General features: G+C 65.4%; 230 protein-coding genes, 4 tRNA genes and 5 pseudogenes (2 of these 239 only partly in view). 148 read left to right on the top strand and 91 right to left on the bottom strand.

Annotated features, from left to right (window positions below; translation table 11 throughout):
• The 4 genes in view from CUREI_RS01115 to CUREI_RS01130 are tightly spaced (at most 30 nt apart) and all read left to right on the top strand, a layout consistent with a single transcriptional unit that may run on beyond the window.
• A protein-coding gene (locus CUREI_RS01115; protein WP_038609449.1) for a cytochrome c biogenesis protein ResB crosses the window boundary here: on the top strand, positions 1–186 show its final stretch. 1,479 nt of this gene lie to the left of the window's left edge; 186 of the gene's 1,665 nt are visible here — the last part of the coding sequence; its start codon lies off the left edge, out of view; its stop codon occupies positions 184–186.
• A 30-nt stretch (positions 187–216) separates the two neighbouring features.
• Entirely contained in the window at positions 217–1,194 is a 978-nt protein-coding gene (gene ccsB / locus CUREI_RS01120) for a c-type cytochrome biogenesis protein CcsB (protein ID WP_038613635.1), read from the top strand.
• Positions 1,194–2,213: a UDP-glucose 4-epimerase GalE gene (galE, locus tag CUREI_RS01125; RefSeq protein WP_038609452.1), complete on the top strand. Its 1,020-nt coding sequence runs from the start codon at positions 1,194–1,196 to the stop codon at positions 2,211–2,213. The genes ccsB and galE overlap by 1 nt, the downstream gene beginning before the upstream one ends.
• Positions 2,210–2,467, top strand: coding sequence for a helix-turn-helix domain-containing protein (locus tag CUREI_RS01130; RefSeq protein WP_038609455.1), 258 nt, complete (start codon positions 2,210–2,212; stop codon positions 2,465–2,467). The genes galE and CUREI_RS01130 overlap by 4 nt, the downstream gene beginning before the upstream one ends.
• A gap of 297 nt (positions 2,468–2,764) precedes the next feature.
• On the opposite strand, the gene CUREI_RS01135 is transcribed toward CUREI_RS01130, so the two are convergent.
• The gene (locus tag CUREI_RS01135; protein WP_038613638.1) at positions 2,765–3,040 is read right to left on the bottom strand and encodes a hypothetical protein; all 276 of its coding nucleotides are present in this window, start codon (positions 3,038–3,040) and stop codon (positions 2,765–2,767) included.
• Between the two features lie 40 nt (positions 3,041–3,080).
• Between CUREI_RS01135 and CUREI_RS01140 the strand changes: the two genes are divergently transcribed.
• Positions 3,081–3,392, top strand: a complete 312-nt coding sequence (locus CUREI_RS01140; RefSeq protein WP_038609458.1) for a DUF4229 domain-containing protein — start codon at positions 3,081–3,083, stop codon at positions 3,390–3,392.
• A 23-nt stretch (positions 3,393–3,415) separates the two neighbouring features.
• Here CUREI_RS01140 and CUREI_RS01145 read toward each other — a convergent pair whose 3' ends face one another.
• The 5 genes from CUREI_RS01145 to CUREI_RS01165 form a co-directional block, all read right to left on the bottom strand.
• The gene (locus CUREI_RS01145) at positions 3,416–4,177 is read right to left on the bottom strand and encodes an ATP-binding cassette domain-containing protein (RefSeq protein WP_038609461.1); all 762 of its coding nucleotides are present in this window, start codon (positions 4,175–4,177) and stop codon (positions 3,416–3,418) included.
• Positions 4,178–5,194 (bottom strand): ABC transporter permease, encoded by a 1,017-nt coding sequence (locus CUREI_RS01150; RefSeq protein WP_051952110.1) that lies wholly within the window; start codon positions 5,192–5,194, stop codon positions 4,178–4,180. It abuts the gene before it with no gap.
• Positions 5,191–6,189, bottom strand: coding sequence for a substrate-binding domain-containing protein (locus CUREI_RS01155; protein ID WP_038609464.1), 999 nt, complete (start codon positions 6,187–6,189; stop codon positions 5,191–5,193). Before CUREI_RS01155 ends, CUREI_RS01150 begins: the two co-directional genes overlap by 4 nt.
• Before the next feature lie 48 nt (positions 6,190–6,237).
• Positions 6,238–7,140: an AEC family transporter gene (locus CUREI_RS01160; protein ID WP_038609467.1), complete on the bottom strand. Its 903-nt coding sequence runs from the start codon at positions 7,138–7,140 to the stop codon at positions 6,238–6,240.
• 75 nt (positions 7,141–7,215) lie between these two features.
• Entirely contained in the window at positions 7,216–8,181 is a 966-nt protein-coding gene (locus CUREI_RS01165; protein ID WP_038613643.1) for a 1,4-dihydroxy-2-naphthoate polyprenyltransferase, read from the bottom strand.
• 39 nt (positions 8,182–8,220) lie between these two features.
• Here CUREI_RS01165 and CUREI_RS01170 point away from each other — a divergent pair, with 39 nt between their 5' ends.
• Positions 8,221–9,060 (top strand): hypothetical protein, encoded by an 840-nt coding sequence (locus CUREI_RS01170; protein ID WP_038609470.1) that lies wholly within the window; start codon positions 8,221–8,223, stop codon positions 9,058–9,060.
• A 19-nt stretch (positions 9,061–9,079) separates the two neighbouring features.
• Here the strand turns inward: CUREI_RS01170 and CUREI_RS01175 are convergent, their stop codons facing one another.
• Complete coding sequence (locus CUREI_RS01175; RefSeq protein WP_038609473.1) at positions 9,080–9,427, bottom strand: ArsR/SmtB family transcription factor; 348 nt, start codon at positions 9,425–9,427, stop codon at positions 9,080–9,082.
• A 115-nt stretch (positions 9,428–9,542) separates the two neighbouring features.
• On the opposite strand from CUREI_RS01175, the gene arsB reads away from it, so the two are divergent.
• Both arsB and CUREI_RS01185 read left to right on the top strand, forming a co-directional pair.
• Entirely contained in the window at positions 9,543–10,598 is a 1,056-nt protein-coding gene (gene arsB, locus CUREI_RS01180) for an ACR3 family arsenite efflux transporter (RefSeq protein WP_330216991.1), read from the top strand.
• Positions 10,595–11,014, top strand: a complete 420-nt coding sequence (locus tag CUREI_RS01185) for an arsenate-mycothiol transferase ArsC (protein WP_038609479.1) — start codon at positions 10,595–10,597, stop codon at positions 11,012–11,014. The genes arsB and CUREI_RS01185 overlap by 4 nt, the downstream gene beginning before the upstream one ends.
• Here the strand turns inward: CUREI_RS01185 and CUREI_RS01190 are convergent.
• On the bottom strand, positions 11,011–11,580 hold the full coding sequence (locus tag CUREI_RS01190) for a TetR/AcrR family transcriptional regulator (protein ID WP_038609482.1): 570 nt from the start codon (positions 11,578–11,580) through the stop codon (positions 11,011–11,013). The two genes, CUREI_RS01185 and CUREI_RS01190, sit on opposite strands and share 4 nt — an antisense overlap.
• Before the next feature lie 88 nt (positions 11,581–11,668).
• Here CUREI_RS01190 and CUREI_RS01195 point away from each other — a divergent pair, with 88 nt between their 5' ends.
• Entirely contained in the window at positions 11,669–12,664 is a 996-nt protein-coding gene (locus CUREI_RS01195; RefSeq protein ID WP_038609485.1) for a membrane protein, read from the top strand.
• A gap of 28 nt (positions 12,665–12,692) precedes the next feature.
• Here CUREI_RS01195 and CUREI_RS12410 read toward each other — a convergent pair whose 3' ends face one another.
• Complete coding sequence (locus CUREI_RS12410) at positions 12,693–12,848, bottom strand: hypothetical protein (protein WP_158407438.1); 156 nt, start codon at positions 12,846–12,848, stop codon at positions 12,693–12,695.
• 77 nt (positions 12,849–12,925) lie between these two features.
• Entirely contained in the window at positions 12,926–13,579 is a 654-nt protein-coding gene (locus CUREI_RS01200; protein ID WP_141764948.1) for a hypothetical protein, read from the bottom strand.
• A gap of 363 nt (positions 13,580–13,942) precedes the next feature.
• Here CUREI_RS01200 and CUREI_RS01205 point away from each other — a divergent pair, with 363 nt between their 5' ends.
• On the top strand, positions 13,943–14,251 hold the full coding sequence (locus tag CUREI_RS01205; protein ID WP_038609488.1) for a hypothetical protein: 309 nt from the start codon (positions 13,943–13,945) through the stop codon (positions 14,249–14,251).
• Between the two features lie 11 nt (positions 14,252–14,262).
• Positions 14,263–15,123 carry a class I SAM-dependent methyltransferase gene (locus CUREI_RS01210; protein WP_038609491.1) on the top strand — a complete coding sequence of 287 codons (861 nt, stop codon included), beginning with the start codon at positions 14,263–14,265 and terminating at the stop codon, positions 15,121–15,123.
• A 10-nt stretch (positions 15,124–15,133) separates the two neighbouring features.
• Here the strand turns inward: CUREI_RS01210 and CUREI_RS01215 are convergent, their stop codons facing one another.
• Positions 15,134–17,224, bottom strand: coding sequence for an exonuclease domain-containing protein (locus tag CUREI_RS01215; RefSeq protein ID WP_070475253.1), 2,091 nt, complete (start codon positions 17,222–17,224; stop codon positions 15,134–15,136).
• Between the two features lie 454 nt (positions 17,225–17,678).
• Here CUREI_RS01215 and CUREI_RS01220 point away from each other — a divergent pair, with 454 nt between their 5' ends.
• Positions 17,679–18,056 (top strand): hypothetical protein, encoded by a 378-nt coding sequence (locus CUREI_RS01220; RefSeq protein WP_038613649.1) that lies wholly within the window; start codon positions 17,679–17,681, stop codon positions 18,054–18,056.
• 18 nt (positions 18,057–18,074) lie between these two features.
• Entirely contained in the window at positions 18,075–18,293 is a 219-nt protein-coding gene (locus CUREI_RS01225) for a hypothetical protein (RefSeq protein WP_038609494.1), read from the top strand.
• Here the strand turns inward: CUREI_RS01225 and menE are convergent.
• The gene (gene menE, locus CUREI_RS01230; RefSeq protein WP_038609496.1) at positions 18,290–19,429 is read right to left on the bottom strand and encodes an o-succinylbenzoate--CoA ligase; all 1,140 of its coding nucleotides are present in this window, start codon (positions 19,427–19,429) and stop codon (positions 18,290–18,292) included. The two genes, CUREI_RS01225 and menE, sit on opposite strands and share 4 nt — an antisense overlap.
• Positions 19,426–20,235: a YhfC family glutamic-type intramembrane protease gene (locus CUREI_RS01235; RefSeq protein WP_038609498.1), complete on the bottom strand. Its 810-nt coding sequence runs from the start codon at positions 20,233–20,235 to the stop codon at positions 19,426–19,428. Before CUREI_RS01235 ends, menE begins: the two co-directional genes overlap by 4 nt.
• A gap of 263 nt (positions 20,236–20,498) precedes the next feature.
• On the opposite strand from CUREI_RS01235, the gene CUREI_RS01240 reads away from it, so the two are divergent.
• From CUREI_RS01240 to CUREI_RS01260, 5 genes are all read left to right on the top strand, one after another.
• Complete coding sequence (locus tag CUREI_RS01240) at positions 20,499–21,488, top strand: hypothetical protein (RefSeq protein ID WP_038609501.1); 990 nt, start codon at positions 20,499–20,501, stop codon at positions 21,486–21,488.
• Positions 21,489–21,543: 55 nt separating this feature from the next.
• Positions 21,544–22,653, top strand: coding sequence for a sensor histidine kinase (locus tag CUREI_RS01245; RefSeq protein ID WP_038609504.1), 1,110 nt, complete (start codon positions 21,544–21,546; stop codon positions 22,651–22,653).
• The gene (locus CUREI_RS01250; RefSeq protein ID WP_038609507.1) at positions 22,650–23,288 is read left to right on the top strand and encodes a response regulator; all 639 of its coding nucleotides are present in this window, start codon (positions 22,650–22,652) and stop codon (positions 23,286–23,288) included. The genes CUREI_RS01245 and CUREI_RS01250 overlap by 4 nt, the downstream gene beginning before the upstream one ends.
• A gap of 64 nt (positions 23,289–23,352) precedes the next feature.
• A complete protein-coding gene (locus tag CUREI_RS01255) occupies positions 23,353–24,054 on the top strand; it encodes an ATP-binding cassette domain-containing protein (protein WP_038613651.1) in 702 nt (233 codons plus the stop codon).
• The gene (locus CUREI_RS01260) at positions 24,051–25,466 is read left to right on the top strand and encodes an ABC transporter permease (RefSeq protein WP_051952113.1); all 1,416 of its coding nucleotides are present in this window, start codon (positions 24,051–24,053) and stop codon (positions 25,464–25,466) included. The genes CUREI_RS01255 and CUREI_RS01260 overlap by 4 nt, the downstream gene beginning before the upstream one ends.
• Positions 25,467–25,473: 7 nt before the next feature.
• Here the strand turns inward: CUREI_RS01260 and CUREI_RS01265 are convergent, their stop codons facing one another.
• A complete protein-coding gene (locus tag CUREI_RS01265) occupies positions 25,474–26,472 on the bottom strand; it encodes a hypothetical protein (protein WP_144242382.1) in 999 nt (332 codons plus the stop codon).
• A 151-nt stretch (positions 26,473–26,623) separates the two neighbouring features.
• On the opposite strand from CUREI_RS01265, the gene CUREI_RS01270 reads away from it, so the two are divergent.
• Complete coding sequence (locus tag CUREI_RS01270) at positions 26,624–27,988, top strand: M20 family metallopeptidase (RefSeq protein ID WP_038609513.1); 1,365 nt, start codon at positions 26,624–26,626, stop codon at positions 27,986–27,988.
• Here CUREI_RS01270 and CUREI_RS01275 read toward each other — a convergent pair.
• Positions 27,985–28,917 (bottom strand): 1,4-dihydroxy-2-naphthoyl-CoA synthase, encoded by a 933-nt coding sequence (locus tag CUREI_RS01275; RefSeq protein ID WP_038609516.1) that lies wholly within the window; start codon positions 28,915–28,917, stop codon positions 27,985–27,987. The two genes, CUREI_RS01270 and CUREI_RS01275, sit on opposite strands and share 4 nt — an antisense overlap.
• Before the next feature lie 106 nt (positions 28,918–29,023).
• Here CUREI_RS01275 and CUREI_RS01280 point away from each other — a divergent pair, with 106 nt between their 5' ends.
• The 4 genes from CUREI_RS01280 (at position 29,024) to CUREI_RS01295 (ending at position 34,024) form a co-directional block, all read left to right on the top strand.
• Positions 29,024–30,157 (top strand): ATP-binding protein, encoded by a 1,134-nt coding sequence (locus CUREI_RS01280; protein ID WP_236627235.1) that lies wholly within the window; start codon positions 29,024–29,026, stop codon positions 30,155–30,157.
• A 66-nt stretch (positions 30,158–30,223) separates the two neighbouring features.
• Positions 30,224–31,186: an o-succinylbenzoate synthase gene (locus tag CUREI_RS01285; protein WP_051952114.1), complete on the top strand. Its 963-nt coding sequence runs from the start codon at positions 30,224–30,226 to the stop codon at positions 31,184–31,186.
• Between the two features lie 49 nt (positions 31,187–31,235).
• Complete coding sequence (locus CUREI_RS01290; protein WP_038609522.1) at positions 31,236–32,816, top strand: SLC13 family permease; 1,581 nt, start codon at positions 31,236–31,238, stop codon at positions 32,814–32,816.
• 158 nt (positions 32,817–32,974) lie between these two features.
• Positions 32,975–34,024 (top strand): LacI family DNA-binding transcriptional regulator, encoded by a 1,050-nt coding sequence (locus CUREI_RS01295; RefSeq protein ID WP_038609525.1) that lies wholly within the window; start codon positions 32,975–32,977, stop codon positions 34,022–34,024.
• 43 nt (positions 34,025–34,067) lie between these two features.
• Here the strand turns inward: CUREI_RS01295 and CUREI_RS01300 are convergent, their stop codons facing one another.
• From CUREI_RS01300 to CUREI_RS01325, 6 genes are read right to left on the bottom strand one after another with little or no spacing between them, the layout of a single operon-like run.
• Positions 34,068–34,844, bottom strand: coding sequence for a DUF1868 domain-containing protein (locus tag CUREI_RS01300; protein ID WP_084768087.1), 777 nt, complete (start codon positions 34,842–34,844; stop codon positions 34,068–34,070).
• The gene (locus CUREI_RS01305; protein WP_038609531.1) at positions 34,783–36,102 is read right to left on the bottom strand and encodes an extracellular solute-binding protein; all 1,320 of its coding nucleotides are present in this window, start codon (positions 36,100–36,102) and stop codon (positions 34,783–34,785) included. The genes CUREI_RS01300 and CUREI_RS01305 overlap by 62 nt, the downstream gene beginning before the upstream one ends.
• Positions 36,102–36,932: a carbohydrate ABC transporter permease gene (locus tag CUREI_RS01310; RefSeq protein WP_038609534.1), complete on the bottom strand. Its 831-nt coding sequence runs from the start codon at positions 36,930–36,932 to the stop codon at positions 36,102–36,104. The genes CUREI_RS01305 and CUREI_RS01310 overlap by 1 nt, the downstream gene beginning before the upstream one ends.
• 5 nt (positions 36,933–36,937) lie before the next feature.
• A complete protein-coding gene (locus tag CUREI_RS01315; protein WP_236627237.1) occupies positions 36,938–37,903 on the bottom strand; it encodes a carbohydrate ABC transporter permease in 966 nt (321 codons plus the stop codon).
• Positions 37,903–38,982 (bottom strand): ABC transporter ATP-binding protein, encoded by a 1,080-nt coding sequence (locus CUREI_RS01320; protein WP_038609537.1) that lies wholly within the window; start codon positions 38,980–38,982, stop codon positions 37,903–37,905. Before CUREI_RS01320 ends, CUREI_RS01315 begins: the two co-directional genes overlap by 1 nt.
• A 10-nt stretch (positions 38,983–38,992) precedes the next feature.
• Positions 38,993–39,622, bottom strand: coding sequence for an HAD-IA family hydrolase (locus CUREI_RS01325; protein ID WP_051952116.1), 630 nt, complete (start codon positions 39,620–39,622; stop codon positions 38,993–38,995).
• Between the two features lie 192 nt (positions 39,623–39,814).
• Here CUREI_RS01325 and CUREI_RS01330 point away from each other — a divergent pair, with 192 nt between their 5' ends.
• The 5 genes from CUREI_RS01330 to CUREI_RS01350 all read left to right on the top strand — a co-directional run bounded on the left by CUREI_RS01330 (position 39,815) and on the right by CUREI_RS01350 (position 44,379).
• Entirely contained in the window at positions 39,815–40,357 is a 543-nt protein-coding gene (locus CUREI_RS01330; protein WP_051952117.1) for a hypothetical protein, read from the top strand.
• Entirely contained in the window at positions 40,358–41,974 is a 1,617-nt protein-coding gene (gene menD / locus CUREI_RS01335) for a 2-succinyl-5-enolpyruvyl-6-hydroxy-3-cyclohexene-1-carboxylic-acid synthase (RefSeq protein WP_038609540.1), read from the top strand.
• On the top strand, positions 41,971–42,381 hold the full coding sequence (locus CUREI_RS01340; protein WP_038609543.1) for a DUF3592 domain-containing protein: 411 nt from the start codon (positions 41,971–41,973) through the stop codon (positions 42,379–42,381). Before menD ends, CUREI_RS01340 begins: the two co-directional genes overlap by 4 nt.
• A 64-nt stretch (positions 42,382–42,445) precedes the next feature.
• A complete protein-coding gene (locus CUREI_RS01345) occupies positions 42,446–43,669 on the top strand; it encodes a glycosyltransferase family 4 protein (RefSeq protein WP_038609546.1) in 1,224 nt (407 codons plus the stop codon).
• A 32-nt stretch (positions 43,670–43,701) separates the two neighbouring features.
• Positions 43,702–44,379 (top strand): metal-dependent transcriptional regulator, encoded by a 678-nt coding sequence (locus tag CUREI_RS01350; protein ID WP_038609549.1) that lies wholly within the window; start codon positions 43,702–43,704, stop codon positions 44,377–44,379.
• Here the strand turns inward: CUREI_RS01350 and CUREI_RS01355 are convergent.
• The 4 genes from CUREI_RS01355 to CUREI_RS01370 are packed head-to-tail and all read right to left on the bottom strand — an operon-like array spanning position 44,280 to position 47,118.
• Positions 44,280–45,203, bottom strand: a complete 924-nt coding sequence (locus tag CUREI_RS01355) for a metal ABC transporter permease (protein WP_051952118.1) — start codon at positions 45,201–45,203, stop codon at positions 44,280–44,282. The genes CUREI_RS01350 and CUREI_RS01355 overlap by 100 nt on opposite strands.
• Positions 45,200–45,925, bottom strand: coding sequence for a metal ABC transporter ATP-binding protein (locus CUREI_RS01360; protein WP_034997179.1), 726 nt, complete (start codon positions 45,923–45,925; stop codon positions 45,200–45,202). The genes CUREI_RS01355 and CUREI_RS01360 overlap by 4 nt, the downstream gene beginning before the upstream one ends.
• Positions 45,922–46,845 (bottom strand): metal ABC transporter substrate-binding protein, encoded by a 924-nt coding sequence (locus tag CUREI_RS01365; RefSeq protein ID WP_038609553.1) that lies wholly within the window; start codon positions 46,843–46,845, stop codon positions 45,922–45,924. Before CUREI_RS01365 ends, CUREI_RS01360 begins: the two co-directional genes overlap by 4 nt.
• Positions 46,846–46,881: 36 nt before the next feature.
• A complete protein-coding gene (locus tag CUREI_RS01370) occupies positions 46,882–47,118 on the bottom strand; it encodes a tudor domain-containing protein (RefSeq protein ID WP_038609556.1) in 237 nt (78 codons plus the stop codon).
• Positions 47,119–47,211: 93 nt separating this feature from the next.
• Here CUREI_RS01370 and CUREI_RS01375 point away from each other — a divergent pair, with 93 nt between their 5' ends.
• Positions 47,212–47,901 carry a demethylmenaquinone methyltransferase gene (locus CUREI_RS01375; protein WP_038609559.1) on the top strand — a complete coding sequence of 230 codons (690 nt, stop codon included), beginning with the start codon at positions 47,212–47,214 and terminating at the stop codon, positions 47,899–47,901.
• Here the strand turns inward: CUREI_RS01375 and CUREI_RS01380 are convergent.
• The gene (locus CUREI_RS01380; protein ID WP_038609562.1) at positions 47,898–49,118 is read right to left on the bottom strand and encodes a geranylgeranyl reductase family protein; all 1,221 of its coding nucleotides are present in this window, start codon (positions 49,116–49,118) and stop codon (positions 47,898–47,900) included. The two genes, CUREI_RS01375 and CUREI_RS01380, sit on opposite strands and share 4 nt — an antisense overlap.
• A 95-nt stretch (positions 49,119–49,213) precedes the next feature.
• Between CUREI_RS01380 and CUREI_RS01385 the strand changes: the two genes are divergently transcribed.
• The 9 genes from CUREI_RS01385 to rplA all read left to right on the top strand — a co-directional run bounded on the left by CUREI_RS01385 (position 49,214) and on the right by rplA (position 53,752).
• Entirely contained in the window at positions 49,214–50,239 is a 1,026-nt protein-coding gene (locus CUREI_RS01385; protein ID WP_038609565.1) for a polyprenyl synthetase family protein, read from the top strand.
• A gap of 64 nt (positions 50,240–50,303) precedes the next feature.
• Positions 50,304–50,385, top strand: a tRNA-Tyr gene (locus CUREI_RS01390).
• Between the two features lie 185 nt (positions 50,386–50,570).
• Positions 50,571–50,643, top strand: a tRNA-Thr gene (locus tag CUREI_RS01395).
• A gap of 49 nt (positions 50,644–50,692) precedes the next feature.
• A tRNA-Met gene (locus CUREI_RS01400) sits at positions 50,693–50,764 on the top strand.
• A gap of 63 nt (positions 50,765–50,827) precedes the next feature.
• Positions 50,828–50,903 (top strand) — tRNA-Trp (locus CUREI_RS01405).
• A 21-nt stretch (positions 50,904–50,924) separates the two neighbouring features.
• A complete protein-coding gene (gene secE / locus CUREI_RS01410) occupies positions 50,925–51,245 on the top strand; it encodes a preprotein translocase subunit SecE (protein WP_038609567.1) in 321 nt (106 codons plus the stop codon).
• 112 nt (positions 51,246–51,357) lie between these two features.
• Positions 51,358–52,365: a transcription termination/antitermination protein NusG gene (gene nusG / locus CUREI_RS01415; RefSeq protein WP_038609569.1), complete on the top strand. Its 1,008-nt coding sequence runs from the start codon at positions 51,358–51,360 to the stop codon at positions 52,363–52,365.
• 170 nt (positions 52,366–52,535) lie between these two features.
• Complete coding sequence (gene rplK / locus CUREI_RS01420) at positions 52,536–52,964, top strand: 50S ribosomal protein L11 (RefSeq protein WP_038609572.1); 429 nt, start codon at positions 52,536–52,538, stop codon at positions 52,962–52,964.
• Positions 52,965–53,041: 77 nt separating this feature from the next.
• Complete coding sequence (rplA, locus tag CUREI_RS01425) at positions 53,042–53,752, top strand: 50S ribosomal protein L1 (protein WP_038609574.1); 711 nt, start codon at positions 53,042–53,044, stop codon at positions 53,750–53,752.
• A 19-nt stretch (positions 53,753–53,771) separates the two neighbouring features.
• Here rplA and CUREI_RS01430 read toward each other — a convergent pair whose 3' ends face one another.
• Positions 53,772–54,860 (bottom strand): HNH endonuclease signature motif containing protein, encoded by a 1,089-nt coding sequence (locus tag CUREI_RS01430; RefSeq protein WP_144242384.1) that lies wholly within the window; start codon positions 54,858–54,860, stop codon positions 53,772–53,774.
• A 391-nt stretch (positions 54,861–55,251) separates the two neighbouring features.
• On the opposite strand from CUREI_RS01430, the gene rplJ reads away from it, so the two are divergent.
• The 5 genes from rplJ to CUREI_RS01455 all read left to right on the top strand — a co-directional run bounded on the left by rplJ (position 55,252) and on the right by CUREI_RS01455 (position 65,157).
• Positions 55,252–55,773: a 50S ribosomal protein L10 gene (rplJ, locus tag CUREI_RS01435; protein WP_038609577.1), complete on the top strand. Its 522-nt coding sequence runs from the start codon at positions 55,252–55,254 to the stop codon at positions 55,771–55,773.
• A gap of 52 nt (positions 55,774–55,825) precedes the next feature.
• A complete protein-coding gene (gene rplL / locus CUREI_RS01440; protein WP_038609580.1) occupies positions 55,826–56,215 on the top strand; it encodes a 50S ribosomal protein L7/L12 in 390 nt (129 codons plus the stop codon).
• A 91-nt stretch (positions 56,216–56,306) separates the two neighbouring features.
• A complete protein-coding gene (locus tag CUREI_RS01445; protein ID WP_038609583.1) occupies positions 56,307–57,245 on the top strand; it encodes a DUF3068 domain-containing protein in 939 nt (312 codons plus the stop codon).
• A gap of 316 nt (positions 57,246–57,561) precedes the next feature.
• Positions 57,562–61,059: a DNA-directed RNA polymerase subunit beta gene (rpoB, locus tag CUREI_RS01450; RefSeq protein WP_038609586.1), complete on the top strand. Its 3,498-nt coding sequence runs from the start codon at positions 57,562–57,564 to the stop codon at positions 61,057–61,059.
• Between the two features lie 84 nt (positions 61,060–61,143).
• On the top strand, positions 61,144–65,157 hold the full coding sequence (locus CUREI_RS01455; RefSeq protein ID WP_038609589.1) for a DNA-directed RNA polymerase subunit beta': 4,014 nt from the start codon (positions 61,144–61,146) through the stop codon (positions 65,155–65,157).
• A gap of 322 nt (positions 65,158–65,479) precedes the next feature.
• Here the strand turns inward: CUREI_RS01455 and CUREI_RS01460 are convergent, their stop codons facing one another.
• Positions 65,480–65,848 (bottom strand): hypothetical protein, encoded by a 369-nt coding sequence (locus CUREI_RS01460; RefSeq protein ID WP_038609592.1) that lies wholly within the window; start codon positions 65,846–65,848, stop codon positions 65,480–65,482.
• 398 nt (positions 65,849–66,246) lie between these two features.
• Here CUREI_RS01460 and rpsL point away from each other — a divergent pair, with 398 nt between their 5' ends.
• The 5 genes from rpsL (at position 66,247) to CUREI_RS01485 (ending at position 71,688) form a co-directional block, all read left to right on the top strand.
• Positions 66,247–66,615, top strand: a complete 369-nt coding sequence (rpsL, locus tag CUREI_RS01465) for a 30S ribosomal protein S12 (protein WP_038609595.1) — start codon at positions 66,247–66,249, stop codon at positions 66,613–66,615.
• A gap of 7 nt (positions 66,616–66,622) precedes the next feature.
• Positions 66,623–67,090 (top strand): 30S ribosomal protein S7, encoded by a 468-nt coding sequence (gene rpsG / locus CUREI_RS01470; protein ID WP_038609598.1) that lies wholly within the window; start codon positions 66,623–66,625, stop codon positions 67,088–67,090.
• Between the two features lie 199 nt (positions 67,091–67,289).
• Positions 67,290–69,413: an elongation factor G gene (gene fusA, locus CUREI_RS01475; RefSeq protein WP_038609601.1), complete on the top strand. Its 2,124-nt coding sequence runs from the start codon at positions 67,290–67,292 to the stop codon at positions 69,411–69,413.
• A 318-nt stretch (positions 69,414–69,731) separates the two neighbouring features.
• Positions 69,732–70,922 carry an elongation factor Tu gene (gene tuf / locus CUREI_RS01480; protein ID WP_038609604.1) on the top strand — a complete coding sequence of 397 codons (1,191 nt, stop codon included), beginning with the start codon at positions 69,732–69,734 and terminating at the stop codon, positions 70,920–70,922.
• Positions 70,923–71,010: 88 nt separating this feature from the next.
• On the top strand, positions 71,011–71,688 hold the full coding sequence (locus CUREI_RS01485) for a hypothetical protein (RefSeq protein WP_038609607.1): 678 nt from the start codon (positions 71,011–71,013) through the stop codon (positions 71,686–71,688).
• On the opposite strand, the gene CUREI_RS01490 is transcribed toward CUREI_RS01485, so the two are convergent.
• The 6 genes from CUREI_RS01490 to CUREI_RS01515 are packed head-to-tail and all read right to left on the bottom strand — an operon-like array spanning position 71,685 to position 74,930.
• Positions 71,685–72,245 (bottom strand): Asp23/Gls24 family envelope stress response protein, encoded by a 561-nt coding sequence (locus CUREI_RS01490; RefSeq protein ID WP_038609610.1) that lies wholly within the window; start codon positions 72,243–72,245, stop codon positions 71,685–71,687. The genes CUREI_RS01485 and CUREI_RS01490 overlap by 4 nt on opposite strands.
• Positions 72,242–72,886, bottom strand: a complete 645-nt coding sequence (locus tag CUREI_RS01495) for a hypothetical protein (RefSeq protein ID WP_051952121.1) — start codon at positions 72,884–72,886, stop codon at positions 72,242–72,244. Before CUREI_RS01495 ends, CUREI_RS01490 begins: the two co-directional genes overlap by 4 nt.
• Positions 72,870–73,850: an Asp23/Gls24 family envelope stress response protein gene (locus CUREI_RS11505; protein WP_051952122.1), complete on the bottom strand. Its 981-nt coding sequence runs from the start codon at positions 73,848–73,850 to the stop codon at positions 72,870–72,872. The genes CUREI_RS01495 and CUREI_RS11505 overlap by 17 nt, the downstream gene beginning before the upstream one ends.
• On the bottom strand, positions 73,850–74,050 hold the full coding sequence (locus tag CUREI_RS01505) for a hypothetical protein (protein ID WP_038609613.1): 201 nt from the start codon (positions 74,048–74,050) through the stop codon (positions 73,850–73,852). The genes CUREI_RS11505 and CUREI_RS01505 overlap by 1 nt, the downstream gene beginning before the upstream one ends.
• 58 nt (positions 74,051–74,108) lie before the next feature.
• A complete protein-coding gene (locus CUREI_RS01510) occupies positions 74,109–74,411 on the bottom strand; it encodes a hypothetical protein (RefSeq protein WP_038609617.1) in 303 nt (100 codons plus the stop codon).
• A gap of 3 nt (positions 74,412–74,414) precedes the next feature.
• Positions 74,415–74,930 (bottom strand): Asp23/Gls24 family envelope stress response protein, encoded by a 516-nt coding sequence (locus CUREI_RS01515; protein WP_051952123.1) that lies wholly within the window; start codon positions 74,928–74,930, stop codon positions 74,415–74,417.
• A gap of 617 nt (positions 74,931–75,547) precedes the next feature.
• Here CUREI_RS01515 and rpsJ point away from each other — a divergent pair.
• The 13 genes from rpsJ to glmS all read left to right on the top strand — a co-directional run bounded on the left by rpsJ (position 75,548) and on the right by glmS (position 84,997).
• Positions 75,548–75,853, top strand: coding sequence for a 30S ribosomal protein S10 (gene rpsJ, locus CUREI_RS01520; protein ID WP_003848085.1), 306 nt, complete (start codon positions 75,548–75,550; stop codon positions 75,851–75,853).
• A gap of 35 nt (positions 75,854–75,888) precedes the next feature.
• Entirely contained in the window at positions 75,889–76,545 is a 657-nt protein-coding gene (gene rplC, locus CUREI_RS01525; RefSeq protein WP_038609619.1) for a 50S ribosomal protein L3, read from the top strand.
• Complete coding sequence (gene rplD / locus CUREI_RS01530) at positions 76,542–77,222, top strand: 50S ribosomal protein L4 (protein ID WP_038609622.1); 681 nt, start codon at positions 76,542–76,544, stop codon at positions 77,220–77,222. The genes rplC and rplD overlap by 4 nt, the downstream gene beginning before the upstream one ends.
• Positions 77,223–77,528 (top strand): 50S ribosomal protein L23, encoded by a 306-nt coding sequence (rplW, locus tag CUREI_RS01535; protein ID WP_038609625.1) that lies wholly within the window; start codon positions 77,223–77,225, stop codon positions 77,526–77,528.
• A 42-nt stretch (positions 77,529–77,570) separates the two neighbouring features.
• Positions 77,571–78,404, top strand: coding sequence for a 50S ribosomal protein L2 (rplB, locus tag CUREI_RS01540; protein WP_038609627.1), 834 nt, complete (start codon positions 77,571–77,573; stop codon positions 78,402–78,404).
• 16 nt (positions 78,405–78,420) lie between these two features.
• Positions 78,421–78,696 carry a 30S ribosomal protein S19 gene (rpsS, locus tag CUREI_RS01545; protein ID WP_038609629.1) on the top strand — a complete coding sequence of 92 codons (276 nt, stop codon included), beginning with the start codon at positions 78,421–78,423 and terminating at the stop codon, positions 78,694–78,696.
• A 3-nt stretch (positions 78,697–78,699) separates the two neighbouring features.
• Positions 78,700–79,059 (top strand): 50S ribosomal protein L22, encoded by a 360-nt coding sequence (gene rplV, locus CUREI_RS01550; protein WP_038609631.1) that lies wholly within the window; start codon positions 78,700–78,702, stop codon positions 79,057–79,059.
• Positions 79,059–79,808, top strand: coding sequence for a 30S ribosomal protein S3 (rpsC, locus tag CUREI_RS01555; RefSeq protein WP_038609634.1), 750 nt, complete (start codon positions 79,059–79,061; stop codon positions 79,806–79,808). The genes rplV and rpsC overlap by 1 nt, the downstream gene beginning before the upstream one ends.
• A gap of 3 nt (positions 79,809–79,811) precedes the next feature.
• Positions 79,812–80,228 (top strand): 50S ribosomal protein L16, encoded by a 417-nt coding sequence (gene rplP / locus CUREI_RS01560; protein WP_038609637.1) that lies wholly within the window; start codon positions 79,812–79,814, stop codon positions 80,226–80,228.
• Positions 80,228–80,467, top strand: a complete 240-nt coding sequence (rpmC, locus tag CUREI_RS01565) for a 50S ribosomal protein L29 (protein ID WP_038609640.1) — start codon at positions 80,228–80,230, stop codon at positions 80,465–80,467. The genes rplP and rpmC overlap by 1 nt, the downstream gene beginning before the upstream one ends.
• A gap of 2 nt (positions 80,468–80,469) precedes the next feature.
• Positions 80,470–80,754, top strand: a complete 285-nt coding sequence (gene rpsQ, locus CUREI_RS01570; RefSeq protein ID WP_038609643.1) for a 30S ribosomal protein S17 — start codon at positions 80,470–80,472, stop codon at positions 80,752–80,754.
• A 168-nt stretch (positions 80,755–80,922) separates the two neighbouring features.
• A complete protein-coding gene (locus CUREI_RS01575) occupies positions 80,923–83,022 on the top strand; it encodes a PhoX family protein (protein ID WP_038609646.1) in 2,100 nt (699 codons plus the stop codon).
• 109 nt (positions 83,023–83,131) lie between these two features.
• The gene (glmS, locus tag CUREI_RS01580) at positions 83,132–84,997 is read left to right on the top strand and encodes a glutamine--fructose-6-phosphate transaminase (isomerizing) (RefSeq protein ID WP_038609649.1); all 1,866 of its coding nucleotides are present in this window, start codon (positions 83,132–83,134) and stop codon (positions 84,995–84,997) included.
• A 291-nt stretch (positions 84,998–85,288) separates the two neighbouring features.
• Here glmS and CUREI_RS12165 read toward each other — a convergent pair.
• The 5 genes and pseudogenes from CUREI_RS12165 to CUREI_RS01600 all read right to left on the bottom strand — a co-directional run.
• A pseudogene (locus CUREI_RS12165) lies at positions 85,289–85,482 on the bottom strand (transposase); the annotation flags it as partial.
• A gap of 114 nt (positions 85,483–85,596) precedes the next feature.
• Positions 85,597–86,406 (bottom strand): annotated as a pseudogene (thiD, locus tag CUREI_RS01585) (bifunctional hydroxymethylpyrimidine kinase/phosphomethylpyrimidine kinase); the annotation flags it as partial.
• A 14-nt stretch (positions 86,407–86,420) separates the two neighbouring features.
• A complete protein-coding gene (locus tag CUREI_RS01590) occupies positions 86,421–88,016 on the bottom strand; it encodes a GTPase (RefSeq protein ID WP_038613677.1) in 1,596 nt (531 codons plus the stop codon).
• Positions 88,009–89,844, bottom strand: coding sequence for a GTPase (locus tag CUREI_RS01595; RefSeq protein WP_236627239.1), 1,836 nt, complete (start codon positions 89,842–89,844; stop codon positions 88,009–88,011). The genes CUREI_RS01590 and CUREI_RS01595 overlap by 8 nt, the downstream gene beginning before the upstream one ends.
• Positions 89,845–89,882: 38 nt before the next feature.
• Positions 89,883–90,674, bottom strand: a complete 792-nt coding sequence (locus CUREI_RS01600; RefSeq protein ID WP_038609658.1) for a formate/nitrite transporter family protein — start codon at positions 90,672–90,674, stop codon at positions 89,883–89,885.
• 268 nt (positions 90,675–90,942) lie between these two features.
• On the opposite strand from CUREI_RS01600, the gene rplN reads away from it, so the two are divergent.
• From rplN to CUREI_RS01620, 4 genes are all read left to right on the top strand, one after another.
• On the top strand, positions 90,943–91,311 hold the full coding sequence (gene rplN, locus CUREI_RS01605; protein WP_038609661.1) for a 50S ribosomal protein L14: 369 nt from the start codon (positions 90,943–90,945) through the stop codon (positions 91,309–91,311).
• Between the two features lie 3 nt (positions 91,312–91,314).
• Complete coding sequence (gene rplX / locus CUREI_RS01610; RefSeq protein WP_038609664.1) at positions 91,315–91,629, top strand: 50S ribosomal protein L24; 315 nt, start codon at positions 91,315–91,317, stop codon at positions 91,627–91,629.
• A gap of 1 nt (position 91,630) precedes the next feature.
• A complete protein-coding gene (gene rplE / locus CUREI_RS01615) occupies positions 91,631–92,215 on the top strand; it encodes a 50S ribosomal protein L5 (protein ID WP_038609667.1) in 585 nt (194 codons plus the stop codon).
• 157 nt (positions 92,216–92,372) lie between these two features.
• Positions 92,373–93,887 (top strand): OFA family MFS transporter, encoded by a 1,515-nt coding sequence (locus CUREI_RS01620; protein WP_038609669.1) that lies wholly within the window; start codon positions 92,373–92,375, stop codon positions 93,885–93,887.
• Here CUREI_RS01620 and CUREI_RS01625 read toward each other — a convergent pair.
• Together CUREI_RS01625 and CUREI_RS01630 are read right to left on the bottom strand one after the other, a co-directional pair.
• Positions 93,884–94,639 carry a formate dehydrogenase accessory sulfurtransferase FdhD gene (locus CUREI_RS01625; protein WP_038609672.1) on the bottom strand — a complete coding sequence of 252 codons (756 nt, stop codon included), beginning with the start codon at positions 94,637–94,639 and terminating at the stop codon, positions 93,884–93,886. The genes CUREI_RS01620 and CUREI_RS01625 overlap by 4 nt on opposite strands.
• Before the next feature lie 23 nt (positions 94,640–94,662).
• Complete coding sequence (locus CUREI_RS01630; protein ID WP_038609675.1) at positions 94,663–95,139, bottom strand: carboxymuconolactone decarboxylase family protein; 477 nt, start codon at positions 95,137–95,139, stop codon at positions 94,663–94,665.
• Between the two features lie 139 nt (positions 95,140–95,278).
• On the opposite strand from CUREI_RS01630, the gene CUREI_RS01635 reads away from it, so the two are divergent.
• Positions 95,279–95,992 (top strand): DUF2786 domain-containing protein, encoded by a 714-nt coding sequence (locus CUREI_RS01635; RefSeq protein WP_038609679.1) that lies wholly within the window; start codon positions 95,279–95,281, stop codon positions 95,990–95,992.
• Here the strand turns inward: CUREI_RS01635 and CUREI_RS01640 are convergent.
• Complete coding sequence (locus tag CUREI_RS01640; protein ID WP_038609682.1) at positions 95,989–97,224, bottom strand: amidohydrolase; 1,236 nt, start codon at positions 97,222–97,224, stop codon at positions 95,989–95,991. The genes CUREI_RS01635 and CUREI_RS01640 overlap by 4 nt on opposite strands.
• A 344-nt stretch (positions 97,225–97,568) precedes the next feature.
• Between CUREI_RS01640 and rpsH the strand changes: the two genes are divergently transcribed.
• The 19 genes and pseudogenes from rpsH (at position 97,569) to eccB (ending at position 112,285) form a co-directional block, all read left to right on the top strand.
• Positions 97,569–97,967 carry a 30S ribosomal protein S8 gene (rpsH, locus tag CUREI_RS01645; protein ID WP_038609685.1) on the top strand — a complete coding sequence of 133 codons (399 nt, stop codon included), beginning with the start codon at positions 97,569–97,571 and terminating at the stop codon, positions 97,965–97,967.
• A gap of 18 nt (positions 97,968–97,985) precedes the next feature.
• The gene (gene rplF / locus CUREI_RS01650) at positions 97,986–98,522 is read left to right on the top strand and encodes a 50S ribosomal protein L6 (RefSeq protein ID WP_038609688.1); all 537 of its coding nucleotides are present in this window, start codon (positions 97,986–97,988) and stop codon (positions 98,520–98,522) included.
• A 2-nt stretch (positions 98,523–98,524) separates the two neighbouring features.
• Entirely contained in the window at positions 98,525–98,929 is a 405-nt protein-coding gene (gene rplR, locus CUREI_RS01655; RefSeq protein ID WP_038609691.1) for a 50S ribosomal protein L18, read from the top strand.
• Between the two features lie 40 nt (positions 98,930–98,969).
• Positions 98,970–99,626: a 30S ribosomal protein S5 gene (gene rpsE / locus CUREI_RS01660; protein WP_038609694.1), complete on the top strand. Its 657-nt coding sequence runs from the start codon at positions 98,970–98,972 to the stop codon at positions 99,624–99,626.
• Positions 99,627–99,631: 5 nt separating this feature from the next.
• A complete protein-coding gene (rpmD, locus tag CUREI_RS01665) occupies positions 99,632–99,817 on the top strand; it encodes a 50S ribosomal protein L30 (RefSeq protein ID WP_019249595.1) in 186 nt (61 codons plus the stop codon).
• Positions 99,818–99,824: 7 nt separating this feature from the next.
• A pseudogene (gene rplO / locus CUREI_RS01670) lies at positions 99,825–100,262 on the top strand (50S ribosomal protein L15); the annotation flags it as partial.
• A gap of 521 nt (positions 100,263–100,783) precedes the next feature.
• Positions 100,784–102,112, top strand: a complete 1,329-nt coding sequence (gene secY / locus CUREI_RS01675) for a preprotein translocase subunit SecY (RefSeq protein WP_038609702.1) — start codon at positions 100,784–100,786, stop codon at positions 102,110–102,112.
• Positions 102,112–102,657, top strand: a complete 546-nt coding sequence (locus tag CUREI_RS01680; RefSeq protein WP_038609705.1) for an adenylate kinase — start codon at positions 102,112–102,114, stop codon at positions 102,655–102,657. Before secY ends, CUREI_RS01680 begins: the two co-directional genes overlap by 1 nt.
• Before the next feature lie 81 nt (positions 102,658–102,738).
• Positions 102,739–103,530 (top strand): type I methionyl aminopeptidase, encoded by a 792-nt coding sequence (gene map, locus CUREI_RS01685; protein WP_038609708.1) that lies wholly within the window; start codon positions 102,739–102,741, stop codon positions 103,528–103,530.
• A 51-nt stretch (positions 103,531–103,581) separates the two neighbouring features.
• On the top strand, positions 103,582–104,349 hold the full coding sequence (locus tag CUREI_RS01690; RefSeq protein ID WP_038609711.1) for a L,D-transpeptidase: 768 nt from the start codon (positions 103,582–103,584) through the stop codon (positions 104,347–104,349).
• Positions 104,350–104,513: 164 nt separating this feature from the next.
• A complete protein-coding gene (gene infA, locus CUREI_RS01695) occupies positions 104,514–104,732 on the top strand; it encodes a translation initiation factor IF-1 (RefSeq protein WP_019193979.1) in 219 nt (72 codons plus the stop codon).
• Between the two features lie 175 nt (positions 104,733–104,907).
• Entirely contained in the window at positions 104,908–105,276 is a 369-nt protein-coding gene (gene rpsM / locus CUREI_RS01700; RefSeq protein WP_038613680.1) for a 30S ribosomal protein S13, read from the top strand.
• Between the two features lie 3 nt (positions 105,277–105,279).
• On the top strand, positions 105,280–105,681 hold the full coding sequence (rpsK, locus tag CUREI_RS01705) for a 30S ribosomal protein S11 (RefSeq protein ID WP_038609718.1): 402 nt from the start codon (positions 105,280–105,282) through the stop codon (positions 105,679–105,681).
• A 27-nt stretch (positions 105,682–105,708) separates the two neighbouring features.
• On the top strand, positions 105,709–106,314 hold the full coding sequence (gene rpsD, locus CUREI_RS01710; RefSeq protein ID WP_038609721.1) for a 30S ribosomal protein S4: 606 nt from the start codon (positions 105,709–105,711) through the stop codon (positions 106,312–106,314).
• Between the two features lie 114 nt (positions 106,315–106,428).
• The gene (locus tag CUREI_RS01715) at positions 106,429–107,442 is read left to right on the top strand and encodes a DNA-directed RNA polymerase subunit alpha (protein ID WP_038609724.1); all 1,014 of its coding nucleotides are present in this window, start codon (positions 106,429–106,431) and stop codon (positions 107,440–107,442) included.
• A 46-nt stretch (positions 107,443–107,488) separates the two neighbouring features.
• Positions 107,489–107,977: a 50S ribosomal protein L17 gene (gene rplQ / locus CUREI_RS01720; RefSeq protein ID WP_038609727.1), complete on the top strand. Its 489-nt coding sequence runs from the start codon at positions 107,489–107,491 to the stop codon at positions 107,975–107,977.
• A 101-nt stretch (positions 107,978–108,078) separates the two neighbouring features.
• On the top strand, positions 108,079–108,909 hold the full coding sequence (gene truA, locus CUREI_RS01725; protein ID WP_051952124.1) for a tRNA pseudouridine(38-40) synthase TruA: 831 nt from the start codon (positions 108,079–108,081) through the stop codon (positions 108,907–108,909).
• A gap of 33 nt (positions 108,910–108,942) precedes the next feature.
• Positions 108,943–111,033 carry a DUF6541 family protein gene (locus CUREI_RS01730; RefSeq protein WP_038609733.1) on the top strand — a complete coding sequence of 697 codons (2,091 nt, stop codon included), beginning with the start codon at positions 108,943–108,945 and terminating at the stop codon, positions 111,031–111,033.
• Between the two features lie 37 nt (positions 111,034–111,070).
• On the top strand, positions 111,071–112,285 hold the full coding sequence (gene eccB, locus CUREI_RS01735; protein ID WP_038609736.1) for a type VII secretion protein EccB: 1,215 nt from the start codon (positions 111,071–111,073) through the stop codon (positions 112,283–112,285).
• Here the strand turns inward: eccB and CUREI_RS01740 are convergent.
• Both CUREI_RS01740 and eccD read right to left on the bottom strand, forming a co-directional pair.
• Positions 112,221–113,357, bottom strand: coding sequence for a S8 family serine peptidase (locus CUREI_RS01740; RefSeq protein WP_051952125.1), 1,137 nt, complete (start codon positions 113,355–113,357; stop codon positions 112,221–112,223). The two genes, eccB and CUREI_RS01740, sit on opposite strands and share 65 nt — an antisense overlap.
• A gap of 2 nt (positions 113,358–113,359) precedes the next feature.
• A complete protein-coding gene (gene eccD, locus CUREI_RS01745) occupies positions 113,360–114,664 on the bottom strand; it encodes a type VII secretion integral membrane protein EccD (RefSeq protein ID WP_158407440.1) in 1,305 nt (434 codons plus the stop codon).
• Positions 114,665–114,791: 127 nt separating this feature from the next.
• Between eccD and eccCb the strand changes: the two genes are divergently transcribed.
• From eccCb to rpsI, 6 genes are all read left to right on the top strand, one after another.
• A complete protein-coding gene (gene eccCb / locus CUREI_RS01750; RefSeq protein WP_038609741.1) occupies positions 114,792–118,202 on the top strand; it encodes a type VII secretion protein EccCb in 3,411 nt (1,136 codons plus the stop codon).
• Positions 118,199–119,116 carry a type VII secretion-associated protein gene (locus CUREI_RS01755; RefSeq protein ID WP_038609744.1) on the top strand — a complete coding sequence of 306 codons (918 nt, stop codon included), beginning with the start codon at positions 118,199–118,201 and terminating at the stop codon, positions 119,114–119,116. The genes eccCb and CUREI_RS01755 overlap by 4 nt, the downstream gene beginning before the upstream one ends.
• A gap of 102 nt (positions 119,117–119,218) precedes the next feature.
• Positions 119,219–119,530, top strand: a complete 312-nt coding sequence (locus CUREI_RS01760; RefSeq protein ID WP_038609747.1) for a WXG100 family type VII secretion target — start codon at positions 119,219–119,221, stop codon at positions 119,528–119,530.
• Positions 119,531–119,539: 9 nt separating this feature from the next.
• Positions 119,540–119,824 (top strand): WXG100 family type VII secretion target, encoded by a 285-nt coding sequence (locus CUREI_RS01765; RefSeq protein WP_038609748.1) that lies wholly within the window; start codon positions 119,540–119,542, stop codon positions 119,822–119,824.
• A 288-nt stretch (positions 119,825–120,112) separates the two neighbouring features.
• Positions 120,113–120,556: a 50S ribosomal protein L13 gene (gene rplM, locus CUREI_RS01770; protein WP_038609751.1), complete on the top strand. Its 444-nt coding sequence runs from the start codon at positions 120,113–120,115 to the stop codon at positions 120,554–120,556.
• Complete coding sequence (gene rpsI / locus CUREI_RS01775) at positions 120,556–121,101, top strand: 30S ribosomal protein S9 (RefSeq protein ID WP_038609754.1); 546 nt, start codon at positions 120,556–120,558, stop codon at positions 121,099–121,101. Before rplM ends, rpsI begins: the two co-directional genes overlap by 1 nt.
• A 48-nt stretch (positions 121,102–121,149) precedes the next feature.
• On the opposite strand, the gene CUREI_RS01780 is transcribed toward rpsI, so the two are convergent.
• A complete protein-coding gene (locus CUREI_RS01780; protein WP_051952126.1) occupies positions 121,150–122,226 on the bottom strand; it encodes an HNH endonuclease signature motif containing protein in 1,077 nt (358 codons plus the stop codon).
• 152 nt (positions 122,227–122,378) lie between these two features.
• Here CUREI_RS01780 and glmM point away from each other — a divergent pair, with 152 nt between their 5' ends.
• The 4 genes from glmM to CUREI_RS01800 all read left to right on the top strand — a co-directional run bounded on the left by glmM (position 122,379) and on the right by CUREI_RS01800 (position 125,557).
• Entirely contained in the window at positions 122,379–123,722 is a 1,344-nt protein-coding gene (gene glmM, locus CUREI_RS01785) for a phosphoglucosamine mutase (RefSeq protein WP_038609756.1), read from the top strand.
• A 106-nt stretch (positions 123,723–123,828) separates the two neighbouring features.
• Entirely contained in the window at positions 123,829–124,152 is a 324-nt protein-coding gene (locus CUREI_RS01790) for a hypothetical protein (RefSeq protein WP_038609759.1), read from the top strand.
• Complete coding sequence (locus tag CUREI_RS12530; RefSeq protein WP_051952127.1) at positions 124,152–125,276, top strand: hypothetical protein; 1,125 nt, start codon at positions 124,152–124,154, stop codon at positions 125,274–125,276. The genes CUREI_RS01790 and CUREI_RS12530 overlap by 1 nt, the downstream gene beginning before the upstream one ends.
• A gap of 2 nt (positions 125,277–125,278) precedes the next feature.
• Positions 125,279–125,557: a hypothetical protein gene (locus tag CUREI_RS01800; protein WP_038609763.1), complete on the top strand. Its 279-nt coding sequence runs from the start codon at positions 125,279–125,281 to the stop codon at positions 125,555–125,557.
• Between the two features lie 31 nt (positions 125,558–125,588).
• Here the strand turns inward: CUREI_RS01800 and CUREI_RS01805 are convergent, their stop codons facing one another.
• The gene (locus tag CUREI_RS01805; protein ID WP_038609765.1) at positions 125,589–126,443 is read right to left on the bottom strand and encodes a poly(ethylene terephthalate) hydrolase family protein; all 855 of its coding nucleotides are present in this window, start codon (positions 126,441–126,443) and stop codon (positions 125,589–125,591) included.
• An 87-nt stretch (positions 126,444–126,530) separates the two neighbouring features.
• On the opposite strand from CUREI_RS01805, the gene CUREI_RS01810 reads away from it, so the two are divergent.
• The 10 genes from CUREI_RS01810 to groL all read left to right on the top strand — a co-directional run bounded on the left by CUREI_RS01810 (position 126,531) and on the right by groL (position 133,991).
• Positions 126,531–127,181: a membrane protein gene (locus CUREI_RS01810; protein ID WP_038609768.1), complete on the top strand. Its 651-nt coding sequence runs from the start codon at positions 126,531–126,533 to the stop codon at positions 127,179–127,181.
• 7 nt (positions 127,182–127,188) lie between these two features.
• Positions 127,189–128,256, top strand: coding sequence for an alanine racemase (gene alr, locus CUREI_RS01815; protein ID WP_038609770.1), 1,068 nt, complete (start codon positions 127,189–127,191; stop codon positions 128,254–128,256).
• Positions 128,257–128,721 (top strand): tRNA (adenosine(37)-N6)-threonylcarbamoyltransferase complex ATPase subunit type 1 TsaE, encoded by a 465-nt coding sequence (gene tsaE / locus CUREI_RS01820; RefSeq protein ID WP_038609772.1) that lies wholly within the window; start codon positions 128,257–128,259, stop codon positions 128,719–128,721.
• 10 nt (positions 128,722–128,731) lie between these two features.
• A complete protein-coding gene (locus CUREI_RS01825) occupies positions 128,732–129,235 on the top strand; it encodes a hypothetical protein (RefSeq protein ID WP_038609775.1) in 504 nt (167 codons plus the stop codon).
• The gene (gene tsaB, locus CUREI_RS01830; protein WP_038609776.1) at positions 129,235–129,867 is read left to right on the top strand and encodes a tRNA (adenosine(37)-N6)-threonylcarbamoyltransferase complex dimerization subunit type 1 TsaB; all 633 of its coding nucleotides are present in this window, start codon (positions 129,235–129,237) and stop codon (positions 129,865–129,867) included. The genes CUREI_RS01825 and tsaB overlap by 1 nt, the downstream gene beginning before the upstream one ends.
• Entirely contained in the window at positions 129,864–130,337 is a 474-nt protein-coding gene (gene rimI, locus CUREI_RS01835; RefSeq protein ID WP_038609779.1) for a ribosomal protein S18-alanine N-acetyltransferase, read from the top strand. The genes tsaB and rimI overlap by 4 nt, the downstream gene beginning before the upstream one ends.
• On the top strand, positions 130,334–131,383 hold the full coding sequence (gene tsaD, locus CUREI_RS01840) for a tRNA (adenosine(37)-N6)-threonylcarbamoyltransferase complex transferase subunit TsaD (protein WP_038609782.1): 1,050 nt from the start codon (positions 130,334–130,336) through the stop codon (positions 131,381–131,383). The genes rimI and tsaD overlap by 4 nt, the downstream gene beginning before the upstream one ends.
• Before the next feature lie 65 nt (positions 131,384–131,448).
• On the top strand, positions 131,449–131,910 hold the full coding sequence (locus CUREI_RS01845) for a hypothetical protein (protein WP_236627240.1): 462 nt from the start codon (positions 131,449–131,451) through the stop codon (positions 131,908–131,910).
• A gap of 156 nt (positions 131,911–132,066) precedes the next feature.
• Positions 132,067–132,366, top strand: a complete 300-nt coding sequence (gene groES, locus CUREI_RS01850; protein ID WP_038609785.1) for a co-chaperone GroES — start codon at positions 132,067–132,069, stop codon at positions 132,364–132,366.
• A 17-nt stretch (positions 132,367–132,383) separates the two neighbouring features.
• Positions 132,384–133,991: a chaperonin GroEL gene (gene groL, locus CUREI_RS01855; RefSeq protein WP_038609788.1), complete on the top strand. Its 1,608-nt coding sequence runs from the start codon at positions 132,384–132,386 to the stop codon at positions 133,989–133,991.
• Between the two features lie 72 nt (positions 133,992–134,063).
• Here the strand turns inward: groL and CUREI_RS01860 are convergent, their stop codons facing one another.
• Positions 134,064–134,375: a WhiB family transcriptional regulator gene (locus tag CUREI_RS01860; RefSeq protein ID WP_038609791.1), complete on the bottom strand. Its 312-nt coding sequence runs from the start codon at positions 134,373–134,375 to the stop codon at positions 134,064–134,066.
• 270 nt (positions 134,376–134,645) lie between these two features.
• Between CUREI_RS01860 and CUREI_RS01865 the strand changes: the two genes are divergently transcribed.
• Positions 134,646–135,221: a sigma-70 family RNA polymerase sigma factor gene (locus CUREI_RS01865; RefSeq protein ID WP_038609794.1), complete on the top strand. Its 576-nt coding sequence runs from the start codon at positions 134,646–134,648 to the stop codon at positions 135,219–135,221.
• Positions 135,218–136,096 (top strand): hypothetical protein, encoded by an 879-nt coding sequence (locus CUREI_RS11515; protein ID WP_158407441.1) that lies wholly within the window; start codon positions 135,218–135,220, stop codon positions 136,094–136,096. Before CUREI_RS01865 ends, CUREI_RS11515 begins: the two co-directional genes overlap by 4 nt.
• Here the strand turns inward: CUREI_RS11515 and CUREI_RS01875 are convergent.
• On the bottom strand, positions 136,093–136,464 hold the full coding sequence (locus tag CUREI_RS01875) for a DUF5319 domain-containing protein (protein WP_038609796.1): 372 nt from the start codon (positions 136,462–136,464) through the stop codon (positions 136,093–136,095). The genes CUREI_RS11515 and CUREI_RS01875 overlap by 4 nt on opposite strands.
• A 137-nt stretch (positions 136,465–136,601) precedes the next feature.
• Here CUREI_RS01875 and guaB point away from each other — a divergent pair, with 137 nt between their 5' ends.
• Genes guaB through guaA form a run of 3 tightly spaced genes read left to right on the top strand, consistent with a single transcriptional unit; the run spans position 136,602 to position 140,905 of the window.
• On the top strand, positions 136,602–138,125 hold the full coding sequence (gene guaB / locus CUREI_RS01880; protein ID WP_038609799.1) for an IMP dehydrogenase: 1,524 nt from the start codon (positions 136,602–136,604) through the stop codon (positions 138,123–138,125).
• 11 nt (positions 138,126–138,136) lie between these two features.
• Positions 138,137–139,291, top strand: coding sequence for a GuaB3 family IMP dehydrogenase-related protein (locus tag CUREI_RS01885; protein ID WP_038609802.1), 1,155 nt, complete (start codon positions 138,137–138,139; stop codon positions 139,289–139,291).
• Between the two features lie 60 nt (positions 139,292–139,351).
• Positions 139,352–140,905 (top strand): glutamine-hydrolyzing GMP synthase, encoded by a 1,554-nt coding sequence (gene guaA / locus CUREI_RS01890; RefSeq protein ID WP_038609805.1) that lies wholly within the window; start codon positions 139,352–139,354, stop codon positions 140,903–140,905.
• Position 140,906: 1 nt separating this feature from the next.
• On the opposite strand, the gene CUREI_RS01895 is transcribed toward guaA, so the two are convergent.
• Entirely contained in the window at positions 140,907–141,827 is a 921-nt protein-coding gene (locus CUREI_RS01895) for a PspC domain-containing protein (RefSeq protein WP_051952129.1), read from the bottom strand.
• Positions 141,828–141,847: 20 nt separating this feature from the next.
• Positions 141,848–143,710, bottom strand: coding sequence for an FAD/NAD(P)-binding protein (locus CUREI_RS01900; RefSeq protein WP_038609807.1), 1,863 nt, complete (start codon positions 143,708–143,710; stop codon positions 141,848–141,850).
• An 85-nt stretch (positions 143,711–143,795) separates the two neighbouring features.
• On the opposite strand from CUREI_RS01900, the gene CUREI_RS01905 reads away from it, so the two are divergent.
• The 5 genes from CUREI_RS01905 to CUREI_RS01925 are packed head-to-tail and all read left to right on the top strand — an operon-like array spanning position 143,796 to position 150,120.
• Positions 143,796–145,478, top strand: coding sequence for a TIGR04028 family ABC transporter substrate-binding protein (locus CUREI_RS01905; protein ID WP_084768091.1), 1,683 nt, complete (start codon positions 143,796–143,798; stop codon positions 145,476–145,478).
• Positions 145,478–146,452 carry an ABC transporter permease gene (locus tag CUREI_RS01910; RefSeq protein WP_051952130.1) on the top strand — a complete coding sequence of 325 codons (975 nt, stop codon included), beginning with the start codon at positions 145,478–145,480 and terminating at the stop codon, positions 146,450–146,452. The genes CUREI_RS01905 and CUREI_RS01910 overlap by 1 nt, the downstream gene beginning before the upstream one ends.
• On the top strand, positions 146,449–147,324 hold the full coding sequence (locus CUREI_RS01915) for an ABC transporter permease (protein WP_051952131.1): 876 nt from the start codon (positions 146,449–146,451) through the stop codon (positions 147,322–147,324). The genes CUREI_RS01910 and CUREI_RS01915 overlap by 4 nt, the downstream gene beginning before the upstream one ends.
• Positions 147,321–148,925, top strand: coding sequence for a dipeptide ABC transporter ATP-binding protein (locus CUREI_RS01920; RefSeq protein WP_038609813.1), 1,605 nt, complete (start codon positions 147,321–147,323; stop codon positions 148,923–148,925). Before CUREI_RS01915 ends, CUREI_RS01920 begins: the two co-directional genes overlap by 4 nt.
• On the top strand, positions 148,918–150,120 hold the full coding sequence (locus CUREI_RS01925; RefSeq protein ID WP_038609816.1) for an alkylhydroperoxidase domain protein: 1,203 nt from the start codon (positions 148,918–148,920) through the stop codon (positions 150,118–150,120). Before CUREI_RS01920 ends, CUREI_RS01925 begins: the two co-directional genes overlap by 8 nt.
• Here the strand turns inward: CUREI_RS01925 and CUREI_RS01930 are convergent.
• Together CUREI_RS01930 and CUREI_RS12740 are read right to left on the bottom strand one after the other, a co-directional pair.
• The gene (locus tag CUREI_RS01930) at positions 150,117–150,605 is read right to left on the bottom strand and encodes a PspC domain-containing protein (protein ID WP_051952132.1); all 489 of its coding nucleotides are present in this window, start codon (positions 150,603–150,605) and stop codon (positions 150,117–150,119) included. The genes CUREI_RS01925 and CUREI_RS01930 overlap by 4 nt on opposite strands.
• 99 nt (positions 150,606–150,704) lie before the next feature.
• Positions 150,705–150,839, bottom strand: a complete 135-nt coding sequence (locus CUREI_RS12740; RefSeq protein ID WP_269077728.1) for a hypothetical protein — start codon at positions 150,837–150,839, stop codon at positions 150,705–150,707.
• A 47-nt stretch (positions 150,840–150,886) separates the two neighbouring features.
• On the opposite strand from CUREI_RS12740, the gene CUREI_RS12170 reads away from it, so the two are divergent.
• Positions 150,887–151,318, top strand: coding sequence for a hypothetical protein (locus CUREI_RS12170; RefSeq protein WP_144242385.1), 432 nt, complete (start codon positions 150,887–150,889; stop codon positions 151,316–151,318).
• Between the two features lie 213 nt (positions 151,319–151,531).
• Here CUREI_RS12170 and CUREI_RS01940 read toward each other — a convergent pair whose 3' ends face one another.
• A complete protein-coding gene (locus CUREI_RS01940) occupies positions 151,532–151,948 on the bottom strand; it encodes a hypothetical protein (protein WP_038609821.1) in 417 nt (138 codons plus the stop codon).
• Positions 151,949–152,071: 123 nt separating this feature from the next.
• Here CUREI_RS01940 and CUREI_RS01945 point away from each other — a divergent pair, with 123 nt between their 5' ends.
• A complete protein-coding gene (locus CUREI_RS01945; RefSeq protein WP_236627241.1) occupies positions 152,072–152,812 on the top strand; it encodes a hypothetical protein in 741 nt (246 codons plus the stop codon).
• Complete coding sequence (locus CUREI_RS01950) at positions 152,809–154,362, top strand: Y-family DNA polymerase (RefSeq protein WP_038609828.1); 1,554 nt, start codon at positions 152,809–152,811, stop codon at positions 154,360–154,362. The genes CUREI_RS01945 and CUREI_RS01950 overlap by 4 nt, the downstream gene beginning before the upstream one ends.
• Before the next feature lie 13 nt (positions 154,363–154,375).
• Here the strand turns inward: CUREI_RS01950 and CUREI_RS01955 are convergent, their stop codons facing one another.
• Positions 154,376–154,963: an AMIN-like domain-containing (lipo)protein gene (locus CUREI_RS01955; RefSeq protein ID WP_038609832.1), complete on the bottom strand. Its 588-nt coding sequence runs from the start codon at positions 154,961–154,963 to the stop codon at positions 154,376–154,378.
• A 138-nt stretch (positions 154,964–155,101) separates the two neighbouring features.
• Between CUREI_RS01955 and CUREI_RS01960 the strand changes: the two genes are divergently transcribed.
• Positions 155,102–155,995, top strand: coding sequence for a sucrase ferredoxin (locus CUREI_RS01960; RefSeq protein ID WP_038609835.1), 894 nt, complete (start codon positions 155,102–155,104; stop codon positions 155,993–155,995).
• Between the two features lie 105 nt (positions 155,996–156,100).
• On the opposite strand, the gene CUREI_RS01965 is transcribed toward CUREI_RS01960, so the two are convergent.
• Genes CUREI_RS01965 through CUREI_RS01985 form a run of 5 tightly spaced genes read right to left on the bottom strand, consistent with a single transcriptional unit; the run spans position 156,101 to position 160,415 of the window.
• Positions 156,101–156,871 (bottom strand): HAD hydrolase family protein, encoded by a 771-nt coding sequence (locus tag CUREI_RS01965; protein WP_051952133.1) that lies wholly within the window; start codon positions 156,869–156,871, stop codon positions 156,101–156,103.
• 11 nt (positions 156,872–156,882) lie between these two features.
• On the bottom strand, positions 156,883–157,584 hold the full coding sequence (locus tag CUREI_RS01970) for a methionine ABC transporter permease (RefSeq protein WP_038609838.1): 702 nt from the start codon (positions 157,582–157,584) through the stop codon (positions 156,883–156,885).
• Positions 157,581–158,609, bottom strand: coding sequence for a methionine ABC transporter ATP-binding protein (locus CUREI_RS01975; protein WP_038609840.1), 1,029 nt, complete (start codon positions 158,607–158,609; stop codon positions 157,581–157,583). The genes CUREI_RS01970 and CUREI_RS01975 overlap by 4 nt, the downstream gene beginning before the upstream one ends.
• Entirely contained in the window at positions 158,610–159,497 is an 888-nt protein-coding gene (locus CUREI_RS01980; protein ID WP_038609843.1) for a MetQ/NlpA family ABC transporter substrate-binding protein, read from the bottom strand. It abuts the gene before it with no gap.
• A 27-nt stretch (positions 159,498–159,524) separates the two neighbouring features.
• Positions 159,525–160,415, bottom strand: a complete 891-nt coding sequence (locus CUREI_RS01985) for a MetQ/NlpA family ABC transporter substrate-binding protein (RefSeq protein WP_038609847.1) — start codon at positions 160,413–160,415, stop codon at positions 159,525–159,527.
• 289 nt (positions 160,416–160,704) lie between these two features.
• Between CUREI_RS01985 and CUREI_RS01990 the strand changes: the two genes are divergently transcribed.
• Positions 160,705–163,881 carry an error-prone DNA polymerase gene (locus CUREI_RS01990; protein WP_038609850.1) on the top strand — a complete coding sequence of 1,059 codons (3,177 nt, stop codon included), beginning with the start codon at positions 160,705–160,707 and terminating at the stop codon, positions 163,879–163,881.
• Between the two features lie 112 nt (positions 163,882–163,993).
• On the opposite strand, the gene CUREI_RS01995 is transcribed toward CUREI_RS01990, so the two are convergent.
• On the bottom strand, positions 163,994–165,691 hold the full coding sequence (locus CUREI_RS01995; protein WP_038609853.1) for an IS3 family transposase: 1,698 nt from the start codon (positions 165,689–165,691) through the stop codon (positions 163,994–163,996).
• 137 nt (positions 165,692–165,828) lie between these two features.
• On the opposite strand from CUREI_RS01995, the gene CUREI_RS02000 reads away from it, so the two are divergent.
• Together CUREI_RS02000 and CUREI_RS02005 are read left to right on the top strand one after the other, a co-directional pair.
• Entirely contained in the window at positions 165,829–166,323 is a 495-nt protein-coding gene (locus CUREI_RS02000) for a PH domain-containing protein (protein ID WP_236627242.1), read from the top strand.
• Positions 166,320–167,708, top strand: a complete 1,389-nt coding sequence (locus CUREI_RS02005; RefSeq protein ID WP_051952134.1) for a PH domain-containing protein — start codon at positions 166,320–166,322, stop codon at positions 167,706–167,708. The genes CUREI_RS02000 and CUREI_RS02005 overlap by 4 nt, the downstream gene beginning before the upstream one ends.
• Here CUREI_RS02005 and CUREI_RS02010 read toward each other — a convergent pair.
• On the bottom strand, positions 167,655–168,125 hold the full coding sequence (locus CUREI_RS02010; RefSeq protein WP_038609856.1) for a tRNA (cytidine(34)-2'-O)-methyltransferase: 471 nt from the start codon (positions 168,123–168,125) through the stop codon (positions 167,655–167,657). The genes CUREI_RS02005 and CUREI_RS02010 overlap by 54 nt on opposite strands.
• Positions 168,126–168,143: 18 nt before the next feature.
• On the opposite strand from CUREI_RS02010, the gene CUREI_RS02015 reads away from it, so the two are divergent.
• The 3 genes from CUREI_RS02015 to CUREI_RS02025 all read left to right on the top strand — a co-directional run bounded on the left by CUREI_RS02015 (position 168,144) and on the right by CUREI_RS02025 (position 170,092).
• A complete protein-coding gene (locus CUREI_RS02015) occupies positions 168,144–169,016 on the top strand; it encodes a bifunctional methylenetetrahydrofolate dehydrogenase/methenyltetrahydrofolate cyclohydrolase (protein WP_038609859.1) in 873 nt (290 codons plus the stop codon).
• 106 nt (positions 169,017–169,122) lie between these two features.
• A complete protein-coding gene (locus CUREI_RS02020; RefSeq protein WP_407919155.1) occupies positions 169,123–169,392 on the top strand; it encodes a DUF3017 domain-containing protein in 270 nt (89 codons plus the stop codon).
• A 31-nt stretch (positions 169,393–169,423) separates the two neighbouring features.
• Positions 169,424–170,092 carry a metallophosphoesterase family protein gene (locus CUREI_RS02025; protein ID WP_051952135.1) on the top strand — a complete coding sequence of 223 codons (669 nt, stop codon included), beginning with the start codon at positions 169,424–169,426 and terminating at the stop codon, positions 170,090–170,092.
• Between the two features lie 4 nt (positions 170,093–170,096).
• On the opposite strand, the gene metX is transcribed toward CUREI_RS02025, so the two are convergent.
• The 6 genes from metX to CUREI_RS02055 form a co-directional block, all read right to left on the bottom strand.
• Positions 170,097–171,254 carry a homoserine O-acetyltransferase MetX gene (gene metX, locus CUREI_RS02030; RefSeq protein WP_051952136.1) on the bottom strand — a complete coding sequence of 386 codons (1,158 nt, stop codon included), beginning with the start codon at positions 171,252–171,254 and terminating at the stop codon, positions 170,097–170,099.
• Between the two features lie 117 nt (positions 171,255–171,371).
• Positions 171,372–172,238 (bottom strand): alkaline phosphatase family protein, encoded by an 867-nt coding sequence (locus CUREI_RS11885; RefSeq protein WP_084768093.1) that lies wholly within the window; start codon positions 172,236–172,238, stop codon positions 171,372–171,374.
• 30 nt (positions 172,239–172,268) lie between these two features.
• Positions 172,269–173,420, bottom strand: a complete 1,152-nt coding sequence (locus CUREI_RS02040; RefSeq protein WP_038609862.1) for an ABC transporter ATP-binding protein — start codon at positions 173,418–173,420, stop codon at positions 172,269–172,271.
• Between the two features lie 2 nt (positions 173,421–173,422).
• Positions 173,423–174,277: an ABC transporter permease gene (locus CUREI_RS02045; RefSeq protein ID WP_051952137.1), complete on the bottom strand. Its 855-nt coding sequence runs from the start codon at positions 174,275–174,277 to the stop codon at positions 173,423–173,425.
• A complete protein-coding gene (locus tag CUREI_RS02050; RefSeq protein ID WP_201773334.1) occupies positions 174,262–175,212 on the bottom strand; it encodes an ABC transporter permease in 951 nt (316 codons plus the stop codon). The genes CUREI_RS02045 and CUREI_RS02050 overlap by 16 nt, the downstream gene beginning before the upstream one ends.
• Positions 175,212–176,348, bottom strand: a complete 1,137-nt coding sequence (locus tag CUREI_RS02055; protein ID WP_069202875.1) for an ABC transporter substrate-binding protein — start codon at positions 176,346–176,348, stop codon at positions 175,212–175,214. The genes CUREI_RS02050 and CUREI_RS02055 overlap by 1 nt, the downstream gene beginning before the upstream one ends.
• A 193-nt stretch (positions 176,349–176,541) precedes the next feature.
• Here CUREI_RS02055 and CUREI_RS11520 point away from each other — a divergent pair, with 193 nt between their 5' ends.
• From CUREI_RS11520 to CUREI_RS02070, 3 genes and pseudogenes are all read left to right on the top strand, one after another.
• Complete coding sequence (locus CUREI_RS11520; RefSeq protein ID WP_051952138.1) at positions 176,542–177,201, top strand: HAD family hydrolase; 660 nt, start codon at positions 176,542–176,544, stop codon at positions 177,199–177,201.
• Positions 177,202–177,500: 299 nt separating this feature from the next.
• Positions 177,501–178,890 (top strand): annotated as a pseudogene (locus CUREI_RS02065) (phosphoenolpyruvate carboxylase).
• Positions 178,891–179,063: 173 nt separating this feature from the next.
• Complete coding sequence (locus CUREI_RS02070) at positions 179,064–179,270, top strand: pilus assembly protein TadG-related protein (protein WP_038609869.1); 207 nt, start codon at positions 179,064–179,066, stop codon at positions 179,268–179,270.
• A 78-nt stretch (positions 179,271–179,348) separates the two neighbouring features.
• Here CUREI_RS02070 and CUREI_RS02075 read toward each other — a convergent pair whose 3' ends face one another.
• Positions 179,349–181,532 carry an NADP-dependent isocitrate dehydrogenase gene (locus tag CUREI_RS02075; RefSeq protein WP_038609873.1) on the bottom strand — a complete coding sequence of 728 codons (2,184 nt, stop codon included), beginning with the start codon at positions 181,530–181,532 and terminating at the stop codon, positions 179,349–179,351.
• Positions 181,533–181,592: 60 nt separating this feature from the next.
• Between CUREI_RS02075 and CUREI_RS02080 the strand changes: the two genes are divergently transcribed.
• The 4 genes from CUREI_RS02080 (at position 181,593) to bsaP (ending at position 184,326) form a co-directional block, all read left to right on the top strand.
• On the top strand, positions 181,593–182,516 hold the full coding sequence (locus CUREI_RS02080) for an exodeoxyribonuclease III (protein ID WP_038609876.1): 924 nt from the start codon (positions 181,593–181,595) through the stop codon (positions 182,514–182,516).
• Positions 182,513–182,953, top strand: a complete 441-nt coding sequence (locus CUREI_RS02085) for a hypothetical protein (protein WP_038609880.1) — start codon at positions 182,513–182,515, stop codon at positions 182,951–182,953. The genes CUREI_RS02080 and CUREI_RS02085 overlap by 4 nt, the downstream gene beginning before the upstream one ends.
• Before the next feature lie 93 nt (positions 182,954–183,046).
• Positions 183,047–184,111: a biotin synthase BioB gene (gene bioB, locus CUREI_RS02090; protein ID WP_038609883.1), complete on the top strand. Its 1,065-nt coding sequence runs from the start codon at positions 183,047–183,049 to the stop codon at positions 184,109–184,111.
• 11 nt (positions 184,112–184,122) lie between these two features.
• A complete protein-coding gene (gene bsaP / locus CUREI_RS02095) occupies positions 184,123–184,326 on the top strand; it encodes a biotin synthase auxiliary protein BsaP (protein WP_038609887.1) in 204 nt (67 codons plus the stop codon).
• Between the two features lie 123 nt (positions 184,327–184,449).
• Here the strand turns inward: bsaP and CUREI_RS12415 are convergent, their stop codons facing one another.
• Positions 184,450–184,611, bottom strand: coding sequence for a hypothetical protein (locus CUREI_RS12415; protein ID WP_158407442.1), 162 nt, complete (start codon positions 184,609–184,611; stop codon positions 184,450–184,452).
• A gap of 550 nt (positions 184,612–185,161) precedes the next feature.
• Here CUREI_RS12415 and trpS point away from each other — a divergent pair.
• Complete coding sequence (gene trpS / locus CUREI_RS02100; protein WP_038609891.1) at positions 185,162–186,169, top strand: tryptophan--tRNA ligase; 1,008 nt, start codon at positions 185,162–185,164, stop codon at positions 186,167–186,169.
• Between the two features lie 39 nt (positions 186,170–186,208).
• Here the strand turns inward: trpS and CUREI_RS02105 are convergent, their stop codons facing one another.
• Positions 186,209–188,101: a heavy metal translocating P-type ATPase gene (locus tag CUREI_RS02105; RefSeq protein WP_038609894.1), complete on the bottom strand. Its 1,893-nt coding sequence runs from the start codon at positions 188,099–188,101 to the stop codon at positions 186,209–186,211.
• Complete coding sequence (gene cmtR / locus CUREI_RS02110) at positions 188,098–188,457, bottom strand: Cd(II)/Pb(II)-sensing metalloregulatory transcriptional regulator CmtR (protein WP_038609897.1); 360 nt, start codon at positions 188,455–188,457, stop codon at positions 188,098–188,100. The genes CUREI_RS02105 and cmtR overlap by 4 nt, the downstream gene beginning before the upstream one ends.
• Positions 188,458–188,615: 158 nt before the next feature.
• Here cmtR and CUREI_RS02115 point away from each other — a divergent pair, with 158 nt between their 5' ends.
• Positions 188,616–189,710 carry a YhjD/YihY/BrkB family envelope integrity protein gene (locus CUREI_RS02115; protein WP_038609900.1) on the top strand — a complete coding sequence of 365 codons (1,095 nt, stop codon included), beginning with the start codon at positions 188,616–188,618 and terminating at the stop codon, positions 189,708–189,710.
• Here CUREI_RS02115 and CUREI_RS02120 read toward each other — a convergent pair.
• The 5 genes from CUREI_RS02120 to CUREI_RS02140 form a co-directional block, all read right to left on the bottom strand.
• Complete coding sequence (locus CUREI_RS02120; protein ID WP_038609903.1) at positions 189,670–190,917, bottom strand: D-alanyl-D-alanine carboxypeptidase family protein; 1,248 nt, start codon at positions 190,915–190,917, stop codon at positions 189,670–189,672. The two genes, CUREI_RS02115 and CUREI_RS02120, sit on opposite strands and share 41 nt — an antisense overlap.
• Complete coding sequence (locus CUREI_RS02125; RefSeq protein WP_201773335.1) at positions 190,918–192,048, bottom strand: TRIC cation channel family protein; 1,131 nt, start codon at positions 192,046–192,048, stop codon at positions 190,918–190,920.
• A gap of 89 nt (positions 192,049–192,137) precedes the next feature.
• The gene (locus tag CUREI_RS02130) at positions 192,138–193,376 is read right to left on the bottom strand and encodes a hypothetical protein (protein ID WP_038609906.1); all 1,239 of its coding nucleotides are present in this window, start codon (positions 193,374–193,376) and stop codon (positions 192,138–192,140) included.
• 10 nt (positions 193,377–193,386) lie between these two features.
• Entirely contained in the window at positions 193,387–194,469 is a 1,083-nt protein-coding gene (locus CUREI_RS11770; RefSeq protein ID WP_236627244.1) for a C40 family peptidase, read from the bottom strand.
• Positions 194,466–194,747 carry a hypothetical protein gene (locus CUREI_RS02140; protein ID WP_144242386.1) on the bottom strand — a complete coding sequence of 94 codons (282 nt, stop codon included), beginning with the start codon at positions 194,745–194,747 and terminating at the stop codon, positions 194,466–194,468. The genes CUREI_RS11770 and CUREI_RS02140 overlap by 4 nt, the downstream gene beginning before the upstream one ends.
• An 85-nt stretch (positions 194,748–194,832) precedes the next feature.
• Here CUREI_RS02140 and upp point away from each other — a divergent pair, with 85 nt between their 5' ends.
• A complete protein-coding gene (gene upp / locus CUREI_RS02145) occupies positions 194,833–195,468 on the top strand; it encodes a uracil phosphoribosyltransferase (protein ID WP_038613737.1) in 636 nt (211 codons plus the stop codon).
• Between the two features lie 114 nt (positions 195,469–195,582).
• A complete protein-coding gene (locus CUREI_RS02150) occupies positions 195,583–195,984 on the top strand; it encodes a helix-turn-helix transcriptional regulator (protein ID WP_038609911.1) in 402 nt (133 codons plus the stop codon).
• A gap of 12 nt (positions 195,985–195,996) precedes the next feature.
• On the opposite strand, the gene CUREI_RS12180 is transcribed toward CUREI_RS02150, so the two are convergent.
• Complete coding sequence (locus CUREI_RS12180; protein ID WP_144242387.1) at positions 195,997–196,209, bottom strand: hypothetical protein; 213 nt, start codon at positions 196,207–196,209, stop codon at positions 195,997–195,999.
• Positions 196,210–196,407, bottom strand: a complete 198-nt coding sequence (locus CUREI_RS02155; protein ID WP_038609914.1) for a hypothetical protein — start codon at positions 196,405–196,407, stop codon at positions 196,210–196,212.
• 113 nt (positions 196,408–196,520) lie between these two features.
• On the opposite strand from CUREI_RS02155, the gene CUREI_RS02160 reads away from it, so the two are divergent.
• The 3 genes from CUREI_RS02160 (at position 196,521) to CUREI_RS02170 (ending at position 202,766) form a co-directional block, all read left to right on the top strand.
• The gene (locus CUREI_RS02160) at positions 196,521–197,702 is read left to right on the top strand and encodes an amidohydrolase (RefSeq protein ID WP_038609917.1); all 1,182 of its coding nucleotides are present in this window, start codon (positions 196,521–196,523) and stop codon (positions 197,700–197,702) included.
• Positions 197,703–197,766: 64 nt separating this feature from the next.
• The gene (locus tag CUREI_RS02165) at positions 197,767–199,173 is read left to right on the top strand and encodes an NAD(P)H-quinone dehydrogenase (protein WP_038609920.1); all 1,407 of its coding nucleotides are present in this window, start codon (positions 197,767–197,769) and stop codon (positions 199,171–199,173) included.
• A 164-nt stretch (positions 199,174–199,337) separates the two neighbouring features.
• Positions 199,338–202,766: a pyruvate carboxylase gene (locus CUREI_RS02170; protein ID WP_038609923.1), complete on the top strand. Its 3,429-nt coding sequence runs from the start codon at positions 199,338–199,340 to the stop codon at positions 202,764–202,766.
• A 269-nt stretch (positions 202,767–203,035) separates the two neighbouring features.
• On the opposite strand, the gene CUREI_RS02175 is transcribed toward CUREI_RS02170, so the two are convergent.
• The 3 genes from CUREI_RS02175 to CUREI_RS02185 all read right to left on the bottom strand — a co-directional run bounded on the left by CUREI_RS02175 (position 203,036) and on the right by CUREI_RS02185 (position 206,375).
• Positions 203,036–203,548 (bottom strand): GNAT family N-acetyltransferase, encoded by a 513-nt coding sequence (locus CUREI_RS02175; RefSeq protein WP_038609926.1) that lies wholly within the window; start codon positions 203,546–203,548, stop codon positions 203,036–203,038.
• A gap of 72 nt (positions 203,549–203,620) precedes the next feature.
• Positions 203,621–205,408, bottom strand: a complete 1,788-nt coding sequence (locus tag CUREI_RS02180; RefSeq protein ID WP_330216993.1) for an acetyl-CoA carboxylase biotin carboxylase subunit — start codon at positions 205,406–205,408, stop codon at positions 203,621–203,623.
• Between the two features lie 91 nt (positions 205,409–205,499).
• Positions 205,500–206,375, bottom strand: coding sequence for a sulfurtransferase (locus tag CUREI_RS02185; protein ID WP_038609929.1), 876 nt, complete (start codon positions 206,373–206,375; stop codon positions 205,500–205,502).
• 308 nt (positions 206,376–206,683) lie between these two features.
• On the opposite strand from CUREI_RS02185, the gene CUREI_RS02190 reads away from it, so the two are divergent.
• The gene (locus CUREI_RS02190; RefSeq protein ID WP_038609932.1) at positions 206,684–207,745 is read left to right on the top strand and encodes a Cj0069 family protein; all 1,062 of its coding nucleotides are present in this window, start codon (positions 206,684–206,686) and stop codon (positions 207,743–207,745) included.
• 304 nt (positions 207,746–208,049) lie between these two features.
• Here CUREI_RS02190 and CUREI_RS11530 read toward each other — a convergent pair whose 3' ends face one another.
• From CUREI_RS11530 to CUREI_RS12780, 4 genes and pseudogenes are all read right to left on the bottom strand, one after another.
• Entirely contained in the window at positions 208,050–208,778 is a 729-nt protein-coding gene (locus tag CUREI_RS11530) for a hypothetical protein (RefSeq protein ID WP_051952140.1), read from the bottom strand.
• A gap of 6 nt (positions 208,779–208,784) precedes the next feature.
• Positions 208,785–209,183: a DUF3151 domain-containing protein gene (locus tag CUREI_RS02200; protein WP_038609934.1), complete on the bottom strand. Its 399-nt coding sequence runs from the start codon at positions 209,181–209,183 to the stop codon at positions 208,785–208,787.
• A gap of 406 nt (positions 209,184–209,589) precedes the next feature.
• A complete protein-coding gene (locus CUREI_RS12775; RefSeq protein ID WP_330217000.1) occupies positions 209,590–209,736 on the bottom strand; it encodes a helix-turn-helix domain-containing protein in 147 nt (48 codons plus the stop codon).
• Positions 209,737–209,814: 78 nt separating this feature from the next.
• Positions 209,815–210,183, bottom strand: a pseudogene (locus tag CUREI_RS12780) (recombinase family protein); the annotation flags it as partial.
• A gap of 675 nt (positions 210,184–210,858) precedes the next feature.
• Between CUREI_RS12780 and CUREI_RS12185 the strand changes: the two are divergent.
• The 4 genes from CUREI_RS12185 to CUREI_RS02215 all read left to right on the top strand — a co-directional run bounded on the left by CUREI_RS12185 (position 210,859) and on the right by CUREI_RS02215 (position 213,401).
• Positions 210,859–211,518, top strand: a complete 660-nt coding sequence (locus CUREI_RS12185; RefSeq protein ID WP_144242388.1) for a hypothetical protein — start codon at positions 210,859–210,861, stop codon at positions 211,516–211,518.
• 340 nt (positions 211,519–211,858) lie between these two features.
• On the top strand, positions 211,859–212,554 hold the full coding sequence (locus tag CUREI_RS12190; RefSeq protein ID WP_144242389.1) for a chymotrypsin family serine protease: 696 nt from the start codon (positions 211,859–211,861) through the stop codon (positions 212,552–212,554).
• Between the two features lie 134 nt (positions 212,555–212,688).
• Positions 212,689–212,865 carry a hypothetical protein gene (locus CUREI_RS12420; RefSeq protein WP_158407443.1) on the top strand — a complete coding sequence of 59 codons (177 nt, stop codon included), beginning with the start codon at positions 212,689–212,691 and terminating at the stop codon, positions 212,863–212,865.
• Between the two features lie 62 nt (positions 212,866–212,927).
• Positions 212,928–213,401 carry a hypothetical protein gene (locus CUREI_RS02215; RefSeq protein ID WP_144242390.1) on the top strand — a complete coding sequence of 158 codons (474 nt, stop codon included), beginning with the start codon at positions 212,928–212,930 and terminating at the stop codon, positions 213,399–213,401.
• Here the strand turns inward: CUREI_RS02215 and CUREI_RS02220 are convergent.
• The 4 genes from CUREI_RS02220 to CUREI_RS02235 all read right to left on the bottom strand — a co-directional run bounded on the left by CUREI_RS02220 (position 213,398) and on the right by CUREI_RS02235 (position 216,917).
• A complete protein-coding gene (locus CUREI_RS02220) occupies positions 213,398–213,988 on the bottom strand; it encodes a Maf family protein (RefSeq protein ID WP_038609944.1) in 591 nt (196 codons plus the stop codon). The genes CUREI_RS02215 and CUREI_RS02220 overlap by 4 nt on opposite strands.
• Positions 213,988–214,173, bottom strand: coding sequence for an acyl-CoA carboxylase subunit epsilon (locus CUREI_RS02225; RefSeq protein WP_038609947.1), 186 nt, complete (start codon positions 214,171–214,173; stop codon positions 213,988–213,990). The genes CUREI_RS02220 and CUREI_RS02225 overlap by 1 nt, the downstream gene beginning before the upstream one ends.
• A gap of 10 nt (positions 214,174–214,183) precedes the next feature.
• Positions 214,184–215,698 (bottom strand): acyl-CoA carboxylase subunit beta, encoded by a 1,515-nt coding sequence (locus CUREI_RS02230; protein WP_038609949.1) that lies wholly within the window; start codon positions 215,696–215,698, stop codon positions 214,184–214,186.
• A gap of 67 nt (positions 215,699–215,765) precedes the next feature.
• The gene (locus tag CUREI_RS02235) at positions 215,766–216,917 is read right to left on the bottom strand and encodes an FAD-dependent oxidoreductase (RefSeq protein WP_038609951.1); all 1,152 of its coding nucleotides are present in this window, start codon (positions 216,915–216,917) and stop codon (positions 215,766–215,768) included.
• Between the two features lie 125 nt (positions 216,918–217,042).
• Here CUREI_RS02235 and CUREI_RS02240 point away from each other — a divergent pair, with 125 nt between their 5' ends.
• Positions 217,043–217,948, top strand: coding sequence for an RNase H family protein (locus CUREI_RS02240; protein WP_038609953.1), 906 nt, complete (start codon positions 217,043–217,045; stop codon positions 217,946–217,948).
• A 25-nt stretch (positions 217,949–217,973) separates the two neighbouring features.
• Here the strand turns inward: CUREI_RS02240 and CUREI_RS02245 are convergent, their stop codons facing one another.
• A complete protein-coding gene (locus CUREI_RS02245; protein ID WP_051952141.1) occupies positions 217,974–220,178 on the bottom strand; it encodes a catalase in 2,205 nt (734 codons plus the stop codon).
• 130 nt (positions 220,179–220,308) lie between these two features.
• Here CUREI_RS02245 and CUREI_RS02250 point away from each other — a divergent pair, with 130 nt between their 5' ends.
• Together CUREI_RS02250 and CUREI_RS02255 are read left to right on the top strand one after the other, a co-directional pair.
• Entirely contained in the window at positions 220,309–221,037 is a 729-nt protein-coding gene (locus tag CUREI_RS02250; protein WP_236627245.1) for a biotin--[acetyl-CoA-carboxylase] ligase, read from the top strand.
• A 22-nt stretch (positions 221,038–221,059) separates the two neighbouring features.
• A complete protein-coding gene (locus tag CUREI_RS02255; protein ID WP_038609959.1) occupies positions 221,060–221,518 on the top strand; it encodes a hypothetical protein in 459 nt (152 codons plus the stop codon).
• Here CUREI_RS02255 and budA read toward each other — a convergent pair whose 3' ends face one another.
• A complete protein-coding gene (gene budA, locus CUREI_RS02260) occupies positions 221,519–222,247 on the bottom strand; it encodes an acetolactate decarboxylase (protein WP_038609962.1) in 729 nt (242 codons plus the stop codon). It abuts the gene before it with no gap.
• A 40-nt stretch (positions 222,248–222,287) separates the two neighbouring features.
• On the opposite strand from budA, the gene CUREI_RS02265 reads away from it, so the two are divergent.
• A protein-coding gene (locus CUREI_RS02265) for a 5-(carboxyamino)imidazole ribonucleotide synthase (protein ID WP_269077734.1) crosses the window boundary here: on the top strand, positions 222,288–222,665 show its 5' end (the start). Its footprint extends 804 nt past the window's final position; only the first 378 of its 1,182 coding nucleotides appear in the window; it begins with the start codon at positions 222,288–222,290; the stop codon falls past the right edge of the window.

Consider the following 222,665-nt stretch of genomic DNA (forward strand, 5'->3'; position numbering starts at 1 on the left):
CGGCTACGTCCTCGTACCTCGGACGTAGGGGAGAGCCCCGTCACCCAAGTCGAAATCGCCGGGCTCGCCCGCACCGACCGCGCCGGGTGGGGCCGCGAATTCGACGACATCGCCGCCGCCATCCTCGGGCTCGGCCCCGACGACGATGAGGGCGTGCAGGGGGAGTTCAACCCCTATGACCTTTGATAACGCCTGCTAGTGGGGTAGGTTATGGGCATGCTCGTCAACACAACCATGGCGGAGCTGTCTGACCTGACGTTCCGCACCGCATTCATCGTCTACATCGTGGCGCTGATTCTGGCGTTCATCTACTACGGCCGCGTCAACAGCGTCATCGAGGCGCGACGCGAGGCCCTGGCAGAGCAGAAGGTGCTGGTTGGCGCGGGGGGACCGGAGGTCGTCGAGAAGCAAAAGTCTGACGAGGACATGATCGCCAACGCCCGCAAATGGGCAGGCATGACCCAAGCTCTCGTTTGGGTCGGCGTTGCGCTGCACCTGGTGGCGTTTGTCACCCGCGGGCTCGCCGCGAACCGCTTCCCGCTGGGCAACCTGTACGAGTACATCCTGTTCATGACCGCCGTGATCATGGTCGTCGCCGCAGTGGTGATCCAGCGGCGCAACTGGCACACCGTCTGGCCGTGGCTGCTGTTTCCCATGGTCATCGCGATGTTTTTGAACTCCACCGTGTTCCACATCCAGGCCGCGCCGGTGGTGCCCGCGCTGCAGTCCTACTGGCAGCCGGTGCACGTCTCCACGGTGTCCATCGGCGCGTCCGTGGGCCTGGTCTCCGGCGTGTTCGCCCTGCTGTACCTGCTGCGCATGTGGCAGCCGCGCGGTGAAGAACACGGATTCCTGGGTGCGATCCTCCGCCCGCTGCCGGACGCGAAAACGCTGGACCAGATCGCGTACAAAACCGCGGTGGTGACCCTGCCGCTGTTCGGCATCGGCATCGTCTTCGGCGCCATTTGGGCCGAGGTGGCCTGGGGCCGTTTCTGGGGCTGGGACGCCAAAGAAACCGTCTCCATGATCACCTGGATCCTCTACGCCGCCTACCTCCACGCGCGCGCGACGGCCGGGTGGAAGTCCGCCGCGGCCGCCTGGATCAACGTCTTCGCCATGGCCATGACGATCTTTAACATGACGTACGTGAACACCGTGATCGCCGGCCTGCACTCCTACGCGGGGCTGAACTAGTGAAGGTTCTGATTACCGGCGGGGCCGGCTACATCGGCTCCACTATTGCGTCTTGCTGCGCTGACGCCGGGATCACCCCGGTGATTGTGGACGACTTCTCCACCGGCCTGCGCGTCTTCGGGCAGCGCTTCGCCTGCTACGAGGGCGACGTCGCCGACGTTGATTTGCTGGAGCGGGTGTTCGCCGAGCACCCGGACATCGACGCGGTGATCCATTGCGCCGCCAAAATCGTCGTGCCCGAGTCGGTGGAGCAGCCCTTGGTGTACTACGACAACAACGTGGGCAAAGCCATCACGCTGTTGTCGGCGATGGAGCGCTTCGGCGTGCGCCGCTTCGTGCTCTCCTCCACCGCGTCCATGTACGAGCCGGGGCCGGACTACATGGTGGACGAGACCAGCGCCGTGGACCCGCAGAGCCCGTACGCGGCGTCGAAGTGGCTGCTGGAGCGTGTGCTTCGCGACGAAGCCGCCACCGGCCGCCTCGGCGTCGTCGCGCTGCGCTACTTCAACCCGATCGGCGCGGACCCGGCGCTGCGCACCGGCCTGCAGAACCCGCACCCCACCCACGCCATGGGCAAGATGATCTCCGCGCACGCCGCCGGCGAGCCCTTCACCGTCACCGGCGTGGACTGGCCCACCCGCGACGGCTCTGGCCTGCGCGATTACATTCACGTCTGGGACCTGGCCCGCGCGCACGTCGCGGTGCTTCAGCGCTTCGACTCTGTGGTGGGGGATTCCGGCTACGACGTGATCAACCTCGGCACCGGCCAGGGCACCACCGTCTTCGAGCTGGCCGAGGCGTTCGGCGAAGCCACCGGAACACCGCTTGAGGTCCGCACCGGCCCCGCCCGCCCCGGCGATGTGGTCGGCAGCGCGTCGCGCACCGACAAGGCCCAGTCGGTTTTGGGGTGGTCCGCGGAGCTCTCGCTTGTCGACGGCGTCCGCGACGCCCTCGCCTGGGCCGAGAAACTGCCCGCAGTGCTCACCGAGGAAGCCGGCCGAAAGGAGGCGGGCCGATGAGCGACGCCCACCACAAACCCCGCAACAAGCAGGGCAAACCCGCCAGCGACGACCCGGTGCTGATCGCCCTGGGGGAGCAGATCGCCTCCCGGCGCCGCTCCGCCGGCCGCCTCCAACAAGATGTCGCCGACGCCGCCGGGGTGTCCCGCTCCACCCTGCACACCATCGAGCACGGCGGCGCCGGCGTGCGCTGGGAGAAGGTCATCGCCGTGGCAGCCGAGCTCGGCCTGCGCGTCGGCTTCACCGAGGCGTAAGGGCGGGCGGCCGGCCTCCGTGCCTGGGGCTCCCGGCCGCGTTCCGACCCCGCCGCGCTGACTTTCCGTGGCGGAATCTGTCAGTCCTGCCCTATTTCCCCAGGTCGGCGCAAACGGCTGCCGTGATTTGTCAGGAACACCCCGCCCCGTGCGGAATAGTTCACGCGCCAAGGTGGCCCGAGTGAACTATTTCGCAGCCGATTTTCCGCGACCTGCGCAAACGCTGGCTATGTGACCGTCCAAAAGCGGGATAGTTCACACCCGAGTGAACTATCCCGCACGCGGGGCGGCCTGAGCCTAGCCGCTGTCGTCGCGGCGCCGGCGGCGTTCTTCTTCCTCCCGGCGTTTGCGCTCCGCCTCTTCACGAGCGCGGCGCTCCTTGAACCGGTTCTTTTCGATGTTCCAGAGGAACTCTTCGTCGTCGTCAGGCCCCTTGATCACGGGTTTTTGCTCCACCTGCCGCTGCGAGCCGCCGCGCAGCGACCCGTAGCGCTCGGCGGAGCCGGGGCCGAACGCGCGCCAGAGCAGCACGGCGGCCAGGACGACCAATGCGAGGAGTAGCAACCTTCCCATGGTTTTAAACATACTTGGCCACCGGATAGGGTGAACAACCGTGACTGATCAACGTTCTCCGCAGGTGGACCCCGAGGCGAAGTCCCGGGCGAACAAGGCCGTGGCCATCTACGGCTTGGACCGCCTGCTTTTGTTCATCGCGCTGACGGTGGTGATCCAGCTGCTCGCGGTGCTCATTGGCGCGCCGGTGCCGCTGATTATGTCGGCGCTGTTGGCGCTGATTGTGGCCTTCCCGTTGTCGATGCTGCTGTTTAAGCGCCACCGCATTGAGGCGAATGAGGCGGTCGCGGAGCTGAAGCGCCAGCGCCAGGCGCGCAAGGACTGGATCCAGACTGAGCTCGCCGGCCGCTAGCTCGCCTATCGACGCACCAAAGGTCAGTCCCGCCGCAGCTCATGGCTCAGCGCCTCGAGCTCGCCGCCGCCGGCCATCTGGTGGGTCAGCTCTTCGAGGGTGACTTCGGAGCGTGGTGCGTCGAGTTCCTGGTGGCCGAGCTTCAGAATGGTGAAGTGGTCGCCGACCAAGAAGGCGTGGTGGGGGTTGTGGGTGACCAGAACGACGGCGATGCCGCGCTCGCGGGCGGCGGCGACCATGCGCAGCACCGCCCCGGACTGCTTCACGCCAAGCGCCGCCGTGGGCTCGTCGAGGATGAGCACGCGGGCGCCGAAGTAGACGGCACGCGCGATGGCGATGACTTGGCGCTGGCCGCCGGAGAGGTTGCCGGCTTCGACGTCCACGTCGGGAATGTCAATGCCCATCTCCAAAAGCTGCTCGGAGCAGATCCGTTTCATCTTCGCCTGGCGCAGCACACCGAGCGCGCCGGTGAGTTCCTGGCCGAGGAAGAAGTTGCGCCACACGCTGAGCTCGTCGACGATCGCCAGCGTCTGGTGGACGGTGGCGATGCCGGCGCTGATGGCGTCGCGGGGGGAGGTGAGGGTGGTGGCGGAGCCGTCGATAAGCATGGTGCCCGAAGTGGGCGTGTGCAGGCCCGACAGGGTTTTGATCAGGGTGGATTTGCCGGCGCCGTTGTCGCCGAGCACGCAGGTGACTTCGCCTTCGCGCACGGCGAGGTTGACGCCGCGCAGCGCCTCGAAGCTGCCGTAGGACTTGGTGATGTTTTCCAGTTCGATGACAGCCACTTAGCGCCCCTTGGTGTAGTTGGCGAAGGAGGTGTTCGCGAGCACCGCCACCAGCAGCGTCGCCCCGAGGAAGAACTTGAACCAGTCCGGGTTCCAACCGGCGTAGACGATGCCCTGGTTGGTCATGCCGAAGATCAGCGCGCCGATGGCGGTGCCCACGGCGGTGCCGCGCCCGCCCGTCATGGCGCAGCCGCCGATGACCGCGGCGATGATGTAGAGGAACTCGTTGCCCACGCCCTGGCCGGCCTGGATGGAGTCGAAGGCGAACAGGGTGTGCATCCCTACGAACCACGCGGCGAAGCCGACGCCCATGAACAGCAGGATCTTCACGCGGCGCACCGGCACGCCGACGGCGCGGGCGGCCTCGGCGTTGCCGCCGACGGCGGTGATCCAGCCGCCGAGCTTGGTGCGGAACAGCACGAACGACGCCACGGCGACGAAGAAGATCCACCACAGCACGGTGACCGATATGCGCACGTTGCCGATGTGGAAGGAGCCGGCGAACACGGCGTGGGCGGACGGGAAGCCCTCCATGTCCGCGATGGTGGGGGTGGCCACCTGGCCGGTGACCAGCTTCGTCACCGCCAGGTTCAGGCCCTGGAGCATGAGGAAGGCAGCCAGGGTGATCAGGAAGGAATCGATGCCGGTGCGCGTGACCAAAAAGCCGTTGAGCGCGCCGATGGCCAGCGATATCCCCAGCGCCAGAAACGCGCCCACCCAGGAGTTTAAGTGCAGGTTGTAGTTGAGCATCGTCGCGGCGAGCGCGGCGGTGGTCACGGCCACGCCTGAGGAGAGGTCGAACTCCCCGCCGATCATGAGCATGCCCACCGCCAGTGCCACAATCCCCAGTGTGGAGCTGGCGTACAGCGTGGTGGCCAGCGCCTCAAAGGAGCGGAACGCCGGCGCCACGGAGAGGAAGAAGACGAAGATGGCGATGAAGCCGAGCAGGCTGGCAAACTCCGGGCGGCGGATCAGGCGCGCGAACCCGGTGCGGGTTTTCAGGCGGTCGTCCCTCATCGCATACCTGCCTTCGCTGCCTCTTCGACCTTGTCCACGTTTGTAGCATCCACGAAACTCGGGCCGGTGTATACCGGGCGCCCGCCGCCGAGGGTGCCACCGTTACGTTTTGCAATCCACAGCGAGTCCACCGCCAGGTAGCCCTGCAGGTACGGCTGCTGGTCCACCGCCCACGCCACGCGCCCGTCCGCGATGGCGCCGACGAGCTCCGCGTTGGTGTCGAATGTGGCCACCTGCGCCTGCGTGCCGGACTGGTTCACAGACTCCACAGCGCGCATCGCCACCGGCGCCTGTAGCGCGAAGACGGTGTCGAAGGAGCGGTCCTGGGAGAGCTTGGAGGAGATGGTGGACTGCACCGAGGTGAGGTCCTGGCCGTTGACGTACAGCAGCTCCACAGCGTTTGAGCCGCCGCCGAGGCCCTCGCGCACGCCCGCGCAGCGCGCCTCCTGGGAAGAGTTGCCCTGCTCGTGGATCACACACAGCACCTTCTTCTTGCCCTCCTCCTTCAGGCGCTCGCCGGCGGCGCGGCCGGCGACGGTTTCGTCCTGGCCGAAGAAGCCGGTCATCCCGTAGTCCTGGTAGGCGGTCATGCCGGCGTTGAGCCCGACGACGGGGATGCCGCGGTCCACGGCGTCGCGCGCCGCCGGGCCGATCGCCTCGGCATTCGGCATGGTCACGGCGATGCCGTCCACGCCCGCGTCCACCGCGGAGCGCACGAAGTTCGCCTGGTTAGGAGCCTGCGGGTCGGACGAGTAGCGCAGCTCGATGTTGTCTTTCTTCGCGGCGTCCTCCGCACCTTTGCGCACGAGGTCCCAGTAGGTGTCGCCGGGCGCGCCGTGGGTGACCATCGCCACCACGTACCGCGGGGTGTCCACGCCGCCCGCCGTGCCGCCGCTGGCTTCGTTGCGGGGGGCTCCGCCTGTCGACGAGCATCCGCCCAACACCGCCACCACCGCAAGCACCGCGGCGGCCACTGCTTTCCGCGCCTTGTTCATTGCCAAAGTGTGAACCACTCCACTCGGATCCGTCAAGCGCAGGCGCTTTTAGAACACCCCGGCGATGAGCAGCATCGCGGGCAGCGCCAGGAAGGTGGTGAGGAAGACGGTGTCGCGGCAGATCACTTCGCCGGAGCGGTACGTCGCGGCGTAGTTGTACACGTTTTGCGCCGTGGGCAGCGCGCATAGGATCAGCGCGGCGTACATCTCTTGGCCCTCCAAGCCCAGCAGCGTGCCGACGACCCACGCCACCGCCGGCATGCCCACCAGCTTCAACGCGGTGGCGGTGATGGTGGGGCCGCGGTGGCTCTGCAGCACCTTCTCGCCGGTGAGTGAGGCACCGAAGCTCATCAGGATCAGCGGGATGGACGCCCCGCCGAGGATCTCCAGCGGCGCGAGCACCGGCTCCGGCACGGTCCAGGACGCCGCGGAGACGGCGAAGCCCGCGAACGCCGCGACCACCACGGGTGCGGTCAGGCCGGCTACCACGGACTTGCCGACGCCCTTCGCGCCCCGGTCCAGCCCCGCGATGACGATGGGGGAGAGTACCGCCATCTGGAGGACGAGGGCGGGCACGACGAAGGTGGCGTCGCCAAGCACATAGGTTGCGATGGGCAGGCCGATGTTGACGGAGTTGTAGTAGCTCGAGGACGCCGCGCCCGCCATCGTCTCCGCCGCGTCCTGGCGGAAGAAGACCGCGCTGATCGCCCAGTAAATGAGCATGGTCACCACCGTGGCGACGGCGATGACCAGGATGACCGGAGAGAAAAACGCGTCCGTGTCCGAAACCGCCACCGAGGAGAAGATCAGTGACGGGGTGGCCACGTAGAACGCGATGCGGTTGAGCTGCAGGCGCTCCTCGCCCGGCCCGATGACGCGCTTGTGCGCCAGCCACCACCCCGCCGCGATGACGGTGAAGATGATGGCGAAACCGGTGAGGACGTCAAGCATGCGGCTGAGTGTATCGCTGGGGGTGGTTGCGTTTGGGAATGCGGCAAATATTTGCCACATTCCCAAACGCAACACTTACGACAGAGGCGCGTACGGCACGGCCTCGCCGATGCCGCTGAACCCGCCCCAGAACGACCAGCCGAACCACGCGAACGCCACCGCGGTGACCACGGCCCAGGCCAGCATGGTCTTGCCGTTCAGCCCCAGCACCGGGATGAGCTCTTTGCCCGAAGCCCCGCCGCGTACCTTCAAAACGCTCGCCACCGCCAGCGGCAGCGCCACAAGCGCCGCTAGCGCAGACACGGTGGTCATCGACAACACCACTGAGATGAAGAACGGGAACAACGTCAGGACGGTGAAGAGGGTGCGCGCGTTGTCGTCGCCAAGCCTTACCGCAAGTGTGCGCTTGCCGGCGGCCGCATCGGTGGGTATGTCGCGGATGTTGTTGGCCAGGTTCACCGACGCGGAGATCGCGCCGATGGCCAGCGCACACAAGAAGCCTTCCCAGGACACCATTCCGGACTGGGTGTATTCGGTGCCCATCACGGCGACCAGCCCGAAGAACACAAACACCGATAGTTCGCCGAAGCCGGAGTAACCGTAGGGGCTGTCGCCGCCGGTGTAGAACCACGCCGCGGCGATGCACAGCGCGCCCACCAGCACAAGCCACATCGCGCCCGCCACCGCGGACAGGATCACGCCGAACACCGCGGCGGCGCCGAACGCGATAAACGCCGCGAGCTTCACCTGCTCCGGCGCGGCCAGCCCGGAGCCGGTCAGGCGCGTCGGGCCGGTGCGGTCGTCGTCGGTGCCGCGGATGCCGTCGGAGTAGTCGTTGGCGTAGTTCACGCCGATGATCAGCGCCCACGCCACTAAAAGCGCGAGCACTGCGCGGCCGGGGTGGGCCTGCAAGGTCAGGGCCGCCACACCGGTGCCGGCGATGACGGGGGCGAAAGCGTTGGGCCAGGTGTGGGGGCGGGCGGCTTCCCACCAGTCGCGGGGGGTGGCGGTGTGAGTCCCAGTGTCAGTCATGCCCTCCATCATGCACCCTCCCTCGCCGGTCGGCTAGGGTAATGCGCCATGTGGATTGACTACGCCGTGCGGCAGGGGTTCGTGGCCACCGGCGCATTCGTTCGTCTCCCGTTGCTGCTCAACGCGGCGCACAACTCGGATAAGCGTTTCCCGGAGGACGGTGAAACCGTCATTTCTTTGACCACCCACGGCACCCGTTTGCGCTCCGCGTCCGCGGCGATCGCGTCGCTTTTGGTGGGCACGGTGCGCCTGCCGGTGCACCTGTGGCTGGATCCCGTGGATTTTCACGCCCGGTGGCCGGACGCGCTGCGGGCGTTGGCGGATCGCGGCCTGCAGGTGCACGAGTCCACCGGCGGCTTGGGCCCGCACACCAAGTATTACGGCACGTTCCAGCAGTATCCGGACTGCAACGTCATCACCGTCGATGACGATGTGCTTTACCCGCGCACCTTCGCGCAGAAGCTTATTAGCGCCCCTTCGGCCACCACCATCACCGCCTACCGCGCCCACAGAGTGGTGCTGGATGATAACGGCATCGCCCCGTATAAGAAGTGGAAGCCGGTGCGCAGCGCCGAGCCGTCGATTCTGCACTTCGCCACCGGCGTGGACGGCGTGCGCTACCCGAAGGAGATGGTGCGCTACGTCGCCGAGCGTGGCACGGAGTTTTTGGACCTCGCCCCGCGCGCCGACGACGTGTGGCTGAACCACTGCGCCCTGCGCGCCGAGTTCCCGGTGAAGCAGGTCTCGGAGCGCTCCGCGAACTTCCCGCTGGTCCCGGGCTCGCAGCGTGTGCGCCTGTCGCGGGTGAACCTCTCCGGCGGCAACGACGTCCAAATCGCGGCGACGTATTCAGCAGAAGACGTAGCCAAGCTGCGCGCTGCGGAGTAGGGGTCTGCGCCCGTGAGTTTCAGTCCATCTGCAGCACGGCGCGAAGTTCCGCGAACAGCTCTGGACGCAACCGGTGGAGGACCGACCTGCCCAGGCGGCTCTTTTCTAGGAGGCCGGCCTCGGTAAGTTTTTTGAGGTGGTGGGAAACCGTCGGTTGGCTTAGCCCAGAGCGTTGCGTCAGTTCGCTCACGCTCATCGGCTCGCAGCCCTCTTCGGCGAGCCAGGAGAGTAGTTGCAGCCGGCCGGGGTCCGCCAAAACTTTGAACAGGGCCGCGTAACGCGTCGCGTCGTCTGCGGAGAGCAAGCCGGAGCCCAGCGAGCAGCAGTCGAGGCCAGTGTCTGCTGTCGTGGCGACAGAATCTTTCATGCTTCCTACCTTTTCATATTGACAACGATAAATGTGCCTTTTAGTGTCCGTATTGATAATCGTCAATAGATAAGGATTCCAGATGGAAGACACAACCTCTCAGCCAGTAGAGCGCATGTCATTTCTTGACCGCTTCCTACCGGTGTGGATCATGCTCGCCATGGCGGCGGGCCTCGCCCTCGGCCGCGCAGTGCCGGGGCTTTCGGGCGCACTCGAGCGCCTTGAAGTCGGCGGGATCTCGCTGCCGATCGCGCTCGGCCTGCTGGTGATGATGTACCCGCCGCTGGCCAAGGTGCGCTACGACAAGACCCGCGAGATCGCCACCGACAAACGGCTCATGACCGTGTCCATCATCTTGAACTGGATTGTCGGCCCCGCGTTCATGTTCGCCCTCGCCTGGATCTTCCTGCCCAACGAGCCCGAGCTGCGCACCGGCCTGATCATCGTCGGCTTGGCCCGCTGCATCGCCATGGTGCTGGTGTGGTCCGACCTCGCCTGCGCAGACCGGGAAGCCACCGCCGTGCTGGTGGCCATCAACTCGGTGTTCCAGGTGCTCATGTTCGGCGTGCTCGGCTGGTTCTATCTGCAGGTCCTGCCGTCTTGGCTGGGCCTGGAGACCACCTCGGTGGAGTTCTCCTTCTGGGCGATCGTCTCCTCCGTGCTTGTCTTTTTGGGCATCCCGCTGCTGGCCGGGCTGCTGTCTCGCATCATCGGTGAGCGCACCAAGGGCCGCGACTGGTACGAGAACACCTTCCTGCCCCGGATCTCCCCGCTGGCGCTGGTCGGCCTGCTGTACACGATCGTGCTGCTGTTTTCCCTGCAGGGCGACCAGATCCTGTCCAGGCCGTTGACTGTGGCCACGGTGGCGCTGCCGCTGCTGTGCTACTTCGTGGGCATGTTCGCCGTGGCACTTGTGGTGGCCAAACTCTCCGGCATGGACTACGCCCAATCCGCCTCGGTGGCGTTTACCGCCGCCGGCAACAACTTCGAGCTCGCCATCGCGGTGGCGATCGGCACCTTCGGCGCCACCTCCGCCCAGGCGCTGGCGGGTACGATTGGCCCGCTCATCGAGATCCCGGTGCTCGTCGGCTTGGTCTACCTCATGCGGGGGATCGGCCCGAAACTGTTCCCCGGTGACCCAACCCTGCCTAACCAAAGGAGCCTTACATGAAGCCCTCAGTCCTGTTCGTCTGCGTCGGCAACGGCGGCAAGTCCCAGATGGCGGCGGCGCTCGCCGAGAAGCACGCGGGTAGCCAGCTCGGCATCCACTCCGCAGGCACCAAACCCGGCACGAAGCTGAACCAGGAATCGGTCGAGGCGATTGCAGAGACTGGCGCCGACATGTCGCACGGCACGCCCAAACCCATCGATCCGGAACTGCTGCGCAGCGTTGATCGCGTCGTGGTGCTCGGCGAAGACGCGCAGGTGGAAATGCCTGACGGCGCCCGCGGCACGCTGGAGCGCTGGCGCACCGACGAACCCTCGCACCGCGGCATCGAAGGCATGGAGCGCATGCGCCTCGTGCGCGACGACATTGACGCCCGTGTGCGTTCGCTTATCGACGAGCTAGTAGGACCCGTACATTAGCTCGCTTGCTGGGTGCGCAATCCATCAATGAACACGTCGACGAGCCAGGCGCGCCTGCCCGCGAACGCTTCCTCCGCGGGCTCGGGCAGCGGGCGTGAGAGCGCGATGATGGCGAAGTGGAACGACAGGTAGTCGAGGTCCGGGGGGCACAGTTCGTGCTGTTTGGCTTGCGCAAGTAGCGGGTCGTAGATGGCTTGCAGCTGCGCGGTGGCGACAGCCCTGTCTTCGTGCGACAACGTGGGTAGCAGTTTGGGCAGGATTTCCTGGCCGACGGCGGGGAAGTTCAAGTTCACCATCTCGCCGATCGCGGAACGCCAGGTGTCTTCGGGTAGGTCGGGGAAACGCAGGAGGTGCTTGGCCACCACGTCGCGCATGCTGTTCATGGTGTGTTCGAGCACCGCGCGGAAGAGCTCGTCCCTGTCGGGGAAGTGGCGGCTCGCGGTGGCCACGCCCACGCCTGCCTCCTTAGCGATGTTGCGCAGCGACACGCCAGGCCCCATCTGGGCGATGAGCGTGGAGGCGACCTCCGCAATCGCTTGACGGTTTTCGGCAGCATCTTTTCGCATGACCCGCAGCTTACCGTTGACGCGCCAGAAGTGGAACAGTATGCTCCATTTGTGTAATTGAAACACACTGTTCCATTTGGAGGAGATTATGTCCACAACCGTGGCGCGCCCCGCACCCACGCAGGGCGCAACAAAGAAGGCACTCGCCATGATCCTTGGCATCCCCGTCGTCATCGGACTGATGCTCTGGGCGTTTTTGGCCCCGACATTCGCGTCCGGGCCGGACGGGGTGCCGGTTGCGGTGGCCGGTCCGGGGCCTGTCGTCGAGAAGCTCATTGCTCAAGCTGAACAGCAAGAGGAGCACCCGGACTTCATCACCGTGAGCTCGCCGGAGGAGGCGGAGACGATGGTGCGCGACCGCGAGGCGGTTGGCGCGATCGCGATCGGTGAAGGCGGCGCGACCGTGTATACCGCCTCCGGCAATGGCGCACCGTACGTGCAAATGCTGAGCGGTGTCGCTCAAAACATGGAGGCCAGCGGCATGCCTGTGGAAACGAAGGATCTCGCCCCCACCACCAAAGATGACCCGCAGGCCCAAGGCCTCGCGCTGCTCGGACTGCCGCTCGCGTTCGGCGGCGTGATCTCGGGCATCTTGCCGACGCTGCTGCTTCGCGGGAAGAAGTGGTCGAAGGCTGCCGTGATTGCTGGTGTTGCAATGATTGGCGCCGGTGTCGCGGTCTGGATGCTGCACGGCGTATACGGCACCCTCTCCGGCAGCGTGTTCATGGAATGGTTGGCTGTGACGCTCGGCATCGCCGCGACGTCGTCGGTGACCGCGGGCCTCGGCGCGCTTATGGGTATGCCGGGTGCGGGCCTGGGCGCGGTGCTGACAATCTTCGTTGCCAACCCCTTGTCCGGCCTGGCCACGGGCCCGTGGTTGCTGCCGGCGGGTTGGTCCACGCTCGGCCAGCTGATGCCGATTGGCGCGACGGGCTTCCTCGTTCGCTCGCTAAGCTTTTTCGATGGTGCCGGGTCCACGCAGCCCTGGATAGTGTTGTGCTGCTGGATTCTCCTCGGCCTACTCCTGCTGGCCTTCGATCGCTCGAAGGCACCGACTGCTGAAACAACAACTGAAACTGCCTAACCCCTACGCCCGGCCCAAACGTGCACTATCACCTGGCCGGGATCATCGGGATTCGCTGTTTGTTGCGGAACCTCGACGCCTGCATGCGCGCCGGCGAGGTGCCGCGGTAGTGGGTGGTGGAGGGGGAGGTTGCGTACTTCGGATTTGTGGACGGTTTGCGGGAGCGTAGCTTCTCGTGCCTCACACCACCGCATTGTGGCACGAATTACACGATTGTGCTTTGCGAGCAATTGCTTTGCGACGATCCTCCGGTAGCAGTCCTTATTCTGGTCCTTCGACCCTGTACCCGCTCTCTTCCAGAAGGGCCACCGCCCGGGAGAGATTTCCGTGGATCACCCGATCCACCTCCGCGTCGTGGTAGAGGGTGCGGTGAAAATCGAGCCACTCTTCCCATCCTGTCTCGGGCGCAGCGCCGAACTCTCGGATAAGCAGTTCGACGACATCCGTGAGTTGCAAACGGAATTGAGGTCCGCCCATCGGGAAATGGATGTCCTGCTGCTGGGCTGCGGTGTCATACCTTCCCGCACGGGCAAGCAGTAGTCCTAGTGGCACCGAGTCAGCGTGGAACTGGAAATGCGAAGCGGGTTTGTTCCTGGCTTGCGATTCGTACTCGAACCGGACGACCGGGACGGGCTTCTTTCTCGCCCTGAACTCGATTTTGAAGGTGCTTTTCTCTATTTCGACATCGTCGTTGACATCGTCATATCTGAGTAGATACTCATAGCGGAGGACTAGGCGGTCGCTCCCAGAGTGGGCAATAATGACCGGATGAGTACCCTCGACGAATGCTCGTTGTCCGTCAGCCAGAATCTCCGCGTCGATCGGCGATGAGCCCTCAAGGGTCCTCTCGAGCAATTGCACCGTCAGCAGCATGAAGGCGCGCACTGCGTTTTCGAGGCCCCGTGATGAAGTCACGCCACTCCGTATCGGAGCCACATACAGGCCTCGTACCGCTCTAAGAGTCGCTCTTCCGCATACTCAATCGCACCAGCATCCCGTAAGCGACGAAGGTGCTCGACGGTGAGAGGTGCCATTTGGGCTTTCAAACTGGCGAGTTCTTCATCCAATTCCTCCACAGTTCTCCGAACTGGGGTCAGAGACTTTCTCATGGCACCTCCGTTCTTAGTTTTTAGGATGGGGAAGATAATTACGCATTTTAGACAGCTAAATGGGTAGGTTTCTACTCTCGCGCAAGCTAGTCTCGCCAGCGGGTGATAAAAATGCCGACCAAGTGTGCGAGGCCCAAGAAATCAGGCAATTCCGGAGGAAGGAGCAACGATGAACGAGCAGCAGTCGGAAAAACTACGTTCCTATTACGACAACACCGACACCTCCGATCTCATGGAAGATGCTCAACCAGGAGACCTGGGCAATGTCGCAGACCCCGAAGCTAGCGTTGCGTTTACTGTCACCATGCCTAATCGGGTTCTCCGCACCGCGCGGGGAATGGCCGCAGCCGAGGGAGTTTCTACCAACGATGTGCTCCGGCGGTTCATTGAAGCCGGAGTGGATGACCGGGCTGGGGCCGAGGCCTCAATTCCAGTGAGTAAGCTCCTTCGCCTCATCGACGAAGCCCGCGGCGCGTAACATCTGCCACCATGAGCGACGAGCAGACCAACGCACCGCAGTCCGAAACAGCATCCTGGTTCGCGGACAACCAAGCCAACTGGGATTCACGGGCCCACGCCCACATGTTCGGCAACTACGGCGGCAAGGACGAGCTGATCGCGGACAAGACCGCAATCAGCAGCGTCCTCGCGGTGGACATCGACCGCTTCGGCGACCTCACCGGAAAGTCCGTGTGCCACCTGCAGTGCCACGTGGGCACGGACACCATCGGGTTCGCCCGCCGCGGGGCGTCCCGAGTCGTTGGCGTGGATCTGTCCGCCGAGTCGATCAACTACGCCCGCGACTTCGCTGCCCAGGCCGACGCGGACGTCGAGTTCATCCAGAGCAACGTCTACGACGCTCGCGAAGCTGTCGACGGCGAATTCGACCTCGTCTACACCTCCGCCGGCGTGCTGTGCTGGCTGCCGCAGGTGCGGGGGTGGGCGGAGGTTGTCGCAAAGCTACTTGCTCCGGGCGGCACGTTCTTCATCCGCGACGACCACCCCATGTTCATGACCATCGGCGAGGACATCTCCCAGGGTCTACGCATCGAGCAGCCGTACTTCGAAATGCCCGACCCGCTGACCTGGGAGGACGAGGACAGCTACGTCATCACCCCGGGCGCGCCGAAGCTGACTAGCCCGCGCAACCACCAGTGGAACCACTCACTCGGCGAGATTGTCACCGCGCTCATCGACGCCGGCCTGACCATCACCGCCCTCGAAGAAACCCCCTACTCCGCGTGGTGCCCCTGGCCGGAGCTGATGGTGGAGGACTCCCGCGGATTCATCCTCCGCGACAACCCCGAGCGCCTGCCGCTCCAATTCGCTATCACCGCGACGAAGCCCTAGGGGCCTTTGGCTACTTTCCTCGGAACAAGTTAAACAGCGCCATCACGCCAGAAATCGCAGCGGTGAGACCGCCGAAGAAGAAGCCGAGTGCGAACACGCCGGCGATGAAGGACTCGGCATCCGGGTCAAAGGTCTCGATGCACAAACCGAACAGGAAGAAGCACAGCACACCGAGGCCCGCAGACCACTTGAACACCTTGGCGGCCTTCGGGCGCTTTACCGGCGCGGGTGTAGGTTCCGTCGGAGCCGGGGTGCTCCAAGATGAGGGCACCGGCGCAGGGGTGTAGTGCGGAGCGTTCGCAGCGGTGAGGAGCTCTTCGGGGGTCGGGTCGGAAGGTGCGGGTTGTTGGGGTTCGGCGGCGGGTCGGCTGGTTGCCGAAGCCTGGCGGAGGTCAAGAACCGGCTGTGGTCCGGATTCGGTCACGGGCTGCGGGGGAGTGAAAGTGTGGTCGGCAGATGGAGAGGGCGCCGACGTGGTCGCACTTGCGTCGGCAATATCTGCAGGTTGAGCCGGAGCCTCAGGAACCCCGTCGACGGCAAGATCAACGACCATCTCCACCAGTTGGTCGCGGCGTTTCGGCCCAACACCAGGAAGTTGGAGCAGATCGTCGGCGCTGACCTGCAGCATTTCGGGGTGCTCCAAGCTCCACACCGCCAGGTAGCGGTCGATGCCTCGCCCGGTGGCCTCGGGGATGTGGTGAGGCTCGAGGTTCTCGGCCATCTCGTGAAGCGGACGCGTGGGGTGCAGCGCGATCCAGGCCGCCGCGATTCGCGACGGGGATGCGCCCGTCGTGCGAACCTGCTCCGGTGAGAGCCAGGAGAACTGCTCTTGTGTCTCGTGCTCGGCGCTGTCTGCAGGCTGCCCTGACGCTGCGGGTTGCTGCGGAATGGCTTCATGGTCGATCGCGCTCAAGAGCTGCGCGAACTTCGTCTCGCCGACAATCGGGATGCCGTACTTCCTCGCCTTCTGAGCCTTTCCGCTCATGGAGTCCGGATTGGCGGCGACCAGCAACACGCACTTGCGGGTGACATCGCCGACCTCCAGACCTGCGGCGGTGGCGCGCTCTGCCCAGGCATCGCGAGAAATATCCATCGCGCCGGTGAGCGCAATGCGGTCGCCAGGGTGAAGGGTGAATTGGCTGGGGGCGGTGCCGGCCTGTGGTTCGTCGAGAAGCGAATGCATGAGTGCGGGATCCACGCTCAGCGCATCGGCAACAGCGAGAAGTTCGCTGCGTTCCTCTGCGGTGATGACGCCGTCGGACCAGGCCTCGACGACGAGCTGGCGCACGAATTCCTCGTTGATCGCCTCGACGTCGTCGGCGTTTAGCCCGGAAGTGATCGCGGTCTGCTCCAGCTGGCGCATCTCGGTGCGTGAGATCTGGCGGTCGACGAGTGCGCAGGTCAGCTCAGCACGGTAAGCCTCTTCGTCCTTCGTGCCGGTGGCTGGCAGCGTGCGGGAAAGCTGGCCGGTCCATGCGGACGCGGCGCCCCTGGGGAGCACGCGTGGCTCAGCCGCAGGAGCAGGGAAAACAGCGGTGGGAAAACCGTCGAGGACCGCGCCGTGGCGCGTGTGGAAGTACTTCAGCAGTTCTGCGGTGGCCTGCGCATCTGCCAGTGCGGAGTGGGCGAGGGGATTGTGGATCTGCGCGATGGCGAGGGCCTGCTCAAGTTTCTTCACGCCGAGGTGCTGGTTGGACAGCGTCATCGTGTCCACCCAGAACTGCGCGAGACCGTTCTCCGTTTTGGCGCGGGCAAACTCGTTGGTGAGGAAGCGGCGCTCGAACGGCGCGTTGTGCGCCACAAGCGTGCGGCCGTGCAGCAGCGAGCCCAGGTACGCAGCGACGTCGCGGAACGAGGGAGCGTCGACGACGTCGGTGGCAGTGATTTTGTGGATGTAGCTATTCGGGATGTCGCGCTCCGGCTGGATCAACGTCTCCCACGTCCGCTCAACGGTGAGGTCCGGCCGAAGCAGCACCACGCCGATTTCTACGATCCGGTCGCTGGGCATCACACCAGTTGTCTCCAGGTCCACCACTGCGAAACCGGTGTTGTTGACCGGGGTGTTGGTGTGGTTCGGGTGCCCGGGTTGCGGGTCCATCATCGCTCCTTGCTCTCCGCGGCAGTCTGCGCTGCCTTTTGTTGTCTGTTCAGCAGATTAGGCCATGGGCCGACGCGCGGGGTGTGAAATCGGACGGGTGTTCGGGTTGGCGGCGGGGGAGGGGGCCGGAGGGCGTCGATAGGCAAAAGCTCTATGGAACCGGTGGCGGGTTCGCTGCGTCCAAAGGGGTGAAGGGTGAAAACCGGATGTCAATCTATGGTTGACAGATATGCGATGGGGGAGGTTGAACTATGAAGCGTTATGCAGTAATTAGGAAGTTGCGAGCTGAAGCACGCAGACGCGGATTGGAATTTGAGGAGATCCACCTAACTCGCCATGACGCATACCGGGTTGGAGACACGACTCGGACGCTGGGCAGACATAACGAGATAGACGATCTTGCAGCGCGGAAGTTCTTTGACCAATTTCAGAACGAATTAGGGAAAGGGTGGTGGCGATGAAGGCGTTCACGGTGACCGCAGAGCGTGGTCCGAGCGGCGCTTGGGTGCTGGAGTGCGATGAACTTGGGGTGGTCTCACAGACGCGGCGACTCGATCGGGCGGCCGATGAGGTGGCGGAGGCGATCGCGTTTCAGTCTGGGATGCAGCCGGGCGAGTTTGAGATCGAGGTTGTGCCTATCCTCCCCGCCGAGGTCGAGTCGTTGCGTAAGCGTGCCGACGAACTCGGCGTGAAGGCGAAAGCTGCATCGGATGATGCTGCTGCCGCGAGGTCGGCACTGGCCCGCAAGATGAAGGACGAGGGGTTCACGCTCCGTGAGATGGGGCAGGTGCTCGGAGTGTCGTACCAGCGGGCGTCGGAGTTGGCGGCGGGGTAAGGAAGAGTAGCGGCGAAGATGCGGTATAGCTACAAGGAAATCAAGTCTCTAGACGGACTGCGCCTCAAGCGTCCGCCGCACCAGGGGGAGATCGCGGCTGCGCACTTAGTGATCAAGCAGATCAACCAAGGGAAGCGCCCGGGCGAAGAGATCACGCCGTTTCTCCGGTGGGTGGCTGACTACGGCTCACCGGGCTTCCAGGTCGCGCCTGTGATCATTGAGAACCCGAACGGCTAGAACAGCTCCTTGACGGCCGTACGGTCCACCTTGCCCGGGCCGAGCTGCGGCAACGCCGCCACCACCTTGAGCTCCTTGGGGATCTGCCAGTGCGCGATGCGGCCGGAGTCCTCTGCGTCGGCGAGCGCGTCCAGGATGTCCGGCACTGTCGCGGAGCCGGTGTAGGCGGCGCAGATGCGCTGGCCGAGGCGGTCGTCGTCTTTGCCGATGACGGTGGCGGCGGTGACGCCGTCGATAAGCAAAAGCTCCTCTTCCAACACCTCGGGGTGGAGTTTGAGGCCGCCTGAGGAGATGACGTTGTCGGTGCGGCCGAGGACCGTGAGCACGCCGCTGTCGAGCTCGCCGGCATCGGAGGTGCGGAACCAGCCGCCGGTGAGATCGGGGGAGTCGAGCTGGTGGTAGCCGCGGGCGACCATAGGGCCGCCGAGGTGGATGCGGCCGTCCTGGATTCTCACGCGCGCGCCGGCGATGGGGCGGCCGTCGTAGACGCAGCCGCCGGAGGTTTCGGAGGAGCCGTAGGTGGTAACCACGTTGATGCGCAGCTTCTTAGCCGAGTCGAGCAGACGCGGGTTGGTTGCGGCGCCGCCGACGAGGACCGCGGAAAACGTGCGCAGCGCGTCGATGCCCTTGAGCGTTGAGGTGGCCTTGGCCAGCTGCATCGGGGTCAGGGCGGTGTAGGTGCGCTCGCCTGTTTGGGCGAGCTCGTGGGCGCGGGCGGCGAACTCGGCGACGTTGAAGCCGCGGGTCAGGTCGATGAACGCGGGCTCGACGCCGGCGACCATGCTGCGGACGAGCACCTGGAGCCCGGCGATGTAGGCGGCGGGCATGGCAAGCAGCCACTGGCCCTCGCCACCGAGCGCCTGGTGGGTCGCGTCCGCGCTGGAGATCAGGTTCGCCGGGGTGAGCATCGCGCCCTTCGGCTTGCCCGTGGAGCCGGAGGTGGACACGACCAGGGCGATGTCGTCGTCGATGGGCGCGCCGGGCTTCAGCGTGTTACGCAGCAGGTTCGTGCGTGCCGGGTCGTTCGCGGGCACCGGCAGGAGTGTGCGCTGACCGGTCAGGGCCTCTTCCAGCGCGGGGATGATGGCCAGCGGGTTGGCGGGGTCGACGGGGAGAAGTTCCAGCAGGTGGGTCACGGGGCGGGCGTTTCGTTCTCGAGGGGGTTGGTGGGAGTGGTGCGGGCGAAGGTCTTGTGCGACAGCGGGCCGTCGATAGTCGCCCACAGCCCCGCGGCTGTGAGTGCGGTGAGCAGCAAGTACATCACCGGCACGCTGTGGGGCGCGACGAGCACGGCAACGGCGTTGAACCCGATGTGGCAGGCAACCGCAAGCGCCCAGAGCTGCCAGCGGCGCTCGCGTACCGCGCGCAGCACGATCAGGGTGAACACCACGTGCGCGGCGATCGCGAGCGCGCGCTCGTACCAGCTTGCGGCGATCATTCCCATGCCGATGTTCTGCAGCGCCTCAATCTGCTCTGCAATGGCTTGCGCGGTGGCGGGGTCGTCGTTTCCGGTGGCCTGCGCCTTGATTGCGTCGCCGCTGGTCAGCAGCATGATGTTGCCGGCAAACAGGTTGGTGAAGAGTAGCAGCGCCTCTATGCCGCCGTGACCCAGGCCGAAGCCGACGCCGTCGTTCCACTCGCGGGTGTTCTTGTCCCAGAATCGCAGCACGATCCAGCGGGCGGTCTCCTCGAACAGGCCCGAGGTGACCAGGAACAAAGTGGTGGTCAGGGCGGTGGCCGTCGCTGGATCGAATGTCTTGCTGAGCAGGAACTGCAGCGGGATCACCAACGCAAACCTGGCCACCTGGGACAGTGGGAACGCCAGTGTGCCCCAGCCGAGCGACGCCCACCTGAAGCCGAGCCTGCGCTTTCCCACGAACCACGCGGCCAGCACGAGGGCGACCAAGCCCACGAACTGCAGAATGAGAAGGCCCAACGTCATGGCAGAAACGATACCGGTGCGGACGTGGCGGGTCGCGGTGGGCGGTGCGACGGGGCGGTGGAAACGAGCGTTTGCGGCGAGGTCGATACCTTGATGTCGATAGTTGCTGGTCACAGCGTTTCGCCGATTTTGGGTCGAAAACACTCTCGACGCGCTGACCTGGAACTATCGACCTGGAACTATCGACATCGAGCTATCGACCCGGCTAGCCCCGCTCCTAGTCACCTGTAACGCAGATCTCACTTTCCACCGATTAAACAGACATGAGGAAGATCATCGCACCGGCCGTCGCTGCGGCGACCGCCCTTTCACTCACTGTCCCTGCCCCTGCTACCGCAGCCACCTTGACCCCGTTTACCAAGGACGGCACCAACTACTGCCGCGTCACGCTCAATGACGTCGAGCGCGGCCCCGCCAACCAAGCCGAACGCGCCGCGAAGACGCTCACGCACGGCATGTACGCCACCTCGGTCGTCGAGGCGTTCGAGGCCACATTCCCGGAGCTGAAGAAGCTTGGCGACGATTACGTGGCCGACCCCACCGTCATCGAGCACCTTCGCCTGCTGCGAGACGACAAAACGCCCGAGGGCGACATCCGCGCCGACGCCCGCGCCGCCGCGAAGGAGAAGCTGGAGCCGCTGGGCCTGCACACCACCGACGCCGACTTCTACCTGGACATGAAGGAAGGCTCCCAGATCCCGCTGGGTCCGGCCGGCCGCTCGCTGAAGGGCAACGCCGACTGGTTTGTGGGCATCGACGGCGGGGTGCCGAAGGTGCAGCCGCTCGGCGACGAGTACGCGTTCGGCCACACCGGCCAAAACACCGCGCAGTGGCTGCGCCACGTGGAAGGCTGGCAGCGCGAGGCATTCGCCGCGAACATGAAGAAGACCTACTTTGCTCAAGTGCTGGACACGCTGGAGAGCTCGTACTACTACGCGCTCGAGGAGTCCAAAACCTGCCACGACGGCACTAGCCACGTCATCTTCCCCACGCAGGACCTGAAGCTGCCGGAGGCGCCGAAACTGGAAAACGTCGACCTGGGCGACGCCACGCCTGAGCCGGATCCCGCCCCGAAGGACCCGGAGGAAAAGCCGGACGAGAAGGCCCCGGAGACCTTCGACGCGAAGCTGGCGCAGATCATCGGCATCGTCGCCGCGGTGCTTACCGCCCTGGGCGCGCTGTTCGCGCTGCTGCAGAACGCGGGCGTCAAGGGGCTGCCCACCATTCCGCAGATCCCGGGGTTGACCAAGTAGGTTTCCTCCTTGGGGAGGAGGTGGGGGCGCGGAGCCGTCGATAAGCTAGGCGCCCGTGCATGTGAAAACGGGTGACGCGGTGCTCGCGGTGGCGGCGACGGTGCTTGCCGCCGTCTACACCGTGAGTGCGATCAGCGACCCGGGCGCCGCCGCTTGGGCGCAGGCCCTGCTGTCCTGGGGGTTCGTCGCTGCGTTCGCGGTGCTCACCGGCAAGCCGCGGGTGGCGTCGGCCGCATTGGTGGCGCTCAACACCGCCTGGGCGCTGGTGTGGCTGGCCGCGCCGGTGAACCTGGGCTATTCGATGTGGGTGCTGGCGGTGCCGGTGGCGCCGTTCGTCGCCGGCAGGTACGCCGGTAAACGCTTCGCGCTTGGGGTGCTGGCGGCGGCGTGCGCGTGGGCGTTGCTCTCCCCGTTTATGTGGACGTGGGACGAGCAACTCGTGTTGTTCTACCGCCGTGGGGTAGACGGCGCGCTCACGCTGGCGCTGCATTGGGCAGCGTGCGCAGTGGCATACCTGCTGGGTGCGAATCTGGCGGGGGAGGAGGCCGCCCGGCGCAGGGCCGCGGAAGCCAAGGAACAGCGTCTGGCGGCGGCGCGGGTGGACGAGCGCCAGGCCATCGCGCGGGACATCCACGACGTGCTGGGGCACTCGTTGACCCTGATCAAGGCGCAGGCCAACGCGGGGCTCGCGTCCGGGCGCGAGCGCGAGGCGCTGCAGCAGATCAACGCCGCCGCAGGTGAGTCGCTCGCGGAGATCCGCCTGCTCGTGCGCGGCCTGCGCGAGAGCGATCGCGGGTTCGCGCCGGTGGCGGGGATCGCGGAGCTGCCCGCGCTGGTGCAGCGCTTCCGCAACGCCGGCATGCAGGTCACACTCGACGCCCCGCCTATCAGCGTCCCTCCGGTGACCTCCCTTGCCATCCACCGCATCGTGGCCGAAGCGCTGACCAACGCGGCCCGCCACCAGATGGACCCGGTTGTCTCCGTGCGCGTGACATCGGGACAGACTGTTGTGGTGGAGGTGGTCTCCACCGGGCGGGTGTGCCCGCAGCCCGGCACCGGTGTCGGTTTGGAAGGTCTGCGCGAGCGCGCCGCGAGCGTCGGCGGCACGCTCGAAGCATGGCAGGCAGGAGAGGAATTCACCGTGCGGGCGGAGTTGGCGGCATGATCCGGATTTTGCTTGCGGACGACCAACCGTTGCTGCTCAGCGCACTCGAGACCATCCTGGGCGCGCAAGACGACATCACCGTCGCGGCCACAGCCGCCGACGGGGCGGAGGCGGTGGAGAAGGCGCGGGCGCACCGCATCGACGTCGCCGTGCTCGATATCCGCATGCCTGTGCTGGACGGCATCGCCGCCGCCCGCACAATCATGGAGCTGGGCCCGCGGGTGATCATGCTGACCACCTTCGACGACGACGCGCTCATCCACGCAGCCATCGCCGCCGGCGTCCACGGATTCCTGCTCAAGGACGCAGAGCCGGACGTGCTCGCGGGAGCGGTGCGCGCGGTGGCCAGCGGCGAATCCGTCCTCGCGCCCGGCGTGACCGGCAGGGTGATGGAGTGGGTCCGCGAAGGTCCAGGTAGTCCGGCGTCGGCCACTGCGCTGGAGGGGCTGACTACCCGCGAGCGTGAGGTGCTCGCCGAGGTCGGCCGCGGAGCGACCAACGCGGAGATCGCCGCCGCGCTGTACATCGCGGAAACCACAGTGAAAACGCACGTATCCAGCCTGCTGGCCAAACTCGGCGCACGCGACCGGGTGGCGCTGGCGCTGATCGCGCAACGCGCCGGCATCTCCTCCTAGAGAAGGAGGCGCTGTGGTCCCGCAGGCCGATGTGTCAGGCTTGCTCACCGCGGACGATAGGGGCATGACCGATACACAACTCGCCTGCCGCGGTGTCGCAGTTTCGTTCAGCGGGCACCAGGTGCTGCGCAATATTTCACTGACAACCACCCCGGGCCGCGTCCACGCGCTGTTGGGACCCAACGGCGCGGGGAAATCGACGCTGATGTCGGTGCTGCTCGGCCTGATCCAGCCGGACGCGGGCGAGGTGACACTGATGGGCCAGCCGTTCACCCGCGACGCGCTGCGGCACGTGGGTGCCTCGATCAATGACCCCGCCTTCTACAGCCACCTGAGCGCGCGCAACAACCTGCGTGTGCACACGACGCTGCTCGGCCTGCCCGACTCGGAGGCGGACCGGGTGCTCCAGCTCGTCGGCCTGCAGGGCGCAGGCAAGAAGAAGGCGGGCACCTTCTCTACCGGTATGAAGGGCAGGTTGGCGCTGGCGCAGGCGCTCATCGGTGAGCCGGAGGTGCTCATTTTGGACGAGCCCCAAAACGGCCTCGACCCCGAGGGCATCGCGCAGCTGCGCGCCTACCTGAGGGACTACGCCCGCGCCGGGCGCACCGTGCTGGTCAGCTCCCACCAGTTGGGCGAGGTGCTGCACATGGCGGACGACGCCACCGTCATCGCCGGCGGCGACGTCCGCTTCGCCGGGGAACTTGCGGAGCTGGGCCCGAACCTGGAGGAATCCTTCTTCCGCTTGACCGCAGGGGGCAGGAAATGAGTCTGCTTCGCGCCGAATGGATCCGCGCCAAAGGCTCAACGCTGTGGTGGCTCGCAGGAGCGGGGCTGCTTCTTGGCCTGCTGCTGACTGCTTTTTCGTTGGTCGGCGATGTCGGCTCCGCGAAGTCCCTACTGTATCCCCAGGGGCTCTTGGTCACCGGTATGGCCGCTCCCGTTGCGGCGCTGTTTGCGGGACTGGCTGAAAACCGCGAGCGCGACTCCCGCGCCGGGGGCACACTCTGGCGGCCCGTCTCCTCCACGGGCACCCGCGCCGCCCGCATCACAGTGGTGTGGCTGGCCCTGGCCGTGTTCGCCGTTCTGGACTTCGTGGTGCCCGTTGCGGCGGCGCTGGTGTTCGGCCTGGATGGCGCTGCGCAAGTCGCGCTCGTCGGTGCGTTTGTGTGGCTCGGCATGCTGGGCCCCGCGGGCCTGGCAGCCGCGGCCACACGCCGTGTTGGGCTGTTGCCGACGCTCGTAGCCGCATTCGTGTTCACGATCGAGCTCGGGTACTTCGTGGAGCGAAGCTGGTGGTGGCTTAACCCCGGTGCCTGGCCCGCGCGCTTGGCGTTACCCACGATGGAGATGCACTTCAACCTGTTGCCGCTGGAGGACACCTCACCCATGGCCGGCGAGTCGCCGTTTCCTGCGCTCGCGCTCACCTTGCTTCTAGCCGCGGCCGGATTCGCTGCTGCCGTGCTCACCCCGCGCCGCACGCGACCCATTCTTAGACGCCGCACCACCCACGAAGTCGTTGCGCCCGCGCTTGCTGGGCCGGCCAAGCCGAGGCCCGCGCGCACCGGGTTTGTGTCCGCGTGGAAGGGGGTTGCGAGGGCGGGGCGGATGCCGTCGTTAAGCATGGTGCTTGTGCTGACCGCACTGGTACTTTTGTGTGCCACCCGCTATCCGGCGGACGTGCGCCAGGCGCTGTTCGCGTACGCGATCCTCCCGGTTGGCGCGGGCGTATTGCCCACGCTTGTGTGGCCGCGGATCCGCCCGGCATGGGCGCTGATGCAAGTGGAGCACCCGCGAGTCGGCGTCGCGTTGATGAGCTGGTTTACCAGCATCGTTGCGCTTGTGTGCCTGCTCGCGGGCGCAGTGGCTGGGAGTGCGCGTTTTGGTGTGCTCGCCGTAATTGCCGGCACCGTCCTCACCCTCGCTGCGCTCGCTGTGACCGTGCGCTTTGGCGTGATGTGGACGCTGGCGGCGACAATCCTGGTCACGATTGTCTCTGTCACCATCGGCGGCGACGTGCTGGCGGAGTCCTTCCTGTGGATCGCCGCGGTGCCCGCCTGGCCGGTGACCGCCACCGGCCCGCGGGGGTGGGTTGCGCTCGCGGTTGGCGCAATCCTGCTGGCCGCGGTGGTGGTTGTGCTGCTCCGGGTACTGCGCGGGATGCGCCCGGTCCGGCGCTGAGCTGTGCTTAGCCGGTGCGGTTCAGCGGGCCTTCCGCGTGGTAGCGCCCGGTGGGGGCGTTGTAGGTGGCGCGCTCGCGGGAGTCGTTGATGGAAAAGTGCCAGGTGCCGCCGTTGTCGCAGGTGCCTTCCGTGATGTTCTCGCGGAAACCGTCCTGGATCTCCTCTCCGGCGGAGGCGTGCGTCGGCTCGAGGAGGCCCGCACAGCCGAGGTCCGGGTAGGTCACCGGGATGCGGCCGCCGCGGTCGCGGGTGCCGAACTGTACGCGGTAGGACTGGTCGTTGAGCTCCGAGATGTCGGAGACCTGCTTCATGGTGCCTTCGCGCGGCACGTTCAGCGGGTCGGGCTGGTCCAGCTCCGCCAGTTGCGCGGTGTCCGTGGTGGGGGTCCAGTGGATCAGGGTCGCGTCGTCCAGCGGGTTACCCACGACGGTCTCCTCCGGGCCAAAGGTCTTGAGCAAGCGGTTGCCGTGCAGCTCGAACTGGGTCGCGGTCAGCGTCGTACCGTCCGTCTCGTATTGCGTCAGTCCCGGCTGCACGCCGGCGGTGAACACGGTGGGGTAGGTGCCGGCGGCGTCAACCAGGTAGTCGGTGGTGGCCGTGAGGGTGCCGTCGACAAGCTGCAGCACCCGCACGGGTGCCGGGCCTTCCTTGCCGGCGCGTAGGAGCAGCTCGAGCTCGGCGTCGCCGTCGACGTCGATGAGGTCGTAGGTGAACGTGCCGTCGAGGCCGTCCTGGTCGGCGAAGTACTGCGCCGGGTCCGCCAGCGCCGCGGCGTAGGCGTCGCGCACGTTGGGGACCGCGGAGGAGGGCGGGGGAGCGGGGAGGTTGTTCTCCTCCGCGACCGGCGCGACAGGATCAGCGGCGGGAGCGTCGGCGGGCAGGGCCGCTTCCGCGGCGGTGTCGGCGGCGTCAGCGGTGGTCGGGGTGTCTGGGATGTTTCCGTCGCACGCGGCCAGAGTCAGCGAGGCGGCGACGATTGTGGCTGTCATCGTTCGCTTCAACATGGCCGGAGCGTAACCCGGTGACCTTGAAGTGCCCTGAAATTTCCGTACAGGTGTTTAAGAATAGGAGGGGAATTGGCTCCGACGTGGTGCACGGGCTTTTTGTTACCGTCGGCCGAAATGTCCTGTTCGACAAGATCACTGCTGAGCAACGATGTCTACTTCCGACCGACCCGCCCGACCGACCACCCCCTCCAGCGCGTTCTTGGAGCGCATGGATGAAGCCGTCCAGGACCGGCTCGCGGAAGCAGAGCCGGACTTCGATCTGGGGCCGAGCAGTCCTGAGCACTTGCAGTCCTGGAAGGACGCCGAGGCGCGGGTGGGAAAGGTCCGCGCGGACCTTAACCACATTGTCCGCGACCTGCACGCCCACCCCGAGGAGGCGTTTGAAGAGCACCACGCGCAAGCGGTGATCGCCGAAATTCTTGAACGCCGCGGGTTCCAGGTGGAACGTGGCGCGCATGGCGTATCGACGGCACTGCGGGCCGGATGGCGCAGCGCCGACTACGACCCGACGGTGCACCCCACCGTTGCCGTGCTGGCCGAGTACGACGCGCTTCCCGGCATCGGCCACGCCTGCGGGCACAACGTCATCGCGGCGGCCGGTGTCGGCGCCTTCCTCGGCGCCGTGGGAAGCGGCAGCGGCAGGATCGTGTTCCTGGGCACCCCCGCGGAAGAGGGTCACACCGGCAAGGAGTACATGATCCGCGGCGGGATGCTCGACGGCGTCGATTGCGCGGTAATGATCCACCCGTTTTCCTACGACCTTGTCTCGCACGTCTGGGTGGGGCGCCGCACGCTGACCGCAACGTTTACCGGCGTACCGGCGCACGCCTCGATGCAGCCGTACATGGGGCGAAACGCCCTCGACGCGGCCACACTCGCCTACCAAGGGTGCGGGCTGCTGCGCCAGCAGATGCCGCCTTCGGACAGGTTGCATGCGGTGCTTCCCGACGGCGGAGCCCGCGCCTCGATCATCCCCGAGACCGCCACCCTGCAGCTGTACGTCCGCTCCCTGTACACGGAAACGCTGATGGACTTAAGCCAGCGCGTGGAGGACATTCTCAAAGGCGCGGCCCTGATGACGGGCACGGCAGTGGATGCGCATTGGGACGAACATCCGATGTCGCTGCCCGTGCGGAACAACGCGACGCTTGCCCGGCGGTGGGGTGCCACGCAAGCGTCACGCGGGAGAGACGTGCTTCCGGCGGGAACCCTGCCGGATTCGCAGGCCGCGTCGACCGACTTCGGCAACGTCTCCCACCTGGTTCCGGGCATCCATCCGCTGGTGAAGATTGCGCCGGAGGGCACCGCGCTGCACACCACCGATTTCGCCGCGGCGGCGATCTCGGACCAGGCGTTTGAGGGCGCGTTCGATGCCGCGGTCGGGCTGGCGCAGACCATCGCTGACATCCTCAACGACCCGCAATTGTTAGTCGACGCGCAGGAAGAGTTCCGCGTCGCCGGCGGCGCGATCTCCGTCGAGGAGCTTCTCGCTGGCGCGGGCGAGCAGCGCTAGTAGTAGAAGGGGAATTCCTCCCAGTTCGGCGGACGCTTCTCTAAGAACGAGTCGCGGCCCTCGACGGCCTCGTCGGTCATGTACGCCAGGCGGGTGGCCTCGCCGGCGAAGACTTGCTGGCCCATCAGGCCGTCGTCGACAAGGTTGAACGCGAATTTCAGCATGCGCTGCGCGGTGGGGGACTTGCCGTTAATTTCGCGGGCGACCTGGATCGCCTCGTCCTCAAGCGAGGCATGCGGTGCGACGATGTTCACCGCGCCCATGCGCTGCATCTCTTCCGCCGTGTAGGTCCGGCCCAGGAAGAAGATCTCGCGGGCGAATTTCTGGCCCACCATCTTGGCCAGGTACGCCGAGCCGTAGCCGGCGTCGAAGGAGCCCACGTCGGCGTCGGTCTGCTTGAACCGCGCCTCCTCCTTCGATGCGATGGTCATGTCGCACACCACGTGCAGCGAGTGCCCGCCGCCAGCCGCCCAACCGTTGACCACGGCGATGACCACCTTCGGCATCGTGCGGATCAAACGCTGCACCTCCAGGATGTGCAGGCGCCCGCCCTCGGCTTTCACGCGCGCGGTATCGACGGTTTCTGCGGTCTCGCCGCCGGCGTACTGGTAGCCGGAACGCCCGCGGATGCGCTGGTCGCCACCGGAGCAAAACGCCCAGCCGCCGTCCTTCTCGCTCGGCCCATTGCCGGTCAGAAGCACTACGCCCACCGACGGGTCGCGCCGGGCATGATCCAGCGCCTGGTACAGCTCGTCCACGGTGTGGGGGCGAAACGCGTTGCGCACCTCGGGGCGGTCGAACGCGATGCGCACGGTGCCGTCGGCACGCTCCTTACCCACGTGGCGGTGGTAGGTGATGTCGGTGAAATCGAAGCCCTCGACCTCGCGCCATTGGGAGGGGTCGAAGGGCTGGACGGTGGAGTACTGCATGGGGGTAATCGTACTTACGCGTCCGCTTTATAGCTCTTTATAACTACCCCAACCTATAAAGAGGTATAAAGAGGCTATGGTTCAGCGCAGTCCGTACACCCCTGGCGTGGTGGCCTCCACCATTTATGGCAGAGACCAACTTCTTAGGGAAGCGAAGCGCGAGCTTTTCTTTATGGCTCATGATCCTGGGCTGATGGGCCAGGTGAAGGTCTATGTGGGGCCCCGCGGCATCGGTAAGACCAGCTTGCTTCGAGCAATTGAAACAGAAGCTAAGTCTGAAGGCTTTGAAACCGCCTGGATCACAGCGGGGGACAGGCCACTTTTCAGTGCCCTTTTGGACAAAATCAGCGAGATTGCTCGCAGCTGGAAGGATGAGGCGGGAGAAAAGCTACTCGGACTGTTGTCGTCGCTGCGGGTTGAAGCGTTTGGAGTTTCGGTTGGAGGATCTCAGCCCGTTGAAGGCCCGAGGCCAGATGTGTCGGGTTATGGCGACCAAATGCAGCGTGCGCTTGTTGATGCAGCGGAAGCCATCCGGGGCAGGGCTAGTGGAATGGTTATCTGTATTGACGAGATTCAGTCGGCTGATGCGGATGGTCTGCGCTCGCTTGCGTATGCGTGGCAGCAGATGCAGGCAGAAAATGCTGAGCTCCCTCTCGCCATTTTTGCAGCTGGGCTCAGTCATAGCCAGGATGTGATTACCGATGCTGTGAGTTTTGCGGAGCGCTTTAGCTATGTGCATCTTGAATCTCTGGACCGCGAACACGCTGAGGAAGCATTGTTGCAGCCGGCTGAGAAGAAGGGCGTGAGTTGGTCTCCTGCCACGCTCCAGGATGCTGTCGGTTTGGCAGGTGGTTACCCGTATTTCATTCAGGTTGTAGGCGATCTGGTGTGGGAAGCGGCCGATTTCCCGGACCCTGGTACTTCGATTGGTCTGGCAAACCTCCAACATGTCGCGGATCGATTCCAAGAAACTCGGTTGACCATGTTCCGCTCCCGGTGGCACAAAGCTACCGACGTGGAGAGGGAATCTATTAGTGCAATGGCTGAAGACCTTGAGCCACAAGTGAAGCGTGGCGATATCGCCGAGCGAATGGGGCGACCTACCACCGGAATCAGCATGGTCCGTAGATCTTTGCTTGACAAGGGATTAATCGAGGAAAGTGGCTTCGGCTACCTGAGGTTCACTGTTCCGGGGTTCGCTGAATTCGTAAGAAACGAGCGGGGTGGGGCGGAAACGTGAGGCTCGTCGCGTCCGCTTTATACCTCTTTATAACTGCCCCAACCTATAAAGAGGTATAAAGCACTCATGCTGCCTACTGCCGACGAGATCCTCGAGCGCGCCCACGTTGTCGCTCTGCCCATGGCCGTGAAGTTCCGCGGCATCACTACGCGCGAGGCGCTGCTCATCGACGGCCCCGCCGGCTGGGGCGAGTTCTCCCCGTTCGTCGAGTACGGCCCGCGGGAGTCCGCCGCGTGGCTGCGCGCCGGCATTGAGGCCGCGTTCACCGGCCTGCCAGAAGCCCACGGCACCGTCGAGGTCAACGGCACCATCCCCGCCGTTGAAGATGTCGAGCCGGTACTCGCGCGGTTCCCCGGCGTAACCACGTTCAAGATTAAAGTCGCGGAACCCTCGCAGTCGCTTAACGACGACCTCCGGCGCGTCACCGCCGTCCGCCGGCTGCGCCCCGACGCGACGCTGCGCGTGGACGCCAACCGCGGCTGGAGCGTCGACCAAGCCGTCGAGGCTGCCGAGAAACTGGGGGAGCTGGAGTACATCGAACAGCCCTGCGCCACCGTGGAGGAACTCGCGGAGGTGCGGAGGCGCACCAGCACCCCGATCGCCGCGGACGAGTCCATCCGCCGCGCCGCCGACCCGTACCGCGTGGCCGGGCTCGGGGCGGCTGATGTGGCGGTGTGCAAGGTCGCGCCGTTAGGTGGCGTCGATAAGCTCCTGCGAATCGCGCGCGACCTCAACCTCGATGTGACCGTGGCCAGTGCGCTGGATACCGCCGTCGGGATGGACGCGGGGCTTATCGCCGCGAAGCTCGCGGGTTCGCGCGCGGCAGGGCTGGCCACGCAGCGGTTGTTCGTGGAGGACGTCGCCGAGCCGCGCGAGATCGTGGCCGGGCGCATGGCCGTTTCCCGCACTACCCCCGATCCGGACAGGCTGCACGGCCTGCGCGCGCCCGCCGAGCGCCGCGACTGGTGGTTCGACCGCGTCCGCGCCTGCGTAGACGTACTGCGGCAAGACCCCCGAAACCGGGTGTAATTCCGGAAACGAATGTGGGGAATAGGGGGTGTCCGCTAATCTTTCGCCCATGTCGACTCCCGTGATCCACGATTCCGCCGCGCTTTCCGACGGCGACCTGGCCAAAGCGCCCGAACCCGGCGAGTGGCGCCGCCAGCTCATCGGCCTGATCACCGGCGTGGTGCTGGCCGCGCTGGTCTACATCTTCTTCCCCTCCGGGGCGGCGGAGACCGTCGCCCAGTCCTCCGGCGCGAAAGAGGGCGTGGAGTACTCCGCGGACACCATGCGCATCGTCGCCGCCACCACTGTGCTCATGGGCGCGTGGTGGATGACCGAGGCGATCCCGCTGGCCGCCACCGCGCTGCTGCCCATCGCCGTGTTCCCGCTGGCGGGCGTCGCGCCGTTTAAGGACGTGTCCTCGCCGTACGCCTCCGCGACGATCTTCCTGTTCATGGGCGGCTTCCTCATGGCGCTGGGCCTGCAGCGCTGGAACCTGCACCGCCGCCTGGCGCTGATGGTGGTCAAGGTGGTGGGCACCAGCCCGAAGCGCATCATCTTGGGCTTCATGCTCGCCACCGGCTTTATGTCCATGTGGGTGTCCAACACCGCAACCGCCGTGGTGATGCTGCCCATCGGCACCTCCGTGCTCATGCTCACCGCGGACACCGTCGGCGGGATGAAAAACCAGAAGAAGTTCGCTACCGCGCTCATGCTGGCGATCGCGTACTCGGCGTCGATTGGATCGCTGGCAACGCTCATCGGCACCCCGCCGAACGCGCTGCTGAAGGGCTACATGGAGGAAGCCCACGGCATCGTCATCGGCTTCGGCGAGTGGATGCTGGTGGGCCTGCCGGTGGCCGTCGTGTTCACCTTCATCGCCTGGTGGGTGCTCATCACCGTGTTTAAGCCGGAGGTGGACAACATCCCGGGCGGGCGCGAACTTATCGACGGCGAGCTGAAAAAGCTCGGCCCCTGGACCTTCCCCCAGGTCGCCGTCGGCCTGATCTTCCTGGTGGCCGCGCTTGCGTGGATCTTCATCCCGCTGGGCCGCAACCAGTTCGGCTGGGACTTCCCGTACGACGACGCCATCGTGGGCATCATCGCCGGCCTGCTCATGTTCATCGTGCCGGGCACCTCCAACGGCAAGCGCCTGCTGGACTGGGAGACGGCCAACGAGATGCCGTGGGACGTGCTGCTGCTGTTCGGCGGCGGGCTGTCCCTGTCCGCCATGTTCACCGCCACCGGCCTGTCCCTGTGGATCGGCGAGAAGGCGAAGGGGCTGTCGTCGCTGCCGATGTTCCTGCTCATCCTCGCCGTCGCCGCACTCGTGCTGATTTTGACGGAGCTGACCTCCAACACCGCCACGGCCGCGACGTTCCTGCCCATCATGGGCGGCGTCGCAGTGGGCATCGGGCTTACCGACGCCACGGAGATGAACGTCATGCTGCTTGCCATCCCAGTAGCACTCGCCGCCACCTGTGCGTTCATGCTGCCGGTGGCCACCCCGCCGAACGCGATCGCGTACTCGTCGGGCTACGTCACCATGGGCGAGATGATCAAGGGCGGCGTCTGGCTCAACGTGATCGCCATGGTGCTGATCACGCTGGCCACCTACTTCATCGCGGTGCCGGTGTTCGGGCTCGTGCTTTAAGAGACCCAGAATGGGGGAGGGCCCGCACGACAATGTGTGTGGCCCTCTTTTTGGTAGATTCTGATTCTTGGTGTGCTGTGCTACGTCGCAAGACGGCGTGGGATGGCGCGGTACGAAGACAACAGCAGTGGAGTCAAGGGAATCGAACCTTGAACAGAATGGATCCGACCCGTCACCAACGGGAGTTGCGTGGCCTTCAGTCGCGACGCTCGAAGCCGACGATTCTTGATGTGGCTGCGGCTGCCGGCGTTTCTAAGTCCACCGTTTCCCGCGTCATCCGGCAAGACTCGCGTGTCGCGGAAACAACGCGGCAAGCGGTTGAACAGGCGATCAGACAGCTGGGGTACGTCCCCGCGATGTCCGCTCAGCTCATGAGGGCGGAGCCTGCCCCGACCATTGGACTCTTGATTAGCTCCATCGATATCCCGATTTTCGCTCAGCTGAACCGGTATCTCCACGAAGGATTGACTGAGCTCGGGTTCCATGTGATCCAGCAGACGGTCACCCACTCGACCCGTGAGTCGAACGAGGCGGCGTTGGAGAATCTCGCCAGCATGCCGATCCAGGGCATGCTCGTGTCTGTCGGCGGAGTCGAGTCGGAACAGCATCTTCGGTTTGCGCAACAAATGCCCTTGGTTGTCGTGGGGCGGCCCGAACCGACAGGGCAGCTGGACACGGTTGGTTTCGACGAAGAAGCGCACGCACGGTTGATCGTGGATCACCTCATTGAACTCGGGCACACGCGGATCATGATGCAAGAAGCGCCGCAGGATCGCTCCATGGGCACGTGGATGAGAGCTGAGGCGCAAAAGGCATACGCGGCATCAAAGGGTCTGGATTTTGCTTCAGCCGTCACCTTTGGAATGAAGGAGCAAGACCTCATCCGGTGGGTCGATGAAGCGTACCGCGACGGCTATACAGCGATCACGGGCCTTTTTGATCGCAACGCTATTGCAGTGCTTAGGGCAGCAAGAAAGCTAGGAATTGACGTCCCAGGGCAGCTTTCAGTTACAGGGTCAGACGGGGTTCTCGACGGACTGGATCTCATTGGACTGACCACGGTCCGAAAACCCGTCGAGACGGTTGGGCGGATGGCAGCGCGGCGAATTGTGGAAATGATTCAGTCTGACGGCGCAGGTTGCAAACATATGCGACATCTTGTCGCCGGAGAGCTCGTAGTTGGAACCACCACTGGCGGGGTGAATTGAAAAAGGGCCGCTCTGCATAGAGCGGCCCTTCGGGGGATTCGAGCTAGAACATCAGCAGCGGGGGGAACGAAAGCATGTCGTCGAAGACATTGAATGCTGGCCGCTCCAAGTCAAAGGTGTCGATTTCCTGGACCCACGCAGAGTAGCGCTCTGCCAGTTCACCGTTGAGCTGCTCCGTAGTTTCGGAGGCCGTCAGGCGGTAACCGAGACTGCAATGAAAACGGTAGGTATCAAAGTGCTGGTCCTTGATCTCTAGCACGTCACGCAAACTCGACCGGAACTCGTTGAGCTGCTCAGCCATTTCCTCGTCTGCAGGAACGAGATGCACGGTCAGCGATACGCCGAGGTCGTAGACATAGTCTGGCTTCATGCGTAGCGGCGGCAGGGCAGGAATACTGTCCCGTTCATCAACGAGCCGCGTGCGGATCAGCTCAACCGCCTCCGTCATGTCCGACGCAGGTTTCAACCAGTCCGGCCACCGGTCTTCCTCGCCAATGAATTTCCGGTCTTTGAGCCCGGGAAACACCGTCATGTGGTAGCTCGAGGGCGGAAGTAACGCGAAATGCTGCGTCATTCCTTGCTCCGCTGCGTCGTCCTGGATGCGTTCGCACACTTCGTAGCTGGGGCTGTCCTCTACGACATTTGCGACAAACGTGCAGCCGCGGTGTCGCTTAGCGGTGCCGTCAGCCTTGAACTTCTCAAAGGTTCGTTGATCTGTGGCAGGGGGAAAAGAATTCAACGGTTTACTCCAGCCTCTACTACTTGCCGGCGCGCTCGTTGTAGGAGGTGATTTCCGCGTCGGCCCCCTGCTGCGCCTCATCGAGCGCAGTCTTTGAATCGCTGCCGTTGGCGATGGAGGACATCGCGGACTGGTAGGAGTTTCGCGCAGAGTTCAGCGCACCGGTCTTGCAGCCGGCGGTCACCTTGTTGCTCGGGGTGTTCTGGATCTGGGCGATGAGAGATTCCTGCTGCTCCGTGAGGTCAGCCAACGACTCACCTGCGCCCTTCGTGGTGGGCAGGTAGCCGGTCTGGTCGAAAATCTTCTTCTGCACCTCGTCGGTGCCTACGTACTGCATGAACTCCCATGCAGCTTGCTGGGTGTCCTTGGAGTGGCCTTCCTTGATTGCCCAGAGCGAGTTGCCGCCCGGAACCGCGCCCGCTTCGTCGGTGTCACGCGGCAGAGAAAGGATGGACCAATCGAAGTTCGGGTTCGCGCTCACGATGTTGCCGTAGTTGCCGGAGGAGTTCAGCTGAATTGCTGCCTGATCAGCCAAGAACGCGCCCGTGGCGGCGGAACCGTCGTTGCCCGGGTTGTGGATTGCACCCTTCGAGTACAGCTCGCCGATGCGCTTCCAAAGTTCTTCAGTTTCGGGCGACGTCAAGTTGAACTCGGTTGCGGCGGTGTCGACGCCATTTTCGGGGGAGCACATGTACTGGCCGGTCATTGACTGGAACTGCTCCATGTACCAACCGCTGTGGTGGAACGTCAGTCCAGCCTTGCCAGTCTTGTCGTGGATTTTCTCGGCGGCGTCGAGCAGTCCGTTGACGGTGGACAGGTCATCGTGGCTCACGCCGGCCGCTGCCAGCTCGGTGTCGTTGGTGTAGATGGCCGGCTGGGACACCATGAACGGCATCGAGTAGATCTTGCCGTCGAAGGTGTAGTAATTGCCCACAACATCCATGAGGTTGTAGAAGTTGTAGTCGCCGCCGAGCTCCTGGGCAGGTGTGGCAACACCGGAGTCGCGCAGGTACGCAGTTTGAACGTCGGATGCCTGGAGGAGCGCGGGCAGGTCGCTGGTCTGGACTGAGGCGATGAACTTCGCGATCGCGTCCTCGTAGCTGCCTTGGTAGGAAGCCCGGACCTCAATCTCACCCTTGTGCTCGTTGTTGAAGTCGTTGACGATCTCCTCCAGCGTGGTGGCGGCCGCGCCGGATGCCGAGTGCCAGAAATCGACGACAACGGCACCGTCGGCGGTTTTTTCAGTATCTCCACCGCCCGAGGAGCCACCGCAGGCGACGAGGGTGGTGGACAGTGCAGCAGCAGTAGCGACAGCGATGACGTGCTTAAGCTTGGACATTATTTGACGGCTCCTTCGGTGAGACCACGTGTCAGGTACTTCTGACCGAACACGACGAGTAGGACAGTTGGGATGACGGCGATCATGAGGCCGGCAAGAACAAGGCCGGTGTCGATTGCCGCCTCGTCTGCGAGCGACTTGATACCTGGTTGGATGGTGCGGACAGAGGCAGACTGCGTAATCAGCAGCGGCCACATGTATCCATTCCAGGCTGCGATGGCGCTGGTGACGATGGCGGTCATGCAGACCGACCGGTTGAGGGGGAGGAGGAAGGACCAGAGGAACTTGAAGGGTCCGACCCCTTCGAGGATGGTCGCCTCTCGGATTTCTTTGGGGAACTCCTTGAATGCTTGGTAAAAGAGGAAGAGGGTGAAACTGGACGCCAGGTATGGGATGAAGATGCCTACGACGGTGTCGTAGAAGCCCATACTCCGAACAGTGAGGTAGTTACCGATGACGGAGACTTCGCCCGGGATCATCATTGGTAGGAGGAAAAAGACCAATGCCTTTGATGCGCCGGGGAGGCGTCCGAACACCAGCGCATACGCTGCGAGTACCGAGGTGACGAACTGCCCTGCGGTTTGGCAGACAGTAACGATGACCGAGTTGATCAGCTGCTGTCCCACAGCCGATTGATTCCACGCGCGTGGGTAGTTGTCCAGTGTCGTTTCCCCGAAGAACAGGGTGTCGATGCCTGCCTGGATGTCGCCCGACGTGCGGAACGATCCGATGATTGCGTACAGGACCGGAAACGCTACCGCGAGGCAAATGATCAGCAGCCAAATCCAGATGAGGATTGTGGCGAAAGGAGAGCGGAGGTTGTTGTTCATGGTTCTTACCTCTTATTCCGGTTGGATAGCCAGAATTGGATGAGCGTGAGGATGAGGATGATGACGAACAGCACCATGCCTCGAGCAGATGCAGCTGCGAAGTCAGCCGTGCCGCCGCCGAACGCGAGCGTGTAGATATCGAGAACGAGTGTTCGCGTTGAGTTACCTGGGCCGCCGCCGGTGAGCACCTGGAAAATGGTGAATTCCTTCAAGGCTGCCATCGCCTGGGTTACCGACAGCACGAGCAGCATGGGCGCGATACTCGGAAGAATGATGTGCCGGACATACTTCCATCCGGTCGCTCCGTCGAGGTTTGCCGCCTCAACCATTTCTCCGGGGATCCCGTCGATTGCGACAAGCATCAGCAAGGTGACGAAGGAAATGCCGATCCACACGTCGGTGATGAGCACAGAGATCATGGCGACGCGGGGGCTCGTCAACCAGCCGACTTGACCGAAACCGATCGCGCTGGCGACTTGGTCGAAGAAGCCCACAATTGGGGCAAACATGAGTCGGAACACCAGTGTGCCCACCGCGGTCGAGATAGCCATCGGGATGAGCACAACTGCGCGCATCCAGAAGGTGCCCTTCAGGCGGTATGACAGGGGCAACGCGATAGCGAGTCCCAGTGCAAGCTTCAAGATGACCGAAGCGACCGTGAAAAACAGCGTGCGGGAGAACGTCGACAAGAAAGTGGGATCCGAGAACATGTTGGCGTAGTTCTTGAATCCGGCGAAACCTGCGGGGCGTCCGAAGAGGTCGGTGCTGCTAAAAGACAGGTACACCGCCCGGAAAAACGGTAGAAAATCGAAGGCGACGAAGAGCAGTACCGCCGGGAGAAGGCAAAGCCAAGCCCACCATTCGCCAAATTCGCGGCGGCGCTTTGGTTCTGCGGTGTTCTCCTGCTCACCTTCCAAATCCTCTACCGGGGGGATTTGGGGGCCTGGTGCCCCTTTCATCTGGATACCCATTAGTTGATCCTCATCGTTGTTTCCGCGTCGAAAAGGTGAATGAAGTCACGGTCGAACCGGAGCCCGAAGCCGTCGCCGGTTCCGATCTGGACGGTGTTGGGGGTGCGGACGATGAACTCCCCGAGGTCGTTGAGTCCGTCGATCGATACGTGAACGTATTTGTCGGAGCCAAAGTTCTCGACGTATGCGGCCACCGCATCGGTATCGCCCTGCTCACGGCCGACAACTGACAGGTTCTCCGGGCGGATGCCGACGACAACCCGCGGCGACCGAGGCTGGACCTGCAGCGCCGGTAGCGGGAGGCGGACGTGTCCGATGTGGATCTCGTTTCCTTCGATGGTGCCGGTCATCATGTTCATGGACGGGGTACCGATGAAGGTGGCGACGAAGGTGTTTGCGGGCTGGAGGTAGAGCTCCTCCGGCGAACCCACCTGCTGCATGTCGCCGCCCTCAAGCACTGCGATCCGGTCAGCCATGGTCATTGCCTCGGTCTGATCGTGCGTTACGTACAGCATCGTCGTGTTGAGGCGTCGCTGGAGCTGGCTGATCTCTGCACGGGTAGAGACACGAAGCTTCGCGTCGAGGTTGGAAAGGGGTTCGTCCATCAGGAAGACCTGTGGATCGCGAACAATCGCGCGGCCCATGGCGACACGCTGTCGCTGTCCACCGGAAAGTGCTTTTGGAAGCCGTTCAAGGTACTGGTCAAGGTCGAGGAGACGGGATGCCTCGGCGACGCGCTTGGCCTGTTCTTCCTTCGGGACCTTCTGCATCTTCAGCGCAAACGCCATGTTTTCCGCTACAGTCATGTGCGGGTACAGGGCGTAGGACTGGAAAACCATGGCAACGTCGCGTTTTGAGGGCGCCAGCGTGGAAGCTGGAACGTCGCCGATGTAGATTTCACCGCTCGTCAACTTTTCAAGGCCGGCGACCATACGAAGGGTCGTGGACTTGCCCGAACCTGAGGGACCCACAACGGCAACAAACTCGCCGTCGCGGATCGCTAGATCCATGTTGTTAATTGTTGGACGAGGGTTACCTGGGTAGTGGAGGGTGGCCTTGTCAAAGGTAATCGATGCCATATGCGGTTCCCTACGGGTGTTTTGCTGGGAGAACGCCGAGCGAGGTCAGTTCGGTGCGCGCATGCTGCGTGGACTGCCACAGATGGCCGTGCCAACCTGCGGAGTTTGCCCCGGCGATGTTTTTCTCCCGGTCGTCGAAGAAATGGAAGGTGGGTGATTCCACGTCGGAAAAGCCCTCAACTACGAGGTCGTAGATCCGCCGGTCTGGTTTCATGCAACCGTGTTCAGAGGAAAATACGAGGTGGGTGAACACATCAGACCACCCGCCGTCTCGCACCTGCTGCGCCATTCGAAGTGGGGCATTGCTCAAGATCCCGAGCGGGACCTTTGCCGCCGCGAGATCTTGGAGCAGTGCGTGCGGTTCCCGTGCGATTGTCGCGTTGAGCTCGGCATCTTTTTGTGCCGCCAGCGAGACAATCTCGCCACTGGTCGGAAGCCCGGCGCGCTCCAGAACCGGCGTCCAGAACGTGGAGTCGCTCGCACCGAGGTCGTACTCGTCGCGGATGGCCCAGTAGGCATCTGCAAAAGCACCGCGATCGAACTCGCCAGCAGAGGAAGCAATGTGATCCTGAAGTTGCTCCATGCGGTTGCCTTCCGGCACGAGAACACCGCCTATATCGAAAACGACCACAATGGTCACGTGGCACCCAGCTTTCATGTAGTGGTTTTTGGGAACGTTCTCACACAACCTCATGCAGGTGTCTGGGAAGTTAGACCCAAGCAAACATTTGCTTAACGTTGGGAACGATCCCATTAACCTTGCGTGCGCGGTGCGGTTCGCAGGTGGCGGTGCTGAAGCGGAACGCTGCTCGAGTCGGGTTACGCTGTTCGCATGGATCACGAGACGAGACAGTACGGCCCCCAGGGCGGCGAGCCGCGCCGCGAGCGGCCCCGGCAGTACTTCCCGGACCAGTCCCAAAACCAGCACCAGCAGCCGCACTACGAGCAGCGCTACGCCCAGCCCGCCTACCAGCCGCAGTACGAGTATGAGCAGCCGTACTACGACAACGGCTACGAACCGGAGCCGGAGAAGGGCACCTCGGCGGGCGCGATCGCGCTCGGCGTGTTCGCGGCGCTGAGCTTCATCGCCGCGGTGGTGCTGGCCGTGCTGTGGCGAAGCGCCGCCGCGGAGGCGGACAAGCCGCCGGTGACGGAGACCAGCACGGTCACACAGACCACCACGGAGATGACAACGGAAACCACCACGAAGTTCCCGTCCATCTTCCGGGACCGGGACAACCCCACCGCGACGCTGGAGCCGGAGCCGGTGCCGGCGCCGGATCCGAACGAGATCGAGCGCGAGATCCGCGACGGCGCCCGCGACATTCTGGACCAGCTGCGCGGCGGCGCGGACGAGTACCTACAGGAGCAGTAGATGGCAGCTATGGAGATTGCGGCGGCGGTGGCGGAGCTCGTCGCGAAGCATTGCACCGATGTGGTCATGAGCCCGGGCTCGCGCAACTCGCCGCTGGCCTACGCGCTTTTGGCGCGCCGCGACGTGACGGTGCACATGCGTATCGACGAGCGCTCCGCCGCCTTCACCGCCCTCGGTTTGGCACGAGTGCAGCGCCGGCACGTCGGCGTGGTGATGACCTCCGGCACCGCCGTGGCCAACGCGTACCCGGCGGTGATTGAGGCGCACATGTCGCACACCCCGATCGCGGTGATCAGCGCGGACCGCCCGGAGCGCCTCGTCGGCACAGGCGCGTCGCAGACCATCTGGCAGCAGGGCATCTTCGGCCGTTACGCCGAAACGCAGCAGGTGCAATCGCTTGACGACGTCCACGCAGCCTCCTTCGCCGCCAGCCAGGTCCACATCAACGTGGCCCTGGACACCCCGCTCGTGCCGGAGCAGCTGCCGGAGCCGGTGGGCGCGCCGCGCCGTGTCGGCCCCGGCGCGCTCGCAGGCTCGCGCGGGTACGCCGACCACGGCGCGGTCGATGTGGACCTGACCCGCAACACCCTGGTCATCGCCGGCGACGAGGCCCGGGAGGTGCCGGGACTCGAGCACGTGCCCACCATCGCCGAGCCCACCGCTCCCACGCCGTTCCACCAGGTGCACCCGCTGGCCGCGCGCTTTTTCGCCCAGTCCGAGGTGGCCATCTCCCACGACGGCGGCGACTTCGCCGCCGACACCAAACCGGAGCAGGTCATCGTGGTGGGCCACCCGACGCTGCACCGCGACGTGATGGCGCTGTTGGCGGACCCGGACATCGAGGTCATTGGCATCTCACGCACCGGGACGTTCACCGGGCAGCCGGACAAGCGCGGCTCGCGCGTCAACGCCACCGGCCAGCCCACGGACACGTGGCTGAAGATCTGCGAGGCCGCCGGCGACGTCGGCGCCGACACCGTGCGCCAAGCGCTCACGGAAGACGAGTTCGGCTTCACCGGCCTGCACGTCGCCGCCGCAGTCTGCGACACCCTCGGCGTGGGCGACACGCTGGTGCTCGGTTCGTCCAACCCGGTGCGCGACGCGTCGTTTGTGGGCATGCCGTTCGACGGGGTGTCGACCTACGCCGCGCGCGGCGCCGCGGGCATCGACGGCACCGTCTCCCAAGCCGTGGGCGTGGCGCTTGCGACCCAGGCGCTGCGGCCCGACGAGATCCGCGCCCCCCGCACGGTCGCACTCATGGGGGATCTGACCTTCCTCCACGACGCCAACGGCCTGCTCATCGGGCCCGACGAGCCGCGCCCGGGCAACCTCACCATCGTGGTGGCCAACGACGACGGCGGCGGCATCTTCGAGGCCCTCGAACCAGGCGCAGACCACCTCCGCGGCGCGTTTGAGCGGGTGTTTGGCACGCCGCACGGCGTGGACGTCGAGAAGCTGGCGGAAGCCTACGGGGCCGACTACCGCCGCGCCGACACCCTCGCCGAACTCAACGAGGTGCTGCTGGAGCTCGAATCCCAGCCGAACCCGATCACCGTCGTGGAAGCCGCCACCACCCGCGCCACCCGACGGGCGCTGGCGGCGCGCCTGAACCGATGAGGTGGCGCCGCCGCGCGCACCAGGTGGTGCTCGCGCTCTACGCCTTTGCCACGCTCGGCAGCGTGGCAATGGTCGCCGGCCCCGCGCTCAACGACGCCCGCATCCAGGCCAACCCCGGCCGCGGCACCGCCACCGTCACCGAAACCGGACCCATGCGCACGTTCGTGGAGTACCAGACCGAAGACGGCCAGTTGGTCTCCCCGCCGCGCGGGCTGTTGTACCCGACCGGCCTGGGGGAAGGGCAGCACGTGTGGGTGACCTACGCGAAGTCCGACCCCGACCTGGTCAAGGTGGAAGGCCGCGGCTGGGCGCTGGCGCTGACCCCCGCCCTGTCGACGTGGGCGGTGGCCACGCTCGTCGCCGCCGGGGCGTGGTTCGCCGTCGGACGGTGGGTGCCGGAGGAGTAAAAATTCATGTTTGGTTCAACCAAAATTGGCGGCAAATTTGGATTGCAGTGGGAGAGTGCCTGATATGCGAGTGGGAATCGTGGCGGAGTCTTTCCTGCCCAACGTCAACGGAGTGACCAATTCGGTGCTGCGCGTGCTCGAGCACCTCAAGCGCGAAGGCCACGAGGCGATGGTGGTCGCGCCAGGCGCGCGCGACTTCCAGGACGAGATCCCGGACTACCTCGGCTTCGAGATCGTCCGCGTGCCCACTGTGATGGTCCCGCTGGTGGATTCGCTGCCGATCGGCGTGCCCACCACCACCGTCGCCGCGGCGCTTTCCCAGTTCAAGCCGGACATCATCCACCTGGCCAGCCCGTTCGTCCTCGGCGGGGCCGGCGCGTTCGCCGCACGCCAGCTGGGCGTGCCGGCGGTGGCGCTCTACCAGACGGACGTCGCGGGCTTTGCCACCAAGTACCACCTGCCCATGGTGGCCAACTTGGCGTGGGATTGGACGCGCACGATCCACAACATGAGCGAGATGACGCTCGCGCCGTCCTCGACCTACATCCGCGAGCTTGAATCCCACGGCATCAACAACGTGCGCCACTGGGGCCGCGGCGTGGACACGGAGCTGTTCAACCCCGCCAAGCGCTCAGACGTGCTGCGCCGGGCGTGGGATCCCACCGGCACCAAGAAGATCGTGGGCTTCGTCGGCCGCCTCGCCGCGGAGAAGTCGGTGCACCGCCTCGCCCCGCTTGTCAGCGACCCGTCGGTCCAACTCGTCGTCGTCGGCGACGGCCCCGAGCGAGACGAGCTGGCGACGGTGCTGCCGTCCGCCGTGTTCACCGGAGCGCTGGGCGGCGAGGAGCTTGCGCGCGCCTACGCGTCGCTGGACCTTTTCGTGCACACCGGCGAGTTTGAGACGTTCTGCCAGGCCATCCAGGAGGCGCAGGCCTCGGGTGTGCCCACGATCGGCCCGCGAGCGGGTGGTCCCATCGACCTGATTGCGCACGGCGACAACGGGCTTTTGCTCGAGGTGGAGACCTTCGAGCAGGAGCTTAACGACGCCGCGCGGTGGATCCTCGACGACGCCCGCCACGCCAGCCTGCAGTCCGCCGCGCGCGAGTCCGTGGCGGACAAGACCTGGGCCGCGCTCGGCGACCAGCTGTTGGGCTACTACACCGAGGTGCTGGAGACCTACGAGCGCAACGTGGTGCACCTGTTCGGCCGCGATGTGGCCCTGCCGCGCTGGGCACCGGCGCGTCTGGGCCAGCCCCGCAGGCAAGCGCGGCGCGACGACACCGCGTAGGCGCATGCGCGCCGCCAAGTAGAGTGGCGAGCATGTCCGTCGGCGACCTGTCCACCAGTACCCAGAACTACCTCAAAGGCATCTGGGCGCTTTCGGAGTGGTCAGATACGCCGGTGACACCGTCGTCAGTGGCCAAGCACCTTGGACTGCGCAAATCCACCGTCTCCGACGGGGTGCGCAAGCTCGGCGAGCAGGGCCTGGTGGAACATAAGCCCTACGGCGCCGTCGAGCTGACCGACACAGGCCGCACGTACGCGGTGGCGATGATCCGCCGCCACCGCCTGATTGAAACGTTTTTGGTGGAGGCGTTGGGCTACACCTGGGACCAGGTGCACGACGAGGCCGAAAACCTCGAACACTCGGTGAGCGACTTTATGGTCGACCGCATCGACGCGTTTTTGGACTACCCCAGCCGCGACCCCCACGGTGACCCCATCCCCTCAGCCAGCGGGCGTGTTGATGCCCCCGAGGCCGTCCCACTGACCGGCGTGCAGCCGGGGCAGAAGGCCACGATTGAACGCATTGCCGACGACGACCCGAAACTGCTGCAATTCTTCGACAGTCACGGGCTCGTCGTCGGCGCAACCCTCGAGGTGGGAGAGGGTGCCCCTTACTCCGGCGCGGTCGCGGTCCGGCTTGCCGGCGCGGCGGAGGCGGTGCCGCTCGGCGAGGAAGCCACGGATTCCGTCTTCGTGCGCGTGGATGCGTAACGACGACCCCGCAGCACCCCATGCGGGCCGAACAGGTACACCACACCAAACACCACACCTTGGGCGAGCACGATCATGCCGCCAGAGGCCGTGTCCAGGTAGTAGGAGCAGTACAGGCCCACAATCGCACACGCCGCCGACATGGTCGGGGCGATGATCAGCATCGTGCCGAATTTGTTGGTGAGCAGGTAGGCGGTCGCACCCGGGATGATCAGCATCGCCACCACCAGGATCACGCCAACGGCCTGGAGTGCCACCACTGACGTCAGCGCCAGCAGTGCCAGCAGGGCCGCACCGAGCAGGCGCGGATTCAACCCAATCGCGTGTGCATGGGTGGGATCGAACGCGTAGAGGGTGAAGTCGCGCCGCTTGAGCACCAGCACGCTCAACACGATCGCTCCCAGGATGGCCACCTGCAGCAGGTCCCCACGGGACACACCAAGCAGATTGCCGAAGATGATGTGGTTCAGATCCGTGTGCGAAGGGGTTACCGAAATGAGCACGAGCCCCAGCGCGAACATGGTGGTGAACACAATGCCAATGGCCGCATCCTCCTTCACCCGGGACGTATCGCGCACCAGCCCGATCAGTGCCACCGCAAGGAACCCGAACACCACCGCGCCGACGGCAAACGGCACGCCCAGAATGTAGGCCAGCACCACGCCGGGCAGGACAGCGTGGCTTACCGCATCGCCCATCAGCGACCAGCCAACCAACACCAGCCAGCACGACAACAGCGCGCAGACAATCGACGCCACCAGCGAGGTCGCAAGCGCACGCATCATGAACTCGTACCCAAACGGCTCCGTAAGCAGCGCAATCATGCTGACACCCCCATACCGAAGCCCTGTACCAAATTGTCCGGCTCTAACACCACTTCAGTCGGGGCGTGCATCAACACCCGGCGGTTCAACAGCACTGTCTCCGGCGCGAGCTGGGGCAAGGCAACCAGGTCGTGCGTCACCACAAAAATAGTGGTGCCTTCTGCCGCGAGGTCACGCAGCAGCTCAGTGATGGTGGCCTCGGAATGTTTGTCCACGCCGGCGAAGGGTTCGTCGAGAAGCATGATGCTCGCACCCTGAGCGATACCGCGGGCGATGAAGGCACGCTTCTTCTGGCCACCCGAAAGCTGACCGATCTGGCGGTCTGCGAACGACTCAAGGTGGGTGCGCTCAAGCGCGCGATCCACAGCCGCAATGTCCTCCGCACGCGCGTGGCGGGTAAAGCCCATGTGGCCGTAGCGGCCCATCATGACCACATCACGCACTGTGACCGGGAACTGCCAGTCCACGTCCTCGCTCTGCGGGACGTAGCCCAGCACCTGCGTCTTGCGGGCGCGCATGGGGTCGATGCCGTTGATACGAACCGTGCCGCGATCCGGCTTGACCAACCCCATGATCGCCTTGAGTAGCGTGGATTTGCCCGCGCCGTTCATCCCGATCAGCCCACAGATACGGCCTGGTTGGACGCTCAAAGTTGCGCCGTCGAGCGCGACGACGTCGCCGTAGCGCACCGCAACATCGTCAACCGCGATTGCGGGGATCACTGCTTGCCCCCGTTCAAACCGTCGATGATCACCTTCGTGTCGTGGCGAATCAGATCCAGGTAGGTCGGCACCGGACCGTTTTCCTCAGAAAGCGAATCGACGTAGAGGGTGCCGCCGTACTCCGCGCCGGTGGCCTTCACGACCTGCATCATCGGCGCGTTAGAGACCGTGGATTCACAGAACACAGACGGGACGTTGTTTTCCTTCACAAACTCGATCGCGCCGGCGATCTGCTGCGGGGTGGCTTCCTGCTCAGCGTTGACCGGCCAGATGTAGCGCTCGGTCAACTTCGCGTCGCGAGCCAGATAGGAGAACGCACCTTCGCAGGTGACCAAGGCGCGCTGCTTGTCGGGGACAGCGGCGAGCTTGGTTTCCAGCTCGTCTTGCACAGCCTGCAGTTCCTGCTTGTATGTTTCGCCGTTGGCCTTGAAATCATCGGCGTGCTCCGGGTCGAGTTCGCTGAACGCGTCGACGATGTTGTCCACGTACTTCTGCACGTTCACCGGACTCATCCAGGCGTGCGGGTTGGGCTTGCCGGCGTAGGCGTCCTCGGCGATGTCGATCGGGTCGACACCTTCGCTGACCACGGCGTGGGGCACGTCCAGGTCGGCGACGAACTGGGAGAACCAGTTTTCCAGGTTCATGCCGTTGTCCAGGATCAGGTCGGCGTCGGAGGCGCGCGAGATGTCGCCCGGGGTGGGCTCGTAGCCGTGGATTTCCGCGCCGGGTTTGGTGATGGACTCCACCCGCAGGTGGTCGCCGGCGACGTTCGAAGCGATGTCCTGGATCACCGTGAACGTGGTGAGTACCACGGGGGTGTCTTTGCCGCCTGCGGCGTCGGCGCTGTCCTGCGAACAGCCTGCCAGGCCGGCAGTTAGCGCAGCCGTGGCGGCGAGCGCGAGCGCCTTGGATTTCAGCATGTTGGTCCTTTTCTTTCTGTGTACTTTTCCGTGCGGTTAGAGAAGCGGCGGCGGGCCGACGCGGTGGGACGTGGCAATGAATCGGTCGAGCTTTTCCGGGGATTCGTCGTGCAGGTAGACGGCGAGCAGCCGCATCAGGTTGAGCGTGACGTCTTCCGGGTTGGCGCTGGAGCGCACGAGCCGCGCGGACGCGAGGTAGTCGCCTTCGCGGGCGGTCTCGAACAATGCGATGGCTTCGAGCCATGCGCCCATGTTGGAGTCATCAAGTCCCATACCGGCGAATAATAAAGTTCGGCACGACGAACTTGCAAGTGTTGTGTTGTCGTACGGCCTCCGTTTGTGGGTGGCAAAGTAGACTTGCGCACCATGGCCAAGGCGGATCTGGACAAAAAGCCCTTCGACGTTGCCGGCATGTTCGACGACGTGGGCAAAAACTACGACATCACCAACACCGTGCTGTCGTTCGGCTTGGACAAGTACTGGCGACGTCGCACCCGCGAGCGCCTGGACTTAAAGCCCGGCGAGCTCGTGCTCGATCTGGCCGCCGGCACCGCCGTGTCCACCGTGGAGCTGGGCAAGTCCGGCGCGTGGGTGGTGGCCTGCGACTTTTCCCAGGGCATGCTCGCCGCCGGCAAGGACCGCGACGTGCCCAAGGTCGTCGGCGACGCGATGCACCTGCCGTTTGCGGATGACACCTTCGACGCGGTGACCATCTCCTACGGGCTGCGCAACGTCCACGACTTCGCGGCGGGGCTGCGCGAGATGGCGCGCGTGACCAAGCCGGGCGGGCGCCTGGCCGTCAACGAGTTCTCCACACCGGTCGTGCCGGGTTTTCGCACCCTGTACAAGGAGTACCTGCCACTGGCGGTGCCGGCGCTGGCGAAGCTGTTTTCCTCCAACGCGGAGGCCTACGAGTACCTCGCCGAGTCCATCCGCGCCTGGCCGGGCCAGGAGGAGCTCGCCGCGGCGATCAACGCCAACGGCTGGTCAGACGCCAGCTGGCAGAACCTCACCGGCGGCATTGTCGCGCTGCATAGTGCGGTGAAGCCGGTCTAGCGCACGTCCCAAAGCGGCTGGCCGCCAGACACCGCCCGCGCGCCCTTGCCAGCTGTGCGCCACAGCCTTGCGACGAGGTCCGTATCCCCCTCGGCCACGAGGTTGCCCATCAGCCGCGCCGCCGCCGGCATGAGGTAGCGCCCGCCGAGCCCGCGCAGCGCCACCGGGCCCGCCAGCGGCAAAAACTGCGGGTAGGTGAGCAGGCGCGCCAGGGTGCGGGCCAGCGTGAACGCGTCGCCGTACTGCTCACGCAGAAGCGCTGGCCACGCAAGCGTCAAATCCCCGCCGTCCGCGATCAGGTCGACGGCGAGCACCGCCGTTTCCAGCCCGTAGTCGATGCCCTCGCCGTTGAGCGGGTTCACGCACGCCGCCGCGTCGCCGACCAGCGCCCAGTTCGGCCCCGCCACGTTGGACACCGCCCCGCCCATGGGCAAAAGCGCCGAGGCCACGGCCTTTTCTGGGCCGAGCTGCCACGCCTCGCGCTGCTGCGAGGCGTATAGGGCGAGCAGCTTCTTCGTGTTCACCTTCGCCGGGCGCGCGTCGGTGGACAGCGCGCCGCAGCCCAGGTTCACGGTGCCGTCGCCGAGCGGGAAGATCCAGCCGTAGCCGGGCTGGATCACCCCGCCGGCGTCGCGGAGCTCCACGTGCGAGTGCATCCACGGCTCGTCCGAAAACGGCGAGGCGCAGTAGGACCGCGCCGCAATCCCGTAGACCTGCCCGCGGTGCCACGTCCGCCCCAGCAGCTTGCCGAAAGGGGAGCGCACCCCGTCCGCCACAATCACCCAGCGGGCGCGCACCTCACCCTGCTCGGTCTCCACTGCGCTGATCGCTCCGCCGCTGAAACGCACCCCCGTCGCCGCGCAGTCGTGGCGCACGGTTGCGCCGGCGAGCGAAGCTTCGCTGACAAGCATCGCGTCAAACCTCGCCCGCGGGGACGCGGACCCCTCGCCGCGCGGCCACGGCGCGACAACATCCCCGCCGAAGCCATGCAACTTTAGGCCCTTGTTGCGGTACACAGGCACGTCCAGCCCCAAGCGCACAAGCGTATCGACGGCGCGCGGCGTCAGCCCGTCCCCGCAAGTTTTGTCGCGGCGGGGGCCCTGCGCGTCGAGAAGCAAAGTGCTCATGCCGGCGCGCTGCGCCGCGATCGCGGCTGCGGAACCCGCAGGGCCAGCGCCCACAACAACGAGGTCGAACAACTCACTCACGCGCCACATTCTGCCAGCGCCACCCGCAAGTGCACCCGGCGGGGTAATTGGGCTACGGTTAGTGCGTTACACATGGGCCCATCCAACCTGCAAGGACGTTATCTATGACGTACGGCACCACTCCGTCACCGCGCCACGGATTCAACCTGGACCTGGGCGACGACGCGCTCAACACCCGGCTCAACACCGGGCTCGAAGCGGTGGAGGAGCTCTTGATAGCGGAGCTCAACCGCGGGGAGAGCTTCCTCACCGACAAAGTCACCCACCTGGCCAAGGCCGGGGGCAAGCGGTTTCGCCCGATGATGGCGCTGCTGTGCAGCGAATTCGGCCCCCACCCTGATGCCGAGAACGTCATCCGCGGCGCGGCGGTGACGGAGATGGTGCACCTGGCCACCCTGTACCACGACGACGTGATGGACGAGGCGGAGCGCCGCCGCGGCGTCGAGTCCGCCAACGCGCGCTGGGACAATACCGTGGCTATCCTCGCCGGCGACATCCTCTTCGCCCACGCGTCGCGGCAGATGGCGCTGATGGACCTGGACACCGTCGCCCACTTCGCCGACACGTTCGCCCAGCTGGTCACCGGCCAGATGCGCGAGACCGTCGGGGCGCGGGGCGCTGGCGGCGGGGACGTGGTGGAGCACTACCTGAAGGTCATCGAGGGGAAGACGGGCGTGCTCATCTCCTCCGCCGCGTACCTGGGCGCGCGGCATGCGGGCGCCGACGAGGAGACCGTGCAGCGCTGTGCCCGCATCGGCGACGGCGTCGGCATGGTCTTCCAGATCGTCGACGACATCATCGACATTTTCTCCGACCCGGAGCAGTCGGGAAAGACCCCGGGCACCGACCTACGCGAGGGTGTGTTTACCCTGCCGGTGCTCTACGCGCTGGAGGAAGATTCCCCCGCAGGCGAAGAGCTGCGTGGGCTCCTCACGGGCCCCCTGACGGACGACGGGGACGTGCAGCGGGCGCTGGAGCTGCTGGGGCAAACCCGCGGGCGGGAGCGAGCCTTGGAGACGGTGCGCGGCTACGTCGAGGACGTGGAACGCGAGCTTGACGCGCTGCCGGCCGGGGCGGCGCGCGAGGCGCTTCGCACCATGACGCGCCTGACCGTCGAACGCGTGGGATAACCAGCGGATTTGCTTGAATTACGGTGCGGTGTTGTAGAGTAAATCCCGCACTTTGAACGTGCTTGCCAGGTTGCCCGAGCGGCCAAAGGGAGCGGACTGTAAATCCGCCGGCATTGCCTTCAGAAGTTCGAATCTTCTACCTGGCACAAACACAAAACCCCGTCGGTTTCACCGGCGGGGTTTTGTCGTGCGGAGGGAATGTGGTCTTGGAACTCGCAAAAAACCGTATTAGCCAGGCGATTTGTGTTTAAAAACATCATCGGGTTAATCTTTCCAAGGCTTCAACGGAGCGGGTCAGCGCGAAAGCGCGGATCCACAACATAGAGGCTGTGCCCCCTTAGCTCAGTCGGCAGAGCGTTTCCATGGTAAGGAAAAGGTCGACAGTTCGATTCTGTCAGGGGGCTCTGTTGTTTGCTGGGGCTGTCCCACACGGGAGAGCGCAGGCGAGCACATGGCGGTGTAGCTCAGTGGTAGAGCAAGCGACTCATAATCGCTGTGTCGAGAGTTCAATTCTCTCCATCGCTACTCACCTCACGCGGGAGCCGGGAGGCCTCCGTGGTAGGGTTAGGCGCACTGTCCAAGTGCCCTAGGGGCGTGGCGCAATTGGTAGCGCAACGGTCTCCAAAACCGTAGGTTGCAGGTTCGAGTCCTGTCGCCCCTGCCAAAACAACCTGGAGGAGTTTGAGTGACTAACCCCAGCGGTCAAAACCCCGCACAGCCGACCGGTAAGCGTCAGCTGCGCGGGGCTTCTCCTGTTTCCACCGAGGGGCAAGACGCAAAGCGCCCGCCCGTCGCAGACGCGAACGCGGAGGATAAGAGCGGCTCCAGCGTCGCCACGTTCCCGGGCGAAGTCGTCTCCGAGATGAAGAAGGTCATCTGGCCGACTGGTAGGCAGATGTTGAACTACACCCTCATCGTGTTCGCGTTCCTGCTCGTGCTCACCGTCTTCGTGTGGGGCGTGGATGCGCTGTCCTCGTGGGTGATTCGCTGGATTTTCATCCGCTAGGTACAATCTGAAGCCACAACGTTTCCCGCCACCTCGGTCGCCGAGGAAGGCGGGATAATTTTTGCCCCGGTACCCTGGGGCGCACACGTTTGAACCACTAAGGAGATGAACCATGGCTGAGGCGAACAAAGACGTCAACGGTGCTCTGGAGATGAACGAGCAGGAAATGATCGAGGAGGGCGCGCCCGTGCAGCCTTCTACCGATCCCGCGTACAACGGCGGAGACGACGACCCGGCCGGCACCGAGGAAGGTGACTCCTCCGACGAGGAGGGCGACAGTACGAGCCTTACCGACGCTGAAGTCGAGGACATCGCTCAGGCCGCCGTCGACACCGACAGCGCGGAAGCGGCGGCCGAGGAGCTCGAAGGCGACGCCGACAAGGCTGACGACGAGGACGTCGTCGAGGAGCCGATCCAAGAAACCGACCTCGCCGCAGCAGAATCCGCGGAGGCTGACGCGGAGTCCGAAGCCGACGACAGCGAGTACAAGCGCCGCTTGCGCGAGTACACCCGCGAGCTGAAGAAGCAGCCGGGCGAGTGGTACATCATCCAGTCCTACTCGGGCTACGAGAACAAGGTGAAGACCAACCTTGAGATGCGCGCCCAGACCCTCGAGGTCGAGGACTCGATCTACGAGGTGGTCGTGCCCATCGAGCAGGCCATCGAGAACAAGGACGGCAAGAAGAAGCTGGTCAAGCGCAAGCTTCTGCCGGGCTACGTGCTCGTGCGCATGGACATGAACGACGCCGCGTGGTCCGTGGTCCGCGAGACCCCGGGCGTGACCTCGTTCGTGGGCAACGAAGGTAATGCCACGCCGGTCAAGCACCGTGACGTCGCAAAGTTCCTGCTGCCCAAGTCCGCCGCAACCGGCGCGAAGCCGGAGGTTAACGCCGAGGGCGAGACCGTGGTGGCCATGCCGGAGGACGAAGCGCCGAAGAAGGTCGCGCACGACTACGAGGTCGGCGAGGCCGTGACCATCCTCTCCGGCGCGCTCGCGTCCGTGTCCGCGACCATCAACGCGATCGACCCGGAGACGGGCAAGATCGAGGCGCTGGTGTCGATCTTCGGCCGCGAAACCCCGGTCGAGCTCACCGCAGACCAGATCGAGCGGATCATGTAGCAGCGTTTTGCTTCTCGACGTCGTTCCGGCGTATTCTGTCTCGTCGCGCGTGCCCGCACGCGCGACGTTTTCGTTTCTTCACATCCCCGGTGGCTGGATTCAACCCCGGCATCCGGAAGCCCCGCGGCAGCTCATCGTGGTCGCAGGTGCTGTAACTAGGAGGTAATTCGATGGCTAAGAAGAAGGTCACTGGCCTGATCAAGCTGCAGATCGAGGCTGGCATGGCAAACCCGGCTCCGCCGGTGGGTCCGGCACTTGGTGCGCACGGCGTGAACATCGTCGAGTTCACCAAGGCGTACAACGCCGCAACCGAGTCCATGCGCGGCAACATCGTCCCGGTGGAGATCACGGTCTACGAGGACCGCTCCTTCGACTTCGTGCTGAAGTCCCCGCCGGCGGCGTCGCTACTGCTCAAGGCCGCAGGCCTGCAGAAGGGCTCCGGCGTCCCGCACACTGACAAGGTCGGCAAGGTCACCTGGGATCAGTGCAAGGAGATCGCCGAGACCAAGAAGAACGACCTCAACGCCCGCGACATCGAGGCAGGCGCCGCGATCATCGCCGGCACCGCCCGCTCCATGGGCATCGAGGTTGAGAAGTAAACCGAAGCGTATCGACGCTTCACGTGGCAGGGCCGCAAGCCAGGCCCGCTCACCACAACTCCGGAAAGGAACCCAACATGGCTAAGAAGTCCAAGCGCTACATCGAGCAGCTGGCCAAGGTGGACCGCGACAGCGTGTACCACCCGCTCGACGCCGTCACCCTGGCGAAGGAGACTTCCTCCGACAAGTACGACGCCACCATCGACGTTGCGATGCGCCTGTCCGTCGACCCGCGCAAGGCTGACCAGCTGGTCCGCGGCACCGTCAACTTGCCGCACGGCACCGGTAAGACCGTCCGCGTCGCCGTCTTCGCCGAGGGCGAGAACGCCACCCGGGCACAGGAGGCAGGCGCCGACATCGTCGGCACCGACGAGCTGATCGAGCAGATCAACGCCGGCCAGATCAACTTCGACGTGGCTATCGCTACGCCGGACCAGATGGCCAAGGTCGGCCGCGTCGCCCGCGTGCTCGGCCCGCGTGGTCTGATGCCGAACCCGAAGACCGGCACCGTCACCCCGGACGTCGCCAAGGCTGTCCAGGACTCCAAGGGTGGCAAGATCGCCTTCCGCGTGGACAAGGCGTCCAACCTGCACGCCATCATCGGCAAGGCGTCCTTCACCCCGGAGCAGCTCGCCGAGAACTACGGCGCGCTCCTGGATGAGGTCATCCGCCTGAAGCCGGCGTCCGCCAAGGGCATCTACCTGAAGAAGATCACCGTCTCCGCCACCCAGGGCCCGGGTGTGCCGGTGGACACCTCCGTGGAGAAGAACTACGCCACCAAGGCATAGTTCATCCCCGCCTCACGCCTCAGCCGTTCTGGCTGGGGCGTTTTGCGTTGCCGAAGAGTTGGTCGAGGGCGCCGCGGTTCGTGTTCTTCACGCGGTGCCCGTGTGGGGATACCCACCAGGGTGCGCCCCTGATCATTTCGATGCGGCCGCGTGTGGTTGTGCGTGGGTCGTCGTCGTCGTTGACGCGGTTGTGGTAGCGGCATAGCGGTGCGAGGTTGTCCATGTTGGTCGCCCCGCCGTGTTTCCAGGGGTGCACGTGGTGCATCTGGCAGCGGTAGGCGCCGTGGCGGCAGCCCGGGAATGCGCACACCGGGGACACCATGGAGGCGAGGTCGCGTTGTTTCTGGTTGGCGAAGCGGTCTGCCCGGTATAGGTTCACCGCCCCGGTTTCTGGGTGGAAGGCGGCGACCTTGAATACGTCGCCGAATTCGGCGGCGAGGTATTCGGCACCGGTCATGGTGGTGCCGTCGGTGAGGGTGAGTATCACGTCGTCGCCGTTACCGGCCACAATGCGCGCGTGTGCGTCGATGGGCACCATCACGATCGGCCGGGGTGCGGCAGCGGCGACGCCGCCGGTGTCACCGCGCACGATGTTCCAGAACGCGGCCTCCATCTGCTCGGCTGCGGGTTTGGTGGGGTCTACCTCTTGTGTGAGGCGGTGTTCTAGGTCGGCGGCGTTGCGGTCAGTGGTGTCGATGGTGATGCGTGCTCGCCCGTTTTTCGGGGCGGAGAAGGCAACCTGCTTCTTGGTTGGTGTCGTGGCTGCTGGCACTAGCTCCCGGGCGGCGTGTTCGATCGCGCGGTAGCCGCCGGTGACGCCCAGCAGTGCCAGGCGCAGCCGCCACCGCTCGCCGGCGTCGCTCACGCCGTTGATGCGTCGTTCGATCAGGGCGAGTTCGTCGAGCGAGAACCCGCGGGCTTGCTGCGCCGCAAGTGCTTGTTTGCGGGTGAATTTCGTCGCCCCGAAGTAGACGCTGTGCATGCCCGCCCATGCGCGTGCGCGGTGTGGCGCCATGCCGGCGGTAAGGGCAGTATCGAGGCTGAAGTGCCGCAGCGTCTCTATGGACGTGGTGGTTAGCGCCTCGATGTATGCCTCGAACGGGTTCATGCCAGCCACGCTATTCAGCAAACGCCGCGGCACAACCCCCTCAACCCAAACCTGTGGACAACCCGCCCCGCCGCCACCGCGTTATCCACAGAACCAAGCGATTTGGTGTAACGCCAGCCCACGAGCTAGTATCCTCAACCGAAGTTTGAACGGCCTACAACGGCCGAGCTCAAGTTTCACCGTAGACCGTCGGTCACTCCCGCAAGGGAGTCGAAGGTATCCCCCTCCAGGGATCGGCCCACGCAGGAGAAACGTGGCACACCATCATGTATGCCTCGTGCTTCTGCACGGGGCATTTTTGCTGCTACGGCGACAGGCGAAGCTGACGTCGAGAAGCAAAGTGCTCCGGGCGGATTGAAGGACATGAAGTTATCGGAAGGAGGCGTGTGTCATGGCAAACCCGAAGAATACGGCTGAGCTCGCGGAGCTGAAGAACAAGTTCGCTGAGGCGGACTCCATCGTGCTCACCGAGTACCGTGGCCTGACCGTCGGCCAGCTGCAGCAGCTGCGCGGCGATATGGGCTTCGATGTCGAGTACCACGTCGCCAAGAACACCCTCATCAAGATCGCTGCTAACGAGCAGGGCATCGAGGGTCTCGATGATCTTCTCACCGGCCCGACCGCCGTCGCCTTCATCAAGGGCGATGCGGCTGTCGACGCTGCGAAGGTGATGAAGAAGTTCAACAAGGACCACGACGCGTTCGTGATCAAGGGCGGCTACATGGACGGCAACGTCCTGGACGCTTCCCAGATCGACGCGCTGGCCGAAATGGACAACCGCGAGACCACCCTTGCAAAGATCGCTGGTGCGTTCCAGGGTTCCTTGGCAAAGGCTGCCGGCCTGTTCCAGGCTCCGGCGTCCAAGACGGCCCGCCTTGTCGCTGCGCTGCAGGACAAGCAGGAAGCCGCATAAACACACGTTTACACCCGGGCTGTAGACGCCCACCAACAGAAAGGAAGCCACAATGGCTAAGCTCACCAAGGACGAGCTCATTGAGCAGTTCAAGGAAATGACCCTCATCGAGCTCTCCGAGTTCCTGAAGGAGTTCGAGGAGGTCTTCGACGTGACCGCAGCCGCTCCGGTTGCTGTTGCAGCTGCAGGCGCTCCGGCCGCCGGCGGCGAGGCTGCCGCTGAGGAGAAGGACGAGTTCGACGTCGTGCTCGAGTCCGCTGGCGACAAGAAGATCGGCGTGATCAAGGTCGTGCGCGAGCTGGTTCCGGGCCTGGGCCTGAAGGACGCCAAGGAAATGGTCGAGGGTGCACCGAAGGCCATCCTCGAGGGCGCCAACAAGGACGACGCCGAGGCTGCGAAGGCCAAGCTGGAAGAGGCTGGCGCTTCCGTCACCCTCAAGTAAGCACTCGTTGCTTAACGACGACAACCCCCTTCGGTCGCAACCGCGACCGGAGGGGGTTTCGCGTATCTGGGGTGCGGTAAAGTAGCGCACCATGCTGCCCAAGTCTCGCATTCTCGCTGCTGTGCTCGCCGGCCTCGGTGCTGCGCTGGTGGTGGCGGGGCTGTTGGCGCCGAGCGTCCTGCTTTCCGGCAGCCGCCTGCCGCTGGCGCTGGGGGAGGCCACGTGGACTCTGACGGACCCGGAGGGCACGCGTGACGGCCGACCCGCGCCGGTGACGCGCCAGCTGCATATGGAGATCCAGGAGCCCTCCGACGCCGACACGGCGAGCGTGCGGGTCGGCGACACGCTGCGGGCGGGGGAGTCTGGCTCCGATTTCAACGACCTGCTCGCGGCGTCGACGTGGTCGTACGCGCTCGACCGCGTCTCCGGTGCCGCGACCGCGCCGGCGGAGGTGCAATTGGTGATGGGCATGCCCCCAACGCAGGTGCCTATCGGCGGCGCGTGGCTGACCTTTCCCGCCCCCGCGCCACAGGGCGCCGTTGAGGTGTTCGACCCGGCACTGCGCGGCACCGCGCCGGCGGAGTTTGCGGGCGAGGAGGACATCGCCGGGCGCGCGGTGTACCGCTACTCCCAACACATTGCGCCGGTGAACCTCGCCATGCGGTACGCGGACCCGCGCAACACCCTGACCCTTGAGGGCGATGACGGTGAGCCGATGCGCACCTTCCTGCACCACGCTGCGGACCGCGAGATTCTGGTGGACCAGGAGACCGGGGTGGTCGTGGGCATCGACGAGAAGGTGGACGACTACTACGCCGACGCGGAGGGCCGCGGTATCCGAAACGTGGTGACGTACGACGCGGCGATGGACCGTGAGGACGTCGAGAAGCTTGTGCGCAAGGTGGCCGACGCGCAGACCGCGGCGGCGGACCGCGGGCTGTGGCGCGTGCTGGCCTGGATTGGTGCAGCGCTGAGCCTTGCGGGCCTGGCGGGTGCGCTGCGGCCGGGGCGTGCGGCGCGTCGCGATTGACCGCGCGCGCGTGCCGGGTGGTAGGCTTCCGGCAGCAACCGCACGAGTGGCCCAGACGGCATCGGGCAGACCGGCGGAAGTGATGGCGGGGGCCTTTACAAACGGGGGAGATTACTCTATGGTTGTTCTTTGCGCTGGAAGCCGTCTCCAGTACGCCAGGCAAGCCTTGTGCAACGGGAACAAAAAACCCGATTTGACAAGGTGATTTTGTCGTCTCTGGGGGCGGGACTTCCGAAGCAGACCGAATGCTAACTTATCCTGCGGAAACGCCGCCGGACCGCGAAGCCAGACGCGGGAAGGCAGGCCTCCGCCAGAGGTGCTGGAAGGACCCAACTTGGCAGTCTCAGACCAGACCATGAACATGGCTGATATCCCCGGGGCTCCCGAACGTTACTCGTTCGCGAAGATCAATGAGCCGATCACCGTCCCGGGGCTTTTGGATGTGCAGCTCGAATCCTTCGCGTGGCTCGTCGGCACGCCGGAGTGGCGCGAGCGCGAGCAGGCCAACCGCGGTGGCGACGCACGCATCACGTCCGGCCTGGAAGACATCCTCGACGAGATCTCTCCCATCGAGGACTACTCCGGCAACATGAGCCTGACGTTGTCCGAGCCGCGCTTCGAAGACGTGAAGTACACGATCGACGAGTGCAAAGACAAGGACATCAACTACTCTGCGCCGCTGTACGTGACCGCGGAGTTCATTAACAACGACACGCAGGAGATCAAGTCCCAGACCGTGTTCATCGGCGACTTCCCGCTGATGACGGACAAGGGCACCTTCATTGTCAACGGCACCGAGCGTGTCGTCGTCTCCCAGCTCGTGCGGTCCCCAGGCGTCTACTTCGACGAGACCATCGACAAGTCCACGGAGCGCCCGCTGCACTCTGTGAAGGTCATCCCGTCGCGCGGCGCGTGGCTGGAGTTCGACGTGGACAAGCGCGACACCGTCGGCGTGCGCATCGACCGGAAGCGCCGCCAGCCGGTCACCGTGCTGCTAAAGGCGCTCGGCTGGACCACCGAGCAGATCACGGAGCGCTTCGGCTTCTCCGAGATCATGATGTCCACCCTGGAAAACGACGGCGTGTCCAACACCGACGAGGCGCTGCTGGAGATCTACCGCAAGCAACGCCCCGGCGAGCAGCCGACGCGCGACCTCGCGCAGTCCCTGCTAGAGAACTCGTTCTTCAAGGCTAAGCGCTACGACCTCGCCCGCGTGGGCCGCTACAAGGTCAACCGCAAGCTCGGTCTCGGCGGAGACCACGACGGTCTGATGACGCTGACCGAAGAGGACATCGCCACCACGCTCGAGTACCTCGTGCGTCTGCACGCCGGCGAGACGGAGATGACGTCGCCTGAGGGCGAGATCATCCCGATCAACACCGACGACATCGACCACTTTGGTAACCGCCGCCTGCGCACCGTCGGCGAGCTGATCCAGAACCAGGTCCGCGTGGGCCTGTCCCGCATGGAGCGTGTCGTGCGCGAGCGCATGACCACCCAGGACGCGGAGTCCATCACCCCGACGTCCCTGATCAACGTGCGTCCGGTCTCCGCTGCGATCCGCGAGTTCTTCGGCACCTCCCAGCTGTCGCAGTTCATGGACCAGAACAACTCCCTGTCCGGCCTGACCCACAAGCGTCGCCTGTCTGCGCTGGGCCCGGGCGGCCTGTCGCGTGAGCGCGCCGGCATCGAGGTGCGCGACGTGCACCCGTCCCACTACGGCCGCATGTGCCCGATTGAGACCCCGGAAGGCCCGAACATCGGCCTGATCGGCGCGCTGGCGTCCTACGCCCGCGTTAACCCGTTCGGCTTCATTGAGACGCCGTACCAGAAGGTCGACGACGGCAAGCTGACCGACCAGATCGACTACCTCACCGCCGACGAGGAGGATCGCTACGCCATCGCGCAGGCGGCCACCCCGATGGACAAGGACGGCAACCTCACCGGTGAACGCATCGAGGTCCGCCTCAAGGACGGCGACATCGGCGTCGTCGGCCCGCAGGGCGTGGACTACCTGGATATCTCCCCGCGCCAGATGGTCTCCGTCGCTACCGCGATGATTCCGTTCCTGGAGCACGACGACGCGAACCGTGCCCTCATGGGCGCGAACATGCAGAAGCAGGCTGTGCCGCTGCTGCGCTCCGAGGCCGCCTACGTGGCCACCGGCATGGAACAGCGCGCCGCGTACGACGCGGGCGACACCGTGATTTCCAAGAAGGCCGGCGTGATCGAGAACGTCACCGGCGACTTCATCACCGTCATGGACGACGAAGGCGGGCGTGACACCTACATGCTGCGCACCTTCGAGCGCACCAACCAGGGCACCTGCTACAACCAGACCCCGATCGTCTCTGCTGGCGAGCGCGTCGAGGCTGGCCAAGTCATCGCCGACGGTCCGGGCACCAAGGACGGCGAGATGGCCCTCGGCCGCAACCTCCTGGTTGCGTTCATGCCGTGGGAAGGCCACAACTACGAGGACGCCATCATCCTCAACCAGCGGGTGGTGGAGGAGGACATCCTCACCTCCGTGCACATTGAGGAGCACGAGATCGACGCCCGCGACACCAAGCTGGGCGCCGAGGAGATCACCCGCGAGATCCCGAACGTCTCCGAGGACGTGCTGAAGGACCTCGACGAGCGCGGCATCATCCGCATCGGCGCGGACGTGCGCGACGGCGACATCCTGGTGGGCAAGGTCACCCCGAAGGGCGAGACCGAGCTGACCCCGGAGGAGCGCCTGCTGCGCGCCATCTTCGGCGAGAAGGCCCGCGAGGTCCGCGACACCTCCCTGAAGGTGCCGCACGGCGAGCAGGGCAAGGTCATTGCCGTGCGCCGCTTCTCCCGCGAGGACGACGACGATCTGTCGCCGGGCGTCAACGAGATGATCCGCGTCTACGTCGCCCAGAAGCGCAAGATCCAGGACGGCGACAAGATGGCCGGCCGCCACGGCAACAAGGGTGTCGTGGGCAAGATCCTGCCGCAGGAGGACATGCCGTTCATGGCTGACGGCACCCCGGTGGACATCATCCTGAACACCCACGGTGTGCCGCGTCGTATGAACATCGGCCAGGTGCTGGAGATCCACCTCGGCTGGCTGGCCAAGGCTGGCTGGACGGTCAACCCGGACGACCCGAAGAACGCCAAGCTGCTGGAGACGCTGCCGGAGCACCTCTACGACGTGCCCGCCGACTCGCTTACCGCAACCCCGGTGTTCGACGGTGCGACCAACGACGAGATTGCCGGCCTTTTGGCAAACTCCAAGCCGAACCGCGACGGCGACGTCATGGTGGACGAGAACGGCAAGACCACGTTGTTCGACGGCCGCTCCGGCGAGCCGTACAAGTACCCGATCTCCGTCGGCTACATGTACATGCTCAAGCTGCACCACTTGGTGGACGAGAAGATTCACGCCCGCTCCACCGGCCCGTACTCCATGATTACGCAGCAGCCGCTGGGCGGTAAGGCCCAGTTCGGTGGCCAGCGCTTCGGCGAGATGGAGGTGTGGGCAATGCAGGCGTACGGCGCCGCCTACACCCTGCAGGAGCTTTTGACCATCAAGTCCGATGACGTGGTGGGCCGCGTGAAGGTCTACGAGGCGATTGTCAAGGGCGACAACATCCCGGATCCGGGCATCCCGGAGTCCTTCAAGGTGTTGCTCAAGGAGCTGCAGTCCCTGTGCCTGAACGTGGAGGTGCTCTCCACCGACGGCACGCCGATGGAGCTCGACGGCGACGACGACGAGTTCGACCAGGCGGGCTCCTCGCTTGGCATCAACCTTTCCCGTGACGAGGGTGCAGCGGCGGATACCGCCTAAGCGCCAGGTAGCCGTCGTCAAGCACTTGCTTTACGACGGCACGACGAACGAACAGCACATACCTAGAAGAAAAGGAATTTTTACGTGTTTGACGTAAACCTCTTCGACGAGCTTCGCATCGGCCTGGCCACCGCCGACGACATCCGCCGTTGGTCACACGGCGAGGTGAAGAAGCCTGAGACCATTAACTACCGCACGCTCAAGCCGGAGAAAGACGGCCTGTTCTGTGAGCGCATCTTCGGCCCGACCCGTGACTGGGAGTGCGCCTGCGGCAAGTACAAGCGCGTGCGCTACAAGGGCATCATTTGCGAGCGCTGCGGCGTCGAGGTGACCAAGTCCAAGGTGCGCCGCGAGCGCATGGGCCACATCGAGCTCGCCGCTCCGGTGACCCACATCTGGTACTTCAAGGGCGTTCCCTCCCGCCTGGGCTACCTGCTGGACCTGGCGCCGAAGGACCTCGAGCGCATCATTTATTTCGCGGCGAACATCATCACGTCCGTCGACGACGAGGCGCGCCACAACGACATGTCCACCCTCGAGGCGGAGATGTTGATGGAGAAGAAGGAGGTCGAGGACGACACCAACTCCGAGATCGCCGACCGCGCCCAGAAGCTGGAGGAAGACCTCGCCGAGCTCGAGGCCTCCGGCGCGACCGCCGCTGCGCGCAAGAAGGTGCAGAACGCTGCCGACAAGGAGATGCAGCACCTGCGCGAGGCTGGCGAGCGCGAGGTTGAGCGCCTGGACGAGATCTGGACCACCTTCCAGAAGCTCGCTCCGAAGCAGATGATCATCGACGAGAACCTCTACGAGGAGCTCGTTGACCGCTACGAGGACTACTTCACCGGCGGCATGGGCGCGGAGGCTATCCAGACCCTGATCCGCAACTTCGACCTCGATGCCGAGGCGGAGGAGCTGCGCGGCATCATCGCCGAGGGCAAGGGCCAGAAGAAGGTCCGCGCGCTGAAGCGTCTGCGCGTCGTGGCAGCGTTCCAGCGTTCCGGCAACGACCCGGCCGGCATGATCCTGGACGCGATTCCGGTGATCCCGCCGGAGCTGCGCCCGATGGTGCAGCTCGACGGTGGCCGCTTCGCCACCTCTGACCTGAACGACCTGTACCGCCGCGTGATCAACCGCAACAACCGTTTGAAGCGCATGATCGACCTGGGCGCTCCCGAGATCATCGTGAACAACGAGAAGCGCATGCTGCAGGAGTCCGTCGACGCCCTGTTCGACAACGGCCGCCGCGGCCGTCCGGTCACCGGCCCGGGCACCCGCCCGCTGAAGTCCCTGTCCGACCTGCTCAAGGGCAAGCAGGGCCGCTTCCGCCAGAACCTCCTGGGTAAGCGCGTGGACTACTCCGGCCGTTCCGTGATTATCGTCGGCCCGCAGCTGAAGCTGCACGAGTGCGGTCTGCCCAAGCGCATGGCGCTCGAGCTGTTCAAGCCGTTCGTGATGAAGCGCCTGGTGGACAACGACTACGCGCAGAACATCAAGTCCGCCAAGCGCATGGTGGAGCGCCAGCGCCCCGAGGTGTGGGACGTGCTCGAAGAGGCGATTTCGGAGCACCCGGTGTTGCTCAACCGCGCACCGACGCTGCACCGCCTGGGCATCCAGGCCTTCGAGCCAAAGCTGGTCGAGGGTAAGGCCATTCAGCTGCACCCGCTGGCCTGCGAGGCGTTCAACGCCGACTTCGACGGCGACCAGATGGCAGTCCACCTGCCGCTGTCCGCCGAGGCGCAGGCTGAGGCCCGCGTGCTGATGCTGTCCTCCAACAACATTCTGTCCCCGGCGTCCGGCAAGCCGCTGGCTATGCCGCGCCTGGACATGGTGACCGGCCTGTACTTCCTGACCATGCTCAAGGGCCCGCAGGAGATCGGCGGCGAGGGCGCCTACGCGCCTGCCGACGAGAACGGCCCCGAGCGCGGCGTCTACTCGTCCTACCGCGAGGCCATCATGGCCTACGACCTGGGCGTGCTGGGCCTGCAGGCTCCGATCAAGGTGCGTATCGACCACCTGCGTCCGACCCCGGAGATCGAGGCGGAGCAGTTCCCCGACGGCTGGACCAAGGGCCAGGCATGGATGACCGAGACCACCCTCGGCCGCATCATGTTCAACGAGCTGCTGCCGTTCAACTTCCCGTACCAGGAAGGCGCGATGGTGCGCAAGGGCGGCGGCTCCGGCAAGGTGCTGCTCGGCGACATCATCCAGTCCATGGTTGAGAAGTACCCGATGATCACGGTCGCCCAGGTGCTGGACAAGATGAAGGATGCCGGTTTCTACTGGGCTACCCGCTCCGGCGTGACCATCTCGATGTCCGACGTGCTCATCCTCCCGAATAAGACCGAGGTCCTCGAGCAGTACGAGAAGGAAGCCGAGGCCATCGAGCGCAAGTTCTGGGAGAAGGGTGCGCTGACCGAAGAGAACCGCTACGACCGTCTGGTCGAGCTGTGGCAGGACGCGACCAACAAGGTTGGTCAGGCCGTGGAGGACCTGTACCCGGACGACAACCCGATCCCGATGATCGTGAAGTCCGGTGCTGCCGGTAACATGCGCCAGATCTGGACCCTGGCCGGCATGAAGGGCATGGTCGTGAACTCGCGCGGTGAGTACATCACCCGCCCGATCAAGACCTCCTTCCGTGAGGGCCTGTCCGTGATGGAGTACTTCAACAACTCCCACGGCTCCCGTAAGGGCCTGGCCGATACCGCGCTTCGTACCGCGGACTCCGGCTACCTCACCCGTCGTCTGGTGGACGTGGCGCAGGACGTCATCGTCCGCGAAGAGGACTGCGGTACCCGCCAGGGCGTCAAGGTTCCGGTGGCGGTCGCCGTCGCAGGCTCCGGCGACGAGCAGCGGTTCGTGCGCCACGACCTGGTTGAGACCTCCGTGTCCGGCCGTGTCGTTGCAGCCGATGTCACCGACGCCGATGGCAACGTCATCGTCGAGGCCGGCACCGAGCTGAGCGAGGAGCGTATCGACGCACTCGTGGCCGCCGGCGTGGAGGAAGTCAAGGTCCGCTCCGTGCTGACCTGCCAGACCCCGACCGGTGTGTGCGCGAAGTGCTACGGCAAGTCCATGGCGTCCGGCCAGCTCGTCGACATCGGCGAGGCCGTGGGCATCGTGGCTGCGCAGTCCATTGGTGAGCCGGGTACCCAGCTGACCATGCGTACGTTCCACCAGGGTGGTGTCGGCGGCGACATCACCGGTGGTCTGCCGCGTGTGCAGGAGCTGTTCGAGGCCCGCGTGCCGAAGAACCGCGCCCCGATCGCTTCCGTGGCTGGCACCATCACGCTGGAGGACGAGGGCAACTTCTGGACCCTGACCATTCACCCGGACGACGGCTCCGACGTGGTGGTCTACGAGAAGCTGTCCAAGCGTCAGGGCCTGGCCCAGGTGCGTCGCCCGATGGAGTCCAACCCGGACGCCATGATCGAGCGCGGCCTGCGCGAGGGCGACCACGTCGAGGTTGGCGAGCGCCTGCTCCGCGGCGCGGCTGACCCGCACGACGTGCTCGAGGTGCTCGGCCGCCGTGGTGTGGAGAAGCACCTCATCGACGAGGTGCAGGCCGTGTACCGCACCCAGGGTGTGTCCATCCACGACAAGCACATCGAGATCATCATCCGCCAGATGCTGCGCCGCGGCACCGTCATTGATTCCGGTTCCACCGAGTTCCTGCCGGGCACCCTGGTTGACCTCTCCGAGGCACGCCAGGTGAACGCCGCGGCAGTGGCGGACGGCGGCGAGCCAGCGGAGATGCGCTCCGAGATCATGGGTATCACCAAGGCTTCGCTCGCGACCGAGTCCTGGCTGTCCGCCGCCTCCTTCCAGGAGACGACGCGCGTGCTCACGGACGCCGCGATCAACAAGCGCTCCGACAAGCTCATCGGCCTGAAGGAGAACGTGATCATCGGTAAGCTGATCCCGGCCGGTACGGGTATTTCCCGCTACCGCAATATCCAGGTCAAGCCGACTGAGGCAGCGCGTTCCGCCGCCTACTCGATCCCGACGTTCGGTGATTCGATCTACGGCGACGAGGGCTACGGCGAGTTCACCGGCGCTTCTGTGCCACTGGACGAGTACGGATTCGACCAGTTCTAAGCGCCTAGAAGCCCGCGCTTAACGACGAGCCCGGCTCCCACCCCTTCCGTGCCTCACGGGTAGGGGAGGGGAGCCGGGCTTTTCGCTGCCTAGTTCTTGGGGCTGAGGTCCGTGGTGTTTCCTGGGGCAACACCGCATACATGTTCCGCGGGGGAAACGATGAGTGCGGGCACGACCGGGTTGAGCGGAACCCCAATTCTGTCGATGAACTCGGTGATCTTGAGGAAGCTGGAAACGCGCGCCCCTGACCAGCGGTGGCTCGCTCGCGTGGGAGGCACGGGGCGGGATCTAGAGGTAGCCAAGGGAGTGGCAGACACGCGTGCTAAGAGAGATAGGTCGTGCGGCGCTTGGCGTTACGGTTCATTATCTCCAGGGCCGACCAGACAGCGATGCCGGCCAGCACAATCGCCGCCGCCCGGGTAGGTGAACTCCCGCCGCCAACAGCGAAGGATGCGAGCACCCAAAGGGTGAAATCGAAAACGACGGCCAGGAAGAAGGTCAACGATGCCGAGCGGGCGCTGACTGCCGCGTACAATCCCGCAGCGACCAATACGACGGTTTGGGCCACGGCCGCAGCCATGCTCTTCTCATCTAGACCAGCGTCGGCGTACGTCGTCCACGATGCGAACACTGGGTACACAAGCGCCATGGCGACCAGCGCCCAAGCGAAGCCGACAAATCTGAAGCCCAAAATTTCTCCTTCGCGATACTCAGCTGGATGCTATTGCTAACGCTCACGCCGTGGCGTCACTAAAGGGCAGGTGTGTACGAAAGTCGTTACGCATCGTGGCTGCGGGACGAAAGGAGACACCCGTTCGGAGGTGGGCGCGAGGCGAGAGCCTGCTGGTAACGCGGACCACGAGCAGAAGCCCGGTCAATACCATGATTTGCAATTCCGGACCTGGAACAGGTAGTTTGACTGAATGATTCCGCCTCGAACGTCGGGGTTGGGAAACGTAGGACTCCACGCGCCTTCGGGATAGCGTCGGCAGATCGTACAGGAACGGTAGGGCCCCGAAAGAGCCCCTATTTTCGCATGTATGGCTGGCGGTGTTTTGCCCGTGGCGCGAACGAACAGAAAGGGCGTGAATGCCTACTATTCAGCAGCTGGTCCGCAAGGGCCGTCACGACAAGAGCACGAAGGTGGCGACTGCTGCGCTGAAGGGTTCCCCGCAGCGCCGTGGCGTGTGCACCCGTGTGTACACCACCACCCCGAAGAAGCCGAACTCTGCGCTTCGTAAGGTCGCGCGTGTTCGCCTGACCTCCGGCATCGAGGTCTCTGCCTACATTCCGGGCGAGGGCCACAACCTGCAGGAGCACTCCATGGTGCTCGTGCGCGGCGGCCGCGTGAAGGACCTGCCGGGTGTGCGCTACAAGATCATCCGCGGCGCGCTGGATACCCAGGGTGTGAAGGACCGCAAGCAGGCACGTTCCCGTTACGGCGCGAAGAAGGGATAAGTAACCAATGCGTAAGCAGCAAGCACCGAAGCGTCCCGTCGTCAAGGATCCGGTTTACAACTCCGAACTGGTCACCATGCTGGTGAACAAGATCCTGCAGGACGGCAAGAAGTCCACGGCAGAGCGCATTGTTTACGGCGCGCTCGAGCAGTGCCGCGAGAAGACCGGCACCGACCCGGTGGGCACCCTGGAGAAGGCGATCGGCAACATCCGCCCGGACCTCGAGGTTCGTTCCCGCCGCGTTGGTGGCGCGACCTACCAGGTCCCGGTCGACGTGAAGCCGGCTCGCTCCACCACCCTCGCGCTGCGTTGGATGGTCACGTTCACCCGTCAGCGTCGTGAGAACTCCATGATGGAGCGCCTTGCCAACGAGATCCTGGATGCGTCCAACGGTCTCGGCGCGTCCGTGAAGCGCCGCGAGGACACCCACAAGATGGCCGAGGCCAACCGCGCCTTCGCTCACTACCGCTGGTAATCGCTGGAGGACGGCGACGCAAGTGGACCCGGAAACTGCATACCCGCTTCCTTTCGAGGCGAGCACGTGCGTTTCCGGGTTTTTGCTGAGTCGAACCTCACGCTGCCGCATCGGCGATGTAGTGGCAAAATTGACAAAGGACAACTGACCGACAACGGCGCCTCGCGGCGTCGACGACACATAAGTTGGGGTAATCAACGTGGCACAAGAAGTGCTTAAGGACCTTGCAAAGGTCCGCAACATCGGCATCATGGCCCACATCGATGCTGGTAAGACCACCACGACCGAGCGCATCCTCTTCTACACGGGTATCAACCGCAAGGTCGGAGAGACCCACGACGGCGGTGCGACCACCGACTGGATGGAGCAGGAAAAGGAGCGCGGCATCACCATTACCTCCGCTGCCGTGACCTGCTTCTGGAACAACAACCAGATCAACATCATCGACACCCCGGGTCACGTGGACTTCACCGTTGAGGTGGAGCGCTCCCTGCGCGTGCTCGATGGCGCTGTTGCCGTGTTCGACGGCAAGGAGGGCGTCGAGCCGCAGTCCGAGCAGGTGTGGCGCCAGGCCGCCAAGTATGACGTTCCGCGCATCTGCTTCGTCAACAAGATGGACAAGCTGGGCGCTGACTTCTACTACACCGTCGGCACCATCGTCGACCGCCTCGGCGCAAAGCCGTTGGTTATGCAGCTGCCGATCGGCGCTGAGGACGACTTCGACGGCGTCGTCGACCTCATCGACATGAAGGCGCTCATGTGGCCGGGCAAGGTCGAGACCGGCACCCCGCCGCAGATCCAGGAGATCCCGGCGGATCTGCAGGAGAAGGCTGAGGAGTACCGCGAGAAGCTGCTCGAGGCCGTCGCCGAGTCTGACGAAGAACTCATGGAGAAGTACTTCGGCGGCGAGGAGCTGACGAAGGAAGAGATCAAGGCTGCCATCCGCAAGATGACGGTCAACTCCGAGATCTACCCCGTGTTCTGCGGTACCGCATACCGCAACAAGGGCGTCGAGCCGCTGCTGGACGCTGTCGTTGACTACCTGCCGAGCCCGCTGGACATCGGCGAGGTCCACGGTACCTCCGTTGACGGCGACGACGAGCTGACGCGTAAGCCGTCTGTGGACGAGCCGTTCTCCGCGCTGGCGTTCAAGATCGCCGTGCACCCGTTCTTCGGCAAGCTCACTTACGTGCGCGTGTACTCCGGCCAGGCCATCCCGGGCGAGCAGATGCTCAACTCCACGAAGTCCAAGAAGGAGCGCGTGGGCAAGCTCTTCCAGATGCACGCGAACAAGGAGAACCCGGTCGAGCACGCCGACGCCGGCAACATCTACGCGTTCATTGGCCTGAAGGAAACCACCACGGGTGACACGCTGTGCAACCCGGACCACCCGATCATCCTGGAGTCCATGGACTTCCCGGATCCGGTGATCCAGGTGGCTATCGAGCCGAAGACCAAGGCTGACCAGGAGAAGCTGGGTACCGCTATCCAGAAGCTCGCTGAGGAGGACCCGACCTTCACCGTCCAGCTCGACGATGAGACCGGCCAGACCGTCATCGGCGGCATGGGCGAGCTGCACCTCGACGTCCTGGTGGACCGCATGAAGCGCGAGTTCAAGGTCGAGGCGAACATTGGCTCTCCGCAGGTGGCATACCGTGAGACCATCCGCAAGAAGGTCGAGTCCCTGGACTACACCCACAAGAAGCAGACCGGTGGTTCCGGCCAGTTCGCAAAGGTCATCGTCACCATCGAGCCGTACAACCCGGATCCGGAGGAGCTCGAAGAGGGCCAGTCCGCGTCCTACGCCTTCGAGAACGCCGTCACCGGTGGCCGCGTGCCGAAGGAGTACATCCCGTCTGTGGACGCTGGTATCCAGGACGCGATGCAGTACGGCTTCCTTGCCGGCTACCCGCTGGTGAACATCAAGGCCACCCTCGAGGACGGCGCCTACCACGACGTCGACTCCTCGGAGATGGCGTTCAAGGTCGCCGGCTCCCAGGTGCTGAAGGAAGCTGTGGCCAAGGCAAAGCCGGTGCTGCTCGAGCCGGTCATGGCCGTCGAGGTCGTGACCCCGGAGGAGTACATGGGTACCGTCAACGGCGACATCAGCTCCCGCCGTGGCCAGGTGTACGCCATGGAGGACCGCTCCGGCGCAAAGGTTGTCCGTGCGAAGGTGCCGCTGTCCGAGATGTTCGGCTACATCGGCGACCTGCGTTCCTCGACCGCTGGCCGCGCGAACTTCACCATGGTGTTCGACTCCTACGCTGAGGTTCCGCAGAGCGTCGCGCAGGAGATCATCGACGAGCGCAACGGCAACAAGTAGCCGCCGCCCTCCCGCCTAGCGGAACGTGCCGCGTGCCAGCGGCACGGCCCGTGCTTGTGGCGGGAACCGGAGGGCAGCGGCCGCGCTGAGGAACCGCGAGTTGGACGCGGTGTCTGAGCCGGCCGTTACCCTCTAGGTCGATCCGGGGGAAACGGCGTGGCCGGTTTGAAAAACGGCCGCTGAATACCTAGGATCTTGTAACTGGCACATTGTGAAATGGCTCCCGTTTCCGTGCCCTGTGCGGGGCACAGGCCGGGGCGTATGTAAATCGACGTGGTTGCGAAGACCGTAGCCACCTGACGTCCAGGAGGACACACCTTGTCTAAGGAAAAGTTCGAGCGCACTAAGCCGCACGTGAACATCGGTACCATCGGTCACGTCGACCACGGCAAGACCACCACCACCGCTGCTATCACCAAGGTGCTGGCTGACGCGTACCCGGAGGAGAACAAGGCATTCGCCTTCGACGCCATCGATAAGGCTCCGGAGGAGCGCGAGCGCGGCATTACCATCAACATCTCCCACGTGGAGTACAACACCCCGAAGCGCCACTACGCTCACGTGGACGCCCCGGGCCACGCCGACTACATCAAGAACATGATCACCGGTGCTGCTCAGATGGACGGCGCGATCCTGGTGGTTGCTGCTACCGACGGCCCGATGCCGCAGACCCGCGAGCACGTGCTGCTGGCTCGCCAGGTTGGCGTTCCGTACATCCTCGTTGCGCTGAACAAGTGCGACATGGTCGACGACGAGGAGATCATCGAGCTCGTCGAGATGGAGGTCCGCGAGCTGCTGGCTGAGCAGGACTACGACGAGGACGCTCCGATCGTTCACATCTCCGCTCTGAAGGCTCTTGAGGGCGAGGAGAAGTGGGTTCAGTCTGTGCTGGACCTCATGCAGGCTTGCGACGATTCCATCCCGGATCCGGAGCGCGAGACCGACAAGCCGTTCCTGATGCCGATCGAGGACATCTTCACCATTTCCGGCCGCGGCACCGTGGTGACCGGTCGTGTGGAGCGCGGCGTGCTCAACCTCAACGACGAGGTCGAGATCATCGGTATCCGTGAGAAGTCCCAGAAGACCACCGTCACCTCCATCGAGATGTTCAACAAGCTTCTCGACACCGCTGAGGCCGGCGACAACGCCGCTCTGCTGCTCCGTGGTCTGAAGCGCGAGGACGTCGAGCGTGGCCAGGTCATCATCGCACCGGGCGCTTACACCCCGCACTCCAAGTTCGAGGGTTCCGTCTACGTCCTGTCCAAGGACGAGGGCGGCCGCCACACCCCGTTCTTCGACAACTACCGTCCGCAGTTCTACTTCCGCACCACCGACGTGACCGGTGTTGTGAAGCTGCCGGAGGGCACCGAGATGGTCATGCCGGGCGACAACGTCGAGATGACCGTCGAGCTGATCCAGCCGGTCGCCATGGACGAGGGCCTGCGCTTCGCTATCCGCGAGGGCTCCCGCACCGTCGGCGCTGGCCGCGTTACCAAGATCCTGGACTAATCCCGGACTTGCTGTAACAACCAGCTGACGTAAAAGCCGTCTTCCCCGTAGGGGAGGGCGGCTTTTCGCATGGGCTAGGCTCGTTGGCGTGCACGACCCGACCCGAATCCCCAGCATCGTCCGTGCCTTGGAGCGCACATGGGAAGGCCAGCCGGATCTCTCGCTCGGCCGGCTGATCGGCGTGCTGCAGAACCGCGGTCTGCGGTGGGGGACGACCGACGATGAAGCCGTCGCGCTGCTTGCCGCGATCGAGCGCGAGCACCCCTCGCTTATCGACGCCACCTCCGGCCCCCACACCATCACCACGGCAGCGCCGCCTCACTTAGTGACGATCGCCAACGGCTTCATCGTCGTCCGCAGCGGCGCTGACCCCGAACGCATGCCTGCCGTGTGGCGCTGGTCGGAGATGCGGAAGACGGGCCCGGGCCTGCCGTTGGTGGTCGCCGACGCGGATGGCGTAGAGCATCGCCTTGGTGTCGTGTCTCTGGTCACGCGATTGGGGGAACCGGAGGCGTCGATACGCAGGGAGCAGACGGAGGTGGGCGCGCGCCGGTGGCTCGTGCAGTTTGACGACGGCGCCCGGGCGGTGGTGGGGCAGGCGATCCGCATCTGGCGCGTGGACGGGCGGGAGGTGTCCACCGAGCGAGTCGCCTGGGCAGAGATTCTGCGGTGCGAACCGGGGGCGGACATGCAAATAGCCCCAGCGGGCGGCGGCGAGCCGGTTTCGCTGGGGCTGGTCGTGCGGGTGCTGTTGCTCGAGGGCTAGGCGGTCACGCGGTCGAGCTGGAGTTTCCAGACCGTGTCGATGTCCATGGTGTGGTTGGCCATGCGGAAGTCTTGGTCGGCGGCCTCGAGGACCCGCACAGCCTCCTCGAGCGGGTAGTCCGGGTTCGCAACAACGGTGAACGTCGCCGTCGGTCGCTTGCGCACCATCGCCACCTTGGATGTCGCACGGCGGATCTCGTCGGTGTGCTCCAGCGTCGTGCAGGCGGCTTCCGCGACACGCTGGACGTTGACCACGGTTTCACCGTGCTCGGGGTCCGCCGACACGATACCGCGGTTGGAAAATGCGCGGGACCGGATGTTTGCCAAGAGCACCCACAGGCCGAGGATCGCCGATACGACGGCTCCGACGATAAGCGCAGTGACGTAAGCGTTCCCGTCTGCTACATCGGTCAGGCGGGCCCGGTCGATGTACCCGGCGGCGTCGCTGAGGTAGGGGATGTCCCAGTACTCAGCAATTGGGATTAGACCTGCCGCGATAAGCGACAGTCCGAGCAGGAACACGATGAGGCGGTCGAAGAAACTCAGCGTTTTGGTCATCGGGACACCTCCTGCGTTGTCGGCACCGTCGTGCGCTGTGGCGGTTGATCGTTGGCGGGCTTGGGCAGCAGCTTCACCGAAACGGTGGGCGGTGCGTCCAACGCCCGGAACTCGGTGTTGAGCGAATGCGTGACACGCTCCTGCATTGCGGGACCTGAGCCGTCGTCGACGACCTCGGCCTTCACCTTCTTGCGAGTGGCCTTGGTGCGGACCTGCTCGCCTCCCAAGTCGTTGCGTGTGGTGTAGGTGGCCTTGCGCGCGATGTCGACTGGCCGCGTCCACATGGATACCGGCGAATTGACGCGGATGAACCCGTGCGGCCGCGGCTTGAAGGCGGAGAACACCAGCAGGAGTCCGAGGAGTGTGAGCGCGATGCCCGCGGTCGCAGCCGCGGCATCGGCGGTGAACGAGCCGAGGAAGTCCCACGTTTGTCCGAGCCACGAGTCGGCGATGCGCTCGTCGCCGTAGAAGTGGTACCAGAGGTCTCGCGCGGCGACGCCGGAGAGCCCAAGGAGCAGCAAGCTGGTCAGCACTGCGAGCCACCGGGCAGCCGGGTTGCCCCGCGGCTCGGCGCCGGGGTGCGGCCCGACGTTGGCGCCGTGGTCAGAAGTCGCTGGCTCGGTGTTAGCGGGTGCGGTCATAGTACTTCACCACCGGTTGGATTGTGATCTGCTTGAGCGGCTTCGGTGCCGGTGCCGTGGGCACTACCACCGGCTGCGGTGCGGGGGCCGAAGCGATCGGCGCACGGGCCACCCGTTCCACCACGATGGGCTTCAGCGGCTGGCGGCGTACGGTGATCTCTTTGAGCGGGGCGCGCCAAGGCAACGAGACAGCACGCGGTCGCCCAAGGCGCTCCACCACTACCGGCTTCAGTGGCTGGAGAGGCGGAAGCGTGGGGTGGCTCGGCACCGTATCGTTCACCTCGGGCGACCACGGGCGGATCGGCTCCGGCGGGAACGGCACACGCGCCTCGGTCGGGTAGGTGACAATGGCTGCAAGCCGCTGGGGCGCCGGCACTGTAGGTGGGTACGGGTGCACCGGCTCCGGGGTCTCTACGCCACTGGGGCGGACGGGATCCGGCCGCTGCGGGTGCGTGATTTCCACTGGTGCGGGAACGACGACCCCGCGCATGTCGTCCACCAGCGAGTGCACCTCAATATCGGCCAGTGGCTGCGCCGGTTGCGTCACCGGGTGCTCTACCTGGGTCGGGGAAACCTCGATGGGCGTGGCGATGACAAACGCCTCGTGCTGCGTAACCTCGTCCCACGTCACGCGCTCATTGGCGGGGAGAGACTCGACGTTGGCGACTGTGACGTTCACACGGGAGACATCGAGACCCACCAACGTCCGAATGTGCGCGATGATGGCGGCGCGAACCGCGTCGGTGATCGCGGCAACAGGCGCGGGGTACGATGCCGCAATTTCGGTGTCGACCGCGACGGTTCCAGCTGCCTGGTCAAGGCGGGCGTGGACACGCGGGAAACTGCGTCCGGCCAGCCCGGCCAGCTTGGCGTCGATAGTCCGGCAACCTGGCACCGCCGCAGCAGCCACCTCAGCGACACGCTCGATCGTGCGCTCACTGACGTGGTAGAAGGACGTATCCATTAGCTTCGGCCTCTGCCGGTGCCGTTACCCAACGCGGCGGAGAGATCAAGGCGGCCATCGAGCTGGGCACCGACAACCCCGCCGATGATGGTGAACAGCAGAAGCCAGAGCAATCCCGGCCATCCGCCGAAAGTGACAAAGAAGGCGAGGACGGCGCCGATGATGATGCCCGTCAGTGCCTTGTTGGAGAGAAGATTCATGTTAAAACCACGTTTTCGGTCTGTGAGGTTGGAGCGAGAAACAGGACCGCAGGGGTCGCTATTGCGCGTCGCCAGCGACAACGTCCACGAATTCGGCCTCGGACGCATCGAGCACCGCGGAGCGCACATCTTGGGCCACGTCCTGCACCCGCCGGCCCGAGGCGACATCGAAGGTGAAGTGGACCTCAAATCCGTTCCGACCCTCGCGTGAGATGGCTTTGACGCCCTCGATCCGGGTGCCTGGCAGGTATGTCGCGATCTCGCCGACACGGCCACCGTGCAAGGCGGCGACCCCGTCGACGTTGATGGCGGCATCGCGGACGCCCTCCGCTACCTCGCGGCTCACGGGGGTGTACGCCATGGCTTACTGGGTGATCGGCTGGTTCACAGCCTGGTAGTTGGCGTTGGTCTCGTCGTACTGCTCGGTGGCGCCTTCCTGCTCCGGCAGGTGCACGTCGTGCACGGTGACGTCCACGCGGTCCACGATGAGGCCGGTCATGCGGGTGATGGCGACGGTGACGTTCTCGCGGATTGCGTTCGCAAGCTCGTGGATCGCCACGCCGTACTCGGCGATGATGGCGACGGCGACGGAAGCGTGGCCGTCCTCCACCGCCACGTTCACACCCTGCTGCACGTTGGTGGAGGACGTCAGGGACTCGCGCACGGCACCCCACATGCGGGCCGCGCCGCCGCCCAGGTTGTTCACGCCGGAGACCTCCCGCGCGGCGATGCCGGCAATCTTGCCCACAACGTTGTCGTCGATGACGGTGGAGCCGTGGTCGGTCTCCAGGTTCTCGTTGCGCGGCCGCGCCGTCTCAGGCTCGACGGCGGTGGAAGTAGCGGACTGGGTGTTCGGGGTGGTGGCGTTGTTGTCGGCCATGATGGTCCTTTCAGAGGCGAATTGCATACCGGCCCGTCCGCGCCCGTCTGTGAAACGGAACACGCACGGTCTCACGTCCGAGGTTACACACATCCCTGCGGCGCAGCGGGGAGAGAGATAAAGGTGATATCAAGTTGTGACGGTCAAGCGTGCGGGGGGGTGGTGGGCGCCGAAGGTTCGTCGAGAAGCAGGCTTGTGCTCGGCGCTACCATGTGCTTTAATACTCGGGTTGCCTTGACATGGGCCGGAGCGCATCCGGCCGGTGGCCGGGCAAACATGACACCTTCCACTGGAAGAACCGGAGAAGGGCCATGGCAAATTCACAGCGGCAGTACGCAAGGGTCACGCACCCTTCCGAGTCTGACACCCGGGCGATCGCTTATCGACGAGCGCGCCCTGGCGGAAGCACTGAACGGCAGCATGCAATTTGCTCGGTCATCTTCCGGACGTGTCATGGCAGTCAGAAACGACACTGGCGTTGAGCCAAGGGCCCAGCCCGGACAACGTTATAGAGAAACTAGAAGCTACAAACCCCACCGCTTCGATTCGGCTCTCTTTTCCGTTCGATTGTGAACGGAGTGAACGATCGAACGTGGGGATGCGAGGAAGAGGTAAGCGTGGCGGGACAGAAGATCCGCATCAGGCTCAAGGCCTACGACCACGAGGCGATCGACGCATCCGCGAAGAAGATCGTCGAGACGGTCACCCGCACGGGTGCCCGCGTCGTCGGCCCGGTGCCGTTGCCCACCGAAAAGAACGTGTACGCCGTTATTCGTTCTCCCCACAAGTACAAGGATTCTCGCGAGCACTTCGAGATGCGCACGCACAAGCGCCTCATCGACATTCTCGACCCGACGCCCAAGACGGTGGACGCGCTCATGCGCATCGACCTGCCGGCCAGCGTCGACGTGAACATCCAGTAGAGCAATCCCCAACGTAAGTAGTGGAGAACTAACACATGTCTGACAACCCGATCAAGGGCATTCTGGGCAAGAAGCTCGGCATGACCCAGATCTTCGACGAGGACAACCGCGTGATTCCGGTTACCGTCGTCGAGGCTGGGCCGTGCGTTGTCACCCAGATCCGCACCCCTGAGACCGATGGCTACTCCGCCATCCAGATCGCTTACGGCGACACCGATCCCCGTAAGGCGAACAAGCCGCAGGCCGGCCACTTCAAGAAGGCCGGCGTGAACCCGCGCCGCTACGTGGCAGAGATCCGCATGGAGGACACCTCTGGCTACGAGCTGGGCCAGGAGTTCAACGCGACCATCTTCGAGGGCGACACCTATGTGGATGTCGCCGGCACCACAAAGGGCCACGGCTACGCCGGCGCCATGAAGCGCCACGGCTTCGCCGGCCAGGGTGCCGCACACGGTAACCAGGCGTCGCACCGCCGCGTCGGCTCCATCGGCGCCTGCGCGACCCCGGGCCGCGTGTTCAAGGGCACCCGCATGGCAGGTCGCATGGGCGGTAACCGCGTTACCACCCAGAACCTGAAGATCCAACGCATCGACGGCGACAACAACCTCATCCTGATCAAGGGCGCCATCCCGGGTGCCAAGGGTTCCGTTGTTACCGTCAAGACCGCAGTGAAGGGCGGTGCTCACGCATGACGAACCTGACGCTTGACGTCCACACCGCTGACGGGGCCACCAAGGGCTCCGTCGAGCTCCCGGCCGAGTACTTCGACCGCGAGGCGTCCGTGGCGCTGATGCACCAGGTTGTGAACGCACAGCTTGCTGCAGCACGCCAGGGCACCCACGCAACGAAGACCCGCGGCATGGTGTCTGGCGGCGGCAAGAAGCCGTTCCGCCAGAAGGGCACCGGCCGTGCCCGCCAGGGCTCCATCCGCGCACCGCACTACACCGGCGGTGGCACTGTGCACGGCCCGCAGCCGCGCTCCTACGCGCAGCGCACCCCGAAGAAGATGATCAAGGCTGCCCTCGCCGGCGCCCTGACCAACCGTGCACAGAACGAGCGCATCCACGTCGTGGAGGACCTGGTTCCGGGCCAGACCCCGTCGACCAAGTCTGCGCGCGCATTCATCGAGCGCCTCACGGACCGCAAGTCGGTTCTGCTGGTGATCGGCCGTGATGACCAGAACTCCCGCCTTTCCGCAAGGAACCTGCCGGGCGTCCATGTCATTGAGCCGACCCAGCTGAACGCGTACGACGTGCTGAACGCAGACGATGTCGTGTTCTCGGTTGAGGCGCTGCACACCTTCATCAACCGCGGCAATGTCGTGGCTGCAGCTGCCGGCGCAGCAGCGACGGCTGAGGAGGAGAAGTAAATGGCTAAGATCGCGAACCCGCGCGACATCATCATCGCGCCCGTGCTCTCCGAGAAGAGCTACGGCCTGATGGAGCAGAACACCTACACGTTCTTTGTGGATCCGTCGGCCAACAAGACCCAGATCAAGATTGCCGTGGAAGAGATCTTCGGCGTCGACGTCGCTTCGGTGAACACCGCTAACCGCGAGGGCAAGCGCAAGCGCTCCCGCACCGGCTACGGCCAGCGCAAGAACACCAAGCGCGCCTACGTCACTCTCCGCGAGGGCAGCGACTCCATCGACATCTTCGGGGGTGCGACGGCCTAACGGCTATCGCACAGCGAAGAGGACGATAGAAAAGGAACAACTATGGCTATTCGTAAGTACAAGCCGACAACTCCGGGTCGCCGTGCCAGCTCCGTTTCCGCGTTCGACGAGATCACTCGTTCGACCCCGGAGAAGACGCTGCTGCGCCCGCTCCCGAAGAAGGGCGGCCGTAACTCTCACGGCCACATCACTACCCGTCACCGCGGCGGCGGCCACAAGCGCCGTTACCGCGTCATTGACTTCCGCCGCTCCGACAAGGACGGCGTGCTGGCTAAGGTCGCTCACATCGAGTACGACCCGAACCGCACCGCGAACATCGCGCTCCTGCACTACTTCGACGGCGAAAAGCGTTACATCATCGCGCCGAAGGGGCTGAAGCAGGGCACCATCGTCGAGGCTGGCGCGAACGCCGACATCAAGGTGGGCAACAACCTGCCGCTGCGCAACATCCCGACCGGTACGACCATCCACGCTGTGGAGCTCAAGCCGGGCGCTGGCGCAAAGCTGGCTCGCTCTGCCGGTACGTCCATCCAGCTGCTGGGTAAGGAGGGCAACTACGCCGTGCTGCGTATGCCGTCTTCCGAAATCCGTCGCGTGGACATCCGTTGCCGGGCAACCGTCGGCGAGGTCGGCAACGCCGACCAGATCAACATCCGCTGGGGTAAGGCCGGCCGCATGCGCTGGAAGGGCTGGCGCCCGACCGTGCGTGGTGTGGTTATGAACCCGGTCGATCACCCGCACGGTGGTGGTGAAGGCAAGACCTCGGGTGGCCGCCACCCGGTGTCGCCGTGGGGCCAGAAGGAAGGCCGCACCCGCAACCCGAACCGTTATTCCAACAACATGATCGTGCGGCGCCGCCGCTCGAAGAAGCGCTAAGAGGAGGTAAACAGACATGCCACGCAGCCTGAAGAAAGGCCCGTTCGTCGACGAGCACCTCCTCAACAAGGTGGACGCTCAGAACGAGGCTGGCACCAAGCAGGTCATCAAGACCTGGTCGCGCCGTTCGACCATTCTCCCCGATTTCATCGGCCACACCTTCGCCGTCCACGACGGCCGTAAGCACGTGCCGGTGTTCATCGATGAGTCCATGGTCGGCCACAAGCTCGGCGAGTTTGCACCGACCAAGACCTTCAAGGGTCACGTCAAAGAACAGAAGGGACGTCGATAAGCAATGGCTGACACCATCACCACTGCATCTGCGACGGCCAAGTTTGTCCGCGTCTCGCCGATGAAGGCCCGCCGCGTGCTGGCTCTCGTCCGTGGCAAGGACGTTGCCGAGGCCCTCGCGACCCTGAAGTACGCACCGCAGGGCGCAGCCAAGGACGTTGCGAAGGTCATCGCCTCCGCAGCAGCGAACGCTGAGAACAACTTCGGCCTGGACCCGCGCACGCTCGTCATCTCCGAGTGCTACGCCAACGAGGGCCCGACCATGCGCCGCTACCAGCCGCGCGCCCAGGGCCGCGCATTCCAGATCCGGAAGCGCACCTCCCACATCACCGTTGTTGTCGAGTCCAAGGAAGGGGCCAAGTAATGGGCCAGAAGATTCACCCGCACGGCCTGCGCCTGGGTATCACTTCCGACTGGAAGTCCCACTGGTACGCCGACAAGAACTACGCCGATTACGTCGCCGAGGACATCCGGATCCGCGAGTGGCTCGAGAAGAACCTTGAGCGCGCCGGCGTCTCCGACATCGTCATCGAGCGCACCCGCGACCGCGTTCGTGTGGACATCCACACCGCGCGCCCGGGCATCGTCATCGGCCGCCGCGGCGCCGAGGCCGACCGCATCCGCCGTGAGCTGGAGAAGCTCACCGGCAAGATGGTCGCGCTGAACATCATCGAGGTCAAGAACATCGATGCCGACGCAACCCTGGTTGCGCAGTCCATCGCCGAGCAGCTGGTCAACCGTGTCGCGTTCCGTCGCGCCATGCGTAAGGCCATCCAGTCCGCGATGCGCAACCCCCAGGTCAAGGGCATCAAGGTTATGACGTCCGGCCGCCTCGGCGGCGCGGAAATGTCCCGTGTCGAGCGCTACCACGAGGGTCGTGTCCCGCTGCACACCCTGCGCGCTGAGATCGACTACGGCACGGCAGAAGCACACACCACCTTCGGCGTCATTGGCGTCAAGGTGTGGATCTACAAGGGCGACGTCGTGGGCGGTGTCCGCGAGTCCGAGCTGAACGCTCCGAAGAACGAGCGCGGTGGCCGTGGCGACCGTGACCGTCGTCCGCGCCGCGGCGGCCAGCGCCGTCAGCGTGCAGAGCAGAAGAAGGAGGGCTAATACATGCTCATCCCTAAGCGCGTGAAGTACCGCCGCCAGCACCGTCCGAACCGCACGGGCGTGTCCAAGGGTGGCAACACCATCACCTTCGGCGACTACGGCCTGCAGGCGCTCGAGCCGGCTTACATCACCAACCGCCAGATCGAGTCCGCTCGTATCGCCATCAACCGCCACGTCAAGCGCGGCGGCAAGGTGTGGATCAACATCTTCCCGGACCGTCCGCTGACCCAGAAGCCGCTCGGCGTGCGTATGGGTTCCGGTAAGGGCCCGGTGGAGAAGTGGGTGGCCAACGTCAAGCCTGGCCGCATCCTGTTCGAAATGTCCTACCCGAGCGAAGACGTTGCACTCGAGGCGCTGCGCCGCGCTGGCGCGAAGCTGCCCTGCAAGGTCCGCGTGATCAAGAAGGAGGACCAGTTCTAATGGCAACCGGTACCCCTGCATCTGAGTTCCGCGAGCTCGGCGACGACGAGCTGCGCACCCGCCTGTCCGACGCGAAGGAAGAGCTGTTCAACCTGCGCTTCCAGCTCGCGACCGGCCAGCTCACCAACAACCGCCGCATCTCCACCGTGAAGCGCGACATCGCGCGCATCTACACGGTGCTGCGCGAGCGCGAGCTTGGCCTGTCCGTCGTCCCGGAGTCCACGGGAGCTGAGGCATAACCATGAGTGAGGCAAACGTGACTGAGAACACCAAGGTCAAGGCAGTGCAGAAGCGTCGTCGTGGCTACGTCGTGTCCGATAAGATGGACAAGACGATCGTCGTTGAGGTCGAGGACCGCAAGTCCCACGCCCTCTACGGCAAGATCGTGCGTACCACCACCCGCGTGAAGGCACACGACGAGGACAACACCGCCGGTATTGGCGACCTCGTCCTGATCGAGGAGACCCGTCCGCTGTCCAAGGACAAGCACTTCCGTCTCGTCGACATCCTTGAGAAGGCACGCTAAAAGCGCTTAGCTTCTCGACGACGTACCCGTCCAACCTGTGTTGGGCGGGTACTTTCGCGTTCTGGGCAGTGAAATTTGACAACTGTTCACCTGGATGTGGCCGTTTATTCACTGGCGGGCCCTACATTGGCTGGAGCAATTTTTGTATACGTTTCCTGGGGAGTTTCCATGCCTCTGAAGGGTGTCAACCTTCTGTTCCAGTCCAAGCGATCCGGCCTGACCTGCACCTACAAGTGCGGCAACGCCTGCGCGGGCGAGTGCACCAACGAGTCCAACAACCCGTACTTTGGCGACATCATGTCCCGCCGCGGTGTGCTGAAGGCTTTCGGTGCCGGCACCGTCACCCTCGGCGGCAGCGCTTTCCTGGCAGCGTGCGGTGTGGACGACAACGCCGCACAGACCGAGACCGCGACGGCGACCTCCACCAGCTCCGTCACCGAAGCCGCTACGGCGAAGATCACCCCGGCAAAGGGCATGCGCTTCGAGAGCGTGCAACCGAACGAGAAGGACGAAGTTGTCGTCCCCGCGGGCTACGAAACCTCCGTGCTGATCGCCTGGGGCGACCCGGTCTACGAGGACGCGCCGGAGTTCGACCCGAACAACCAGACCGCTGCGGCTGCCGCGCGCCAGTTCGGCTTCAACAACGACTTCGCGGGCCTCATGGAGCACCCGACGGATCAGAACCGCATGGTGTACGTGTGCTCCCACGAGTACTCCACCGAGCCGCAGATGCTGCCGAACTACGACCCGGAGAACCCGACGGACGAGGAGATCAACATTGGCATCATGAGCCACGGCCACACGATCCTCGAGGTGTCCCGCGATGAGAACACCGGCGAGCTCACACGCGAGTTCGGGCCGCTGAACCGCCGTATCACCGGTGAGACCGAGTTCAAGATTGTGGGCCCTGCGGCAGGTCACGACCTGCTGAAGACCTCCGCTGACCCGACCGGTACCACGGTGCTCGGCACCTTCAACAACTGCTCGGGCGGTGTGACCCCGTGGGGCACCTTCCTTTCTGGCGAGGAGAACATCGACCAGTACTGGGCAAACGCCGCCGCGGTTACCGGCGAGCGCCCGGCTGCAGATGTCAAGCGGTTCGGCGTTTCGGAGGAGGCTTCCGAGCGCAAGTGGGAGCGCTTGCACGACCGCTTCGACCTGGCGAAAGAACCGAACGAGTTCAACCGCTTCGGCTACCTGGTTGAGATTAACCCGTATGACCCGGACTCTATCCCGGTCAAGCACACGGCCCTGGGCCGCTTCAAGCACGAGGCGGGCAACGTGCACGTCACCGAGGACGGCACCGTGGTGTGCTACTCCGGCGACGATTCCCGTTTCGAGTACATCTATAAGTTCGTCTCGTCCAAGAAGGTCAAGGAGGGCGACATCGAGCACAACATGACAATCCTGGACGAGGGCACCCTGTACGTTGCCAACCTAGAGGGCAACTCCCCGGAGGGTGAGATCACCGGCGACGGCGATCTGCCGCAAGACGGCGATTTCGACGGCACGGGCACCTGGATCCCGCTGCTGACCGCGCACGCTGACGGCACCGCCGAGTCCCACGTTGACGGCTTCACAGGCGAGGAGGTCGCCATCTACACCCGCCTGGCGGCGGACGAGGCCGGCGCCACCAAGATGGACCGTCCGGAGGACTTCCAGGTCAACCCGGTCAACGGGAAGCTCTACGTGGCACTGACCAACAACAAGTACCGTGGCGCCACCGGCGAAAACGCCGACAAGAGCCAGGAGGACGTCACCGAGTACGCACCGATCCGCGAGAATAAGAACGGCCTGGTCATGGAGATCGAGGACGACTACGCGGGCACCGACTTCACCTGGAACCTCCTGCTCGTCTGCGGCGACCCGAAAGCGGCGTCGTCGTACTTCAGTGGCTTCCCTGCGGACCAGGTTTCCCCGATCTCGTGCCCGGACAATCTCGCATTCGACTCCCACGGCAACCTGTGGATCTCCACCGACGGCAACGCGCTGGGCTCCAACGACGGCCTCTACGCCGTCGGCCTGGAAGGGGAGAACCGCGGCCAGGTGCTGTGCTTCCTCACTGTGCCGGTTGCGGCGGAGACCTGTGGCCCGATCGTGACGGACGACCTTGTCATGGTCAACGTCCAACACCCGGGTGAGGCCGACGATGCAACCTTTGAGAACCCGGGTTCGCACTGGCCGGACGGCGGCAACTCCCTGCCGCGGCCGGCGGTGGCGCAGGTCTTCCGAACCGACGGGCAGAAGATCGGCATGGAGACTGTGTAACCCCCAACCGGCCATTCCACGCCCCGCTTCCATCCCGCGACCGGGTTGCAGGCGGGGCGTCGTCTTCTTCACTTTTCGCAGTAAGAGGGGCGAAGGTAGGATTCCCCCCATGTGTGGAATCGTTGGATACGTGAGCGCCGGAGCCGCCGAGCGCGACGCTGAGAATGTGATCATCGAGGGTCTGCGCCGCCTCGAGTACCGCGGCTACGACTCGGCTGGCGTGGCCGTAGCTAACAACGGCGTGATCGAGTGCCGGAAGAAGGCAGGCAAGGTCGCCGACCTGGAGGCGCTCATCGCGGACAACCCCATTCCGTCGTCCAACCTCGGCATCGGCCACACTCGTTGGGCCACGCACGGCGGGCCGACCGACGTCAACGCCCACCCGCACGTCGTCGGCGGCGGCCGGCTCGCGGTGGTCCACAACGGGATCATCGAGAACTTTGCGGGTTTGAAGGCGGAGCTCGTCGATAAGGGCTACACCTTCGCCTCCGAGACCGACACTGAGGTCGCAGGCATGCTGCTGCTCGACATCTACGACAAGGAAGCTGAGGGCGACCTCACCCGCGCGATGCAGCTGACAGCGCAGCGCCTGGAGGGCGCGTTTACGCTGCTGGCCATCCACGCGGACCACCCGGACCGCATTGTCGCCGCGCGCTGGAACTCCCCGCTGGTCATCGGCGTGGGCGAAGGCGAGAACTTCCTTGGCTCCGACGTCGCCGGATTTATCGAATTTACCCGCGACGCAGTGGAGATGGACAACGGCCAGATTGTCACCCTCACCGCCGACGGCTACGAGGTCTGCGATTTCGAGGGCAACCCGGCGCAGGGCAAGCCGTTCACGGTGGAGTGGGACGTCACCGCCGCTGAGAAGGGCGGCTACAACTCCTTCATGGAAAAAGAGATCCACGACCAGCCGGCCGCGGTGCGCGACACCCTCTACGGCCGCTTCGACGAGGAGGGCAAGCTCACACTGGACGAGCTGCGTATCGACGAATCGCTGCTTCGCTCCATCAACAAAATCATCATCGTCGCCTGCGGAACGGCGTCCTACGCAGGTCAGGTTGCCCGCTACGCCATCGAGCACTGGTGCCGGATCCCGACCGAGGTCGAGCTCGCGCACGAGTTCCGCTACCGCGACCCGATTGTCAACGAGCACACTCTCGTCGTGGCCGTATCCCAGTCCGGCGAGACCATGGACACGCTCATGGCCGTGCGCCACGCCCGGGAGCAGGGCGCAAAGGTGATCGCCATCTGCAACACCGTCGGATCGTCCATCCCGCGCGAGGCCGACGCGTCGCTGTACACGTACGCGGGCCCCGAGATCGCGGTGGCGTCGACCAAGGCGTTTATCTCCCAGATCGTGGCCGCCTACTTGCTCGCCCTGTACTTGGCGCAGGTGCGCGGCAACAAGTACGCCGACGAGATCCGCCAGATCGTGGACGAGCTGCAGCAGATGCCGGACAAAATCCAGCGCGTGCTGGACAACGAGGGACAGGTCAAGCAGCTCGGCCAGGAGATGGCGGACGCGAAGTCCGTGCTGTTCCTTGGCCGCCACGTGGGCTTCCCGGTCGCGCTCGAGGGCGCGCTGAAGCTCAAGGAAGTGGCGTACCTGCACTCCGAGGGCTTCGCCGCCGGCGAGCTGAAGCACGGCCCGATCGCGCTGGTGGAGGAAGGCCAGCCGGTGTTCATCATCGTGCCGTCCAAGCGCTCGCGGAACAACCTGCACGCGAAGGTCGTTTCCAACATCCAGGAAGTCCGCGCTCGTGGCGCTGTGACTATCGTGATCGCAGAAGAAGGCGACACGGATGTGGAGGCGTACGCGGACCACATCATTCGCATCCCGGAGTCCGCGGGGCTGATGCAACCGCTGTTGTCCACCATCCCGCTGCAGATCTTCGCCTGCGCGGTTGCGGAAGCCCGCGGGCTGAACGTTGACCAGCCGCGCAACCTGGCCAAGTCCGTCACGGTGGAGTAGTGCCCCGGGGCTGGTAGTGCTGGCGAGCCCGTGATCTGCTAGTTGCCTGCGGGGCGGCACTAGCAGATCACATGTCTAGGTTTCTGTTTTCGCAGGTGATATCGACACCCATTGTCGGTAACTGCGCCATCTGCTAGTTGCGCGCGGGGAGCACGGCGGGTGAGCTAGCAGATCCGAGGGCGGCGGGCCGGAAGCTACCCCAGCTTGTGCGCTGGCGCGGGCTGCCTCGGCGTACCGCAGCGAGCCCGGCTCTAGGGGCAGGGGCAGGGTGCCAAAGACGGCGTACCCGTCTGGGTTGACGAGTTTCCGGAGCCCGCCCGAGTGCAGTAGCGACCGCAAGATGTAGTGGTTGAGGTTTCAAAACCCCAGCGCGCTCCCGCGTAGGTGTTCCAGCCTCCCGTTGATCGCCTCGACCGGCCCGTTGGATGCCCGGTGCGAAAGTACGCGAGGACGTCGTCTCGTCGGCGTTTCAGCGCGCGACCGAGTTGCTGTCAGGCGCCGTGGCCGCCGACGACGCCCAGCTTGCGGTGAAGCTAAGGGAGCGCGCGGAGGTTGCGGGGTCTACCGTTGCCGGTCCCAGGTAGGACTTACACCCCGCCCGCGAGCCGGTAGAGGCGGTGGAAGTGGTGCACCGGCCCGTGACCCTGGCCCACGTGCAGCTCGTCGGCGTGGGCAATGGCTTCGTGCAGCCAATCGGAGGCCCAGGTGACGGCGGAGTTGGCGTCGCCAAGCGCCATGCGGGTCGCCAGCGCCGAGGACAGCGAGCAGCCGGTGCCGTGGGTGTTTGTGGTTGCCACGCGCGGCACGTCCGCCACGTGGGTGGCGCCATCAGGGGCGACCAGGGCGTTGGAGGCGCGGTCCCCGTCCAAGTGCCCGCCTTTGACCAGCACGTTGACGTCGGCCTCACGGGCGTAGTCGCGCCCCAAGGCCACGGCGGCTTCGAACGAATCTGGTTCGGGCTGGCCGGTGAGCACCGCCAGCTCGGGGATGTTCGGGGTGACCACGGTGGCGTGGTCGCGCACGAGCCGGCGCAGCGCTTGCTCCGCGTCTGAGGTGATCAGCCGGTCGCCTGAGGTCGCCACCATGACCGGATCCACCACTACCAGCGGCACGGGGTGGGCGGTGAGGTAGTCGGCGACCGTTGTGGTGGTCTCCGCGTCGCCGAGCATGCCGATTTTTACGGCGTCCACCTCGACGTCGTCAAAGACGGCATCCAGCTGCGACCGCAGAAATGCCTGCGGGGGCGTGTGGATCTCGCGCACGCCCTGGGTGTTCTGGGCCACGAGCGCTGTGACCACGCACATGCCGTACCCGCCGGCGGCGGCGATGGATTTCAGGTCGGCCTGGATACCGGCGCCGCCTGTGGGGTCAGTGCCAGCGATGGACAAAACTCTCGGGATGCGTGCCATGCCCCCGACGGTACCTACTTGCCCACCGCCACGGCGATCTGCTCGGCGAAGCGGGAGTAGTCTTCCCGGATGGCTAGAAGCGGCTCCGCAACCGCGGTTTGGGACACCGCTGCAACCTGCTTCTGCACCGCGGAGCGCGTGCGCCGCTTCACACCGGAGCCGAGCACGCCGCCGAACGCCGCGGAGACGAGACCGATGAGTAGGCCGGTGAGGACACCCGCCATGATCAGCAGCGTCGGAATCGGCCAACCCTCCACGTCGGGCACCAAGTCGCCGCCGAGCAGCGGCGTAAGCACCCCGGGCAGGAACGCTACAGCGAGGTACCACAGCACGCCCACGAGCGCGGCGAGCAGCGCCAGCCACTGGAGCACCGTCAACAGCCCCCAGCCTTTGGACGGCTCCGCAGGCAGCGTCGTACGCGCCACCGCGCGGTCCAATTCGGCGGGCAGGCTGTCGGAGACGTCCTCGGCGCGGTCGGCAACCGCGGCGGCCCACTCCTGCGGCAGCCCGTCAGACACGGCAGCGGCGTAGTCGCGCACACCGCGGTTGGCCACGGCCTTGGACGCGGCGTCCAGCTCCGGCATGGAGGAGCGGTGCACGCCCAGCTCGTCGGGTGCCTCGCGCAGGCCCAGCCGGCGCAGCGGGTCGGGTTTGAAGCGGGTGATCCAGGACGTGAGCAGCCAGCCGGTGCGCTCGCGCAGCCGCTTGCGGTACGCCGCGGCGGTGGTTGCCGCGATGCGGTCCGCGCCGGCCGCCTGCGCCAGCACAGCGTCCAAGTCGCGCTTTGCGTGCTTAGCGACGCCTCCGGCACCCCGCGCTCCGGCATACCCCTGGGCCACCGAGCGGATGTCCGCCTCAATGCGTTCGGTCTGGGCAGTGTGGGCCTTCGCCACCCGCGCGATGGCCCCCCGCAGATCCTCGACGCCTGCGCCGGTCAGCGTGGACGTGGGGACGACCCGGACGTTAGACAACCCGTCGTCACGCAAGAGCCCGGCGTAAGAACTCGCGACCGTGTCGATGTCGCGCGCGGCGAGCAAGTCGGATTTATTCAGCACCGCAAGTGTGACCGCCGAGTGGTTCGCGTGCGGGCGGATGAACTCGTCGTGGATGACGGAATCCGCGTATTTCTCAGGGTCAGACACCCACACCAGCACGTCCACCTGGCCGGCCAAGCGCTCCGCGATAGCGCGGTTGGAGGCTTCCACCGAGTCGAAGTCCGGCAGGTCCAGCAGGATCAGGGGGCCGGCGCCGCGGGCGAACTCCCCCTGGCGCACCCGGCGATCCTCCACGCCGAGCCAGTCCAGCAGCTCTTCGGACCCCTCTGGTTCCCAGACCGCCGCCAGGGGAGACGACGTCGTCGGGCGGCGCGCAGCCGCTTTGCCCAGATCTTCGCCCACGACGGCATTGAACAGGGAGGTCTTGCCGGAGCCGGTCGCGCCGAAGAACCCGACGACGGTGTGCTCGCCCGACAACGCCCGCCGCTGCGCACCCGCCTGGGCCACCCGCTGCAGATCCCCGCGGTGGGTGGGGGAGAGGTAGGGGGCGCCAATCTGCGCGGCCTCGTCCAAGGCCGCCAAGCGCTCGCCGAGACCCGATGTCTTTCTAAACACCAGCATCACCCTTGCCAAAGGTGCCACGTAATTGGTCGAAGAGGCCGCGCAGTGTGCCGTGCTCGAAGCTTTCCGCGACGTCCTCCCGTGGCGCTGGGAGCTGGGTGGTTTCCGCGGGTGTGTGCGCGATGCCGAGGAGCCGGGCGTCGGTGGCCCGCTTTGCCGATTCGGATGCCGTGCGAAGCTCGTCGGCAGTCGCACCCTCGAGCAACGGTCCGGTCAGCGCGCGGTAGCGGTCGCGCTCGGCCTCGAAGAGGTCGCCGAGGCGCCGGTTGAGGTCCTCGCGGGCATCCGCCACCATGCGACGCACGGTGTCCTCGCCGAAAATGGTTTCCAACAGCTTCTGGCCCACCACCGCCGAACCGCCCGCGATGGCGACCTCGCCGCCGGTGATGCCCGCGGTGGAGGCGAAGACCGCGAGCATCAGCGCGACAGTGACCACGTTGAGGCCGAAGGACATGACGCGGGCGCGCTGGCGCTTGTCGCCCGCGGTGTCCTGGATGCGCTGCACCATGGTCTCCTGCCAGTCGCGCACGAGCTGGGAGGCCTGCGCGGAGATGCCCGCACTGGCGCGCGCGAGCGAAGGGTCGGCATTTGCGCGCAGCTCCGGGGCCACGGCGCCAATGTGCGACCAGGCGCGGCCGGCAGCGCTTTCCGCCGCATCCACGATCACGGCGTGCAGGCCCGTCTCGATCTCCGTCTCCACCTCGCGCAGCGGCGCCGGCTGGCCGGTGAAGAAACTGCCCACCTTGTCAACCGCCTGGCTGAACCAGCGCTCGAAACCGCGGAACACGTCGGAGGTGCCGATGACGTCTTGCCAGCGGTCCATCACCTCGGAGCGCAACAGCTTGCCGTCGGACGTGGATTTGATGACGTGGCGGTTCGCTGCGGCGTATAGCTCGTCGACGGCGTCGTCGAGCTGGCTGGCAAAATCTTCCTGCCGCTCGCGCAGCGCCACCAGGGCATCAACCCGCTGCAGGGCAGATCCCACCGCTCCGGCGACGGTCTTGCCGGCCACTTCGCGCCGGGCGGCAGTGTCTTCCGCAAGCGAGGTCAAGTAGTTGCGCAGGGGTGCCACTAACTCCTCGGTGAGGAAATCCCCGTCCTTTTCGCCGCCGAGGTCGGCGACGAAGGGCACGGTAAAGACTGTCGCCTTCGACAAACCGGCCTCGTCCATCATCCGGCGCAGGTCGTCGGGCACCGTCTTCGCGGCCTTGTCATCCAGGCGATTGAGCACCACCACGACCTCGATGCCGCGCCCGGCGGCGTCGTTGAGGAAGTCCCATACCCGCTGGTCGGCGTAACGGGCCGGGGTGGTGACAAAGATCCACAGGTCCGACGCTGCAAGCAGCTGGGATGCCAAGGCGCGGTTCTGGTCGTCGATGGAGTCGAAGTCCGGGGCGTCGAGAAGCGCCAGGCCCTCCGGGATGCGGGGCGTGCTGACGATGCGCAGGGTGGTGGAGTGCTCGTCGCCCGCGCCGTGGGAGCGGGCAAGGCCCGGCAGGACCTGCGGGGAGTTGAACCAGTCCGCGTCGTCCGGGTGAGCTACCAGCACCGGCTGGCGGGTGGTTGGGCGGATCACGCCCGGGTTGGACACTCGCTCGCGAAGCAACGCGTTGACAAGCGTGGATTTCCCGGAGCCGGTGGAGCCGCCGAGAACAGCCAGCAGGGGAGCGTCCAGGTTGGCCAAGCGCGGCAGGATGTAGTCGTCCAGCTGATTGACAATCGCGTGGGCCTCGGAAGCGGCGTCGGGAGGCAGTGCTGTGGAAGCGACGGCGTCGCGCACGCCACGCACGGCCTCGAGGACGTCGGAAGTCTGGGTATTCACCCGTCTCATCTTGGCAGAGTTACCCCCTGCCGGGGCGGTTAGTCCTTGTAGTTGGTGTTGGTCATGTTGAGCCACCCGTAGAGGCCGCCCATGATCAACCCGCCGCCGACGAAGTTGCCCAGCCACACGATGCTCCAGTTGCGCAGGACGTTGAGGAACGTGAAGCCCTCGATGTGCTCCGGGCCAAGCGTGAAGCCTGAGAGGGCGGTCAGAATGAAGTTGGCGATGGAGTGCTCGTAGCTCATCGTGGCGAACGCAGGCACGATGAGGATCACGCTCAGCAACTTCGCCGTGTAGTCCTTGCCGGCCTGCACCGTGAGCATGAACGCGATGCAGACCACCATGTTTGCCAAAATCGCCTCGACAAAGAGCACACCGTTGGACTTCTCCAGTTTGGCCTCCATGAGGTTCTCCAAGAAGTCGCCAGGCGCGATGCTTGCGCCGATCGTCGTGTTTGAGATGAGCCACGAGATAAATACGGCGCCGAAAAAGTTGAAGAACGTCACGATGAGCACGACGAAAATGCCCTTCACCACGGTATTTTTCCCGTGGAGGCTGCCGTACGTCATGAACAGCATGTCCCCTGTGGCCAGCTCAGCCTGCAACACCACAATGATGTAGAGGGTGCACGCGAAGATCATGCCAAAGGCGTACTTGCCCCATCCGGCCGCGACGGGCTCGAGCAGCGTTGCGGTGGCCGAGGCGAACGCGGTCATGATGCCCAAGTAGACGCCGGCGAGCATGGCGCGGACGGCGAATCGGGGAGGCTCGAAGTCGAACAGGTCGAGTTTGTTCTGGATGGACCGGAGGGCCGAATCGTGGAAGCTCACGGGGACAATAGTAATCCCTTTAAGGCCCGGTGGCGATTTGGGGATCGGCCCAGCTCGTGGTTGAATACTCCAGTTGTCTAGCGCTGGTCGGGTGCGACGCGCGTTTCCGAGCTGAGCATCCGAGACCCTTCGACCGCGTTTTGCCCGTCCTCGTGCGCGAGGAACGGGCGTGCGAGGTTCGTCGATAAGCAATAGGCACCGCAAGCATTGACCACGTGCGTTCAGGACGGGAATCTGGCGCACATTGTTCCAGGTCAGGAGACCAACTGTGATTCAGCAAGAATCGCGTCTGAAGGTCGCCGACAACACTGGTGCACGCGAGATTCTGTGCATCAACGTTCTCGGCGGTTCTGTTCGACGCTTCGCCGGCATCGGCGACACGATCGTCGCCACCGTGAAGGAAGCCGCCCCGGGCGGCAACGTCAAGGAGGGTGAGGTCGTCAAGGCCGTCATCGTCCGCGCGAAGAAGGAGACCCGTCGTCCGGACGGCTCCTACATTTCCTTCGACGAGAACGCCGCCGTCATCATCAAGAACGACACCGAGCCGCGCGGCACCCGCATCTTCGGCCCGGTTGCCCGTGAGCTGCGCGACAAGCGCTTCATGAAGATCGTGTCTCTCGCACCGGAGGTGATCTAACCTATGAAGATCAAGAAGGGCGACATGGTTCAGGTCATCGCCGGCAAGGACAAGGGCGCTCAGGGCCGCGTCATCGAGGCGTACCCGAAGCGTGAAAAGGTCCTGGTCGAGGGTGTGAACCGTGTGAAGAAGCACGTCGCTAACTCCTACAACGAGCGCGGCGCCGAGTCCGGCGGCATTGTCACCCAGGAAGCCCCGATCCACGTGTCCAACGTGATGATCCTGGATTCCGATGGCAAGCCGACCCGCGTCGGCTACCGCTTCGACGAGGACGGCAAGAAGGTCCGCGTGGCCAAGTCGAACGGGAAGGACATCTAAGATGACTGAAGCAACTCAGTACACCCCCCGCCTGAAGACGCGTTACCAGGACGAGATCCGCACCAAGCTCAACGACGAGTTCTCCTACGAGAACGTCATGCAGATCCCGGGTCTGACCAAGATTGTTGTGAACATGGGTGTGGGCGACGCTGCCCGCGACTCCAAGGTGATCAACGGCGCGCTCGAGGACCTCACCGCGATCACCGGCCAGAAGCCGCAGCTGCGTCGCGCGAAGAAGTCCATCGCGAACTTCAAGCTCCGTGAAGGTATGCCGATCGGTGCGAAGGTCACCCTCCGTGGCGACCGCATGTGGGAGTTCCTGGACCGTCTGCTGACCGTGGCGCTGCCGCGTATCCGCGACTTCCGCGGCCTCAACGACAAGCAGTTCGACGGCAACGGCAACTACACCTTCGGCCTGTCCGAGCAGACCATGTTCTACGAGATCGACATCGACAAGATCGATCGAGTCCGCGGCATGGACATCACGCTCGTGACCACCGCCACGAACGACGACGAGGGTCGCGCCCTGCTGACGCACCTCGGCTTCCCGTTCGCCGACAAGGACGGCAAGATGAAGCGCGCATAAGCGCTCGCCTGATTGCCTGACGACGCCTCCGGTTCCCACCGAACCGGGGGCGTTTTCGCGTCCTCGGGGTGGCGTGAATGGAAGCTTTTCGCTGAGTCATACGTGCGGGTTATGATTCCGCTCGTAATTTATGCACCCCGACGCTAGGTATCGTCCCATGTCCTTCTTCTCCCGCAGCGCAATCATCGCGCCCAAGGAATTCAACCGCTGGCTGATCGTCCCGGCGGCGCTGGCCATCCACCTCTCCATCGGCCAAGTGTACGGCTTCTCCGTGTTTAAAAAGCCCATGATGGAGCACTTCGGCGTCGGTGAAGTGGCGGTGGGGTGGATCTTCTCTCTGGCCATCGGCATGTTGGGCACTTCCTCCGCCCTCTTCGGCTCGTGGGTGGAAAAGGTCGGACCGCGGGCCTCGATGGCCGTCTCCGGTGCGCTGTGGGTGCTAGGTTTCCTCGTGGCCACGCTGGGGATTACCACTGGGAACCTGTGGCTGGTCTACTTCGGCTACGGCTTCATCGGCGGGATCGGCCTGGGCATCGGCTACATCTCGCCGGTGTCCACGTTGATGAAGTGGTTCCCGGATCGGCCGGGCCTTGCCACCGGCCTTGCCATCATGGGCTTTGGTGGTGGTGCGCTCATAGCCTCCCCTGCGTCGAATCGCCTCATGGAGGCGTTCGGCGGCGGCACCGAGATCGCGGACCGGGCCGCGGGGCTGCAGCCGACGTTTGTCACCCTCGCGCTGGTGTACCTTGTGGTCATCGCCATGGGTGCGTACTGCATCCGGCTTCCGCACCCGGACTGGACGCCGTCGGGCGCACCGAAGCGGAACCCGAAGCCGTCCGAGGTCGCCATCGTTGGTGCGAACGTGAGCGCATCCAACGCCATCCGCACGCCGCAATTCTGGTGCCTGTGGGTGATTCTGTTCTGCAACATCACCGCCGGCATCGGCATCCTGGAAAACGCCGCGCCGATGGTGCAGGATTACTTCCCGGCGTTGACGGCCGCGGCGGCCGCGGGCTTTGTCGGATTGCTCTCGCTGGCCAACATGGGAGGCCGTTTTATCTGGTCGTCGGCGTCTGACGTGATCGGGCGTAAGAACATTTACATGGTGTACCTGGGCGTCGGGCTGATCTTCTATTTCGTTCTGGCTGCCGCCGGCCACACCAGCTTGGGGCTGTTTGTGGCCTGCGCCCTGGTCCTGCTTACTTTCTACGGCGGAGGGTTCTCCACCATCCCCGCGTACCTGCGCGACCTGTTCGGCGTGTACCAGGTCGGTGCGATCCACGGCCGGTTGCTCACCGCCTGGTCCGCAGCCGGCGTTGCAGGGCCGCTGATCATCAACATGGTGGTCGAGCGCCAGGCCAGCCGCGGCAACGAGGGCCCGGAGCTCTACCAGCTGTCGCTCTACATCATGTGCGTGCTGCTCGCCGTGGGCCTCGTGGCCAACTTCCTGGTCAAGCCGGTCGACCGCAAATGGTTCGAAGACCCGTACACGGTACAGGCGAAGGTCGAGGCGGACCGCGCAGCCGCGGCCGGGGCAGATGCAGGTGCCAGCGCGAAAGCTAGCGGCGCGCACACCGCTGTGGCAATAGTGCTTGCGGCAGTCATCGCGGCGCTGCTGGTCTACGGCCTGTGGGAGACCGCGGTGAAAGCCTCCGGCATGTTCGTGGGCTAAGCCCCGGCGTAGACGCTGAAACGCTCGGCGGAGACCTCGCCGACCAAGACGGTATTCGTTTGCCGGGCGAGTTCCACGGCCATCGACGTCACGCCCGCGGTCGTGGCGACGGCGCCGAAGCCGGCCGCGGCTGCTGCACGAACCGTCTCAAAGCCAACCCGGGCGTCGAGCGCGAGGGTGAGGTCGGTGGACGGGACGCCGTCGAGAAGCAAGTGCCCGACGACCTTGTGCACCGCGTTCAGGGGGTCAAGGTCTTGGCGGCTCGCGGCGCCCGCGACGGCGGTGGGGAGGTCGCGCACACGATGTGCGGCTAGTGCGGACGGGAGGGCAAAAAGGGTGTCCGGATCGAGCTGCATGAACTCGGCGCGGACATCAAGGTGCGCGGCGAGCTCGCGTACCCGCTGCTCGGCGGAAATGCCGCATGCATCGCCGGGGATCGGATCGATGAAGTGCGGGGCGGCGGGGCGCGCGAGGTTGATGTCTAAGAGGTTGTAGGTGTTCTCCCCGCCGATGGCCCCCTCGCAGTAGCGGGCGGTGACGACGTCTTCGACCCGGTTGATAAAGCCCTGCGCCAACAACAGCCCGTGCGCAAGCTCGATGTCGTTGCCGGGGGTGCGCATGAGCGTGGCGACGGATTTGCCTCCGGCCCGAACCTCCAACGGCTCTTCAACCGCGACCTGGCCTGCGCGGGTGTCCCGGGTGCCGTCGGCGCCAATCTTTGTTACAGCGAAGCTGCGTTTACTCCTGCTCATTGCACCGATGCTAGCGCCGGAGCTCAGCGCTCGAAATCCAGGTCGAACGCAGTGGTACCTTTCACGCCCTCCGGATCGGTGCGGGTGGCGATACTGACGCGGTTGAAGGTGTTGATAGCGCAAATGGAGACCAGCAAGTTGAGCGTGCCGCCTTCGCCGAAGTGGCTGACGGCGGCATCCCAGACCTCGTCGGGAACGGAGGCGTAGCCGTCGATGTGCGTCACCGCGTCTGTCAGCGCTAAGACGGCACGCTCGTCGTCGGCGAATTCGTCTTCATGGCTGGTCCAGTCCTCCGCGGCCAGAATGCGCGCCTCCTCCATGCCGTCGCCGCGGGCGTCGCGGCGGTGGGTGGCAATGCAGGCTTTACAGTCGTTGAGGAAGGACGCGCGGAGGCTGATCAGGTGCCGCAGCTCGGCGGGCACCGCGTTGTTCGAGTACTTCACCATGGGCAGCAACGAGCGCATCGCGTCACCGCGCATTTGTTTCCGGGGTTCGACCATGCGGCCAATGTACCTGCGAGAACGCGGGTTATCCACAGGGTGGCAGGCACGAATTTCACAGGGGCGGCCCGTCGTGTCGGCCACGCTGGCTATAACTACACCCACACATCCGAAACCAGGGAAGGGGTGGGTGCGTCCGATGCGTACCGAGGACAAGATCAAACAACGAGTGCAAAAACTGCTGAACCAGGCGCGCGACAGGGAGGGCACGCCCGAGGGGGACGTGTTTTACGCCCGCGCGTTCGAGCTGATGGCGCAATACGGCTACGAGCAGCGGGACATCGACGGCCCGGAACCGTCCGAGGTGGGCCAGCGCGTCTACGAATTCACGGGCTCGTACACGGAGATGCAGGCGAACCTCCTGCTCACCATCGCGGCCGCGCTGCACTGCACCGGGTTTTCGCAGCGCGTGTACAACTCCACGCGGATGAAGGACGCCGTCATCTTCGGGTGCGTGCGCCACCTCGAGCGCGTGGACATGCTCTACTCGCTGCTGCTACCGGCGATGCTCGCGGGCGCCCAGAAGGTGCGCGCCAACAGTTGGGGCGAATCGGCTGTGGTGCGGCGGCGCTCCTTCATGTCCGGGTTCGCGGCCAGCATCGGAGCGAGGCTTTCGGAGGCCGAGCGCACCGTGGAGGAATCCGACGGTGAATACGGGCTCGTGCTTGTCGACGACTTTCAGAAAGCCACCGAAGCCCGCGATAACTTCGCTGCGGAGCAAGGCTTTCTTCTGGGCAACTACGCGTCGAAGCGGTCGTTCGACGCGGACGCGTTCAGCCAGGGCCACGCGGCAGGACAGCGCTCCGACATCGGGCAAACCCGGGTGCGAGCTCGGCCCGCCCTGCCGTTTTAGCCCTCGTCCTCGTCCACCAGCCACGCGGCAGCTGCCACGATCATTGCCTCGGCCGCCCGGTCGAGCGTGGGCTGGAGGTCCGGCGCGAACGTGGGGGAGTGGTTCCCGGGGGCGTTTTCCCAGTCGGCGAAACCGCCCACACCCCAGTACGTGTACGGCACGCCGAGGGCGTCCGGGATGATGGAGAAATCCTCCGAGGCCGGGATCCGGCCCAGGTCCATGGCCTCGTCGTCGAAGTAGGCGTCGAATGCGTCGCGCACTCGTGAGGTGATAACCGGGTTGTTGTCTGTGAGCGGGTATTCGTCGTAAAAGGTGATCTCCGGTTCCCGGGGGCTGCCGGCAGCGATGCACTCGCCGCGCACGATGCGGATGATCGCGCTGCGCAGTTTGTCACTGACCTCGCGGGTGTACGCGCGAGTGTTTACGCGGAGCTCGGCGGTCTCCGGGATCACGTTGGCCTTCACGCCGGCGTGGAGCGCGCCGACAGTGAGCACAGCGGTGTCCTTTGCCTCGATCTCGCGGGCGACCACGGTGTGCAAACGGGCGACGATATTGGAGGCGAGCAGGATCGGGTCCACCCCCTTTTCAGGCATGGAGCCGTGGGTGCCCTTGCCCCAGACTTCAATGTGTGCGGAGAAGGCCTGGGACATAAACGGCCCGGGGTGGGTGCCCACGAAGCCCGCGGGCAGCATGGGCAGCACGTGCTGGCCCAAGTAGACGTCCGGTTTCGGCATCGCCTCCCGCACGCCGTTTGCCAGCATCACGCGCGAGCCGGCATAAGCCTCCTCTGCTGGCTGGAACACAGCGACAAGCGTGCCGTTCCAACAGTCCAGGTTGGCGGCAAACGCCTCCAGGGCGCCGAATACGCCCATGATGTGGAAGTCGTGCCCGCAGGCGTGCGCCACGTGCTCTTCGTGCCCGCTGACCGCGTCGATCTGCGTGGCAGTAGAGGCGTACGGCTTCCCGGAGCGCTCCTGGACGGGCAAGCCGTCGATGTCCGCGCGGATAGCCACCACAGGCCCGGGGCCGTTGTCCAGCACGCACACGGTGCCGGTCTCTCCGACCTGCACGTGGGACAACTGCAGCGCATCCAGGCGGGAACGGATCTTCGATGCGGTCTGAAGCTCCTGCAACGACAGCTCGGGATGCTGGTGGAACCACACATAGAGTGCCTCGCGCGCCTGGCGCGTGGCGTCCAGCGTTCCAACAAGCTGAGCAAGAGCGGATTCCATGCAAGGCAGTCTAAGAGGTCGCCGTCGGCGTGGGGGCCGAAGGTTGGCGTCGATAAGCGATTTGCCCATTGCCCCAGGAAAGCGGTAAGTTACCCCCTCGGACTTGCGCGCCGACGATTCGGTGTGCGCGATCCGAAGTACATTTGAACATCCAACTTTGTTGCAGGCCCCCCGCCATGATGCGGACCGCGTGCAAGGGAGGCGGCGAGCGGCCCACGCTACTGAGCGCGGGCAGCGTTGAGTAGCCCCCGACAGACCACACGGATAACGCGACCGGCAGCGCCACAGCGCGGCTGGCCACCCGGTGGATGGGAACCGCAACGAGAAAGGCAACGGTCACCACAATGACCATGACTGATCCGATCGCGGACATGCTGTCGCGCGTGCGCAATGCAGCACATGCGCAGCACGACGCCGTGTCCATGCCTTCCTCCAAGATCAAGGTGAACATCGCCGAGATCTTGAAGCAGGAAGGCTACATCGAAGACTACAAAGTTGAGGACGAGAAGGTTGGCAAGTCGCTGACGCTCAACCTCAAGTACGGCCCGACCCGCGAGTCTTCCATCGCGGGCCTGCGCCGCGTGTCCAAGCCGGGCCTGCGTGTGTACGCGAAGTCCAACGACCTGCCTCAGGTGCTCGGCGGCCTGGGCGTGGCAATCATCTCCACGTCCCACGGCCTGCTCACCGACCGCCAGGCTCAAGAGAAGGGTGTAGGCGGGGAAGTCCTCGCTTACGTCTGGTAAGGGGAGGTTGAAAGACTTATGTCGCGTGTAGGTAACGCACCCATCGCAGTCCCGAACAACGTCGAGGTGACAATCGACGGCCAGCACGTCGAGGTCAAGGGCCCGAAGGGCACCATGGACCTGGATATGCCGGCACCGATCACCGCGTCCGTTGAAGACAACCAGATCGTGGTGGCCCGTCCGGACGACCACCGCACCAACCGCTCGCTGCACGGCCTGACCCGCTCCCTGATCAACAACTTGGTCGTGGGCGTCACCGAGGGCTACAAGATCAACATGGAGATCTTCGGTGTCGGCTACCGCGTGCAGCAGAAGGGCAAGGACCTCGAGTTCTCCCTCGGCTACTCGCACCCGATCCTGATCGAGGCGCCGGAAGGCGTCACGTTCTCCGTCGACGGCAACACCAAGTTCGCCATCGAAGGTTCCGATAAGCAGCAGGTTGGCCAGATCGCGGCAAACATCCGCCGTCTGCGTAAGGATGACCCGTACAAGGGCAAGGGCATCCGTTACGCCGGCGAGCAGATCCGCCGCAAGGTCGGAAAGACGGGTAAGTAATCATGAGCAATACTGCAGAGAACACCAAGCGCACTCCGGTTGGCAAGGACATCTCGTCCCGCCGCCGCGAGGCTCGCGCACGTCGCCACAACCGCATCCGCAAGACGCTGCGCGGCACCCCGGAGACCCCGCGTCTCGTTGTCCACCGCTCCTCGCGTCACATCCACGTCCAGGTCATCGACGACCTCGCGGGCCACACCCTGGTCTCCGCGTCGTCCATCGAGCCGGACGTGCGCAACCTGGAGGGCGACAAGAAGGACAAGGCTGCCAAGGTCGGCCAGCTCGTCGCTGAGCGCGCCAAGGCTGCCGGCATCGAAGCCATCGTCTTCGACCGCGGCGGCTACAAGTACCACGGCCGCGTCGCAGCTTTGGCGGAAGCAGCTCGTGAAGGTGGTCTGAAGTTCTAATGATCACCGCAAACATCACCATCAACGGAAGGATCGCGTAATGGCCGAACGTGAACGGCGTGACGGCGGGCGCTCCGCCGACAACCAGAACAACAACGACCGCAACGATCGCGGTAACCGTGGCGAGCGCGGAGGCCGTGGTGGCCGCCGCGACGACCGCCGCAACAACCAGAACGACGAGCGCGATAAGTACATCGAGCGCGTCATCACCATCAACCGTGTTGCCAAGACCGTCAAGGGCGGCCGCAACATGTCCTTCACCGCACTCGTCGTTGTCGGCGACGGTGAGGGCATGGTCGGCGTCGGCTACGGCAAGGCCAAGGAAGTTCCAGCCGCAATTCAGAAGGGTGCCGAAGAAGCACGTAAGAACTTCTTCCGCGTCCCGATGATCGGCGGCACCATCCCGCACCCGGTCCAGGCAGAAGAGGCCGCGGGCATCGTGATGCTCCGCCCGGCCGCCCCCGGTACCGGTGTCATCGCCGGTGGCGCTGTCCGCCCGGTGCTCGAGTGCGCCGGTATCCAGGACATCCTGGCCAAGTCCCTCGGCTCCGACAACGCTCTGAACGTGGTTCAGGCAACCGTCGCCGGCCTGAAGCAGCTTGTCCGCCCCGAAGAGGTGGCTGCCAAGCGCGGCAAGGCCATCGAGGACGTTGCACCGGCTCGTATGCTGCGCGCACGCGCAGGACAGGAGGCCTAAGCACCATGGCACTGAAGATTACGTTGCACCACGGCAAGGTCGGCGAAAAGCCGGTTACCCGGAAGAACCTCGAGGCTCTCGGTCTGCGCAAGATCGGCCAGTCCGTCGTGAAGAAGGACAACGCTGCCACCCGCGGCCAGATCCTCAAGGTGCGCCACCTCGTCACCGTTGAAGAAGTTGCAGGGGAGTAGATACCACATGGCTGACATCATCAAGCTCCATGATCTGCGCCCGGCAGAGGGCGCCAACAAGGCCAAGACCCGCGTCGGCCGCGGTGAGGCATCCAAGGGTAAGACCGCTGGCCGCGGTACCAAGGGCACCAAGGCTCGCAAGCAGGTTTCCGCTGCTTTCGAGGGTGGCCAGATGCCGCTGCACATGCGTCTTCCCAAGCTCAAGGGCTTCAAGAACCCGAACCGCGTCGAGTACCAGGTGGTCAACCTCGCGGATCTGGCAGAGGCCTTCCCGCAGGGTGGAGACATCGCCGTCGCCGACATCGTTGCCAAGGGCCTCGTGCGCCCGAAGCAGCCGGTGAAGGTGCTGGCGGAGGGCGAGGTCACCGTCGCGCTCAACGTCACCGCCAACAAGTTCTCCAAGTCCGCTGAGGAGAAGCTCAACGCAGCTGGTGGCTCCGCTACCACCGTCGCGTTCTCCAAGCGTGCGGCGAACGGCGAGGGCCCGGTTGCGTCCGCCGCCGGCGAGGCCGCCCCGGCACCGGAGGCAGGCTCCGGCGCGAAGGGTGTCCTTGACTCCGACCCGCTGCAGGGCGGCTCCACCACGGTGGACGCTGACCCGGAGGCATAAGCGACACGTTTTACCTCGAACCCCCGCTTTGGACGTCCGACGTCCAAAGCGGGGGTTTGTCGTTGGTGGGGTGCGCTTTCAGAGTGGCGTGCGGGCAGGCCTTGACAGATTCCGCCCGCGGGCGTTATCGCAGCGCCGGGTCCCTCGCGGGAAACATTGGACAAGCCACACGCTGCATTGGCGAATCCTGTGAGAGAGGTTGGAGCCCGACCTGCGGTATTAACTTCCGGCGGGGGCTGCTAGGGTAGTGGGGTCAAAAGACGGCCCCGCCGGTTTCGTATGCCCAAAGAAGCAGGCGCGAGCAGTCGAATGTCCGCTACCTCCCGCTAATGGCACGGCGGGGGCCAGGAGGCTTTGTGTCCGCTATTGCTCAGGCGTTCAAGGACCCTGATCTTCGGAAGAAGATTCTGATCACCCTTGCGCTGATGTTTCTGTACCGCGTCGGCTGCCAGATCCCTACTCCGGGCGTGGATTACGCGCTGATCTCTTCCCGCCTAGAGGAGATCTCGCGCGGCGACCAGGCAACGATGTTCTCCATCATCGGCCTGTTCTCGGGTGGTGCACTCCTGCAGCTGTCCATCTTCGCCATCGGTATCATGCCCTACATCACGGCCTCCATCATTGTGCAGCTGCTCACCGTGGTCATCCCGAAGTTCGAGGAGCTGAAGAAGGAAGGCCAGTCCGGGCAGGCGAAGATGACGCAGTACACGCGTTACCTCACCGTCGCGCTGGCACTGCTGCAATCGGCCGGCATCGTGGCGCTGGCGGATCGTGAGCAACTGCTGGGCCAGGGCATGCCGGTCCTGGTGGAAGACCGCAACGTGTGGACGCTGCTCATGATGATCATCGTGATGACCTCGGGTGCCGTGCTCATTATGTGGCTCGGCGAGATCATCACCGAGAAGGGCGTGGGCAACGGCATGTCGCTGCTCATCTTCGCGGGCATCGCCACCCAGATCCCGTCAGAAGGCGCCTTCATCCTGCAGAATTCTGGCGGGGTAACCCTCGCCCTCGTGATTCTTGCGCTGGTGGTGCTAGTCATCGGCATCGTCTTCATCGAGCAGGGCCAGCGCCGCATCCCGGTGCAGTACGCAAAGCGCATGGTCGGCCGCCGCCAGTACGGCGGGTCCTCCACCTACCTGCCGCTGAAGGTGAACCAGGCGGGCGTGATCCCGGTGATCTTCGCATCCTCCCTGATGTACGTTCCTGTGCTGATCACTCAGATCATCACCATGAACAACCCCACTCCGCCGGATAACTGGTGGATGAACCACGTCATGGCGTGGCTGCAGAACCCGGGTTCGTGGCAGTACATCTTGACCTACGTGGTGCTGATCATCTTCTTCTCCTACTTCTACGTATCCATCCAGTACGACCCGGTGGACCAGGCGGAGAACATGAAGAAGTTCGGCGGCTTCATCCCCGGCATCCGCCCGGGCCGCCCCACGGCGGAGTACCTGGCGTTTGTCATGAACCGTCTGCTGTTCGTCGGCGCCATCTACCTCGCGCTGATCGCCGTGCTGCCGAACCTGGCCATGGATGCCGGCATCACCGGATCCGGCCAAATGGGCATGAGCGCGTTCGGCGGTACCGCGATCCTGATTATGGTGTCCGTGGCCCTCACCACGGTCAAGCAAATTGAATCCCAGCTCCTGCAATCTAACTACGAAGGACTTCTGCGATAATGCGTCTCGTTCTCCTCGGCCCTCCCGGCGCCGGCAAAGGCACCCAAGCCGCAATTCTCTCCGAAAAGCTCGGCGTCCCCCACATCTCCACGGGCGACTTGTTCCGCGCCAACATCGGCGAGGGCACCCCGCTCGGCGTTGAGGCCAAGAGCTACATCGATGCCGGCAAGCTCGTGCCCACCGACGTGACCGCCCGCATGGTGGAGGATCGCCTCAACCAGGACGACGCCGAGAACGGCTTTTTGCTGGACGGTTTTCCGCGCACGGTCGAGCAGGCTGAGTTCCTCACCGAGCTCCTGGCAAAGCGCGGCGAAAAGCTCGACGGCGTCCTCAACTTCGTGGTAGACGAGGACGTGGTGATCGAGCGCATGCTCGCCCGCGGCCGTGCCGACGACAACGAGGAGACCATCCGCACCCGCCTCGGCGTGTACCGCGACGAGACGGCGCCGTTGATCGAGCACTACGGCGACCAGATCATCTCCATTGACGCCGTCGGCGACGTGGACGACATCAACCAGCGTGCTCTGGAGGCGCTGGGCAAGTAGCCCAATGAAGCAGAAGGGCCGGTGTCATTGCGCACCGGCCTTTCGCATTGCGCTTATCGACGAACCGAAGGAGAGCACCTTATGGCTTTTAGAAAACGCAAAATAGCCGCAAAGACCCCCGCCGAGCTCGACGCGATGGAGGCCGCGGGCCGGATCGTCGGCATCGCCTTGCAAGAGGTTCGCGCCGCGGCCGCGCCTGGGGTCACCACCAAGGAGCTGGACGAGGTTGCGGAGGCGGTCATTCGCGACCACGGGGCGGTGCCCACGTTTCTCGGCTACAACGGCTTCACCGGGTCTATCTGCGCCTCGGTGAACGAGGTGGTGGTGCACGGGATTCCGAGCGCGAGCGTTGTTCTGAAAGAGGGCGACCTGGTCTCCATCGACTGCGGCGCGACCTTGGACGGCTGGGTAGGCGACAGCGCGTGGTCGTTCGGCATCGGCGAGCTAGCGGCCGATGTGGATTCTCTGAACCGCGCCACGGAGTGGGTGCTGGCGGAGGGGCTCAAGGCCATGGTTCCGGGTAACAAGCTCACCGATGTTTCCCACGCGCTCGAGCAAGCGACGTATGCGGCGGAGGACCGGTTCGGCGTCGCACTCGGCATTGTCGACGGCTACGGCGGCCACGGAATCGGCCACACCATGCACGAAGATCCGTACTTGGCCAACGAGGGTAAACCCCACCGGGGGCCGGTGATTCAAGAGGGGTCGGTGCTCGCGATCGAGCCCATGCTGATTCTGGGTGGGGAAGTAGACACCGAGGTGCTCGGGGACGAGTGGACCGTCGTGTCCATCGACGGCGCGCCTGCAGCGCACTGGGAGCACACCGTCGCCGCCACTGCGGGCGGCCCGCGAATTCTCACGCCCCGCGTGTAGCTACCTGGCGCGTCGCGGGGCGTTTCCTGAAAGGCGGGTTATAATTCGGGCATGTCGTACCGCCCCCGTCACGCGAAGCAGTCGCCCTTGAAGCGGCGTGCAACCACCTTTGCCGCAGGCCTCGGCGTTGTAGCCTCCCTGGCTACCCCGGCCCCGGCTCATGCGGCTCCGGTCCAGGGACCGATCGCCGCGCCGAGCTTGGACACGATCTCGCAGCAGGCGAACGCCATGCTCGCCGACCTGGACAAGACTGCACGCAACACCGCATGGGACATCCGTAACAGTCTGCGCCAGCAGGCGAATAGTCTGGCGGCTATTCACCCGGACCTGCCCGCGCAGGCGAAGACGATCATCGACAACACTGTCGAGACGTTCTTCCCCGGCCTGATCGCAGAGAAGACCCCAAAGCCAAAGCCGGCTCCGAGGCCCGCGCCCGCTCCGGCGCCGAACCCCCGCGGGAACTTCGACTACGGCCCTTGCCCGGCAGACGCGAAGGCCTGCGTCGACATCGATGGCCGCCGGTCCTGGCTGCAAGACAATGGCCGCATGTACTACCAGGCCGGTCTGATCGGCCCGGGCAAGCCCGGACACGAGACTCCGCGAGGCACCTTCTACGTCAACCGCAAGGTCAAGGACGAAATCTCCTGGGAGTTCGGTAACGCTCCAATGCCGTACGCCACCTACTTCACGTACAACGGCATCGCGTTCCACCAGGGCGACCCCAACATCCTCTCCCACGGCTGCGTCCGTATGTACCGCGGCGACGCCGAGCGTTACTTCAGTGACCTGCAAATCGGCGACAAAGTCTACGTGTACTAAACAGCCGCGGTCCCGCCCCAGCGTGCGCTGGGGCCTTTTGCGTTTTCGCAGGTAAACGGCTAACGTTGCCCTTTGGTGTTTGCGCAGACACGCGCATGCGCCATCTGTACCGGTAAAAACGTCTGCTGCCTGCACTTTTTCAGGCGGCGTAGGAAGTGGAGTGTATGGCGAAAGAAGGCGCAATCGAGGTTGAGGGCCGCATTGTCGAGCCCTTGAAGAACGCGATGTTCCGGGTCGAACTGGACAACGGGCACGAGGTTCTCGCCCACATCAGTGGCAAGATGCGCCAGCACTACATCCGCATTCTCCCGGAGGACCGAGTTGTGGTGGAGCTTTCCCCCTACGACTTGGACCGTGGGCGTATCACCTACCGCTACAAGTAAAGCATTTCAGCCTTCTCACCCAGACCCGCGTGAAAGCGGGTCGTGCACCTCTGGCCACGGTGGCCGGAGCCGCGCGTAATCTCAGCCCACTCTCCGGCACGGCCCGGACAAAGTGCTGTTTGGCGTGGACGGGTGGGGAGAAAACCACCGTAACAACCCGAAAGGCACGTACCTCATGGCACGTCTAGCTGGTGTGGATCTCCCGCGCAACAAGCGCATGGAGATCGCACTGACCTACATTTACGGCATCGGTGCAACCCGATCCAAGGAACTGCTCGAGAAGACGGGTATTTCTCCGGACCTGCGCACGGATGATCTCTCCGACGATCAGCTCGCCGCTCTGCGCGACGCTATCGAGTCCTCCTACACCGTCGAGGGCGATCTGCGCCGCGAGGTGCAGGCTGACATCCGTCGCAAGATTGAAATCGGCTCCTACCAGGGCATGCGCCACCGTCGTGGCCTGCCCGTTCGCGGACAGCGCACCAAGACCAACGCGCGCACCCGCAAGGGCCCGAAGAAGACCATCGCAGGAAAGAAGAAGTAACCTATGGCTCCTCAGACTCGTTCCGGTGCGCGTCGCGGACGCCGCACCGTCAAGAAGAACGTGGCCGCAGGCCACGCGTACATCAAGTCCACCTTCAACAACACCATCGTGTCCATCACGGACCCGCAGGGCAACGTGATTTCCTGGGCGTCCTCCGGTCACGTCGGTTTCAAGGGCTCCCGTAAGTCCACCCCGTTCGCCGCGCAGATGGCTGCAGAGAACGCCGCCCGCAAGGCGATGGATCACGGCATGAAGAAGGTTGACGTGTTCGTCAAGGGTCCGGGCTCCGGCCGCGAGACCGCAATCCGTTCGCTCCAGGCTGCCGGCCTGGAGGTGTCCTCGATCTCCGACGTGACGCCGCAGCCGTTCAACGGCTGCCGTCCGCCGAAGCGTCGTCGCGTTTAAGGCTGAAAGGAAAAGAGGTAAAGAGACATGGCTCGTTACACCGGCCCTGCTACCCGTAAGTCCCGTCGCCTCCGCGTCGACCTCGTCGGCGGCGACATGTCCTTCGAGCGTCGCCCCTACCCCCCGGGGCAGGCTGGCCGCGCCCGCATCAAGGAGTCCGAGTACCTGCTCCAGCTGCAGGAGAAGCAGAAGGCCCGCTTCACCTACGGCGTGATGGAGAAGCAGTTCCGCCGCTACTACGAAGAGGCGAACCGTCGTCAGGGTAAGACCGGCGACAACCTGCTGATCCTGCTGGAGTCCCGTCTGGACAACGTCATCTACCGCGCCGGCCTGGCCAAGACCCGCCGCCAGGCGCGTCAGCTGGTTTCCCACGGCCACTTCACGGTGAACGGCAAGAAGATCGACGTCCCGTCCTTCGCCGTGACGCAGTACGACATCATCGACGTCCGTGACAAGTCCCGCAGCATGCTGTGGTTCGAAGAGGCTCAGGACAGCCTGCTCGACGCCGTTGTTCCGGCGTGGCTGCAGGTCGTTCCGGACACCCTGCGCATTCTCGTGCACCAGCTGCCCGAGCGCGCTCAGATCGACGTGCCGCTGCAGGAGCAGCTCATCGTCGAGCTCTACTCGAAGTAAACTTTCCGTTTGCTTCACCCCGCGCACCGGTGGACGACGTCGACCGGGCACGGAATCTTCCGCACATCCATTCCTACCGGCTTCAAATAGCGGGAGCCGACAAAGGAGAAGTTCATGCTCATCTCTCAGCGTCCTGAATTGACCGAGGAGTACATCGACACCAACCGCTCGAAGTTCGTCATCGAGCCGCTCGAGCCTGGTTTCGGCTACACCCTGGGCAACTCGCTTCGCCGCACGCTGCTGTCGTCCATCCCGGGCGCAGCCGTGACCTCCATCAAGATCGACGGTGTGCTCCACGAGTTCACCACGATCAACGGTGTGAAGGAGAACGTCTCGGAGATCATCCTCAACATCAAGGACCTGGTGCTGTCTTCCGACTCGGACGAGCCGGTTGTCATGCAGCTCGCCGTTGAGGGGCCCGGCGACGTCACCGCGGGCGACATCGAGGCGCCGGCCGGTGTGGAGATCCACAACCCGGATCTGCACATTGCGTCGCTGAACGAGCAGGCTCGCCTCGAGATGGAGCTCGTCGTCGAGCGCGGCCGCGGCTACGTCCCGGCCATGCCCAACTCCGGCGGAGAGGCCGGCCGCATTCCGGTCGACCAGATTTACTCTCCGGTCACCCGCGTCGCCTACAAGGTTGAGGCGACCCGTGTTGAGCAGCGCACCGACTTTGACAAGCTCATCATCGATGTGGAGACCAAGAACTCCATGACCGCACGTGACGCCCTCGCGTCTGCCGGATCCACCCTCGTGGAGCTCTTCGGCTTGGCGCGCGAGCTGAACACCGCGGCCGAGGGCATTGAGATTGGCCCGTCGGAGCAGGAGACCGAGTACATCGCCGCGTATTCCACGCCGATTGAGGAGCTGAACTTCTCCGTGCGCTCCTACAACTGTCTGAAGCGCCAGGACATCCACACCGTCGGTGAGCTCGCAGAGTGCACCGAGAGCGACCTGCTGGATATCCGCAACTTCGGCCAGAAGTCCATCAACGAGGTCAAGATCAAGCTCGCAAGCTTGGGCCTGACCCTGAAGGATGCTCCGGAAGATTTTGACCCGACCCAGATCGAAGGCTACGACGCCGAGACCGGGGACTATGTCGACACCAGCGCGGACGAGACCGAGTAACACAACAGAGCACGCGCTCAACTAACCGCACACGAGGAGTACGAAAATGCCTACCCCGAAGAAGGGCGCCCGTCTCGGAGGCTCGGCCAGCCACCAGAAGCACATTCTGTCCAACCTGGCCCAGGCCCTGTTCGAGCACGGCGCAATCAAGACGACGGACGCGAAAGCACGCCAGCTGCGTCCGTACGCTGAGAAGCTGATCACCAAGGCGAAGAAGGGCACCGTGGCCGACCGCCGCGCCGTGCTCGCCGAGCTGCCGAACAAGGCGGTTGTGACCTACCTGTTCAACGAGCTCGCACCGAAGTTCGCCAACCGCGACGGCGGCTACACCCGCTCCATCAAGCTGGAGAACCGCCCGGGCGACAACGCTCCGATGACCCAGATCTCTCTGGTGCTCGAAGAGACCGTGTCCTCCGAGGCCACCCGCGCAGCCCGCGCCGCCGCCTCCCGCCAGGCTGAGGCAGAGGCTCCGGCCACTGCCGAGGAGACCACTGAGGTCACCGAGTCAACCGAGGCTCCGGCCGAGGACAAGTAGCACCCGCTACACATCCGGTCCAGCGCCCGGTCGCACTGCACACGCAGTGCGACCGGGCGCTTTGCCGTTGTGCTTCTGGTGCGGCGATACAATGCCTCACCATGGACGACACGCTGCGCCTGCGCCTCGACATCGCCTACGATGGCACCGATTTTCACGGCTGGGCGCGGCAAAAGGGGAATCTGCGCACCGTCCAGCAGACGATCGAGGACGTCCTGTCCCTTGTTCTTCGCACCGAGGTGCAGCTCACCGTCGCCGGGCGCACGGACGCTGGCGTGCACGCTTCGGGGCAGGTGGCCCACGCTGACATTCCGGCCGCGTCGCTGGACCAGCGCTCGATTGAGGGCGATCCTGGGCGCCTGGTGCGTCGTTTAGCAAAGTTGCTGGACGAGGATGTCCGCGTTTTCGGGGTCTCGCGTGCCCCGGAGGGCTTCGACGCGCGCTTCTCAGCGCTCACCCGCACGTACGTCTACCGCGTCACCACGCACCCCGCGGGCGCCGCGCCCTCCCGCGTCAGGGACACCGCCGTGTGGCCGAAGCCGGTGGACCTGCACGCGGTTCAAGCATGCGCGGACGCGCTGGTGGGGTTGCACGACTTCGCCGCCTTCTGTCGTCCGAAACCGCACGCGACCACGATCCGGGACGTGCACAGTTTCACGTGGTCTGAGGTGGAGCCCATGGTCTACGAGGCGCGCATCACCGCCGACGCGTTCTGTTGGAACATGGTGCGCGCGCTCGTGGCTACCTGCCTCACGGTGGGCGAGGGCCGGCGCGGACCACAGTGGCCCGAGGAGCTTCTGCTTCTCGACGCCCGCTCCGCCGAAGTCCCGCTCGCTCCCGCCCGCGGCCTGACGTTGGTGGGAGTGCGTTACCCGGAAAACCGGGACTTGGCGGCGCGAGCCGAAGCGACCAGAGCCCGCCGCGAGATGTAGCATGCTTGGGTTAAATCCGAACAGGGAGGTGCCGTGACAACAGCCGTAGCAGCATGGTTCGCCGTTGTGTTCTTCGCGCTTCCCGGGTTTGTGGTGTCGTTGATTTCAGGGATGAAGGCCCCGGCTGCCGCGGTGGCAGCGATTCCCGTCACCTTCGGGCTGATCGGCATGTCGTCGTGGTTCTGGGGCCTGACCCGCGCGCCCTTCAATCTATGGACGTTCGGTGTCAGCGTCGTGTTAGCGCTCGCCATAGCAGCAGCGTGGCGTTACGCCCTGAGGCGACGGTCGCACCTTGGTAGCACGACCAGCGGGCGCAAGCGAAGCATCGCGGACCTGTACTGGGTGATCCCCGCAGTGGGCATCGGGGGCAGCGCATATATGGCGGCGGGCGACAAGTTGCGCTGGCTGGAGCGGTTGCCCAACGGCACGTACAACATCGTGCAGGGATGGGACGTGCAGTGGCACGCGAACCTGGTCCGCTTCATCATGGACGAGGGCGTCGCGTCCGCCACTCGGATGGGTGAGCTACAAAACGTCGAATCCAGGATCGACCTGTTTTACCCCTCGGCGTTCCACGCGGGCATCGCGTTGTTCGCCGAGGCGGCGGGGCTTGATCCCATCCCCGCGCTGAACATCGCCGCCGCGGTGCTGCCGGCGGTGGCGCTGCCGCTCACGCTCGCGTGCCTGGTGTTCGCGTTCCTGCGCTCCGTGGGGTTGACCGCACAGATCGGCGCCGCCTTGGCCGCGCTGATGGGGTACGCCGCTCCGCAGCTGCTGTGGGTCCCGGACTACGTGGGCATGTGGCCCTACCTGTTCGCCGTCACGCTGACGGGGGCGGTGACGTGGTTGCTTATCACCGTGCCGCGGCGCCGGGCCAGCGCGCTGCCCGTCGCATTGGCGTTCGTGTCTATCCTGTGCGTCCACCCGTCTGCCGTGACCATCGTGATGTTGGCGGTGGCGCTGTACTGGCTGACGTCTACCCTGGTCGCTCCGGAACGCTCGCGGCTGGCAGACACCCTCTGGATCGCTCTGCCCGCTGTTGCCGGCGTGGCCATGTTCCTGCCGCAGGTTCTGGCGGGCACGGCGCAAGCGGAGGAGGTCGCATCGTGGCGCCCCAAGGAGCAACTCGGCGCGGGCGGCGCGTGGGGTACGGCGTTTCGCATGGAAACGCGCCACGTGATCCAGTTCTTCCCGGACTACGACCCGACGGTGCTGCTGTGGTTGGCCGGCGCCGGCGCCCTGGTGTGCCTTTTGTGGCGCAGGCAGGTGTGGCCCGCGCTCTTTTACGCGGTGTCCCTGGCCGTCACTGTGAACGCGCTCGAACCGTTCGACAACACCTGGGGCCACGTGCTGGATTACGTGGGTAACCTGCACTACAGCACCGGCCACCGTCTCATCATGCCGGTGGCTATGGCGGTGACCGCTGGGGCCGCCATTGCGGTTGCTGCGGGGATTCGGTTGGTGGCGGCAGCGCCCGTCGCTAAGCGGTACGCGAAGGGGGAGCGGGTCTCGGCCGTTGCCTCCATCGTTGTCGCCGGTGTCGTCGTCGCCGCCGTCATCCCGATGATGCGGCACCAGAGTGAAGGCGGCGCCGAAGCGGCCTACTCCGCGGCCCGCGACGATGACCGCATGGTGAGCGCGGACGATCTCCAGGCCTACGACTGGCTGGCGACCCAGCCTACGGCGTGGGAGGGGCTGACGGCGGGCGATACAGCAGACGGGTACTCCTGGATGTACGCCTACAACGGTGTGCCCACGCTCAACCGCCACTACCTGTGGCCCAGGGGCGGGCGCGGCTCGAACACCGACATCCTGAACTGGAACGCCGACTTCATCGGCGAGGGCGAGCACAACCCGGTGGACGAGGCGGTGGACAACCTCGACATCAAGTTCTTCCTGCTCAGCCCCGAGCCCTTCTGGGGCCACCAGTACCCGCGGTACGAAATGTTGCGCGACTTCTGGGTCTCCGAGGGTGTCACCCCCGTCTACCGCAAGGGCGACACGGTGGTGTTCGCGGTGAACAGCCAGTTCAGCGAGGAGGAGCTGGAAGCGATGGTCGAGGACGGCCAGGAGCACGGCTCCGACGAGCTGTTTGCGCTCGCGGAGGTTGGGGCAACGCAGTAGGCTTTCCGCCAGGTGTTCTCGGGGGAGGGGAATTATCATGGCGAAGCTGTTGCCAACCACGCGTGCCCAAGTATCAGGCCACCAGTTCATGCGCCGCCGTATGGAGCACGGCCTGATCTTCGGCGATGTCCGCATGATTCATGACCCGCTGGCGTCGCGGCGCCGCGCAACCATTTTCGGCACCGCCGCGGCGGCGATGATCGCGGGCGTGATGGGATTGTTCGCCTGGATGCGGCCGGACGCGGACCCTGGCGACGCGCCGATTGTCCGCGCCGCCGACGGGACGCTGTACGTGCGCGTCGGCGAGGCGGCGCACCCGGTGACCAACCTGGCGTCCGCGCGCCTCATCGCGGGCTCTCCCGCCGAGCCCGCCCGCATCGGCGACGCGCACCTCGCCGCACTGCCGCGCGGCGTGCCGGTGGGCATCGTCGCGGCCCCGGGCATGTTCGCGCCCGAGGACGCTGCGCCAGCTAGCTGGTCGGTTTGTGGCGTGGACACCATCACCGTCATCGCAGGGGAGGCTCCGCAGCCCATGCCTGCCGACGTCGCGGCGTTGGCCGCCGACGGCTCCCGCGAATGGCTGGTCACCGCGGAGGGTCGCCGACTGCTGCCGGACGCCGACGCGCCGGAGGGCCGCGCCATGCGCCGCGCGCTGGGAATTACCCCGGACACCCCGCGGTGGACCCCGCCGACGCAGGTCATCAGCGCGCTCGCGGAGCTGCCGCCGGCTGGGATTCCAAGCCCGCTGCCGGATGTCATCGACGACGACGGGCGGTCCTGGGCCCTGGCTAACGGCCGAATCCAGCCGATCACGGCGACGCAGCGCGAGATGCTGCTCGACGCCGGTGCGAAAGCCACCGCCGCAGCCCGGGCGGATGTAGCACAGTACCCGGACGCGGAGGAAGAGCTGCGACTGCCGCGCGAGCGACCCACGTGGGTGGAGCCAGACCGCGTCTGCGTGAATCAGGACCGGGGCGGGGCATTTATGCAGGAGGTGCCCGCAGGCATCGAGCTGTCCGGGACGTCCGTGGCCACGCACTTTGCGGGTCTGCGCGACGGCTCCGTCGGCGTGGACTCGGGCCACGGCTACCACGTCGTTTCCGCGAGCGGTCTGCGGCACAGCGCCCCCGATGCGGCCGCGTTGGACACGGTCGGGGCGAACCACGTGGAGCAGGTGCCGTGGGAAATTATCGCCCTGCTGCCCGAGGGCGCGGAGCTGACTCGCGACGCGGCGCTGACAGCGACCTACTGAGGCCCGCGCGAAGCGAAACCACCGCCGCGACGAGCGCCATCGCGCCGCCGATGAGCAACGCGAGCCGCGACACGGCGGGGTTGCCCTCGCGGTCCACCGCCCGCACTTGCAGCGCCGGGCGCTCGGCCACTTCTTGCGGGGGCAGTTGCGTCAACGCGCCTAGCGGGTCGACGGCCCCGCCGCCGGGCTGGGCGGATGCGGTAATTAGCGCGCGGACATGCGCAGGGCTGATGCCGGGATAGCGCGACTGCAGCAACGCCGCGGTGCCGCTGACCACCGGGGCGGCAAAGCTCGTGCCGGCGTACGGGCGCACGCCGTCGTTCGCCAGCGTGCCTTCGGCCCACCCGCCCGACGCGAGCGCGGCCGGCACCAACCCCGGCGCGGAAAGCTCCGCCGGTAGGGAGTATTCGGCGATCGAGTGGTCGTCCGCACGGGCAGCAACGGCAAGCACGGTGGGGAAGCGGGCCGGGAAGACGTCGAAGCCGGGTTCGCAGTCGGGGCCGGTGTTGCCGGCGGCGGCCACCACCACCGCGCCTTGCGCCTCGGCGCGCTCGAGGGCGGCGGTGATGCCGGAGGCGTCGATACGCGAGGCGAATTCGGGCTCCAAGCAGGACACGACAGAGATGTTGAGCACGCTCGCGCCCTCGTCGAGCGCGTTGTGCATGGCCTCCGTGAGCGTCTGCAGGTTCCCGGCGTCCGTGTCCTGGCCCCGGGTGTGCGCGGAGGTTTGCCGGATGGAGACGATCTCCGCCTCGGGCGCGATGCCGAGCGTGCGTCCGGCAATGATGCCGGCGACCGCGGTGCCGTGGTTGTCGCAGTCCTGCAGGGCGTCGTCGGCCACGAAGTCCCGGCCCGGGCGCAGGTGCGCGATGTCCGGGTGCGGCGCCACCCCGGTGTCGATGACGGCGACGCGCACGCCTTCGCCCGTGGCAAAGCGGCGCAGGCGCGTGAGGTCCGCGTCCGTCGCAGGTGCCTCCACGCGCGCGGGCACCGCGCACGCGACCTCTTGGGCGTGGGCGGGTGACGGGGTGAGCGACAGCGCGAGCAGAGCGGCGACGGGCAACCAGCGCATCGCTAGATCCCCCGGATCATGTCGAACAGCCCGGTCAGGTGCACCGCCAGCGGAATGACGGCGATGGTGGCGGCGATCTCTGCACGTTCGAACCACACCACGGTGGTCGGCTCCAGGTCGGCCACCCGCGGCGCCCAGATTACGGTTGTCATGGCCGCCAGCGCTGCCAGACACGCGAGCGCGATGCACGCGGGGTGGCCGACCTGGGCGGCAGCCGCGGCGGCTGCCACCACCGCCGCGAGTGCGACCGCCGTCAGGCACAGCCGCGGCCCAGCCCAGTGGTGGCGCGAGGCGTAGACCACGAGCGCGCCCGCCACACCCAGACACAGCGCACACGCCCAGACACCGCCCGCACGGCCCACCCAGAGCACGGCCGGAACACAGCAGGTGGCGATAGCCGCGGAGAGGGCGGAGGCGATCGCGGTGGCTGTCGTGCTTCGTGCATCGACGTCGTCCTGGTACGCGTCGGAGCGGTCGAACTCCTCGCCGGCGGTGGGCACGCGCGGGACCGTCAGTCCCGCCGCGCGGGTGGCCACCCCTGGCGTCGCCATCACGGCGAGCACCCCGGCCAGCAGCGTCAAGGCCGGCGGAGCCAGCGGCCCAGGCAGCCACAGACCGAGCGCGCCGACGGCGACGAGCGCGCACGTCGCGGCAATGTAGGCCACGAGTGCGTGCCCCGCCAGGTGCAGCGCTGCGCCCACGCCAACCGCGACTACGGCGCTCAGCGCGGCCGCGAGTGCGCCCAGCCCGGCACTCTCGGTGCCCTGGCCGGCGCCTGCGACCCACAATCCCGCGCAGAGACTGGCAAGCACCGGCACCGCCGCAAACGCCGGGCGCGACCTACCCGCAGAGGCGACCACCAACGCGAGCAGCGCTGCCGCGCCGAGTGCCGCGTGCCACGGCAGGTAGGCCCGGGCCACGAGCACTGCCGCAGCCAGCCCGGCGAACGTGGCGGCCGCGTCCAATCCGCGCACCTGTCGCGCCGCCTCCGCTGCGCCGGAGAGCGCATCGGCAGCGTCGCGCACCACGGGCGGCGGTGTCGGCTCTTCGGGGTGGAGGGCGACGGAAGCGCCGTCGTGAAGCTTGAGCGCATATAGCGGCGTGTGCATGTCCAGCGGCGCGCCGCCTGCGGTGGTGGCCTGCCACGGGCGGTGCACCTCAGGCAGCTCCACTAGGCGGGCGAGCTCCGGCAGCACTTCTGCCAGCGTGGACGATGTGGGCAGCGTGACGTCGATGTCGCGATGAAACGCGACGACAGACACGCGGACAGTGACACGCACAACGTGGTGCGCCGAAGTAGCAACCAACGAAATTCTCCCCCGAGATTCAGGCGCGGCCCCCATTCGCCGCGCAGCGGGAAACAGTATGGCTTACAATCCGCAGCACGTCCACAGTTCGGGGGAACCGTGGCGACAACACCAGGGGGGAACTCTTTTGCTTGGCCTCGACTACGACCAGGTGCTCGCGCCAACCGTCGGTGCGCCCGATATCGCGCCGCCGCCCAGCGGCACACTGCGCGCGGAGTCCGTGCCCGCCGCGCAGAAACAGCACGCGCAGCCGCTGCTGAAGATCCTGCTGCCGGTGGTGATGGTGGTCGCGCTGGGCGCGGTGATGGTGCTGATGGCCATGTCCGGCCGCGCCGTGAGCCCGATGATGCTCATCTTCCCGCTGATGATGCTGTTCGGGCTCGCCGGCATGATCGCCCCGCAGGAGAAACAGGGCGACATCGACGAAACGCGCCGGGTCTACCTGCGCCACCTCGACGCGCTGGCGAAGACCGCCCGCGCCAACGCCGCCAAGCAGCGCGCGCACGCCACCACGTTGCACCCCGCGCCGGGCGAGCTCGTCGCCGCAGTGCCGGTGGAACGCGTGTGGGAGCGTGCCGGCGCCCCCACCGTGCGCCTCGGCACCGGCGCGGGCGCGCTGTGCACGCCGGTGGACGTGGAAGACCCCGGCAGCCCAGAGGACCTGGACCCGGTGTGCGCGGTCAGCCTGCGCCGCACCGTCGCGGCGGTGAGCACCGTGCCCGGCATGCCCATGCTGGTGCAGCTCGACGCGTTTGCCGCCATCACGCTGGCGGGCCCGACCGCGCGGGAGGTGGCGCGCTCGATCGTATGCCAGCTGGCGTTTTTCTACGGGCCGGAGCAGGTGCATATCGACGCGCCGTTTACGTGGGCGAAATGGCTGCCGCACTCACGCTCCGAGGGCGCGTTTCGCATCACGATTCTCGACGACCAAAGGTCCCCCGCGCCAACCGACGCCGACTGCGTGGTGACGATCCCCGACGACCCGGAATGCTTCGTGGATCCGGACGCGTTCCACATCATCTGCACCGACGTGCTGGAGGCGGCCACAGCGCAGGGCGTGGAAACTCTCGGCGTGCCGGACCCGTTCACGGATGCGGAGGCGGAGTTCGTCGCTAGACACCTGGGCTTCTACCGCCGCCCGGAGGGGGCGACGGAGGCCGGCGGGGACTTCATGTCGATGCTCGGTGTGCCGGACGTGGATGCGCTGGATGCCCGCACGATGTGGCCTGGGGTGCGCAACAAGCTCACTGTGCCCATTGGTGCAGCCCCCGACGGGCAGCCGGTGTATCTGGACTTAAAGGAAGCGGCCCTCGGCGGCATGGGCCCGCACGGTCTGTGCATCGGTGCGACCGGCAGCGGAAAGTCGGAGCTGCTGAAGACTCTGGTGGTGGCGCTGGCGGTGACGCACTCACCGGAGGAGCTGAACTTCGTGCTGGTTGATTTCAAGGGCGGTGCGACTTTCCTCGGCTGCGAGTCGCTGCCGCATACGGCCGCGGTGATCACCAACCTCGAAGACGAGGCGGTGCTGGTGGAGCGCATGTACGATGCCATCTCCGGCGAGATGCACCGCCGCCAGGAGCTGTTGCGTAAGGCGGGCAACTTCGCCAACATCACGGACTACACTAGGGCGGGGCATGTGCTGCCGTCACTGGTCATCGTCGTCGACGAGTTCACGGAGCTGCTCACCCAGCACCCGCACTTCGCCGATCTGTTCGTGACGGTGGGGCGCCTCGGCCGCTCGCTTGGGGTGCACCTGCTGCTGGCCTCCCAGCGCCTCGAGGAGGGCAAGCTGCGCGGGCTGGATTCCCACCTGTCCTACCGCATCGGTTTGAAAACGTTTTCTGCCGGCGAGTCACGCCAGGTTCTGGGGGTGCCGGACGCCTACGAGCTCCCCGGGGAGCCTGGCTCTGGCTACCTCAAGGCAGGGATGGACCTGGTTCGCTTCCGCGCCGCCTACGTCTCCGGCCCGCTGACCCGCACCGTGATCGCGCACCACCCAGACCAGCACGTCCGGCTGTTCACCGGCAACGAGATCGAGCCCGTTCCCACCGCGTATGTGGAGGAGGACCGCTCCACCACATTGCTGGATGCGGTGGTGGCCAAGGCGGCGGACGTGGCGAGCGAGCTCGGCATGCGCGCCCACCAGGTGTGGTTGCCGCCGCTGCCCGAGCGGATCCCGCTGTCGCAGATGGAAGGCACGCTCGGTCTCATCGACGAGCCGTACAAACAGCGCCAGACCCCCTTCCACCTGGACCTCAACTTGGCGGGCGGGCACGTTGCCATCGCGGGCGGGCCGCAGACCGGCAAGACCATGGCGGTGCGCGGGATTGTGGCCACCCAGCTGCGCGCAGGCCTGGCCGTCTACATCATCGGTGAGCTGGCGGAGCTCGAATCCCTGCCGCACGTCGCCGGCGTGGCCAGCATGAAAGACGCGGAGCGCACGCGCAGGGTGATCGACGAGGTCACCTCGCTACTCGACGCCCCGCGCCCGGCCATGCTGGTCATCGATGGCTGGCACTCCCTCGACGACGACCTGCGCGAACCGCTCGCCCGCATCGCCTCCGAAGGCCCGGACGCCGGCATCCACCTCGTGGTGACCACCCAGCGGTGGAGCGCGATCCGCCCCAACGTGCGCGACCTCATCGGCACGCGCCTAGAGCTGCGGCTCACCGAGCCGATGGATTCGCTCATCGACCGCAAACAGCAGGAGAAGCTGCCCGCCATTCCCGGCCGCGGCCTAACCCCGGACGGCAAGGTCGTGCAGCTGGTCTACACCAGCGGCGAGGACATCGCCCACCTCGCCGCCCACACCGACCAAGAGCCGGTGCCGCGGTTGCGGGTGCTGCCGGAGGCCGTCGATACGCGCTCGCTTCTCGACGGCCAAAGGATCCCCCTCGGCATCGGCGGACCCAACCTCGAACCGGTGTACGCCTCCGGCCACGTGCTGGCCATCGGCGCCGGCGGGTGCGGCAAATCCACCTTCATCGCCAGCACCATCGCGGCGGTGGAGCACATGGGCCGCGAGCAGGCGAGGATGGTGGTGCTTGACCCCCGCCGCGCCCACCTGGGCCGGGCCCGCGAAGAAATGGTCGCTGCCTACGCGGCGTCTGCGAGCGCCATCGCCCAGGCAGCGCAATCGCTTGCCGTCACGCTGCAGTCGCGCCTGCCGGGGGCCGAGGTGACGCCGCAGCAGCTACGCGAGCGCTCCTGGTGGGAGGGCCCCGAGCTCTACCTGCTCATCGACGACTACGAGCTCGTGGGCGAGGAAGTGTTGCGCCCCCTCGTCGAACTGCTCCCGCACGCCCGCGACGTCGGCCTGCACGTCGTTGCCGCCCGCAAGTTCGGCGGAATCTCGCGCGCCCTGTTCGGCCCCTTCCTCACCGGCCTGAAAGACGTGCACCCGGACGTGCTGGTCATGGACGGCACCCGCGACGAAGGCGCCATCTTCGGCGTGCGCCCGAGCCCCCAGCAGCCCGGCCGCGCCACGTGGGTCCGCGGCGAGCCGCGCGGCACCGTCCAGATGCCGGAGGCGTCATGACCGACCTGCGCATCACCGCCACCGACGCGTCCACTGTGATTACCGGCGCGACCAACGTCCACCGCTTCGACGCGCCGACCAGCCGCGAGATCGCCGCCACCGTGCGCAACGCCCTCGGCCCCCATCCCGCGGGAGCGCAGGTGCACATCGCCGCGGACCCGCAGCGCCTGCGCGAACTCGCGCACGCCCTTGCGGACTACGACATCGACCTCACCACAGAGACCCTCGAGCCACTTGCCGAGCGCAAGCATGACGAAGCGCCGACGGACTCCTTCCGCGCGGTCCCTTCCGAACCCGACGGACGCTCGGGCGTGTGGATTGTCGCCGCCGTCGTCGCCGTTGTGGCCCTCGTGTGCGCAGGCGTGATCTGGTTACTCACGCGCGGGGAAGCGGCGGAACCAGCGCCGCCGCCTGTTCCTGCGGCGGAATCAGAAACGCCCCCTGCTCCGGCGACGGAGGAGGAACCGGAAGCGCGGGAGACGGAACGGGCGTCGGTAAGCGAAAGCCCCACGGTGCGCCTCGAGCAGGACGGCTTGAGCGTGCAGCTGCCCGCCGGGTTCGGCCTCGAAGCAGACGACGGCATGTGGCGCGCCACCGGCGACGACCCCGACTTCCGCCTGCAGATCGCCGTGGAGCACCTCTACCAGCTGCCCGCGCAGACCATGGCGGAGCAGCTGCTCGCCGACATCGAAGCCGACCCCGAGGTGGAACTGGTGGACACCGACGGGGTGGCCGTGACCTACCTCGAGCGCGCAGCTGATGGCTCGCAAGCGCTGTGGCGCACGTGGCCGGACGGGGCGGTGCAACTCTTTGTCGGGTGCCACACGCGCTTGGAGCCCACTGTGGTGCAGCGCGCCACCTGTCGCATGGCGATGGAATCCGCCGCGTATCAGGGGGCTGACGTGGGGCCGTAGAAAAGTTTTGCCATCCATGGAACCGAACGGGTCACACGTCAGTCAGATATACGGACAGCACACCGAGTTGTCCGTCCCAACACACCACGAGGGGGAAAAACTATGGAGCAGTTCGCAACCGAAGCCGAGGTCATGCGCGCCGCTGCCGACCGCACCGACGACACCAACGCGGACGTCAACCGCGAGATCGACCGCATCCAGCAGGTCGCCGAAGCCACCCGCAGCTACTGGGTGGGCAACGCCCAGCGCAGCTTCGACGACCTGATGGCGCGCTACGACGACGCCCAGCGCCGGCTGTCGGAGGCGCTGAGCGCGATCGCCGTGAACATCCGCGACAACGCCAAGCACTACGAGACCACCGACGCCACCAACACGGACAGCCTCCGCCAGCTCGCCGGCGGCCTGGCACTCTAAGGAGAAACCATGCAGATCAAGTACGACTTCGCTCAGATCGCCGGCGCCGCCGATGACATGCGGGCATCCGCGTCGCGCATCAACGGCGACCTGGCAGAGCTCAAGCAGATGCTCCAGCCCATGGCGCAGACCTGGGAGGGCACCGCGGCCGCGGCCTACCAGGCGCACCAGGCCAAGTGGGACCAGGCGGCGGAGGATCTCAACCAGATCCTCACCCAGATCGCGCAAACCGTTGAGGACGGCAACTCCACCATGCTGGCCGTCAACAACGCCGCTGCGAACAGCTGGGGCTAAACGCCACACGACGAGCGCCGCGGGGTGCAGGGGCCGTTTTCATCGGGGGACGGGCTCGGCCACGCAGCCGGCGGTGCAACACAACGGGGGACGGGGGACGCGCCGCCGCAGGTGATGGGGGATCACCTGCGGCGGCGCTTTTGTGTTTTCGGGAGCGGGTGCCGTAGGGTTAACGGCCTGTGTGTCCCGCAGGATGCGCTTTTCGGGTCTCCACCGGCCGCCGTAAAGCGCAAAGGGGCAGGCGAGGTTTGGCCGGCAGCCATCTAGACAGACTTTAAGGAGTCATGCATGTCTACTTACCACCCGAAGAGCGGTGACATCACCCGTAAGTGGTACGTCATCGACGCGACCGACGTGGTGCTGGGCAAGCTTGCTTCCACCGTCGCAGACATCCTGCGCGGGAAGCACAAGCCGCAGTACGCGCCGAACGTCGACACCGGCGACCACGTCATCGTGATCAACGCCGACAAGGTCCACATCTCCTCCAACAAGCGCGAGCGTGAGATGCGCTACCGCCACTCCGGTTACCCGGGTGGTCTGAAGTCCATGACCCTGGGCCGCGCGCTGGACGAGCGTCCGGACCGCGTGATCGAGGAAGCTGTCAAGGGCATGATGCCGCACAACAAGCTTTCCCGTCAGTCCATCAAGAAGCTGCACGTCTTCGTCGGTGCCGAGCACCCGTACGCTGGCCAGCAGCCGGAAACCTACGAGTTTAAGCAGGTGGCACAGTAATGACCGAGCCGAACAACTTCGACAACACTACTGAGGGCCTGGGCACCGACGTCGACGCCGCAACCGCCGCGACCGAGGAGTTCAACTACACCATCGGCGACGCAATCGCCCCCGAGGTCGACGAAACCGAGGAGACCGTCGAGGTCGCCCCTCTGCACGAGGGTCCGATCCAGACCGTTGGCCGCCGTAAGCGCGCCATCGCTCGCGTGACCGTCGTTGAGGGCGAGGGCAAGATCACCGTCAATGGCCGCGAGTTCGAGGACTACTTCCCGAACAAGCTGCACCAGCAGGACATCCTCACCCCGCTGACCCTGCTCGAGCGCGAGGGCCAGTTCGACATCAAGGCCAACATCTCCGGTGGCGGCCCGACCGGCCAGTCCGGTGCTCTGCGCCTGGCTATCGCCCGTGCGCTGAACGTCTACAACCCGGCTGAGCGCCCGACCTTGAAGAAGGCAGGCCTGCTCACCCGTGACGCTCGTGCCGTGGAGCGCAAGAAGGCAGGTCTGCACAAGGCCCGCCGCGCACCGCAGTACTCCAAGCGTTAATCGCGAGCGCGTCTTTCGCCGTCGTCCGTTGCTACGGACGGCGGCGTTTCACGTTTCTGGGCGCGTCCCGAAGAGTTGGTCGAGGGCGCCGCGGTTCGTGTTCTTCACGCGGTGCCCGTGTGGGGATACCCACCAGGGTGCGCCCCTGATCATTTCGATGCGGCCGCGTGTGGTTGTGCGTGGGTCGTCGTCGTCGTTGACGCGGTTGTGGTAGCGGCATAGCGGTGCGAGGTTGTCCATGTTGGTCGCCCCGCCGTGTTTCCAGGGGTGCACGTGGTGCATCTGGCAGCGGTAGGCGCCGTGGCGGCAGCCCGGGAATGCGCACACCGGGGACACCATGGAGGCGAGGTCGCGTTGTTTCTGGTTGGCGAAGCGGTCTGCCCGGTATAGGTTCACCGCCCCGGTTTCTGGGTGGAAGGCGGCGACCTTGAATACGTCGCCGAATTCGGCGGCGAGGTATTCGGCACCGGTCATGGTGGTGCCGTCGGTGAGGGTGAGTATCACGTCGTCGCCGTTACCGGCCACAATGCGCGCGTGTGCGTCGATGGGCACCATCACGATCGGCCGGGGTGCGGCAGCGGCGACGCCGCCGGTGTCACCGCGCACGATGTTCCAGAACGCGGCCTCCATCTGCTCGGCTGCGGGTTTGGCGGGGTCTACCTCTTGTGTGAGGCGGTGTTCTAGGTCGGCGGCGTTGCGGTCAGTGGTGTCGATGGTGATGCGCGCTCGCCCGTTTTTCGGGGCGGAGAAGGCAACCTGCTTCTTTTTCGGGGTGGGCTCGGCGTCGATGAGCTCGCGGGCGGCGTGTTCGATCGCACGGTAGCCGCCGGTGACGCCCAGCAGTGCCAGGCGCAGCCGCCACCGCTCACCGGCGTCCGTGATGCCGTTGATGCGTCGTTCGATCAGGGCGAGCTCGTCGAGCGAGAACCCGCGGGCGTGCTGCGCCGCAAGGGCTTGTTTGCGGGTGAATTTTGTCGCCCCGAAGTAGACGTTGTGCATGCCCGCCCATGCGCGTGCGCGCTGTGGCGCCATGCCGGCGGCCAGCGCGGTGTCGAGGTTGAAGTGCCGCAGCGTCTCTATGGACGTGGTGGTTAGCGCCTCGATGTATGCCTCGAACGGGTTCATGCCAGCCACGCTAAAGCACAGGCGACTCCGCAAGAACCCGCCCTGTGGAATTCGTATTCGAGACCCTGTGGATAACCGACAAAACGCCTGTTCAAAAGGCTAGATGTTGGGTGACGGAACGGGCGTCGATAGGCAAAGGCATAATTGCCCACATGACTCGATTGTTCGGAACTGACGGTGTCCGTGGCCTGGCGAATGAGGCCCTCACCGCATCGCTCGCCCTGAAACTGGGTGCCGCCGCGGCGACGGTGCTGACGAAGGACCGCGGCTCGGCGCGGCGCCGCCCGATTGCGCTGATCGGCCGCGACCCGCGTGTCTCCGGCGAGATGCTCGCTGCGGCGATGGCCGCCGGTATGGCGTCGAAGGGCGTGGACGTGCTGCGCGTCGGTGTCATTCCCACACCTGGCCTGGCGTTTCTCACGGATGATTACGGGGCGGACATCGGTGTGATGATCTCCGCGTCGCACAACCCCATGCCGGACAACGGCATCAAATTCTTCGCTGCCGGCGGCAAGAAACTGCCGGACGCCGTCGAGGACGAGATTGAGCGTGCGATGTCGGCGCTGGAGGAGACCGGGCCCACCGGCACCGCGATCGGCCGCGTGATCGAGGAAGCGTCGGACGCCCAAGAACGCTACCTCGCGCACCTAAAAGAAGCGGTGGGGACCAGCCTGAGCGGCATCAAGGTCGTGGTGGACTGTGCGAACGGCGCCGCCTCTGAGATCGCGCCGAAGGCGTATGCGGCGGCTGGTGCTGAGGTGACCGCGATCCACAACACGCCGAACGCTTACAACATCAACGACGGTTCCGGCTCCACCCACATGGACCAGATCCAGGCGGCGGTGGTCGAGCACGGCGCGGATCTGGGTCTCGCGCACGACGGCGACGCCGACCGCTGCCTGGCGGTGGACGCGCAGGGCAATGTCGTCGACGGTGACCAGATCATGGCCGTCCTCGCCACCGGGATGAAGGAGTCCAACTCCCTGAAGGACAACACTCTGGTCGCAACGGTGATGAGCAACCTCGGCCTGAAGCTCGCCATGCAGCGCGAGGGTATCGCGGTGCGCGAAACCAAGGTGGGCGACCGCTACGTGCTCGAGGAGTTGGGCCGCGGCGACTTCTCGCTCGGCGGCGAACAGTCCGGCCACATCGTGGTGCCTGGCCAGGCCACCACCGGCGACGGGGTGCTCTCCGGGCTCATGCTCATGGAGCGAATGGCGCAAACCGGCAAGAGCCTCGCGGAGCTCGCCAGCGTGATGACGGTGCTGCCGCAGACGCTCATCAACGTCCCGGTGTCCAACAAGACACGCATTTTGGACGACGCCTCCGTCAAGGGCGCCATCGCGGAAGCGGAGGCTGAGCTGGGCGATTCCGGACGCGTGCTGCTTCGCCCCTCCGGTACCGAAGAGCTGTTCCGCGTGATGGTGGAGGCGGCGGAGGAGGAGCAGGCCCGCAAGGTCGCCGGCCGCCTCGCGGCGGTTGTCGCAGCCGTGTAGTTTCGCACGCGGAAAGAAATTTGCCCCGGCAGGGAACCGCCGGGGCTTCGGGGGAGTCTAAGTAAGGGTAAGACAGTTCAACTGCGAGCCTTCCGGGGGTGGGCATATGACACATGCTGGGGCACTGGACATCAACATCGATGCGGTGCGCGAGCGATACTCTGCGGCGATCGACGCGTACCGTGACGCCGCGCTGCATTTGCAGCGGCAGCGGCCCGCTATCGCCGCGTCTGCGTTCGGGGAGGGGTTTGCGCCCGAGGGCCAGCGCGTCGTCGAGGCCCTTGAGGCGCTGCATGAGACGTCGGTGCGGTTCCTTGCGGCGCGCAGGGAGAACTGGCAGCAGGTGCTCATGCTTAGCGACGCCACGGTCGCAACCGACCAGCACACCGCCGACGCCGTGCGGGTCACCGACGGGGTAATGGGCGCATGATGACCGCGGTGAAGGACGACGTGCGGTCCTTAGTGGACGCCGTCGATGTCGCACCAGACGTCGACGCAGGGCAACGTGCCACGGTCCACGGCTTGGCTGGGGAACTGCTGGAGCAAGTCGAGCAAACGGAAGGGCTGGACCTGCAGGCGTTCCTGAGTGTCGGGGCGAGTCTCGCCGCTGGCTGCGAGCGCCCGGAGACACCGGCGCGCAACTGTTCGTGCGACGAGAGCGCCTGGTTCGACGAGGTAGGCATCCTCGAGCGGGAGCGCGACGACGAGACCCGTGAGACCGAGCACTTCGATCGCTCCAGGGAGATTGGCGAAGGCATCGGACGGTGCGGCGAGGCGATCACCACAATCGTTTCCACAGCAGAAACGGCCGTGCGCGAACTGCTCGCGCCGGCAAAGCGGATGTTGGACATCGTGATGAACTGCGGGATCACCCAACTAGTGCAGCAGGCGGTGGACGTGGTGATCGAGGCGCTGCGCTGCGCCGGCGAGACCGCGAGCGACCGCAACTGCGTCATCCGGGAGTGCCTGGGTGAGGTCGCTACCAAGACTGAGGCCGCCGCGGATGCCCGTCCTGTCCCGGCTGTCGAGTTCGGGGCAGCAGGCAGCTCGCCCTGCGACATCGCTACGCGCCCCGCCTCCGCCACCGGGGGATGCGCTAACGCGACTGCAGGGGTGGAGCTCACGCTCGAGGGGACGCTGCGTATCGAGCCGTGTTCCTTCATCGGCACTCTTGGCGCCGCCGGGGCCGCCGCTGCGCTGGGTGCGCTGGAGTGCATCACCGCGGCGCAACAGGAGTGCCCGCCGCCGGAGCCGGCGCCTGAGCCAGCACCAGAACCGGAGCCTGAACCAGCGCCTGAGTGCGAGCCGGAACCAGCGCCCGAAGCGGAACCCGCGCCGCCACCGCCGCCAACTCCGGTGGGTGACGGGGTGATCGCGCCGCCGCCGGAGCTCGCTCAAGTGGAGGAACCCGCGCCGCCTCCGAAGAAGCTGGAGAACCTGGGCACGCTGCCGGCGCAGACGGGCGGGGCAGGCGCTGAGACAGTGCCTGAGACAGTCACCGAGACAAGGGCCGGCGCTGAACCGTGGTCAATGAAGAAAGCAGGGGAGTGGTAGGGATGGATTTCGAAGACTTCGTCGCTCAGTACCAGCGGCGCACTGCCAAGCGCATGGCGGACTTTGAGGCGCTGATGAAAGAGACGCAGCAGAAGATGGAGATGACCGCGAAACACCACGCCCGTGCGCGCGAGACGATGCCGCGCCAGCCGGTAACGGTGCCGCGCGGGGATTACAGCATGCCACGGCCACGCCGCAGCGCGGCCCAAAAATCGCAGAAGCAGCAGATCCAGGCCGTGCTGCGCGCTATCGGGCCGAACGGCGAAAACCCCGTCGCCTAAGCGGGCGGCGGGGTGGCACTGCCGGGAATTTCTAGAACAGGGAGAAACCGGCGTTGTCGCGAGTCAGCCCAGCCGCCGCGGCCAACTTCTCGCCGGCGAAGGACTCCACACCGGAGCCCTCGGCGTCCGGATCCGAGAAGGAGGCGTAAGACTTGTCGCCTTCAAGCTGGTGCAGCAGGTAGCCCACCAGCAGGCCGCGCACCGTCGTCTGCAGGCCGCGGTCGGACTTGCCCAGGCCCAGCACACGCTTGACCAGGTTGTCCTCGGAGAAGCTCTGCTGGTCGCCCTTCTTCGGTGCGCGGTACACCACCTCGCCTGCCCAGTTGTAGGCGAGCTTGGCGGGGTTGCCGGGGTCGAACAGCGAGTCGCCGTCTTTGCCCGGGCCGACCACCATGCCGGGGATGAACACGTTGCGCGCAGCCTCCACCGCGGACGGCGCCACGTTTGCCGGGTACACCGTCGCGACGGCCTTGACTTTCGGGTTGTCTACAGCGGCAAGCACCGCCGCGCCGCCGCCCATGCCGTGGCCGACAATTCCCAGCTTGCTGGGTGAGATGGAGATGTTGCCGTTGCCCATACGGACCCCGCCCAGGATCTGCATGGCCGTTTCTAGGTCGGCGGCCAGCCCAGGGTGGTCCGCCACGAAGCCGGTCTCGGTGTCGGGCGCGGCGACGGCAATGCCCCAGCTGGCCAGGTGGCGCAGAGTGTCCTCGTAGGCGCCGATGTCCTTGAGCCAGTCGTGGCCGAATGCGACGCCCGGCAGGTTCTTGCCTTCGGCGGGTGCGTACACCTTGCCGGGGAGCCCGGTGTAGCCCAGGTCGCCTTCCATGACGCGGTGCGGGCCGCGCTTAGACAGGTCGGAGAGTTTCTTCAGCTTCGCAGACACGCGGGCAATCTTACTGCAAACCGGCGTGGGCTAGGGTGAGTCCGGCATTGCCGGATAACCAGGACGATATCCAGGACAGGAGGACGGATGCTCGGTGCTTTGCAGCTGGCGTTCATCGATTCGGTGAATCTGCTCCTTATCGGTGTCATCGTCGCCGTCGGCATCGCCGCTCGCGCCAACTACGCCAAGACCACTGCGTTGCTCATCGCGGGCGACTGGTTCGGAGTGGCGGGCCTGGCGCTGGTGATGCTGGTGATCTTCGACGGGCTCGGCCCAGTGGTGCAGCGCTTCGTCGAAGGCCCTGTCTTTGGCATCCTGCTCATCGCCACGGGTCTTTTCACCGCACTGTTGGCCGTGCGCGGCGGCGACAATTCCGCGCTGACGCAGAAGATCATGCGCCCGCTGCACACACCCGGCGTTGCCACGGTGCTCACCGGCGTAGTGCTCGGTCTCATCCAATCCGCAACCTCCATGCCGTTCTACGGCGGCTTGGTGCTGCTGTCTGCCGCCGGGATCGACGCGCAGGTGCGCTACGCCACCATCCCCTTGTATGCCACGGTCGCGCTGTCGCTGCCCACGCTGGCGGCGTTCGCTGTCGGCTGGGTCCGCGCCAAGCCGGACAGCGCCGCCGCGCGCGGCTTTGACTGGGCACGCGCTCACCCCAGCCAGGTCACCGCTGCCGCGACGTGGGCAGTCTCCGCCCTGCTGGTCGTGCTCGGCGTGACGCACGTGGTGTAATAGCCCCGTGCTGAGAACAACCATCGACCTGGACGCCATCGCGCACAACACCCGCACGCTGCGCGCGCATACGCAGGCGGAACTGATGTGCGTGGTCAAGGCGGACGCGTACAACCACGGCGTGGAGCGCTGCGTTCCGGTGATGGAGGCCAATGGCGCGGACGCCTTCGGCGTGGCGACGTTCGCCGAGGCGCGCCGGGTGCGCGAGCTGACGTCGAAGCCGGTGCTGGCGTGGCTGTGGGATGTGTCCGAGGCGATCCCGGAGGGCATCGACGTCGGCGTGCCGTCCATCGCGCACATGCATGCGCTTATCGACGCCCCTTCGGTCCCCACCGTCTACCTCACCGTCGACACCGGCATGCACCGCTCCGGCATCGACGAGAGCAGCTGGGAGGAGGCGTTTGCCCTCGCCGCGCAGGCGGAAAAGCAGGGCGAGTTCTCCGTGGCCGGGCTGATGACGCACCTGTCGTGCGCGGACGATCCTGCTGACCCGTACACCGACCTGCAAGCCGCAGCGTTCCGGCGCGCGATCGCCCAGGCACGGCTGGCGGGCTTGGATGTGCCCCGCAACCACGCGGCAAACTCGCCGGCCACCTGGACCCGACCCGACCTGCACTTCGACATGGTCCGCCCGGGTGTAAGCCTGTACGGCCTCGAGCCTGTCGACGGGCTGGATCACGCACTGCGGCCCGCCATGGTCTGGTCCGCCCCGGTGGTGACGGTCAAGCCGATGCGCAAGGGGGAGGCCACGGGCTACTCGCGGGCGTGGGAGGCGCCGGACGACGGGTTTTCCGCCGTTATCCCGGCGGGCTACGCCGACGGCGTGCAGCGCTCGTGGGAGGGCGCGCTCGAGGTGACTATCGGCGGCCGCACATACCCGCAGGTTGGCCGGGTGTCCATGGACCAGATCGTCATCTGGCTGGGAGACAACCACGGCGGTGTCGCGCCGGGCGATGAGGCGGTGCTGTTCGGCGACGCGGCGGCGCTCGCGCGGCGCGCGGGCACCATCGGCTACGAGGTGCTCTGCGCCCCACGCGGGCGAACCGCGCGCACGTATACCGGGGAGGGGAAGTAGATGCAGGCCGATTTTCCTGCGCAGGGTGAGCGGCTTTGCCGCGATGCGGCGGAGACGCAGAAGCTCGGCGCTGAGCTGGGGGCGGTGCTCGAGGCAGGTGACCTCGTCGTCCTCGACGGCCCACTCGGCGCGGGCAAAACCACCTTCACGCAAGGCATCGCGGAAGGTATGCGTGTCAAAGGCAGGGTGACGTCGCCGACGTTCGTGATTGCGCGGCAGCATTCGTCGCAAGGCAATGGCCCGGCGCTTGTCCACGTGGACGCGTACCGGCTGGGCAGCGACCTGGGCGAACTCGACGCCCTCGACTTGGACACCGAGCTCGAGGACGCTGTCGTGGTCGCGGAGTGGGGCGGCGGCCTGGTTGAGCAGCTCGCGGACGGCTACCTTCACGTCACGCTGGACCGGCGCACCCACGCAGAGACGGATGCGCGCATTATCTCCTGGCGTGTCGTAGGAGAGATGTAGGCTTACACGCATGCTCAAGACGACTAGCCAGTCCCGTCGCTGGATCGTGCTCGCAGCCGTGCTGTGGCTCGTGGTCCTGGCCGGGATCATCTTCATCCCGCAGTCCCGCTCCGACGAGGTGGCCCAGGTGGAGCCGACGAACTCCCTGTCGCGCGCCCTGCAGGAGACCCGCCCGGGCGGCGACGTGGTCACCGCGCAGCTGGTGGACCCGTCGCGTATTTACGACGCTGATCGCTACCTCGGCTACACCACCTTGTGCCCGGGCGAGCCGCAGGAGCTTGTCGACGCGAAGCTTGAGGCGTTCGGCCTGAACTCCGATGACCTCGACCTCTCCGGCGAGTTGGGCTACCTCCTGCTCATCCCGGCTAATGAGGGCGATGAGCCCAAGGCGGATGCGGTTGAGCTGAGCAAGGTGGACATCTGCACCGTGCCGCAGTCTGAATCCTTCCCTCTCAACACGGCCATGCCGTTCCACATGCACGAAGGCCGCTGGACGCTCGGGATGGGCCAGTAATGCTCGTGCTCGCCCTCGACACGGCAACGACCGACCTGGTTGCCGGAGTCGTGGACGGGGAGCGGGTGGTTGCGGAAACGCGCGTTGCCACCCGCGCCCACAACGAGCGCCTCATGCCGGAGATCACCCGGTTGTTGGCCGAGGCGGGCGTGGAGTTCGCGGATGTGGGCGCGATTGTCGTCGGGTGCGGACCCGGCCCGTTTACCGGCTTGCGCGTCGGCATGTCCACCGCATCGGCATTGGGCCAGGCGCTGGGCATTCCCGTCCACGGCGTGTGCACCCACGATGCCGTCGCCGCCGAGCTTGAAGGCGACGCCCTTGTGGTCACCGACGCGCGGCGCCGCGAGGTGTACTGGGCCCGCTACGCCGACGGTGAGCGCGTCGCCGGCCCGGATGTGTGCAAACCCGCCGACCTCGCATCGCCCGCCGTCGACGTGATCAGCGTGCCGGAGGCGCTGGCGGGGCAGCTGCCTATCGACGCACCTTCGGTCACCTACCAACCCCCCGCCCCCGCCGGCCTGGTGGCGGTGGCCAACTTGGATGCCGACCCGGAGCCGCTCGTGCCGCTGTACCTGCGCCGCCCGGACGCGGTGCCACCGAAGCAAGCGCCAAAGTCGCCGGCGCTGCCATGACGGCCTTCCGCGAGCTCGTGGTGGGGGACGCACCGGCCGTGGCCGCCCTGGAGGCTGAGGTGTTCGCGGGCGACAACCCGTGGTCTGAGGCGGCCTACCGCGTTGAGATCGGCGTGCCCCACACGTTCTATATCGGCGCCTTCGACGGCGACGAGTTGGCGGGCTACGCGGGGCTGGCCATGCTCGGCCCGCGCGACGACCCGGAGTTTGAGATCCACACCATTGGTGTCGACGCCTCCCGGCGGGGCGAAGGCATCGGTCGGGCGCTCATGGAGCACATGCTGCACACGGTCGACCTCCTCGACGGGCCGTGCTTCTTGGAAGTGCGCGTGGACAACGCGGCCGCAATCGCGCTCTATGAGAGCTGTGGGTTTTTCACCGCGGGCGTGCGCAAGAACTACTATCAGGCCTCCGGCACGGACGCGTTCACAATGACGCGGCCGAGGAAAAGCGAAAGGCGAGACGAATGATCGTTCTGGGCATTGAGTCCTCATGCGACGAAACGGGCGTGGGCATCGTTGACTTGCACGACGACGGCACGATGGACATCCTTGCCGACGTGGTCGCGTCCTCCATGGAGCAGCACGCGCGCTTCGGTGGGGTCGTCCCGGAAATCGCGTCCCGCGCTCACCTGGAGGCCATGCCGCAGGTGATGGAGAAGGCGCTGGCGGACGCGGGCATTGCCAAGCCGGACGCGGTGGCCGCCACGGTCGGCCCAGGCCTGGCCGGAGCCCTGCTGGTGGGCGCGTCCGCCGCCAAGGCGTACGCGGCAGCATGGGGTGTGCCGTTTTACGGGGTGAACCACCTCGGCGGGCACGTCGCTGTGGCGAACCTGGACGGCGAGCCGCTGCCGCACGCCATTGCGCTGCTGGTCTCCGGCGGCCACACGCAACTGCTGGAAGTCGAGGCCGTGGGCAGGCCGATGCGGGAGCTGGGCACCACGCTTGACGACGCAGCAGGGGAGGCCTACGACAAAGTCGCCCGGCTGCTGGGGCTGGGGTACCCAGGCGGGCCGGTCGTAGACAAGCTGGCGGCTGCGGGCGACCCACAAGCGGTAGCCTTTCCCCGTGCGCTGTCGCGGGCGGAGGATCTGCGCGGCGAGCACCGCTACAACTTCTCCTTCTCCGGCCTGAAGACGGCCGTGGCGCGGCACGTGGAAGCGGCCGAGCGCGACGGGCGGGTCATCTCCGTCGAGGACGTGTGCGCATCCTTCCAGGAAGCGGTGTGCGACGTGTTGACCGCGAAGGCTGTCATGGCGTGCGAGGACACCGGCGCGCGCACGCTACTACTTGGCGGCGGCGTGGCGGCGAACCGCAGGCTGCGCGAGCTGGCGCAGCAGCGCTGCGACGCCGCCGGCATCGAGCTGCGTGTGCCACGGTTCAGCCTGTGCACGGACAATGGCGTGATGATCGCGGCGCTGGCGGCGCAGTTGATCCACGAGGGTGGGCAACCGTCGGGCCTCGGGGTGGGCACCGACACCGGCCTTGAGGTCGAGGTTCCGCTCGTGCACGCTTAACCGGCGCAACCCGCTCGTTGGGGATACGCTGGGCACTTGCAAGCCACCCAACGAAAGGAACCGCCGTGACCGCTGGCACCACCGAGCAGATCAACCAGGACCAGGCAGACCGCGAGCGTTTCGGTTTCCTGGTCAACCCGGATCTGACCTACCGTCGCATCGTCTTCGACGACGACACCGCGCGCGAGACGCTCGGCGGCATGGCCGGCGAGGTCGTGGACGTCGCTTTCGATCAGGACGGCAACCGCTTCCACGCCATCTTCCGCCCCGATGCGGTGCAACACGGCGCGGAGCCGAACCCGGTGGCCTCGCTGGCTCGAAACACCGCCGAGACCGACAACCCCGAGTTCCTCACTGACCCCACCCGCGCGATCTCCGGCCCGGTGATCTTCACCGCGCGCGACGGCGCGAGCGTGGACGAGCGCACCATCGACAAGGTGCTCCAGGCAATTCGTGCGGTGGAGAACTACCGCGACGACAACGCGGAGGAGTTCGAGCTCTGGCGCAACGCGGTGAAGAACCGCTAGAGCTGCCTGCGCGCCTGTCCTGTGGTTGTTGGCTGGCACTCTCGGGGGTAGAGTGCCAAAGCAGGTTGTGTGAAGCACAGTTGTTCACCCGCGACGACGGCTGCGCCTCTTCAGACCTGAACTGTTGAATCATTCACCAATGAAAGGTTGCTGATCATGGCAAACGTCAACATCAAGCCGCTGGAGGACAAGGTCCTCGTCCAGATCGCCGAAGCTGAGACCACCACCGCGTCCGGCCTGGTTATCCCGGATTCCGCTGCGGAAAAGCCGCAGGAAGCCGTCGTCATCGCCGTCGGCCCGGGCCGCCTGGACGACAACGGCAACCGCGTCGCCGTGGACGTGAAGGAGGGCGACACCGTCGTCTTCTCCAAGTACGGCGGCACCGAGCTGAAGTACGGCGGCGAGGAGTACCTGCTCCTGTCCGCACGTGACCTGCTCGCCGTCGTCGAGAAGTAAGCCGGAAGTTACACGCTATGGCAAAACTCATCGCATTTGATCAGGAAGCTCGCGAGGGCATCCAGCGCGGCGTGGACACGCTCGCCGACGCGGTGAAGGTCACCCTTGGTCCCCGCGGCCGCAACGTCGTGCTGTCGAAGTCCTGGGGCGGCCCGACCGTCACCAACGACGGCGTGACCATCGCACGCGACATCGACCTCGAGGATCCGTTTGAGAACCTCGGCGCGCAGCTGGTGAAGTCCGTCGCCGTGAAGACGAACGACATCGCCGGCGACGGCACCACCACCGCAACGCTGCTGGCCCAGGCGCTCGTCGCCGAGGGCCTGCGCAACGTCGCTGCTGGCGCGAACCCGATCGAGCTGAACAAGGGCATCAAGGCGGCGGCCGACAAGGTCGTCGACGAGCTCAAGGCCCGCGCGACCGACGTGCAGTCCTCCGCCGAGATCGCCAACGTGGCCACCGTGTCCTCGCGCGACCCGGAGGTCGGCGAGATGGTCGCAGGCGCTATGGACAAGGTGGGCAAGGACGGTGTGCTCACCGTCGAGGAGTCTCAGTCCATCGACTCGTACGTGGACCTCACCGAGGGCATCTCCTTTGACAAGGGCTTCCTCTCCCCGTACCTCATGACGGACCCGGACGCCGGCCAGGCCGTGCTGGAAAACGCCCGCGTGCTGCTGGTGCGCGGCAAGATTTCGTCCCTGCCGGACTTCCTGCCGCTGCTGGAGCAGGCCGCGTCCGAGTCCGTGCCGCTGTTCGTGGTGGCCGAGGATATCGAGGGCGAAGCGCTGCAGGCGCTAGTGGTCAACTCCATCCGCAAGATCCTCAAGGTCGTCGCCGTGAAGTCGCCGTACTTCGGCGAGCGCCGCAAGGCGTTTATGGACGACCTGGCGGTGGTCACCGCAGCGACCGTGATCGACCCTGAGGTTGGCATCAACCTCAAGGACGCCACGCTGGAGCAGCTCGGCTCCGCCCGCCGTGTGACGGTGACCAAGGACGACACCGTCATCGTCGACGGCGCCGGCACCGCCGAGGCCGTGGAGGACCGCCGCAACCAGATCCGCCGCGAGATCGAGTCCACCGACTCGACCTGGGACAAGGAGAAGGCGGAAGAGCGTCTGGCCAAGCTCTCCGGCGGCGTGGCCGTGCTGCGCGTCGGCGCAGCCACCGAGACGGAGCAAAACGAGCGCAAGCTGCGCGTCGAGGACGCCATCAACGCTGCCCGCGCCGCGGCCGAAGAGGGCATCATCGCCGGCGGCGGTTCCGCACTCGTGCAGATTGCCAAGGAGCTCGAGGCGTTTGCCGAGGGCTTCGAGGGCGAGCAGAAGACCGGTGTGCTGGCCGTGGCCCGCGCCCTGTCCAAGCCGGCCTACTGGATCGCCGACAACGCAGGCCTCGACGGTGCTGTGGTGGTGTCCAAGGTGGCTGAGCTGGGCAACGGCGAGGGCTTCAACGCCGCCACGCTCGAGTACGGCAACCTCGTCGAGCAGGGCATCATCGACCCGGTGAAGGTCACCCACAACGCGGTGGTCAACGCCGCTTCGGTGGCCCGCATGGTGCTCACCACGGAGGCATCTGTGGTGACCAAGCCCGCAGAGGAAGACGAGCACGAGGGCCACGCGCACTAGGGTGGCGCGGCCGAAGGTTCGTCGATAAGCAACAAGCCCCAGCATGCGTGCTGGGGCTTGTTTCGTGCGCGGTTACTTCGCGGAAGCGGCCGCGACCTCCATCTTGCCGGCGGCGCCCCGCAGCACTGCGGAGCGCTCGGACTCGCTCATGCCGCCCCAGATGCCGTACGGCTCGGCGACGCGCAGGGCGTGCTCGCGGCACTGGCTCAGCACCGGGCACTCAAAGCAGATGGCCTTGGCGCGGTTCTCGCGCTGCGTGCGCGCCCGGCCGCGCTCCCCGTCGGGGTGGTAGAAAATCTCGGACGCCTCCCCCCGGCACTTGCTGTGTAGCTGCCAATCCCAGAAATCGGCGTTTGGTCCGGGAAGCTGGTGCGGCAAAGACATATTCTGCAATGCTCCTTTGGAAAGTACCTTTGACGGGGAACCGCACATGAGTGTGGACTGCCTGGGTTAACGCGCGGTGTCGTCGCGGTTACCACCGGTTGTACCGTGCCCGGGGGAGCTGAAAATAAACGTGTCTAACTGCGGAAACGTCGCTGGTTACGTGCAGATGAATTCCTGGCAAAAGATCGGTAGCGCGACGGAACCGCCTGTGATGTTTATGATGGACGGGTTACGCGCAACTGGAAGCGCACCCGCAGGAAGGAGAGGCGTGTGGCCGCAGGCGACGAGGATGTCGAGCTCGCTGACCTGGTCCCCGGCGCTGTCGCAGGCGACAGGCGGGCGCTGCAGCGCATCATCTCCATCATTCACCCGCGCGTGCTGCGCTACGCCAGGGCACGCATCGGGGGCGGTCGTACCCCCACCCCCGAGGACGTAGCGCAGGAAATTTGCCTGGCGGTGGCGACGAGCATCGACCGCTACACGGACACCGGCAAGCCGTTCATGGCTTACGTCTACGGGATCGCGTTTAACAAGGTCGCGGACGCTCACCGCTCGCTGGCGCGGGACAAACTCAGCCCGGTGGAGGAGGTGCCGGACACGGAAGTGGCTGCGACGACGCCGGAAGACGCCGCGCTCGTCGCCGCCGGCAGTAACGCTGTCCGCGCATTGCTCGATTCACTCAACGAAAAGGCCCGCGACATCGTGGTTCTGCGGGTGTTTGTGGGCCTGTCCGCGGAGGAAACAGCGGAAGTGGTGGGCAGTACGCCTGGTGCGGTGCGCGTGGCCCAACACCGTGCGCTGGCCACACTGCGCAAACAACTGGAAGGACGGCAGGCGGAGCTATGACACCACGCAACGGGTCTACCGAACCTGGCATGGACGAGTTCGCGTCCAGCGACGCGTTTATTGAAGCGCTGTCGCGTGGCGACGATCCTTCGGGCGGCGCCGACCCCCTCGCAGCAGCCCTCCTCGAGCTCAAGGCGGATATCGACCGGCCGCTGCCGCCGGCACCGCAGCTGGACGCCGGGCAGTCGCTGGCAGGTAAAGTCGCCTCCCTGGTGGCCGCGCGCGACGCGAAACACAAGCGCCAGCTCAGCCCCTGGCTGGCCGGATTGATGGGCGCGGCTGCGGCAACCGCGATCTTCGTCGGCACCGGGACGACCCCGTTTGACCAGGGTGTGCAGGATGACCCCACGGTGGTGGAGTTGGCTACCACCCTCGACGAGCTCGAAGTGGCCAGCCAGCGCGGCGACGAGGCGGCGACCCGCGACCTGCTGGAGCAGGCACGCGGTTTGGTGGCGTCCATGAAAGACCGCCAGCACCGCGCGGGTAAGGGCGATGACTCTGAGGCGGTGACGACGGTGACGACGGTGACCAGCACAGTCACCACGACGAGCTCCCAGGCGCCCGATGAGCCCACTCCGGCGCAGCAGCCCACGCAGGCGCCGCAAACTCCGGCACGGCCGACGCAGCCTGAGCAACCCGAGCAGCCAGCGCAAACGGGGCAGTCTGGTCAGCCTGCTCAGTGGCCGTCGACGCAGCCGGGCGGGACTTCGGCCACCGGTTCGCCGACGCCGGGTTCAGGCGTGACTTCCGCTCCTGCGGGCGAGGCCGGCACCGGGAGCAATACTCCGGCAGCCATGGTGCAGCATCCCGTGCAGCCGGCTCCGACCGGGGGCGAAGCGGCGCCGGAGGCGCTCCGGAATACGAGCAGCTCTTAGCGCCCCTCGAGACCGTCGAGGTAGCCCATGGCGTAGTCCCAGGGCACGTACGCCTCGACGTTTGGGTTGGCGCTGGGCTCGTGCACCGGGGGTAGCTGATTGTTCAGTGAGGCGATCATGTTTTGTTCCATGATCTCCCAGTCGTAGTAGTGCACCTGGTCGCAGTCTTCGCACAGGAAGGACACGCCGAGGATGCCGCGGGGCTTCAACATGCGCTGCGCATCTCTCACGTGCGAAAGGTCTTGGATCACCGCGACTCGCTCCTCGGGCGACAGCGGCTCGGCGTGCTCCTCGTCGTCGATGAAGGATGCCGGGTCGTTGGGGTCGTCCGCGAACGGGTCCAATGGCATCATGTCGTCGTAGTTCACCCATGTAAGCCTATACGGTGTGGCAAACCGCCCAGGTGCCTCGGCCACGGTCCCGTTGAACTGGGCGGAAAAGGCGGCGCTTGCGGCGCGTTATATCATGGCGGAAAACATCCGCGCGGGAGAGGAGACTGTAGGCGATGGCTATTGAGCGTGTATGGACTGGTGGGGACGATCCGGACAAGGTAGCCCTGCGTGGCCTGACCTTCGACGACGTGCTGCTGCTGCCGGCGGAATCCCACATCGTTCCGTCCGAGGTGAGCACGGCCTCCCAGTTCACCCGAAACATCCGCCTGGGCATGCCCATCGCCTCCGCCGCCATGGACACCGTCACCGAGTCGCGCATGGCGATTGCGATGGCGCGCCAGGGTGGCATCGGCGTGGTGCACCGCAACCTCAGCGCACAGGACCAGGCGGAGCACGTGGACATTGTGAAGCGCTCCGAGTCCGGCATGGTGTCCAACCCGGTCACCGCCACCCCGGAGATGACCCTGGAGGAAGTGGACACCCTGTGCGCCCGCTTCCACATCTCGGGTCTGCCCGTAGTAGATGATGCTGGCCGCTTGGTGGGCATCATCACCAACCGCGACATGCGTTTCGAGGCAGACTTCCAGCGCAAGGTGGCAGAGGTGATGACGCCGATGCCGCTGGTGGTGGCACCGGAGGGCGTCGATAAGCAGGAAGCGCTCGCGTTGCTGTCCTCGAACAAGGTGGAAAAGCTGCCCATCGTGGCCAACGACGGCACCCTCGCCGGGCTGATCACCGTGAAGGACTTTGTGAAGAGCGAGCAGTACCCGAACGCGTCCAAGGACGCGGACGGCCGTTTGCTTGTCGCTGCCGGCGTGGGCACCGGCGAGGACTCGTTCGACCGCGCGGGCCTGCTCGTAGAGGCCGGCGTCGACGCGCTCGTGGTGGATTCCGCGCACGCGCACAACAACCGGGTGCTGGAAATGGTCTCCCGTGTGAAGAAGGAGTTCGGGGATCGCGTCGACGTCATCGGCGGCAACCTGGCTACCCGCAGCGCCGCGCAGGCCATGATCGACGCCGGTGCGGACGCCATCAAGGTGGGTATCGGCCCGGGCTCTATCTGCACCACCCGCGTGGTGGCGGGTGTGGGCGCGCCCCAGATCACGGCGATCCTCGAGGCATCCGTGCCTGCCAAGGCAGCGGGCGTGCCCGTCATCGCGGACGGCGGCATGCAGTTCTCCGGCGACGTGGCCAAGGCGCTGGCCGCTGGCGCGTCGACGGTGATGCTCGGCTCGATGCTCGCCGGCACCGCGGAGGCCCCGGGCGAGATCGTCGTGGTGGGCGGCAAGCAATACAAGCGCTACCGCGGCATGGGCTCCATGGGCGCCATGCAGGGCCGCGGCCTGACGGGCGAAAAGCGGTCCTTCTCCAAGGACCGCTACTTCCAGGCTGACGTGACCAGCGAGGATAAGCTGGTTCCGGAGGGCATCGAGGGACGCGTGCCGTTCCGCGGCGAGCTGGACTCCATCACCCACCAGATCGTCGGTGGCCTGCGCGCGGCGATGGGCTACACGGGCGCAGCCTCCATCGAGGAGCTGCAGACGAAGCAGTTCGTCCAGATCACCGCCGCCGGCTTGCGCGAGTCGCACCCGCACGACATCACGCAGACCGTCGAGGCGCCGAACTACCGCCAGTAGGGGATAGGTACATGCGCGACTACGTGGAAATCGGCCTCGGGCGGGAAGCCCGCAGGGCGTACGACCTCGACGACATCTCGATCGTGCCCAAGCGCCGCACTCGCTCATCGAAGGACGTGGACACCAGCTGGCATATCGACGCCTACACCTTTGACATCCCGCTGGTTTCCCACCCGACCGACGCCCTGGCCAGCCCCGAGTTTGTCATCGAAATGGGCAAGCAGGGCGGTCTCGGCGTGATCGACGCCGAGGGGCTCTGGGGCCGCCACGCGGACCTGGAAGTCGCGGTGAAAAGGGTCGTGGAATCCTGCGAGGACGCCTGGGGCATTGACTCGGAGGAGAAGTACCAGGAGTACATCGACTCGGGCGAGCGTTCGGTGCGCACCCTGCAGGAGCTCCACGCCGCGGAACTGGACCGGGATTTGCTCGCTGAGCGGATCGCCCAGGTGCGCGACTCCGGCGTGACCGTGGCTGTGCGCGTGAGCCCGCAGAACGCGCGCGAACTGGCACCAGTGGTCATCGCCGCAGGTGCCGAGATTGTGTTCATCCAGGGCTCCATCATCTCCGCTGAGCACGTGCAGCAGGGCGGCGAGCCGCTGAACCTGAAGGAGTTTGTCGGCTCGCTCGACGTGCCGGTCATCGCGGGCGGCGTGTTTGACTACTCCACGGCAACCCATCTCATGCGCTCCGGTGTGGCCGGTGTGATTGTGGGCTCGGGCCACGCCAACACCGTTGTGAACGTCCCCATGGCCACGGCGATTGCAGACGTTGCGGCCGCGCGCCGCGACTACCTTGACGAAACCGGTGGGCGCTACGTGCACGTGCTGGCGGACACCGCCCTGTGGGAGCCCGGCGCCATCGCCCTCGCCATCGCGTGCGGGGCGGATGCGGTCATGCTCGGTCGCAACCTGGCGCAGGCGTCGGAAGCTGCGGCGAACGGGGTGTACTGGGAGGCGCAGGCCGCGCACCCGCGCTTCCCGCGCGGCGGCGTGAGCAAAGATGCCGTCTCGGGCAGGGTGGAACCGCTGGAGAAGGTGCTGTTCGGCCCCTCGAGCGACCCCCTGGGCGGCCTCAATGTCGTCGGGGGCTTGAAGCGGATCATGGCGAAGTGCGGCTACACCGACGTCAAGGCCTTTCAGAAGGCCGACCTGGTCATCCGTAGCTGAAGCGACGGCCCCGGGCACACGCAGTTGGGTCTGGGCGCCGATCGACTAGGATCAGGGCTTGTGAATACTCCGCAAGCCCGCCCAGTCCTTGTCCTTGATTTCGGCGCGCAGTACGCGCAGCTGATCGCCCGCCGCGTGCGCGAGGCGAACGTGTTCTCCGAGGTGGTGCCGTCCACCATCACCGCAGCTGAGGTGCGCGAGAAGGACCCGCAGGCGCTGATTCTCTCCGGTGGCCCGTCGTCGGTGTACGAGGAGGGCGCGCCCCAGCTGGACCAAGAGATCTTCGAGCTGGGCCTGCCGATCTTCGGCATCTGCTACGGCTTCCAGATCATGACCCGCGCGCTCGGCGGCGAGGTAGCCAAAACCGGCACGCGCGAGTACGGCCGCACGCAAATGCGTATCGACGGTGGCATTCTGCACGCCGGCCTTTCCGAGGAGCACCCGGTCTGGATGTCCCACGGCGACTCGGTCACCCGCGCCCCGGAGGGCTTCGAGGTCACCGCGTCCACCCCGGGCGCACCGGTTGCGGCATTCGAGGACGCCTCCCGCAAGCTCGCCGGCGTGCAGTACCACCCGGAGGTCATGCACTCGCCCCACGGCCAGGAGGTGCTCACCCGCTTCCTTACCGAGATCGCAGGCCTGGAGCAGAACTGGACCGCCTCTAACATCGCCGAGCAGCTCATCGCGGATGTGCGCGAGCAGGTCGGCGACGGCCGCGCGATCTGTGGCCTGTCCGGCGGCGTGGACTCCGCCGTGGCGGCGGCGCTGGTGCAGCGCGCCATCGGCGACCGGCTCACCTGCGTGTTCGTGGACCACGGCCTGCTGCGCCAGGGTGAGCGCGAGCAGGTGGAGACGGACTTCGTCGCGGCTACCGGCGCGAAGCTGGTCACCGTCGACGAGCGCGAGGCGTTTTTGAACAAGCTGGCCGGCGTGACCGAGCCGGAGGCGAAGCGCAAGGCCATCGGCGCGGAGTTTATCCGCTCCTTCGAGCGCGCGGTCGCAGGCGTGCTGGAGGGCCAGCAGGTCGACTACCTGGTCCAGGGCACCCTCTACCCGGACGTGGTGGAGTCCGGCGGCGGCACCGGCACCGCCAACATCAAGAGCCACCACAACGTTGGCGGCCTGCCAGACGACGTTGAGTTCAAGCTTGTCGAGCCGCTGCGCCTGCTGTTCAAGGACGAGGTCCGCGCCGTCGGCCGCGAGCTGGGCCTGCCCGAGGTGATTGTGAACCGCCAGCCGTTCCCGGGGCCGGGCCTGGGCATCCGCATCATCGGCGAGGTGACCGCGGAGCGCCTGGAGACGCTGCGCGCCGCCGACGCCATCGCGCGCGAGGAGCTCACCCGCGCTGGCCTGGACGAGCAGATCTGGCAGTGCCCGGTCGTGCTGCTCGCCGACGTGCGCTCGGTGGGCGTGCAGGGCGACGGACGCACGTACGGCCACCCGATCGTGCTGCGCCCGGTCGCTTCTGAGGACGCCATGACCGCGGACTGGGTGCGCATCCCCTACGAGACGCTCGAGGTGATCTCCACCCGCATCACCAACGAGGTGGCCGACGTCAACCGCGTGGTGCTGGACGTGACCTCCAAGCCGCCGGCCACCATCGAGTGGGAGTAAGTCACTCCCCGTAGTACGCGGACACGGACCCGATACGCTGTGTCACGTTGATCGTGAGTAGCGCGCTGTCCTTGTCCGCGTTTTGCGTTTCTTCGGGGCAGACGGTCTCGCCGATGGTGACCTCGCAGTTGACGTCGACCGGGATGTTGGTCGGCAGGATGACGTCGGTGCGGCCGATGTTGTTCGCGATGTCGACCGTTTTCGGTTCACTCAGCGGCTCGAGTTCGGTGAGGTCGAGGTAAGACTCGCCGATGAAGCCGCTGGTCCCCATTTGGTCTGGCAGTTTGTCTACGTCGTGCACGGTGATGTTCGCGCTGCCGAATCTGCTGTAGTTGCCATGCCGCACCTCGCTGACAACCCCCAGCACGAAGATCGTTGCCGCAGTCAGCACGACCGTGACGGGGATCCACAGCCACAGCGGGCGCATCGTGGCCGGTGCTAAATGAGTTTGCTCAGGCTGGAACCATCGGTCGGAGCCGGGGGCCAGTTCCGCGGGCGGCTCCGGCTGGCGCTGGTGGGCGAGGTACCAGCCAGCCGCGAAGAGCACGAATGTCACCAGCACCGCGCGCAGGTCGCCTTTGGAGGCGATCGGGAAGAAGAGGAACAGTCCCAGCAGCAGGAGCCAGCCGGTGTCGCGGTCTTTCTTTTCTGCCTTGGTCAGCTGCTTTTTCGGGGTGATGATCGTGGCCCACGGGCTGCGTGTGAGCCCGAAGCGGGGCATGTTGATCCAGCACAGCAGGTAGAGGAAGACACCGCCGCCGAAGGCGAGCGACAGCACGACGAACAGGACGCGGATGAACGTCGGGTCGATTTGGTAGCGGGCACCGATGCCTTCGCAGACACCACCGATGACGGCTTCGCCGCCCTGGTCCTTCGGCAGGCGTGTTGGTCGAGTGCCCCACATCTGCGAAAACGTGCTCATGGGGCCGGCATTGTACGTATTTAGAGCACGCCCGCCTGGGTGAGCAGCGAACGTGCCGTCTTGTCCGTCTCCTGCAGCATCAGCGGGTCGGTGCCAGGCATGGGGGAGATGGTGGTGTCCGCCCACTGCTTGCCGGTGGGGATGCCCACGATGTGCAGGCGTGTATCCAGCTCGCCGTCGGGGTGGACCGTGCGGCGGGTGTGATCGTCGGTCTCCGGGGAGGCGGAGCCATGAAACGGGCGCACGCGGCCGGTATCGCGCAGCGACGCGGTCAGCGCATCCGGGGAGGTGCGGATGTCGGGGCCGGGCAGGAACGCGTCGGCAAGCGCGGCGGCGTGCACCGTGCGACCGTGGCTGGTGGCCGTGTACCTGCCGTCGGTGGCCTCCACTACGGGGTCGGGGCCGAGGAAGGTGATTAGGCCGGCGTCGAACAGTGCGAGGAGCTCGCGGGTGCGGAACAGTGGCGGGCCGGAGCCGACCATCTGGCCGAACGCCATGTACTGCGACAGCGCGGCCTCGCGGGGGCCGCGTCCGTTTTGCGTGGCGATCGCGCTGGGCTTGCGTCCGGCGGAGATGGCCCACAGGCCGGCCTTGAGCGGGGAGTCCCAGGCGCGCACGGCTTCGGCGATGTCGACTTCCATGCCTCCGGCAATGCGGCGGTTTAGCTCCTCCAGGTCCAGCTTTTCGGTGCCGGCGAGGGGGTCGACCCACGCGGCCATGTCGAACGGTTCGGTGCTCATGCCGTCGAGAGCGGCGGTCAGCGCGTTCGCGACCGGCAGGATGTCGTCAGGGGATGCGGCGGCAGAAAAGTCGGTGGCGTCGATGGCCGTGAGGATGGCGTCGAGAGGCACCTTGAGCGCTCCGGGACGCACACGCGCGAGGGTGCGGTAGTACTCGGCGTAGGAGTCGCGGGCAAGCGTCGGCCACAGGTCGCGGCCGAACGACACCGGCGCAGCGGACGCCTCGATGGCGGCGCGCAACCGGGAAAGGTCCGCCTTTGGGGGCAGGGAGTGGTACTCGGACTTGGGTAGGTACGGGTAGCCGCGGCCGGAAGTGACCACGAAGTGCGGCTCCCGCCCGGTGGCCTCGTAGCGCAGGCCGGAGCGGGCGGAGGCGTCCTCGACGAAGCGGCCGCCACGGTTGATGGTGGTCAGTGCCATGAGGTCGAAAAAGCCCATGCCCATGCCTCGCACGAGCACGCGCTCGCCGGCGCCCAGGCGGGAGGCGTCTTGTTCCACGGGGTTGCCCGGCGGGATGTAGGTCAGGCCCGAGTCGGCGAATGCCTGCTGCGCTGGCGTGGGGGCGGGCAGGACCCAGCCGGAGGCAATGACGGTGGCGTCGGCGTGGACCACGGAGCCGTCGGCAAGTGTGATGGCGTCCTGGACTCCCTCGGCTGCGAAGGAAACCGCGCGGGAGTGGTGCTCCACTACCTCCGCGCCCGCCGGCAGCTGCGCGAGCGCCACCTTCCACACCCAGCGCAGGTACTCGCCGTACAGTGCCCGGGACGGGTTGGATTCGGGGCGCGTCGCGCGCAGTTCTTCGGTGAACTGGTCGGGGAGGGGGGCACCGTACGCGTCGATAAGCGGGTGGCTGCGCTCGCCGCGCAGGGCCCGGACCCATTCGTACATGGTGGGGCCTTCGAACACGGGGGCGCCGACGGTCGCGCCGGGCTCGGTGAATAGTGTGACCGCGCCGGCGAGGGTGTTCATGCAGAGCGTGCGGGTTTGCTCGGTCTCCCAAACGCGGCCTGCGCCGAGCTGGGCGTCGTCGATGATGTGGAGCGTCACGGACCCGCCGCCGCGTTCTTTGAGGTACGCGGCGATGCGCTCGGTGATGGAGGTCCCCCGCGGTCCTGCTCCGATGATTGCGATGGATGCTCCCACAGTGCTCTACCTCCACGATGTGTGCGGGTGTAATGGTCGTAAGTAGACCGTTCAGTCTATTTCCTCAGAACCAGCTTGTCTAACAATGGTAAGGTGCTGTGCACAACTGAGGAAAGAGGACAAAAACGTGCCTAGAACAAAGGTAGCTGCGCCGCTGACACTCGGCGTAGCGGCCATCCTGCTCGCCGGATGCGCCGCCGGGCTGGACAGTGCGGACAGTGCGGACACCAACGTGCTGACGTACCTGGAGTCCAACTGGTTTAACAGCCTCTACCCGCCGGCGGCCGGTTTTTACCCCAACGGCGGCGTGGTCAACCAGATCACGGACCGTTTGCTCTACCAGAACCCGGAGACGCTGGAACTGGAGCCCTGGATTGCCACAGAGCTGCCGGAAATCAACGAGGACGCAACCGTGTTCACGTTCAACATCCGCACCGATGTGACGTACTCCGACGGCACGCCCATGACGGCGCAGAACATCGTGGATAACTTCGACCTCTACGGCTTGGGGGACAAGGAGCGGCTACTCAACGTCTCGGAGCAGATCTCCAACTACGAGCGCGGCGAGGTGGTGGACGAGGATACGGTCCGGTTCTACTTCTCCGCGCCCTCGCCCGGCTTCGCGCAGGCGACATCCACGTACAACGCGGGCCTGCTCGCAGATTCGTCGCTCAAATTGCGCAACGAGGACTTCGGCCCCGGCGGCGCGGACAACGTCATCGGTTCCGGCCCGTTCGTGGTGGAGAGCGAGACGCTGGGCACCGACCTCGTGCTCGCGGCGCGCGACGACTACGACTGGGCGCCGCCGTCGCTGGACCACCAGGGCCGCGCGCGACTGGACGGCATCCACTACACCTTGGCGGCGGAAGAGGCGGTGCGCTCCGGCGCACTGCTCTCCGGCCAGGCGGATATCGCGCGCACCATTTCCCCGCCGGTGGAGCGGCACCTGAAAGACGAGGGCGTGCAGGTGGTCGCCGCCACCGCGAACGGCATGGCCAACCAGCTCGCGCTGCGCTTCGACCACCCGCTGCTGCAGGACATCCGCGTGCGCCAGGCCATCATCCACGGCGTCAACCGCGAGGAGATCATCCGCATCCTGCTGTCGGATTCCTACCCGCTGGCCACCTCGTCCATGACCTCTAAGGCCCTGGGGTACGCCGAGCAGCCGGGCGCGTACACCTACGACCCGCAAGCCTCGCGCGAGCTTCTCGACGCCGCCGGCTGGATCCCCGGGCCCGACAGCATCCGCGTCAAGGACGGCCAACGCCTGAGTGTGTGGGTCAACCACGCGCTGCCGCAGCCGCGCTCCAAGGAGATTGTCACGATGATGCAGTCGGACCTGCGCGAGCTGGGCATCGAGCTGAACATGGTGGCCGGCGACCGCGCCACGCAAAACGCCGCGCAAAAGGACATCAACCGCGTGCAGCTCATGCACTCCATGGTGGGGCGCGCGGACTACGACGTGATCGAGTCGTTCCTGGCCGTGGACCGCCGCGACTCGTTGCTGAACAACGCGGGCGACGGCCAGCCGATCGACGCGGAGCTGGAGGAGCTTTTGCACAAGGTCGTCTCCACCCCGGACGACGCGGGGCGCGCCGCCGCGTCCAAGGCGGTGCAGGACCACCTGACGGCAAACGCTTACGTGCTGCCGCTGTTCGAGGAGCCTCAGGTGTACGCCCTCGCGCCGCACGTGCAGGGCTTCGCCACCGAAGCGGTGGCCCGCCCGAGCTTCTACTCGGTGTACATCGACCGCGAGGAGGACAACTGATGGGCAAATTCGTGCTCAAACGCATCGGGCAGGCGCTCGTCGTCCTGCTGCTGGCCTACACGCTGGCCTTTTTCCTGCTGTCCGCGCTGCCTTCCGACGGCGTCGCCGCCCGCTACGCGGACCCGGCCCTGGGCCTGTCCCAGGCGGAGATCGAGCAGATCCGCGAGCAAATAGGCGTGGATAAACCGCTGTTCGAGCAGTACTTCGCCACCCTCGGCGGGTTGTTCACCGGCGACCTCGGTTATTCGGTGGCCTCCGGCACGCCGGTGGTTGACCTGATCACCGAGGCCGCGCCGCACACGCTCGCGCTCGCCGCGGCGTCCATCGGGCTTGCCATCGTGGTTGCGCTGGCCACCGCGTACGCGGCCACGCTGCCCGGCACCGGCGCGCTGCGCAGCGTCGTTCGCTCCCTGCCGTCGTTTATGGTCTCGCTGCCTGGGTTCTGGATTGCCATCCTGCTGCTGCAGTTCTTCTCCTTCCGCCTCGGCTGGGTCAGCGTGGTTGACCCGACCCCGCTGGAAGGGCTGATTCTGCCCACGCTCACACTGGCTGTGCCCATGGCGGCACCACTCATGCAGGTGCTCATCCGCTCCATCGACGAGGTCCGCGCCCAGCCCTTCGTCCAGGTCGTCCGCGCCCGCGGGGCCAGCGAGGCACGCATCTTCTGGCGCGACGTGCTGCGCAACTCCCTGCTGCCGGCGATCACCATGGCGGGCCTGCTCTTCGGCGAGCTGGTCGGTGGCGCTGTGGTCACCGAGACCGTCTTCGGCCGCGCCGGGCTGGGCTCGCTCACCGTCAACGCCGTGTCCAGCCGCGACACCCCGGTGCTGCTTGGCGTGGTGCTCATCGCCGCCACCGCCTACGTGGTGATCAACCTGATCGTCGACCTGCTCTACCCGGTGCTGGACGTGCGCCTGCGCGACGCCGGGAACGCCACCGGCACCGCAACTACCGCGAAGGAGGCTGTCCGATGACTACCGCCAACCTGGCACGCGGCCAGCGCGCCCAACAGAAGGAGCACGGCCCGCGCCGGCACCGAAAGCACCGGCGCTGGAGCTCGCCCGCGACGGTCGTGTCAATCGTCGTGCTGGCAATCGCCGCACTGTGGGCTATCGCCCCCAGCGTGTTCGCGCCCGAGGATCCGTACACGGGCGTAGACGTCGCCCTGCTCGCCCCGAGCGGCGAGCACGTCTTCGGCACCGACGCGGTGGGCCGCGACCTGTTCTCCCGCGTCGTCTACGGCGCGCGCCAGTCGCTGCTTGGCGCGCTGATCGCCGTCGCCGTCGGCCTTGTGCTGGGCACCCTGATCGGTCTGGTCGCCGGCACGCAGCGTGGCTGGGTGGACACCGTGCTGATGCGCCTGGTGGACGTGCTGCTGGCCATTCCCGGCATTTTGCTGTCGCTGTCCATCATCATCGTCACCGGCTTCGGCTCGCTGCAGGCGGCGTTTGCCGTCGGTATGACGTCCGTGGCCACGTTTGCACGCCTCGCCCGTTCGCAGGTGATCCAAATCGCCGGCGCGGACTACGTTGAGGCAGCGTACGGCTCCGGCGCCACCCAGGCCCAGGTGCTGCTGCGCCACGTGCTGCCCAATTCGCTCACCCCGGTGCTGGCGCTGGCAGCCCTGCAGTTCGGCACCGCCATTTTGCAGCTATCCATCCTGGGCTTCCTCGGCTATGGTGCGCCGCCGCCGATTCCGGAATGGGGCCTGCTCATCGCGGAAGGCCGCGACTACATGGCCACCGCCTGGTGGCTGATCCTGCTGCCCGGCCTGGCCATCGTGGCCACCGTGATGTCCGCCAACCACCTGTCCCAGGTAATCCAACAGGAAGGTGATGTGAAGTGAGTACGCCCCTGCTTGAGGTCGACGGACTCACCGTCGCGTACGGCGACGCGGACCCGGTGGTGCGCGACATCTCGTTTGCTGTGGAGGCAGGCAAGATGACCGCCATCGTGGGCGAGTCCGGCTCCGGCAAAACCACCTCCGCCATGGCTGCGCTGGATCTGCTGGGCGCCGGCGGCACGGTGCTGGGCGGCAGCATCCGGTTCAAGGGCCGGGAGCTGAGCAACCTGACCGGCGCCGAGTGGCGCAAGCTGCGCGGCAGGAAAATTGGGTTGGTGCCCCAAGACCCGAACAACTCGCTCAACCCGCTGAAGACCATCGGTGCGTCGGTGGAGGACGGGTTGGAGATTCACGGGATGGGGGATGCGGCTAAGCGGCGTCGGCAAGCAATCGCCCTGCTTGAGCGCGTGGGCATCGACGACCCGGAGCGCCGCTACCGCCAGTACCCGCACGAACTGTCCGGCGGCATGAAGCAGCGCGTGCTCATCGCGGCTGCGGTGGCGCTCGAGCCCGAGTTGCTCATCGCCGACGAACCGACCTCCGCCCTCGACGTGACCGTGCAGAAGACCATCCTGGACTTGCTGGACGAGATGCGCGCAGAGCTGGGTTTGGGCGTCATCTTCATCACCCACGACCTCGCCGTGGCGGGCGACCGCGCCGATGATGTGGTGATCATGGAGCACGGCCACGTGGTCGAGCACGGGCCCGTGAACGCGGTGCTGCGCAAGCCCCAGCAGGAGTACTCCAAGCGGCTGCTGGCCAACGTGCCATCGCTCGCGGTTGCGGACGCCTATCGACGCCCTCCGGTCGCCCCCGACACCCTGCTCACCGTCGATGGGGTGGCCGTGCGCTACGGCGACTTCACCGCCGTGGAGGACATCTCTTTCGACGTCGCCCGAGGGTCCACGCACGCCCTCGTGGGGAGCTCCGGCTCCGGCAAGACCACCACCGGCCGCGCGATCGCCATGTTCAACCGCCCGAGCGCTGGCAGCATCACGCTTGAGGGCACAGAGCTGACCGGCCTGTCGGCGAGGCAGCAGCGCGCGCTTCGCGGGCGGGTGCAGATGGTGTACCAGAACCCGTACTCCTCGCTGGACCCGAAGATGCGCGTCGGCGAGATTGTGGCGGAGCCGCTGCGCAACCTCGCGGGCGCGTCGAGGCGGGAGTCGCTGGAGCGCGCCGACGAGTACCTGGCGCGTGTGGCGCTGGACCCGGCGCAGTTCGCTTCCCGCACCCCGGCACAGCTCTCGGGCGGGCAGCGTCAGCGTGTTGCCATCGCGCGTGCGCTTATCGTGGAGCCGGAGCTGGTGGTGCTGGACGAGGCCGTGTCTGCGCTGGACGTGACCGTGCAGGCGCAGATCCTGGAGCTACTGGAGGACTTGCAGCGCGAGCTGGGTCTGACCTACGTGTTCATTTCCCACGACCTCGCGGTGGTGCGCCAGATCTCGGATACGGTGAGCGTGTTCAGCCGCGGCCGCCAGGTGGAATACGGGGCGACCAACGAGGTGTTTGCACACCCGAAGCACGAGGTCACCCGCGAGCTCATCAGCGCGATCCCCGGCACCGTCTTCCGCGCCCGACAGTTAGGAGAGTTTGTTGTCTAACCACACTGACATTATTGACACCCTGGCCGAGACCCCGGTGGAGCTTGTCGAGCTGCGCCGCCGCCGTCCCGAGGCGGTGGAGAACGCCCAGCGCAGCTTCGAGGCGTTGTTCGAGCCGACGGACGACGCGCTGATCCGGGCACTGCCGGTTGCCACCCGCTACGCCGTCGCCGCGTTCATCGCCGGCGTTTCCGGTGCGACCCGCGCCGCGGCGTTTTACACCGACCTGCTTGCGGACGAAGACGAGTCGCTCGTTGCCGTGGTGGAGGAGGCCGTGCGTGCAGGCGTGTCTACCGGCCCGTACGCCGGCGGGGACTTCGTGCTGTTCGGGGAAGGTGCTTTGGCGGCGGCGTTCGACTTCGCGCACCTGCTCACCTTCCACCCGAAGGACGCCTCGCCCGCAGCGATCGGGCACCTGCAGGAGGCGGGCTACAACGAAAACGCGATCGTCTCGCTCGGCCAGCTGATTGCCTTTGTGGCGTTCCAGCTGCGTGTCGTGCACGGCGTGCGTGTGCTGGCGGGGAGCGGTGAGATACCGGAGGGCGTCGAGAAGCGAGCCGGCGTTGCGGAGCCGGGCTGGGCGCCCGCAGCCGCGACCCTGCAACCGGAGGTGGTGGCGCCGGGAAAGTTCGTGGCGCACCCGCTGGGATGGAAGCCGTGGGTGGCGCCGCTTGAGAAGGGCGAGCTGACCGACGCGCACATGGACGCCCTGATCAAGCCCGAGCGTGCCGACATGGAGTACTTCCGCCTGCTCGCGCGCGACCCGCAGGCGCTTAAAGCACGCACGCTGACGGATCTGGATATTTTCTATAACACCGCAGGCGGCCTGGGCCGCGCCGAGCGCGAGCTCGCCGCCACCGTGGCGTCGCGCCTGAACGGCTGCGAGTACTGCGCCTCCGTGCACCAGGGCCGGTCCAAGGAGGAGGGCGGCGACGCGGCGGCCATTGACCGGCTCCTTGACGAAGGCGTCACCGCCGACCTTAACTCCGAGCTGTGGAACGCCATCCGCGATGCCGCTGTGGCGCTCACCCGCACGCCGTTCGAGTTTGGCACGCCACACGTGGACGCACTGCGGGCCGCCGGGTTGGACGATCTGGCGGTGCTGGATGTGGTGAACTCGTCCGCGTTTTTCAACTGGGCGAACCGGCTCATGCTCACCCTCGGCGAGCCGGACGTGCCGAAGCGCTACCGCTAGTTGCGCCAGACTAGGGCGTCGTTGCTGTTGGGGCCTGCCGGCGGCTCCGGCTGGCGCGCGTAGGTGAAGAACCAGACGAAGAAGAACGCGGCGAAGCTGATCAGCGTGCCGCGCAGGTCCGCCGCCTGGCCGAGCGCGGGCAGGAAGATAATCAGGCCGACGAGCAACCACCAGCCGGGCTTCCGCTCTTCGATCTCGCGCGGGCTGAGCTCGGACTTCGGGGTGACAATCGCCTTGGCCGGAGTGATGGTCATGCCCACGCGCGGCATGACAAACCAGCACAGCAGGTAGGCGAAGATGCCGCCGCCGAAGACGAGGCTGAGGATGACAAACGCGATACGCACGGCCACAGGATCTACCTTGTAGCGCTGGCCGAAGCCGACGCATACCCCGGCGATGACGGCGCGTCCGCCCGCGTCCTTCGGGATGCGGTGCGGGCGGGTGTCCCACATGTGCTTGAGCGATGTCGATGAATTTTGAGCCATGGGTGCCATTATCCGCGTGCTCGTCACGCCTTGCAGCCGGCGTTTCGGGGCGGCGGCGCGGGTGCGTTCCGCCGCTGCTAAGGGACCATTCGAGTAGCCCTACGCGTACGCGAGGCGCCGCGACCCGTCCACGTGCGGGTGCAGCACCCAGGCCACCGCGGCCGCCACCACACCCGCAACCCACGCGCCCACCGCAGGCCAGTGGGCGAGCGGGGCGGACGGCACTCCGGTCATGCCCTTGTCCTCCGGGTGCTCTCCGGCGGGACTGTTAAAGTCACAACATGCGGTTAAGCGAAATCCTTCTTGGTGCCATTGCTCTGTCGCTAACCGTTGCTGGATGTAGCGACCATGAGGATGCTTCTCAAGAAGCAGATGGGAGCAATAGCCCTCTGGAGAATTTCGAATCCCGTTCGCCAGACTCTCCTATACTCGGAAATGTTTCCGACACAGGTGAGTGCGATCCGCAAATTCTGCGCATGGATAAGGAACGAAATACGCCGCACATTGTGTACGAAGGACAACCTGGTGATGTCTTGACGATTAGGTACATGAGCGGAGAAAAGGTCTTACAGGAAGATAGTGTCGAGCTATCCAATACCACTACCAGCGTGCAGACCGGTGCAAGTATTTATAACGGGGACCTAGATCACGTCCAGATTGATGCGCACGGGCGGGTGGGGACACCGGGTGAGTGCCGTATCGTAGTGAAGTAATTTCTACGTGCGGCTAAGTTCTTGGGCTCTCGAAAAGAGGATTGGACGGCTTAGGCAAAAAATGCCTAAGCCGTCCAATTCTATGAGGGCTGGCTGCTAGCAAATACGCCATGCGGGACTGGCGTGGGCGCGTGTCCCACATGTGCTTGAGCGATGTCGAAGAGTTTTGAGCTATGGGCGCCATTTTCTGCGGTGCCAGCGAGTCGCGCAGCCCTACGCGTACGCGAGGCGCCGCGACCCGTCCACGTGCGGGTCCAGCACCCAGGCCACTGCGGCCGCCACCACACCCGCAACCCACGCGCCTACAGCAGGCCAGTGGGCGAGCGGCGCGAGCATGAGCAGCAGCCACCACAGCATCAGTGGGAGCACCATGCTTATCGACGGCACCCTGGCCACGCCCTTGTCCTCCGCGAACGCGCGGAGCTCTTTGCGGTACGGGTGCAGCAGCGTGGCGGCGACGGCGACAACAACGCACAGGACCGCCACAACCGCCTTGACACTCAGCGGGGCTTGCGACACCATCACGCCGATAGACCCGCCAACGCCGATCGAGCCCAGCGCCCGCACGACAGGCGGGGTGGGGATCGGGGTGACGCGGTCGCGAACCTCTGCTGCGGTGATCGGGATCATGCCGGGAAGTGTATCGGGCAAGCGATCGGCTAGGTTCGAGCACCCTGCGGCGCGCCAACTGTACGAAAACATGTTCGACCAGTAGCGTTGCCCGTGTCGGCCCCGCGGTGCATACTATCTGGCGTGAGTGGAACACCTATTCGAACTGCGTCGGCAGCGGCGGCGAACCTGGCGGTAGTAGATGAACTGCCAGCTCAGACGTCGCGCGCCGACCAGATCGCTGAGCTGCGCGCCCGCATGGCCGCCATCGGCGGGGAGGTTCCGCAGCAGGTCGTTGAGGATGGGGACACACTTGCCGTGGGCGGCGTCCTTTCGCTCGTGCTGCCGAATGGCGGCTTGCCGCGCCAGGCGGTCACGCACATCAGCGACACCCCGGCGCTCATCGTGGAGCTCATTGGCCAGGTAACCGGAGCTGGCGGCCGCGCCGGCATAGTGGGGTGGCCGGAGCTGTCCTATGCCGGCATCGACGCGGATGCGCTAGAACGGGTGGTGGCGGTGCCGGATGCGGGCCTCGACGACTTCAGCGTCGCGGGCGTGCTCGCCGAGGGGCTCGACCTTGTTGTCCTGCGCACCCGCAGCCCGTTCCAGCTCACCCCCGTGCGCGCCCGCCCCCTGCTCGCACGGATCCGCAAAGGCCAGGCCGCGCTGGTGTGCGTGAACGTGGAGGTGCCTTCGCCAGCGCTCACCGTCACGGGCCGGTTGGCCAGCTTCCACGGCATCGGCCGGGGTGTCGGCCGCATCACCGGGATCGACTTCGACGTCCGCGCGGAGACGAAAGGCTACCGGCCTGCCAGCGCGAGGGTGACGCTTGGCGCTGGCAGTGCCGGAGGCGTCGATAAGCGAAGGCTCAGGGCTGTCATATGAGGGCGGCGGCGCTGTGGTTTCCGGACTGGCCGGTGCAGGCGGCGCGGCTAGATTCGGGCGATGAGCTGGCAGAGCCGATTGCGATCGCGGCGCAGCACCGGGTGAAGGTGTGCTCGCACGCCGCGCGCCAGCTGGGCATCCGCCGCGGCATGCGGGTGCGCAACGCGCAGGCGGTCGCGCCAGAGCTCACGGTGGTGGACGACAACCCGGACCGCGACGGGCGCATGTTCGCATCCCTGGCGGCCAGCTTCGACGAGGTCGCCGCGAGCGTGGAGGTGCTGCGCCCCGGTCTGGTGGTGGTGGACTTGGAGGCCGCCGGTCGTTTCCACGGCAGCGAGGACAAGGCGCTGGAGATGCTTATCGACGCAGCTTCGCGCCGCGGCATCGACGCCATGGCAGGTGCCGCCGACGAGATCGCCACCGCACTGATTGCGGCACGCGCCTCCCGGGTGGTGGCGCCGGGCGGGTCGGCCGAGTTTCTGGCCGCACAGCCGCTGGGGTCGCTGGTGGCGGAGGAGTCCCTCGCCGCGGACACAGACACCGTCAGGGCGCTCGGCCAGCTAGGGGTCTCCACCCTCGGGGAGCTGGCGAAACTGCCGCCGAATGCGGTGACCACTCGCTTCGGCGCAAAAGGGATGCGCATCCACCGCATCGCGTCTGCCGCGCCGGACCGCCGGGTGGCCCCGGAGCTGCCGGTGGAGGACCTCGCCGTGGCCATCACGCCCGAGGACCCGATCGAGCGGGTAGACGCCGCCGCGTTTGCCGCCCGCACCCTAGCGGCAAACCTGCACGAGCGGCTGAAAGAGACGGGGCGCAACTGCCTGCGCCTGAAAGTGGTGGCGGAGCTCGGCGACGGCACCCGGGTCGAGCGCGTGTGGCGCACTCGCGAGGCGCTCACCGAAGCGGGCACCGCGGACCGGGTGCGGTGGCAGCTCGACGGCTGGCTGACAAGCGGCGGTTCCGGCGCAATTACCAGCCTCATCCTCGAGCCGCTGGAGTTCGCCCCGCCCGAGCCGGTGGGGGAGCTGTGGGCCGACGGCGCGTCCACGGACACCGCGCGGCGGGTGGTGGAGCGTGTCCAGTCTCAGCTCGGCATCGACGCGGTGCTCCAACCCCGGCTCGTCGGCGGGCGCGGGGTTGCCGAGCGCGTGGCGATGCTGCCGTTCGGGGAGGAGCCGGAGGTCGTCGAGAAGCAATCGTGGCCCGGGGCGATACCTGCGCCCCTGCCTGCGCGCTTAGGCGGCGGCATCGACCACCCGGCCTCGCGCATCATGCTTATCAGCGCTACCGGTGCCCCCGTCATCGTCACCGCCGAAGCGCTGCTGTCCGCCGAGCCGTACGGGCTGGCGTGGGGCGAAAAGCGCTACCTGGTCACCGGCTGGGCAGGGCCGTGGCCCGTGGACGCGGGGTGGTGGGCGCAGACAGACCTCCCCGCGGGCAGGGTGGCGCGCATGCAAGTGGTCGGGCGCGAAGGCGGGCAGAAGGGGGCCGTCACTGGGTGGTTGCTGGTGTGGAGCAGGCGCAGCTGGCGCGTGGAGGCGGTGTACTAACCGCGCGGACCTGTTACTTCTGCACGATGTCCACGACAACACGCATGGGGTCCTCCACCACCTGCACGGAGTACGGCAGGTCGGAGCGAAGCCCCACAACGATCTGGCTGCGGCCCTCGTAGGTCCCGGCATTGATGACGTCGATGACGTTGCCGGTATCGCCCGCCATGGTGACCGGGACGTTGTTGTCCTTGCCCAGCTCGACCGGAGCGACGGTGCCGTCGATGTTGATGTTCAAGAAGAAATTGCCCGCAACCTGCAGAGGCTGGGCGACGGTTTCCTGGATCGGGGTGGAGGTGTAATCCACAAACCAGCCCGGTGTGCCCTCGCCCTCCAGGTCCACCACGACGCGGTCAAAGCCCTCGTGCGCGCCTACGCGCACCCCTGCCACGGCCAGCTGGGCCGGGGCTGACGGGCGCTGCGACTTTGGCGCTGGGTCAGCAGTGCCCAACGGCTGCACTTGCGCGGAGTGGGAGGCGAGACTGCCCGTCAGAGTCTTCCCTGCTCCGTCACCGGCGACGCTGCAGGCAGCGCAGGCGACCGACGCCGCCGCGCACGCGCCCGCCAACGCCAGGCGGGAAAGACCGGAACGTATGAGCATTCCGCCACCGTAACCAGGGCGCCGGGAAGAACCAAAATATCCGGCCCAATTCCCAAATGGTTACACAACCGTTACATCTTGGAATGCTGTCCAAGTCGTGGGCGAAGCCCGATTTGCGCTGTTAGCTATGGTGGTGCCATGCAACAGCTGCTCTGCTCCGACGTAGAGATTGAACCGCTTCCGGGAACCGCCAAAACCGGATCGGTGTACGTGCTCTTCGAGTGGCCCGACGCCTGGCCCCGCGACGTCATCGGCGACGCCGCCCTCGGTGAGGAGCTCACCAGCAAGCTCAAACCGAAACTCGACGAGTACAACGCCACCTTGCTGCTCATTCGCCACCCGACGCGTGAGGGCCGCAACATCAGCGACCACCACCTCTACCTCGTCTTCGCCGACCAGGCGGTCACTGAAGTGATGCACGTGGACGGCCCCGAGGCGTTACTCAACTTGGACCTGTCCGGCCCGGGCAAGAACGGCGGCGTGGAGCGTGAGCGCCCCCTGCTGCTCATCTGCACCCACGCGAAACGCGACCGCTGCTGCGCGGTCAAGGGTCGCCCGCTGCTCAACGCGCTGCACGAGCGCTACCCCTTCGGCCCCAGCAACGACGTGGTGTGGGAAACCTCCCACATCAAGGGCCACCGCTTCGCCCCGACGATGCTGCTCCTGCCGTGGGCCTACAGCTTCGGGCGCATGAACCTCGAGGCCACGGACGCGATGCTCGCCGCCGCGACGGACGGGCTGTATTTCGTGCCCGGCAACCGCGGCCGCGGCACCCTCGGCCCTGCCGAGCAGGCGGCGGAACTCGCCGTTGCCGCCCAAGTGCCGGGCGCGCGCTACGGGCAGTTCGATGTAGTTGCGGGGGAGGGGGACTCCGACCTCGCCGCCACCGTCACCGACACTGCCTCTGGCCAGAAGTATGAGGTGCAGCTAGAGCAGCGACCGGTTGCTGGCGTGGTCGACTCGTGCGGGAAGGCACCGAAGGAGAGCACGGCCTGGGTGGCGGTGTCGGTGGCTCCCGTGGAGCGCAACTAGCAGATCAGCCTGGTGTTGAAACTCATGTTCAACACCACCTGGGGAAACGAGAGATTGGACGCGTGATCTGCTAGTTGCGGCCCGGGGCTTCCAATCCGTGAAGCGCTACATGTACCCGCCGAGGACGTCGGACACGGCGCCGATGACGTGGTCTGTGGCGGCGCGGACCTCCTCGGGGGAGTGGGGGAAGCTGTGGGAAACGTCTGCGATCGCGTGCATGGGCAGGTCGTTCCAGGAATCGCCGAACGTGTAGAGCTGGACGGATTCGCGGGGGAGGCGGAGCTCGCCGAGAAGCTGCGTGATGCCTGCGCCCTTGGAACGCCCCGGCGCCATGAGGTCGATGTAGTCCTGGTTCTGCGCGACCTCCAGGCCGCCGAGCTCCACCGCCCAAGCGACGACCTCCGCACGCAGCTGCGTATCCCCGGGCACCCAGATGGGTACGACGGCGAAACGGTGGTCGGGGATGTCGGCGCGCGTCATGGGCTGGAAATGGGCGGTGAAGTCGTGGGTGGCGCCGATGTTGTTGGCGAAGACGCCGTCGACCCGGCCCAGGGTGGTGCCGAAGATGGCCAGACCCTCGCGGGAACCGAAGGCGTCCAGCGCGGCGCGCAAGACGTCGCCGGATACTTCGTGCCCGAAGATGAGCTGCTCGTTCGCTCCGTCGGTGGCGGAGCCGCCGTTGGACAGGACCTGGTAGTCGAAGGCGAGGCTGCTGCCGCGCATGCCGTGCGCGAGCGCGGTGCGGGAGCGGCCGGTGGCAGAAATGGCGAGATGCCCGGCAGCGCGCCAGGCATCTATTGCGGCGATGTCCTCCTCGCGGAACCCGTTGGGAGGGTGGTGGAGAGTGCCATCGAAGTCGAACGCCACAACCTTCATGGCACCCAAACCTACCGGCGCATGACCTTCTTGGACAGCCAGTTGCCCAAGAACTGCGCCAGCTGCACGATCACCACGATCACCAGCACCGCAGCCCAGGTGACCTGAGGCTCGAACGCGCGGTAGCCGTACACGATGGCGAAGTCGCCCACGCCGCCGCCGCCGATGTAGCCGGCCATGGCGGACATGTCGATCACCGCGATGAAGATGAAGGTGTAGCCCAGGATCAGCGGGCCCAGCGCCTCCGGCAGGATGACCGAGGTGATGATCTTCCACGGGCTCGCGCCCATGGAGCGGGCGGCCTCAATGACACCCGGGTCGATGGCCACCAGGTTCTGCTCCACAATGCGGGCCACGGTGAAGGTGGCGGAGAAACACATCACAAACGTGGCGGCGCCGCGGCCGATGGTGGTGCCGACCACCTGCAAGGTCAGCGGGTAAAGCATCGCGATCATGATGATGAACGGGATGGGGCGGAAAAAGTTCACCGCCACGTTGATGATGGTGTACACCGCCTTGTTCTGCAGGATCCCGCCTGGGCGGGTGGTGTACAGGAAGATGCCCAGCAGCAGGCCAAAGAAGCCGCCGATGACCATGGTGATGGCCACCATCCACAGCGTGTCGCCAATGGCCTCCACGAAGGTGGGGCCGAGGGTGTCCCAGTTCGGTGCTGCGAGCAGGTACTCGGTTACGCCAGTATTCGTCGGGTTCATCGGGTAATCTCCTCAATCTCGGTGTTGCGCTGGAGGGTGGCCAAGAACTCGTCGATGGCGTTGTTGTCGCCGTTCAGGCGGACGGTCATTTTGCCGAAGGAGCGCTCCTGGAGGGTGGTGATGCCGGCGTGCACCGGCTCCACCGCCACACCGCGCTCGCGGGCCTGCTCCGCCGCGCCGAAGAACCCGGAGTCCTCGGTGAGGTCCACGGTGAACAGGCGGCCGGGCTTTGCCAGCAGCTCCCGCGTTTCCACCTCGTCCGGGCGGTTGCGCAGGCTGGTGGCGGCGAAGCGCTGGGCGACGGCGGTCTGCGGGTTGGCAAACACGTCGTAGACGCTGCCGTACTCCACCACTTTTCCGTCCTCCATCACGGCGACCTTGTCGGCGATGGCGCGGATGACGTCCATCTCGTGCGTGATCACCACGATGGTGATGCCCAGTTCCTCGTTGACCCGGCGCAGCACGCTGAGCACCTCTTGGGTGGTCTCGGGGTCCAGGGCGGAGGTGGCCTCGTCGGCAAGCAGGAGCGAGGGGTTGGTGGCCAAGGCGCGGGCGATGCCCACGCGCTGCTTCTGGCCGCCGGAGAGCTGCTCCGGGTAGTTCTCGCCGCGTTCGCCCAAGCCGACGAAGTCGAGCAGCTCGGCAACGCGGCGCTCGCGCTCCTTCTTGTCCACGCCGGCCAGCTTGAGCGGGTACTCGATGTTGCCCGCGGCGGTGCGGGAGGAAAAGAGGTTGAACTGCTGGAAGATCATGCCGACGTTGCGGCGGATCTCGCGTAGTTTGCGCTCGGGCATGCCGACGATGTCGGTGCCGTCGAGCAGCAGCTCGCCCGACGTGGGCATGTCTAGGCCGTTGATGAGGCGGACAAGCGTGGACTTGCCGGCACCCGAGTAGCCGATCACGCCGAGAATCTCGCCCGGCTCGACGGTCAGGGTGACGTCGTCGACGGCTGTGACCTCGCGGTCTTTGGTTTTGAAGACCTTAGAGACGTTCCGGAACTCAATCCGGGTGCCGGTGTTGGCCATTTACTTGTACTCCTCCACGAGGCGGTCGAGGACCTCGTTGAGGTCCTCCTTCGAGCGCTGGACCTGCACGGCAGTGCCGTTGGAGTCCTCGTCCAAGGCTGCGGTGACTTCCGGGGACTGCCAGACGTCCACGAGCTTTTCGTACGTCTCGTTGTCCAGGTCATCGCCGGAGACGGTGAAGACGTTGATGTACGGCTCCGCCAGCTCCGAGTTCGGGTCGTCCGCGGCCACGGAGGTCGCCGGGTCGATGCCGGCGCGCTGCAGCCAGTTGTTGTTGATGATTGCCGGGCGGCCCTCGTTGTACGCGTTCGGCGTCTGGGAGGCGTCCACAGCCACGACCTCCACCTTCGACGCATCCTTGTCGATGTCGGCCGGGGTGGGGGTCAGCGTCGGGGCGCCGTCACGCAGCGTCAACAGCCCCGCCTGGACCAGCACGTTGATGGCGCGGCCCTGGTTGGACGGGTCGTTCGGGATTGCCACTTCCTGGCCCTCGATGCCGTCGAGCGAGTCGTGGTCCTTCCAAAACAGGCCAAGGACGTTGATCTCGCCGGAACCGATGATGCGCAGGTCCTCGCCGGAGGTAGCGTTGTACTGGGCCTGGTAGTTGATGGTCTGGAACTTCGAGATCTCAATCTGGCCCTCGGACTGCGCCGGGTTGACCTGCGGGTACTCGGTGAAGCGCACGATGTCCAGGTCGATGCCGGCCTTCTGCGCCTCGTCGGCGAACACGCTCCACGCCTTCAGGTCGGCGTCGGTGGTGCCGATCTTCACGGTCACCGTGTCGCCGTCGCTTGACGACGCCGTGTCCGTCTCCGACGAGCAGGCCACCAGCCCGGTGGCGGCGATGAGCGATGCCGCCGCGGCGGCGATCACGCGGTTGGTACGCATGTGCGTGCTCCTTTAGTTCTTGTTCCGCTAGTTCTTGTTTTGCAGGCGGTCGAGGATGTCGTTGAGCTCGGACTTCTCGCGGTAGACCGGCACGGAGGTGCCCTTGGAGTCCTTCGCTACGGCCTCCTCGACCTCCGGGGTCTGCCACAGCTCGACCAGCTTGTTCAGCGTCTCGTCGTCGATGCGGTCCGCCTGCGCGGCGAAGACGTTGATGTAGGGCTCTGCCTCGGCGGATTCCGGGTCGTCCTGGAAGACGGCCAGGCTCGGCTCGATGCCCGCGCGGTCCAGCCAGGTGTTGTTGATGATGGCCGGCTTGCCCTCGTTGTAGACGTTCGGGGTCTGGGACGCGTCGATCGGGGTGACGGTGACCTTGGAGGCGTCCTGGTCGATCTCGGCCGGGGTCGGCGCCAGCTCGTCCGCGACGTTGTCGTTCAGGGTGAGCAGGCCAGCCTGGACCAGCACGTTGATGGCGCGGCCCTGGTTGGACGGGTCGTTCGGGATGGCGACGGACTCGCCCTCGATGCCGTCGATGGAGTCGTGGTCCTTCCAGAACAGCGCCAGTGGCACGATCTCGGTGGAGCCCACCACGCGCAGGTCGTTGCCGGAGGACTGGTTGTAGGCGGCGAGGTACTTGATGTGCTGGAACTTGTTCACGTCCAGCTCGCCCTGCGCCAGCGCCTCGTTGACCGGGGAGTAGTCGGAGAACTGCACGATGTCCAGGTCGATGCCGTTGTCCGCGGCGAGGTCCTTGAACACGCGCCATGCTTCCTGGTCGGCCTCGGTGGTGCCGATCTTGACGGTGACGTTGTCGCCCGCCGCGTTATCGGCGGTGTCGTCGGAGTCGTTGGAGCAGGCGACCAGGCCGGTCGTGGCCAGTGCGGCCGCCGCGACGGTTGCGAGGGTGCGCTTGATACGCATTGGGGGTCTCCTTGTGCATGGGAAATGTATGACGGGTGAGAATTTAGCACCCGATGTACCGCTTAGTCTATTTTCTGTGTGTCCCGTCAACTGAGCCGTCTGCCCCGCGGTAGATGGGGCTGGGCACCCGGTTTCCCTCCCGGATCCAGCTGGTAGGACCCAGCTATTGCGCCCTGAGGGCCGAATAGCTGGGTCTAAGTAGCTGGTTTTGGCGGACGGGGACCGGATCGTGCCAGCTGACCACCTCTGCCGCTAGTACACACGTTCGAACCGTGGTAGTGTTCCCGGCATGAGATTCAATGGGGGAGCGCCGCTGTCGTGGTCGCGGCTCGAGCGCATCCTCTCCGGGCGGCCGGGCCCGGAGCCGGTGCCGGTCGGGCACACCGGCACACCGGCCGGCGCAGCGTACGATCAGGGGGCCGAGTCGGGCGGGGCAGCTGCACTGCCGCCTGCGCGCGCCGTAACGACGGTCCCGTTCGCGGAACTGCACGCAGTGAGCTCCTACAGCTTCCTCGGTGGGGCGAGTGAGCCGGAAGAGCTGGTCGCGCGGGCAGTTGAGCTGGGTCTGGACGCGGTTGGCCTGCTGGATCGGGACGGGTTTTACGGCGCCGTGAAGTTCGCGGAGGCGGCGGCCGCGGCGGGCCTGAGCACCGTCTTCGGGGCGGAGTTGACGCTCGGGGAGAAGGTGCTGCCCGTCATTGCCCGTGGGCCCGAGGGGTACAAGCGTCTTTCTCACCTGATGGCGGACGCGCACATGGCTACCCGCGAGAAAGACAAGGTGGCCTACCCGCCGCTGGAGCTCATCGGGGACCAGCTGGGCGGCACCTGCGTCGTGCTCGCCGGCTGGCAGTGGGCAGAGGAAATCGACCACGTGGTCGAGGCGTTCGGTGCGGGCAATGTGGTGCTGGAGTATGAGGTCTCCATGACGCCGGAGGACGCGGACCGGCACGCGGCGTTAGACACGCACGCAGCGACACTGCCCGCCATCGTCACGGCGGCTCCGGCCGCGGCCACCCGCGACCAGGCCAGGCTGGCGGCGGCGAAGCGGGCGCTGGCCCGGCGCGAGTCCCTCTCCCAGGCGCACGGGGATTTGCACCCGATGGGGGCGAACTGGCTGCGCTCCGGCGACCAGCTCCAACGCATGTGCCCCGGCTGCGACGACAAACTCGCCTACAGCGTCGAGCTTGCCCGGGAGTGCGCGTTCACGCTCGACCTGGTCGCGCCGGAGTTGCCGCGCTACGCCACGCCGGACGGGCGCAGCGAAATGGACCACCTGCGAAATCTCACGCTGGCGAGTGCGGAATTTCGGTATGCGGCTCGCTCGCCGGAGGTGCGTCGGAAAGCGATGGCCCAGATCCGCTACGAGCTGGAGGTGATTGAGGAGCTAAACTTCCCCGGCTACTTCCTCATCATCTACAACCTGGTGGATTTCTGCGCGCGGGAGAACATCATGTGCCAGGGGCGGGGCTCAGCGGCGAACTCGGCGGTGTGTTTCGCGCTGGGTATCACCAACGTGGAGCCGATCGAGGCGGGGCTGCTGTTTGAGCGCTTCCTTTCCCCGGACCGCGACGGCCCGCCCGACATCGACCTGGACATTGAATCCGGGCGGCGCGAGGAGGTGATCCAGTACGTCTACGACACCTACGGGCGCGACAACGCGGCGCAGGTGGCCAACGTGATCACCTACCGCACCAAGGGCGCAGTGCGCGACGCGGCGCGTGCCCTGGGGTTCGCGCAGGGCGCGGCCGATAGTTGGGCGAAGGGGATGACGGAGGTGCCGGAGGCCGTCGAGAAGCTGGCGGCGCAGTTCAAAGGGCAGCCGCGCCACCTTGGCATCCACTCCGGCGGCATGGTCATCTGCGACCGCCCCATCGCGGACGTGGTGCCCGTGGAGTGGGCGCGGATGGAAAACCGTTCGGTAGTGCAGTGGGACAAGGACGACTGCGCGTCCGCCGGCCTGGTCAAGTTCGACCTGCTCGGCCTGGGCATGCTGGAGGCGCTGCACCACATGGTGGACCTGGTGGAGGAGACCACCGGCCGCACGGTGCACCTGTGGGAGCTGCCGCTTGACGACGCGCGCGTGTATGACATGCTCTGCCGCGCCGACTCCGTGGGCGTGTTCCAGGTGGAGTCGCGCGCGCAGATGGGCACCTTGCCGCGGTTGAAGCCGCGGCGGTTCTTCGACCTGGTGGTGGAGGTGGCGCTGATCCGCCCGGGCCCGATCCAGGGCGGCTCGGTGCACCCGTATTTAAGAAGACGCGACGGGCTGGAGCCGGTCACCTTCGACCACCCGGTGCTTGAAAAGTCCCTGGGCAAAACGCTGGGCATCCCGCTGTTCCAGGAGCAGCTCATGCAGATCTGCGTGGATGCGGCCGGCTTCTCCGGCCGCGAGGCGGATGCTTTACGACGAGCCATGGGCTCCAAACGCTCCCCGGCAAAAATGGCCGCGTTGAAGTCGCGCTTCTTCGAAGGGTGCTGGCGCACCAACGAGATCGGGGAGGACGTGGCCGAGCGGTTGTGGCAGAAAATCGTGGCGTTTGCCGCCTACGGGTTCCCGGAGTCGCACTCGCAGTCCTTTGCCTCGCTGGTGTACTTCTCCGCGTGGTTTAAGCGCCACTACCCGGCGGAGTTCTGCGTGGGACTGTTGCGCGCGCAGCCGATGGGGTTTTACTCCCCGCAGTCGCTGATCCAGGATGCTCGCCGGCACGGGGTAGAGGTGCTGCCGGTGTGCGTGAACAGCTCCGGGCGGGAGGCCCGGTGCGTGGATTCCTCCACGATCCGGGTGGGGTTGAACCTGGTGCGGGGCTTGGGGTCGGACGCGGCGGACCGGATCGAGGAGGCGGCGCCATTCGACGGGATCGCGGATTTGGCGCGCCGGGCTGATCTGTCCGTGGAGCACGTGGAGGCCCTGGCCCGGGCGGGGGCGCTGGACTGCTTCGGAGTGACGCGCAGGCAGGCGCTGTGGCAGGCGGGCGTGGCGGCCACGGAGCGCGATGGGATGCTGCCCGGGCTGTCGTCGGTGGTGGCGCCGTCGCTGCCCGGGATGAACCCGTTCGAGCTCATGGCCGCGGACGTGGCGGCCACCGGCGTCACGCCCGGGCTCATGCCGGTGGAGATGGTACGTGCTGCGCTGTCGGAGCAGGGCGTGGTGCCGGCGTCCGAGCTGTTGCACGGGGTGGAGGACGGCACCCGCGTGCGCGTTGCCGGTGTGATCACGCACCGCCAGCACCCGGCCACCGCAGGTGGGGTGACCTTTTTGGGGATGGAGGACGAGACCGGGCTGATCAACATCGTCATCTCCGTCGGGCTGTGGAACAAGCAGCGCGTGTTGGCCCGCACCGCCAAGGCGCTGGTGGTGCGCGGGATCGTGCAAAACGCCTCCGGGGCGGTGTCCGTGGTGGCGGACCGGTTGGAGCCGCTGGCGATGGGGGAACTGCTCTCGCGCGGGTCGCGTGATTTCCGGTGATGGGCGCGTGGGCCCGAGGTGCCTAACCGAGGATGCTTACTTCTACACGCTTACTTCTCGAGAGAGCCAGGGCGGTGGGGGTGCTGACTATTTCTTGGACCACTGGGGGCTTTTATACGCTCAGTGCCTGTCGGTACTGGGCGATGGTTGTATATCCTTCGGTCAGCGTCGACTTCAACCGTTCGTGGTTGTAGAAATCGACGTAGCGGTTAATGTATCGGATCATTTCTGCTCTTGTCATCAGTTCGGTTTCTGGGCGTCCGTAGATGCATTCCTGCTTCATAGTGCCGAAAAAACCCTCCACTCTCGCGTTATCCCCACTTGTTCCTTTGCGCGACAATGACGGTATAAGCAGCCATTTGTTGGGGCAGAACTGTCCCGTTTCGCATAGCCGGCACGTTGTGGTGTCGTGGCTGGAGTCGGTGATGGTCTCTACCCAACGGTGGGTGCGGTACAACATGCCCCGGTCGGAGTGGATGATCGGGCGCGCACCTTCAGGCAGGTGCGCTTTGAGTTGGTCCATCATGTCCATCACAAGCCCCGTGTCCGGGGTGGGTGACATAGCCACCACAGGGATGTAGCCGTCGTAGAAGTCCACGACAGGGCTTATAAATAGCTTTCCGTCTACGCAGTTGACCTCGGTGACATCAGTGCCGAGTTTCTGCCACGGCTTATCTGCATAGAAGTCGTGGTGCAGGTCAAACGCGAGCGCGTTGGTTTTGAAATATGTTGACACCCCGTCCGGGTACATCACCTGCTCGGGTTGAGCATCAGGATCGATAAGCAGCAAGTTTTCTGGCTTGTGCTCATTTTCGCCCGCATAGGAAGAATGCCTTCTTATCCTCTTGCCCTTCGGGCGCAGCCCGCATTCGCCCATCAGGGCGTTTACTACCTTTTCTGACACTACGATTCCGCGCTTGGCCAGCGCGTGATGGACCCGCCTATAGCCGTAGCTACATCCAGAGGCTTCCACAATGTCGGTGATCTCACGAGCGAGCTCTGCACGGCGCTTCTGCCGCAGCGCGTGGCGCCGCAATTGGTCACGACGGTCGAAAAACGTCGACTTGCTCAGTCCGACTAACCGGCACGCCTTACGCACTGAAACCCCACCGGCGTGCACGAGGATCTCAACCGCGGCTGTTCTCACCGTCAGATCCGGCTGCCCCGCCGGGGCGAGGTCTTTTCCCGCCTCACCACCTGCCCGCTGTTCAAACGCCGCCTGTAACAACGCGTCTTTTACCATGTCACGCTCCACCTGAGCTGCGATGATGCGTTTGAGGGCTGCTGGATCATCCGGCAGATTGTTCACATCCGGTGTTGAACCGGGTAACCATTCATCAACCGGGCGCAACTTGGGCGCCTGGGCAGCCTGCTGGCGGGCCGCGTTTTGCTCGCGGATATTCTTGCGATGCTCGTTCACGCGTTCCATTGTCGCCAAAACAACATCATTGAACGACACAGACGGATCCAACGGCGTTTTTGGGCCGAAACTGTCTACCCACCGACTCACAGCGGTTGTGCCGCACCCGTATTCCGCGGCGACTTTCGAAATCGTTGCCCCCAGCACAACGCGCGACGCGACAACGCGGCCAATCACCTCCGCAGCACACTCCCTGACACGCTCCGCGTCATCGACCAGATCCTGGTCCACCCCGTGACGATGCGCCGCAACCCACAGCGTCAGTGTCGCACGCGATGGCCGCACCCCATGCGCAGCCTCAAGCCGGTCGAACACCGCCGCAGCGCTTAACCCGGACTCGTATAACTCAACCGCCTCACGGCGAAACTCATTGCTGAACTTGTAACCCATTCAAGGCCTTCCCGCCCCAAAGTGGTCCAACTAAATGTCCGCAGTCCCGGTGGAAGACACCGCACTCGATGGATAAGCACCCTGGGGTAAGCATCTACGCCGGAATGAGCACCAACCCGGCTGGTAGCGTGTGCGCCATGCCCGATGCGCCTGTCCATCCCCTGCCCACGTCCGTGGAAGGCATGAACAAGGTGTCCCCGAAATTGATGTGGCCGCAGTTGGTGAACAACGCCATCTGGATGGTGATCGTCTGCGGTGGCCTCTACCTCTGCTACCGGGAGTGGGGATGGGGCTTTCTCATCCCGCTGGGGATCTTCGGCGTCATCTTCATCTGGCGCTTTTTCCTCATCCCGTTCCAGGTCCGCAACATGGGTTGGCTGGAAACGGACAATGAGCTGGTGCTGAGCAAGGGCAAGATGTTCCACACCATCACGGTGATTCCGTACGGGCGTATCCAGTTCGTGGACGTGGAGTCGGGCCCGATCGCTAGGTCGTTGGGGCTGAAGGAGCTGAAGGTGCACACGGCGTCGAGTTCCTCCGATTCGGACTTGCCGGGGCTCTTGGCAGCAGACGCTGACGCGTTGCGCAACCGGCTCGCCGTCAAGGCGCGCGAGCGGATGAGCGGCCTGTGAGTAACGTCCACACCACCCCCGGCATGGAGGGGTACCGCCAGGTGCACCGCCTGACGCCGTTGCTACGCGTCTGGACGTTTACGCTGGCGTTAGCCACCATTGCCCTGTTCAACTTCACCATGCCCATCTACCACTGGGCGCAGCGCGAGAACGTCGGCGTGACCGACATCGCGTGGGCTGCGGCCGGTCTCGTCGGGGCGCTCGCGGTGGTCTTTGCGGTTTCGCAGATCTGGTGGCGCCGCAGCGGCTTCAAAATCGGCGAGGATGAGGTGGAGGTGCGCCGCGGCGTGCTGACCAACCAGGTCCGCGCCGCGCGCTTCGACCGCATCCAGGCCGTCGACGTCATCGAGTCATTCGCGCCGCGGTTGTTCGGGCTCGCGTCGGTGCGCATTGAGGCCGCGGGCAGCGCGCAGTCCGCAATCAGCATCACCTATCTGCCGCGCGACGAGGCGGAAGATGTGCGCGCGCAGCTGCTGCGCCGCATCGGCGGCACGCAGGAGCGATCGCCTATCGACGCCACCTCCGGCCCCCACCTCGTTCCCCCGATTCCCATCCGCAGGTCGCTCATCGGCACCGCGTTCCAGATGTCCACGCTGTTTACCATCGCGTGGGCGTTCGTGCCCATCTGGACGGAGCTGACCGCCGCCGCGATCATCCCCGTGGTCGTGGGGTTTTTGCCCAGAATCTGGCGCACTATCGACCAGTCGTGGCGGTTCACCTGCACCAAGGAGGGGGAGATGTTCCACCTCACCTACGGCCTGGCCAACCGCCGCCGTCAGGCGGTGCCTCGCTCGCGGATCCACGCGGTGCAGCTGCGTCAACCGATGTTCTGGCGGCTCTTCGGCTGGTGGACGGTCTCGGTGGTTGTCGCCGGGTACGGCTCGGAGCGCAACCAGCAGACAGGCACGTCGAAGTTGCTGCCGGTGGGCACATGGGAGCAGGCGAAGGCGGTCGTGGACGCCATCGGGCCGATGTCTGGCGATGACCTGACGGACCTATCCGCAGCCGACTACCGCTCGCCGCGTAGCGCCCGGTGGGTCTCGCCGATTGATTGGAAGCGCCAGACCGTGACCATCCGCGACGGTGCCGTCGCGGTCACCGCGGGTCGGATTGGGCGCTGGTACCAGATGGTGGAAACCCCGCACATCCAGGAGCTGGCCTTCGAGCAAGGCCCGCTGCAGCGCGCCCTCGGCCTGGCCAACGTGGACCTGGACATGGTTCCGGGCCCGTTCAGCGTCTCCGTGCGCGATGTGGGGGAGGCGCAGGCGCGTGAGATCGTCGATAAGCTGCGTGACCGCAAGCTTCCCCCGATGCAGGTGACGGACCCTCTGTCAGGCCCCGCCGACGAAACCGAGCTGGCGCCACGCCTCGTAGACGGCGACTGACGCGGAGTTAGTCAGGTTCATACTGCGCCGCGCGGGCAGCATGGGGATGCGCACCTGGCGGGTAATGCGCGGGTGGGCCAGGTGCGCCTCGGGGATGCCGTTGGCCTCGTTGCCGAACAGCAGCGCGTCGCCGTCCTGGTAGGCCACCTCGTGGAAGTGGTGCTCGGTGTGCGCGGTGAATGCGAAGATGCGGGAATCCGGGATGGCGTCGAAGCAGGCGCCGATGTCCGGGTGGATGATTACGTCCGCTAGATCGTGGTAGTCCAAGCCCGCGCGTTTGAGGTGTTTGTCGTCGAAGTTGAAGCCGAGTGGTTCGACGAAATGCAGCTGCGCCCCGGTGTTCGCCGCAAGCCGGATGGCGGCGCCTGCGTTGCCGCCGATGGCGGGGTTGTCGTAGATCAGGTGGAGCACGCCCAACAGTCTAGGATTGGGGCCGTGACTGCGATCAAACTGGACGGAAAACTCTACCGCGAGGAGATTTTCGCGGACCTTGAGACTCGCGTTGCTCGTCTCAAGAAAGAACACGGAATCACCCCGGGCCTGGCCACGGTGCTGGTGGGGGAGGATCCGGCCAGCCAGAACTATGTGCGCATGAAGCACAAGGACTGCGAGGAGCTGGGGATCGCGTCCATTATGAAGGAGCTACCGGGCGACTGCACTCAGGAGGAGCTGGAGAAGCTTATCGACGAGCTGAACCACGACCCGGCCGTCACCGGCTATATCGTCCAGCTGCCGCTGCCGAAGCACCTGGACGAAAACCGGGTGCTGGAGCTGATCGATCCGGACAAGGACGCAGACGGGCTCCACCCGGTCAACCTGGGCAAGCTCGTGCTCAACGAGCCCGCCCCGCTGCCGTGCACCCCGAACGGCTCCATCAAGCTGCTGGAGCGCTTCGGCGTGGATCTCAACGGCGCAATCGTGTGCGTGGTCGGCCGCGGAGTGACAGTGGGCCGCCCGATTTCGCTCATGCTCACCTCCCGCGACGTCAACGCCACCACCGTGCTGTGCCACACCGGCACCAAGGACTTGGCCGCGGAGACCCGCCGCGCCGACGTGATCATCGCTGCCGCCGGGAAACCCCACATGATCACCGCGGACATGATTAAGGAGGGGGCGGCACTTCTCGACGTCGGCGTGTCCCGCATCGACGGCAAAACCGTCGGCGACCTGCACCCGGACGTGTGGGAGAAGGCCGGTTGGGTCTCCCCGAACCCGGGTGGCGTGGGTCCGATGACGCGCACGTTCCTGGTCCGCAACATTGTGGAAAACGCTGAGCGTCAGGCTGGCATCGGCCAGGACGGAAATTAGGGCGTGAGCTGGCTTGGCCAGTAGCAGGATCCGGCCGCTTGGGGCGGAGCTTCCCGACGGGCTCACGCTGGACAACCCCCACGACCGCGGCGCAAGCGCCTCACCCCTGCCCATTGCGGTGCAGCGGGTGATGGTGGCGCTGTTTGCGCTGGGGTTTGTGCTCTCCGGGGTTTATGCCGCCACGGAGCACTGGCGCCGCGCGACGTTCACGCTGGGCGCGGCCATGCTGTGGCTGACCGTGATGCGCCTGACCTGCGATTCGAAGGTGATCGGCCTGGTTGCGGTGCGGTCTCGGCGCTTCGACGCCCTGTTCACCACCGCGCTGGGGGCGGCCATGCTGTGGCTGTCCTGGTCGGTGGACGCGCTGGGGTCCTAGGGCGCTGCGCGCTGCTGGGTAGGGTGGCGGCATGGATCCCATCCTCGTCCTTGCCGACATCCACCTCGGCCGCAAGCAACACAACGACAAGAAGACCGGCCCTGGCATCGACTGGGCGCTGGAAACTTTGCAGCGCGGTGCCTCCGCGGGCGCACGCCACCTAGTGATGCTCGGCGACGTCATCGACCGTAAGCGCTACACAGAGGCCACGTACGGCGAGGTCACCCGCTTTTTCGCCGAAGGGCTCAAGCTTTTCGACGACTGCATCTTCATCACCGGCAACCACGATGTGCACCACGATCTCTCCGGCGTGACACCTGACGGCGTCGTAATCGCCGGCGTCGAGCCGCAGACGATTCGGGCGGGGGAGTGGGCGCTTCACACCGCCGCAGTGGAGGTGGATCGCGACCCGCGCCAGCTGGTCGCCGACTTCCCGCCCGCCGTTGTCGGGGTACCCAACTTAGGCCTGCTGCACACATCCGTCACCGGCGAATACTCGAACCACGAGTGTTTGCCGTGCACGCTAGAGGAGCTTCAAGCGTGCGGGTACGGCGCCTGGCTGCTCGGTCACGTGCACCAGCAGATTACGCTCGCCGAGGCACCGTTCATCGGCTGGGTGGGGATGAGCGAGGCCTACCTCGCGTCTTCTGAAGGGGCGCAGGTAAACATCGCTGCGTTGCCCGGTAGCGAGGTTTTCTAAGCAGCTAAATGTCGTAGACCCCGCGCGTCGCGTCCAGGTCGCGTCCCGACGGGGTTTGCTCCGTCAACATGATGAAGTTGCGCAGAATGCGGTCCATCTGGCGCGCCTCCACCAGAAACGCGTCGTGGCCGACCGGCGAAGACAGCTTGGCCATCGCCAGCAGGTTGCCCAGGTTGCGCGACAGGTGCTCCTGCTGGTGGTACGGGTACAAGATGTCCGTGTCTACGCCCACGACCATGGTGGGCACGTTGATGGAATGCAATGCCTTGTTCAAGCCGCCGCGTCCGCGGCCAACGTCGTGGCGGTTGAGTGCTTCGGTGAGTGCGACGTAGCAGCCGGCGTCGAAACGCTCGGTGAGCTTGCGCCCTTGGTGCTCCAGGTAGCTCTGGACGGAGAAGCGCTGCCCGTCCTCGCGGAACTGACCCAGCGGATTTTCGCCCGGCTGGGGGGAGGTGCCGAAGCGTTCGTCGATCTCCAGCTCGCCGCGGTAGGTCAAGTGAGCAATGCGGCGCGCGGCGGCCAGTCCGGCATCAGGGGTGGTGCCAGTGCCGTGGTAATCCCCGCCCTGCCAGGCAGGGTCCTGGGTGATGGAAGTGATCTGCGCGGTCTGAATGCCGATCTGCCAGGCACTCGCACGTGCGGAAACCGCGAGCACCAGCGCGAAGTCCACCCGTTCCGGATACAACAGTGTCCACTCCAGGGTGCGTGCACCGCCCATTGAGCCGCCCAGCACGGCGTGGACGCGGCCGATGCCCAAGGCATCCAGTGCAGCGGCTTCGGCCGTGACCATGTCGCGGATGGAGATTGCCGGGAAGCGCGAGCCCCACGTGCCGCCGTCCGGGTGCTTGCTTGACGGCCCGGTAGATCCGTAGCAGGAACCGATGGCGTTTGTGCACACCACGCACCACTTGTCAGTATCCAGTGCTTTGCCGGGGCCGATGGCCTCGCACCACCAGTCCGTTGCTTGGGAGTCGCCGGTCAGGGCGTGCTCCACCAACAACACGTTGTTGCGCCCGTTCGGGTCCCCCCGGAACTCGCCCCAGCGCTGCACGGCGATCTCCGCGCCGACGATGGTCGCGCCGGCCTCGGTGGTGATGTCGCCAATGGGGATCAAAATGGGGCTTCCCCCATTCGGGACGGTCTGCAAGGTGCGTGTGGACATGGATTCAATGGTAGGCAACGCACGTATTTTTGGACAAAGCTGTCTAGATAAAATTCCTCAGACAAAAGGAAAACGGCCACCATTGTGGTGGCCGCCTCTTTGCATTGATCTAGCGCGCTATGCGCCGCCGTAACGCTCGTTCAGAATCAGCGGGGTGAGCTCAACGGGCTCGATGCTTTCACCCCAAGCAGGTACGTGCCCGCTCGGAGCCCAGGCGATCACCCAGGATGCTCGCTCTTCCGGGGAGTCGCCTCCGTGGCCACCCTCGTCCACGTGACCGTGGTCCGTGGTGATGATGACCAGCCAGTCTTCATTGAAGGTTTCGTAGCGGAACTTCACGTCCTCAACGAGGGTGCTGACGTGGCCGTCCAAGCGACGAATTGCTTCGTTGTAATCGCCCGACAGGGCACCGTAGACGTGACCTGCGTCATCCACGTCGCAGCAGTACACGAACCCAGCGTCAAAACCGGGGCCGCGCAGAGCTGCGTGCGCGTATGCCACACACTCTGCATCTGCAGAGATGTAGCCGTGTGTCTCACCGTCGCGTGCGACAACGCGGTGCAACCCGGCCTTGATCTGCTCCTCGCGGAAGTGGATGATCGGGCCGAGGCCAGCGGGATCCACCAATACCGGCCATCCAGCGGCCGCGAAGGTACGGGTCGTGGTATCGCGGTAGAACGCCTGAGACAAAACATCCGGGTAACGCCAGTGGTTGCTGCCAACCATCGAGTTGTCCACGATGCCGTGCGACGCGTGAGATGCTCCAGTAAGGATGGATGCCCATCCAGGTGCGGAGATCGTGGGTACCTCCATGGTCATCAGGGAGAACGCACCCTCCGCAGCCAACCGTGGAAGCGTTTCACCGACACCCTCGAGCGTGACTCGGTCCCAACGGGTGCCATCAAGTCCGATAATCAGGATCGGACGGGGGCCACCCCCGTTCTCAGGGGATTGAGTGGTCGGTTCGTTAGACGGGATCAGCATTCAGGCAAGTCCTTTCTCCTAGCGGTCGTTCTAAAGCTGTTCCGCGATGCGCGTTTCACCTGCACGAAGCGTTGGTGCGGTGCCGAGCGGGCGGTCAGCGTACAGCTTCTTAGCAACCTCGGCCTCGTTCGGAGTCGGCGTATCGACGACCGTTTCCCGGTTGGTGAGTTCGATGGCAGTGCGCTGACCCTGGCGGATGTTATCCGCCAGCTGCGTCGGGACATCAACGCGGATGAGCTCCGGGTAGACATCGTGTTGCAACATCACCGCAGAGAAGATGCCGCGCAGCTGGACATCCATCACCGTGAAGTTACCCGGAATGTCGGTTCGCAGGTTGATCTCCTCGGGGCGGAGCAGGGCGATGACGGTCTCGCCCTCGGCGACGGGCATGTCTTTGTTCGAGATCTCAATCTCAACATCCATGACGTTTACCTTGCCGTTGCGCACGATGCCCGGAGCGCGGTTCGTGATACCGACGAACGAAGAAATGAACGGGGAGTTCGGGTGGCGGTAAATCTCAGTCGGGTTGCCGATCTGCGCGATAACGCCCTGGTTCATTACACCGATGCGGTCAGCCATAACCAGCGCCTCTTCTTGGTCGTGGGTGACCATGAGCGTGGCAATGCCCTCCTGTAGCTGGATGCGGCGGATCTCGTCGCGCAGCTGGACTCGCACCTTTGCATCGAGGGCGGACAGCGGCTCGTCCAGAAGCAGCACTTCCGGCTCAACAGCCAGCGCACGAGCCAAGGCGACACGCTGCTGCTGGCCACCAGACATCTGGCCCGGGTACTTCGCGGCGTGCTCGTGCAGACCAACGAGCTCGATGAGCTCTTCTGCGCGCTTACGGCGAGCACCGGCATCCACACCGCGGATCTTCAGGCCGTAAGCTACGTTGTCCACAGCGTCCATGTGCGGGAAGAGCGAGTACGCCTGGAACACGATGCCGAGGTTGCGCTTGCGCGTCGGGAGGTTGGAAACCTCGCGGCCGTTGATGATGACCTGGCCACCGTCGGCCTGCTCAAGGCCGGCCAAAATCTTCAGAGACGTCGACTTACCGCAGCCAGAAGGGCCGAGCAGTGCAACCATTTCGCCCTGACCGATGGACAGGTTGAAGTTGCGCAGAACGGTTTTGTCGCCGTACGACTTCACAAGATCCCGCAGGATCACAAAAGGCTCAGACATGATTAAACGGTCTTCCTATTCTTCTTCATGGAGATGTTGGATGCCGCCGAAATCGCGCTGAGTAGCAGCCAGGTGACGATCATCACGAACATGGAGAGTGCGGCGATACCGCGTGGGTTCGTCCTGGAAATTTCCACCATGTACACGGGGAAGGTGTAGTGGAGGAGGAGGGATGCGATTGCGTATTCCGAGATCACCATGGCAATACAAAGCAGCGATGCAGAAAGCATTGCGACGCGAAGGTTCGGGAGGACGACGCCGGTAAGCGTCTGCCAGGTGGTAGCGCCGAGTGACGATGACGCAGAGAACATCGTGCGTAGATCGAGGGCCTTCACACCGGCATCAATCGCGCGGTAGCACAGCGGCAGGGCGTTGATCACGTAGAGCGGAACCAGAATCCACATCGAGGTCAGCACACCTGGAGCGATCGGTCGGAAGAACACGGATACGCCGTTGACTAGTGCGACCGCGGGTACGACTAGCGGAAGAACGGAGAGGAATTCCGCCCACTTTGCCATCTTCGGAGCTTTGAGGTTGAGGAAGATGATGGTGGGAACGAGCAGTACCAGCATCAGCACCGTCGTAGCAACGGTAAGCAGCAGGGTGTTCGTGATTGCTCCGCCAGCGCGGGGGTGGGTGAGTGTCTCGGCTAGGGGATCGGTGGTAAATCCTGTGCCGGGGCGGGTGAAACCGAAGATCGCAGCGGCGACCCAGGGGAGCGCGAAGTAAAGAGCGGCCACGACGAGGATTGCCATCGAGGCACCCGAGGTCTTGTTCGCGTTGTCGACGCGCTTCGGCTTGGCCGCGGTCGGGTCGGTGACCTCCTCGGCCGGTGCGATGGTTACTGGCTGAGCCACTGTTCACTCCTTCGGGTGAGAGCGACGCGGAGCAGCATGGCCGCGATGATGATTATCATCATCCAGGTCACCAGGGCCGCGGCGAGTCCAGGGTTGAGCAGCACGTTGCCGCTGATGAAGAAGCCGATGAGGATCGGCACCAGGTTGAGGGAACCGCCGGCCAGCGCGTACGCCGTTGCGTAGGCTGCGAATGCGTTTGCGAAGAGGAGCAGGAGAGCACCGAGCATCGCCGGCCAGAGAACCGGGATGACTACGTCCTTGATGTACTGGCTGCGCGTTGCGCCCAGCGAGGAAGCAGCGTCGTACCATTCCTTGCGCACGCCTTGCATTGCGGGCAGCATCAGCGTCGCCATCAGGGGGATCTGGAAGTACAGGTACACCAGAGACACACCCCAGAAGTTGGTGAGGGAGAAACCATCACGGAAGCCGGGCCATCCCTGGGAAATGGCGACGGTGAGCAGGCCCTCGGTGCCGAGCAGCGCGATGAAGGCGTACGCCAGACCAACACCACCCGATTGAGCAGCGAGAGCGGAGAAGCTGTTGATGAGCGCAGCAAACTTCTTCGGGCGCTGCTGGTGAGTTAGTGCCCAGGCAAGGATGACGCCGAAGAATCCACCGACCACAGCGGTGAAGAGGGACAGGTTAAACGTCAGAACGAACGCCCCGCGGTAGTTTGGACCGATGGCCTCGGCCATGGTTGAAAACGAGAAGTTACCTTGCGGGTCTTGGAACGACCGCAGCGTGTTTGCCAGGATCGGGAGGATGAGGAAGATAAGCACGAAGAGGAAGTACGGCAGTGCGCCGAGCGCCGCCGGGTTGAACCCGCGGCTGCTACGCGATTTGCGCTTCTTTTCCTCCATTTTGCCGTCCGCATCCGTCCCCGGAGCGGACTGCGGTTCGACCGCGCGCTCAGTAGAGGGAATTGCGCTGGACATTAGTTGCGCACTCGCTGTGCCCACTGGGTCGCGATGACCTGGTTAGCCTTGTCGCCCTGCTCCACGCTCGGAACCTGAACCTTCTCGAGGATGGTCGGGTCCGGCAGCTTGTCCAGAGCTTCCTGGGACAGCTTGCCGTCCTTGGCCAGCTGAGTGAAACGGGTCGGGATAGCGGCACCGCGAGCGTACTGCTCAGCACCCTCGTCGGAGTTGAGCCACTCGATCCACAGACGGCCCGCGTTCGGGTGCTGCGGGTTGATCGTCAGCGGCTGAGCGTAGAAGTTACCGAAAACGCCGTCGGACGGAACGACGCGCTCCAGCTTCACACCATCACGCTCCAGCTGCTCCTCACGGCCGGCCCAGTTGTAGTTCCAGTCCAGAACGATTGCAGCCTCACCGGTGGTCAGCGCGCCGGCCGGGTCGGAGATGGAAACGAGGTTGCCCGAGTTGGAGAGCTCCTCGAAGAATGCCACGCCCGGCTCGATGTCGTCGAGAGAGCCGCCGTTAGCCAGGGAAGCGGCGAAGACACCGGCGATGGAGGAAGCACCCTGGCGCGGGTCACCAGAAAGGGCGATCTGACCCTTGTACTTCGGGTCCAGCAGATCCTTGAAGGATGTCGGGACGTCCTTAACCTTGTTGGTGTTCACACCGAACTCGATCACACCGTAGTAAGCGGACACCCACTTGCCCTCGGGATCCTTGAACTGGTCCGGAATCTCGTCCCAGTTGGATGGCTTGTAGGCCTCGAGGAGGCCCTGCTGCACTGCCGGGGAGGTGAAGGAGTAGCCGATATCGAGGACGTCCGGCTGGGTGCTCTGGCCCTTGAGGTTCTGCACGGCCTGCAGTTCTTCAGCGGAGGATGCGTCCGGCGAATCGACGGTGACCTTGACGTTGTACTTGTTGGAGAACTCCTCGAAGTGACCCTTGTAGTTAGCCCAAGACTCCGGGTAGGCGATGAGGCGGACCTCGCCCTCTTCCGCAGCAAGGTTAGCAATCTCGTCTGCGGTCGTGCCGACGTTTGCGGTCGAAGCCGTGTTGGAGCTGTCGCCGCCGCAAGCTGCGAGGGAGAGGGAGGAGACGACAGCAATGCCGGCTGCAAAAACCTTGACAGACCGGGACTTCTTGTTCAGGAACATTAGGGGACCTTTCCTAAAGGACGGAACGCTGGTCAGGGCCTGCCAGCTCGATAGAAAGGTTGCACCTGATTGTTAAATTCCGGTTTCAGGAAAGTGTCGTTTTGAGGAACAAGGCATTATCTTTCGGTGCTGCGGTGAAAACGCAGGTTAAATAAGCGGATTAGTGCTACTCGGTTGGAGAAAAGGAGGGCAAATGGAGCCCTATACAGGGGATCTGCGCACCGCAGCGGGGGTGCTTTTCGACTACAACGGAACGCTGAGCGATGACGAGTGGATTCTTGAGGCGGCCTACGATTCCGCGCTCACGGAAATGGGCTTCGCGGGTCTAGCCCCTGACGAATACGACAGCTTGGTTGGGCTCTCAGACCCGGACATTGCAAAGCGCGTGCTTGCGAGTCGCGGATCGGAGGACGTAGACGAACTAGTGGAGCGTTTGAGCTCGGCGTATGCCGACGCTATCGAGCAGCGCCCCACTATTTCAGCCGAGGCAGCGAAGTTCGTCCGACGCTTGAGCCAAGAAGGCAAGGAAATCGCTATCGTCACAGGGACGTTTCGCCAGCTGATGAAAAAGGGACTCGAGGCTGCTGGTCTTGCTGACCTTGGAGAACGCAGCGTCACCATTGAGGATGTCCAGGCTGGGAAACCTGATCCGGAAGGGTTCCTCGCGGGAGCGAACAGGGTTGGCATAGATCCGGCGAAGATCGTCGGTTTCGAAGATTCCCGTGCCGGCGTCGAGGCGCTTTCTGCTGCGGGAATCAAGGCGGTCGGCATCGGGCCACATCTCCGGGATGCGGAGGGTCTACTCGCGCACTTTGAAACGATGGATGACGCAGCTCGGGCCTATTTGGGCTAGCACCGCATCTGTTAGAAATACCAAAAGGCGCGCTCGGCCAGTAGGAGCCGCTGAGGTCATAGCGCCGCCCTGGGTACTGCTGCGTTGGGTTCGTCATGACATGCGGTGTAGTCCGTTTTGTCTGCCGTTGTGCAGCAAGCGGTCTATCTTGCGGGTTGGGGGCTGAAAGAATAGTGCAAATGCCCCAGCTCGCGATAGTGTGACCTCCGATCGCGAGGCAGGGGAGTGGAACTTGGCTACTTTTGACTAGCACGTCACGCCCGTGACGTCTTGTCGCGCCGTCCCTGAAGGACGCCTCCGTGTCTGTCCAGCCCGCCGATCACGTCCGTGAAGACATCCGACTCCTTGGCCGGGTGCTCGACCGTGTGATCGCCAAGCAGGAAGGACAGGAGATCTTCGACCTGGTCGAATCCACCCGCCGCGCTGCCTTCGACATCTCCCACGGGGACGCCGCCCCGGAAGACCTGCTCGCAGTCTTCCACGACATGGACATCACCAAAATGAATCTCGTTGCACGCGCTTTAAGCCACTTCGCGCTGCTGACCAACGTGGTTGAAGACTTAGAAGACGAGAAAGCTGCCGCACCGGTCTCGCTACGCACCACCTTCACGCATCTGAAAGACAGCGGTGTGGACGCTGACAAGGTCGCCGAACTCATCAGCGGGGCGCAGGTTGCCCCGGTGCTCACCGCACACCCGACTGAGACCCGTCGCCGCACCGTCTTTGACACCCAGACCCACATTAAGCGCCTGCTGAGCGAACTCCGCGCCGGCGCCGACCCGGCAGCTATCGAACGCGAGATGGAACTTCGCATGACGCTGATGTGGCAGACCGCGCTTATCCGTATCGCGCGCCCGCGCCTTGAGGTCGAAATTGACGTCGGTCTGCGCTACTACAAACTCTCCCTGCTCGAGCAGATCCCGGCCCTCGACCGCGCGATCCGCTACGAGCTGCGCGACACCTTCGACCGCGATCTCGCCCTTACCCCCGTGATGCGCCCCGGTTCTTGGATCGGCGGCGACCACGACGGCAACCCCTACGTCAACGCCAAAACGCTCACCTACGCCACCCGCCGGGCCGCCGACACCGCGTTTAGCCACTACGTCGACGAGCTGGGCGAGTTGGAGCGTGAGCTGTCCCTCTCAGACCGCTACCCCACCTGCTCGGAGGAGCTTTCCGAGCTTGCCGACGCCGCCAACAACACCGCCGAGTCCCGCGTCGACGAGCCCTACCGCCGCGCCATCTACGGCATCCGCCACCGCGTCGCCGCCACTCGCGATCAGCTCGCCGGGGAGCCGAGAACCGGCGAACATTTGCCGTATGCGGACCCCGGCGAACTGCTTGCCGACTTGGACGTGATCGACGCCTCGCTGCGCGCTCGCGGCGGCACCATCATCGCCGACGACCGGCTTAACCGCCTGCGCTCAGCGGTGTACGGGCTCATCGCCGAAGAATTCGAGCGCACCCCAGCAGGTCTACTTCCGCATCACCGGGCACACGGATCTGGTTGCCGAGAACCAGCGCCAGGCCCGCTCCCTGAAGCGACGCTACCCCTACCTGCTGCCGCTCAACGCCGTCCAGCTCGAGCTGCTGCGCCGCTACCGCGCCGACGATGAGACGTTCCTCGTCTCCAAGACGATCCATGTCACCATCAACAGGCTGGCCACAGCGCTGCGCAACGCGGGGTAGGTTTCTGCGGCTGGGGCGCTGGGTGGATCCCCTGCAACCCGCTTCAGAAGCAAGAAAGAGTGCGACCGTACGGGCCCACCCGTCGGATGCCAGAGAAAGGTACGAAAGTCCCTGGCTCTCCGGGTGGTTCGCCACTACGCTGCGGGGAGCACCCATACCGGAAAGGGCTGATCTTGAACCGCACCACTATCGCGAGCGTGATTGGGCTTGTGCTACTTCTTGCGTTGATCGCCGCTGGGCTTGCATTGACCAAGAGCTACTTCAATGCGAAGGAGCTGCAGGCGCTTTTGGACAGCGCTGCTGAGCGGGGGATCGGCTACGAAGTTCAGATCCACAACCCTTGGACCGGGGACTACTCCTTCCACCCGGAGGCGGATTAGCCGCTCAGGCAAACTACAGCGCAACAAAAACGGCCGGCCAGGGCGCAAAGCCCTAGCCGGCCGATTGAGATCAGCGAGCTACTTCTCCAGTTCGTCGATGATCTTGTTGAAGGTTGCGGACGGGCGCATGACCGCGGAGGTCTTTTCCTCGTCCGGCCAGTAGTAGCCGCCGAGGTCGGCAGCGTTGCCCTGGGCGTCCAGGAGCTCCTTGTCAATCGCATCGGCGTTGGCGCGCAGCTCCTCGGCAATCGGGCCGAACACGGAGGCCAGCTCGGCGTCGTCGGACTGGGCCGCCAGTGCCTCGGCCCAGTACAGGGAGAGCCAGAAGTGGGAGCCGCGGTCGTCGATTTCGCCGACCTTGCGGGACGGGGACTTGCCTTCGTCGAGAAGTTTCTCGGTGGCGGCATCCAAGGCGTCGGCGAGCACGCCAGCCTTGTCGTTGCCGTTGGTGTTCTTCTCGTGGCGGAAGGACTCGGCCAGCGCGAGGTACTCGCCGAGGGAATCCCAGCGCAGGTGGTTTTCCGCCTCAACCTGCTGGACGTGCTTCGGGGCGGAGCCGCCGGCACCGGTCTCGAACAGGCCGCCGCCAGCCATCAGCGGCACCACGGAGAGCATCTTCGCGGAGGTGCCCAGCTCCAGGATCGGGAACAGGTCGGTGTTGTAGTCGCGCAGCACGTTGCCGGTGACGGAGATGGTGTCCTCGCCGCGGCGGATGCGCTCCACCGACTCGCGGGTGGCCTCGACCGGGGAGGCGATGGAGATGTCCAGGCCCTCGGTGTCGTGGTCGGCCAGGTACTTCTGCACCAACTCGATCAGGTTGCGGTCGTGGGCGCGCTCCTCATCCAGCCAGAAGATGGTCTTCATGCCGGACAGGCGTGCGCGGTTGACGGCCAGCTTGACCCAGTCCTGGATCGGGGCGTCCTTGGTCTGGCATGCGCGCCAGATGTCGCCGGCCTCGACGTCGTGCTCGATCAGCACGTCGCCGGCGGAGTTCACAACCTGGACCTTGCCGTCGGCCGGGATCTTGAAGGTCTTGTCGTGGGAGCCGTACTCCTCGGCCTTCTTGGCCATCAGGCCCACGTTCGGGACGGTGCCCATGGTGGTCGGGTCGTAGGCGCCGTTGGCACGGCAGTCATCGATCACGGTCTGGTACACGCCGGCGTAGGAGGAGTCCGGGATGACCGCGAGGGTGTCCTGCTCCTGATCGTCGGCGTTCCACATGTGGCCGGAGGTGCGGATCATCGCCGGCATGGAGGCGTCGATGATCACGTCGGACGGCACGTGCAGGTTGGTGATGCCCTTGGCGGAGTTCACCTGCGCCAGTGCCGGGCCGTCTTGCATGGCCTTGTCGAATGCGGCGCGGATCTCCTCGCCGTTCTCCAGCGAAGCCAGGCCGTCGTAAATCGCGCCCAGGCCGTTCTCGCCATCCAGGCCTGCTGCCAGCAGCTCGTCGCCGTACTTGTCGTAGATGTCCTTGAAGTAGGCGCGCACGACGTGGCCGAAGATGATCGGGTCGGAGACCTTCATCATGGTGGCCTTCAGGTGCGCGGAGAAGAGCACGCCCTCGTCCTTGGCGCGCTGCACGGCGTCGAGCAGGAAGGCGTCCAACGCGCGAGCGGACATGTAGGTGCCGTCGATGACCTCGCCGGCCTCCACCTTCAGGCCGTCCTTGAGCACCTGCTCGCCGTCTGCGGTGACGAGCTTGATGGTCAGGGTGTCGGCGTCCGGCATGATCACGGACTGCTCGTTGTGGCGGAAGTCGCCGGCGTCCATGGTGGCCACGTTGGTCTTCGAGTCGGAGGACCACTCGCCCATGGAGTGCGGGTGCTTTTTGGTGTAGTTCTTCACGGCCTCCGGAGCGCGGCGGTCGGAGTTGCCCTCGCGCAGCACCGGGTTCACAGCGGAGCCCTTCACTGCGTCGTACTTCTCCTGCGCGTCCTCGTAGTCCGGGATGTCGAAGCCTGCGGCCTGCAGCTCGGCGATGGCCTTCTTCAGCTGCACCAGGGAAGCGGAGATGTTCGGCAGCTTGATGATGTTGGCCTCCGGCGTCTTCGCCAGCTCACCGAGCTGAGCGAGCGCGTCGTCGACCTTCTTGTCGCCAAGGCGATCCGGGAACTGCGCCAAGATGCGGCCAGCCAGCGAAATGTCGGCGGTATCCACGTCGATGCCGGCGCGGGACGCGAACGCCTCCACGATCGGCTTCAGGGAGTACGTCGCCAACAGCGGCGCTTCGTCGGTGCGGGTCCAAATGATCTTCGCCATAATGCTCCTCAGGTTTAAGGTGTCTGACTTCAGCCAACCAGACTACTAGGGTCATCACACATGAGTCTCACAATTGCGTCGGTCAACGTCAACGGCATCCGCGCCGCCACCAAAATCCGCAACGAGGACAACCCGGGCATGCTGGCCTGGCTTACCGAGACCCCGGCCGACGTGGTGCTGATGCAGGAGGTGCGCGCCACGGAGAAGCAGTCGCGCGAGGCCCTGGCACCCGCGCTCGAAAAGGGGTGGCACCTCGCCGTCGCGCCCGCGGAGGCCCCCGGTGCGAAGGGGCGCGCTGGCGTGGGTATCCTCTCGCGCACCCCGCTTAACGACGTCACCTCCGGCATTCCCCGCTTCGAAGATGCCGGGCGCTTCATCGCGGCCACACTGCCCGACGGCACCCGCGTGGGGTCGCTGTACCTGCCGTCGGGGTCCGCGGGCACCGCGAAGCAGGACTTGAAGTACCGTTTTTTGGACGAGTTCGAGCCCATGCTGGAACGGTGGGCGGGGGAGTACCCGGACATGGTCATCGGTGGGGACTGGAACATCTGCCACCGCCGCGAGGACCTGAAAAACTGGAAGACCAACACCAAGAAGTCCGGGTTCCTGCCCCATGAGCGCGCGTTCATGGACGCCGTGTTCGGCACCTTCCCGGATGAGCAGCCGCAGGACGCGGAGGCGAAGGCCGATTTGGTGTGGGCGGGCGCTGTGGAGTACGCGGCCGATAGGCGTCGAGAAGCAAGCGGCTCCCCGAGGTGGTTCGACGTGGCCCGCAGGCTGCAGCCGGAGGACGCGCCGTACACCTGGTGGACGTTCCGCGGCCAGGCCTTCAACAACAACGCGGGCTGGCGCATCGACGTCCAAGCGGCCACAGAGAACATGCTGCGGCGTGCGGAACGCACCTGGGTGGACAAGGCGCCGGCGGTGGAGCAGCGTTGGTCTGACCACTCGCCGCTGCTGGTGGAGTACCGTGAAGAAGTGTGAACAAGGTTAAATTCGCTGCAATTGTGGCGCCGGTCATGCTTCTGGTCGCATGTTCACAGGACGCCAACACGCTCGACGACGCGCTCGACGGGAAATCCAACACCGCGACCGTGGATCTAGCTGAGGCGTATCCGTCCGCCAAAAGCCTGTTTGTGGTGTGCACCAGTGACGACGCTGCGGTGAGCGACGTCTTTGGCAGGGACGTCCTGGACGAGCCTGAAGACGATGAGAATTGGATGATCCAGCAGCGCTTCGACAGCGCCATCCTCGCCGAGACGTACAAGCGCGACGAGGTGGACCTGTGCGGGGACAACCGCGACGAGATCCGCGAGGTGACCAAGGAGGAGCTCGACTTCGAGCACCGCGAAGGCACGTGGACCCTGGTCGGGGAGCGCGGCGTTGACGTGGAGGATCTCACCCGGATCCCGGTGGAATGACATAATCCGGGCCATTTAGCTGAACGCCGTTCAACAACCGGTTACACTGACTCTCGCTTGTGAAGTGGAACACGAAGAACGGAGTGCAGCACCATGACTGACATCCTTGAAATCGCACGCGAGAAGGCTCTGGAGAAGGGCGAAGGCCTGAACAAAGAGGAGCTCGTGCAAATCCTCAACATCGAGGATGAGCGCCTGCCGGAACTGCTCGATCTGGCGCACCAGGTGCGTATCAAGCACTGCGGCGTGGACGTGTCTCTGGAGGGCATCATCTCCCTGAAGACGGGCGGCTGCCCCGAGGACTGCCACTTCTGCTCCCAGTCCGGTTTGTTCGAGTCCCCGGTGCGCGCGGTCACGCTGGACATCAACGAGCTGGTCGAGGCCGCGAAGCAGTCCGAGAAGATGGGCGCGTCCGAGTTCTGCATCGTCGCCGCGGTGAAGGGGCCGACCCAGCAGCTGCTCGACCAGGTCGCCGAGGCCGTGACCGCCATCCAGGACGAGGTGGACATCTCCATCTCCGCGTCCCTGGGTATTCTCACCCGCGACCAGGCGCACCAGCTGGCCAAGATGGGCGTGTCCCGCTACAACCACAACTTTGAAACCGCCGAGAGCTTCTTCCCCAACGTGGTGACCACCCACACCTGGCAAGAGCGCAAGGAGACCCTGGAGAACGTGCTGGCAGAAGGCATGGAGACTTGCTGCGGCGGCATCATCGGTCTGGGCGAGAGCATCGAGCAGCGCGCCGAGTTCGCTGTCCAGCTGGCGGAGATCCAGCCGCACGAGGTGCCGATGAACTTCCTCGACCCGCGCCCCGGCACCCCGTTCGCCGACCGTCCGCTGGTCCCGCAGGGCGAGGCCCTTCGCGCGGTGGCGGCCTTCCGCCTGGCGATGCCGGCGACCCAGCTGCGCTTCGCCGGCGGCACCGAGCTCGCGCTTGGCGACGACGGTACCGAGGCCGGCCTCATGGGCGGCGCCAACGCGATTATCGGCGGCAACTACCTGACCACGTTCGGCCGCCCGATGGAGCAGGACCGCGACGCGGTGGACCGCGTGATGGAAGGCGGCGCCCGCCCGGGGCTGAACCTGAACATCACCCCGGTGGGCCAGAAGGCCAACTCCGGCCACGGCGTGCTCTACGACACCATCAAGTCGCTGTAATCTTCCACCTGATGAAGATCCCCGACAACACCGATCTCGCCGACGCCGTCTTGTCCGGCGAGATCGCCTGGCCGCTCAACCCGGACCGGCCGTACGATGCCCCGCGCGTCTGCCCCCTGTGCCAGCGCCGGATGGTGGTGAAGATTTCACCGATGGCGTGGGAGGCGGCCTGCTCGCGCCACGGCCTGTTGCGTTCCGAGTGGGTGGAGAAGTAGTGCCGGTTCATGGCCCGGGTGTAGGGCGGGCGCGGAGCGGCATTGAGCAGGGCAAATAGAAACCAGGTATGCGGGTGCAATACCTGGTTTACCTGGTTTATCTGGTTCACGCGGAAAGCGAAACTACGAATTGGCGAGGTCGCGAATTCGCTGAGTGATTTCCACGTTTCCTTTGCCTTCGTTGTTTCGCTTGATAATCAGCTTTGCAGCAGCAATCTTCCCTCGGTCTTTCTTCACCGAGGAAGCGTTGGCGCGACGCTTCGGTGTATGAGAAATGGTCGTCATTGTCGCGCCTCCTCCTGATAATGCGAGCCTGAGTTAACGTGTTCGTCCCCTGATTGTAACGAATCACCGTCGCTTTCCACTACGGCTTCCAGTATCTGGTCAATGAGGGACTGTTGCTGTTCTCCCAGGAAGGGCAAACCATCGATTGAATCTAAGGTAGCTACACCTATTGCTACTGCCCCGGGGCTGCTGGACGAACACAGATCTGCTGCCCAGCACTTTCAGCTCGTCTTGTCTGCGCGTATTACGAATGGTGTGATGCACTCCGGCCCAGGCAATCGCAGCTGCGCCCATCGGGCCCAAGAGTTTGGCAGCAAAGTCCAAGACTGCTTTGGCGGCGTCCGGAGTGCTTGCCGAGAGCGCAACTGCAAAGGCTACTGAGGTACCTACCGATACGCTCGTAACTACCCAGGGAAGGGCCTGCGTTTCGAACTTTTGATATTTCTCAGATCCATTTCTCATATCTCCCCCTGGGACCCCGTACTTGTGTGGTTCAGCTTACTGCAAGCTTCCTTGAGGGGAGGCGCATCAGACAAGCTAGACTTCGGGCATGTCACTGCAACGCGTGCTCTCCGGAATCCAGCCCACCGCCGACTCCTACCACCTGGGTAACTACCTCGGTGCGCTGAAGCAGTGGATCGACCTACAAGACGGCTACGAGGCCTTCTACTTCATTCCGGACCTGCACGCGATCACGGTGGACCAAAACCCCAAGGAGCTGCGCCACCGCACCCTCGCCGGCTGCGCGCAGCTCATCGCGCTGGGCATCGACCCGGAGCGCTCGACGCTCTTCGTGCAGTCCCACGTTCCGGAGCACGCGGAGCTGACCTGGGTGCTGCAGTGCCTGACCGGCTTCGGCGAAGCCAGCCGCATGACGCAGTTCAAAGACAAGTCCGCCAAGCAGGGCCAGGACCGCACCTCCGTTGGCCTATTCACCTACCCGGTGCTCATGGCCGCGGATATCTTGCTGTATTCCCCGCAGCTCGTGCCAGTGGGGGAGGATCAGCGGCAGCACCTCGAGCTCACGCGCAACCTCGCGGAGCGCTTCAACACCCGGTACGGCACCACCTTCACCGTGCCAGAGGGCATGATCGTGGAGGGCGCGGCGAAGATCTACGACCTGCAGGATCCCACCTCCAAGATGTCCAAGTCGGGCTCGAACCCAAAGGGCATCGTGAACCTGCTGGACGAGCCGAAGACGTCCGCGAAGCGGATCCGGTCCGCCGTCACCGACAACGACGGCGTGATCGCCTACGACAAGGAGAACAAGCCGGGCGTTTCTAACCTGCTGGTGATCCAGTCGGCGCTCACCGGCAAGCCGGTCGAGGAGATCGTCGCTGGCTACGAGGGCCAAGGCTACGGTGCTCTGAAGGTGGACACCGCGGATGCGCTCGAAAGCTTCACGACGCCGCTTCGCGCCCGCTACGACGAGCTGATGAGCGACCGCGGTGAGCTCGAAGCGATTCTCGCCCGTGGCGCGGAGCGCGCTCGCGAAGTAGCGGCCCCGCTTCTGGCCGACGTGTACGACAAGGTCGGCTTCCTCGCTCCGAAGCGCTAGGGGCGCGCGGCGAGGCCGGGGTCCGCTTCCGGCGTAGCCTCAGCGCTTTGTTCGTGCGGCCCGCAGGCCGTTCAAGATGACGATGACTTCAGCGACCTCGTGAACCAACACGACCGCAGCCAGGCCCAGCACGCCGCTGATCGCAAGCGGCATCAACACGATGATGATGGCCAGAGACAGCACGATGTTCTGGTTGATGATCCTGCTGCCTCGGCGGGCGTGCTGCAGCGCTTGCGGGATCAGTCGGAGGTCGTGGCCGGTGAAGGCGACGTCAGCGGAATCGATCGCGGCGTCAGAGCCGGTCGCTCCCATCGCTATGCCCACCGTCGCGCCCGCCAGTGCCGGCGCGTCGTTGATGCCGTCGCCGATCATCGCCGTCGGTGTCTTGGAGGAGAATTCAGCGACGATGCTTGCCTTGTCCTCAGGGCGCAGCTCGGCGCGCACGTCGTCGATTCCGGCGATTTCAGCCAGCGCTCGGGCGGTGCGAGTGTTGTCGCCGGTGAGCATGCTCACTTCCACGTCGTTGGCGCGCAGGGTCTGCACGGCTTCGGGCACCTCGGGCCGCAGCTCGTCGCGGACCCCGATCGCTCCGGCGAGGGTGTCATCGACGGTGACCAGGACGCAGGTCTGGCCCTCGGATTCCATGCGCTCAACGTCTGCCTTCAGTGGCCCGGCGTCGATCCACCGGGGGCTGCCCACCAGCACCCGTCGGCCTTCGACGGTGCCGCCGATGCCATGCCCGGCTTCCTCGCTGATGTCCAGGGCGGCGGGCGCTTCGGGCCTCGCTGCCGCGATCGCCGCGGCGAGGGGGTGCGTCGATTGCTGCTCAACTGCCGCCGCGAAAGCAAGCACCTGAGCCCGATCGAACCCGTCTGCCGGGACCACGCCGGTAACCTCGGGCTGGTTGCGGGTGAGGGTTCCGGTCTTGTCCACCGCCAGGTGACGGATGCCGCCGAGCCGCTCGAACGCCGCGCCGGACTTGATGACCACGCCGAACTGGCTGGCCGCGCCGATCGCGGCCACGACCGTCAGCGGCACGGAGATTGCCAGCGCGCACGGCGACGCTGCGACCAGAACCACCAACGCACGGGTGATCCACGTCTCGGGGTCGCCCAGCAGCGAGCCGATCACGCCGACCAGCACCGCCAGGATCATCACCCCGGGCACTAGGGGTTGGGCAATCCGGTCGGCGATCCGGGCGCGGTCGCCCTTTTCCGCCTGCGCCTGCTCGACCAGGTCCACGAGTGTGGTGAGCGAGTTGTCCGTTCCAGCTGCGGTCGTCTCGACTTCCAGCACACCGGCGGAGTTGATCGCTCCCGCGGGCACCTCGTCGCCGGGCGCAACCTCCTCCGGAATGGATTCTCCGGTGATCGCTGAGGTGTCAAGGCTGGAGCGCCCAGACCGAATGATGCCGTCCGTGGCGATCCGCTCTCCGGGGCGCACGAGCATCAGCTCGCCAGCCACGAGGTCCTTCGCTGCGACCTCGACCGACGTGCCGTCGCGCAGCACCGTCGCGGTCTGCGGTACCAACTTCAACAGTGCCCGCAGTCCGCCCTGTGCCCGGTCCATAGCCTTGTCTTCCAGCGCCTCGGCGATCGAGTACAGGAACGCTAGCGCCGCGGCCTCTCCGACGTAACCGAGGATTACCGCGCCGACCGCGCTGATCGTCATCAGCAAACCAATGCCGAGCTTGCGCTTCGTGACAAGGTTCCGGATCGCGCCGGGTGCGAACGTATACGCCCCTAGCAGCAGGCCGACCCAGAACAGTATTGTCGCGGGTGTCTCTAGCCCGGACCAGTTCAGCGCCAGACCTATGCAGAGGGCTACGCCGGAGAAGATCGGCAGTAGCAACTCGGGGTCCTTCCACCATGGCCGATCGAGCTCTTCGATCTCCGTGGCGGGTTCGTGTTCGCATCCACACGCCGAGCTCATGCGTTCGCTCCCTTCTCGCCGCAGCCGGGCACCGAGCATTCAGGGTCGATGCACGGGGCGTTTTCGTCGACAGCCAACGTCGCGTTCACCAGCGCGTTGAGCGCTGCCGCGAGGTGCGGATCGGCGATTTCGTAGCGTGTCTTGCGGCCCTCCGGCTCGGCAACGACGATGCCGCAGTCACGCAGGCAGGTCAGGTGGTTCGAGACGTTTGAGCGGGTCAGGTCCAGGTCGTGCGAGAGTACGGCCGGGTAGCTCGGGCCGTCGAGTAGTGTCATCAGGATTCTGGAACGCGTCGGATCCGTCATGGCCCGGCCGAGCCGGTTCATGACGTCGAGGCGTGAAGCAATAGTCAGCATGCGCTGAACTGTACAGTATTTACTGAACCATACAGAATTGACTGAACTGATGTGGTGTGCGAAGAGTCTGCCGCCACTCGGCCCCGGTGCCGCCCCGCCATCGCACGGCCTGCTCTACGATGTGTTTCGGTAAAGGACACATATTTGAAGGGACGTCGATGGCTACCTCGACCGCGCCGCGCAAGGCGTACACCGACGAACAAGGCATTGAACGCGCCTCGAAGCAGCAAAAAGAGGGCCTAGAGGACAAGGTGGAGCAAAAGTCTCACGCCGCCGGTCATCTGCTGCGCATGAACGACCGCTTTGGCTCCGAGGGCGGCAACCAGATGGCCGCCGGCGTCACGTACTTCTCAGTCCTGGCGCTATTCCCGCTGCTGATGCTCATGTTCGCGGGTCTCGGTTTCTTCCTCAACGCCCGCCCGGACCTGATGCGCGACATTCAGGACCAGATCACCCAGTCCCTGGACGGGGATCTCGGCGACATGGTGAACCAGGTGATCGACCAGGCCATTGAGCAACGTGGCGCTGTCGCCGGCGTCGGCTTGCTCACCACCTTGTGGTCCGGCCTGAACTGGATGAATCACCTGCGCGTGGGCGTGTCCGCCATGTGGAAGGTGGATGCGAACGAGGGCGGCAATTTCGCCATGAAGAAGCTGGCGGATTTGCTCGGCCTGATCGTGCTGATCCTGCTGTTCGTCGTGGCAGCTGCGGTGACCGCCATCGGCGTGTCCAGCTGGACGTCTACTGCCATGGATCGCCTCGGCATCGGGGATTTCCCGGGTTCGCGTGCGGTGGTCTGGATTGTCGGCTTTTTGGTCAGCGTCCTGGCCAGCTTCCTGGTCATGCTGTGGGTGAACATGTACATGCCGCGCACGAAGGTGCCGGTGAAGTCGGGCCTGAAGGGTGCCTTGCTCGGCGCGGTGATCTTTGCCGTGCTGCAGCAGTTTGCCGGCCTGGTCATCTCGTCGGCTACGGGCAACCCCGCGGGCGCGATCTTCGGCCCGATCATTACTCTCATGGTGCTGCTGTACCTGATCTGGCGAGTGGTGCTCTACGTCGCCGCGTGGACCGCCACCACGGACGAGTCGCTGGCGCTGGAACCGGCTGAGGTTCCGGAGCCGGCTGTGATCAACGTCCGCGCGGGCGCCGTGCGCGGCAGGGACGAGCAGAACGCCGCCGGTAAGGCCCTCGGCGTGGGCGCTGCCCTCGGCGCTATCGGCGTCGGCGTTGCCTCGTTGTTGTCGCGAGACTGATTGCAGCAGCTCCGGCGGCGAGCACGAGCACGCCCGCCACAACCGCGTAGGACTGCCAGCGGTCCCAGGCCGTCTCCTCCCCAGCCACAGGCGCGGGGGTGGGGGCGGCTTTCGCCGTTGTCGGAGCGGCTGGTGCTGCCAAGGGCTCAAGCTTTGCGACGGAGCTTCGCACCCCATACGCCTCATGCAGCAGCATCTGCGCTTGCTCCCACGCGCGGTGGTCGTAGGCCGCGGTGTCGAGCACCACGGCCAGCAGGCGCCGCCCCTCGTGGTCGACGGCGCCGACGAAGGTATGGTTCGCGTCGTCGGTGTACCCGGTCTTGCCGCCGATGCCGTCCGGGTCGTTGAGGTAGAGCTGGTTGTCGTTCCACAGTTCGAACGGCGGCAACCCGTCGAAGCCGGGGAAGCGGTAGTGCTCGGTGTCGACAATTCGTGCAAACGTCGGGTTCGCAAACGCAGCGGCGTAGGCGAGCCCCATGTCCCAGGCAGACGTGGACATGCCAGCGTGGTCCAACCCCGAGTAGGAGGTTGCGCGGGTGTCGTGCATCCCCAGTCGCCGCGCGAGCGCGTTGATCTTGCCGAGGGTGAGCTCGTCACCGCCGAGCGCCTGGGCCAACGCGTGGGCGCAGTCGTTGCCGGAGGCCAGCAGTAGACCGGTGAGGAGATCCTCGACCGTGTAGTCGCCGCCTTCGCCAATGCCGGCCGCGGAGCCCTCCTGCCCGGCGGATTCGGCGGAGACCGGCACCTTCTGGTCCAGCGGCAGCTCATCGATGACGGTAAGCGCCAGCAGGACCTTGATGATGGAGGCGGGACGGTAGCGACCGTGCGGGTCCTTCATCGCCACCACCTCGCCCGTATCCAGATCGGCGACTAGCCAGGCCGAGGCGACCACGCCGTCCGGTACGCTGTAGCCACCGGTGGCGGTGACGCCGCAGGGGCCGTGGAAGCGCACCGGCAGTGGCGCGGGGGAAGACGCTGCGCGCTCCGACGTGGAGACCGGCTCCGGCGGCCAGGTCGCCTGCGGGCAGTGGTCCGTCTCGGGGGCGCGGCCCCGGCTCGGCGGGATCCAGTTGCCGCCGTCGTCGTAGTAGCCCACGGTTGGGCCGGCCTCTGACGGAGTTGTCGCGGGTGTTTCGGTGTCTTGGGCGAACGCTGGCGTCGATACGCAGAAGCTCAGCGCCGCCGCAGCTGCCACCGCGCGCTTCACCTACGCATCCTTTTGTTTGTAGCGTGCGGAGAGGCGCTCGATGAGCTCGTCGGTCAACGCGTCGTCCGACAGGATGATGTCCAGCATGTCCGCGTTCATCGCCTCCGTCTCGGCCGGGTCCGGCTCAGCGCCTTCGTCGTCGTACGAATCGCCGGTGAGGTCCACGCCGATGCCGTCGAAGAGCCCCTCGTCATCGTTGGTCTCCGGGGCCGAGGCGCCTGCGGCCGCCAGCATCTCCGCGTCGATCGCGGGGAACTGGGAAGTGAACTCGGTGAGGAAATCGTCAGCGTCGCTCATCGCCTCAGCCGGGCGCTTGCCCTTGCGGATCTCAGCTTCGATGCGGCGCTGCAGCGCCTTTTCCATCTGGCGGTGGCGCCACGAGCGCACCCGCGTGGGCTCGAGCTCGCGGGCGACCGCGCGGGACTTGTCTTCGGCCTTGCGCGCCAAGTGAGCGACCTGCGACGCGGTGGCGTTGACCGTCGTGTTCACGGGCGCGAAGTCGGAGTCGGTGGAGATGCGCCAATTGCCGTAGTAGCCGAACAGGAACATTGCGAAGCTGACCACGGGGCCCACGATCATCGCCAGCGCCAAGTAGCCAGTGGCGTTGCCCAGCAGCGTGATCACCGCGCAGGCGACCGCCGGGATCACCGTGGGCTGATTGCCACCGAAGACGCTTGGCTCGCGGCCGGTGACCACGTCGCGGATCATTCCGCCGCCGGTAGCGGTAAAGACGCCCATCATGATGGTGGGCAGTACAGGTAGGCCGTACTGTATGGCCTTCGATGCGCCGGTAGAGGCCCACAGCGCAGACACGAGCGCGTCGCCGTGGGACTGCAAAAACTCCCAGGCGCGTCCCTTGAAGTACGTGAACCGGGCGATCAACGCGCCGGTAAACGCCAAGATGAGATACTCGGGCTGGCTCATCGCGGCGACCGTGCCCTGGTTAATCAGCACGTCGCGCAACATGCCGCCGCCCAGGGCGGAGAGCATGGCGATGAAGAAAAAACCGACGATGTCGTATCCGAGCTGGCGCGCCAGCGTGCCGCCGATGATGCCCATCAGCAGTACTCCTGAAATGTCCATCCAGTGATAGATGGAGCTGATGAGCGGGTCGACCTGGTCCACTGCCATAGCTGGGAATTGTAAAGGTGGCACGATCGCCGGGCATATCGGGGCACCGCGACCCCGGAGCGTTTGGCCCCTCCAGTGCCCGGCGGGGTTTAGAACTTGGAGAAGCGCTTGATCAGCTGGTTTTCCATCTCGGTCCAGGTCTCCGCCTTATCCGTAAACGGCGCGGACGGCACGTACCCCGCGGCCTCGGTGGAGCCGAGCATGTACGCCAGGTAATCCTGCATGCGCGGGTTAGCCAGCAGCAGGGAATTGAGTGAATCGTCGCCCGCCCAGTCCGCAGCGTCCGCGAGGAGCTCGTAGGCCTTGGCCATCTGCTTCACGTCCACCGCGTCGGTACCGTTGGCAATGTCGTCGGCGATGCCGTTGAAGGAGTACGAGTTGTCCGGGTGCACCTCGACTGTGAGCTCGCCCGCGTTGGCGGTGTCGATGAGGTCCTGCCAGGTGGACACGCCCGCGAGGTCGTGGTCGCTGTTCTCCAGCAACCAGCGCCCCAGGTGCTTGGTGGACGGGAAGGTGAAGATCTCGCCGTACTTGCCCAGGAACACCGGCGAGCCGTTCAGGTAGGTGCGCAGGGTGTACACGCTTTGGCCCTGGATGGTGATCTTCACCGGGTCGATGCCGGCGCGGCCCCACGCAGACGAGTCGTACGGGTCCTGCGCAGCGGCGCGAGCTTCCTCGTCTGCGCGTGCCTGTTCGTCGGCGGCGGTGCGGGCCTCGGCTGCGGCGGTGATGGCGGCACCGGCGGCGGCAACGCGGTCCGCGTCGAGGTCACTGGTGTCTACGACCCTGACCGCCTGGTCCAGCGATGCGACCACGTCTTGCCAGTTGGCCAGCACGACGCGTCCGACGCCGGACCACTCGGACAGGCCGTTGTCGCCCGCGTAGTGCTCGGAGCCGCGGGAGACGTTGCTCAAGATCGAGTGGGAGGCGAAGAAGATCTGCGCCTGCTCCGCGGAGGCGACGTCGGCAAGCGAGCGGGCGATCTGGAACACTCGCGACAGGCTGGCGACGTTTTCGTGGCTCGGACGGCCCGCCAAGAACTCTGGCGCACCGATGATGTCGTAGTAGTGCTTCTCGTCCGGCACCACGCGGTCGTCTCCCTGGGCCTGGAACTGCTCCCACTGCGGGTGGTCCACCAAGTCGTGGGTGTCGGTGGATGATACGTACGCCAACAACTCCTCGGGGGAGTGGAAGGCCAGGACGGACTGGTCGTCGCCCATAAATGCTTGCCACTCGCTGCCCTTCTCCCTCCACGTGGGAGCCCAAAGGGTGTAGAAATCGCCCTCGGTCAGGGAGAGCTTGACTGGGACAATCGCGCGCGTAGTCATGCGGCAAACTCTAGCCGGTCGGCCGCCAGAATCCGCGGAAGGTCATGCCCAGGTTCTCCGTGCGCACCGGGTTCATCTGCACTGGGTCACCAGCCTCAATCATCATGCCGTCACCCGCGTACATGGCGGCGTGGCCGGACCACAGCACCAAGTCGCCCGGCTGCAGTTCGTCGTAGGACACCTGCCTGCCCACGGTCTGATCCGCGGCCACGCGCGGGATGTCCAGCCCCGCCTGTTTGTAGGCCCACGAGGTCAGCCCGGAGCAATCGAAGCCACCCGGCGTGGCGCCGCCCCACACGTACGGCGTGCCGAGCTGGCTCTTCGCAGCCGCGACGGCGGCTGCACCGACCGGGGAGCCGGGCGCCTGCGTCGGTGTCGGTTCCGGCGGCGGCGCGGAGGCCTGCACAGGCGCTGGCGGCGGTGGCGCGGCGACGGCGGCCGCGGGTCGTGTCCCCGGCGGCTCCGGGGCCGGTGCGGCCGGGGCTGGCGCGACGGTCATGGATGCGAGGCGCTGCAGGTCCCCGTGCGCCTTTTCCGTGATCGGCCCCGGGCCCGGTACGGCGCGCCCCATCGCGGCGGACGTTTCCGCGGTGAGCGCGCCCGCAATTGAGTGCAGGTCCTTCTCCAATGCCTCTAACACCTGCATTGCGTTGTTGAGTGCGTCGGCGATCAGCCCGGCGACAAACGCGGTGGCGCCGAGAGGGCCCGCGGGTGAAGCGGCGACAGCGGGCGCGGCCATGGCATTGCGGACAAGGCCTGCGGCGATGGACGAGAGTTCGAAGGCCGCCGTGCTAATCCGCGCGCTGCCGCGCAGCAGGCTGTCGCTGATTGTCGCGCGGTACCCCGCGAGTGCGGTTGCGGCGTCGGCGCGGGACGCACCCGACGTGTTGGCCACCTGCGCCAGCGGATTGAAGTCCTTGAAATCCGGCATGTGAAATCCCGGCAGGGTGGGAAGGTCAACGGGCAGCATTGTCGACAGCGTGCCGGCGGTGCCGAGCACGTCCAGGCCAAAGTCGAGCGTGCGGTTGCCGGTCACATCCGCGGGGCCGGTGAAGCGCCCCAGCATATCGAGTGCCGCGCCAGCGTTTTTCATAGCGGCGCCTCCAGCTTCCGGCACGTGCGGTCGTCGACCGCTACGGCGGCATCGACGGCAAGGTCCATGGCCGCGGCGATGCGGTTGGCTTCAGCGCGCAGCGCCTCCGCGTCGGTGTTTGCTTTTGTAATGGCCTGGCTCAGCGCGGCGCTGAATTCGCCGAGGGGCCAGAGGTCGGACACGTTGACGTCGTCAAGCAATTGCAGCTGCGCTGCGTCGGCGCGCAGGGAGTCGGTCATCGCGGACACGGCGGTGGGGTCAATGTGAAAAACAGTCATGGCCATTGGACGCGCAAAACCCCGGTGCGGTTCCGCGACGCTGAAAAAACGCTGGCGCGCCCAGGCGTGAACTAGCATGAACCGCATGGATATTCAGGTTGTCAACCATCCCCTTGCTGCGTCGCGGCTGACCATCATGCGCGACAGGCGTTCGGATAACGCGGCGTTTCGCGCGGCGCTCGCGGACCTGGGTGCGATGCTGATCTACGAAGCAGCGCGTGGCCTTGAGGTGGAGGAGTTCGACACCCAAACCCCCGTCGCCACCGCGCGCGGCACGCGTCTTGCCACCCCGCCGATCATTGTGCCGATCATCCGCGCTGGCCTGGGCATGATCGACCCCGCGCTCTCGATGATCCCGGACGCGCAAGTCGGCTTCATCGGCCTGGCGCGCGACGAAAAGACCCATGAACCGGTGCCGTACATGGAAGCGCTGCCGGACGATCTTTCGGGCCGGCCAGTGTTCCTCGTGGACCCGATGCTCGCCACCGGCGGCTCGCTCATTCACGCCATCGACCTCTTGGTTGGCCGCGGGGCGGACGACATCACCTGCATCTGCATGGTTAGCGCACAGCCGGGCGTGGACAAACTCGAAGCTCACGGCGGCCCGGTGCGTCTGGTGACGGCCACGGTAGACCCCTCGCTGAACGAGGACGCCTACATCGTCCCTGGTCTCGGCGACGCCGGTGACCGCCTCTACGGCCCCCGCAACATCGAGCTGTAAGCCTGACGACGCTCCTCCGGTGGCGCGCCCGCCCATCCCGCGCTACATTGCGTGGCGTAACAAGTCGCACGCTGTGGGAAGCGTACGGCGCACGGGGATATCTTGGGGGAACGCATGGGGGACGTATTGCCGCAATCGCACTGGGCGAGCTACGCGCTGGGGTTAGGGGAGCGCGTGCGCGCTATCCGGCTGATGCGGGGCTTGAGCCAGTCGCGCTTGGCGGAGCTTGCGGGTGTGTCGCGCTCGCTGATCTCGAACTTGGAGCGCAACGACTACAACTCCAAGGTGGCCGACCCCACCTTGAGCACGTGCTACCGGCTGGCCTCGGCCCTGCAGGTCCCGCCTGCCGCGCTGCTGCCCGGTGCGGCGGACCATGTCGACGGTTGCTTCCTACTGGTGGACGTGGATGCACCTGCGCCAATCCGGTTCCAGTGGCCGCGCAGCCCCCGCGATACGGCCCGCTTCCGCGACACGTATCTACGCCGCGGCGCGCCGAGCGACACGCCAGCGTTCTAGACGGTGTCCGGGTTACCGGTCGGCCTCGCGCGCCAGGCCGTCCGGGGTGATGTCGACGTCGATGTTGTGCCACTCCAGTTCCCCGTAGCCGTCGTCATCCCACTCGACCTCCGCGCTGCCGCTGCGGGCTGCGTCCACCACGGCCTGCACGTCTGCCTCGGCCAGGCCGTCCTCGGCCATCTCAGCACGGGCCTCATCGGTGTACCCGGTGACTGCCCGAGGCAATTATTTGGTGTTGGCGCCGCCTGCGGCAGGTGCGGGGGCGCTCGTTTGTTCGCGCGTCACAGTTTCGGTGGACATTACTGTCTCCGTGGATGCCACGGTGCTCTGTTCGTTGCGCTCGTCGATGGCACTGCAGGCTGCCAGGCTGGTCAGCGCGACGGCGGCGGTGGCTACAGTCGTTACAACCTTGCTGAAAGTCATAGACAGCAGTATAACAACGGGCTCCGCACCGCTTTGTCTACTTTCGAGGTCGTGGGCGTACACTCGTTGCAGCGAAAGAGGATGTCTGAGACTGACCAATAAGGGGAGCGCACGTGGAACACGCTGGAATCGCCGCTGCGGTAGATCGCTGGTTCGCAGAGAACCAGGAGCGTGTGATTGGCTGGCGGCGCCACATCCACTCGCACCCGGAGCTGTCCAACGAGGAAGTGGAGACCACCGAGTTTCTCGCCGAGACGCTGCAGAGCTACGGCCTGTCCCCGGTGCTCTTTCCGGGAACCGGTCTCTACGTGGATCTCGGCCCGGCGGAAGGCAAGCGGCTGGCGTTTCGCGCGGACATCGACGCGCTGCGGGTGCCGGAGCAGACGGGGCTAAGTTTCGCCTCCGCGAACCCCGGGGTGTCCCACTCGTGCGGCCATGACGTCCACACCACCGTCGCGCTCGGGCTCGCGTGCGCCCTGTCCACGGTGGATTTGCGCCACCCCGTGCGCGTGATCTTCCAGCCGGCCGAGGAAGTCATGGGCGGCGGGGCGCTGGACGTCATTAAATGGGGCGCGCTCGACAACGTCGCCGCCATCTACGCGGTGCACGCTGAGCCCCACATCAAGGTCGGGGAGATCGGCGTGCGCACCGGGGCCATCACCTCCGCCTCCGACGTGATCCGCATCGAGGTGCAGGGCCCCGGCGGGCACACATCCCGCCCGCAGCTCACCGCCGACGTGGTCTACGCCATGGGTGCGCTGATCACTCAGCTCCCGGCGCTGCTGTCGCGCCGGGTGGACCCGCGCACCGGCACGGTGCTGGTTTTCGGCCACGCGGAAGCGGGCGACGCCGCTAACGCCATCCCCAAACGCGGCGTGCTCGAGGGCACTGTCCGCACCGCCGATATCGCCACGTGGCGCGAGATCGAGGACCTGCTCACCGACCTCATCGACCTGGTGGTCGCACCCACCGGCTGTACCTACCACCTGGACTACATCCGGGGCGTCCCGCCTGTGCTCAACGACGACGCGGCCACCGCCTTGGCCGTCCAAGCCGCCCGTGCTGTGGACCCTCACTCTGTGGTCGCGGCGCCGCAGTCTAGCGGCGGAGAGGACTTCTCCTGGTACCTGGAGCACATCCCGGGGGCGATGATGCGCTTGGGCGTCTGGAGCGGCGAGGGTGAGCACCACGACCTGCACCAGGGCAACCTCAATGTGGACGAGCGGGCCATCGGGGTGGGGGTGCGTTTGTTCGGCTCTATCGTGGAAAAGTACTTCCACCCGGGCGAAGACTAGGCCGCGTCTGGGTACACTGTGGCGTTGTTTGGACCCCGTCACACAACCCACGAGGAGAGCTGTTTTGTCCAAGAAGATCGTCATCATCGGTGGTGGCCCCGGCGGTTACGAGGCCGCGCTGATGGCATCCAAGTACGGTGCGGACATCACGATCATTGAAGACAGCGGTGCGGGCGGGTCAGCGATCCGCAAGGACGTCGTTCCCTCCAAGAGCTTCATCGCGGGTGCGAACATCAAAAACGACCTCCGTCGAGCCGACGATATGGGGCTGAGCCACGCCTTGGGCGACGCGAAGTTGTCGCTTTTGGCGCTCAACGAGCGAGTGCAATCGCTCGCGGGGGAGCAGTCTGGCGACATCCAGGCCCAGCTGGAGCGCAGCGGCGTGCGTTTCATCGAGGGGCGCGCGCGCTTTGGCAACGAGCAGACCGGCCACACCACCCACAGCATCGAGGTGCAGATGGCGGACGGCACAGCCGAGACGATCATCTGCGACATGGTGCTGGTCTCCGTCGGCGCGAGCCCGCGCGTACTCAAGGGGGCCGAGCCCGACGGCGAGCGCATCCTCAATTGGCGGCAAATGTACGACCTGAAGGAGCTTCCCTCCCACCTCATCGTGGTCGGCTCCGGCGTCACCGGCGCTGAGTTCGTCTCCGCATTCGCCGAGCTCGGGGTCAAGGTGACCATGGTCGCCTCCCGCGACCGCATCCTGCCTCACGACGACGCGGATGCCGCCGACGTGCTCGAGGACGTGCTGGCGACCCGCGGTGTGCAGCTAGAAAAGGACGCCCGCGTTGAACGCGTGGAAAACACCGGCGACGCCGTCATCGTCCACACCACCGACGGCCGCGCCATCGAGGGCTCGCACGTGATGATGTCCATCGGCTCCGTCCCCAACACCGCGGACCTGAACCTTGAGGCCGCGGGCGTGGACGTCACCCCGTCCGGCCACATCCACGTCGACCGGGTCTCGCGCACCAACGTCGCGGGCATCTACGCCGCCGGCGACTGCACCGACCTCATGCCGCTGGCGTCCGTCGCGGCGCAGCAGGGCCGCACTGCCGTCGACCACGCGCTGGGCGAGGGCGTGAGCCCCATCCGCTTGAAGACGGTGGGCAACGCGGTATTTACCCGTCCGGAAATCGCGGCGGTGGGTGTGACAGAGCAGCAGATCCGCGACGGCGAGATTGAAGCGGACATTTACAAGCTGCCGCTGGCCACCAACCCACGCGCGAAGATGCGCTCGCTGCAGTACGGCTTTGTCAAGATCTTCGCCCGTAAGGGCTCCGGCCAGGTGCTCGGCGGCGTGATTGTTGCGCCGACCGCGTCCGAGCTGATCCTTTCCCTGACCATCGCGGTGACGAACAACCTCACCGTCACGCAGTTGGCCAACTCGATGGCGGTGTACCCGTCGCTGTCTGGCTCCATCACTGAAGCGGCGCGCCGCCTCATCACGCACTCCGACCTGGATTAGGCGCAGGGCGACGAGTCTCCTACCCCCTACAACGCGGGCCGCAGTGAACGGCGGCCCGCGTTTTGTACCCCCGCGCTTTCCCCCGACGCGGCCCGGAAAAGATGTGATCTGTATTAAACTGCCCGTAACCTTATGACCGCAAACCCCTTTGCGAAAGGAGCCCGATGAACCCGGACAATCTTCCTCTGCACGACCTTCCCAGCTTTAACAAGATCCTGGTGGCAAACCGCGGTGAGATCGCCGTGCGTGCGTTCCGAGCAGCGTTTGAGACCGGCGCGAAGACGGTTGCCGTCTACCCCCGCGAAGACCGCAACTCCTTCCACCGCCCGTTCGCTGACGAGGCAGTCCAGATCGGCGAGCCGGGCCAACCGGTCAAGGCCTACCTGGACATCGACGAAATCATCCGGGCGGCAAAGAAGACTGGTGCGGACGCGGTGTACCCCGGCTACGGGTTCCTCTCCGAGCGCGCCGAGCTCGCCCGCGCGTGCCGCGACAACGGCATCAAGTTCATCGGCCCGTCCCCGGAGACCCTCGACCTCACCGGCGATAAGTCGGCCGCGGTCCATGCAGCGGAGCGGGCGGGCCTGCCGGTGCTGAAGGACTCTGAGCCGTCCGCAGACCCGAAGCAGCTGGCGGAGTACGCCAAGGAGTTCGAGTTCCCCGTGTTCGTCAAGGCCGTCGCCGGCGGCGGCGGGCGTGGCATGCGCTTCATTGAGAAGCCGGAGGACGTCGAGAGGCTTGCTGCGGAGGCTTCCCGCGAGGCGGAAGCCGCGTTCGGCGACCCGAACGTCTACATCGAGCGCGCGGTGATCAACCCGCAGCACATCGAGGTGCAGATCATGGCCGACTCGTACGGCAACGTGGTCCACCTCTTCGAGCGCGACTGCTCCGTGCAGCGCCGCCACCAGAAGGTCGTGGAGATCGCCCCGGCCCAGCACATCACCGAAGAGCAGCGCGAGCGCATCTGCCAGGACGCGGTGAATTTCTGCAAGGAAATCAACTACGAGGGCGCCGGCACCGTCGAGTTCCTCGTGGACGAGGCCGGCAACCACGTCTTCATCGAGATGAACCCGCGTGTGCAGGTCGAGCACACGGTCACGGAGGAAGTCACCGGCATCGACATCGTGAAGAACCAGATGTACATCGCTGCTGGCGCTTCGCTGGAAGATGTCCACCTCACCCAGGACCTCATCGAACTCAACGGCGCTGCGCTGCAGTGCCGCATCACCACCGAGGACCCGGCCAACGGCTTCCGCCCCGACTCCGGCGTGGTCACCGGCTACCAGTCCCCGGGTGGCGCGGGCGTGCGTCTCGACGGCAACGTCGCCGTGGGCACCACGATCACCCCGAACTTCGACTCGCTGCTGGTGAAGATGACCTGCCGCGGCCGCAACTTCCAGGTGGCAGTGGACCGCGCCCTGCGCGCCCTCAACGAGTTCACCATCAACGGCCTGTCCACCAACATCGGGTTCCTGCGCGCCCTGCTGAGTGAGCCGGAGTTCCGCCACGAGCGCATCAACACCGGCTTCATCGCCGACCATCCGCACCTGCTGGAGGCGCCCGCGGCTGCCGACGACGCAGGCAAGATCCTCAACTACCTCGCGTCCGTGACGGTGAACCAGCCCAACGGCCCGCGCCCGACCAACATCCGTCCGTCCAAGAAGCTGCCGGAGAACACCTACGGCGACCTGCCGCGCGGCTCACGTGACGATCTGCTGGAGCTGGGGCCAGCAAAATGGGCTGAGAAGCTGCGCAACCAGACTGCGCTCGGTGTCACCGAAACCACGTTCCGGGACGCTCACCAGTCCCTCCTGGCCACCCGTGTGCGCACTAACACCCTCGTCGCGGCGGCGAAGCACGTGGGCCACCTGACCCCGCAGCTGACCTCCGTGGAGGCGTGGGGCGGCGCCACCTTCGACGTGGGCATGCGCTTCTTGCACGAGTCCCCGTGGATGCGCCTGGACGAAATCCGCGAGGCCATGCCGAACGTGAACATCCAGATGCTGCTTCGCGGGCGCAACACCGTTGGCTACACCCCGTACCCGGACTCGGTGACCAAGGCGTTCGTGCAGGAGGCGGCCACCTCGGGCATCGATATCTTCCGCATCTTCGACGCCCTGAACGACGTCTCGCAGATGCGCCCGGCCATCGACGCGGTGCTGGAGACCAACACCACCGTCGCCGAGGTAGCCATGGCGTACTCCGGCAACCTGCTCGACCCGAACGAAGACCTCTACACGCTGGATTACTACCTCAACCTCGCCGAGCAGATCGTCGAGGCCGGTGCCCACGTGCTGGCCATCAAAGACATGGCTGGCCTCATGCGCCCGGCTGCCGCCGCCAAGCTGGTTGGCGCGCTGCGCGAACGCTTCGACCTGCCGGTGCACGTGCACACGCACGACACTGCGGGCGGCCAGCTGGCCACCTACCTGGCTGCGGCGAATGCCGGCGCCGACGTGGTGGACGTCGCTTCCGCGCCGCTGGCCGGCACCACCTCTCAGCCGTCCATGTCCGCGCTGGTGGCGGCATTCGCCAACACCGAGCGCGACACCGGCATCGACCTGCAGTCCGTCTTCGACATGGAGCCCTACTGGGAGGCCGTGCGCCAGGTGTACGCACCGTTCGAGTCCGGCATCCCGGGTCCGACTGGTCGCGTGTACAAGCACGAGATTCCGGGTGGCCAGCTGTCTAACCTGCGCACCCAGGCGAAGGCTCTGGGCTTGGAGGACCGCTTCGAGCTCATTGAGGACTACTACGCAGGCGTGAACGAGATCCTGGGCCGCCCAACCAAGGTCACTCCGTCCTCCAAGGTGGTCGGGGACTTGGCGCTGCAGCTGGTGGGCCAGGGTGTCAGCCCGGAGGAGTTCGCCGAGAACCCGCGCAAGTACGACATCCCCGAATCTGTCATCGGCTTCCTGCAGGGCGAGCTTGGTACGCCTCCGGGCGGCTGGCCGCTGCTGCGCGAGAAGGCGCTGGAGAACCGCTCCGAGGTCGACCACACCGTCCAGGTGCCGGACGAGCTCGCCGGGGACCTGGCGTCCGAGGACCACGCCACCCGCCGCGCGGCCCTGGACCAGCTGCTCTTCCCGAAGCAGTACGCCGAGTACCAGGAGCACCTGCGCACCTACGGCATCACCGACCAGCTGGGTGACAAGGCATTCTTCTACGGCCTCGAAGAGGGCGAGGAGACGATGATCTGGTACGGCGAGATCGACGAGAACCGCCCGCCGCTCGTGGTCAGCCTCGACGCGGTGAGCGAGCCGGACGAAAAGGGCATGCGCCAGGTCATCCTCACCGTCAACGGCCAGGTCCGCCCGATCACCGTGCGCGACGAGTCCGCGGAGTCTTCCGTCGCCGAGGTGGAGAAGGCTGATTCCTCCAACCCGGGCCACGTCGCAGCGCCGTTCGCTGGCGCCGTCACCGTGACGGTGAAGGAGGGCGACGAGGTTAAGGCCGGCGACCCGGTCGCGACCATCGAGGCCATGAAGATGGAAGCCGCGATCTCCGCCACCAAGGACGGCAAGGTCGAACGCGTCGCGTTCACCCAGCCGACCAAGGTGGAAGGTGGCGATCTCGTGGTGGTCATCGCTTAAACCGCTCTCACGCATCACCGCGCGGACCGTATAGCGGCCGCGCGGTGTTTGCTATACGGTCCGGGCACCGCGTGCGCGTTTGCCCAGGTGATGTTGGAACGAATTATCAATAACGGCGTGATCGTATAGCAGCTTGTGGTGGCTACTAGACGATTCGCGCCGTGAGCCGCGCGCCGCGTACACGAATCCAGAGAACTAGTAGATCACGCGTCCAACTTGACGTTTGCCCAGGTGATGTTGAAACCCGTGTGCAATAACGGCCGGATCTGCTAGTTGCTATCTGCGCGGAAGTCCTCCACGTCGACGGCCATGACATTGTTGTGGCCGGCCACGTCTTTGAAGCCAAAAGACTCGTAGCGGTGGCGCGCCCGTTCGTTGTCAGGGTCCACCCACAGCGCCACCTTTGGTGCTCCCTGGCGCGTTGCTAGGTCCACGGCGGCCTGTAGTAGTTTTACCGCCAACCTGTGGCCGGCGTAGCGGTTCTCCACCGCGATGGCGATTTCGGGGATGTCGGGGGAGAGGTTCGCGTGGCCGTCGTCAGGCGACTGCCAGTAACGCAACCACACCCCGCCTGCAGGCACATCGAACTGGTCGAACGCCACGATGCCGCTTTCGCGTTCCGGGTCCCATTGGCTCACGTACGTCTCGGCGCCTTCGCGTTCGCTGTCGCCCACGTTGGCGCCCTCGTCGCCGAAGACGTCGGTGAGGTAGTTCAGCCTCCGCAAGTAGGTGCGGTCGGACTCCGTGGCTTCGCGCAAGTGGAACTCAGGTGTGTAATCCATGCGCACCACGTTAACCCGTCGAGTCGTTTCGACGCATGCGCCTGCCCGACGCCTACCCCGTTGAGTGGAAGCCTATTTGAGCTCCATGAGCACGGCGCCCTTGTTCACATGCCCGCCAGCCTCGACGGCCAGCCCGGTGACGGTGCCGGCCTTGTGGGCCTTGACCGGGTTTTCCATCTTCATGGCTTCCAGAACCACCAACACGTCGCCCTCAGCCACTTCGGCGCCCTCTTCGACGTTGACCTTGATTACCGTGGCCTGCATGGGGGAGGCGACGGCGTCGCCGGAGACGGAGGCCTTGTTAGCCTGGCGCTTCTTCGGCTTGCGCTTGGCCGGGCCTACGGCGACGAGCTCTTGCGGCAGGGCGACCTCGATGCGGCGGCCATTCACCTCTACGGTAAACGTGCGGCGCGCGGACGCCTCCGATGCGGTGTCGGTGCCGGCGTCGGCACCGGCGGGGGCTGCCGGCAGTTCGCCGTCCCATTCCTCCTCGATCCACCGGGTATAGACGTCGAAGCTGTCCGCGTCGCCAATGAACGCAGGGTTATTCACCACGGCCTGGTGGAACGGGATCACGGTGGGAAAGCCGGCCACCACGTACTCGCCGAGAGCGCGGCGGGCACGCTCGATGGCTTCCTGGCGGGTGCTGCCTGTGACGATAAGCTTGGCCAGCATGGAGTCAAACTGGCCGCCGACCACAGAACCGGCGCGCACGCCCGAATCCACGCGCACGCCGGGGCCGGCCGGCTCCGCGTAGGCGGTCACCGTGCCGGGGGCGGGCATGAAGTTCGCGGCCGCGTCTTCGCCGTTGATGCGGAACTCGATGGCATGGCCGCGGGGGACGGGATCGCCGTCGATACGCAATGCTTCGCCGCGGGCGATGCGGAATTGCTCGCGCACCAGGTCGATGCCGGTGGTTTCTTCGGTGACGGGGTGTTCGACCTGCAGGCGGGTATTGACCTCCAGGAAGGAAATCAGGCCGTCTGCGCCGACGAGGTATTCCACCGTGCCCGCGCCGTAGTAACCGGCCTCGCGGCAGATGGCCTTCGCGGAGGCGTGGATGCGCTCGCGCTGCTCGTCGGTAAGGAACGGTGCCGGCGCCTCCTCCACGAGCTTTTGAAAGCGGCGCTGTAACGAGCAATCGCGGGTGCCCACGACGACGACGTTGCCGTGCTGATCCGCCAGCACCTGGGCCTCTACGTGGCGGGCCTTGTCTAGGTAGCGCTCCACGAAGCACTCGCCGCGACCGAACGCGGCTGTGGCCTCGCGCGTGGCGGATTCGTAGAGCTCCGGGATCTCCTCGCGGGTGTAGGCCACCTTCATGCCGCGGCCGCCGCCGCCGAACGCCGCCTTGATGGCAACGGGCAGACCGTGCTCGTCGGCGAAGGCGATAACCTCGTCAGCGCCCGAGACCGGGTCCTTCGTCCCCGGTGCCATCGGGGCCTGCGCGGCCTCCGCGATGTGGCGGGCAGTGACCTTGTCGCCGAGGGCCGCAATGGACGCGGGGGAGGGGCCGATCCAGGTAAGACCGGCGTCGATAACCTTCTGGGCAAACTCCGCGTTTTCAGAGAGAAAGCCGTAGCCGGGGTGGACCGCGTCCGCCCCGGATTTCTTCGCAGCAGCAATCACCTTGTCCATGTCCAGGTAGCTCTCGGCGGCGGTTGCACCGCCCAGCGCGAAGGCCTCGTCCGCGAGCTGGACAAACGGCGCATCCGCGTCGGGCTCGGCGTACACGGCGACAGACGCCAGCCCCTCGTCCAAGCAGGCACGGATGACACGCACGGCGATCTCGCCGCGGTTAGCCACCAGCACCTTGGTCACGCTGTGGGAGAGGTCAGTGGTCGCTGCAGTGGTAGGCACGAAGCTATCCCGTCCTTCAATCGGAGAAAGAAACCGTTACAAACGTCGGTCAAACGTCGCACCATGTTACAGCTCCCTGGCCTTAGCGCGCCTAGTCTCCCTGCGCTTGGCCCTTAGCAATGGGCATCCGGACCATGTTGCCCCACTCCGCCCACGAGCCGTCGTAGAGCGCCACGTTGGTGAACCCGAGAATGTGCTTGAGCACGTACCACGTGTGCGACGAGCTCTCGCCGAGCTGGCAGTACACCACCGTCTCCGCGTCTTTGTCGAAGTGCTCGTAAATGGCCCTGATGTCGTCCAGCGGGCGGAAGCGGGCGTTAGGGAAGACGGACCGGCCCCACGGCACGTTCACCGCTCCCGGAATGTGCCCCTGCCGCAGGGAGGGGGCGGCGATGGATTCGGAGTGCGTTTTCTCGCCCAGGTAGGCGGAAGCGGGACGTGCGTCGATAAGCTGGGCCGGCGTGTGCTCCAGCAAGTCCGCCGCAAACGCGCGGAAGGGAGCGTCCTGGCGCTCCACCACCGGGTAATCGGTGGCCGGGTACTCCGGCACGACGAAGGAGGTGTCGCGCTCCTCGCCCATCCACGCATCGCGGCCGCCGTCGAGCAGGCGAACATCCGGGTGGCCGAACAGCTCAAACACCCACGCGGTGTAGGCCGCCCACCAGTTGGAGGAGTCGCCGTAGACCACCACAGTGTCGTCGCGGCTGATGCCGCGCGAACGCATGAGGGCGGCGAATGCTTCGCCGTCGATGAAGTCGCGCACCAGCGGGTCATTCAAATCCCGTTTCCAGTCAATGCGCACCGCGCCCGGGATGTGGCCGATGTCGTAGAGGAACGCGTCCTCGTCGCTCTCCACAACTTTCAGCCCCGGAACGCCCAGGCGCGCAGACAGCCACGCGGCCGTGACGAACTTCTCCGGGTGCGCGTACTCCTGGAACTGGGGGGTGTTGTCGAGCTCGATGCCCATGCCGGCAACCTTTCTTTTCGCCCGCGTCCGCGCAGCTTTCTCGCGCGAACACGCCACCTGACGGCGGGTAACAAACCACCGTCAACGATACAGATACGGCTGCCGCGCACTCGATGCATCTGGCCGAAACACGCAAAGATGTGACCTTGCGCACTATCGCGTTGCCCGCCGGGTGGGAATCACGCCCCCGGGTTACAGTTGCCGGCGAGAACACACAGGTCATGGCCAGTTTGTTCTGACCATCAATTTTGCCCCGCCGGTGCGTTATGCCCCAGCGGGCGGGGCCTCCATTGCGAAAGGGACCTACTGTGCACAAGGCAATTGTTGTCTTCGAGGTCGAGGGCGGCTCCGACAAGTCTTTCGACGGCCACCGCAAAGACACCATGCCGATCGTGAACGCGATCAAGGACAAAGGCTGGCACTCCGAGGTTGTCTACTTCCGCCCCGAATGGGCGGACGACCTGTACGCCTACGTTTCTGAAAACTTCGACGCGTACATCTCCCGCGTCAACCCGGGCAACGTCCCGGGCGGCGAGAAGGGCTACTTCGACCTGCTGACCCGCCTGACCGACGCTGGCCTGGTGGGTATGTCTACCCCGGACGAGATGATTGCCTACGGCGCGAAAGACGCCCTGGTCAAGCTGAACGGGACCAATCTGGTGCCGGACGACACCGCCGCGTACTACGACGTCGACGACTTCCACGACACCTTCCCCACGTCGCTGTCCTACGGCGAACGGGTGCTCAAACAAAACCGCGGCTCCACCGGCTCCGGCATCTGGCGTGTGCGTCTGGCCGACAAGTCCTTGGCGGAGTCCGTCGAGCCGGGCACCGCGCTGCCGTTAGACACCAAGCTCAAGTGCACCGAGGCGGTGGACAACCACACCGATGAGCGCGAGCTCGGCGAGTTCATGGATTTCTGCGACCAGTACATTGAAGGCGACAACGGCATGCTCGTTGACATGCGCTTCATGCCGCGCATCGTTGAAGGCGAAATCCGCATCCTGCTTGTCGGCCCGGACCCGGTGTTTATCGTGCACAAGAAGCCGGCCGAGGGCGACAACGCGTTCTCCGCGACCCTGTTCTCCGGCGCGAAGTACACCTACCAAAAGCCGGAAGAGCGCCCTGAGCTTGTGAAGATGTTCGCCGAGGCCCGCCCGGTCATCGCCGAAAAGCTCGGCGGCGACGATATTCCGCTGATCTGGACCGCGGACTTCATGCTCGCCGACGATGACGAGACCGGCGAGGACACCTACGTCCTCGGCGAGATCAACTGCTCTTGCGTCGGCTTCACCTCCGAGCTGGACATGGGCATCCAGGAGAAGGTGGCCGAAGAGGCAATCAAGCGCGTCGAGGAGAAGCACGTCTAGCGGGCGCGTGCTTATCGACGTCTCAAGCGCCCACCGCCCCGGCCCGCAGCACGCGGGACCGGGGCGGTTTGTGCGTTGCGGGGCTATCCCCGGGTTTTGCGGTCGCTGGCGCGGCTGGCCTTGTGTTGATGGCCTTGTGTGGATGGTCTAGCAGCCGACGGCTCCCGCTAGACCATCTGTGTTTTATCGGCACTGAGTGTCATTACCACCTGGGGAAACGCTCAGGCTCAACTCTGATGGTCTAGCAGGCCGGGCGAGGCTGCTAGACCATCTGGTGAGCAAACGGCTCGGAGCCTGTCCCTTACTAGTCGTAGGTGCCAAGCAGGTACCCGACGGGGTAGTGCCAGTGTTCGTAGAATTTCTCGGTGTCCCCCGAGATGGCTTCAATGCCGCCGTTCGCCGGACGGATGTCGGCGGAGTAATGGTTGACAAAACCGTCGGCGGTGAATCGGCCGCGCTCCGACCACGCAACTGTGGCGCCGCCGTTTTCTAGCGGCGTGATTTGGTCGATCTGGCCGAAGAGTTTCGCCTCGCTCACCGGTTCGCCGTTGACGTACAGCGCCAACCCGTCCGCGACCGATCCCGCGAGGCCCTGCGGCCCGTTCTCATCGCCGAGCGAGCCCTTGAAGGTGATCCAGCTCAGTGGTGCGCACGGGTCATACTGGTTGTCGATGTCTTCGATCCAGTAGTTGTAGTCAGACCCGTCATCCGCCGGCATGCGGCCCGGGGCGGTGCCGGTGGCGTACTGCTGTCGTGGGTCGGAGGGCAAGTGAGCGCAATTGCCGCCCTCGGGTGCTGCTGCGGCAGGAGGGGCCTTGCTGGCTGGTAGCTGCGCGACAGACTCGGTGACGGTCCTTGCCTGGGTCACCGTCTCTGCCCCGTCAACGCCGATGGATGCGGTGACGGTTGGCGCCATCCCGCCGGTATCGGCAGCTGTGTCCGCTGTCGTGTCTTCCGTGGCGCTGCACGACGCAGTCGCGAGCGCCGCCGGAACTGCAAGAAGGAGTTTGGTGGTTTGGTTGATTCGCGTCATACCTCGTTAGGGTAGAAGCTTTGCCACACTTTCTGGGTCCGCGTCGGAGAGCATCTGGCGGCAGCGGTCGTATTCTGCCTGGTCACCGATCTTCTGCGAGGCTATTGCCAACATCGCAATGGCCTTCAGCACGCCCTGATTCGGTTCGTGCGAGGCCGGGACCGGGCCCCAGCCTTTCCAACCGTTTGCGCGCAGGCGGTCTAGGGAGCGGTGGTAGCCGGTGCGGGCGTAGGCGTAGGCGATGAGTGCGTCGCCGCCGTCGAGTTCACGCTCGGCGCGGGCAGCCCAGACTGCGGGGGAGTCGGGGTGGGCGAGCGCGGTGTCGTCTGCGAACAGATCCTTGCCTGCGGCCGGGTCGACGGGAAGCTCGATGGGCTTCGGGGCGAGCATGTCGTTGATTTCCATGGCCGCCAGGCTACTAGTTTGCTGGCGGCCCGTGCCGGGCTTGGCATTCGCGGATATTGTGGGGCGCAACCCGATGGGATCTACGTCCCACTCCGAGGAGTTCCCATGGCAAGTGCAGTGTACACGGCAAAGAAGGGCACCCACACACAAACCATCAGACACCCTCAAAGCATCGAATAGGGAGAAACGCCATTCCCAACGCAATTTCCTTGCTGGGAGACAAAGCCTCCTCGCAAAGCACCGTTTAAGTAAGCCACCAAAAAGGAGATACAAACAAGAACGTTCACGAAGGAGATCGCACAGCCACGCCATACATACTGGCCCGTTCCTTTCCACCACCCCGTAGTGGGCATCGCCTCTGCAGGGACCGATGGCTAATGTTTAGGCCCCACGCCAATTTCGTTTGTCACTGATCTTCTTTCGATCGCATGTATTCGCTCAGATACTTATATAGTGTGGTCCGCCCGATCCTGAGTCGGCGGGCCGCCTCCGCCTTGGGTACACCGTCAGCAACCCACTGGCGGGCCTGGGTGACCTGAGCTTCGGTGAGCACTTTCGCCCGGCCCTTGTAGACCCCGCGCTCCTTGGCTCGGGCGATCCCCTCGGCCTGGCGCTCTTTGATGACGGAGCGTTCGAGCTCGGCGACACTACTCAAAAGGCCGAGCATCAGTTTGGCGATCGGGGCCGCCTTGGCCGAGTAGGTCTGCCCCTCGCGCAGAAATCTCACCGAAACGCCACGGCCCACAGGGTCTTCGACAATCGTGTGCAGGTCTACCAGTGAGCGGGCGAGGCGATCCATGTTCGTGACAACAAGCTGATCGCTTTTCCGCAGATACCGCAGCACCTCCTCCAGCTAGGGACGATGCCGCGTCGAGCCGCTGATTTTCTCCTTATATATCTGCGACGCCCCCGCCGCACGGAGTTGGTCGAGTTGGCGATCCAGGTTCTGCTCCAAGGAACTCACCCGGGACTTTCTGCCCCGCAGCGTCCTGATGTACATCAATCTCTAGAGACAATGACGGTTATGTTCCGTTAGACATAATCCAACCCTACCGAACAGGGGAAAGCTGTAATTCAAAACTGTCTATTTAAGGCGTACCTTAACGGTCGGGGTTTGTCTTGAATTGGGGTTGTGACCGAAGTTGCAACTCGTTTAAGTAATAAGGGTTGCTACCTTGATAGCAACCCTTAAATCACCCACAGACTTTTACACCACTCCTCAATGTAAAACACGAAAGGCGTGGCCCCTCCGCTTTACGCGCGCGACCACGCCTTTCCTCACTGTGAAACGCTTGCTTCTCTTCGGTGAGATTTACGACCGTTGCATCGACCGCCGCACGCTGCACAGCCTCCGTATTCTGATTAATTCCGACCCTCAACCCCCATGTGATGGCCGAAAAGACTAGACGGTGCAACCTATCCGGAAATTCAGTACTAGCTACGCGGATTACTGGTACTACCTTCCCTAAAACTGCAGGATAACTGCGGGCTCAAAAAGTTGGCGCCTACGAGATTGAGTCGGAACAATATATGTTTTGGAGTGCTCTGACAATGATTTCGGGAAAAAATATACGTTCGTATACGTTTTTCTTTTTCCGCTTTTAAATTTGTCTACTGCATGCGATCTTTGGGGTGTCCGAATTTTCATCCATCTCCTCTCGAAAGGTTTAATAGCATGTATCGTCCCAAGAAATCTACGCTTTTGGCGGTGCTGACTACCGCAGCAACAGTTTTTGTTCCGTCTAATGCTGGTGCCGAGACTGTGACTGGCCCCGATGTATCGTCTCAGAATAATGAGTCTCCGTCTTCTGTGTCCTCGGGATTGGCCGAAAAAGCAGATTCCTATGTTTCTCTACGAGGAGATCAATTCTCGGTTGATAGCGAGGCAGAAAGCGTTTTTTCCCAAAAAGATCTGCAGGAAATTGAAAACGAGGTAAAGGCTCAGAACGAAATGATCAACGAGGCCAAGGCTGATAGTAACCTCGAGATGAAGGTAGCGGGAGATTCGGTAACCTTCTGGGAAAAGGGACCGAAGATCTCGAGCTCCGATAATGATGACATTGATCCATACTTTCAAGAAGGCCGGAATGGAATTGAATTCCATGGCACTACTGTGAGGGTGCTGCTGTCCAAAACGACGATCAACCGTGTGGGTGCCGGTGTTGCAATCGGTGGAATTTGGGTTCCCGAACCAGTAATTTCCAAAATCCTAGCTACTGTAGGGGTTATTGCTGGCGTAGCACCTGGTGGCGTATATGCCGACTTTGGTATTCGTTCGATTGTGTTAGGTGCTTTTACGCATACCGCAGTTCCTCAGCGGGTTGGTTTTCAATAAATTATCCCTGAACTAAGCACTAAGGGATCGACGGTAGCGTGATTGGGATGTTGCGATACGGATGTTGCTGTATTTTCTAGATGAAACTCAAGGAGAATCTTTCGACTAGGAAGATTCAAAATGGTTGGGAGAGGAAATTTTGTGGAAAAAGCTTTTGGCCACTGGGGGCGTTCTTCTGATGGCGTTTTCCGTTTACGCTAAGTGGCCGTATGCCGTGACGATTGCTTTAGCAATTTTGGTCATTCTCCTCCTATTTGTTCCCTATGGGAAGAAGTAAAACCTGAGCAGAGGTAGAGATTTAGATCTACCTACCTCTGCTTTATTTTATTATTTACTAATTATGGAAAAAGAAATTACTGCAATAATGAGCCGTGTAGCCCTTTTCTTTTTGGCTAGTGTATTGATAGCGGCCCCGGCTTCATCAGCATCTATTGCGCAGCAGCAGAATTCCGATCCTCTTTCATACATAGAAAGTGGTGACGAGATCCAGGTGGGCCCTCCTCAAGGGGCGGTGACGTGTTCTGTAACTATCATTTCCCAACGACGGGCCTTGACTGCAGGTCACTGCGGCGAAAAAGCGGATGAGGTTTATTCGAAAGGTAGGCGTATTGGAAGTATTGGAGAAAATTACTTGTTGAGTAGCCAAGGATCGGATGTTTCAGAAATCCTTCTTTATCCCCCTACCGATTACGATCTCCGGGTCGATAAAGTCAGTGATAAAGAAGTCGAAATCCCTTCCACTATATTTACGAAAACGTTTCTTGGAGGGAGAAATGAGGGGACTATCGACGACAAGAACCTATATTGTGAGAGTTTTTCCCTAGCGGGGAGGAATTTCCACGCGCGCACTCTTAAAGCTCAAATACCTTCAAAACCTGGGGATTCGGGTGCTCCTGTCTATAATTCTTCAGGGGAATTGGTAGCCCTTATCGAAGGCGGTAATGGTAAAGGTGATACTACTATTACGCCAATTTCCTTTCTGGAGAGAAAAGGTCTTGAAGACTATCCGGCTAGTGATTGTAAAATGAATAAATAAATGTATCAATTTATTCTCTAGTCGATAACTTCGTTTTTGTTGATTCGTTGCGACTACTACACAAAAGTAGATGCGCACGACATCCCCAGGATTTCGTCCGCATCTCCTTTCACTGGCCGTCGAGACCAAAGCGGATGGATAAGCAGCGGCGTCTGCTGTACGAGGCCTTATTCACGTCGGGGAAGTTAGATCTGGATCTTTCGTACAACACCGAAGACCCGAAAATGAGCATCGGGGAGTGGTTGCGGATGAACACCGACCACCGTCTCGACCAGCACTACGTTCTCGACGAGTTTTTGAAAGGCTATTGAGGAGGCCAACTATGTCAATCAGCCCGCTGTATGTCGCCCGAAATGGCAGCTAAGAAGTGTTTTTGAAGGTCTATGACCCGGATCAGAATGATGCCACCGAGATGCTTCTCGCTGGTCTGATCAACCGTGACCCGGACGCACGGGCCCGGATCGGCAACGATATGCTGGACCGGGATGCGGACCCGACTGTGGTGGATCACGGGCAGAACACGCTGACGCTACTGTTGAGTCACGATGATCTCGGTGAGGGCGATGCGGCGCTTGTGCAGCGGCTTGTCGACGGCGGTGCCGACGTGGACTTCCGCGAAAGCCGCGGCGATGTGCCGATCAAGCTCGCGGTGAAGATCGGCGCCGAAAGCAACAAGCAACGCCGACCCATTTACGAGGCGCTATTCGGTAAGAACGTGGATTTGGATGAGCCGTCGAGTGTCCGCAACCCCAAAAACACAATTGGCCAGTGGCTGCGCATGTGCGTGGACCACCAGACGGAGGACCTCAAGGTCATGGACGAGTTTCTCACCGCCCGCGGCTTCTAGGCCCAGAAATCGGACGCGTTCAGGCCGAAGCGGTACAGGCAGCGGCGAAGCAGCGGCATAGACAGGCCGATCACGCTGGTGGGGTCGCCCGAGATGGAGTCGATGAACCAGCTGCCCAGCGCCTCCAGGGTGAATGCGCCGGCGCACTCGAGGGGCTGCCCGGAGCGGGCGTAGGCCTCGATGTCTGCGTCCGACACCTCGCCGAAGCGGATGGTTGTGCCAACGGTGTCCACGACCCACTCGCCGCCGAACCACACGGCGTGGCCGGTGAGCAGCTGCGCGTCCTTGCCCCGCTGCGCCTTCCAGCGGCGCACCGTCTCTTCGACTGTGTGAGGCTTGCCCAGCAGCGTGCCGTCGAGTAGCAGCATGGAGTCGTAGCCCACCACCACGTCATCGGGAAATTCGGCGATGGCAGTCTCCGCTTTGGCGCGGGCCAGGGTGGAAACGGTGGTGGCCGGAGGGGCGTCGTGAAGCGAGGCGATCACCGCCTCCTCGTCGATGTGGGCGGGGCGCAACACCGGCTCCACACCGCCCTGCTCGAGCAGCATGCGCCGCGACGGCGACTGCGACGCCAGGACGAGCCGCATTAGAAGTACGCCGCCGAGTCGAACGCGTGCGGGTTAAACGTTGTGGCCGGGTGTGCGGCGCCCCAGAGATTGGCGTCCGGCTGTACGCCGGCGAGTTTGCGCTCGCGCTGGAGCTGTTCCAACACCTGGGAGAGCGCTGCGAGCTCCGCCTCGGTGGGGTTGCCTTTGACTACCTGAATATCCACGTCAGCCTCCTTACAGCGGGATGTTGCCGTGCTTCTTCTGTGCCGGGTAGGTCACTTTGCGCTCAAGCAGGCGCAGGCCCTCGAGCACGCGGGCGCGGGTGGCGGACGGCTCGATGACTGCGTCCACCAGGCCGCGCTCGGTGGCCACGTACGGGTTGAGGTTCTCCTCGGCGTAGGCGGCCTCGTCGGTGCCGATGGCCTCAGCGGCGGTAGTCGCGTCGGCAAGCGCGATCTGCGCTGTCGGCCACGCGAACACTAGGTCCGCGCCAAGGCCCTTGGAGCCCAGCAGGGCGTAGGCGGGGCCGAACGCCTTGCGCGTGACCACGGTGATCGTGCCCACCTGCGCTTCCGCGAACGCGTAGGCGAGTGCGGCGGCACCGGCGGCGGTGCCGGAGCGCTCCTCTTCCACGGACGGCACGAACCCCGGCGAATCCACGAACTGCACGATGGACAGGTTGAACGCGTCGCAGGTGCGGATAAAGCGCGCCGCCTTGCGTGCTGCGTCGCGGGTGAGACAGCCGGCCAGCACGCTCGGCTGCGTTGCGACGACACCTACGGCCCTTCCCCCGACGTGGGCGAAGCCCGTGACCACGGAGCCGGCGAAACCGGGCGAGAGTTCGATGAAGTCCCCGTCGGTGACTGCGCCGATGATGTCGGTGACGTCGTACGGCTGGTTGTCGTCGTCCGGGATGAAGGTGTCCAGGTCAGTGTCAGCTGCAGCGGCTTCCGCGCCCAGAGGCGAGGTGGCTTTATTGTTCAGCGGCAAGTAGCTCACCACGGCGCGCGCCAGCTCGACCGCGTCGGCGTCGGTAGCCGCGGTCAGCTGGGCCAGTCCAGTCTCATTCGCGTGGACCGCGCTGCCGCCCAGCTCTGCCGCAGAGGTCTCTGCTGCGGACACCTTGCTCACAATGTCCGGTGAGGTCACATGCAGCGACGCGCCCTCGGCCATGACAGTGATGTCGGCCAGCGGGGCGGTGACTGCGGCGAGTGCCGCGGCATTGCCGGCTACGACCGCGATCTGCGGGATCAGGCCGGACGCGCGGGTGGCGGCGCGCAGGATCTGCGCCTGCATGTGCGCGGTGACGATGCCCTCTTTCCACCGGGGACCAGTGGAGTCGTAGATGCCAATCAGCGGCACGCCGGTCTTCGTGGCCAGGTCGTAGATTTTGAGGATCTTGTCGGCGTACACCTCGCCGATCTGGCCGTCGAAGATCGTCGGGTCCTGGGAGAACACGCAGACCCGTCGGCCGTCGATGAGCCCGTAGCCCGTGACCACGCCGTCGGTCGACGGCTTCGACTTGTCCATCTTGTACGCCTCGACGCGGTGCTTGGCCAGCGCGTCGGTTTCCACGAACGTGCCGTCGTCCACAAGCTGCAGCACACGCTCGCGGGCGGTCGCGCCTCCCGCCTCGTGCACTGCGTCGATCGCGTCCTGACCGACCGGGGCCTGCGCCTCTTCCAGGCGGTTGCGCAGGTCCTCGATGCGGCCTGCGGTCGTGGTCATGTCGGGTTTGGATGAACTCATAACGCCTCAGTCTAGATTCCGTGTGTACCGCAATGCTTATCGACGGCTCCGCCGCCAACGTTTCGGTCTACCCGAGAACCGCCTGCGCCGCCGCCCGCCCGGAGCGCACTGCGCCGTTGAGCGAGCCGCCCGCGGTGTAGTCGCCGGCGCGGTGCGCGTCGTCGGCACCGAGGTCGCCTGGCCGCTGCGACGGGAGCGAGTGCTCGACGTCGGTGCGGGCGACAAGGTCCCACTTGGTGGCGTCCGTGCCCCACAGCGCAGACAGGTGGGCGGTGACGTCGGTGTCCGTGACCGCCGGGTTGTGCAGCGCCGATGCCTGAATCAGTGCCGAGCCGTCCGGCGAGTAGCTCGGAGCGATGTTGGACATCACCGCGGTGTTGACGACGGGGCCGGAACGTGTGGCGTCGATGCGCACGAACGGGCTCTCGCTCGGCGCCTCGTCTGCGCGGAACCACCAGGTGGTCAGTCCGCGGGTGGTCTTTCCGTTATCTTGCGGGGCCGTGGCGACGACGATGTCGCGGGCCGTCATTGTCCCCTCCGGCGTGTCCACCGCTCCGTCGCGGACCGTGGCCTCGGCACCGGTGCGGATCTCAGCGCCCGCGCGCTTTGCCGCCGCCGCGAGCTGGTTGGACAGCGCCTGCGCGCCGCGGGAGGGCACCGACGGACGCCCAAGCGCGAACGTGGTGAGGAGGAATTGGCCGATCGCGGCGTCCACCGCGTCCGGGTCGTCGGCGACGACGCCAGGAAGGAACGGCACCAGCACCTTGGTGCGGATTGCGCCGTTCACACCGAGCCGGTCGAGCTCAGCACCGAGCGTGGCACCGCCCCTCGGTGTGGAGGCGACAAATCGAATCAGGCCGGCGACGTCGCCGGCGTTTACCAGCCCGCTCGCCAACGTCTGCGGGAGTAAGAGGGGATGGCGCAGGGGGTTCGCCAACGTTTTCAGCCCCTGCTGCGTGGATACCTGCACGCCGTGGCCGAACGGTTTAAGGTCGAGCGCCTCCAAGTCGACCTCAGCGCGCAGCGCCGGGTAGGCGGGGTTGATCAGCTGGAACCCGCGGTCGATCAGGTAGCCGTCCACCGCTTCGGTGCGCACGCGGCCACCCACCGTGTCCTCTTTCTCCACGACCAGGACACTCCGGCCGGCCTCGGCCAGAACCTTTGCCGCGGTGAGCCCGGACAGGCCTGCGCCCACCACAATTACGTCGAATGCAGTCATAGCAGCCAGGGTAGTTGTTTCAGGCTCCGGGAAAGGGTGCATGTGTGTTCGAAAACGACAAGGCCCGTGTCGGCACGCTTCGTAACGTGCTCAATGTATCGACTTACCGACCGCAAGGAGCTCCCATGACCAGCCGCCCGACACCCGCCATGTTTGCCCGCATTTCCTGTAAACCAGTCGCAGCCATCCACTACGTTGCGCGACTGACCGGCGACACACCATGCGTGGACATCGCTGCGGCGGTCAACGGCCGCACCATCGTCATGGCTGCGGAGCCCGCCTTCGATGACGCTGACGTGCACCGCGCCCTCCTTCGAACGTTGAAGACAGTGTGGGCGCACGGGGACGGCGGCCTCGAGATCTACGGCCTGCCGGCGGAGCTGCGGGCGGTCGCGCAACTGGACCCGGAGTTTCGCGGCATCGAGTTCCCGTCGACGGCGACCGGCCGCCTGTCCAGCACGTGGGAGGCGTGCCGCGCGAGCTTCGCGCTCATGCAGGAGACCCTCTACCGGAAGGCGGAGCAGCAGAAAGCGCTGGAGGAGCCGGCACACCTCACCATCGCCACCGATGCCTCGAAGCAGAAGTGCTCCAATGTCGTGGGCATCGCGGCGGTGAGCACATCCGGCCGCATCACAACCTCCCAGGTGACAACGTCCAAAGTGCTGGAGGGGGAGTTTGCGGCGATCGAGCTCGCGCTTTCCTCGGTGCGCGGCAATGTGGCCAGCGTGGAGGTGCTCACGGATTCGCAGAAGGCTGCGCGCAACCTGAATGTCGCGTTGCGCGGGACGCAGACCCAGCGCCCTGGCTGCGGGCCGGAAGAGGTCAAGTGCCTCCGCCGCCTCAACCGAGTGCGCCGCAGCGGCGTGCAGGTTTCGGTGCGCTGGGTCCGCGGGCATAGCGGGCACGAGCTCAACGAGCTCGCCCACCGCAGCGCGGTCACCGCGCGCCGTAACGCGCAGTGGGGTTTGGAGGACTCCCCGCAGATGGCGCACTTGCACGAGGAGCTCCGTCAGGTGGTTGCCGCTGTGTAGGAGCGGCAACCACCGGGGTGTGGGTTTAGCGCTCCCAGACGCGGTGGGAGGCCAGCAGCTCCTTCACCGGGGCAGCAGCGGCGTCAGCTGCGTCGACGGTGACGATGCCCGGCTGGTCATCCGGCACGCGCGCGCCTTCCAGCGCCTGCTTGCCCGCCTCGCCGACGACCACGATCGCCTTCTTGTGCCGCTCGAGCTCGCCCAGGATGGTGTTCACGTCGGTCTTCGCCGGCGGGTTGACCACCACCGCGGCATCGAACTCGATGGAGCTTGCAGTCAGGTACGTACGCGAGATGGAAACGTCCTTGCCGCCGAGCGTGACGGCGCCGCCCTTCTCCGCGACCAGCAGCGGGGTGGTGCCGGCTGCGAACAGGTTGTCCACCAATTTGCCCACAGCCTGTGCGGAAGCCTCATCCAGGTCAGTGGAGATGAGGATGCCCACCTGGCGGCCGTCGATCGGCCAGGTCTTGCCCACCTGGGACAGAGCCGGGGACGGCTGCACGTCCGCGACCTCCTGTGCGGCCGGGTGCGGTAGGCCGAGGTTGTCGGCGACCGTCTCAGCCAGATCCTGGTCCACGTGCGCGAGCACATCGAGGTAGCGCACCTTCACGGCCTCCTCGTAGCACTTGCCCAGCTCGAAGGAGACTGCGTCCGCGAGGTGAGCCTGCTCCACCTCGGACAGGGAGATGTAGAACAGTCGGGCCTGCGAGAAGTGGTCATCGAAGGAGGCGGGCTGCTCGCGGGTAATGGTGCCGGAGACTGCCACGGGGACGTCGATAAGCGCGCCCTCGTCCACGGTTGCTTCGGCCGGGTTACCGCCGTCGAGCGAATTCGGCTTGTACGGAGCCACGCCGGTGTGGGAGCCGACCTGGTGCATGCCGTCGCGCAGGTTGTCGTTGACCGGCGCCTGCGGGCGGTTGATGGGCAGCTGGGCGAAGTTCGGCCCGCCCAGACGCGAAATCTGCGTGTCCAGGTAGGAGAACAGGCGGCCCTGCAGCAGCGGGTCGGCGGTGACGTCGATGCCCGGCACGAGGTGTCCGGGGTGGAATGCCACCTGCTCGGTCTCCTCGAAGTAGTTGCGCGGGTTCTTGTTCAGCGTCATGGTGCCGATGATCTGCACCGGGGCGAGCTCTTCCGGCACGATCTTGGTCGGGTCGAGCAGGTCGATGCCCTCGAACATCTGGTCCTCGGTGTCCGGGAAGACCTGCACGCCGAGGTCCCACTGCGGGAACGCGCCGGCCTCAATGGCGTCGTACAGGTCGCGGCGGTGGAAGTCCGGGTCCATGCCGCCGGTGATCTGCGCTTCCTCCCACACCTGGGAGTGCACGCCGAACTTCGGCTTCCAGTGGAACTTCACCAACGTGGTCTCGCCAGCGTCGTTGATGAAGCGGAAGGTGTGGATGCCGAAGCCCTCCATCATGCGCAGCGAGCGCGGGATGCCGCGGTCAGACATGTTCCACAGCGTGTGGTGGGTGGCCTCGGTGTGCAGGCCCACGAAGTCCCAGAACGTGTCGTGGGCGGACTGCGCCTGCGGGATCTCGCGGTCCGGGTGCGGCTTGCCGGCGTGGATCACGTCCGGGAACTTGATGCCGTCCTGGATGAAGAAGACCGGGATGTTGTTGCCCACCAGGTCCCAGGTGCCCTCTTCGGTGTAGAACTTGGTGGCCCAGCCACGGGTGTCGCGCACTGTGTCGGCGGAGCCGCGGGAACCCAGCACGGTGGAGAAGCGGACGAAGACCGGGGTCTCCTTGTCCTTCTTAAACACGGCAGCCTTGGAAATCTTGGAAGCGTTACCGTTTGCGACGAACACGCCGTGCGCACCCACGCCGCGGGCGTGCACGACGCGCTCCGGAATGCGCTCGTGGTCGAAGTGGGTGATCTTCTCGCGGAAGTGGTGGTCCTGCATGAGCAGCGGGCCGCGCTCGCCGGCGCGCAGCGACTTAGAGGTCTCGCTCAACCGAGCGCCCTGTGCGGTGGTGAGGTACTCGCCCTGCTGCGCGCGGGGGTCAGGGTTAGAGCCCGCGCCAGCGCCTGCGGCGGCGCCAACGTGGAAGGGGCAACCTGTGGGGGTAACCGAGGCCGGGGCTTGCTGGGCTTCAGTGTCCTGCGGCGGGTTCACAGCGCCTTCGGGCTGCTCCACACCGGGGGTGATGCCACCCGGTGTGCCGGGTGCGGTGTCGCCTGCGGGAGAGGCGGCGTTGGTGGACGGGGTCTGGTTCGGCTCAGACATGCCGGACTACCTTTTCATTCGGGGTCGTGGACTGCCCCGAGGATAGGCTCGCCCGGCGGCCGTAGGTTGGACGAATGGACAACATGGGCTGGGGGCGAAGCGATCGTCGAGAAGCAATATGCTCGAACGCATGACTGTGCGCGACATCCAGGCAATTCAAGACGCGGTGGCGGAATACTGGCCGGACGTGCGGTGGGTCGAATCCACCGGGTCCACCAACGCCGACCTGCTCAAAGACGGCGAGCCGGGGACCGTGCTCATTGCAGACGAGCAGACTGCCGGCAAAGGGCGGCTGGACCGGCAGTGGGTCTCGCCGAAAGGGGCGCAGCTGGCCATGAGCATGGTGGTAGAAGTAGGCGAGGCCCCGCCGCCGTTCGGGCTGTTGTCTCTCGCGCCGGGCGTCGCCGTCACCGATGTCGTGCCGCAGGCACAGCTGAAGTGGCCCAACGACGTACAGATCGGCGGCAAGAAGATCGCGGGGATCCTTTCCGCGCTGGACATGCCCCGGGTCATCGTGGGCATCGGCATCAACGTGGCCATGCGCGCCGAGGATCTTCCGGTGGATACCGCTACCGCGCTCAACCTCGAGGGGATCGAGGTCGATTTCGACGACTTCACCGCGGACATCTTGCTCGCGATGGGCCAACGGCTTGCGCAGTGGCGCGACGGCGACCCACAGCTGCTGGAGGATTACCGCGCCGTGTGCACGACCATCGGCCAGCAGGTCCGCCTAGAAATGCGCGAGGGCGAGGAGACGGTCACCGGCGCAGTCACCGGCGTCAACGACGAGGGCGAGGTGCTTATCGACGGCACCGCGTACGCCGTCGGCGACGTCCACCACCTGCGACCGACCTCGTAGCCGTGCAGTACCCTGCCTGGTGATGTCCGGCAAAGCACCGTTTCGCGTCGGCGGGGACGAAGTTGTCCTCGCCGACGTTTGCGCGCCGCTGTCTTCGCTGACCATCCCGCTGCTTGAGCTGGTGCTGATCACCGGCGTGGCGTGGATGGCCATCGGCTGGATGGATGTGACCCCATACATCGACCCGGCGGTGCGCAACGCCACGGTGCTGGTCTGGGCGTTGCTGGCCCTGTGGCGGTTCGTCGGGCCCGTGGTGGCGTCCCGGCGGCGCCGATTCATCGTCACCAACAAGCGGATCTTGGCCCGCGGCACGCGCGGGGTAGATTCCATCCCGCTGCGCCAGATCCACTCGGTGCGTCGCGACCACGGCGGGCTGACCGTGGCGGTGTACGGCTTCGCCCAGCCAATCCGCTTTGAACAGGTGGGGAAAGCGCGCGCGGTGGAAAAGACGCTGCAGCGGGCGCTTGGCGCTCCGCGGTAGTTACCCCTTCACCTCGGTGCTGTGCAGCTGCTCGTCGAGGTCCTCCGGGGAGAGCCTCCCGCCGAGGAATTCGGCGGTGACCGGCAGGTGCAGGTCCATGTCGGTGCCGGGGCACAGCTCGATGACCGCCTCGTCCACCGTGTAGTCCAGCACGTGGCCCCCGCGCGAGTGGTCGTTGTTAATGAAGTGCACGTGGCAGCCTGGCACGCCGATGCCCTTCGCGTACGCCGGGGTGCGAAAACCCCCGATGACGCCGTCGACGTCGGTGAAGACGTGCTCCGCGTCGTCCGAGACCGCCTCCGACATCGGCGGGTAGGGCTTTTCCTGCTTGGTCACGGTGCGCACGCGGACTTCCTTGAACCGGCCGGTGATCTTCACGGCGGTGAAGAAGTTGTGGCTGGGCTCGGCGTCGTCGATGAACTTGGCCAGCTCTGAGCGGACCATGGCCTTCGGCGCGTCGAAGCGCAGGCGGGGCACGAAGTTGGTCACCACCGTAAACGGGGTGCGCTGCTCGAGGTCGGCCACGCGGGCCTTGCCGTCGGAGGTGAGCTGGTGGCACACCCCGTCGAGGATGAGCATCTCCCCGTCGAGCGCGTCGAAGGTGCCCAGGCCGAAGTTGCCCTTGCTCAAAATGTCGCCGATGGTCAGCTCGCCGTCGTAGATGCCGTCCAGCAGCGCGGTCATCAGCGAATTCTGGAAGATGGTGTGGCGGGCGATGGTTGCAGACATGGCTGCGATGGTAGCCGGTGCGGGGACTACAGTGTGCTGCGTGAGTAACGCCTATGGGATGCCCGTCGTCGCCGTGATCGGCGACGGCCAGTTGGCACGAATGATGCAGACGGAAGCGATCGAGCTCGGCGTGGAGACACGCGTGCTCGCCGCCAGCGACGACGCCTCGGCCGCGCAGGTCTTCGGCGACGTTCGCCTCGGCGATTACACCAAGCTCGAGGACCTGCGCGCGATCGTGGACGGCGCCGACGCCGTCACCTTCGACCACGAGCATGTCCCCAACGAGTACGCGCAGATGCTTATCGACGAAGGCGTGGCCGTCGAACCCCGCCCCGATGCGTTGCTCTACGCCCAGGACAAGCTCGAGCAGCGCAAGCGGCTGTCCGAGGCTGGCCTGCCGGTGCCGGCGTTCGCCGCC

This window comes from Corynebacterium ureicelerivorans, assembly GCF_000747315.1.
Lineage (GTDB): Bacteria > Actinomycetota > Actinomycetes > Mycobacteriales > Mycobacteriaceae > Corynebacterium > Corynebacterium mucifaciens.

What these genes read in the sequence shown, in the direction of transcription:
- ccsB (WP_038613635.1), top strand. Translation starts at nt 217, where the DNA reads ATGCTCGTCAACACAACCATGGCGGAGCTGTCTGACCTGACGTTCCGC.
- CUREI_RS01130 (WP_038609455.1), top strand. Translation starts at nt 2,210, where the DNA reads ATGAGCGACGCCCACCACAAACCCCGCAACAAGCAGGGCAAACCCGCC.
- CUREI_RS01135 (WP_038613638.1), bottom strand. Translation starts at nt 3,040, where the DNA reads ATGGGAAGGTTGCTACTCCTCGCATTGGTCGTCCTGGCCGCCGTGCTG.
- CUREI_RS01150 (WP_051952110.1), bottom strand. Translation starts at nt 5,194, where the DNA reads ATGAGGGACGACCGCCTGAAAACCCGCACCGGGTTCGCGCGCCTGATC.
- CUREI_RS01155 (WP_038609464.1), bottom strand. Translation starts at nt 6,189, where the DNA reads ATGAACAAGGCGCGGAAAGCAGTGGCCGCCGCGGTGCTTGCGGTGGTG.
- CUREI_RS01160 (WP_038609467.1), bottom strand. Translation starts at nt 7,140, where the DNA reads ATGCTTGACGTCCTCACCGGTTTCGCCATCATCTTCACCGTCATCGCG.
- CUREI_RS01165 (WP_038613643.1), bottom strand. Translation starts at nt 8,181, where the DNA reads ATGGAGGGCATGACTGACACTGGGACTCACACCGCCACCCCCCGCGAC.
- CUREI_RS01170 (WP_038609470.1), top strand. Translation starts at nt 8,221, where the DNA reads ATGTGGATTGACTACGCCGTGCGGCAGGGGTTCGTGGCCACCGGCGCA.
- CUREI_RS01175 (WP_038609473.1), bottom strand. Translation starts at nt 9,427, where the DNA reads ATGAAAGATTCTGTCGCCACGACAGCAGACACTGGCCTCGACTGCTGC.
- arsB (WP_330216991.1), top strand. Translation starts at nt 9,543, where the DNA reads ATGTCATTTCTTGACCGCTTCCTACCGGTGTGGATCATGCTCGCCATG.
- CUREI_RS01185 (WP_038609479.1), top strand. Translation starts at nt 10,595, where the DNA reads ATGAAGCCCTCAGTCCTGTTCGTCTGCGTCGGCAACGGCGGCAAGTCC.
- CUREI_RS01190 (WP_038609482.1), bottom strand. Translation starts at nt 11,580, where the DNA reads ATGCGAAAAGATGCTGCCGAAAACCGTCAAGCGATTGCGGAGGTCGCC.
- CUREI_RS01195 (WP_038609485.1), top strand. Translation starts at nt 11,669, where the DNA reads ATGTCCACAACCGTGGCGCGCCCCGCACCCACGCAGGGCGCAACAAAG.
- CUREI_RS01205 (WP_038609488.1), top strand. Translation starts at nt 13,943, where the DNA reads ATGAACGAGCAGCAGTCGGAAAAACTACGTTCCTATTACGACAACACC.
- CUREI_RS01210 (WP_038609491.1), top strand. Translation starts at nt 14,263, where the DNA reads ATGAGCGACGAGCAGACCAACGCACCGCAGTCCGAAACAGCATCCTGG.
- CUREI_RS01215 (WP_070475253.1), bottom strand. Translation starts at nt 17,224, where the DNA reads ATGATGGACCCGCAACCCGGGCACCCGAACCACACCAACACCCCGGTC.
- CUREI_RS01220 (WP_038613649.1), top strand. Translation starts at nt 17,679, where the DNA reads ATGAAGGCGTTCACGGTGACCGCAGAGCGTGGTCCGAGCGGCGCTTGG.
- CUREI_RS01225 (WP_038609494.1), top strand. Translation starts at nt 18,075, where the DNA reads ATGCGGTATAGCTACAAGGAAATCAAGTCTCTAGACGGACTGCGCCTC.
- CUREI_RS01235 (WP_038609498.1), bottom strand. Translation starts at nt 20,235, where the DNA reads ATGACGTTGGGCCTTCTCATTCTGCAGTTCGTGGGCTTGGTCGCCCTC.
- CUREI_RS01240 (WP_038609501.1), top strand. Translation starts at nt 20,499, where the DNA reads ATGAGGAAGATCATCGCACCGGCCGTCGCTGCGGCGACCGCCCTTTCA.
- CUREI_RS01250 (WP_038609507.1), top strand. Translation starts at nt 22,650, where the DNA reads ATGATCCGGATTTTGCTTGCGGACGACCAACCGTTGCTGCTCAGCGCA.
- CUREI_RS01255 (WP_038613651.1), top strand. Translation starts at nt 23,353, where the DNA reads ATGACCGATACACAACTCGCCTGCCGCGGTGTCGCAGTTTCGTTCAGC.
- CUREI_RS01260 (WP_051952113.1), top strand. Translation starts at nt 24,051, where the DNA reads ATGAGTCTGCTTCGCGCCGAATGGATCCGCGCCAAAGGCTCAACGCTG.
- CUREI_RS01265 (WP_144242382.1), bottom strand. Translation starts at nt 26,472, where the DNA reads ATGTTGAAGCGAACGATGACAGCCACAATCGTCGCCGCCTCGCTGACT.
- CUREI_RS01270 (WP_038609513.1), top strand. Translation starts at nt 26,624, where the DNA reads ATGTCTACTTCCGACCGACCCGCCCGACCGACCACCCCCTCCAGCGCG.
- CUREI_RS01275 (WP_038609516.1), bottom strand. Translation starts at nt 28,917, where the DNA reads ATGCAGTACTCCACCGTCCAGCCCTTCGACCCCTCCCAATGGCGCGAG.
- CUREI_RS01285 (WP_051952114.1), top strand. Translation starts at nt 30,224, where the DNA reads ATGCTGCCTACTGCCGACGAGATCCTCGAGCGCGCCCACGTTGTCGCT.
- CUREI_RS01290 (WP_038609522.1), top strand. Translation starts at nt 31,236, where the DNA reads ATGTCGACTCCCGTGATCCACGATTCCGCCGCGCTTTCCGACGGCGAC.
- CUREI_RS01295 (WP_038609525.1), top strand. Translation starts at nt 32,975, where the DNA reads ATGGATCCGACCCGTCACCAACGGGAGTTGCGTGGCCTTCAGTCGCGA.
- CUREI_RS01300 (WP_084768087.1), bottom strand. Translation starts at nt 34,844, where the DNA reads ATGAGGCGCAGCAGGGGGCCGACGCGGAAATCACCTCCTACAACGAGC.
- CUREI_RS01305 (WP_038609531.1), bottom strand. Translation starts at nt 36,102, where the DNA reads ATGTCCAAGCTTAAGCACGTCATCGCTGTCGCTACTGCTGCTGCACTG.
- CUREI_RS01310 (WP_038609534.1), bottom strand. Translation starts at nt 36,932, where the DNA reads ATGAACAACAACCTCCGCTCTCCTTTCGCCACAATCCTCATCTGGATT.
- CUREI_RS01315 (WP_236627237.1), bottom strand. Translation starts at nt 37,903, where the DNA reads ATGGGTATCCAGATGAAAGGGGCACCAGGCCCCCAAATCCCCCCGGTA.
- CUREI_RS01320 (WP_038609537.1), bottom strand. Translation starts at nt 38,982, where the DNA reads ATGGCATCGATTACCTTTGACAAGGCCACCCTCCACTACCCAGGTAAC.
- CUREI_RS01330 (WP_051952117.1), top strand. Translation starts at nt 39,815, where the DNA reads ATGGATCACGAGACGAGACAGTACGGCCCCCAGGGCGGCGAGCCGCGC.
- menD (WP_038609540.1), top strand. Translation starts at nt 40,358, where the DNA reads ATGGCAGCTATGGAGATTGCGGCGGCGGTGGCGGAGCTCGTCGCGAAG.
- CUREI_RS01340 (WP_038609543.1), top strand. Translation starts at nt 41,971, where the DNA reads ATGAGGTGGCGCCGCCGCGCGCACCAGGTGGTGCTCGCGCTCTACGCC.
- CUREI_RS01345 (WP_038609546.1), top strand. Translation starts at nt 42,446, where the DNA reads ATGCGAGTGGGAATCGTGGCGGAGTCTTTCCTGCCCAACGTCAACGGA.
- CUREI_RS01350 (WP_038609549.1), top strand. Translation starts at nt 43,702, where the DNA reads ATGTCCGTCGGCGACCTGTCCACCAGTACCCAGAACTACCTCAAAGGC.
- CUREI_RS01355 (WP_051952118.1), bottom strand. Translation starts at nt 45,203, where the DNA reads ATGATTGCGCTGCTTACGGAGCCGTTTGGGTACGAGTTCATGATGCGT.
- CUREI_RS01365 (WP_038609553.1), bottom strand. Translation starts at nt 46,845, where the DNA reads ATGCTGAAATCCAAGGCGCTCGCGCTCGCCGCCACGGCTGCGCTAACT.
- CUREI_RS01370 (WP_038609556.1), bottom strand. Translation starts at nt 47,118, where the DNA reads ATGGGACTTGATGACTCCAACATGGGCGCATGGCTCGAAGCCATCGCA.
- CUREI_RS01375 (WP_038609559.1), top strand. Translation starts at nt 47,212, where the DNA reads ATGGCCAAGGCGGATCTGGACAAAAAGCCCTTCGACGTTGCCGGCATG.
- CUREI_RS01380 (WP_038609562.1), bottom strand. Translation starts at nt 49,118, where the DNA reads ATGTGGCGCGTGAGTGAGTTGTTCGACCTCGTTGTTGTGGGCGCTGGC.
- CUREI_RS01385 (WP_038609565.1), top strand. Translation starts at nt 49,214, where the DNA reads ATGACGTACGGCACCACTCCGTCACCGCGCCACGGATTCAACCTGGAC.
- nusG (WP_038609569.1), top strand. Translation starts at nt 51,358, where the DNA reads ATGGCTGAGGCGAACAAAGACGTCAACGGTGCTCTGGAGATGAACGAG.
- rplK (WP_038609572.1), top strand. Translation starts at nt 52,536, where the DNA reads ATGGCTAAGAAGAAGGTCACTGGCCTGATCAAGCTGCAGATCGAGGCT.
- rplA (WP_038609574.1), top strand. Translation starts at nt 53,042, where the DNA reads ATGGCTAAGAAGTCCAAGCGCTACATCGAGCAGCTGGCCAAGGTGGAC.
- CUREI_RS01430 (WP_144242384.1), bottom strand. Translation starts at nt 54,860, where the DNA reads ATGAACCCGTTCGAGGCATACATCGAGGCGCTAACCACCACGTCCATA.
- rplJ (WP_038609577.1), top strand. Translation starts at nt 55,252, where the DNA reads ATGGCAAACCCGAAGAATACGGCTGAGCTCGCGGAGCTGAAGAACAAG.
- rplL (WP_038609580.1), top strand. Translation starts at nt 55,826, where the DNA reads ATGGCTAAGCTCACCAAGGACGAGCTCATTGAGCAGTTCAAGGAAATG.
- CUREI_RS01445 (WP_038609583.1), top strand. Translation starts at nt 56,307, where the DNA reads ATGCTGCCCAAGTCTCGCATTCTCGCTGCTGTGCTCGCCGGCCTCGGT.
- rpsL (WP_038609595.1), top strand. Translation starts at nt 66,247, where the DNA reads ATGCCTACTATTCAGCAGCTGGTCCGCAAGGGCCGTCACGACAAGAGC.
- rpsG (WP_038609598.1), top strand. Translation starts at nt 66,623, where the DNA reads ATGCGTAAGCAGCAAGCACCGAAGCGTCCCGTCGTCAAGGATCCGGTT.
- CUREI_RS01490 (WP_038609610.1), bottom strand. Translation starts at nt 72,245, where the DNA reads ATGACCAAAACGCTGAGTTTCTTCGACCGCCTCATCGTGTTCCTGCTC.
- CUREI_RS01495 (WP_051952121.1), bottom strand. Translation starts at nt 72,886, where the DNA reads ATGACCGCACCCGCTAACACCGAGCCAGCGACTTCTGACCACGGCGCC.
- CUREI_RS11505 (WP_051952122.1), bottom strand. Translation starts at nt 73,850, where the DNA reads ATGGATACGTCCTTCTACCACGTCAGTGAGCGCACGATCGAGCGTGTC.
- CUREI_RS01505 (WP_038609613.1), bottom strand. Translation starts at nt 74,050, where the DNA reads ATGAATCTTCTCTCCAACAAGGCACTGACGGGCATCATCATCGGCGCC.
- CUREI_RS01510 (WP_038609617.1), bottom strand. Translation starts at nt 74,411, where the DNA reads ATGGCGTACACCCCCGTGAGCCGCGAGGTAGCGGAGGGCGTCCGCGAT.
- CUREI_RS01515 (WP_051952123.1), bottom strand. Translation starts at nt 74,930, where the DNA reads ATGGCCGACAACAACGCCACCACCCCGAACACCCAGTCCGCTACTTCC.
- rplC (WP_038609619.1), top strand. Translation starts at nt 75,889, where the DNA reads ATGTCTGACAACCCGATCAAGGGCATTCTGGGCAAGAAGCTCGGCATG.
- rplD (WP_038609622.1), top strand. Translation starts at nt 76,542, where the DNA reads ATGACGAACCTGACGCTTGACGTCCACACCGCTGACGGGGCCACCAAG.
- rplW (WP_038609625.1), top strand. Translation starts at nt 77,223, where the DNA reads ATGGCTAAGATCGCGAACCCGCGCGACATCATCATCGCGCCCGTGCTC.
- rplB (WP_038609627.1), top strand. Translation starts at nt 77,571, where the DNA reads ATGGCTATTCGTAAGTACAAGCCGACAACTCCGGGTCGCCGTGCCAGC.
- rpsS (WP_038609629.1), top strand. Translation starts at nt 78,421, where the DNA reads ATGCCACGCAGCCTGAAGAAAGGCCCGTTCGTCGACGAGCACCTCCTC.
- rplV (WP_038609631.1), top strand. Translation starts at nt 78,700, where the DNA reads ATGGCTGACACCATCACCACTGCATCTGCGACGGCCAAGTTTGTCCGC.
- rpsC (WP_038609634.1), top strand. Translation starts at nt 79,059, where the DNA reads ATGGGCCAGAAGATTCACCCGCACGGCCTGCGCCTGGGTATCACTTCC.
- rplP (WP_038609637.1), top strand. Translation starts at nt 79,812, where the DNA reads ATGCTCATCCCTAAGCGCGTGAAGTACCGCCGCCAGCACCGTCCGAAC.
- rpmC (WP_038609640.1), top strand. Translation starts at nt 80,228, where the DNA reads ATGGCAACCGGTACCCCTGCATCTGAGTTCCGCGAGCTCGGCGACGAC.
- rpsQ (WP_038609643.1), top strand. Translation starts at nt 80,470, where the DNA reads ATGAGTGAGGCAAACGTGACTGAGAACACCAAGGTCAAGGCAGTGCAG.
- CUREI_RS01575 (WP_038609646.1), top strand. Translation starts at nt 80,923, where the DNA reads ATGCCTCTGAAGGGTGTCAACCTTCTGTTCCAGTCCAAGCGATCCGGC.
- glmS (WP_038609649.1), top strand. Translation starts at nt 83,132, where the DNA reads ATGTGTGGAATCGTTGGATACGTGAGCGCCGGAGCCGCCGAGCGCGAC.
- rplX (WP_038609664.1), top strand. Translation starts at nt 91,315, where the DNA reads ATGAAGATCAAGAAGGGCGACATGGTTCAGGTCATCGCCGGCAAGGAC.
- rplE (WP_038609667.1), top strand. Translation starts at nt 91,631, where the DNA reads ATGACTGAAGCAACTCAGTACACCCCCCGCCTGAAGACGCGTTACCAG.
- CUREI_RS01620 (WP_038609669.1), top strand. Translation starts at nt 92,373, where the DNA reads ATGTCCTTCTTCTCCCGCAGCGCAATCATCGCGCCCAAGGAATTCAAC.
- CUREI_RS01625 (WP_038609672.1), bottom strand. Translation starts at nt 94,639, where the DNA reads ATGAGCAGGAGTAAACGCAGCTTCGCTGTAACAAAGATTGGCGCCGAC.
- CUREI_RS01630 (WP_038609675.1), bottom strand. Translation starts at nt 95,139, where the DNA reads ATGGTCGAACCCCGGAAACAAATGCGCGGTGACGCGATGCGCTCGTTG.
- CUREI_RS01635 (WP_038609679.1), top strand. Translation starts at nt 95,279, where the DNA reads ATGCGTACCGAGGACAAGATCAAACAACGAGTGCAAAAACTGCTGAAC.
- CUREI_RS01640 (WP_038609682.1), bottom strand. Translation starts at nt 97,224, where the DNA reads ATGGAATCCGCTCTTGCTCAGCTTGTTGGAACGCTGGACGCCACGCGC.
- rpsH (WP_038609685.1), top strand. Translation starts at nt 97,569, where the DNA reads ATGACCATGACTGATCCGATCGCGGACATGCTGTCGCGCGTGCGCAAT.
- rplF (WP_038609688.1), top strand. Translation starts at nt 97,986, where the DNA reads ATGTCGCGTGTAGGTAACGCACCCATCGCAGTCCCGAACAACGTCGAG.
- rplR (WP_038609691.1), top strand. Translation starts at nt 98,525, where the DNA reads ATGAGCAATACTGCAGAGAACACCAAGCGCACTCCGGTTGGCAAGGAC.
- rpsE (WP_038609694.1), top strand. Translation starts at nt 98,970, where the DNA reads ATGGCCGAACGTGAACGGCGTGACGGCGGGCGCTCCGCCGACAACCAG.
- rpmD (WP_019249595.1), top strand. Translation starts at nt 99,632, where the DNA reads ATGGCACTGAAGATTACGTTGCACCACGGCAAGGTCGGCGAAAAGCCG.
- CUREI_RS01680 (WP_038609705.1), top strand. Translation starts at nt 102,112, where the DNA reads ATGCGTCTCGTTCTCCTCGGCCCTCCCGGCGCCGGCAAAGGCACCCAA.
- map (WP_038609708.1), top strand. Translation starts at nt 102,739, where the DNA reads ATGGCTTTTAGAAAACGCAAAATAGCCGCAAAGACCCCCGCCGAGCTC.
- CUREI_RS01690 (WP_038609711.1), top strand. Translation starts at nt 103,582, where the DNA reads ATGTCGTACCGCCCCCGTCACGCGAAGCAGTCGCCCTTGAAGCGGCGT.
- infA (WP_019193979.1), top strand. Translation starts at nt 104,514, where the DNA reads ATGGCGAAAGAAGGCGCAATCGAGGTTGAGGGCCGCATTGTCGAGCCC.
- rpsM (WP_038613680.1), top strand. Translation starts at nt 104,908, where the DNA reads ATGGCACGTCTAGCTGGTGTGGATCTCCCGCGCAACAAGCGCATGGAG.
- rpsK (WP_038609718.1), top strand. Translation starts at nt 105,280, where the DNA reads ATGGCTCCTCAGACTCGTTCCGGTGCGCGTCGCGGACGCCGCACCGTC.
- rpsD (WP_038609721.1), top strand. Translation starts at nt 105,709, where the DNA reads ATGGCTCGTTACACCGGCCCTGCTACCCGTAAGTCCCGTCGCCTCCGC.
- CUREI_RS01715 (WP_038609724.1), top strand. Translation starts at nt 106,429, where the DNA reads ATGCTCATCTCTCAGCGTCCTGAATTGACCGAGGAGTACATCGACACC.
- rplQ (WP_038609727.1), top strand. Translation starts at nt 107,489, where the DNA reads ATGCCTACCCCGAAGAAGGGCGCCCGTCTCGGAGGCTCGGCCAGCCAC.
- truA (WP_051952124.1), top strand. Translation starts at nt 108,079, where the DNA reads ATGGACGACACGCTGCGCCTGCGCCTCGACATCGCCTACGATGGCACC.
- eccB (WP_038609736.1), top strand. Translation starts at nt 111,071, where the DNA reads ATGGCGAAGCTGTTGCCAACCACGCGTGCCCAAGTATCAGGCCACCAG.
- CUREI_RS01740 (WP_051952125.1), bottom strand. Translation starts at nt 113,357, where the DNA reads ATGCGCTGGTTGCCCGTCGCCGCTCTGCTCGCGCTGTCGCTCACCCCG.
- CUREI_RS01755 (WP_038609744.1), top strand. Translation starts at nt 118,199, where the DNA reads ATGACCGACCTGCGCATCACCGCCACCGACGCGTCCACTGTGATTACC.
- CUREI_RS01760 (WP_038609747.1), top strand. Translation starts at nt 119,219, where the DNA reads ATGGAGCAGTTCGCAACCGAAGCCGAGGTCATGCGCGCCGCTGCCGAC.
- CUREI_RS01765 (WP_038609748.1), top strand. Translation starts at nt 119,540, where the DNA reads ATGCAGATCAAGTACGACTTCGCTCAGATCGCCGGCGCCGCCGATGAC.
- rplM (WP_038609751.1), top strand. Translation starts at nt 120,113, where the DNA reads ATGTCTACTTACCACCCGAAGAGCGGTGACATCACCCGTAAGTGGTAC.
- rpsI (WP_038609754.1), top strand. Translation starts at nt 120,556, where the DNA reads ATGACCGAGCCGAACAACTTCGACAACACTACTGAGGGCCTGGGCACC.
- CUREI_RS01780 (WP_051952126.1), bottom strand. Translation starts at nt 122,226, where the DNA reads ATGAACCCGTTCGAGGCATACATCGAGGCGCTAACCACCACGTCCATA.
- glmM (WP_038609756.1), top strand. Translation starts at nt 122,379, where the DNA reads ATGACTCGATTGTTCGGAACTGACGGTGTCCGTGGCCTGGCGAATGAG.
- CUREI_RS01790 (WP_038609759.1), top strand. Translation starts at nt 123,829, where the DNA reads ATGACACATGCTGGGGCACTGGACATCAACATCGATGCGGTGCGCGAG.
- CUREI_RS12530 (WP_051952127.1), top strand. Translation starts at nt 124,152, where the DNA reads ATGACCGCGGTGAAGGACGACGTGCGGTCCTTAGTGGACGCCGTCGAT.
- CUREI_RS01800 (WP_038609763.1), top strand. Translation starts at nt 125,279, where the DNA reads ATGGATTTCGAAGACTTCGTCGCTCAGTACCAGCGGCGCACTGCCAAG.
- CUREI_RS01810 (WP_038609768.1), top strand. Translation starts at nt 126,531, where the DNA reads ATGCTCGGTGCTTTGCAGCTGGCGTTCATCGATTCGGTGAATCTGCTC.
- tsaE (WP_038609772.1), top strand. Translation starts at nt 128,257, where the DNA reads ATGCAGGCCGATTTTCCTGCGCAGGGTGAGCGGCTTTGCCGCGATGCG.
- CUREI_RS01825 (WP_038609775.1), top strand. Translation starts at nt 128,732, where the DNA reads ATGCTCAAGACGACTAGCCAGTCCCGTCGCTGGATCGTGCTCGCAGCC.
- tsaB (WP_038609776.1), top strand. Translation starts at nt 129,235, where the DNA reads ATGCTCGTGCTCGCCCTCGACACGGCAACGACCGACCTGGTTGCCGGA.
- rimI (WP_038609779.1), top strand. Translation starts at nt 129,864, where the DNA reads ATGACGGCCTTCCGCGAGCTCGTGGTGGGGGACGCACCGGCCGTGGCC.
- tsaD (WP_038609782.1), top strand. Translation starts at nt 130,334, where the DNA reads ATGATCGTTCTGGGCATTGAGTCCTCATGCGACGAAACGGGCGTGGGC.
- groES (WP_038609785.1), top strand. Translation starts at nt 132,067, where the DNA reads ATGGCAAACGTCAACATCAAGCCGCTGGAGGACAAGGTCCTCGTCCAG.
- groL (WP_038609788.1), top strand. Translation starts at nt 132,384, where the DNA reads ATGGCAAAACTCATCGCATTTGATCAGGAAGCTCGCGAGGGCATCCAG.
- CUREI_RS01860 (WP_038609791.1), bottom strand. Translation starts at nt 134,375, where the DNA reads ATGTCTTTGCCGCACCAGCTTCCCGGACCAAACGCCGATTTCTGGGAT.
- CUREI_RS11515 (WP_158407441.1), top strand. Translation starts at nt 135,218, where the DNA reads ATGACACCACGCAACGGGTCTACCGAACCTGGCATGGACGAGTTCGCG.
- guaB (WP_038609799.1), top strand. Translation starts at nt 136,602, where the DNA reads ATGGCTATTGAGCGTGTATGGACTGGTGGGGACGATCCGGACAAGGTA.
- CUREI_RS01885 (WP_038609802.1), top strand. Translation starts at nt 138,137, where the DNA reads ATGCGCGACTACGTGGAAATCGGCCTCGGGCGGGAAGCCCGCAGGGCG.
- CUREI_RS01895 (WP_051952129.1), bottom strand. Translation starts at nt 141,827, where the DNA reads ATGAGCACGTTTTCGCAGATGTGGGGCACTCGACCAACACGCCTGCCG.
- CUREI_RS01905 (WP_084768091.1), top strand. Translation starts at nt 143,796, where the DNA reads ATGGTAAGGTGCTGTGCACAACTGAGGAAAGAGGACAAAAACGTGCCT.
- CUREI_RS01910 (WP_051952130.1), top strand. Translation starts at nt 145,478, where the DNA reads ATGGGCAAATTCGTGCTCAAACGCATCGGGCAGGCGCTCGTCGTCCTG.
- CUREI_RS01915 (WP_051952131.1), top strand. Translation starts at nt 146,449, where the DNA reads ATGACTACCGCCAACCTGGCACGCGGCCAGCGCGCCCAACAGAAGGAG.
- CUREI_RS01930 (WP_051952132.1), bottom strand. Translation starts at nt 150,605, where the DNA reads ATGGCTCAAAATTCATCGACATCGCTCAAGCACATGTGGGACACCCGC.
- CUREI_RS12740 (WP_269077728.1), bottom strand. Translation starts at nt 150,839, where the DNA reads ATGACCGGAGTGCCGTCCGCCCCGCTCGCCCACTGGCCTGCGGTGGGC.
- CUREI_RS12170 (WP_144242385.1), top strand. Translation starts at nt 150,887, where the DNA reads ATGCGGTTAAGCGAAATCCTTCTTGGTGCCATTGCTCTGTCGCTAACC.
- CUREI_RS01940 (WP_038609821.1), bottom strand. Translation starts at nt 151,948, where the DNA reads ATGATCCCGATCACCGCAGCAGAGGTTCGCGACCGCGTCACCCCGATC.
- CUREI_RS01950 (WP_038609828.1), top strand. Translation starts at nt 152,809, where the DNA reads ATGAGGGCGGCGGCGCTGTGGTTTCCGGACTGGCCGGTGCAGGCGGCG.
- CUREI_RS01955 (WP_038609832.1), bottom strand. Translation starts at nt 154,963, where the DNA reads ATGCTCATACGTTCCGGTCTTTCCCGCCTGGCGTTGGCGGGCGCGTGC.
- CUREI_RS01960 (WP_038609835.1), top strand. Translation starts at nt 155,102, where the DNA reads ATGCAACAGCTGCTCTGCTCCGACGTAGAGATTGAACCGCTTCCGGGA.
- CUREI_RS01965 (WP_051952133.1), bottom strand. Translation starts at nt 156,871, where the DNA reads ATGAAGGTTGTGGCGTTCGACTTCGATGGCACTCTCCACCACCCTCCC.
- CUREI_RS01970 (WP_038609838.1), bottom strand. Translation starts at nt 157,584, where the DNA reads ATGAACCCGACGAATACTGGCGTAACCGAGTACCTGCTCGCAGCACCG.
- CUREI_RS01975 (WP_038609840.1), bottom strand. Translation starts at nt 158,609, where the DNA reads ATGGCCAACACCGGCACCCGGATTGAGTTCCGGAACGTCTCTAAGGTC.
- CUREI_RS01980 (WP_038609843.1), bottom strand. Translation starts at nt 159,497, where the DNA reads ATGCGTACCAACCGCGTGATCGCCGCCGCGGCGGCATCGCTCATCGCC.
- CUREI_RS01985 (WP_038609847.1), bottom strand. Translation starts at nt 160,415, where the DNA reads ATGCGTATCAAGCGCACCCTCGCAACCGTCGCGGCGGCCGCACTGGCC.
- CUREI_RS01990 (WP_038609850.1), top strand. Translation starts at nt 160,705, where the DNA reads ATGAGATTCAATGGGGGAGCGCCGCTGTCGTGGTCGCGGCTCGAGCGC.
- CUREI_RS01995 (WP_038609853.1), bottom strand. Translation starts at nt 165,691, where the DNA reads ATGGGTTACAAGTTCAGCAATGAGTTTCGCCGTGAGGCGGTTGAGTTA.
- CUREI_RS02000 (WP_236627242.1), top strand. Translation starts at nt 165,829, where the DNA reads ATGCCCGATGCGCCTGTCCATCCCCTGCCCACGTCCGTGGAAGGCATG.
- CUREI_RS02025 (WP_051952135.1), top strand. Translation starts at nt 169,424, where the DNA reads ATGGATCCCATCCTCGTCCTTGCCGACATCCACCTCGGCCGCAAGCAA.
- metX (WP_051952136.1), bottom strand. Translation starts at nt 171,254, where the DNA reads ATGTCCACACGCACCTTGCAGACCGTCCCGAATGGGGGAAGCCCCATT.
- CUREI_RS11885 (WP_084768093.1), bottom strand. Translation starts at nt 172,238, where the DNA reads ATGCTGATCCCGTCTAACGAACCGACCACTCAATCCCCTGAGAACGGG.
- CUREI_RS02040 (WP_038609862.1), bottom strand. Translation starts at nt 173,420, where the DNA reads ATGTCTGAGCCTTTTGTGATCCTGCGGGATCTTGTGAAGTCGTACGGC.
- CUREI_RS02050 (WP_201773334.1), bottom strand. Translation starts at nt 175,212, where the DNA reads ATGTCCAGCGCAATTCCCTCTACTGAGCGCGCGGTCGAACCGCAGTCC.
- CUREI_RS02055 (WP_069202875.1), bottom strand. Translation starts at nt 176,348, where the DNA reads ATGTTCCTGAACAAGAAGTCCCGGTCTGTCAAGGTTTTTGCAGCCGGC.
- CUREI_RS11520 (WP_051952138.1), top strand. Translation starts at nt 176,542, where the DNA reads ATGGAGCCCTATACAGGGGATCTGCGCACCGCAGCGGGGGTGCTTTTC.
- CUREI_RS02075 (WP_038609873.1), bottom strand. Translation starts at nt 181,532, where the DNA reads ATGGCGAAGATCATTTGGACCCGCACCGACGAAGCGCCGCTGTTGGCG.
- CUREI_RS02080 (WP_038609876.1), top strand. Translation starts at nt 181,593, where the DNA reads ATGAGTCTCACAATTGCGTCGGTCAACGTCAACGGCATCCGCGCCGCC.
- bioB (WP_038609883.1), top strand. Translation starts at nt 183,047, where the DNA reads ATGACTGACATCCTTGAAATCGCACGCGAGAAGGCTCTGGAGAAGGGC.
- bsaP (WP_038609887.1), top strand. Translation starts at nt 184,123, where the DNA reads ATGAAGATCCCCGACAACACCGATCTCGCCGACGCCGTCTTGTCCGGC.
- CUREI_RS12415 (WP_158407442.1), bottom strand. Translation starts at nt 184,611, where the DNA reads ATGACGACCATTTCTCATACACCGAAGCGTCGCGCCAACGCTTCCTCG.
- trpS (WP_038609891.1), top strand. Translation starts at nt 185,162, where the DNA reads ATGTCACTGCAACGCGTGCTCTCCGGAATCCAGCCCACCGCCGACTCC.
- CUREI_RS02105 (WP_038609894.1), bottom strand. Translation starts at nt 188,101, where the DNA reads ATGAGCTCGGCGTGTGGATGCGAACACGAACCCGCCACGGAGATCGAA.
- cmtR (WP_038609897.1), bottom strand. Translation starts at nt 188,457, where the DNA reads ATGCTGACTATTGCTTCACGCCTCGACGTCATGAACCGGCTCGGCCGG.
- CUREI_RS02115 (WP_038609900.1), top strand. Translation starts at nt 188,616, where the DNA reads ATGGCTACCTCGACCGCGCCGCGCAAGGCGTACACCGACGAACAAGGC.
- CUREI_RS02125 (WP_201773335.1), bottom strand. Translation starts at nt 192,048, where the DNA reads ATGGCAGTGGACCAGGTCGACCCGCTCATCAGCTCCATCTATCACTGG.
- CUREI_RS02130 (WP_038609906.1), bottom strand. Translation starts at nt 193,376, where the DNA reads ATGACTACGCGCGCGATTGTCCCAGTCAAGCTCTCCCTGACCGAGGGC.
- CUREI_RS11770 (WP_236627244.1), bottom strand. Translation starts at nt 194,469, where the DNA reads ATGAAAAACGCTGGCGCGGCACTCGATATGCTGGGGCGCTTCACCGGC.
- CUREI_RS02140 (WP_144242386.1), bottom strand. Translation starts at nt 194,747, where the DNA reads ATGACTGTTTTTCACATTGACCCCACCGCCGTGTCCGCGATGACCGAC.
- upp (WP_038613737.1), top strand. Translation starts at nt 194,833, where the DNA reads ATGGATATTCAGGTTGTCAACCATCCCCTTGCTGCGTCGCGGCTGACC.
- CUREI_RS02150 (WP_038609911.1), top strand. Translation starts at nt 195,583, where the DNA reads ATGGGGGACGTATTGCCGCAATCGCACTGGGCGAGCTACGCGCTGGGG.
- CUREI_RS02155 (WP_038609914.1), bottom strand. Translation starts at nt 196,407, where the DNA reads ATGACTTTCAGCAAGGTTGTAACGACTGTAGCCACCGCCGCCGTCGCG.
- CUREI_RS02170 (WP_038609923.1), top strand. Translation starts at nt 199,338, where the DNA reads ATGAACCCGGACAATCTTCCTCTGCACGACCTTCCCAGCTTTAACAAG.
- CUREI_RS02175 (WP_038609926.1), bottom strand. Translation starts at nt 203,548, where the DNA reads ATGGATTACACACCTGAGTTCCACTTGCGCGAAGCCACGGAGTCCGAC.
- CUREI_RS02185 (WP_038609929.1), bottom strand. Translation starts at nt 206,375, where the DNA reads ATGGGCATCGAGCTCGACAACACCCCCCAGTTCCAGGAGTACGCGCAC.
- CUREI_RS11530 (WP_051952140.1), bottom strand. Translation starts at nt 208,778, where the DNA reads ATGACGCGAATCAACCAAACCACCAAACTCCTTCTTGCAGTTCCGGCG.
- CUREI_RS02200 (WP_038609934.1), bottom strand. Translation starts at nt 209,183, where the DNA reads ATGGAAATCAACGACATGCTCGCCCCGAAGCCCATCGAGCTTCCCGTC.
- CUREI_RS12185 (WP_144242388.1), top strand. Translation starts at nt 210,859, where the DNA reads ATGTATCGTCCCAAGAAATCTACGCTTTTGGCGGTGCTGACTACCGCA.
- CUREI_RS12190 (WP_144242389.1), top strand. Translation starts at nt 211,859, where the DNA reads ATGGAAAAAGAAATTACTGCAATAATGAGCCGTGTAGCCCTTTTCTTT.
- CUREI_RS12420 (WP_158407443.1), top strand. Translation starts at nt 212,689, where the DNA reads ATGGATAAGCAGCGGCGTCTGCTGTACGAGGCCTTATTCACGTCGGGG.
- CUREI_RS02220 (WP_038609944.1), bottom strand. Translation starts at nt 213,988, where the DNA reads ATGCGGCTCGTCCTGGCGTCGCAGTCGCCGTCGCGGCGCATGCTGCTC.
- CUREI_RS02230 (WP_038609949.1), bottom strand. Translation starts at nt 215,698, where the DNA reads ATGAGTTCATCCAAACCCGACATGACCACGACCGCAGGCCGCATCGAG.
- CUREI_RS02235 (WP_038609951.1), bottom strand. Translation starts at nt 216,917, where the DNA reads ATGACTGCATTCGACGTAATTGTGGTGGGCGCAGGCCTGTCCGGGCTC.
- CUREI_RS02240 (WP_038609953.1), top strand. Translation starts at nt 217,043, where the DNA reads ATGACCAGCCGCCCGACACCCGCCATGTTTGCCCGCATTTCCTGTAAA.
- CUREI_RS02245 (WP_051952141.1), bottom strand. Translation starts at nt 220,178, where the DNA reads ATGTCTGAGCCGAACCAGACCCCGTCCACCAACGCCGCCTCTCCCGCA.
- CUREI_RS02250 (WP_236627245.1), top strand. Translation starts at nt 220,309, where the DNA reads ATGACTGTGCGCGACATCCAGGCAATTCAAGACGCGGTGGCGGAATAC.
- CUREI_RS02255 (WP_038609959.1), top strand. Translation starts at nt 221,060, where the DNA reads ATGTCCGGCAAAGCACCGTTTCGCGTCGGCGGGGACGAAGTTGTCCTC.
- budA (WP_038609962.1), bottom strand. Translation starts at nt 222,247, where the DNA reads ATGTCTGCAACCATCGCCCGCCACACCATCTTCCAGAATTCGCTGATG.